Source organism: Aeromonas sp. ASNIH4, from assembly GCF_002934425.1.
Taxonomy (GTDB): Bacteria; Pseudomonadota; Gammaproteobacteria; order Enterobacterales; family Aeromonadaceae; genus Aeromonas; species Aeromonas hydrophila.
The window spans coordinates 771,862-999,149 of the sequence record NZ_CP026217.1; the positions used below are offsets into that span (position 1 = coordinate 771,862).

Genomic DNA, 227,288 nt, shown 5'->3' on the forward strand with positions numbered 1-227,288 from the left:
CCCTTTCTACCTCATCTATCCGAGCCGGGAGCACCTGGCCCCCGCCCTGCGCAGCCTGATGGACTTTGTCGCCAAGCGGTTGCCGTTTGCCTGAGGCTACCAGCCGCTCTGACCGGCGGACTCCTGATTGGGTTTGAGGCCGAGCGGCACCGACTGGCGCTCCGCCAGCATGCGGATCTGCCCCTCGATCAGGCTGGCGTTGGGGCCCAGCACCAGCACCAGCTGATGGTCGTTGAGCTGGATCCAGGAGAGGCAGCCCAGCCCCAGCAGGCGGGATTGATCCACCAGCGAGATATCGCGCACCCGCAGGCTGAGGCGAGTCAGACAGACGCTCATGGCCTGCAGGTTGTCCATGCCACCCAGCACCTTGAGGTACTGGATCGCCAGCATCTGGGGATCGGAGGGGGCGACGCTGGCCAGGCGCGGGTGCTCCGGCGCGATGGGCTTGCTCGGCAAGCTGAGGGGCGTGCGCTCCAGCAGCTGATAGAACAGCAATGTGTAGGCGACGAAGAACAGGATGCCGACCGGAATGAGCCAGAAGCTGTGCTCGCCGGCGTGGTAGCTCAGCACCAGATCCAGCAGACCGGCGGAGAAGTAGCTGCCGACCTTGATGCCGAGCGCGCTGCAGGTGGCGAGCGACAGGCCGGTCAGCAGGGCGTGGGCCAGAAACAGCCAGGGGGCGGTGAAGGCGAACAGGAACTCGATGGGTTCGGTGATGCCCACCAGCGCCGAGGTGAGCGCCAGGGTGAGCAGCAATCCCCCCTGCGGCAGTCGCTGCATGCGCTGGCGGTGCAGCCAGATGGCGAAGCAGGCGCCTGGCAGGCCGAACATGATGATGGGGTAGAGCCCGGCCACATAGCCTTCGTGCAGCGGCTGGGCGCTGGCCAGCGCCTGCAGGTTGCTCTCCCCCAGCCCGATGAGGCTGCCCAGCACCTGATGCAGGCCGAGCGGGATCAGCAGCCGGTTCAGCACGCCGTAGCAGAAGGCGCCGAACGGGGTGGTGAGCAGCTCGGAAGCGAGCAGGGTGATGCCCTGTTCCAGCAGCGGCCAGAGCAGCGCAAGGGGGAAGGCCAGCAACAGACAGGTGAGCGCCGAGGCGAGCAGGCTGGTGAAGTCGCCGTTGACCAGCCGCAGCCAGTGGGGCATGGGGTGGCGCTTGAGCCAGGGGTAGACGATGGCGGTGGTCAATCCCGCCAGCAGGCCGCAGATCATGTCGCTGTGCAGGCCGGGGGCCAGGGTGCCGAGTGCCGAGCTCAGCAGCAGAAAGTTGACCGCGCCGGCCAGCGCCTGGGTACCTTCACCCTGGCGGCTCAGCCCGAAAGCGATGGCCACCGCATAAATGAGCGGCATCTGGCTGAACAGGGCGCGGCCGGTGAGGGAGAGCACCGCCAGATCCAGCACGTCCGGCTGGCCGAGCCGATAGAGCAGCGCGGCCAGCGGCAGGATGGAGACCGGCAGCAACAGGGCGTAGCCGAGTCGCTGCAGGGCTTGAGTCAGGATCTGTCTGGCGTTCTGTACGGGCATAAGGGCACGGCATTTTGTGACATGGCGCACAGTTTACCCGTAAAACACCCATTTTGGGATAGTTTCGGAACCCTTTATTAATCCATCGATGATTGCGGCTCAAACAAGCGCCGCACATGCTGGCTCGGGGCCGGGGTCAGCAGGCTGACCAGCACGAAGGCAATCAGCCCCAGCCCCAGGCTCGGCACGATGGCGTGCAGGCCGGCCGGCTTGATCTCCCACTGGCTCAGGATGGCGTAGCAGAGGATGCCACACACCATGCTTGCCAGGGCCCCCGGGCCGTTGGCCCGCGACCAGTAGAGGCCGAGCACCAGCGGCCACAGGAACACTGCCTGCAGGCCGCCGAAGGCGAGCAGATTGAGCCAGATGATCATCTCGGGTGGTTGCAAGGCTGCAAGCAGCACCAGCGTGCCCAGGATCAGGGTGCAGAGCAGGGAGAGGCGCGGCACCCGCACCTCCAGCTTCTCCTGGCCGGCCTTCTCCGGACTCAAGTAGTTGAGGTAGAGATCCTTCACCAGGGTGGCGGAGGCCTGGATCAGCTGGGAGTCGATGGTGGACATGATGGCCGCCATGGGCGCCGCCAGGAAGACCCCGGCCAGCCAGGGGGGCAGTACCTCCATCATCAGGGAGGGCATGATCTTGTCCGGGCTGTCCATGCCGGGCAGGATGGCGCGGCCCAGAGCGCCGGCCAGGTGCATGCCGAACATCAGCAAGGCGCTGACGATGGTGCCGATGAGGATGCCGCGATGGAGCGCCTTGCTGTCGCGATAGCCGAAACAGCGCAGCGCCGAGTGGGGCAGCCCCACCACCCCGATGCAGACCAGCACCCAGAAGCTCAGCATGAAGGGCTGGGTCAGCAGGTCGCCGGCCCCCTGCGGGCTCACCAGCTTGGGATCGATCACCTTGAGCTGGTGGATGAGGTTGGGCAGGCCGTCACCGGCCACCAGAGTGCCCGCCAGCAGGGCACCGGTGCCGATCAGCATGATGATCCCCTGCAGCGCATCGGTCATTACCACGGCGCGAAAGCCGCCGATCACCGTGTAGAGCAGCACGCAGCTCGCAAACAGCAGGAGCCCCTGCTGATAGCTGAGGCCGGTGGCGGTCTCCAGCAGACGGGCGCCACCGATGAACTGCACCACCATGGTGGCGATGAAGGCGAGGATGATGGTGACCGAGCCTAGCACCACCACCGCCTTGCTCTGGTAGCGGGCCCACAGCATGTCATTGATGGTCACCGCATTGACCCGGCGGGCGATGATGGCGAACTTCTTGCCAAGCACCCCCAGGGTGAGCCAGACGGTGGGCAGCTGGATCATTGCCAGCAGCACCCAGCCCAGCCCGATCTTGTAGGCCGCTCCCGGCCCGCCGATGAAGGAGGAGGCAGAGGTGTAGGTGGCTACCAGGGTCATGGCCAGCACCAGCCCGCCCATGCTGCGGTTGCCGATGAAGTACTCCTGCACAAAGTCACCGCCCACTCGGTGGCGGCTAGCCCAGAAGCCGACTCCCAGCACCAGCACCAGATAGATGCACAGCGGCAGCATCAGCTCAAGATTCATGGGAAGGCTCCTTGGCATCGAGGGGAGGGGAGTCGAGGGGGATGTCCACGAACAGGCGATCCACCATCAGGCCGCATAGCACGATGAACAGCAGCGGCATCAGGATGCAGCTGAGCAGGAACCAGAGCGGCATGTCCCAGCATTCGATCTCTGCGGGGATGAAATAGGCCGTGCCATACCAGGCAAGGAAGTAGAGCAGGGTCAGCAGCAGGCAGAGGGCTGCTTCCCGGCGAGCGAGCGCGAAACGATTCACCTTGGCCTCCGACAATTTTGAGGGGCGCAAGGATAACAAAAAAGGGCCATGTCGCCATGGCCCTTTTTCAACAGAGGCTCCTTGCGGAGCCGACGTCCACCGACATTGCGGTCTTCGTCAAGGATCCTTACAGACCCAGCTTCTTGTGCAGGTAGTGGATGTTGGTCCCACCGTGCTGGAAGTTTTCGTCCTTCATGATCTCTTTTTGCAGGGAGACGTTGGTCTTGATCCCTTCCACCACCAGCTCGTCCAGCGCCTGACGCATGCGGGCGATGGCGACGTCGCGGTTTTCACCGTAACAGATGAGCTTGCCGATCATGGAGTCGTAGTAGGGCGGCACCTTGTAGCCGGCGTAGATGTGGGAATCCCAGCGTACGCCCAGACCACCCGGCGCGTGGAAGCGCTGGATCAGGCCCGGAGACGGCATGAAGGTGGCCGGGTCTTCGGCGTTGATCCGGCATTCGATGGCATGGCCACGGATGCGGATGTCCTGCTGGGTGATGGACAGGGGCTGACCGGCGGCAATGCGCAGCTGCTCCTTGATCAGATCCACGCTGGTGACCAGCTCGGTGACCGGGTGCTCAACCTGGATACGGGTGTTCATCTCGATGAAATAGAACTCGCCGTTCTCGTACAGGAACTCGAAGGTGCCCGCACCGCGGTAGCCGATCTCGATACAGGCGCGCACGCAGCGCTCACCGATGAACTTGCGCATCTCTTCGGTGATGCCGGGTGCCGGCGCCTCTTCGACCACCTTCTGGTGACGACGCTGCATGGAGCAGTCGCGCTCGCCCAGATAGAGGGCGTTGCCCTGGCCGTCTGCCAACACCTGAATCTCGATGTGGCGCGGGTTCTCCAGGTACTTCTCCATGTAGACCATGTCGTTCTTGAAGAACTGGCCTGCCTCGGATTTGGTCAGCGCGATGGCGGCAGACAGCTCGGCTTCACTGCGCACCACGCGCATGCCGCGACCACCACCGCCGCCGGCGGCCTTGATGATCACCGGGTAGCCAATGCGTTTGGCGATGGCGGCGTTGTGCTTGGCATCGCTGTCGACCGGACCGTCGGAGCCCGGTACGCAGGGCACGCCCGCTTTCTTCATCGCCTCGATGGCGGAGACCTTGTCGCCCATCAGGCGAATGGTCTCGGCGCGCGGGCCGATGAAGATGAAGCCGGATTTCTCGACCACTTCGGCGAAGTCGGCGTTCTCGGAGAGGAAACCGTAACCCGGGTGGATGGCGACGGCACCGGTCACCTCGGCAGCGGCGATGATGGCCGGCACATTGAGGTAGGAGTCGGTACTGGCCGGCTTGCCGATACAGATGGTTTCGTCGGCCAGCAGCACATGCTTGAGCTCCCGGTCGGCGGTGGAGTGAACGGCCACTGTCTTGATCCCGAGCTCTTTACAGGCGCGCAGGATCCGCAGGGCAATTTCACCGCGGTTGGCGATGACTACTTTGTCCAACATGGGTGGCGACTTCCCTTATTCGATGATGAACAGCGGCTCGTCGAATTCGACGGCCTGACCATTTTCAACCAGGATCGCTTTGATCACACCGGCCTTGTCAGACTCGATTTGGTTCATCATTTTCATGGCTTCGACGATGCACAGGGTATCGCCGACATTGACGTGCTGACCGACTTCCACGAACGGTTTGGCTTCCGGGCTGGAGGAGCGGTAGAAGGAGCCAACCATCGGGGAGCGCATCAGGTGACCGCTCGGGATGGCGTCGGCAGCCGGGGCAGCAGCAGCCGGTGCGGCGGCAGGAGCGGCAACCGGGGCGGCAGCTTGTTGCATGATCATCTGCGGAGCAGCGGTCACCTGACCGGAGAAGTTGCGGCTGATGCGAACGGACTCTTCACCTTCGGAGATCTCCAGTTCGGCGATGCCGGACTCTTCAACCAGTTCAATCAGCTTCTTGATTTTGCGGATATCCATTAGCATTCTCTTTCTTCTTTATCTGATCAGTGATTATCAAGCCGCGCGCAACTGGTGCACGGCCGCGGTTAAAGCGAATTGGTAGCCATCGGCCCCCAGCCCACAAATGACCCCCTTGGCGACATCAGACAGATAGGAGTGATGACGGAAGGGTTCCCTGGCATGGACGTTGGACAGGTGAACCTCAATAAAGGGGATGGCCACACCCAGCAGCGCATCGCGGATGGCGACGCTGGTGTGAGTGAAGGCGGCCGGGTTGATGATGATGAAATCCACCTGACCCATGGCCTGGTGGATGCGGCCGACCAACTCATGTTCGGCATTGGATTGCAGGTGTTCCAGTGTGACCCCGAGTTCGCCGGCGTTGTGCGTCAGATCGGCGACGATCTCATCGAGCGTCTTGCTGCCGTAGATGCCCGGTTCCCGTTTGCCCAGCAGGTTCAGGTTCGGCCCGTTGAGCAGGAGAATTCGGTGTTTTTGCGACATATTGAGTACATCCTCGATGATAATGCTGCTATCTGTCAGCCATCTTGTGGACTATCAGAAATCTAGTCATTTTCTGCGCAAATCGGTGTGCACTGGCACACAGATTTCGCAATTATATTGATTTCGTGAAAATTAGCAGCATTTTACTGGTCTAATCTCTACATCTGTCTATTTTTTGCGCTAATTGGTGCGTTGTTGAAACGCTCAGTAGCAAAGACGACAAAGCCGGCTTGAGGCCGGCTTTGGAGGCAGGAACGCAGTCAGGATCAGGCTGCTTCCGACTTCTCGCGGATCAGCTTGTCCACCACGCCCGGATCCGCCAGGGTGGAGATATCCCCCAGGCTGTCGGTCTCGCCGGTGGCGATCTTGCGCAGAATTCGCCGCATGATCTTGCCGGAGCGGGTCTTGGGCAGCCCCTCGGCCCAGTGGATCACGTCCGGGGTGGCGATGGCGCCGATCTCCTTGCGAACCCACTCCTTCACCTCTTTATGCAGCTCCCGGCTCGGCTCCTCGCCGGCGATCAGGGTGACATAGGCGTAGATGCCTTGACCCTTGATCTCGTGCGGCACACCCACCACCGCCGCTTCGGCGATCTTGGGATGGGAAACCAGCGCGGATTCAATTTCGGCGGTGCCCATGCGGTGACCGGAGACGTTCAGTACATCATCCACCCGTCCGGTGATCCAGTAGTAACCATCCTCGTCGCGACGGGCACCGTCGCCGGTGAAGTAGCGGCCGGGGAAGGTAGAGAAGTAGGTCTGCTCGAACCGTTCGTGATCGCCGAACACGGTGCGCATCTGGCCCGGCCAGGAGTCGGTTATCACCAGGTTGCCCTCGGTGGCCCCCTCCAGCGGCTCGCCCATGTTGTCCACCAGCGCCGGCTGCACGCCGAAGAAGGGACGGGTAGCCGAGCCTGGCTTGAGATCGGTGACGCCGGGCAGCGGGCTGATGAGGATGCCGCCGGTCTCGGTCTGCCACCAGGTATCGACGATGGGACAGCGCTCCTCGCCGATGGTGCGGTAGTACCACTCCCAGGCTTCCGGGTTGATGGGCTCGCCCACCGAGCCCATGATGCGCAGGCTCGAACGGGAGGTGTCGGCTACCGCCTCGTTGCCCTTGGCCATCAGCGCGCGGATGGCGGTGGGGGCGGTATACAGAATGCTGACCTGGTGCTTGTCCACCACCTGGCTCATGCGGTTGGTGGCCGGGTAGTTGGGCACCCCTTCGAACATGATGGTAGTGGCGCCGTTGGCAAGCGGCCCGTAGACCAGATAGGAGTGGCCGGTGACCCAACCCACGTCGGCGGTACACCAGTAGATGTCCTCTTCGTGGTAGTCGAAGATGTACTTGAAGGTGAGGGTGGCGTAGACCAGATAGCCGCCGGTGGTGTGCAGCACCCCCTTGGGTTTGCCGGTGGAGCCGGAGGTGTAGAGGATGAAGAGCGGATCTTCGGCCCCCATCGCCTCGGGCGGGCAGTCGGCGCTGACGGTGGCGACGGCGTCGTGCCACCAGATGTCCCTGTGGTTGTGCCAGGCGATGTTGCCGCCGGTGCGTTTGAGCACGATCACCTTGTTGACCTTGGTCTCCGGGTTGGTGAGCGCTTCATCCACATTCTTCTTGAGCGGCACCGGACGGCCGCCGCGCAGCCCTTCATCGGCGGTGATGACGATGGAGGAGCCGGAGTCGATGATGCGACCGGCCAGGGCTTCCGGCGAGAAACCGCCGAACACGATGCTATGCACCGCACCGATGCGGGTACAGGCCAGCATGGCGATGGCGGCTTCCGGCACCATGGGCATGTAGAGGCAGACCACGTCGCCGCGATGCACTCCCTGCGCCTTCAAGACGTTGGCAAACTTGCACACCTCGGTGTGCAGCTCGCGGTAGGTGAGCTTGCGATCTTCGGCCGGGTTGTCCCCTTCCCAGATGATGGCGACCTTGTCGCCGCGCTGGGCCAGATGGCGGTCCAGACAGTTGGCAGAGACGTTGAGCAGGCCGTCTTCATACCATTTGATGGAGACGTGGCCCGGATCATAGGAGGTGTTCTTGACCCTGGTGTAGGGCTTCATCCAGTCGAGGATCTTGCCCTGCTCGCCCCAGAAGGCATCCGGATCCTGCACCGAGGCCCGGTACATGGCTTCATAGCCTGCCTTGTCCAGCAGGGCGCCGTTGCTGATGTGGGCTTTGACCGGGTAGACCTTGCTCTCGCTCATGTGTCACTCCTTTGAATACATTCTTGTAATGATTAGGTAACAACTTATACCTTTGGCGGGGGAGGGCAATTAGACTTTTGGATAGATGGCAACATCCGCTTACAGTCGAGCCGATGACAATTCATCGCTGATTGGGTAAAACGTCGTTTTAGCGACGGAGATAGTCCCATGTTGACCCTGCTATTGTGCTCCTCCCTCTGGCAGTTCGAGGCCCCGCAGGCCACCGATGAGGCCGCATTGGCCGCCCCCCATGCCAACGGCCTTGCGTTGACACCGGCACAGCCCGCTTCGCCATCCCTGCGGGACCACATCAGCGGCCAGTTGAGCGAGGCCTGGCTGGCGCGCAAGCCGTCGGTGTCCGTCACCCTCGAAGAGAAAAAATCCTCCTATCCGCAGGACGCGTTGCTGGAAGAGTCACGCCGGCAGCAGGACGAAGGGTGGGATGCCAGGCTGACCTTCAACTGATGAGCGTCACCTGCGCCGCTGGCGCGGCGCGGATCCAGGCACACCGCTAGCACCAGGCGCCCTTGCGCGAGCCCAGCTGCTCGGCCAGATGGGGCTCGGCCAGCGGGTGGCTGAACAGATAGCCCTGCCCCTCCTGGCAGTGCAGTGATTGCAGAAACTGGCGTTGGGCCTGGGTCTCAATCCCTTCGGCAGTGACCACCATGCCCAGGCTGTCGGCCAGGTTGATGATGGTGCGGCACAGCTCCCGGCTGTGCTTGTCGTCGGGCAGTGCCTGCACGAAGGTGCGGTCAATCTTGATGCGATCGATGGGCAGGCTCTTGAGCAGGCTCAGGGAGGAGAAGCCGGTGCCGAAGTCGTCGATGGCGATCTGTACCCCCAGTGCCTTCAGGCGTCTGAACAGCTGCAGGCTCTGATCGACCCGCTGGATGATGCTCTCGGTGACCTCTATCTCCAGCTTCTCTGGCGGAAAGCCGGTTTCGGCCAGGATGGCGGCGACCCGCTCCACGTAACCTGCCGAGCGCATCTCCCGCACCGACACATTGATCGACAGCCTGGGTACCGCCAGTCCGGCGGCCAGCCACGCCTGTCCCTGCCGGCAGGCGGTGCGCATCACCCACTCACCGATCTGCTCGATGAGCCCGCACTCCTCGGCCACCGGGATGAAACGGGTGGGTCCTATCATCCCCTCGCTGGGGTGCTGCCAGCGCAGCAGGGCCTCCAGCCCGCTCATGCGGTTGCTGGCGAGCTCCGTCATGGGCTGATAGAGGACGCAGAGCTGATGCTGCTCGATGGCCTTGAACAGTCCCTGCTCCATGCTCATTCGCTCCCGGGTCTGCTCGGTCATGTCCGGGGTATAGAACAGATAGCCGTTGCGGCCCCGGTTCTTGGCCTCGTACATGGCGCTGTCGGCGGCGCTGACCAGGGTATCCGGGCTGGTGGCGTGTTCCGGATAGAGGGCGATGCCGATGCTGGCGGAGACGGCCACCCGCTCGTGGTCGAGTTCGACCGGCTCGCGCAGGCTGGTCAGCAGTTGCTCGGCGAGCCGCTCCAGCTCCTGTGGCCGTTCAAAGAAGGGGATCAGCACCAGGAATTCATCGCCACCGAGTCGGGCGGCCACGTCGTTGTGGCGCAGGACGCGGCGGATCCGCTCGGCCAGCAGCTTGAGCAGCTCATCACCGGCGCGATGGCCCAGGGTGTCGTTGATCAGCTTGAAGCCGTCCAGATCGATGAACAGCAGGGCCAGTTGCTGGTGGTTGAGCTGGGCAGTCTTGAGTTCCAGCTCCAGCCGCTCCTGCAGCAGGTTGCGGTTGCCGAGCTCGGTCAGCGGATCGTGATAGGCGAGGTGATTGAGCTGTGCTTCGGCCTTGCGAATGGCACTGATGTCGGAGAAGGCGATGACGTAGTTGGTGGTGTTGTGGCGACTGTCGTGCACGGCGCTGACATGCTGCCAGGAGGTGAAGTAGCCGCCATCCTTGCGCAGACACATCATCTCGCCATGCCAGGCGTGACTGCCGGGCAGCAGGGTATGCCAGGGATAATCGATGTCGGTGTGGCGGCGCGGATGCATGATGGCCTCCGGCGACTTGCCCACGATCTCCGCCTCGTCATATTGGGTCATGCTGGAAAAGGCCGGGTTGACCGAGATGATCTGGCGCTGGCCATCCATGATGATGATGCCTTCGGCGGCGGTCTCGAACACCACGTTGGCCTGGCGCAGCTTGTCCTCCTGGTTGCAGCGACTGGTGGCATCGTGGATCACCCCGGTGATGCGCCGCCCCTGATGGTCGGTGGCCGCCACGTGATCGGCGTGAATGTCGACCCAGCCCCGCAACTGATCCGGCCCGAGATAGCCGAGGGTGAGGTGAATGGGGGCCATGCCGTTGACCGCCGCCCTGAACTGCTCGCCAGAGAGCGGATCGAAGCGCTTGATGAACTGCTCCATCCCCCCCTGAAACTGGCTGGCCGTGGTGCCGAGCAGGCGCTCGACCTGGCCGTCAAACTGCAGCCTGTCCTCCGTCACATGCCACTCCCACACCCCGATCTGGCCGGCACTCATGGCCAGTTGCAGCCGCTGCTGTGCTTCGACCTGCTCGGTGACGTCCCGCACTATGGTGAGGATGCGGTCGGGCACCCCCTGTTCGTCCAGCATGGGGCTGTAAATCGCCTGCCAGTGGCGCTGCCGGCCCTGGTGGGCCGCGGTATGGCCGCTCAGGTTCAGCTCGACCCGGGGGACGCCGCTGCTGATGATCTGCTGGAACAGGGGTTCCAGCACCGGAGCCAGCGTGGGGACGATTTCGCGCAGGTATCTGCCGTAGTGCTCTTCTCGGGAGAGACCGTTGAGATCGGCCAGGGTCTGGTTGACGCTGCGGCAGCGGAAGTGGCGGTCAAACACACCTATGCCAAACGGGGCCAGTTCGAACAGCTGTTGCAGCTCGTTCATGTTCAATTGCCCCGCCAGCGGTGGATCCGGCATGGCATTGAAAGTCTCTTCGCCCATTGCGCGCTCCTGAATTGACTTCTTTGTCATTTAAGCTGCTGTCAGTATGGCATGAAGCATTCTGGAGGGAAGAGAGGGGGCGTCATTCGCCCCCTTTTTGCGGTGTTACCAGCTGAAGTGATAACTCAGGGTCAGGTTGATCATCGGTTGCCAGTCGTGCTCCTTGATGAGCCACTGCTTGGCGCCGAACTCGGTGCCAAGGCGCCACTGCTGCCAGCGCCAGCTGCGTTCCAGCGTGACTCCCCAGTCCCGCAGGCCCTCGTCTGCCCCATAGGCGGCCATGTGGGCCTGACTGCCCCGGGTCAGCCAGAGGTTGAGGGAGATCTCGGCCGGCAGCGGCAGGCTGTGCTCCATGTACCAGAGCTGGCCATAACGGCCGCTGACGTCATAGAGCTGGCCCAGGGTGAGCTGGTGATCGTCGTCTAGTTGCCAGCCGAGACGCCAGAAGGCGCTGAAGCGGTTGCGATCGACCACCTGCATGGGCGCGACGCCGACCGCGAAGAAGCTCTTTTTATAGAGCGGCAAGGCCAGCCCGGCGCTCTGGCCATCGGCGAAGAGCAGGCCGACCTGGGTTTCCCGTTCATAGGCAAGCCAGAACTGCATGCTGGCATCGGCGCTGACCCCCGCCTGATTGCTGCCGAGCTGCCACTGACCGCCCAGCTGCCACTGGTTGTCCGGCTCTTTGGCCGACAGGGGCAGGGTCAGGAACAGCAGCGGCAGCCAGCACTTATTTGCCATAGAGCCGTGCCCAGTCCCGGTCCTGATGCATGCCCATCAGGTGGCAGATGATGCCGGAGCGCTGGAAGGCATAGATGAGCAGCACGCTGGTGGCGCTGAGCGCCATGATGAGGCCGAAGTTGTTGGGCAAGATGGTACCCTGACGGGCGGTCCACCACAGCAAGAGCGGGCCCCACAGGTGCACGAAGATGCTCTTGTGGAAGATGAAGACGGTCAGCGAGTACATGCCGATCCAGTTGAGCGGGCGCCAGCACAGCCGGATGTTGCGCTGATGCAGCCAGAGCACGGCCCCGATCACCAGAAACTCCATGCCCCAGATGCCGGCGCGGCCGACCATGTCCATCGCCAGTTCGTGCTCGTTGGCGTAGATGTCGCTGAGCTCGACCGTGCTGGTCTCGCCGAACATGAGATAGACGGCCAGCGCCAGCAGCGAGAGCGTCAGCACCAGGGCGTTGAGGCGGTCCCGCCATTGGGGCCGCTGATGCCAGCACCAGCCGTAGAGGAAGCCGAAGCAGCCGCTGGCCATGAAGAGGTCGAGGCGGGCATCCAGCTCGTAGTCGGGGTGCACGTGCAGTTTCATCCAGCCGTCGATGTGACCGAGCAGATCCTGCACGCCGAGCTGATCCAGCAGCAGGCTGAGCAGAGTCAGCAGCAGCATGCCGCGAATGCCGAACCAGGCGTAGACCAGCGAGAAGAGCGCCAGCAGGCACATCCACAGCATCACCGGGTAGAACGAGATCGCCTCGCCGAAGTTAGGGGCGATCACCAGCCCTTCCACATAGAGCACCAGAATGATGCTGGCGAACAGCACCAGCTTGCCGCCCAGTTGCGGTCTGAAGCTGGCCTGATCGCGGCGGCTGAGGTTGAAGGCGGCCAGCGCCAGGTAGATCTGGCTGACCCAGGGAATGAGCCAGGCCGAGACCTGGGCCGTGGTGTGATCCATGGGCAGCAGCTGGCCGGCCATCGCCTTGTGCGACAGATAGAAGCTGTCCCACAGGGCGTGTTCCCGGTTGAAGAAGTCGATGTACCAGTAGTTGAGGTAGCCGGTGTAGTGCTCGAAGACGGCCATGAAGATGACGAGCCCTCGCAACAGGTCGAGACCCGTGATGCGTGCATCCTGTGGAGGCATGCTGATGCTCCTGCATTGGTTGGAAAAGGAGCGGCACTATAACGGTTGCGGCGAAACTGAACGGGAGCTGAATGTAAGCGAATGTTACCAGCAATTGAGGGCCTGCCCTTGTGACAAGGGCGGATGGGCGGATCGGGCTGTCATGATTTGTAATAGTTTTGGCGGTTTATCAGCCTTTCTGGCGGCCGAAGGCCTGGATGCCGCGCACCAGCACCAGCAGGCCGAGCCCGTGAAACGGCAGCGCCAGGGCGAGCAGCAGCAGCCAGTGGGCCTCGCTGCCGCTGCTGTTGATGAAGTCGACCCAGGCGGCCAGCAGGGCCAGCATGCCCGCTATCTGGAAGCGACGGCGCAGCACCACCTCCACCCCGAGATTGGCGAGATAGAGGGTCAGCAGGATGCCGGCGAAACCGGTGAGCTGGGCGGTGCCGTAGAGGACGCGGTCCGGGTTGAACAGCAGGGTCACGAGGGGGGTAAGGCCCTGATCCAGCGGGATCAGGGCCAGCAGCCAGCAGGCGATCAGCAGCAGGGCCGTCTTCATGTCGAACTCAGTCGGCGGCTGGCGCCGGTTTGACCAGGCTGAGGTAGTTGGCATCCATGGTGAGGAAAACCCCCAGCAGGCGGGCGCTGGCGCCGTAGAAGCCAAACGGATCGGCGGCGCGGCAGGCACGCTCGAAATGCGGGAACCAGGCCAGCAGATGGCCGTGCAGCAAGGCCTCCTGCTCGCCTAGCCACTGTTCGCGCAGGTCGGCGCTGGCGGCTTCGGCGGCGCGGATGATGAGATTGCCCATCAGATCCAGTTCGACCCCCAGATGATCGACCGGTTGTTGGTATTTGGCGCTGACATCGATATTGAGCCGGCTCAGTCGCGCCTGCATGCGCTCGAGCGCAGCGGCGTCCTGGTGGGCGGATTCATGGGGAGAGACGGCGTCGTTGGCCAGGAACAGCTCATGGAAGTCGCTGGCCAGCGCGTTGGCACGCTCGGGGCGCACCAGCAGGCGGGCGATGGCGTCATTGAGCTCGGCCACGGCCGGGCGCATGGGATCGAGCGTGGAGAGGCTCTTCAGGAAGCTTCGCACATCATAGCTGTCGTATTCGGCGATCTGTTCGTCGCTGAGCTGGGCGGTAAACAGGGTGGCAAACCACCAGTAAAGTTCGGCCCGACGTTCGCTAGTGGCCAGAAATTCCTGCATTTTTCCTCCGTGGATGGCAAGCGGGAAGCAGACTGAGCCCGATTCTAACGGCTTTGGCAGAAAAGTTAACCCATAGGTGACAATCCGCCGAACAAGTCGGGAAAAACGCCGCCAGAGGCGGCCTTTTCAGGGCATGTCGGCGACGGTGTCAGGCGGTGGGGCGAGTCTCGAACTGCGGCAGCTCATCGGTGATCTCGTGCCAGGGGGCCTTGGAGCCGACGAAAATGTGAAAGCCGGGTCGCTGGCTCGGCGCCGTGTCGAGAATGCCGAGGCGCAGGTTCAGCTTGCCGCTGCTGCGCTTCTCGCTGAACAGGCTGGAGCCGCAGTGGCGGCAGAAGGCGAGGGTGGTCTCGGGGGATTTCTGGAAGCGGCTGATGGCCTCCTCTCCTCGAGAGATGGTGACGAGCGCGCCATCCAGGCCGCCCACCGGAGCGTAATCGGCGCCGGAAAATTTGCGGCACTCGGAACAGTGGCAGTTGCCCAGATAGTCGAAGCGGTCGGGCAGGCTCAGGGCGACGGCGCCGCACAGGCAGCTGGCGGTCAATGATGTCATCTTGCGGATCCTTGGCTGATGGGTCAGAGCTCCTCGCGATAGAGCGTCTTCTTGCAGCGGGTGCAGATATGCTGGCGCCGGAAATCGGTCTGGTGCACCAGGCCCACATCCAGTTGCTGATGGTGGCCGCAATGAATGCAGAAGATGATGTCGCCATCGATGGCTTCCGGGTGCGCTGCCAGATACTGCTCGCGGGTGGGCAGTTGATCCCACTGCGTGACAAAGGGACTCTTGCGAGTGTCGGTATAGTAGATCCAATAGAACAGCGCGAATACCGAAATAATCAGAAACAGCATCAGGTTATCCAGCATGGCTTACTCCCGTGAGGTCTGCGGTGCAAAGAGGCAAGGGGGTGACGTGAGCAGCAGTTGACCGGATGCGATGAGAGGGCCCTTCCGTTGCCGGTCGCGTCGTTGCTGCGCATGCCGGGCAACCGCTGTGCCAGCTAAAGATGTTATCTGTTAGTAAATGCTATATCCATGATCTGGCTCTGGTTTTGGCAGTTAGGCCAGTCCGGGCCCGGTCATGTTGCTCGAGTGGTGACAGGGGATCGCACGGCTGGCGTGGGTGTCGGGTGATGACGGTCCAGCCGATTGGGGAGCATGGTCATTGTGAATTTCGCGACACATTTTACATTTTTTAAACAAATTTTTGGGTGGTTGGACTGTCTCTTTGATCCAGCTCACGTTACAATGCGCCTGCCCACTTCACCTATCGCGCAAACGATTTTCAGGAGATAAACGGATGTTGAAACGTGACATGACCATTGCCGGCTATGATCCAGAGCTGTGGCAGGCCATCACAGACGAGACCCGTCGTCAGGAAGAGCATATCGAGCTGATTGCGTCCGAGAACTACACCAGCCCCCGTGTCATGGAAGCCCAGGGCTCCCAGCTGACCAACAAGTACGCCGAAGGTTACCCCTCCAAGCGTTACTACGGTGGTTGCGAGTATGTGGATGTGGTTGAAACCCTGGCTATCGAGCGCGCCAAAGAGCTGTTCGGTGCCACCTACGCCAACGTGCAGCCGCACTCCGGCTCCCAGGCCAACAGCGCCGTCTACATGGCCCTGCTGCAGCCGGGCGACACCGTGCTTGGCATGAACCTGGCCCACGGCGGTCACCTGACCCACGGCTCCCCGGTCAACTTCTCCGGCAAGCTGTACAACATCATCCCCTACGGCATCGACGAGTCCGGCAAGATCGACTACGACGACATGGAACGTCAGGCGGTCGAGCACAAGCCGAAGATGATGATCGGTGGCTTCTCCGCCTACTCCGGTATCGTCGACTGGGCCCGCATGCGCGAAATCGCCGACAAGGTCGGTGCTTGGCTGTTTGTCGACATGGCCCACGTGGCCGGCCTCATCGCCGCTGGTGTCTACCCGAACCCGGTGCCCCACGCTCACGTGGTCACCTCCACCACCCACAAGACCCTGGCTGGTCCGCGCGGTGGTCTGATCCTCTCCGCCGCCGACGACGAGGAGCTCTACAAGAAGCTCAACTCTGCCGTCTTCCCGGGTGGTCAGGGTGGCCCGCTGATGCACGTCATCGCCGGTAAAGCGGTGGCCTTCAAAGAGGCACTGGAGCCGGAGTTCAAGACCTATCAGGCTCAGGTCGTGAAAAACGCCAAGGCGATGGCTGCGACCTTCATCGAGCGCGGCTACAAGATCGTCTCCGGCGGTACCGACAACCACCTGATGCTGGTTGACCTGATCGGCCGTGAGCTGACCGGCAAAGAGGCCGATGCGGCCCTTGGCAAAGCCAACATCACCGTCAACAAGAACTCCGTGCCCAACGACCCGCGCTCCCCGTTCGTCACCTCCGGCGTGCGGATCGGTACCCCGGCCATTACCCGCCGTGGTTTCAAGGAAGCCGAGTCCATCCAGCTGACCAACTGGATCTGTGACGTGCTGGACAACCACGACAACGATGCCGTGCTGGCCACCGTACGTGAACAGGTGCTGGACATCTGCCGTCGTTTCCCGGTGTATGCCTGATAACGGCCCTCACCCGGTTTGAGACCAATGCCACCCACGGGTGGCATTGTTTTTTGTAGCGTTTGACAACACAGGAGGGCCTGATGACGCTGAACGGTGAAGAGCATAGCGGGCAAGGCAATCTGACCATGGCCAGCGAACAGCAAGAGCTGGCACTGGAGGCTGCGCTCAGGCAGGCGATCCGCGCCCAGTACCACTTTCGCGCCAGCGAACAGGGGCTGCTGGCCTGGGATGTGCGCCGGCTGGTGCGACTGAGCCGCGATCTGCCGGTGCAGGCGGTGGCGCTCGGCGAGATTGCCGAGCTCGATCAGGTGCACTGGTACGGCCATGACGCCGCCCGCCCCACGGTGCGCAGCGTGGTGGAGCACTGCCAGTTGATGATGGCGGCCGATCTCGCCTATCCCATCCTGCTGGACAGCGCCGGCCGGGTCATGGATGGCATGCACCGGGTAGGCAAGGCGTTGCTGCTGGGCCACAGCAATATCGAGGCCCGCCGCTTTGCCGTGGATCCCGAACCCGATTATCAGGGCTGCGACCCCGATGCCCTGCCTTATGACGACTGAGCTCGGTTGACTGGATAGTCAGGGTGAACATCGGAAACACTATTTTCAAGAGATGGATTGCAGGAGATAGTTCAGTGAAGAGAGTGCTAGAGATTCGGAACTATCGGCTCAAAGCCGGGAGTGGAGCGATTTTTCATAAGTTGGTGGCAGAGCAGAGTTTGCCTCTACATCGTGAGTGGGGGATGGATGTGGTGAACCACGGACCCTCCCTACATGATCCGGACGTTTATTTTTTGATGCGGGCTTACGATGACCTTGAGGAATTGAACCGTTCACAGGCGGCATTCTATGCCACTGAAGCATGGCGGACAGGTCCGAGAGAAGCCATTGTCGAGTTGATCGAGAGCGACGCCAATACTGTGCTCTGGTTGTCTGATGTTGCCATTGATGCACTCCGTGGTTGCTGATGGCATCTGTCACATCCCTTGTTTCCACGGGCTTTTACCGGTTCCGGATGGCCGTGCTACACTGGCCGGCCTAGAGCCTGCCCCCGGGGCCGGCGCCCTTTTCCGTCAACGCCGGAGGTCCGATGCATTGCCCTTTCTGTAGTGCGGTAGATACCAAGGTGATCGATTCCCGTCTGGTGGCCGAAGGCCATCAGGTGCGCCGCCGTCGCGAATGTCTGCTCTGCCACGAGCGCTTCACTACCTTCGAGATGGCCGAGCTGGTGATGCCCCGCGTCATCAAATCCAATGGCTCGCGCGAGCCGTTCAACGAAGACAAGCTGCGCGCCGGCATCTTGCGGGCGCTGGAGAAGCGGCCGGTGAGCATGGAGGCCATCGAAAAGGCGGTCAACCACATCAAGTCCCGCCTGCGCGCCACCGGCGAGCGCGAAGTCGCCTCCCAGCTGGTGGGCAATCTGGTGATGGACGAGCTCAAGAGCCTGGACAAGGTGGCCTATATCCGCTTTGCCTCCGTCTATCGCAGCTTTGAAGACATTCGTGAGTTCGGCGAAGAGATCGCCAAGCTGGAGAAGTAAGTCTTTCTTCCAAACCAGGTTGCCGCGTTCGATTACGCTGCGCTAATCGAACCTACGATATTGCGTAAGCCTGGATGTGCTGTCAGAGGAGCCCAGATGTTTAGTCAAGATGATTACCAATGGATGAGCCGGGCCCTCGAACTGGCCCGCCGCGGCCGTTACACCACGGCCCCCAACCCTTGCGTCGGCGCCGTGCTGGTGAAGGCCGGCGTGGTGGTAGGAGAGGGCTGGCACCAGCGGGCCGGCGAGCCCCATGCCGAGGTGTACGCCCTGCATGCCGCCGGTGACAACGCCCGTGGCGCCACCGCCTACGTGACCCTGGAGCCCTGCTCCCATCACGGGCGCACCCCGCCCTGCGCCGAGGCGCTGATCAAAGCCGGGGTGACCCGTGTGGTCGCCGCCATGGTGGATCCTAACCCTCAGGTGGGTGGACGCGGCCTGCGCATGCTCTCCGAGGCTGGCATCAAGACCGATTTCGGCCTGCTGGCAAGCGAAGCCGAGGCGCTCAACCCGGGCTTTTTCAAGCGGATGCGGACCGCGTTTCCACAGGTAACGGTCAAGCTCGGCGCCAGCCTGGATGGTCGTACCGCCATGGCGAGCGGCGAGAGCCAGTGGATCACCTCCCCGGAGGCGCGTCGCGACGTGCAGCGACTGCGGGCCCGCCACGATGCGGTGCTCTCCAGCGCCGAGACGGTGCTGGCGGATAACGCCTCCCTCACCGTGCGCTGGGACGAGCTGCCTGCCTCGGTCAAGGCCGTCTATCCCAAAGAGACCCTGCGCCAGCCGCTGCGGGTCATCGTCGATTCGCAAAACCGGCTCACCCCTGATCTGCCGCTGTTCCAGAGCGAGGGCCCGGTACTGCTGGCTCGCCACAAGGCATCCGGTGAGTGGCCCGCCTGGGTGCAGCAGCTGGAAGTACCGCTGCTGGATGGCAAGTTGGATCTGGTCAGCCTGTTCATGCTGCTGGCCAAGCAGAACGTCAACTCTGTGCTGGTGGAGGCGGGACCGCGGCTGTGCGGCGCCCTGCTGGACAAGGGGCTGGTGGACGAGCTGGTACTCTATCAAGCGCCCAAACTGATGGGGGATGAGGGGCGCGGCCTGTTCCACCTGCCGGGGCTGACCCGGCTGTTCCAGGCGCCCAAGCTCAACATCAAGGATGTGCGCATGGTGGGGCCGGATATCCGCATTACCGCCAAACTGGCCTGATTTATCAATGTTAAAGGGGGCGGTACCGCCCCCGTCATCAGCAAGGTGATCTGCATGTTTACCGGAATTATCGAAGCGGTGGGAACCCTGGCCGAGCTGCGCCGCCAGGGTGAGGACATGGCCCTCACCGTGCACGCACCGACCCTGGACTTCAGCGACGTCAAGCTGGGCGACTCCATCGCCACCAACGGCGTCTGCCTCACCGTGATCGCGCTCAGCGACAAGAGTTATACCGCCGACGTGTCGCTGGAAACCCTCTCCCGCACCGGTTTCGCCAGCGCCAGGGTGGGGGATCGGGTCAACCTCGAGAAGGCATTGATGCCCACCTCTCGCCTTGGCGGCCACCTGGTGTCCGGCCATGTGGACGGCATCGGCGAGGTGAAGAGCAAGTCCGCCAGCGGCCGCGCCATCGAGTACTGGATCAAGGCGCCGGGCGAGCTCTCCCGCTACATCGCCGAGAAGGGCTCGATCGCGGTGGACGGCATCAGCCTCACCGTCAATGCCGTGCAGGGGGATCTGTTCCGGCTGACCATAGTGCCCCACACCGCCCAGGAGACCACCATCGCCCAGTGGAAACCTGGCTACAGGGTCAATCTCGAGGTGGATCAGATTGCCCGCTATCTGGAACGGCTGATGACGGGCAAGCGCGAGGAGAGCAGCGCCTCCACCTTGACCCTGGAAAAGCTGGCCCAGTCCGGCTTCCTGTGATGGACCCTCGGCGGGAAAAACGCTTTTCTGTGATCCCGCGCCGATTGAAATGGGGCCTCCTGTGCCCCATCTAGAGCACAATAGGCAGTATCAAGCCGAGCCGACTGGCTCAATCCCCGCAGCATGTTGATGGAGTAGCCCATGGCGCTAAGCACGACCCAGGAAATCATTGCCGATATCAAGGCTGGCAAGATGGTGATCCTGATGGATGACGAAGACAGGGAGAACGAAGGGGACCTCATCATGGCCGCCTCCTGTGTCCGCCCGGAAGATATCAACTTCATGGCCCGCTACGGCCGGGGGCTCATCTGTCTGACCCTGACCCGGGATCGCTGCAAGCAGCTGGCGCTGCCGCTGATGGTCGATCGCAACAATGCCCAGTTCTCCACCGCCTTCACCGTGACCATCGAAGCGGCCGAAGGGGTAACCACCGGCATCTCCGCCGCCGACCGCGCCGTCACCGTGCAGGCGGCTGTCGCACCGAACGCCAAGGCGGCTGATCTGGTGCAGCCCGGCCACATCTTCCCGCTGATGGCGCAGGATGGTGGCGTGCTGACCCGCGCCGGCCACACCGAGGCCGGTTGCGATCTGGCCCGGCTGGCGGGTTACGAGCCGGCTTCCGTCATCGTCGAGATCCTCAACGAAGACGGCACCATGGCGCGCCGCCCTGATCTGGAGCTGTTCGCCGAGCAGCACGGCATCAAGCTCGGCACCATCGCCGACCTCATCGAATACCGCAACCAGCACGAGACCACGGTAGAGAAGGTGGCCGAGTGCAAGCTGCCCACCGAGTTTGGCGAGTTCGACCTCATCACCTTCCGCGATACCATCGACAACCAGGTTCACTTCGCCCTGAAAAAGGGTGAGGTTAAGGCCGAGCAGCCGACCCTGGTGCGGGTCCATCTGCACGACGTGCTGAGCGATCTGCTGTTGACCGATCGCCACAGCGCCCGCAGCTGGCCGCTGCCCAAATCCATGGCCCGCATCGCCGATGAAGGCGGGGTGCTGGTGATCCTGGGAGCGGAAGCTCACGGCGCCGAGCTGCTGGCCCGGGTCAAGGGGTTCGAGGCGGCGGACAAGGGGCTGGCACCGGAAGGGGCCAAGTGGCAGGGCACCTCGCGCCGGGTCGGCGTCGGTTCCCAGATCCTCAAGGCGCTGGGCGTCGGCAAGATGCGCCTGTTGAGCTCACCGAAGAAGTATCATGCCCTCGGCGGTTTCGGCCTGGAAGTGGTGGAGTACGTCGGCGAATAAGTCTGATGTGATGAAATGAATATGAAGTAAGGGATGACATCGGTCATCCCTTGTTGTTTTGCCTCAGCGGCGCCGGCGCAACCAGGCCAGCGGCAGCAGCAACAGGGCTGCGAATCCGGTGGCGCCACCACCGCCACTGCTTGAAGTGGTCGTCGTGGTGGTATCCGGAGTCTTGGTGGGCTCGCTGGTGAGACTGATCAGGGCCCCTTCAAGACGCTGGCTCGCCCCCTGTTCATTGGTGGCGGTGAGTTCAACGCCCTGCACGCGAAGGGTACCGACAGTATTGTTGCCATCGGCGCGAAGCCGCAGGGTGCAGGTTTGACCCGCTTCCAGACGGGCGGCGCAGCCGTTGCTCATGGCGGGGGCGTCGCTGTAGATGCCGCTCAGGGTGACCGCCTGGTTGCTGCGGTTGGCCAGCAGGTAGTCGGCCCAGCCACTGGTGCCTGAAGGCAGGATCAGGCCGCGGACCGTGGTCAGGGTGACGCCTTGCTGCTGCTCGGCGATCCAGTCACTGAAGGCGGGGGCGTAGACATAGCCACCGGCGCTGCCGGTGGCGCAGGGGAAGGCCCCGTAGCTGGTCACGCCGACCAGTTGTCCACCATAAGTGAGCGGACCACCGCTGTCGCCTTTGCAGGTGTCCTGACCGGCCAGCTTGCCGGCGAAGATATGGGTCGTGGTCGGGTCACCGTACCAGAAGTCCCGGTCTCCCCGATAGGCGAGATCCACCGCCAGCAGCTGCGGGCTGGCTTTGGTCGCGCTGGGGTCGATGCCACCGTACCCCAGGGCATGCAGCATGGTCGTGTTCTGCTGCCAGGTATCCTTGATGACGGGGTCGGCGATGGCGATCGGTGCCTGGGTAACGGGCGTGGCAAGGTGCAGCAGGGCCACGTCCGAGGCGTTCGGGGTGTCGCGATAACCCAGATTGGTCAGCAGGTTGACGTAATACTCCGGGTGCATCAGCACCTGGTCGACCTTGCTGCGAAGGTGAGGGCGGCTGAGATCACTCACCCCGATGGCCACTTCCATGGGGCCGGACTGGGCCTCTGCGACGCAGTGCGCAGCGGTGAGTACCCACTGCTTGTCGATGAGGGTGCCGCCGCAGAAATTGCTCCAATTGCCGTTGACGACTTCGCCGACGGCCACCATCCAGCTGGGGGCTGTCACGGCGCTGCCGCCGATGATGCGCGGGCTGCCAGCATCGGCTTGAGCAGCCAGCGGCAGCAGGCAGGCGAGTGCGACGCCGCTGCGTTTGAAATCCAACATACTGAACTCCTTGGTGTTATTATTTTAACCCGTAGTAGGGTGACGTATTATTATCAGGTCGGATCAGTTAAGCAAAAAGTCAATTGCACTCTCGTTGCCAGAAGTGTGATGCATGTTTTTGTCCGATTCCCCTTTGTGCTAGAATGTGCGCACTTTTGACTCCGGCCCCTTTTGATTGCACAGAGACAGGATTTCCCATGAAGGTTATCGAAGGAAATATCGCCGCTCCTGAGGCGCGCGTTGCTATTGTCGTTGCCCGTTTCAACAGCTTCATCAACGAAAGCCTGGTGGACGGTGCGGTAGACGTACTGAAGCGTCAAGGTCAAGTCCAGGACAGCAACCTGACCCTGGTGCGAGTGCCGGGCGCAGTCGAAATCCCCCTGGCCATCAAGAAGCTGGCCAAGAGTGGTCAATATGACGCCATCGTGGCGCTGGGCACCGTCATCCGTGGCGGCACCTATCACTTCGATCTGGTGGCAAACGAGAACAGCAAGGGCATGGCCCAGGTAATGATGGAATATGAAATTCCGGTTGCCTTCGGCGTACTGACCACTGAAAACATTGAACAAGCCATCGAGCGTGCCGGTACCAAGGCGGGTAACAAGGGTGCAGAGGCAGCATTGAGCGCGCTCGAAATGATCAACGTCCTGAAACAGCTGGACGTGTAACGAGGAGAAATGCATTGAAACCGTCCGAGCGCCGCAAGGCCCGCCATTGTGCCACCCAGGCCATCTACCAGTGGCAGATGACCAAGGCCAACGTGGGCGACATCGAAGAGCAGTTCAAGATCGATCAGGACACCAAGGGTGTGGACCTGAACTACTTCCGCGATCTGCTGTTCGGAGTAGCCCTCCACTGCAACGAGCTGGATAAGGTCTTCGCACCTTTCCTCTCCCGTCCGCTGGAAGAAGTGGACATGGTGGACAAGGCGATCCTGCGTCTGGCGACCTATGAGCTGACCCGTCGTGATGATGTGCCGCCGCGCGTGGCCATCAACGAAGCGATCGAGCTGGCCAAATCCTTTGCTGCCGATGACAGCCACAAGTTTGTCAACGGTGTACTGGACAAGGTGATCAAGTCGCTGAACAAGCGTTGATCCTGCTGTCCGTCAACAGCATCTAAGAGAGGAGCCAGCTTATTGCTGGCTTTTTACTGTATGGGTGAATTCGAGCTGATTGATAAGTACTTCAAGGTCCCCCACGCCCGCAAGGACGTGGTGATGGGCCCTGGAGATGATTGTGCCCTGCTGACCCTGCCCCCCGACACCCAGCTGGCGGTGAGCACGGATACCCTGGTGAGCGGCGTCCACTTCTTTCCCGACATGGATCCGGTGGATCTCGGCTACAAGGCGCTGGCGGTCAATCTCTCCGATCTGGCTGCCATGGGCGCCGAGCCGCGCTGGGTCTCGCTGGCGCTGACCCTGCCCACCATCAACGAGGCCTGGGTGGCCGGCTTTGCGGAAGGGTTCCTGGAGCTTGCCGAATACTACAACGTGGCGCTGGTGGGCGGCGACATGACCCGCGGCCCGCTCTCCATCACGGTGTCGGTGAAGGGGTCGGTACCGGCTGGCCGTGCCCTGCTGCGCAGCGGTGCCAAGGCCGGGGACGGAGTCTATGTGACCGGCACCCTGGGCGATGCCGCCCTGGCGCTCTCCCATCTGCTGGCCAAGCGAACCCTCAACGAGAACCAGCTGGCGGCCGTGCTGCCGCGCCTCGACCATCCCCATCCCCGCATTCTGGCCGGACAGGCCCTGCGCGGGCTGGCGGGCAGCGCGCTGGATCTCTCCGATGGGTTGGCCTCGGATCTCGGCCATATCCTCAAGGCCTCCGGTGTGCGAGCCCAGATCGATCTCGATCTGCTGCCGCTCTCGCCGGTGCTGCAGGATGCGGTGAGCGAACAGGATGCCTGGCAGCTGGCACTGGCCGGTGGCGATGACTACGAGCTCTGCTTCACCGTGCCGGAGGAGCATCGCGGTGCGCTGGACACGGCGCTGGCCAACTGCGGCGTCAAGTTTACCCGCATCGGCCGCATCGTTGCCGGCGAGCCGGGGATCGACTATCTGCGGGGCGAACAAACGGTGGCGCTGGAACTGAAAGGGTGGGACCACTTCGCATGAGCCTGTTCACGATAAAGCCCGAGCTGAGGCGGCTGAACCTGAAGCATCCGCTGCACTTTCTGGCGGTGGGCTTTGGCTCCGGCCTCTCGCCCAAGGCGCCGGGTACCATGGGGACGCTCGCCGCCATCCCCCTTTACCTGCTGGTGAGCGGTCTGTCTACGCCCTGGTTCATCGGGCTGCTGGTGCTGGGCTTCGTGGCGGGTATTCGCATCTGCCAGAGCGCCACCGATGCCATCGGCATGCCGGATCACGGTGCCATTGTCTGGGACGAGGTGATCGGTTTTGGGGTCACCATGATAGCGGCCCCGGCCGGCTGGGAGTGGGTGCTGGCCGGCTTCGTGCTGTTCCGGTTGTTCGACATCCTCAAGCCCTGGCCCATCTCCTGGTTTGACCGCCGCATTCATGGCGGCCTCGGCATCATGCTGGACGATCTCATCGCCGGCCTGTTCGCCCTGTTTTGTATGCAATTACTGGCATACTGGCTGGGTTGAGGGTGACAGCAAGGGGGAGCGCCATGCTGGCATCCCCCTATATATCTCTGTTTAGTTTTCATTCATCGGCATATGCTGCCGTTAAAAAATCATTTCACATAAATATTCACTACTCATTCGAAGCTTAAGACTATTGTGTCAATAGTGAATATTCCCGCCTGTTACGCCATTGTTGAAAGTAAAAGAACTATCTAGGCATTTTGTCGGTCATATATTCTGCATATGTGATGGAAGTCATGATTTATGACTAATGAATTGACTGCTAACTGAGCAAAGTATTGCGAAATTGTATAACCCGATCATTTACACTCGCCGCCAAACCGTCTAAGTTACTCGCGGGTTATTCCAAAAAAATGCAAAAAACCCGCCCGGATCGCTGGTTTCGTTGTCTCATGGATTGAGCGTTTTGCAGTCATATCAAGCACTCAAGATCACCCCAAGGCACGACCGGCATCTGCGGCCGATTTACGGACGAATTATTTGGGACGGATGTCCCCCGCAGAGGTAAACATGTCCTTGCTCGAAGTGAAAAACTTGCGGATCGAGTACCCCTCCCGCTACGGGGTGCTGGCCGCAGTGAAGGATCTCTCTTTTTCCGTGGAAAAGGGGGAGATAGTCGGTGTGGTAGGCGAATCCGGTGCCGGCAAGTCCACCATAGGCAACGCCGTCATCGATCTGCTGAGCCCCCCTGGCCGTATCGCCCGTGGCGACATCTATCTCAATGGCGAACTCATATCCGGCAAGAGCCAGAACGAGATGCGGGCCATTCGAGGGTCGCGCATCGGCTTCATCTTCCAGGACCCCATGACCTCCCTCAACCCGCTGTTCACCGTCGAACGGCAGTTGGTTGAAACCATTCTGGCCAATACCAACCTCACCCGTGAGGCGGCGTTTGCCAAGGCGCTTTCCCTGATGGCGGCGGTGGGGATCCCGCAGCCTGAGCTGCGCATCAAGCAGTATCCCCATCAGTTCTCCGGCGGCATGCGCCAGCGGGTGGTGATTGCCATCGCCCTCTCCGGCGACCCCGAGCTCATCATTGCCGACGAGCCGACCACGGCGTTGGACGTCTCCATTCAGGATCAGATCCTCCAGCTCATCCGCAACCTTTGCAAAGAGCGGCAGGTGGGCTGCATGCTGGTGACTCACGACATGGGCGTGGTGTCCAACGTCACCGACAAGGTGGCAGTCATGTATCGCGGCGATCTGGTGGAGTTCGGTACCACCGAACAGGTGCTGGGCCGCCCCAACCACCCCTATACCCGCAGCCTCATCTCGGCGGTGCCCCGCTCGGATGTGAAGCTGGTGCGCTTCCCGCTGGTCTCCTATATCGAGGACGCCGGTGCGGCGGACACCAGCATCGATCTCAAGACCCACTGGCTTGGCCAGAGTCAGGACGAGCGCGCCTATGAAGGGGCGCTGCTGCGGGTGGAGAACGTGGATCTGAAGTTCGTCACCAAGGATTCCCTGTTCCCGAGTCGCCGCCAGTATGTGCGGGCCTGCAACAACATCAGCTTCGAGATCTTCGAGGGTGAAACCTTCGGTCTGGTGGGGGAGTCTGGCTCCGGCAAGTCGACCATCGCCCGCGCCATCACCGGCCTCTATCCGCCCGATACCGGCAAGATCTTCTTCGAGGGAATCGATCTGACCGCGCTCAAGGGCGAGCATGAACGTCGCCCGCTGCGTCGCCAGATGCAGATGGTGTTCCAGAACCCTTACTCCTCGATGAACCCGCGTATGAAGGTGCGCGACATCATCGCAGAGCCGATCCGCTTTCATAAGCTGGCCGGCAGCGAGAGCCAGATCGAGGGGATTGTCGGTGATCTGCTGGATCACGTCGGCCTCGGCCGTGGTGCCGGGGTCAAGTATCCCCACGAATTCTCCGGCGGCCAGCGTCAGCGCATTTCCATTGCCCGTGCCCTGGCGACCCGGCCACGCTTCCTCATCTGCGACGAGCCCACCTCGGCGCTGGATGTCTCGGTGCAGGCCCAGATCCTCAACCTGCTCAAGGATCTGCAGCAGGAGCTTGGCCTCACCATGCTGTTCATCAGTCACGATCTGCCGGTCATCCGCCAGATGTGCGATCGCATCGGGGTGATGCAGCACGGCCATCTGGTAGAAGTGGCGGAGACCGAGAAACTGTTTACCAATGCCGAGCATGAGTACAGCCGCAAGCTGATCTCCCTCATGCCGGAGTTCAAGGGAATGTCCCGCGAGGGGCTGGAAATCGCAAGCTAGGAAAGGGGCGGCCCGCCGCTCTGCTTGTCAAAAAAAGTGTCAATAAAAAGCCAAAAGCATGGAGAAAGACATGAAGAAAGGATTATCCAAGATTGCCCTGGCGCTGTTTGCCGCCGGTTTCGCTTTTAACGTTTCCGCCGTCGACATCAAGGTCGCCGTCGCCTCCGACGCCACCTCGCTGGACCCGCAGGAGCAGCTCTCCGGTCAGACCCTGGAGATGTCCCACCTGGTGTTCGATCCGCTGATGCGTTACACCCAGGATCTGAAATTCGAGCCGCGTCTGGCCGAGAAGTATGAGCGCATCGACGACAAGACAGTGCGCTTCTTCCTGCGCAAGGGCGTCAAGTTCCACTCCGGCAACGACTTCACCGCCGATGACGTGGTGTGGACCGTCAACCGTCTGAAGTCCTCCGTCGACTTCAAGGCGATCTTCGACCCCATCGCCGAAGTGAAGAAGGTCGATGAGTACACCGTCGATCTCGTCACCGCCAAGCCGTTCCCGCTGGTGCTGCAGACCGTCACCTATATCTTCCCGATGGACTCCAAGTTCTATACCGGCAAGACTGAGGCGGGCAAAGACAAGGCCGAGATCGTCAAGAACGGCGACTCCTACGCCTCCACCCATGTCTCCGGTACCGGCCCGTTCAGCGTCAAGTTCCGCGAGCAGGGCGTGAAGCTGGAGTACACCCGCAACGCCAACTACTGGGACAAGGCCTCCAAGGGCAACGTCGACAACCTGACTGTGGTGCCCATCAAGGAAGACGCCACCCGCGTGGCGGCCCTGCTGGGTGGCGACGTGGACGTGATCTACCCGGTTGCGCCGAACGATCTGGAGCGCGTGAAGAACGGCAAGGACACCCAGCTGGTGACCTTGTCCGGTACCCGCGCCATCATCATCGAGCTGAACCAGAACACCAACCCGGCGCTGAAAGACAAGCGCGTGCGTCAGGCGATCAACTACGCCATCAACCAGGTGGGTATCGTCGAGAAGATCAACAAAGGCTTTGGCACCCCCGCCGGCCAGCTGAGCCCGAAAGGCTATGCCGGTCACAACGAGGCGCTCAAGCCCCAGTATGATCTGGCCAAGGCCAAGCAGCTGATGAAGGAAGCCGGCTATGAGCAGGGCTTCAAGATGAGCTTCATCTCCCCGGCTGCCCGTTACGTCAACGACGTCAAGATTGCCCAGGCCGTCTCCGCCATGCTGGCCAAGATCAACATCAAGGTGGATCTGAAGACCATGCCGGTGGCCCAGTACTGGCCTGAGTTTGACAAGTGCGCCGCGGACATGCAGCTGATCGGCTGGCACTCCGACACCGAAGACAGTGCAAACTTCTTCGAGTTCCTGACCTTCACCAAGGATGCCAAGACCGGCATGGGTCAGTACAACTGTGCCGGTTATGCCAACGCCGAGGCTGACAAGCTGGTCGAGCAGGCCAACGCCGAGACCGATCCGGCCAAGCGTGCCGAGATGCTGAAGAAGGTCGAAGCCATGCTGATCGACGATGCTGCCTATGTGCCGCTGCACTGGGAAGATCTGGCCTACGGCGCCAAGAAGAACGCCGACATCAAGCCGGTGGTCAACGTGATGAACTTCCCTTACTTCGGCGACCTGGTGGTCGGCAAGTAAGCGAAGGTTGCAAGGAAGGACGGGGCGGGGTGGTCAGCCGACCACCCCGCCTGCTAACAGAAGCCTGTGCCATGACACAGGCCACGTAGAAGGACAAGCATGTTTACATTCCTGCTGAAACGGTTCTATCAGGCCGTGATAGTGATGTTCGTCATCAGCCTGGTCGCCTTCTCCATCCAGGACAACCTGGGGGATCCGTTGCGCGAGCTGGTGGGACAATCCGTCTCCGAAGCCCAGCGCCACGAATTGCGCGAGAAGATGGGCCTCAACGATCCTTTCCTCGTCAAATACAGCCGCTTCTTGAAGAACGCGGTACACGGGGATCTGGGTACTTCCTACTTCTTCAAGCGACCAGCCCTCGAGGTTATCCTCGACAAGCTGGTGGCTACTCTTGAGCTGGTGTTTGGCGCTGCGCTGATCATCGTGGTGGTCTCCATTCCGCTTGGGGTCTACTCGGCGATCCGCCCGCACAGCATACCGACCAAGATCATCATGGCGGGGAGCAGCATCGGCATCTCGATCCCGGTGTTCCTGACCGCCATCATGCTGATGTACCTCTTCTCCATCCAGCTGGGCTGGCTGCCGGCCTATGGCCGCGGCGAGACCTACAACCTGCTGGGCTGGGAGTCGGGCTTCTTCACCTGGGACGGCATCAAGCATTTGATCCTGCCCTGCGTGGCGCTCTCCTCCATCATGCTGCCGCTGTTCATCCGGCTGGTGCGCTCCGAGATGCTGGAGCAGCTCTCCTCCGAGTACGTCAAGTTCGCCCGTGCCAAGGGGCTGGACAACAACAAGGTCTACTATCAACACGCCCTCAAGAACACCATGCTGCCGGTCATTACCGTCGGTGGTGTGCAGATCGGTACCATGGTGGCCTACACCATCCTGACCGAGAGCGTGTTCCAGTGGCCGGGGACCGGCTTCCTGTTCCTCGAGGCGATCCACCGGGTCGATACGCCCCTCATCACCGCCTACGTCATCTTCGTCGGGCTCATTTTCGTGGTGACCAACACCCTGGTCGACCTGCTCTACGGGTTGATCAACCCGACCGTCAACCTGACCGCCAAGGGGTAACAGATGACTAATGCTGTAACTGCAAGCCCAAGCCGTTGGGCACGTTTTAAAAATTCCGACATCGTCTACTACTTCCTGCGGGACAAGGTAGCCATGTTCAGCTTTGCGGTGTTCGTGGTGTTCGTACTGGCGGCGCTGCTGGCACCCTGGCTGGCCCCGTACAACGTCTATGACCAGACCAGCTTCGATCTGATGGATGCCGAATTGCCGCCCTCCTGGCTGGAAGGGGGCGAAGAGCGCTTCTGGCTCGGTACCGACAACCAGGGTCGCGACATCTGGAGCACCATCCTCTATGGCGCACGCATCTCGCTGACCATAGGTCTGTTCGCGGTGGCGCTGCAGCTGGTGCTCGGCATCGTCATCGGCCTCATCGCCGGTTACTTCGGTGGCCGCATCGACAGCCTGCTGATGCGCTTTGCCGACGTGCAGCTGTCGTTCTCCACCATGATGGTGGCGATCATCATCTCCGCCATCTTCCAGGCGACGTTTGGTTCCGAGTTCTACTCGAAGTTCGCCATCCTGATGCTGGTGGTGATCATCGGTATTGCGGAGTGGCCGCAGTACGCCCGAACCGTGCGTGCCTCGGTACTGGCGGAGAAGAAGAAGGAGTATGTGGAAGCGGCCAAGGTGATGGGCTTTCGCGCCCCGCGCATCATGTTCCGCCACATTCTGCCCAACTGCCTGTCGCCGATCCTGGTCATCTCCACTGTGCAGGTGGCCAACGCCATCATGAGCGAGGCGGCGCTCTCCTTCCTCGGTCTGGGGATGCCGGTGGATCAGCCGTCGCTGGGCTCGCTCATCAGCGTGGGCTTCAACTACATCTTCTCCGGTTCCTGGTGGATCACCGCCTTCCCGGGCATCTGCCTGGTGGTGCTGGTGCTGGTCATCAACCTGTTGGGTGACTGGCTGCGGGATGTATTCAATCCCAAGCTCTACAAGGGCTGATGGTCACAGGTAAACAAGCGAGACAGACAAACAAAAAGGGCGCCATAACGGCGCCCTTTTGCTGTGTGCTGAGGGGGTCAAGCCTGCAGCCACTGCTCGATGCTGCGCTGGATGCCGGCGCCATCGAGCCCCAGCAGAGCGTAGATCTCCTCCTGGGTACCCTGTTCGACGAAGCGATCCGGCAGGCCGAGATTGAGCACCGGCTTGCACTGTTTGCTGCGCATCAGCAGCTCGTTCACCGCAGAGCCCGCGCCGCCCATGATGGCGTTGTCCTCGAGGGTGACGAACTGATCGTGGTTCGCGGCCAGGGAGAGCACCAGCGCCTCGTCCATCGGCTTGACGAAGCGCATGTCCACCAGGGTGGCATCGAGCGCCTCGGCTGCTGCTTTGGCCTGTTGCAGCAGGGTGCCAAACGCCAGGATGGCGGTGCCTTTGCCCTGACGCACAATGCGGCCCTGGCCGAGCGCCAGCGCCTGCATCTCGCTCTCGACCTGGATGCCGGTGCCGCTGCCGCGGGGGTAGCGTACCGCTGCCGGCCCGTTGCACTGGTAGCCGGTGTAGAGCATCTGGCGGCATTCGTTTTCGTCGGACGGGGTCATGATCACCATGTTGGGCACGGTGCGCAGGAAGCTGATGTCGAACGCCCCCTGATGGGTGGGGCCGTCGGCCCCCACCAGACCGGCCCGATCGATGGCGAACAGCACCGGCAGCTGTTGCAGCGCCACATCGTGGATCAGCTGGTCGTAGGCACGCTGCAGGAAGCTCGAGTAGATGGCGACCACCGGCTTCTGGTCGGCGATGGCGAGACCGGCGGCGAAGGTGACTGCGTGCTGCTCGGCGATGGCCACGTCGAAGTAGCGATCCGGATACTGCTGGCTGAACTTCACCAGGCCGGAGCCTTCGCGCATGGCCGGGGTGATGCCGACCAGCCGCTCATCCTTGGCCGCCATGTCGCACAGCCACTGGCCGAAGATGGCGGAGAAGCTCGGCTTGCCGCCGCTCGCCTTGGGCAGGGTGCACTCGTCCGGATTGAACTTGGGCACGCCGTGATAACCGATGGGGTCCTTCTCGGCGGGCTCGTAGCCCTTGCCCTTCTTGGTCTTGACGTGCAGCAGCTGCGGCCCCTTGAGGTTGCGCATGTTGCGCAGGGTCTCGACCAGGGCGTTGATGTCGTGGCCGTCGATGGGGCCTATGTAGTTGAAGCCGAACTCCTCGAACAGGGTGCCTGGCACCACCATTCCCTTGAGGTGTTCCTCGGCCCGCTTGGCCAGCTCCTTGACCGGCGGCAGGCCGGCCAGCACCTTCTTGCCACCCTCGCGGATGGTGGTGTAGAGCTTGCCAGACATGATGCGGGCCAGGTGGTTGTTCAGTGCCCCGACATTTTCGGAGATGGACATCTCGTTGTCGTTGAGCACCACCAGCATGTCCTTGTGGACATCGCCGGCGTGATTGAGTGCCTCGAACGCCATGCCGGCGGTGATGGCTCCGTCGCCGATCACCGCTACCACCTTGCGGCCAAGCCCTTCGCTTTCGGCTGCAACTGCCATGCCGAGCGCCGCCCCGATGGAGGTGCTGGAGTGGCCGACCGAGAGCACGTCATATTCGCTCTCGCCACGCCAGGGGAAGGGGTGCAGACCGTCTTTCTGGCGGATGCTCTGCATCCGATCGCGGCGACCGGTGAGGATCTTGTGGGGATAAGCCTGGTGGCCCACGTCCCACACCAGCCGATCGAACGGGGTGTTGTAGACGTAGTGCAGCGCCACCGTCAGTTCGACGGTGCCGAGCCCGGAGGCAAGATGGCCACTGGAGCGACTCACCGAACGCAACAGATATTCACGCAGTTCGTTGCACAGCACGGGCAGCCGCTCGAAGGGCAGGGATCGCAACTCGACCGGCGTATCCGCGAGGGCCAGGTTGGGGAAATTGCTTATATCAACGCTCATATTGTTACTGTTATCCAGCGTTTAGTGGGTTCGCTCGATGATGTAATCGGCAAACGCTTCCAGAATGTCGGTATTGTAGGGCAAAGATTGCAAGGCTGTTAAGGCTTTACCATGCAGTTCGCGAGCCAGCTCACGGGCATTGTCGAGCCCCAGCAGCGCCGGATAGGTACTCTTTTCCAGCGCCAGATCGGAACCTTGCCGCTTGCCGAGGGTGGCGGTATCGCCCGTGATGTCGAGGATGTCATCCTGCACCTGGAAGGCGAGACCGATGGCGGCGGCATAGGTTTGCAGCGCGCTCAGGGTGGTTTCATCCACGTCCGCCTTGCACAGGGCGCCAAGCGCCACGGCGCACTCGATGAGAGCCCCGGTCTTGTGGCGGTGTACCTGTTCCAGCTCGGCGAGGGAAATCTGGCGCCCTTCCGCCAGCAGATCCAGCGCCTGACCGCCGCACATGCCGAGATAACCCGAGGCGCGGGCCAGTCGGCTCAGCATCCGTACCCTGTTGGCCAGCAGCGAATCCGGCATCGGGTGATCGGCCAGAATGGTGAAGGCCAGGGTCTGCAGGGCGTCGCCGGCCAGAATGGCGGTGCCTTCATCGAATGCCTTGTGCACTGTCGGCTGACCGCGACGCAGATCGTCGTTGTCCATGGCGGGCAGGTCGTCGTGCAGCAGGGAGTAGGCGTGGATGCACTCCACCGCGGCGGCCGGGCCGTCCAGCAGTTCGTTCTTTACGCCCAGCATCTCGCCGACGGCGTAGACCAGGAAGGGGCGCACCCGCTTGCCTCCCAGCAACAGGCCGTAACGCATGGCATCGCGCAGGCGGGGGGCCATGGCAGGCAAGGATTCAAGTTGTGCAGACAGACAGTCGTCAATACGTTGCCGGTGCAGGCGGGAAAAATCGTCCAGCGTCACTCACTCCTCTCCTTGCTCTGGCTGGAAGGGGACGGCTTGCTCGCTGCCGTCGGCCTGAGTCAGCAGGATCTGGATCTTTTGCTCGGCCTGCTCCAGCTTCTGCTGACCGGCCCGCACCAGATGAATGCCCTGCTCAAACTGCTTGAGGGCCTCTTCCAGCGGCAGGGAGCCCTGTTCCAGTTGATGAACTATGGTTTCCAGCTCTTCCAGAGTGGCATCAAAACTCAGGCGGTCGATTTTTTTACTGGCCATGTCCATCCTCGGGGATTGAAAAAAACGGCTTATCTTAACATCGACGACGGGCAGGGGGGAGGCAGAAAAATGCCGTCGGCTTAAACTCTCGGAAAAGTGGCCGATAATAAGCCATCTTCCGAACGGGGAAAATTGTGGCAACCCTTGCCGCTGATGAGCCAATAGCAGAAAATTCAACAAACTGCAGATACAACAAATTTCAGCTGACAGGAGTAGGGATGTGGATTTAGGCAGTCTGATAGGCATAGTGCTGGGGTTCGGGGTGGTGGTGTACGGCATGCTGCTGGGTGGCCCCATGAGCATGTATGTGGATATGCCCTCGGTCTATATCACCATTTTGGGTTCTCTGTTCATCTGTATGATGAAGTTCAACCTCGGCCAGTTTTTGATGGCGTTCAAGGTGGCTGGCAAGGCATTCATGTACAAGGGGGACAAGCTCGATGACCTGATTGCCAAGGCGGTGGAGCTGGCGGACGCGGCCCGCAAGGGGGGCTTCCTGGCCCTGGAGGCGGCGGAGATCCCCAATACCTTCATGAAGAAGGGCATCGACATGCTGGTGGACGGCCATGACGCCGACGTGGTGCGGGCCGTGATGGAGAAGGATATCGAGTTGACCTCGGAGCGCCACGTCATCGCCGTCAAGGTGTTCCGCTCCCTGGGGGATCTCGGCCCTGCCATGGGGATGATAGGTACCCTGGTGGGGTTGGTGGCCATGTTGGCCAACATGAGCGATCCCAAGTCCATCGGCCCGGCCATGGCGGTGGCCCTGCTCACCACCCTGTACGGGGCGATCGAGGCCAACATGATCGCCATCCCCATCGCCGACAAGCTGGAGCTGCGCAGCGGTGAGGAGCAGCTGAGCCGTACCCTGATCCTCGACGCCATCATGGGGATCCAGGATGGCCAGAACCCGCGGGTGATCCAGGCCATGCTGCAGAACTACCTGAACCAGTCCAAACGCAACAACGGGACCGAATAGGAGCGCGCATGGCAAAGTGCAAATGCCCACCTCCCGGTCTGCCCGGCTATATGGGAACCTTCGCCGACCTGATGTCGCTGCTGATGTGCTTCTTCGTGCTGCTGCTCTCGTTTGCCGAGATGGACGTGCAGAAGTTCAAACAGATTGCCGGCTCCATGGAGAAGGCGTTCGGGGTGCAGAATATTCTCGAGGTGAAGGACATCCCCAAGGGAACCTCCGTCATCGCCCAGGAGTTCAGGCCGGGTCGCCCCGAGCCGACCCCCATCGATACCATCATGCAGCAGACCATGGACATGACCCAGACCGAGCTGGATTTTCAGCCCGGTGATGCCGATCAGGCCGGCGGTCATGACAAGAGCGAAGAGAAGCTGGTGGGGGGCGACACCCAGCAGGAGGCGCAGAAACAACAGCAGCAGGAGCAGTCCAACGCGCTGGCCAAGGCGCTGGCGGATCAGATGAAGGCGCAGATCCAGGATGGCGCCATCGAAGTGGAGGCGCTGGGCCAGCAGATCATCATCCGGATCCGGGAAAAAGCGGCCTTCCCGGCGGGATCCGCCTTCCTGCAGCCCCAGTTCTGGCCGGTGGTGCGCAAGGTGGCAGCCCTGCTCGAGGATGTGCCCGGCGAGATCACCATTTCGGGCCACACTGATGATGCCGCCACCGAGGATGAGCTGTTCCAGTCCAATTGGGAGCTCTCCTCCCAACGGGCGGTGGCGGTAGCCCACCAGATGATCAAGGTGCCGGGCTTTGATGGCGGCCGACTGGTGGTACAGGGCATGGCCGATTCCCAGCCGCTGGTGCCCAATACCAGCCCGGAAAACCGGCGCATGAACCGGCGGGTGGAGATCTCCATCATGCAGGGCAAACCGACGGTGTCAGCCCCGATAAGCGCGCAGGAGCAGAAATAGTTTCGGCAAATTCTGATGAGAAAGCGCGATCCCGCTCGCAGGGACTGACATGGATTTTGTGCCGGCTTCATATTAAGATGCCTCATCCGAACCGACAGCTGCGGCTCTCTCTGATAGCCGCAGCTTCTCTTTTCAAGCAACCCAGGTTTCGACTATGAATCATACTCCGATGACTGTTCGCGGCGCTGAAAAGCTGCGTGAAGAGCTCGAATATCTCAAGACCGAGCTGCGTCCGCAGATTATCGAAGCGATTGCAGATGCCCGTGAACATGGTGATCTGAAAGAAAACGCCGAATACCATGCTGCCCGCGAGCAGCAAGGCTTCTGTGAAGGCCGTATCCAGGAAATCGAGAGCAAGCTCTCCAACGCCCAGGTGATCGACATCACCAAGATGACCAACAATGGTCGCGTCATCTTCGGGGCAACCGTGACTCTGCTCAAGAGCGAGACGGAAGAAGAGGTGGTCTACCGTATCGTGGGCGACGACGAGGCTGACATCAAACAGAACATGATCTCCGTGAATTCCCCCATCGCCCGTGCCCTGATCGGCAAGGAAGTGGACGATGTGGCCATCGTCAAGACGCCGGCAGGCGATGTGGAGTACGAGATCCTGGAAGTTGCCTACCTCTGAGGTAGGTGGATGCCAGAGAACAGGGGAGCCCCGGCTCCCCTGTTTGTATTTAGCGGGGCTGGTAAGCCTGGGTAAAGGCGTCCTGGTGACGCTGGAACATCCAGTTGCGCAGCAGTTCAAGGTCCGCTTTGGCCATCTGGAAATGCAGTGCCCAGCCCTGGATGCCGTTGCGACGATGAATGTGCCTGACCAGCTCTGCGCTGAGCGGCAGGGGGGCGAGATCCTCAATGAGCAGGCTGCCCGTCAAGGTTGTGCCGACGGCCAGTCCGGGCGGCAGGCCCTCGACGACCAGACCATCGAGCGACAGGCTGTGCACCAGATATTCGTGCTCACCCATCCTGAAGCTGGCCTGCTCGTCCAGCCGCCAGGTGCGTGGATGGGGATAACCCAGCTCCTTGATGACGGGGGCGGCGATGCGTGGCTCGACAAAGCCATCATCCCCTTGAGTGAAGCGCAGCGGAAAACGGAGCTGATGCCCGGCAAAACGGGCTTCCAGCACCAGCGGGTCGGCGCGTTGCAGCAGGCCTAGCAGGGGAGTGGCGAGATAACCGCTCAGGGATTGACCGGCGGCCGTCTCCTGATCGCTTCCCAAGTCCCGTAGCATGGCCAGTTCATCTTCGGTGAGAATCTGATGGTGATCCATAGCGGGTATCCACGAGTATTCATCGCAGGTTAAGGGCCTGGCGACTACTTTGGCAAGCGACTTGGGAAGAGGGGAAATGAAGGAAAGAGCGATGCTCTTTCCTGTTACTTGCGGGGCAGTTGGATTTTCGGCTCGTTGGCCTGACGATAGATGGTCAGCACGTGGCCGATGCTCTGTACTTTCACCGCGCCGGTTTCACGGACGATGGCATCCATAACCAGCTGTTTCATCTCACGATCTTCAGACGCAACCTTAACCTTGATCAGCTCGTGGTGGTTGAGCGCCAGATCGATCTCGGCCAGCACACCTTCAGTCAGACCGTGTTGTCCCAGCAGGACGACCGGCTTCAGACTATGGGCAAGGCCCTTGAGGTACTGTTTCTGTTTATTGTTGAGAATCATGGCAATTTCTTCATAAGTCAGGGTTGAAAGGGGCGTATTCTACCCCCACTTAGCCCTTAATACTAATAACCCTTGTGGTTTTTTAAAGTCGACGATCATGACCCAGAAAAAACATTCCCCCAGTTCAACCCGCTGGTTAAAAGAGCATTTTGACGATCAATACGTCAAAAAAGCCCAGAAGTTGGGACTGAGATCCCGTGCCGTGTTCAAGATCGACGAGATCCAGGGCAAGGACAAACTGCTCAAGCCGGGCATGACGGTGGTGGATCTGGGGGCGGCCCCCGGTGGCTGGTCCCAGTTTGCCATCGACCAGGTTGGTGACAAGGGCCGGGTGATCGCCTGCGATATTCTGCCGATGGATTCCATCGCCGGTGTCGATTTCCTTCAGGGCGACTTTCGGGAGGAAACTGTGCTGGGCGCTCTGCTTGAACGGGTAGGTCCGGACAAGGTTGACGTCGTCATGTCCGACATGGCGCCCAACATGAGCGGTACCCAGCAGGTGGATCAGGCCCGTTCCATGTATCTGGTCGAACTGGCGCTGGACATGTGCAATCAGGTCCTGCGGGCCAACGGCAGCTTCGTGGTCAAGGTGTTCCAGGGGGAGGGGTTTGATATCTATCTCAATGAAATCCGTAAACTTTTCACTGCCGTCAAGATTCGTAAACCAGACTCGTCTCGTGCCCGTTCACGAGAAGTCTACATTGTGGCTACCGGTTTTAAACTGTAGTACCCTAACCTTCATCGTTAACTGTCAGTCTGCGAGGTTACTGATTTGAGTGACATGGCGAAAAACCTAATCCTGTGGCTGGTCATCGCCGTCGTGTTGATGTCGGTGTTCAATAGCTTCAGCCCCAGCGATACCACCAGTCGCCAGCTGGACTATTCCAGCTTCGTTAAAGAAGTGACCCAAGAGCAGATCCGTGAAGTGCGGATGGATGGCAAGGTCATTAATGGCGTCAAGCGCACCGGTGAACGCTTCACCACCATCATCCCGGCGCCGGATCCCCAGCTGCTCAACGACATGCTCAATCACAATGTCAAAGTGATGGGCGAGAAGCCGGAAGAGCCGTCTCTGCTGACGTCCATCTTCATCTCCTGGTTCCCGATGCTGCTGTTGATCGGTGTCTGGGTCTTCTTCATGCGTCAAATGCAGGGCGGTGGTGGCAAGGGTGCCATGTCGTTCGGCAAGAGCAAGGCTCGCCTGATGAGTGAAGATCAGATCAAGACCACCTTTGCCGACGTGGCTGGCTGTGACGAGGCCAAGGAAGAGGTGAAGGAGCTGGTCGATTATCTGCGCGATCCGAGCAAGTTCCAGAAACTGGGTGGCAAGATCCCGACCGGCGTGCTGCTTGTTGGTCCTCCCGGTACCGGTAAGACCCTGCTGGCCAAGGCCATTGCGGGCGAGGCCAAGGTGCCGTTCTTTACCATTTCGGGTTCAGATTTCGTCGAGATGTTCGTGGGTGTCGGTGCCTCCCGGGTGCGTGACATGTTCGAGCAGGCCAAGAAGTCTTCTCCCTGCATCATCTTCATCGATGAGATCGACGCGGTCGGCCGCCAGCGTGGCGCCGGTCTGGGCGGTGGTCATGACGAGCGTGAGCAGACCCTGAACCAGATGCTGGTCGAAATGGATGGTTTTGAAGGCAATGAAGGCATCATCGTCATCGCCGCCACCAACCGTCCTGACGTACTGGACCCCGCCTTGCTGCGTCCGGGGCGTTTCGACCGCCAGGTCGTGGTCGGTCTGCCGGATGTGCGTGGTCGCGAACAGATCCTGAAAGTGCATATGCGCAAGGTGCCGTTGGCGGATGACGTCAATCCGGCGCTGATTGCTCGCGGTACGCCCGGTTTCTCCGGTGCTGACCTGGCCAACCTGGTCAACGAAGCCGCCCTGTTCTCGGCCCGCGAGAGCCGTCGAGTGGTCTCCATGGCCGAGTTTGAAAAGGCCAAAGACAAGATCATGATGGGTGCGGAACGTCGCTCCATGGTGATGAAAGAGTCCGAGAAGGAGATGACGGCCTATCACGAAGCCGGTCACGCCATCATTGGTCGTCTGGTGCCGGATCATGACCCCGTCTACAAGGTCTCCATCATTCCGCGCGGTCGTGCGCTGGGTGTGACCATGTACCTGCCGGAGCAGGATCGCTGGAGCCACTCCAAGCAGCATCTGGAGTCCATGATCTCCAGCCTGTACGGCGGTCGTCTGGCGGAAGAGCTGATCTACGGTGCCGAGAAGGTATCGACCGGTGCGTCCAACGACATCGAGCGCGCCACCGACATCGCCCGCAAGATGGTGACCCAGTGGGGCATGTCCGAGCGTCTCGGTCCCATGCTCTACGCGGAAGAGGATGGCGAGGTGTTCCTCGGTCGCAGCATGGCCAAGGCCAAGCACATGTCCGATGATACCGCGCGCGTCATCGATGCCGAGGTCAAGCAGGTCATCGATCGCAACTACGCCCGCTCCAAGCAGATCCTGCTGGACAACATGGACGTGCTGCACAGCATGAAAGATGCGCTGATGAAGTACGAGACCATCGATGCCAAGCAGATCGATGATCTGATGGCTCGCCGCGAGGTGCGTGCACCCAGCAACTGGCATGATGAGCACGGTGATACCCCGCAAGGCGGTGCCACGGTTGCAGCAGAGGCCAAGCCGGCGGTAGCCGAGACCGAGCAGGTGGCTGATGTCAATATCGACAAGGCCAACGATCTGCCGGCCAAATAAATCGTGATGATACAAACCCCGGGCTGGCCCCGGGGTTTTTCTTTATATCAACGGAAGTAACGATGCAGCTAACCAGCAAGGGGCTCAGCCTCTCCCTCGAACGTCCCCACGTGATGGGGATCCTCAATGTGACACCGGACTCCTTCTCCGACGGCGGTCATTTCAATCAGCTGGAGCGGGCGATGACCCATGCGCGCCAGATGGTGGCGGAGGGGGCGACCCTGATCGACATCGGTGGCGAGTCGACCCGTCCCGGTGCTCCCGATGTGAGCGAGCAGGAGGAGCTGGACAGAGTCATTCCCGTGGTGGAGCGCATGGTCGCCGAGCTGGAGGTGATGATCTCCCTGGATACCTCCAAGGCGGCGGTGATGCGGGAAGGCTGCGCGGCGGGTGCCCATCTTATCAACGACGTACGAGCCCTGCTCGAGCCGGGGGCCCTGGCTGCGGCCGCCGTTGCCAACGTTCCGGTGTGCCTGATGCACATGCAGGGGCAGCCCAGAACCATGCAGGCAGAGCCGCATTATGACGATCTGCTGGGGGAGGTGAGGGCTTTCTTCGACGAGCGGATCGCCGCCTGCCTGGCAGCGGGAATAGAGAGGGAGCAGTTGTTGCTGGACCCCGGTTACGGTTTCGGCAAGACGCTTGCGCACAACTATCAGCTGCTTGCCAAACAGGAGAAGTTGCTCGATTACCAGCTTCCGCTCTTGGTCGGTATGTCGCGAAAGTCTATGATAGGCAACCTGCTTGGCTGCCCGGTTGATGAACGGCTGGCCGGCAGTCTGGCCTGTGCGCTCATCGGGATGCAGCGCGGTGCCCGGATCATTCGGGTGCACGATGTGCGAGCGACCATGGATGCCTTGCGTACCGGCTGGATGGTCATGACGGGACAAGATTTCATATCCAAATAAAAAACGAGAACAGACAATGGCAAGAAAGTATTTTGGCACCGACGGTGTACGCGGCAAGGTGGGTGAATACCCGATCACCCCGGATTTCGTGATGAAACTGGGCTGGGCTGCGGGCAAGGTGCTCTCCAAGAAGGGCACTCGCAAGGTGCTGATCGGCAAGGATACCCGCATCTCCGGCTACATGCTGGAGTCCGCACTGGAGGCGGGCCTGTCCGCCGCAGGTCTCAAGGCCATTCTGATGGGCCCCATGCCCACCCCGGCCGTCGCCTACCTGACCCGCACCTTCCGGGCCGAAGCCGGCATCGTCATCAGCGCTTCCCACAACCCCTATTACGACAACGGCATCAAGTTCTTCTCCGCCGACGGTACCAAGCTGCCTGACGAAGTCGAGATGGCCATCGAAGCCGAGCTGGACCACGAGCTCAAGTGCGTGGAGTCCGCCGAGCTTGGCAAGGCCCTGCGCATCGATGATGCCGCCGGTCGTTACATCGAATTCTGCAAGAGCACTTTCCCCTCCAATCTGAGCCTGGAAGGGCTGAAGATGGTGGTTGACTGTGGTCATGGTGCGACCTACCACATTGCGCCTTCCGTGTTCCGCGAGCTGGGGGCTGAAGTGATCGCCATCGGCTGCAGCCCGGATGGTCTCAACATCAACGACGGTGTCGGTTCGACCGCCCCCGAAGCCCTGGCGGCCAAGGTGCTGGAGTGCAAGGCAGATCTGGGGGTGGCCTTCGATGGTGATGGCGACCGTCTGGTGATGGTGGACAACACCGGCTATATCATCGACGGCGATGAAATCCTCTACATCATCGCCCGCGATGCACTGCGCAACGGTCGCCTCAAGGGCGGTGTGGTGGGCACCCTGATGGCCAACATGGGTCTGGAACTGGCGCTGCAGACTCTCGGCATCCCGTTCGCCCGTGCCAAGGTGGGCGACCGCTACGTGCTGGAGATGATGAACGAGAAGGGCTGGCGCATCGGCGGCGAGAATTCCGGTCACATCATCTGCCTGGATCAGACCACTACCGGGGATGGCATCGTCGCCGCCCTGCAGGTACTGACTGCCATCTGCACTGCCGAGATGCCGCTGGCCAAGCTGCGCTCCGGCATGAACAAGTTCCCGCAGGTGCTGGTCAATGTGCGCTTTGCCGAAGGCAAGGACCCGCTGGCGGCCGACGCCGTGCAGCAGGAAGTGGCCAAGGTGGAACAGGAGCTGGCTGGTCGTGGCCGTGTGCTGCTGCGCAAATCAGGCACCGAACCCCTGATCCGCGTGATGGTGGAAGGGGAACATGAACAGCAGGTGCGTGATATGGCCCAACGCATCGCACAACAGGTCGAATCGGCGTTTTAATGAACAAAAAGGGCGGCTTTTAAGCCGCCCTGGTTGTATCTTGTTCAAACGATTCGAAAATTTGAAAATAGCGCTTGTCAGCTGACAATCCTCTGGATATTATCAGCCCCGCTTTCGCAAGGGAGTTGCCGATGGGACATCGCAAGCCGTTTGTAGCAGCCAACTGGAAGTTACACGGTAGTAGGTCGCAGTTAGAGCAGTTTACCGGTCAATGTCTGAAGGACGTTGATGAACGAGTAGACGTGGTCTTGTGTCCATCCCATGTGCATCTCGACTTTACGGTCGCACTGCTCGGTGAGCAGCGGGCAATGAAGTTGGGGGCTCAGAACGTGAGCCAGCACAGACAGGGCGCTTACACGGGGGAAATCTCGTGTCAGATGCTGGTCGAGGCAGGGTGTCGATACGTACTGGTAGGGCACTCCGAGCGCAGGCGTCTCTTTGGTGAGACCAGTTTTATCGTAGCAGAGAAGTTTGCGGCAGCCAGAGCAGCAGGTCTGATTCCCATACTCTGTTTGGGTGAATCAGGGGCAGCGAGGCAGGCGAGAAGAACCTTCGAGGTGATCGCCGAAGAGCTGGACATCGTCATAGAGAAAAATGGCGCGATGGCTTTCGATAATGCTATCATCGCCTACGAGCCGATTTGGGCTGTAGGTACAGGTAAATGCGCCACACCCGAGCAGGCACAAGAGGTTCATTCCTTTATACGTGGTCGCTTGGCGGAGGATACTCCGGTCATAGGTGAGAAAGTCAGAATCATCTATGGTGGGAGCGTGACGCCGGCCAATGCGAGAGAGTTGTTTGCCCAGCCCGACGTTGACGGCGGCCTGATTGGTGGAGCAAGTCTCGATGACCAGACGTTTTTAGGAATTGTTGAAGCGGCAAAGGGTGCAAGTTAAATGTACGAGATTCTTTTGGTCGTTTATCTGCTGGTTTCACTGGCTCTGATTGGTCTGGTGATGATTCAGCAAGGTAAAGGGGCTGACATGGGCGCCTCCTTCGGCGCAGGGGCATCGAATACCGTATTCGGCTCCGGTGGTTCAGGCAGCTTCCTGACCCGCACAACAGCGATTTTGGCTACTCTGTTCTTCTTGATTAGCTTGGTGCTCGGCTCTATGTCCAGCAACAAGGTCAAACAGGGTAGTGAATGGGAAAATCTGCAACAAACCCAACAGGTTGAGCAGAGCAAAGCGCCAGTCAAGAAAGACACTGACGTTCCCGAGTAAGAGTTTTGCCGTGGTGGTGGAATTGGTAGACACGCTATCTTGAGGGGGTAGTGCTCTAGGGTGTGCGGGTTCGAGTCCCGCCCACGGCACCAATTAAGCAGTGAGCCTGGGTAACCGGGTGTATTATAGCCAGTCAGTCTTGTGTGACGAGGGTGAAGTGGCTATAATCTCGCACGATTTCGGACGCGGGGTGGAGCAGCATGGTAGCTCGTCGGGCTCATAACCCGAAGGTCGTCGGTTCAAATCCGGCCCCCGCAACCAAATTTCACGCATTTCCTACGCTCAGGAAGGCGGTCGCTGCGAGGCGACAATCAGGGTAAAGCGCCAAGCCCCGATTTGACATCGGGGCTTTTTGTTATGTGCAATTTACTCTGAACCAATTTCTATCTGGGCTTTATGCCCTTTTTTTGTTTTTTCGGAGGGTGACTTTGGCTACGTTGGAACAACGTTTGACCGATCTGCTCGAGGCTCCTGTCGTTGCCTTGGGCTTTGAACTGTGGGGTATTGAGTTTATCCGTGCGGGTAAACACTCCACCTTGCGCGTCTATATCGACGGCGAGCATGGCGTGAGCGTCGAGAACTGTGCTGAGGTCAGCCATCAGGTTGGCGCCATCATGGATGTCGAAGATCCCATCACCGAGGAGTATTACCTCGAGGTGTCTTCCCCGGGTCTGGATCGTCCCCTGTTCAAGGTTGCCCAGTTCGAAAAATACGTTGGCCAAGAGGCGGCGGTAACGCTTCGGATGGCAACAAACAACCGCCGCAAGTTCAAAGGCGTAATCAAAGCCGTGCAGGGCGACATGATCACCCTGACGGTAGATGGTAAGGACGAAGTGTTGGCTTTCACCAATATCCAAAAAGCGAACATAGTGCCGAACTTTGGTTAACGAGGCTATCGGATATGAATAAAGAGATTTTGCTGGTCGTTGACGCAGTTTCCAACGAGAAGGCGGTACCCCGCGAGAAGATTTTCCAGGCTCTGGAAACCGCGTTGGCGACAGCGACCAAGAAAAAATACGAAGGCGAGATTGAAGTTCGGGTCGAGATCGATCGCAAGACCGGTGACTACGACACTTATCGCCGCTGGGTCGTCATTGCAGATCAAGCTGCGATGGAAAACCCCTACGCCGAGATTACCCTGGAAGCTGCCCAGATCGAGCAGCCAGAAATCCAGATTGGTGAATACGTTGAAGATCAGATCGACTCTGTCACCTTCGACCGCATCACCACTCAGACTGCCAAGCAGGTCATCGTGCAGAAAGTGCGCGAAGCCGAGCGTTCCCAGGTCGTTGACCAGTTCAAGGACAAGGAAGGCACCATCATCAGCGGCGTGGTCAAGAAGAGCAACCGCGACAACGTGATCCTGGATCTGGGCAGCAACGCCGAAGCCGTGATCTTCCGCGACGACATGCTGCCGCGCGAGACCTTCCGCCCGGGCGACCGCATCCGTGGTCTGCTCTACGCCGTGCGTCCGGAAGCCCGTGGTTCCCAGCTGTTCGTCAGCCGTTCCAGCCCGGACTTCCTGAAAGAGCTGTTCCGCATCGAAGTACCGGAAATCGGTGAAGAGATGATCGAAATCATGGGCGCAGCCCGTGACCCGGGTTCCCGCGCCAAGATCGCGGTGAAGACCAACGATCGTCGTATCGACCCGATCGGTGCCTGTATCGGCATGCGTGGTGCCCGTGTTCAGGCGGTCTCCGCCGAGCTGAGCGGCGAGCGCGCCGACATCGTGCTGTACGATGACAACCCGGCCCAGTACGTGATCAATGCCATGGCGCCTGCCGATGTGGCCTCCATCATCGTTGATGAAGACAACCACACCATGGACATCGCCGTGGAAGCCGCCAACCTGGCCCAGGCCATCGGTCGCAACGGTCAGAACGTGCGTCTGGCTTCCCAGCTGACCGGTTGGGAGCTGAACGTGATGACCGTCGAGGACATGCGTGCCAAGCACCAGGCCGAGAACGACCGCATTCTGACGCTGTTCACCAGCACTCTGGACATCGATGACGATTTCGCCAGCCTGTTGATGGAAGAGGGTTTCTCCACTCTGGAAGAGATCGCCTTCGTGCCGGTCAACGAGCTGCTGGCCATCGATGGCCTGGACGAAGACATGGTGGAAGAGCTGCGCAAACGCGCCAAGGATGCTCTGACCACCAAGGCTTTGGCCAAAGAAGAATCCTTTGAAGGTGTAGAACCTTCCGAAGAACTGCTCAATCTGAACGGCCTTGGCCGTGAAATGGCGTACGCACTGGCCGCTCGCGGCATCGGTACCCTGGAAGATTTGGCAGAGCAAGGCATCGATGACCTTGCTGATATTGAAGGGCTGACGGCAGAGAAAGCCGGTGAGCTGATTATGGCTGCTCGTAATATCTGTTGGTTCGGAGAAGAGCAGTCTGAGTAAGATCAAACGGAGGAAAATGAATGGCAGAAGTATCAGTCAAACAACTTGCCACTGACATCGACACACCGGTTGATCGTCTTCTCCAGCAGTTTGTCGATGCCGGTATCAGCAAGAGCAAGGCCGACGACATGGTCAGCGAGTCTGAGAAACAGACACTGCTGGCCCATCTGAAGAAACAGCATGGAGGTGACGAGGTCGCCGCACCTGCCCGCATGACCTTGCAGCGCAAGACCAAGAGCACCATCAGTGTTCAGGGGACTGGCGGCAAGAACAAGGAAGTGCAGGTAGAAGTGCGCAAGTCTCGCACCTATGTAAGACGTTCGGCGCTGGAAGATGAACAGCGCCAGGCGGAAGCCGAGGAAACAGCGCGTTTGGAAGCAGAAGAAAAAGCTCGTCGCGAGGCCGAAGAGAAGGCCCGTCTCGACGCTGAAGAGAAGGCTCGCCGTGAGGCTGAGCAGGCTCGTCGTGAAGCTGAGGAAAAGGCGCGGATCGAGGCACAACAAAAGGCTCGACAGGCTCAACAGCCCGCCAAAGCAGCCGGTAGCACAGCTCAGCAAGAGGCAGAAAAGATGGCCAAGCGCGAAGCAGAAGAACTGAAGCGCCAACAAGAACAAGCAGCCTTGACCAAGGCTGAGGAACTCGCCGCGAAGAAAGCCGAAGAGGCTCGTGTCATGGCGGAACAGAACGCAGCCCGCTGGGCTGAAGAAGAAGCCGCTCGCGCCAAAGAGAGCAGCGATTACCATCTGACCACCAACAAGCACGCTCAGGCGGCTGAAGATGAGTTGGATCGTAAGGAAGAGACCAGCCGCCGCACTGCCGCTGCTGCCAAGGGCCCGAAAAAGGCCGGTCGTCGTGAAGACGATCGCGATGCACGCAACCCGCGTGCTCGCAAGGGCAAGCGTGGCAAGGTTGCCACTCCGAACGCCATGAAGCATGGCTTCAACAAGCCGGCTGCCGCGGTGAACCGCGACGTGGTGATCGGCGAGACCATCACTGTGGCCGACCTGGCCAACAAGATGGCCGTCAAGGGCGTTGAAGTCATCAAGGTGATGATGAAGATGGGTGCCATGGCCACCATCAACCAGGTGATCGACCAGGAGACCGCTCAGCTGGTCGCCGAGGAGATGGGTCACAAGGTGGTGCTGCGCCGCGAGAACGAGCTGGAAGAGGCGGTACTGTCCGATCGTGACGAGACCTCCGAAGCCAAGCCGCGCGCGCCGGTCGTGACCATCATGGGTCACGTTGACCACGGCAAGACCTCGCTGCTGGACTACATCCGTAAAGCCAAGGTTGCCGCGGGCGAAGCCGGTGGTATTACCCAGCATATCGGTGCTTACCACGTCGAAACCGACAGTGGCATGATCACCTTCCTGGATACCCCGGGTCACGCGGCGTTTACCTCCATGCGTGCTCGTGGTGCCAAGGCGACCGATATCGTGGTGCTGGTCGTTGCTGCCGATGATGGCGTGATGCCGCAAACCATCGAAGCCATCCAGCACGCTAAGGCCGCTGAAGTGCCCTTGGTGGTGGCGGTCAACAAGATCGACAAGCCGGAAGCAGATCCGGATCGCGTCAAGACCGAGCTGGCCCGTTACAACGTCATGTCCGAAGACTGGGGTGGCGATTGCCAGTTCGTCCATGTCTCCGCCAAATCCGGCCAGGGCATCGATGACCTGCTGGAAGCCATCCTGATCCAGTCCGAAGTGCTGGAGCTGAAAGCGGTGGTTGACGGCATGGCCAACGGCGTCGTGATCGAGTCCTTCCTGGACAAGGGTCGTGGTCCGGTTGCTACCGTGCTGGTACAAGAAGGTACCCTGCGTCAGGGCGACATCGTGCTGTGCGGCCTGGAATATGGTCGTGTCCGTGCCATGCGTGACGAGCTGGGTCGCGAGATCAAGGAAGCGGGTCCGTCCCTGCCGGTGGAAATCCTCGGCCTGTCCGGCGTTCCCTCTGCCGGTGACGAAGCCACCGTCGTGCGTGACGAGAAGAAAGCCCGTGAAGTGGCGCTCTATCGTCAAGGCAAGTTCCGCGAAGTCAAGCTGGCCCGCCAGCAGAAGGCCAAGCTGGAAAATATGTTCGCCAACATGACCGAGGGCGAAGTGTCCGAAGTGAACGTGGTGATCAAGGCCGACGTACAGGGTTCCGTGGAAGCGATTTGCGATGCCCTGGTCAAGCTCTCCACCGACGAAGTGAAGGTGAAGATCGTGGGTTCCGGCGTGGGTGGTATCACCGAGACCGACGCTACCCTGGCTGCCGCGTCCAGCGCCATCCTGGTGGGCTTCAACGTCCGTGCCGATGCCTCTGCACGCAAGGTCATCGAGGCCGAGAGCCTGGATCTGCGTTACTACTCCGTCATCTATGACCTGATCGACGAAGTGAAGCAGGCCATGAGCGGCATGCTGGCCCCCGAGTACCGTCAGGAAATCATCGGTCTGGCCGAAGTGCGCAGCGTGTTCAAGTCACCGAAGTTTGGTGCCGTGGCCGGCTGTATGGTCACCGAGGGTGTGGTCAAGCGTTCCAACCGCATTCGCGTTCTGCGCGACAACGTGGTTATCTATGAAGGCGAGCTGGAATCCCTGCGTCGCTTCAAGGATGATGTCAACGAAGTCAAGAACGGCTACGAGTGTGGTATCGCGGTCAAGAACTACAACGACGTACGCGAAGGCGACCAGATCGAAGTTTACGAGACCGTTGAAATTCAACGGACTCTGTAAAGCTGGAGTCAGATTAAATAGGGGGCCGCGGCCCCCTTTTATCGCAGGATAGAATATGGCCAGAGAATTTAGCCGGACCCGTCGGGTCGGACAGCAGATCCAGCGTGAAATCGCGCTCATTCTGCAGCGCGAGGTCAAGGATCCGCGCATCGGCATGGTGACCGTTTCCGATGTGGAAGTGTCCCGTGACCTCAATTACGCCAAGGTGTATGTCACCTTCTTGCAGCTGGAAAATGATGCCGAGCGCATCAAGGAAGGGCTCAAGGCGCTGACGGAAGCCGCTGGCTACATCCGCAGCCTGCTGGGCAGCGCCATGCGTCTGCGCGTGGTGCCCGAGCTGCGTTTCTTCTACGACCAGACCCTGGTCGAGGGGATGCGTCTCTCCAACCTGGTGACCAACACCATCCGTGAAGACAAGCGTCGCATGGCCGAATCCGGTCGTGAAGAAGACGATGCCGCGCCGGATGAAACTACTGAGGATAACGCCTGAGATGTCTCGTAGACGTCGTTTCAAGGGCCGTGACGTACACGGTATCCTGCTGCTGGACAAGCCGACCGGGCTGACCTCCAACGATGTGTTGCAGAAGGTCAAGCGGATCTACAACGCCGCCAAGGCCGGCCACACCGGCGCCCTGGACCCGCTGGCAACCGGCATGCTGCCGATCTGCCTCGGCGAAGCCACCAAGTTCTCCCAGTATCTGCTGGAAGCGGACAAGCGCTACGAGGTGACCGCCAAGCTGGGCGAGCGCACCAATACCAGCGACTCCGATGGCGAGGTGGTCTCCACCCGGCCGGTGAACGTGGCCGTGGGTACCCTGATCGAGTCGCTGGACCAGTTCCGCGGCCCCATCATGCAGGTGCCGTCCATGTACTCCGCCCTCAAGCACAACGGTCGCCCGCTCTACGAGTACGCCCGTGAAGGTATCGAGATCGAGCGGGAAGCCCGCCCCATCACGGTGTTCGAGCTCAAGCTCATCAGCTTTGAAGGGGACGAGGTCAAGCTGGAGGTGCACTGCAGCAAGGGCACCTACATCCGCTCCCTGGTGGACGATCTGGGGGAGGTGCTGGGCTGCGGCGCGCACGTCATCCAGTTGCGCCGTACCCAGGTGGCCAGCTATCCCTATGAGCGGATGCTGACCCTGGAACAGCTCGAGTGCATCTTCGAGCAGGCCAAGGCCGAAAGCATTCCGCCGCGCGAACAGCTGGATCCGCTGCTGCTGCCGATGGACACCGCCGTGGCAAGCCTGCCCGAGGTGAACATGCTGGCCGCCGTGGCCGCCTATGTGAACCAGGGCCAGGCCGTGCAGGTCGCCGGAGCGCCGCAGAGCGGTCAGGTGCGCATGACGGTCGGTCCGGAGCGCGAGTTCATCGGCGTGGGCGAGATCGACGACGAGGGGCGCGTGGCGCCCAAGCGTCTGGTGCGTTATCACGACGAACACGACGAGGAGTGATCCTCAGGCGGTATCGACGCGTGTTGGCCGTTGTGGCTCTTTCCCGTTGCGAAAAGTGATGGGGACGATTATGATACCGCCCTCATTTCACGGCTGAATTAGAGATTGGCTGTGAACCTTTAAACACTCTACTGGAGTAATACCATGTCTCTAAATGCTGAGATCAAAGCTCAAATCGTTGCTGACAACGCTCGTTGCGCCAACGACACTGGCTCCCCCGAAGTGCAAGTTGCCCTGCTGACTGCCCAGATCAACCATCTGCAAGGTCACTTCAAGGAGCACTCCAAGGACCACCACGGTCGTCGCGGTCTGCTGCGCATGGTTTCCCAGCGTCGTAAGCTGCTGGACTACCTGAAGCGTAAAGACGTTCAGCGTTACGCTGCTCTGATCGCCAAGCTGGGTCTGCGTCGTTAATCGACCATCAGATTTCGCGAAAAAGGGGAACCTCCGGGTTCCCCTTTTTTATTGCGCGTCAGGCTGTTGCCGCCCTCACAGAATTTGTGTCGCTGCTTACCTTTTGCATCGAATCAAGTATACTTGCACGCGAATTTAAAGCGCCAAATTGTAAAAAGGAAATTCACGTGAATCCTATTGTAAAGTCATTCCAGTACGGTCAACACACCGTCACTCTGGAAACCGGAGTGATGGCCCGTCAAGCCACTGCGGCCGTCATGGTCAGCATGGACGATACCTGCGTATTTGTGACCGTAGTTGGCAAGAAAGAGGCCGATCACGGCCGTGATTTCTTCCCGCTGACCGTCAACTACCAGGAGCGTACCTATGCTGCTGGTCGTATCCCGGGTGGTTTCTTCCGTCGTGAAGGCCGTCCGAGCGAAGGCGAGACCCTGATCTCCCGTCTGATCGACCGTCCTATTCGTCCGCTGTTCCCGGAAGGCTTCCTCAATGAGGTTCAGGTGGTTGCCACCGTCATGTCCGTGAACCCGGCCGTTTCTCCCGACATCGTTGCCATGATCGGTGCCTCCGCGGCGCTGGCCATCTCCGGTATCCCGTTCGGTGGCCCGATCGGTGCAGCCCGTGTGGGTTACATGAACGGTCAGTACGTGTTGAACCCGACCACTACCGAACTGCCGCAGAGCGATCTGGACCTGGTAGTTGCCGGTACCGCCAACGCCGTGCTGATGGTTGAATCCGAAGCGGCCATCCTCTCCGAAGAGGTGATGCTGGGTGCCGTGGTGTTCGGTCACGAGCAGATGCAGGCCGTTATCAACGCCATCAACGAATTCGCTGCCGACGTCGGCACCAAGCCGTGGAACTGGACTGCTCCTGCCGTCAACGAAGCGCTGAAAGCCAAGGTTGCCGAGCTGGCGACAGCCGAGCTGGGTGAAGCCTACCGCATCACCGAGAAGGCCGTACGTTACGAAACCATCGGTGCCATCAAGGCTCGCGTGGTTGAGCAGGTGATCGCTTCCGGCGTGGAAGAAGATGCCAAGAAGATCGGCGAAGAGTTCCACAGCCTGGAAAGCCGCATCGTCCGTGGTCGTGTCGTCCGTGGCGAGCCGCGCATCGATGGTCGCGATCCGGAGATGATCCGCGCCCTGTCCGTCGCCACCGGCGTACTGCCGCGTGCCCACGGCTCTGCCCTGTTCACCCGTGGTGAGACTCAGGCCATGGTCGTTGCCACCCTGGGCACCGAGCGTGACGCCCAGAACATCGACGAGCTGACCGGCAACCGCGCCGACCGCTTCATGCTGCACTACAACTTCCCGCCATACTGCGTCGGTGAAACCGGCATGATGGGTAGCCCGAAACGTCGTGAAATCGGTCACGGTCGTCTGGCCAAGCGCGGCGTTGCTGCCGTGATGCCGAGCGCCGACGAGTTCCCGTACGTGGTACGCGTGGTATCTGAAATCACCGAATCCAACGGCTCCTCCTCCATGGCCTCCGTCTGTGGTTCCTCCCTGGCGCTGATGGACGCCGGTGTGCCGATCAAGGCCTCCGTTGCCGGTATCGCCATGGGTCTGGTGAAGGAAGAAGAAGGTTTCGTCGTGCTGTCCGACATCCTGGGTGACGAAGATCACCTGGGCGACATGGACTTCAAGGTTGCCGGTACCACCGAAGGTGTGACCGCACTGCAGATGGACATCAAGATCGAAGGCATCACCAAAGAGATCATGGAGATTGCCCTGAAGCAAGCTCGTGGTGCTCGCCTGCACATCCTGAAAGTGATGGACGAAGCCATCCAGGCACCGCGTGCCCAGATCTCCGATTTCGCCCCGCGTATCCACACCATCAAGATCAATCCTGAGAAGATCAAGGACGTGATCGGCAAGGGTGGTTCCGTGATCCGTGCGCTGACCGAAGAGACCGGCACCAACATCGAGCTGGATGATGACGGTACTGTACGTATCTCCGCCGTGGCCAACGAAGCTGCCATGGAAGCGATCCGTCGTATCGAGGCCATCACCGCCGAGATCGAAGTGAACCGCATCTACGAAGGCAAGGTTGTGCGTCTGGCTGACTTCGGTGCCTTCGTCAACATCCTGCCGGGCAAAGATGGTCTGGTGCACATCTCCCAGATCACCGACGCGCGCGTGCAAAACGTGGCTGACCACCTGACCATCGGTGACGTGGTGAAGGTGAAGGTACTGGAAGTGGACCGTCAGGGCCGCGTGCGTCTCTCCATCAAGGAAGCGAACGCCCCGACCGAAGCCGCCGCTGAGCCGGCTGTTGCTGCCGTCGAAGAGCCGGCCGCCGAATAAGCCGCCGAGCCGTGAAAAAGCCGACCTCAGGGTCTAATGCCGATCAGTTAAGGATCCATTGACCGATCCTCAGGCTGTGTAAGAATCCGAAACTCCTTGTTGGGTTTCGGATTTTTTTATGCGTATCGACCAAGCTCTCGACTTCATTCACGCCTGTCCTCCCGGAAAGTTTGAGTCCCTGTCTGACCTGCTGTCACCTGAACTGGTGCAGGCTTGCTTGGCCGAGACGGGCTCCGTCTCCTTGCGCCGACGGCGCATGCCCATGGAGCGGGTGCTATGGGCCATTATCGGGATGTCCTTGTTTCGTCATGTCCCTATGGCCCAGCTGGCCAACCAGCTCGATATCCTGTTACCCGGCGACCGGCCGTTTGTCGTCCCCAGCGCCTTCATCCAGGCGCGCCAAAAACTGGCTGACCAAGCCGTTCGACAGGTGTTCCAGCAGACCGCCACACTCTGGCATCAGCAGTGTCAGCACCCCACCTGGGCCGGCTTGCAGCTGCTGGCCGTGGACGGGGTGGTCTGGCGCACGCCCGATACTCCGGACAATGCCGGCGCCTTTGCCAAGTCGAAAACCGTCCAGGGGGAGACGCAATATCCCCAGGTCCGCATGTTGTGTCAGATGGAGCTGACCAGTCATCTGCTGACCCAGACAGTGATGGACTCCTGTGCGGTAAACGAGATGGTGTTGGCAGAGCAACTGATTGAAAAAACACCCGATAATAGCCTGACCCTGTTCGATAAGGGCTTCTACTCACTGGGGTTACTCCATGCCTGGCAACGCCAGGGCGTAGCGCGTCACTGGCTTATTCCGCTGAAAAAGGGGGCTCAATACGAGGTCATCCGCAAGCTGGGGCGGCAGGATGTGCTGGTACGCCTCAGAGCCAGTCCGCAGGCCAAGAAGAAGTGGAGCGAGTTGCCGGAGCAGTTCGAAGCCCGGCTGCTGACCCGGACGGTAAACGGCAAGGAGCGGCAGGTGCTGACCTCGCTCACCGACCCGCTGCGCTTCCCGGCCAGCGAGTTGATGGAGCTATACCAGAATCGCTGGGAAATCGAGCTGGGCTATCGGGAGATGAAACATAGCCTGCAACAGCACCGGCTGACGCTGCGCAGCAAGAAACCCGATGGAGTAAGGCAGGAGCTATGGGGCTTGGTATTGGCCTATAACCTACTGAGATATCAGATGGTTAGGATGGCGGCGAGCTTAAAGGGCTATACGGCCAGCCAGTTGAGCTTTCACATGGCATCGGTGTATCTGCTGCATGAACTCAGTTGCCTGCCGTTTGTGTCACCGGGCATGGTTCCAGGGCGTGTCGCTGAGTTGGACAAACAGGCAGAGCAGTTCAAGTTACCCGCCCGCCGAGAACGAAGTTACCCAAGGTGCATCAAAGCCAAACCACAGAAGTATGCGACGAGAAAACCTAGTAAAAACAATGCCAGTCAGGCTTAACTGACTGGCATTAGACCTCAGGGTCGGCTTTTTTTATATTTGCGGCTTGATGTTGTCTCTTTTGAGACCTCTTGTTATAACGAAAGGCTTCCCGCGCGACGGGTAACAAGGAGCAGTGTGATGTCGTGGGCCCTCCTCAGGCAGTTTCCTCCCCTGGTCTGGACCGTGATCCTGGGCACCTTCATGGTGCGCACCAGCTATTACATGGTTTGGCCGTTTCTCTCCATCTTGCTCTATCGGGAGTATGGCCTCTCGGCGACCGCCATCGGCGCCATGCTGGGGGCGACTGCGGCCATCTCCACCCTGGTCAGCTTCTATGGCGGCTGGCTGTCCGACAAGCTGGGGCGGCGCAACATCCTGCTGGCCGGCTGCCTGGTGGCGCTGCTCTGCTACGGCCTGCTCGGCTTCTCCCATTCGGTGCTGTGGCTCGGACTCGGGGTACTCGGCAGCGGCCTCTCCTCCGGGCTCATCGATGCGCCCGGCAAGGCGCTGATGGCTGACAGCCTGGCCTCGGCCAAGGCCCGCGAGCTGGCGCTGCACCTGCGTTACTTCCTGCTCAACCTGGGGGCGGCTCTCGGTCCCCTGCTGGGGGTGACCCTCGGCATCAGTGCCCAGCAGCAGACCTTCCTGCTGCTCAGTGGCAGCTACCTGCTGCTGGGGGCTGCCTTCCTCTGGGGATTTGCGCAAAGCAGGGTAGTGGCGACCCACGGCAGCGAGTTGGGCTTGCGTGCGGCCATCAAGGTGCTGTGGCTGGACCGGGGCTTCTTGCTGCTGGTACTGGCTAACCTGCTGATGAACCTGGTCTATTCCCAGTTCCACTCACCGCTGGTGCAGTATCTGACTAGGGCCGGGACGCCAGAGGTAGCGAGCCTCATCGCCCTTCTGGTGGCCACCAACGCCCTGACCGTGGTCTTGCTGCAATTCCCGCTGCTACATCTGCTCGCCCGCTGGCCCGGCAAGGTGCGCCTGCAGGTCGGCATCACCCTGTTTCTGGGGGCTCAGGTGCTGTTTGCGCTGGGGGATCCGCAGCAGTGGTCGCACTGGGTTGGGGCGGTACTGATGCTGAGCGTGGGGGAGACCATACTGTTTCCGCTGCTCAACGTGCTGATCGATCAGATGTCGCCCCCGCACCTGAAGGGGAGCTACTTCGGTGCCGGTGCGCTGGCCGGGCTGGGTGGCGCCATCGGCGCTCTACTGGGGGGCTGGATCCTTGCCGTGTGGGGCGGTCAGGCGCTCTATGTGCTGATGGCGGTGCTCTGCCTGTTTACCTTCCTGCTCTATGAGTGGGGCGCCCGCATTGCGCGCCCGGAACGGATTCGGGTCAGGCAGGATTGAACCTCAGTGGGTACTGTTCTGGTTGACCTGCTTCATGGCCTTCTTGGCGGCATACATGCGCTCGTCGGCCAGCCGGATCAGGCTGCTGCCCTCGTCGAACTGGACCGGCCCGGTCTGTACCAGACCGATGCTGAGGGTGACATCACTGATCTGCTCGGCCAGCGCGTTGGTCAGCCGCTGCAGGTAGACGTCTCTGGCCTGCTCCTCGTTGCAGTTGGGCAGGATCAGGCAGAACTCGTCCCCGCCGTAACGGAAACAGCAATCCTCCGCTCGTGAGACCTTGCGAATGCAGTCGCCGACGATGCGCAGGATCTCGTCCCCGCGCTGATGGCCCTGGCTGTCGTTGATCTGCTTGAAGTCGTCTATGTCGAGATAGGCGATGACCACCGGCTCTGAGCGGCGCTGGCAGGTACGCAGGGTGCGGGTCAGGTTCTCCTGCAGGTGGCGCACGCTGAGCAGGCCGGTGAGGGCATCGGTCCGGCTCATCTCCTCCAGCTGCTGGGTGCGCTCGCGCACCTTCTCCTCCAGCGACTTGGCGTAGATCTCCGATTTCTCTTTGGAGGACTCGATCTCCGACACCAGGCTGCGAATATAGGTCTCGAACACCAGGGTGATGTCGAACAGGAACAGCTTGTCGAGGGCGGTCAGCATAGTGATGCGGTCCGGCTCATGGTCTATCTGGGTGAAGATATCCTCGATGAGCAGCCCCTTGAGGGTGTTGATGGCGGCCAGATAGAGCTTGGGTTCCACCCCGATCCGCTTGTGCACCAGCCCGATCCGCAGCCGGTTGTTGACGTATTCCAGGTCGTACAGGCCGCTGAACAGGTCGAGAATGTAGCGACGCTGGGCGGCCCGCAGCCGGGTGAGGGTGTCGGCGTCACCGATCAGCAGGGCAATTTCGGTGATCCCGGTCTGCAGGGTGTAAAACTTGTCGACCAGGGCGTCGATGTGGGGCTCGATTTTGGGACGGTAGCTGGCGAGCAGGGCGAAATCCCGTTCATCCAGCAGCAACAGCTCCTTGCGATGAGCGATTTCGAACTCGGTGATCCGCATTTGTTCCAGCAGAGTCTGTTCGGTTGGATTCATGGCAGTTCCCTGAACGAAAATGAAAGCGCGCACGTTGTTATCTAACTGACAGTGTAGACATTAACAGCTGTGAACAGGTTTTCAAATGGCGCAGGATTGTTGCAGATCAATGCCTGCGCCCGGTTCTCGCACTGCTAGAAGGTCAACACCTTGTCGGCCGCCAGTGTCCACTGGGCCAGCAGCGGCAGGGTGCCGACCTCGATCCCCTCGATGAGCGGCAGCGCCGTGATGCCACGGGCATCGGTACAGGTCTTGCAAAGGCGGATGCTGATCCCCTGAGCCAGCAGGATCTCCAGCATCTGGCGCAGGTTGTAGCCCTCGGCCGGGGCCTGGCCCGCCAGTGCGGCGCTGACCGCATCTGACATCAAAAACAGTTTCAGGTTGGCACCGCCCTGCTCGCGCAGGGCGATGGCCAGGCGCAGGGCATTGAACAGGGATTCGCTGCCATAGGGGGCGCCGTTGGCGATGATGACAATCTCTTGATTCATAACAGACTCCTTCATGAAAGTAGCCATTGTAGGCCCATCGGCACCCGGTTGGCGTGATGTCGCACAAACTCTGTCGTAGCGGTTTGCCCGCGCCTTGACCCGGCCGGCCGAGTACGGTCTGATAGGCGGCCATCAAACATGACAGGGGAACGAGGTCGTTATGTGGAAGGTTATCGGAATGAGCATGCTGCTGTTGGCCGGCCAGGCCTATGGCAGTGAGGCCGTTGGCTGCAAGGCGCGCCAGCAGGCCGTCAAGGAGCAGCTGGTGTTTGCCAAGGCGCACGACAATGCGGATCAGGTCGCCGGGCTGGAGCGGGCCCTGCGCAATATCGAGACTCACTGCACCGACGCCGGCCTGTTCAAGGAGCAGCAGCAGCGGGTGGCCGAACTCAAGGAGCAGGTCAACGAACGGTTGGTCGAGCTGCAGAACGCCAGGGTGACGGGCAAGCCCGACAAGATAGCCAAGAAGCAGGCCAAGCTGGAAGAGGCCCAGACCAAGCTGCTGGCCGCCCAGCGCGAGCTGGATGCCCTGAGCAAGCTGATCAAACCCTGACTCATTGATGAAAAAAGAAGCCGGCGCAGTCCGGCTTCTTTTTTATCTCGTGTTTCCCGCCGGGCTGGCTCAGCCGCCACGCCGACCCACCATGTCGGCCGGCACCACCCAGGCATCGAACTGTTGCGCCGTCAGGTGGCCGGAGGCGATGGCCGCCTCCCGCAGGCTGAGCCCCTCATGGTGGGCCCGCTTGGCGATCTCTGCTGCCTTGTCATAGCCGATATGGGGGTTGAGCGCCGTCACCAGCATCAGGGAGCGGGCCAGCAGCTCGTCGATGCGGGGCTGGTTCGGGGTGATGCCGACGGCGCAGTGGTCGTGGAAGCTCTGCATGCCGTCCGCCAGCAGCCGCACGCTCTGCAAAAAGTTGTGGGCGATCATCGGCCTGAACACGTTGAGCTCGAAGTTGCCGCTGGCACCGCCGATGTTGATGGCGACGTCGTTGCCCATCACCTGGGCGCACAGCATGGTGAGCGCCTCGCACTGGGTCGGGTTGACCTTGCCGGGCATGATGGAGGAGCCTGGCTCGTTTTCCGGGATGAGCAACTCTCCCAGCCCGCTGCGGGGGCCGCTCGCCAGCCAGCGCACGTCATTGGCGATCTTCATGAGGGCGGCGGCCAGCGTCTTGAGGGCGCCGTGGCCATGGACCAGGGCATCGCTCGCCGCCAGCGCCTCGAACTTGTTGGGGGCGCTTACCAGCGGCAGGCCGGTCTGCTCGGCCAGGGTGGCGGCCACCGCGTCGGCGAAGCCGGGCGGGGTGTTGAGGCCGGTGCCGACGGCAGTGCCGCCGAGGGCCAGCTCGTACAGATGGGGCAGGGCGGCCCGGATATGGCGCTCCCCCTGCTGGAGCTGGGCGACCCAGCCGGAGAACTCCTGCCCCAGGGTGAGCGGGGTGGCATCCTGCAGATGGGTGCGGCCTATCTTGACGATGTCGTCGAAGGCTGCCGCCTTGCCGGCCAGGGTGGTGCTCAGGGTCGTCAGGGCGGGCAGCAGGTGCCCGGTGATGGCCGTGACGGCTGCCAGATTCATGGCGCTCGGGAAGACGTCATTGCTCGACTGGCTCTTGTTCACCTCGTCGTTGGGGTGCACCAGCCGCCCCTCGCCGCGCAGGCCGCCAAGCAGCTCGCTGGCCCGGTTGGCCAGCACCTCGTTGAGGTTCATGTTGGTCTGGGTGCCGGAGCCGGTCTGCCACACTCTGAGCGGGAACTCCTCATCATGCTGGCCGCACAGGATCTCGTCGGCGGCGCTCATGATGGCCTGCGCCGTACGGGCCGGCAGCAGTCCGTTGGCGTGGTTGACTCGGGCACAGGCCGACTTGATGCGGGCCAGGGCGTGGATCAGCGCCATCGGCTGGTGTTCGCCGGAGATGTCGAAGTGTTGCAGGGAGCGCTGGGTCTGGGCTCCCCACAGCCGATCGGCCGGCACGGCGATCGCGCCGAAGCTGTCGTGTTCAGTCCTGCTCTTCATCTCATCCTCCCTTCATTGCGAAAAAAGGGGCGACATCCTGCGCCCCTGTGGGTTTTCAACCGGTCAGCACCATTCAGCCGCGCGGGCGAAACTGCGTCAGCTCGGCCAGCGGTGCGGCCGTGCTGAACTCCTGAGTGGTCTCGGCGTGCTTGAAGATCTTGAAGCCTTCGCCGCGGGCGCTCCAGTATTCGATGTGCTCGCCACTTATCTGGAGCAGGCTTGCCTCGCGCAGAGCCACCACGTGTTCGCTCGGGTTGATGGCGCAGAACTCGGCCAGGCGCTCGTCGCGGGTCTCCCCCATGTGGCCGCTGATGCTGGCATCCAGATAGTGCGGGTTGATCTGCAGCGGGAACAGCCCCAGCGCAGGCAGCACGGCGGCGCTGCAGACCGGCATGTCGTTGGTGGTGCGGATGCTGGGGGTCGCCACGTTGCAACCAGCGCTCCAGCCCACATAGGGCACGCCCCGCTCGCGCACTGCGCGCTGGATGGGCACCACCAGGCCGTTTTCGTGCAGCAGCTGGTTGAGGCGCCAGGTGTTGCCGCCGCTGATGAAGATGGCGCCGGCATGGTTGATCGCGTCTACCGGGTCATCGAACTGATGGATGCTGATGGCCTCCACCCCCAGGCTCTCGCTGAGCTCCAGGGCGCGGGCATCCCAGTCGCTGCGGATCACCGCGTAGGGAATGAGCAGGATGTGCTTGACCTGTTTGCGGGCGAGCAGGGTCTGCACCCGATCCCGGGCCCAGCCGAGCAGGCCCGGACATTCGGTGGCTTTGCCGTTGCTGAGAAGAAGCAGTTCCATGAAGCGTGTCCTCGATAAGTGAAAGCGCGAAGAGGTCACCGGCCCCAGGCCGGGTGACGGAAGCCCCCATTCTAGCCCGATCGCTGCTCGGGTTCTGTGATCGATGGCGCCATGTATCCTGATGAGGCCGTTTTTTGACCGCAGATGCAACAAACCCCGGCATGCCGGGGTTTGTTGTTGCAGCGGATGGGTCAGCTGGCGCTGGCCGGGGCAATCCGGAACTCGGGTTGCTGGCGCAGTTTCCACAGCTCAATCCACTTGCGGATGGCCGACACCAGGATGACGGCGCCGAGCCCCAGCATCAGCAGCGAGATGCCGCCGTTGAGCAGGTTGTAGCCCTTGGATTCCGGGTTGAAGTAGACGTGGCTCACCATCCAGTAACCGGCGTAGTTGACGGTGACGAACAGGTAGGCCAGCGGGATCAGGCAGGTCAGCATGTAGCGGCGCTTGCTGGCCAGTCGCAATATGATGGTGGCACCTATGATGAGGCCTACCGAGGCCATCAGCTGGTTCGAGACCCCGAACAGCGCCCATACAGAGCCGATATCGCCGGACATCAGCAGATAACCCCACATCACGCAGGCGAGCACGCTGGCCCCGATGGCGCCGGGCATCCAGTCGATGCGCTTGAGGGGCGGGTAGAATTCGCCGAAGAAGTCCTGGATCAGGTAGCGGGAGACCCGGGTACCGGAGTCGACGGCAGTCAGGATGAACACAGCTTCGAACATCACCACGAACTGGAAGAAGTAGGAGGCGAGATTGCTGAACCAGGGCACCTTGGTGAAGATGTAGGACATGCCCACCGCCAGGGTGACGGCGCCACCGGTGCGGCCGTTCAGATCCATGCCGATCTCCTGGGAGAGGAAGGGCAGATCCACCACCTGCATCCCCAGCTTGGCGAAGGCTTCCGGGGTGGCGTTGATGGCGAAGTAGTCGGCCGGGTGCAGGGCAGTGGCGGCGATCAGCGCCATCACGCCCACTACGCACTCGGCCAGCATGGCACCGAAGGCGACCGGCAGTATATCGCTCCACTTGTCTACCAGTTTCGGGGTGGTGCCTGAGCCGATGAAGGCGTGGAAGCCGGAGATGGCGCCACAGGCGATGGTGATGGAGATGAAGGGCCAGACCGGGCCGCCCAGTACAGGGCCGCCGCCGTGGACGAACTGGGTCATGGCGGGGAACTGGATCTCCGGGTTGATGCAGATGACGCCGATGACCAAAGCGCCGAACACACCGATTTTCATGAAGCTGGAGATGTAGCCGCGCGGGGTGAGCAACAGCCAGACCGGCAGTGCGGTGGCGAAGAAGGCGTAGACCGGCAGCGCCAGGCTGATGGTCTCGGCGCGCAGGGTCAGCCAGGCACCGAAGGCGCTCTCTTGCACGTAGGGGCCGAAGAAGACGCAGGCCAGCACGGCGATGAAGCCCACCCAGGAGGCGGCTTGCAGGTTGCCGGTCAGCTTGTGCCAGATCCCCACCACCATGGAGATGGGGATGGTCATGAACACCGCGAACACGCCCCAGGCGTTACGCTCCAGCGCGTGTACCACCACCATGGAGAGACCCGCCATTGTGATGGTGATGATGAACAGCATCGCCAGACCCGTGCACCAGCCGGCGATGGGGCCGAGCTCGGCCTTGGCCACCTCGGAGAGGGACTTGCCCTGATGTTTCATGGAGGCGAACAGCACCACGGTGTCGTGCACCGCACCGCCGATGACGCAGCCGATCAGCAGCCAGAGAAAGCTCGGCAGGTAGCCGTACTGGGCCGCCAGGACCGGGCCCACCAGCGGACCGGCGGCGGCGATGGCGGCGAAGTGCTGGCCGAAGTTGACCCACTTGTTGGTCGGCACATAGTTTTTGCCATCCTCCAGCTGGTGGGAGGGGGTGACCAGCTTGTCGTCGGCCATCAGCACCTTGCGCACAAAGAACACGCCGTAGAGGCGATAGGCGATGGCGAGGATGCAGAGGGCCGCAATGACGAAGGTGATTGCGTGTTGCATGACGGAGTTTCCTTTTCCTGCGGCCAATCTGGCCGGGCTCAGGCTGCACTCTACTGATGCGGCAGGGAAAGGGGAGCGCAGAAAAGGTCAGTGGCAGAGGGTAGCTCGCGAGCGGCAGAAAAGCGGCCCCGAGCGGTTTGAGGGATGAGCCGGCGGGCGCGGGAAGCGGGTGAGTGGTTACGGGCTGGGGAGCGGGGTGAGTGGCCCGCTCCCTCAGGGGATCTCCAGCAGCTCCTTGAGGGGCTTGAGGTAGCGGCGACTCACCGGCACCCTGTGACCGCCCTGGGTCACCACCTCCGCCAAGCCACCGTCGAGCAGCAGGATCTCGCGGATCTGGCCGGGATTGAGCAGGTACTGGCGGTGACAGCGCACGAAGCCTGTCTTCTCCTCCAGGGTGCGCAGGGTCAGCTCTGTGGTGCCCTGCTGCTGGGCGCTCACCACCTTGTTGCCGGCCAAGTCGCTGTGGACGAACTCCACCTCGCCAAGGGGCAGCAGCAGGATGCGGTTGTGGCCGCTGCAGGGAATGCTGCGCAGGGGCTGGGCGATGCGAGTCGGATCCGGCAGCGGTTGGCCCGCCAGCTCACCTTTTGGCGAGAGCAGCCGCTGGATGCGCTCCAGCGCCCGGTTCATCCGTTCGCTGGTGACCGGCTTGAGCAGGTAGTCGAGGGCGTTCTCCTCAAACGCGCGCAGGGCAAACTCGTCGTAGGCGGTGATGAAGACGATGTGAGGGCGCAAGTCCGGATCCAGCATGCTCACCAGTTCCAGCCCGCTGATGCGCGGCATCTGGATGTCGAGAAACAGCAGGTCGGGCTTGAGGCGATGGATGGCGGGCAGCGACTCCATGGCGTGGGCACACTCCCCCAGCAGGCGGATGTTGCCCGCCTGCTCCAGCAGCAGGCGCAGCTCCTCGCGGGCGAGGGGTTCATCGTCGACGATCAGAGCGGTCAGCATGGGCTCTCCTGCAGGGGAAGGGTGATCCTCACCCGGGTGGATTGATGGGGCTCGCAGTGAATGGTGACCCCGTACTCGGCGCCGTAACGGGCCTTGATGCGCCGGTCCACTATGTTCATGCCAAGGCCGCTCTCCTCCCGTTTGGCCTGATAGAGGCCGGCGTTGTCACAGACCTCCAGCACCAGCTGCTCGTCCTCCTGTCGCGCTGTCAGGGTCAGTCGGCCGGGCTCGAACATCTGGGAGATGCCGTGCTTGATGGCGTTCTCGACGATGGGCTGCAGGGAGAAGGTGGGCAGCCGGTACTCCAGCAGCGGCTCGGGAATCTGGATCTGCACGCTCAGGTGTTCGGCGAAGCGGGCCTGCTCGATGTGCAGATAGGCGTTCACGTGCTCCAGCTCGTCGGCCAGGGTCACCTCGTCCCCTTGCCGCTTGAGGTTCTTGCGAAAGAAGGTGGAGAGGTGGTGCACCAGGGTGCGGGCATCCTCGGGGTCGCGCCGGATCACCGCCGCCAGGGTGTTGAGGGCATTGAACAGGAAGTGCGGGTTGATCTGCGCCTGCAACAGCTTGATCTCCGACTGGGCTAGCAGCCGCTTCTGCTCGTTGTACTTGCTGGCCAGGATCTGGCCGGAGAGCAGCCGGGCAATCCCTTCCCCCAGGGTGCGGTTGATGGAGGAGAAGAACTTGCGCTTGGGCTCGTAGAGCTTGATGGTGCCCACCACCGAGCCCTCTTCCCCCCGCAGCGGAATGACCAGCGAGGAGCCGAGCCGGCACTGGGGATGCAGGTTGCAGCTGTAGGGGATGAGGTTGCCGTCGGCATAGACCACCTCGTTGTGCTGGATCGCCTTGAAGGTGTGGGCCGAGTTGATGGTGGTGCCCGGCAGGTGGTGATCCTCGCCGATGCCGATGAAGGCGAGCAGCTTCTCCCGATCGGTGATGGCCACGGCGCCCACTCCGGTCTCCTCGTAGAGGATGCGCACCATCTGCTGGCAGGCTTCCTGGGTGAAGCCCTTGTCCAGCACCCGCATCGCCCGCTCGGCGATCTTGAGGGCGCGGGCGGAGAAGGCGACCGAATACTTCTCCAGCATGGCGCGGTGATCGAGGATCATCCGCATGAACATGGCGGCCCCCAGCGTATTGGCCACCAGCATGGGGGCGATGATGTTCTCGATGAGGTGGACGGCGTCATCATACGGGCGGGCCACCAGCAAGATGATCCCCATCTGCATCAGCTCGGCGATGAGGGCCACAGATCCCACCACCCAGGGGCTGAACAGCAGGTCGAGCCGGTGGCGGGCGACGAAGTGGCGGTGCACCAGGCCGCCGAGCAGCCCCTCGGCGATGGTGGAGAAGGTGCAGGCGAGCGCGGTGAAGCCCCCCAGCGAATAGCGATGGATGCCGCCGGTCAGCCCCACCAGCAGCCCCACCACAGGGCCGCCGACGATGCCCCCCAGCACGGCGCCGATGGCGCGGGTGTTGGCGATGGAGTCCTCGACTCTGAGGCCAAAGTAGGTGCCCATCACGCAGAAGCCGGAGAAGATGAGGTAGCAGAGGATCTTGTGGGGCCAGCTCAGGGTCACCTGAGTCAGCGGCATGAACAGCGGCGTCTTGGAGAGCAGCCAGGCGATCACCAGATAGACGCAGAGCTGCTGGAAGAGAGATATCACGAGCGCGAATTGTTCGAAAGCCACGGCACACTATCTCGAAAGGGGATGCTCATCCAATGGACGCGGAGTATTAGCAAACCCCGATTTGCGCTGCAAGCCGCGGGCGCCGGAATAGCGCGCCTGCGCACAGATTTGCCGGCACCCTGAGCCAAAGGCATCCCCTGTACAGGCAGATGGGAATGGGCATAGGCCCGGCAAGTGGGTCACTCTCCTTGGCCTGGATCAGGGGCCTGGATTAGTGGCCCGGCTCAGGGGGCTGAATGGACGTTTGCATAGAGCAGCATCAGCTCGGCCAGAGAATCGACCTCGAGGCGTTTCATCAGGCTGGCGCGGCACACCTCGACGGTGCGCACCGAGATGCAGAGATCCTGCGCTATCTGCTGATTCTTGTGGCCCCGGGCGATGAGTTGCAGCAGCTGGTGCTCGCGCGGGGTGAGCCGCTGATAGGCGGCCAGCTGGGCGAAACGGGTGGCCGCGCTCAGGGTCGCCTGCTCGGCCCGTGCGATGGCGGCGAGCAGGGGGGCCAGCTGCACCGGCTTTTGCAAGAAATCCACCGCCCCCTGCTTGAGGGACTCCACCGCCAGCGGCACCTCGCCGTGGCCGGTGAGAAACAGGATGGCGATGGGGCTCTGGGCCGCCTTCAGCCGCTGTTGCACCTCGGGGCCCGACAGCCCCGGCATGCGGCAGTCGAGGATGAGGCTGGCGGGCTGGTGCAGGTCGACCTCGGCCAGAAAGCGCTCGCCATCGGCAAAGCTGAACAGCGGCCGCTCGTCGCAGCTCTCCAGCATGAAGCGCAGGGAGTCGAGCACGGCCTCGTCGTCGTCGACCAGATAGAGCGGGGGGCGGGCAGGGGGCGGCATCTCAGTTCCTCGGCATGTCGGTGGATGAAGGGAGGGTTTCGGGTGGCGGCACGGGCACAATGACCCGGGCCAGGCAGCCGTGGGGGCTCAGGTTCTCCAGGCTGAACTGGCCGCGATGGCTCTCGACCACCTCCCGGCAGATGGCCAGCCCCAGCCCCATGCCATCGGGCTTGTCGCTGTAAAACGCCTGCTGCAGTTCGGTGGCGGGGACCCTCAGGCCGGCGCCGTTGTCGCGGATCTCCAGCCGCAGGCTCTGCGCCTCGAAGGCGATCAGCAGCTCGACCCGGGCAGGCTCCTGTGCCGCTGCTGGCGTAGGAAGGCGCGCCCTCTGCGCCGCACTCTCGGCGCCATTCTTGATGAGGTTGACCAGCAGCTGCTCCATCCCGGTGCCGTCCAGAGGCAGCCGGCGCGGCTGACCCCGCCAGTGCAGGGTGAAGGCGACGTCGAGCGGCGCCAGCATCTGCTCCAGCAGGGGGCGCAACTCCGCCACCAGGGTGGGCAGGTCGCAAGGCGCGAAGCGGGGAGGGCGCTTTTGCAGCCTGGCCCTGAGCCGGTTGACGGTCTGGGTGATGCGCTGGACCTGCAGCCCTATCTGTTCCAGGGCCTGACGCAGGGAGGCCTGGGCGGCAGCCTGGGCCGGATCCTGTGCCAATCTATCCAGTCGCAACAAGGCCCCCTGGCTGTAGTTGGCGATGGCGCTGAGGGGCTGATTGATCTCGTGGGCCACGTTGGCGCCCAGCTCGCCCAGTTCGGCGAGCCGTCTGGCCTGTGCCAGCTGGCGTTCCTTCTGCTCGAGCTGGTGGCGGGCTTTGAGCAGCCGGCGCTGGCTGCGGTTGAACAGGTATTGCAGCAGCAGGTGGTGGCCCCCCAGCAGCAGTACCAGCGCCAGGGCGCCCCAGCCCCACTGTTGATGCTGGCGCAGCCAGTGCCAGGCCGCTTGCCACCAGGGGCCCTGCAGCGGGTGGCGATCCAGCGCCTTGAGCAGGCGGTCGATGGCGAGCTCGCTGGTGGGCACGGTCCAGCCTGCCGAATCGGCGGCGATGGCCGCCTTGCTATCAGCGGGCAGATCGAACAGCGCACGGGTCACCGCCAGCGCCAGCGCGGGGGAGGCCCGCTCTGTCTTGGCGAAGGACCAGTTGGGGTAGAGCCGGGTCGAGCTCTGGCAACCAAAGCCGGCCGGCGCCTGATCGTCCAGCACCCGAAACGCCCCCCTGGTGACCTTGCCCTCCCGCTCCATGCGCTCCAGCTGGCACACCGGCACGATGGCGGCGGCCACCTCCCCTGCCGCCAGCCGCTCGATGAGCCGGTCCAGCGGAAAGCCGGTGAACTGCACGGTAGAGAAGAAGTGCTCCAGCCTGACCCCCTGTTCGTCCGCCTCGAAGCGATAGGCGAGGTAGCCGCCGAAGGCGTTCTCCGAAACGGCGGCGACCGCTTGCCCCTCGAGGTCACGCCAGTGTCGGTAGGGGGCCTGGGCGGGCACCACCAGCGCCGCACCGATGGCGAGGTTGTCTCCCCCGGCCGGGCTCTTGAGGGTGGCGAGCCAAGCCAGCGCATACTGGCGTGCCAGACTCACCGACTGGCCCGGGTTGGTGATGACGAAATCGAGGTGCTCGCGGGCGACGGCCTCGGCCAGTTCATCAAGCCCCAGCGGATGCAGCACGAAGCGATGGCCGGGCACGCGCTGTGCCAGCCAGTGCAGCAGCGGTTGCCACTGGGCTCTGGCCAGAGCGGGGCCGCGGGTGGCCAGCACGCCGATGCGTATCGGTTCGGGCAAGGTCTGCACCAGCTCGGCCTGGGATGGGGAGGATTCCTGTCGGGCCGGCGCTGGCGAAGAGGGGGTCGGGGTGGCCTGCACCCGCAGCGGCAGGGCTGACAGGGCGAGCCAGAGCAGCAGGCTGAGCAGGGGCAAGGGGACTGGGGCGTGCAGGGGGCTCTCCTCTCGGTGCAAAGGGGGCAGTCTATCACCGGGACGTGCGCTTGCACGCGAACGGGGTCGGGAGGAGCGGCAAACGCCGCCCCGGTCACAGTTCAGCAGGGCTGGGACATTTTTTATTGCGCTGGATCAACCCGGCTCCCGGTATGTGGAAAACCACAATAGAGGCGACTTCCTGCGTTGAGGACAATCGGCCCAACCCCTTTCAAGCCAGCTCAGCAGAAGGAAAGACGCCATGGAGCCCAGCAAGCGCCGATTGTTATCCGGGATCGCCGCCCTCACCGCAGGGGCGGCCCTGATCCCCGTCACCCAGGTTCAGGCGCAGTCCGTTCCCGCTCCCCGCAACGGGCGGACGGCCATCAGCCGGGGGGACGGGCGCAAGCGTTACGGCATGCTGATCGACCTGCGCCGCTGCGTCGGCTGCCAGGCCTGCACAGTCGCCTGCACCATCGAAAATCAGCCCCCTCTCGGCCAGTTTCGCACCACGGTGAGTCAGTACGAGGTGAGCGACGTGGCCGCCCTCGCGGCTCCCGCCTCTCTCTTGATGTTGCCTAGGCTGTGCAACCACTGCGCCGAGCCCGCCTGCCTCGATGTCTGCCCCACCGGCGCCACTTTCCAGCGCGATGACGGCATCGTCGTGGTCAACAACGACTGGTGCGTCGGCTGCGGTTACTGCGTGCAGGCCTGCCCCTACGATGCCCGCTTCATCAACCACGAGACCAACACCGCCGACAAGTGCACCTTCTGCGCCCATCGGCTGGAGGCGGGGCTCTTGCCCGCCTGTGTGGAGAGCTGTGTCGGCGAGGCGCGCATCATAGGCGATTTGAACGATCCCAAGAGCCGGATCAGCCGCTTGCTGCGCGAACACGAGCCGGCGCTCAAGGTGCTCAAGCCCGAGGCCAATACCCAGCCGCGGGTCTTTTATCTCGGCATGGACGAGGCCTTCGTCAGCAAGGTCGACGGCAACCCGGCCCTGCGCACCCTGCTCACCGACGATGGCAAGGAGATAGCCCATGGTCATTAACGAACTGCTGGCCCCGGCTCAGCCCATCACCTGGCTGCCCTGGGCGGTGCAATATTTCTTTCTCATCGGCCTCGCCTACGGGGCCCTCTGGCTCGGCGCGTCTGAGCTGTGGCGCAAGGCGCCGGACCCGCGGCTGCAGACCCTGGCGGCGGTGCTGATGGTGGCGGCCGGCCTGGTGGCCCCCATCGCCCTGACCGCGGATCTGCACCAGCCGGCCCGGGCCTGGCACTTCTACGCCCAGACGCGCGTTGGCTCCGTCATGTGGTATGGCGCCTATCTGCTGCCGCTGTTCAGCCTGCTCTCCATGCTGCTCGGCTGGCTGCTGCTAAGACCAGCCCTGGCCCGGCGCGGCGCAGAAGGGGACAAGATAGCCCGCCTTGCCCGGCTGCTCTGTCTGGGAAGCTGGTCGGGGCACGTCTGGCTGCGGCCCCTCTCCCTGCTGGCGGCCCTGAGCGGGCTCAGCATCGCCCTCTACACCGGGCTCGAGACCATGGCGGTGGCGGCGCGCCCGCTCTGGCATACCCCCTGGTTGCCCTGGTTGCTGACCCTGAGCGCCGTGCTGGGGGCCCAGAGTGCCCTGCTGCTGCTCAACCGCTTGCTGGCGGGCTGGCGTGCCCAGACCGAGTCGACCCTGCTGCGCCAGAGCGGCTGGACCTTGAGCCTGCTGGCGCTCTCCCTGCTGGGCTGGGCCCTGTTTGGCGGCGCCTCGGCGGCAGAGGCCGCAGCCCTCTATCGGCTCGACCCGAGCTGGCGGCTGGCGGCCCACTGGCTGTTGCTGACCCTGGGGCTGGCCAGCCTGCTGATGCTGCTGCGGTCCAGGGTCTCTGCCCGCCTGTCACTCTGGGGGTTGGCGCTGCTGGGGCTGCACCTGGTGTGGGGCCTACGCTGGCTGCTGCTGATCCAGGGGCAGCTCGCGCCCAAGTACGGGGCCGGCGTCTATCTCTATGAAATTGCCTGGGGCCCGGCCGGTGTGCTCGGCATTCTCGGCACCTTCGGTCTGCTGCTGGCCCTGCTGGTGGCCCTCTCGGAGCTGGTGCGCCCCTCTGTTTCCCCCGCCATCAAGGCACCCACTCCTTTTGCACGCGAGGCACTCTGATGGATCACAGCAAACGCAAGTTTCTCAAGGGCGCCGCCATCGCCGGTGGCACCGGGCTGTTCGTCGCCGGTTACAGCGACACCCTCAAGCAGGTGGCGACTGGCCTCGCCACCGGCAGCTCGGGCCAGCCGACCCGGGATCCCATCCATGGCAACTCGCTGGCCGTGGAGTACCGGGTTGACGAGCGGGGGGCGTTGCACCCCAACCCGGCCCAGCGGGTTGCCAACACCATGTGCCTCGGCTGCTGGACCCTGTGCGGAGTGCGGGCCCGCATCGACAACGAACGCGACCAGATAGTGCGGATCCTGGGCAATCCCTATCATCCCCTCTCCGCCCGCCATCACATCGACTTCAAGACCCCGGTCAAGCAGGCGCTGCTCGCTACCAGCGGCTACCAGGAAGGGGGGCTGGACGGACGCTCCACCGCCTGCGCGCGGGGCAACGCCATGCTGGAGCAACTCGACAGCCCGCAGCGAGTCACCCGTTGTCTCAAGCGGGTGGGGCCCCGTGGCAGCGGCCGCTGGCAGAGCATCCCCTTCGAGCAGCTGGTGGCCGAGGTGGTGGAGGGGGGCGATCTGTTTGGCGAGGGCCAGGTTGAGGGGCTGCGGGCCATTCGCAACCTCGCCGAGCCGCTCGATCCGGCCAACCCGGAGTACGGCCCCAGGGCCAACCAGCTGCTGGTGAGCAACGCCTCGGACGAGGGGCGGGATCACTTCATCAAGCGTTTCACCTTCAGCAGCTTCGGCACCCGCAACTTCGCCAACCACGGCGCATACTGCGGCCTGTCGTTCCGGGTCGGGGCCGGCGCCCTGCTGGACGATCTGGAGAAGAACGCCCACCTCAAGCCGGACTGGGACGAGAGCGACTTCCTGCTGTTCATGGGCACCTCGCCCCAGCAATCGGGCAATCCCTTCAAGCGCCAGTCCCGTCAGCTGGCGGCAAACCGGGCGCGACCGGGCAAGCCGTTCTCCTACGTGGTGGTGGCCCCCAGCTTGCCCAACACGGTGAACATGCCCTCCGCCCCAGCTAACCGCTGGCTGCCCATCCGCCCTGCCACCGACTCGGCGCTGGCCATGGCCATGCTGCGCTGGATCATCGATAACCAACGTTACGCCGAGCCTTTCCTGACGGCACCCAATGCCGCTGCCGCCGAGCGAGCCGGCTATCGCGGTTTTTGCAACGCCAGCCACCTGGTGCTCTGCGACGAGTCCCACCCGCGCTTCGGTCAGATGCTGCGGGCCAGCGATCTTGGCTTGCCCTTTGAGGGTGAAGCCTATGGGGAGGGGGACGCCATGCTGGTAGAGGAGGCGAGCAGCGGCGAACCGAGACCCGCCGGCCAGTGTGAGCGGGCCAACCTCTGGGTGGCTCGTCCCATTCAGGGCCCCAAGGGGGAGCTGATGGTGAAGAGCAGCTTCCAGCTGCTGGCCGAATCGTGCCGGGAGCACTCCCTCGCGCAATACAGCGCCGAGTGCGCCGTGCCGGTGGCGGACATCGAGGCGCTGGCGCGGGAATTCACCAGCCACGGCACCCGGGCTGCGGTGGTCTCCCACGGCGGCACCATGAGCGCCAATGGCTTCTACTCGGCCTGGGCCATCATGATGCTCAACGTCATGGTAGGGAACTTGAACGCAAGGGGTGGCGCCGTGGCGAGCGGTGGCAAGTTCGACCCCTTCGGGGCGGGGCCGCGCTACGATCTGGCGAGCTTCCCCGGCATGGTCAAGCCCGCCGGCGTCTTCCTGTCGCGCTCCAAGTTCCCCTACGAGAAAACTTCCGAATATAGGCGCAAGCGCGAGGCGGGGCTGAACCCCTATCCGGCCCAGGAGCCCTGGTTCCCCATCTCGGGGCCCCTGCTCGGCGAGCACCTGACCGCGGCGGTGAACGGCTATCCCTACCGGCTCAAGGCCTGGATCAACCACATGGGCAACCCCCTCTACGGTCAGGCGGGGCTCGCCAAGGCCATAGGGGAGCAACTGAAAGACCCCAAGGTGCTGCCGCTCTTTATCAGCATCGACAGCTTCATCAACGAGTCGTCGGCGCTGTCGGACTACCTAGTGCCGGATACCCTCACATACGAGTCCTGGGGTTGGGCCACCGCCTGGCACGGGGTGATGACCAAGGTCTCCACCGGCCGCTGGCCCATCGTGGAGCCAAGAGTCGCCAAGACCGCCGAGGGAGATCCGGTCTGCATGGAGTCCTTTTTTATCGCGGTGGCCAAACGGCTGGGGCTGCCGGGCTTTGGCGAGGGGGCGCTCAAAGGGGCAGACGGCAAGTTGCATGCTTTGCATAAGGCGGCGGACTTCTCCCTCTACGGGGCGGCCAACGTCGCCTATCTCGGCGAGCCGGTGCCTCCTATCGGGCTTGAGGATCTCGCCTGGTCCGGGGTGGAACGGATCCTGCCGGTGCTGAATGCCACCCTGAGTGCGGAGGAGGCGGGCCGCGCCGCCTATCTCTTCGCCCGCGGCGGGCGCTTCGAGCCGGCGGCCAAGGGGCGCGATGACGCGGGTCAACCGAGCAAGCGCTGGACCAAGCCGCTGATGGTGTGGAACCCCGAGGTGGGCAGCCGCCGCCACAGCCAGAGCGGCCAGTTCCTGAGTGGTACCCCGCGCTTCTTCCGCCCCCAGCTGGCGGACGGCACGCCGCTCAATGAGGCGTTCAAGCCGGCCCAGTGGCCGCTGCTGCTCACCAGCTACAAGTCCCACACTATGAGCTCCATGAGCATCGGCTCGGATCGCCTGCGCCAGGTGAACCCCAGCAACCGGGTGCGGCTCAATGCGCAGACGGCGGCGCAGCTGGGGATCGAGAGCGGGGACAGAGTGCGGGTCAGCACCCCGGATGGCAGCGTGATCGGGGTGGCCGAGTGCGTGGCCGGGGTACAGGCCGATGCCATCGCCATCGAACACGGCTTCGGCCACAAGGAGCTGGGGGCGCGGGAGCACTGGATAGACGGCCAGAAAGTGGTTGCCAATCCGCTGCGCGGGGTCGGGGTCAACCTCAACGATCTGGCGGTGCTGGATCCCAGCCGCCATGGCCGCTACCCCCTGGTGGACTGGGCCATCGGCTCGTCGGCCCGTCAGGGGCTGCCGGCCCGGGTGGAGAAGCTGGTATGACGACCAATGAAAACGGGGCCTGCGGGCCCCGTTGCTTGTCTGCTCTGTGTCACTGTCACAGTTTGAAGTCGACCCACACCAGGCGGTGATCCGAGCTGACACCCTTGGCGATGCCCAGCTTGGCGTCATACACCAGGTGGTAGCCAGGCTCGAAGCTGGCCGGCCAGAACACGCCGGAGGCGACCGCGTTCAGGTTGGCGGAGGGCAGCACGTGGTCGAGCTGCAGGCCGCTGCTGCTGGTGATGCGCTCCGGGGTGGGGCGGTTGTTGTTGCGCTTGCACTGATCCGGCTGGCTGGCGAGGCACTCGGGGCCGCCCTGGCTGACCGGGATCAGGGCGCCGTTGGTGACGGCCTGATTGACCAGCGCATGGTTGTGCAGATCCTGAATGGCGGTGAGATCCCCATCGCCAATCTGGGGATCGGCGTTGAGATCGCCAGCGATGACGAACTTGGCACCCGCGGGCAGGCCACCGGCCTTGCCGGCGTCATCCACCATGTAGCTGGCGGTCTCCACATAGTCCTGCCAGAAGGCGACTTCGGCCCGGTTGTGCTTGACGTTGTGGCGCGCCGCGTTGCCGAAGATGGGGGGAGTCGGGTGGGAGATGAGGAAGTGGATCACCTCCTCCTTGTTGCCGCGCTTGATGCGCACCGGCACGTCGGCGTGGTTCTTGGACGAGAGCGGGAAGGCTTGCCAGGCTGCGTCGTCATACCAGGCATCGCCGCACTGGCGGCCGGCCGGGATCGGCGCCTTGGCATTGTTGCAGTCGTCGATGACGGGGTTCACTTCGCCCGGCATGTCCTTCCACTTGAATTTCTGGAAGGTACGGATCTGCTTGGTATCGATGGGGTACTGGGACATCACGGCGAAGGCGTACTGGCCGTGGTAGTTGCCAAAGCCCCAGGCGTCGTCCGGCCCGTTGTTGACCTTGCCGTCCAGGTTGAGGTCATGGCCGCTCATCAGACCGGTGTTGGTGGCGAAGTTCTGCAGCACCGGGTAGCTGATGGCCTTCACCTCGTCGTGCTGGGCGTGGGCCAGGTAGTTGTCGTTGAAGGCTTTGAGGTCCGTGGTGTCGCTGCCCTTGCCGTCATTGTCGAATTCGTTGAGCAGGAACACATCCGGCCGGGTGCGCTGGATGATTTCGGCGATGTTGCGGATCTGCTGCACGTCGAGGGCCTTGGTCTTCTCGGCGCCGCTCAAGGTGCCGTCGGCGAGGCGCGCCAGCAGGGCATCCTGCTCGGTGCGACTGAGGGCCAGTTCACCGGCGAGCATGCCGGCGGCGGTGCGATCGAAGGAGAGGTTGAAGGTAGCGAAGCGAACCATGGGGGTCGGGGTCTCGGAGTCATTTTGGCTGTTACAGCCTGCCATCAATCCGAGGGAAATGGCAGCGGCCAGTAGGGATTTGCTGATATTTTTCATTGTAATATTCCGTAGCATCAATAAGTTATACCTTGCTCATGGGGAGCGAAGGCGTGCCCATTATAGGGATCCCGGCCGACAGCCGGGCTCTGAATGGGCCAAAGTGTGAGACCATTCACAGAGCAAAACGGGGAGGCGAGATGAGTCGGCGACAGACGGCCCTGGTGGTCGAGGGGGGCGCCATGCGCGGCATTTTCGCCGCCGGGGTGCTGGATGCGTTTCTGGCCAAGGGCCGCATGGCGTTTGATCACTGCATCGGCGTATCGGCCGGGGCGGTCAATCTGGCGGCCTTTCTGGCCGGTCAGCAGGGGCGCAACCACAACGTCATCACCGATTACTCCTGCCGTCCCGAGTTCATCAACCTGGCCAAGTTCTTGCGCGGCGGCCACTGGCTCGATCTCGACTGGCTGTGGACGATCACCATCCGCGAGTGCCGGCTCGATCTGGCGCGCTTTGCCGCCAACCCGGTGCCGCTGACCGTGGTGACCACCCGGGTAGCGGACGGCCAGGCCGCCTACCTCAAGGCCAACGCCGCCGAGCTGGAGCAGCAGATTAAGGCCTCCTGCTCGGTGCCGCTGGTCTACCGGGACTTCGTGCGCATCGACGGGGAGGCCATGACGGATGGCGGGGTGGCCGACTCCATTCCGGTGCGCCACGCCTACGAGCAGGGGGCGCGCGACATCACAGTGGTGCTCTCCCGCCCGCTGGGTTATCGCAAGCGGGCGCCGCGCCTGCCCGCCCTGCATCGCTACCTGCTGCGCGAGACGCCGGCCCTGGCTCGCGCCAGCCTGTCGCGTCATCAAAGCTACAACGATGCCATCGACTTCATCCGCCAGCCGCCGGCCGATTGCCGCATCCGGGTCATAGTGCCGCCGGCGGGTTTTCGGGTCGGCCGCATGACCACCGACCGGGGGCGGCTGGAGCAGGGTTACCAGATGGGCTGGCAGGCGGCCCTCGACTATCTAGGGAGCGCTTAGGCGCTCTTTGCACACCATTGCGGCCCCGGTCGGGGCTGCCACCATGAAAGCGCATGGCGATGGCGCAGCAAATCTGCGACGCGTCATTTCGCCCGCTCATTCCCCCTCTTGCGCGGCGGCGGCTGCACTCTGTTCGTTTGCTTAATATGTAGCTGGATAATTGTTTGCGATATTTACAGCGAAATGGTCAGGATTGCCGCCATGAAAAAATATCACTATTAAGTTGTGCTAAATAATCCACGAGTCAAATTGTGACTGAATAATAAAGTGGTTGGGGAACTTTTCTGATTGGTGATATTTGATACGCATCAATTTAAATAAAATCTGTTTTTATTCATATATATAATTCAACTTAACTTATGCGAAATGGATTATTCGCTGCGGGTTGAATCTGTTTACATCAATGGCGAATTGATAGCCTGACTTCATCTCGGCTACTGTCCCCTCTCGATTCGTTTGGGTAGCAAACGGATACAAAAATAATAACGACAGAGACTGGACGCATTGATAAAGAGTCATCTTTATTGATTTTAATCCTGCCAAAGGAGCCGGAATAATGAGTGGTTTATCTTCCCGTCATATTGCCCAAAATATATTTGCCGAGCTGTTGCCTTATCGCCGCCGCTTCCCCGATCCCATTCTGGATCGGCTGCAGGAGGAAGCCGAGGTGGCCGCCATCCAGATCCCCCGTCTGCAGGCCTTCATCGAGCGGGGCGAGACCATCACCTGCGTGCTGCCCGCCTTTCCCACCAAGTCGCCCAATCCGAACAAGGTGCTGGGCACCCTGCCGGACATGGCGGAGCGGCTCTCCCTCAGTTTTCTCAATCACCTCTGCCAGCGCATCCAGCTGCACTACGCGCCCGGCATGCGGATCCTCATCTGCTCGGATGGCCACGTGTTCGGTGATCTCATCCGGGTGGCGGACCCGGCCATCGACGCCTATCAGGCCCACATCGAGCAGCTGATCCTGGAGCTGGGGGCGACTCACCTCGGGGTCTTCCACTTAGGGATGGTGGCGGGCATGGCCGAGTTTTGCGCCAGCCGCGACTTCGATACCCTGCGCGAACAGCTGGTGGAGCGCTATGCCGAGCCGCTGGCACAGATCACGGAAGAGGTGAGAAGCACCGAGGAGGGCATTCGCCTCTATCGCGCCATGACCCGCTTCCTCTATGAAGACAGCCAGCTGCCGGACACCCCGCTCTCCAACACGGCGCTGCAGCGGGATGCCAAGGCGCGCACCCATGCGGTGATCCAGCGCAGCCGCGCCTGGGGCAACCTGCTGGCAGAGCGCTTCCCCGAGGCGATCCGTCTCTCCATCCACCCCCAGGCGAGCCACAGCCTGAAGATGGGCATCCACATGCTGCCGACCCGGGATGACTGGCTCACCCCCTGGCACGGGGTGGCGGCCAACCTGGATGGCCAGTTCGTGCTGATGAAGCGGCGCGACGTGCTGGCGATGGAGCATGAGCTGGTCCACATCCACGGCCGTCCGAGCCACTACCTGATCAACGGCAAGCAGGCCGCCGCCTGAGGAGTTTCCCATGACTGCATCCATCGTTACCCTCGGCGGCGAGCGCTGCCGCATCCTGCCACAGGCCCCGTTCGGCCTGCTGATTGAACCGGCCCGCAACGCCCAGCCGGTACAGAGCCTGGCTATCGAGGAGTTGCGCGAGCTGGCCCGCCGCCACGGCGTGCTGATCCTGCGCGGATTCGAGTCCGGCTTCACCGATCCCGAGCGGCTGACCCGCTACGGCGAGGGGTGGGGCGAGATCATGATGTGGCCGTTCGGCGCCGTGCTGGACGTGAAGGAGCACGAGAACGCCACCGATCACATCTTCGACTCCAGCTATGTGCCGCTGCACTGGGACGGCATGTACAAGCCGACCCTGCCCGAGTTCCAGCTGTTTCACTGCGTGCACGCCCCGGCGGCGGACGAAGGGGGGCGCACCACCTTCATCAATACCCGTCAGCTGCTCACCGAACTCGACGGCGAGCGACTGGCCCGCTGGGAGCGGGTGCACATCACCTATCGCATCAAGCAGGTGGTGCACTACGGCGGCCAGGTGCGCTCGCCGCTGCTGGTGCCTCATCCGGTGAGCGGCGAGACGGTGCTGCGCTACAACGAGCCGCCGCGCGAGGGGGTACGTTTTCTCAACCAGCATGCCCTCGAGATTGAGGGGGTGGCACCCGGCGAACAGGCCGCCTTCCTGCAGGATCTGCACCAGCGGCTCTACGACCCGCGCTACTTCTATGCCCACCAGTGGCAAGGGGGGGATGTGGTGATTGCCGACAACCTCGGTCTGCTGCACGGCCGCGAGGGGTTCACCGCCCGCTCGGCGCGCCATATCCAGCGAGTCCACATCCAGGCCAGCCCGGTCTGTCTCAACCCGGCGCTGGCGCCGCAAGGGGCGGCGTGATGGCGACCATTTTGCTGGCGGCCACCGCCACCCCGGGCCACGTCAATCCCATGCTGGCGGCGGCCCGTCTGCTGGTGGCGCAGGGGCATAGGGTGCTGATGCTGTGCGGCGCCCTGTTCGAGCAGCGCATCCGCGCAACTGGCGCCGAATTCGTGCCCTTCGCCCCCGAGCTGGACTTTGACTACCGGGCGCTGGAGCGGCATTTTCCCGAGCGGGCCAGCCTGAGCGGCGCCGCCCAGATGGCGCTGGCACTCAAACGCTTCTTCGCCGCCCCCATGGCGCAACACGACAGCCATCTGCGGGCACTGATCGCGGCAGAGGGGGTGGATCTGCTGCTGGTGGAGAACGGCTTCTACGGCGTACTGCCGCTGTTGCAGCAGGGGGAGGGGCGGCGCCTTCCCATCCTGATGATGGGGGTGAACCCGGTCTCCTTCTCGAGTCCGGATGCCATCTTCTACGGCCCGCGCATTCCTCCCGAGCTGCGCCGCTCCCTTGGTGAGCTGCCCTGGCTCGATGAGCCGACCCGGCAACTGCAAAGGGAGGTTCAGCAGAGCTTCGATGCCGCGCTGGCCGAGGCGGGGGCGCCGCCGCTGACGGCTCCCTTCACCGACGTGATGGTGACGGCCCCCGATGCCTTTTTGCAGCTCTCCTGCGCCGGCTTTGAATACGAGCGGCCGGAGCTGGAGGGGCTGATCCGCTATGTCGGCCCGCTGCTGCCACCCCGGATTGAGCTGACGCCGCCGCCCTGGTGGGAGCGGCTCGATGAGCGGCCGCTGGTCATCGTCAGCCAGGGCACCCTGGCCAACGTGGATCTGGGGCAGTTGCTGCTGCCGGCCATGCAGGGGCTGGCCGGCGACGAGCTGCAACTGCTGCTGACCACCGGCGGGCGGGATCCGGCGCTGCTCGGCGCCGCCGTCCCGGCCAATGCCATCGTCACCGAACACGTTCCATTCGAGCTGGCGCTGCCCCGCGCCGCCGTGCTGGTGACCAACGGCGGTTATGGCTCGGTGCAGGCCGCGCTGGCCCACGGGGTGCCGCTGGTGGTGGCGGGCACCGGGGAGGACAAGGCTGAGGTGGCCACCCGGGTGGCGTGGAGCGGCGCCGGCATCAATCTGCACAGCAACGAGCCGACGGCGGACGCGGTGGCAGCGGTGGTGCGCAAGCTGGTGCACGAGCCGCGCTATCGGGCCAGGGCCCGGCTGCTGGCCGACGAGATGGCTGCGCTCGATGCCCGCGCCGCCATCGCCGGGGCGGTGAAGGAGCTGCTCGGCGGGCAAGGGTGATCCCGTGATGAAACAGGGGGGCTCGATGGCCTCCCTGTTGTTCAGCTTGCGCTCAGTTTGTGGCTGCTAGGGTGGCCAGGGTGACAAGAGGCGGCGTCAGCGGCGCCGGATGCGCTTTTTCATGCAAAAAGAGCGATCCCGACGTTGAATTTTTGGCCGACTCAGGAAAGAATGCGCGCTCGGTAATCGACCTCGGACGCAAGGTGACTCGTCACGGGCCAGACCGAGGATGAAATGGCCGTCGGCCAACTTGGTACAGGAAACCACACAGGAATTTTATGAATCCCCTTCGCACTGCCGCTTCGGCTCTTTTATGTACTCTGGCGCTGGTCAGCCAGCAGGCCGCCGCCGTTGAATACCAGCTGCCTGCAGCCAACAGCCGTCTGATCGGTGAGAACCAGGAGTACGTGGTACCCGCGGACAACCGTCCGCTGGAGCAGATCGCCTCCGACTTCCAGTTGGGTCTGACCAACATCATGGAAGCCAACCCGGGTGTCGACCCCTACCTGCCCAAGGCGGGCAGCAAACTGGTCATCCCCCATCAGCTGATCCTGCCGAACGCTCCCCGCGAAGGGATCGTCATCAACGTTGCTGAGATGCGTCTCTACTACTACCCGAAAGGCAAGAACGTGGTGCAGGTGCTGCCCATCGGCATCGGCCAGCTGGGGGTCAACACCCCGGAGAACTGGATCACCAAGGTGGAGCGCAAGCGCGCCAACCCGACCTGGACCCCGACCGAGAACATCCGTCGCCGCTACGCCGCCCAGGGCAAGACCCTGCCGGCAGTCTGGCCGGCCGGTCCGGACAACCCCATGGGCCTGCACGCGCTCTACATCGGCAACCTGTACGCCATTCACGGCACCAACGCCACCTTCGGCATCGGTCTGCGGGTGAGCAGTGGTTGCGTGCGTCTGCGCGCCGACGACATCAAGTACCTGTTCGACAACGTGCCGGTCGGCACTCGCGTCCAGTTCGTCAACCAGCCGGTCAAGACCACGGTCGAGCCGGATGGCGGTCGCTACATGGAAGTGCACGAGCCGCTGTCACGCAACGAGGAGGAGTTCAACTCCACCGCCTCCGTGCCGCTGCCCATGACCCAGGCCACCACCCGCTTCATCGCCCACATGGACAGCGACTCCAATATGGTCAAGCAGGTGCTGGAACAGCGTACCGGCATGCCGACCCGTCTCAACCCGCAGGTCTGATGACCGGGGAGACAGGCTAATGCACAACGGCGACCATGAGGTCGCCGTTGTTGTTTCTGGCACAGCCACCGGTCATCAGCTGGCGGGAGGCGCATAGAGAGCCAGCCAGTTGCCCTCGGTGTCTTCTATGATGACCCGGGAGCCATGGCCGCTGCCGATGCTGTGCAGGGGCTCGAGCACCCGTCCGCCGATCTTGGGCACCAGCTGTTCAGCCTCCTGCAGGCGCTCGCCAAGGGCGAGGTAGATGAGGGGGCCCGTGTGCCCCGGCTGGTGGTACTTGTCCATGGGGCCGAGACAGGCCGCCGCGTTGTTGCCATCGTGGCGCAGCATGGCGAAGCGGATCTCCTCCTGTATCGGCGTGACCGGCACGTCGAGCAGGGCCGAGTAGAAGGCCATGGCGCGATCCAGATCCCGTGTCGGAATGTCGGCCCAGACCAGGGTATTGTCCATCTTGGTGATCTCCAGCATGTTCCGGCCGATGCGACCGGCGGCGCTGTTCCTTGCTGACGGCCTCTCGCGGCAGCTCGCAGGCAGCTTCCTAGAGGTTAGGAGCAGCCCATGAGGGGCGCCAGAGCTAAAAAAGCGGCGCCTGATGGCGCCGCTTTCGGGTGGGGAACTGGAGGTTTTTTCCCTCGATATACAGTTACTTGCCTGCAATGCTCAGCCCGCCGAAGCGGACGAATGGAGGAGCATGATGTTCCTGGTCATCCATCGGCGGCTACTTGCCTGCAATGCTCAGCCCGCCGAAGCGGACGGATGGAGGAGCATGATGCTCCTGGTCATCCATCGGTGGCTACTTGCCGGCGATGCTCAGCCCGCCGAAACGAATAAGAGGCGCATAGAAGCTCTTGCCGTCGTCGTGATGCAACACGTTGGCGACCGCTTCCAGCTCACCCAGCAGGCGATAGAAGTTGCCGGCCACCGTGATGCCACGCACCGGCGCCACCCGCACGCCGTCCCGGCACAGGAAGCCGGAGGCGCCGAACGAGAAGTCGCCGCTCACCGCATCGGCGCCGGAGTGCAGGCCGTCCAGCTTGACCAGCTCCAGGTACTCGCCACCTTGCGCCTCGGTCTCGCTGTGGGGGCCGAGCCCGAACACCAGGTGGCGCGGGCTGACATCCAGCGCACTGCGGGCGCTGCGCGCCGCCGAGCCGTTGCTGGCCAGGCCGAAGTGGTGGGCGGTGGCGCTGTTGTGCAGCAGGGTTTTGAGCTCCCCTTCGCCGATCAGCAGCAGATCCCGGGTGGGGGCACCCTCGCCATCGAAGGCCTTGATGTGCATGCCGCCCGGCATATAGGTCCGGCTCTCCAGGGTGAGCCAGCGGGAGGCCACCGACTGGCCCAGCTTGTCGCGCCAGGGGTTGATCCCCTGCTGGGCCCACTTGCCTGACAGCGCGGCCTGGAAGCAGCCGAACAGGCTGGCCAGGGCATTGGTGTCGAAGATGGCGCTGTAGTGGCCGCTCGGCACCGCTTCTCCCGCCAGCAGGCCGTCGGCCACGGCGTGGATCTGGCGGATGAGGGTCTGGCTGTCCAGTGCATCGAAGCGGCGCTCATATTGCCCCTGGGAGAACATGGACTGGCGGCCGTCGCGCTCGATAAGGGCGGAGCTGTAGCAGCCGACGCTGAACGCCTGATGCTGGCAGAGGCTGCCCTGGCTGTTGGCGAGCCACAGCCGGCCCTCTCCCTCGAAGAAGCTGTTGTAGGGGGCGCCGGTCACGTCCGGCAGCGCCAGCATGTCCGACTCGAGGCGCAGGGCCAGGGCAATCTTCTCCTCCACGGGGGTGGTGTCGGACTGATTGATCTCGGCGCAGTCGGTGGTGAGCCGGCTCTGCTGCACGGCGATGGTCTGATCCGGGTCCACCTTGGCGAAGCGGCTGGCATCCAGCGCATCCTGCAGCATGGCGGCCAGCGCCGACTGGTCGAGGGACTCCGAATAGGCGATGCCGACCCGGCCCTCTTTTATCAGCCGAATGCCGATCTGCTGGCTGCTGGTGACCTTGTATTCGCTGAGCTCGCCCTTGTCGGCCTTGAGGGAGAAGGCCTTGTCCTGGTTGGCGATGATGTCCGCCTCGGCACCGAGATCGGCGACCTGGTCCAGCAGGCGGGCAAGCAGTTGGTTCATGTCGAGTTGGCTCATCAGGCGTTCCCCCCCACCAGGATATTGTCGACCTTGAGTGGCGGCTGGCCGACCGAGGCGGGAATGGAGCCGGAGACCGAGCCGCACATGCCGGCGGAGAGGGCCAGATCGCGCCCCACCATGGAGATCTCCTTGAGCACTTGCGGGCCGGTGCCGATCAGGGTGGCCGACTTGAGTGGCCGGGTGATCTTGCCTCCCTCGATGAGGTAGGCCTCCTGCACGTTGAAGTTGAACTCGCCGGTGCCGGGCTGCACCGAGCCGCCCCCCATCCGCTTGGCATAGATGCCGTGCTCCACGGTCGCCAGCATCTCGTCCAGGCTGTGATGGCCCGGCTCTATGTAGGTGTTGCGCATGCGCGAGGCCGGCGCGAACTTGTAGGATTCGCGGCGCCCGGAACCGGTACGGGCGTAGCCGGTGCGCAGCGCCCCCATCCGGTCCACCAGGAAGCCGGTGAGCACGCCATCCTTGATGAGCTGGGTGTGCTGGGTCGCCATCCCCTCGTCATCGACGTTGATGGAGCCCCAGGCGTTGCCCTGCAGCCCCTCGTCCACCGCGCTGACCGCCGGATTGGCGATGAGCTGGCCCATCTTGTCGTGGAACACCGAGGCCTTCTTGGCCACCGAGGTGGTCTCCAGCAGGTGGCCGCATGCCTCGTGGAAGATGACGCCGCCAAAGCCGCTCTCCATGATGACCGGCAGCTTGCCGCTCGGGCAGGGGGCGGCGCCCAGTTTCACCAGCGCCTGGCGGGTGGCGGTGAGGGCCAGCTCGCGGGGATCCACGCCGGCGGCGTGTTCCCAGCCCATCATGGCGCCGGGGGCTTCGTAACCCACGCTCTGTTCGCTGCCAAGGGCGGCGATGGTCTGGGCCATGATGCGGTTGTAGTGGCGGCGATCGCTCACCTGCACCCCTTCGCTGTTGAAGATCTCCACCTCCTGCTCCCAGCCCAGCACGTTGCCGGCAAACTGGCTCACCTTGGTGCTCTCGGCGCGGGCCGCGGCATCCATGGCGTGCAGGTAGGCGATCTTCTGTTCCAGCAGCTTGTCGGCTGAGAGCGGCAAGGCCACCGGGTTGCGATCGCTCAGGCGACTGAAGTCGAAGGCGGTGGCAGTCACCACGGGGTCACGCCGATCCTTGGCCGCCAGCAGGCTGACGATGCGCAAGAGCTCAGCGCGGCTGGCCAGGTTGGTGTAGCCGTAGAGCACCTTGTGGCCGTAGCACAGGCGCACGCCGATGCCGAAATCGAGGCCACCGCTGATGTTTTCTATCTGGCTGGAGAGCAGGCTGAGCTGGCTGCGGCGCTTGCGCTCCACAAACAGCTCGGCGAAGTCGGCACCCAGCGCCAGCGCGTGATCGAGCACGTCGCGAGCGATGGCAGGGGCCAACAGGGAGAATGGGGTCATAGAATTTCCTTATTCTGGTCTGTCCGTTTGCTTCCGATACCCGGCTGTGATTGTTATGGGGTACCGTTTCCATTGTTGCAGACCAGCACAAAAAAGTCGCTATAGCGTCATGCGATGATACCGATTGAGAAAATCGGAGCGATTTATGCGCCCGGCAGCCCGAAACCCGGCCGCCGGTAGTCAGTGAAGCGTCGCAGCTGAGGTTTGTTCAAGGGACCTTTCACCAGGCCTTCTTCGTCATGCCGTGTGGGGAGAGGGCGATGGCCGGGGGCCATCGCCAGTTGTATCAGGCAACCCTGTGTGGCTGCTGGCTCACAGCAGCTCGTGGGTCTCGCTCAGGATCTGGTCGACCCACTGCTCGATGCGGGATTCGGTCTGGTCGTACTGGTTGGCGTCGTCGAGCGCCAGCCCGACGAAGTGACGGCCATCGTCGATCAGTGCCTTGGAGGCATCGAACTCGTACCCCTCGTTGGGCCAGTAGCCCACCAGCTTGACGCCCTTGGGGACCAGCTGATCGTGCAGCAGGCCGAGGGCATCCTGATACCATTCGCCGTAACCCAGCTGATCGCCCATGCCGAACAGGGCGATGATGCGGCCTTCCAGCTCGACATCCTGAATGTCTTCCCAGCGGGATTCCCAGTCTTCCTGCAGCTCGCCGAAGTCCCAGGTGGAGATGCCCAGGATCAGGATGTCGTACTCCTGCATGAGGGTGAGGGGCACATCCTTGATGTTGTGGAGATCAACCAGCTCGGGGCCAATGAGGGCGCGGATCTTCTCGGCGGCCATCTCGGTGTAGCAGGTGGTAGAGCCGTAAAACAAACCTATCTTCATCGCTCTTCTCTTGATCGCAGTCGGCAATGGGAGCGGGCAACCGCAGGGTGGCGCCCGGGGGAGGGCGTCAGTCTAGCAGATTGCCCGGCGCGCTTCACCGCCTGGCGGGCGATGGACAACGGCAACTTGCGGCCGCGGTGGGTCGGCACGTTACAATGGGCCATGTTTCCCCTGAGCGCGGCGCACCATGAGCAAGTCTGAATCCCATCCCCTGATCGAGCCGTTTCTGGACGCCCTCTGGCTGGAGCGGGGTCTCTCCGACAACACGGTCAGCTCCTATCGCACCGATCTGGAAAAATTTGCCCTCTGGCTCGATGAGCAGGGCGGCTCCCTGCTGCTGGCGGGGCTGGACGACATCCAGCACTATCTCGCCTGGCGGGTTGACCAGCAGTTTGCGGCCAGCAGCACGGCCCGCTTCCTGTCGGCCCTGCGCCGTTTCTATCAGTACCTCAACCGGGAGAAGCTGCGCAGCGACGACCCCACCGTGCTGCTGGAGGGGCCCAAGCTGCCCAAAAAGTTGCCATCGGATCTCAGCGAAGCCGAGGTGGAGGCGCTGCTGCAAGCGCCGCTGGTGGACGAGCCGCTGGAGCTGCGGGACAAGGCGATGCTCGAGCTGCTCTACGCCACCGGGCTGCGGGTCTCCGAGCTGGTGGGGCTGACCGCTGAGCATGTCAGCCTGCGCCAGGGGCTGGTGCGGGTGGTCGGCAAGGGCAACAAGGAGCGGCTGGTGCCCATGGGGGAGGAGGCGGTGTACTGGCTGGAGCGCTACTACCGGGAGGCGCGCACCCTGTTGCTCGGCGGCACCAGCTCGGACGTGGTGTTCCCCTCCAAGCAGGCGCGCATGATGACCCGTCAGACCTTCTGGCACCGGATCAAGCTCTATGCCCAGCGCGCCGGCATCCAGGGCGAGCTCTCCCCCCACACCCTGCGCCACGCCTTCGCCACCCATCTGCTCAACCACGGCGCCGATCTGCGGGTAGTGCAGATGCTGCTGGGCCATGCGGATCTCTCCACCACCCAGATCTACACCCACGTGGCCAACGAGCGGCTCAAGGCGCTGCACGGCCAGCACCATCCGCGCGCCTGACCGGCAACAAAAAACCGCCAGAAGGCGGTTTTTTTCAAATACACGACAGGAGCTGGCGCTTATTTTCCCTGCTGGGATTTGAGCAGATCGCGGATCTCGGTCAGCAGCTCCTGATCCTTGGTCGGGCCGGCCGGAGCCGCTTCCTCTTCCTGCTTGCGCTTGAGGGTGTTGATGGCCTTCAGCCCCATGAAGATGGCGAAAGAGATGATCAGGAAGTCGATGATGGTCTGGATGAACTTGCCGTAGGCGATGACCACGGCCGGGGTGCTTCCCTCGGCGGCCTTCAGGGTCACGGCGAGGTCGCTGAAGTCCACGCCCCCCAGGATCAGGCCGATGGGCGGCATGATCACGTCTCCAACGAAGGAGGAGACTATCTTGCCGAAGGCGGCACCAATGATGATACCGACCGCCATGTCGATCACGTTGCCTCTGGACGCAAAGGCCTTGAACTCTTGAATCAGACTCATTTTCCCCTCCAAAAATGGGCAAGGTACGGCCAGTGCCGCACCGGTATTTGAATAATAAAGCTTCAGGAAAACAGAGGATGACCGTCGTGTTTCCTGTCGTCCCGGTTAGCTTGCTGGGCCTTTGCCCGATTGGCAACCTGTCAGATCGGGATTTTTTGCGGCCCCGGTTATTAATCAATCGATAATTAAGCGGTTGAGGAGAGAATATTCACTGAGTTACCTTGTGAGTCCATTCGTTCATGCCAAGTGAGTAAAAGAGTGAAGTATTTACTGCTGGGAATGATGCTGCTGGGCTCTTTTGCCGCCAGCGCGGGGATGGATCCCGAACTGTTGAAGCAGACCATAGAGCAACGGCTCGGGGTACAGGTCTATCTGGTGGACGAGACCCCCATGCCCGGTCTCTACATGCTGGGCACCGCCCAGGGGCTGCTCTATACCGATGCCAGGGGCGACTATGTGCTGCAGGGCACCATGCTGGATCTGGCCCACGACATGAAAAACCTCACCATGCTGGGGCTGCGTCAGCAGCGGCAACTGGCTCTGGCCCAGATCGGTGAGCGGCGGGTACAGCTGCGGGCCGAGCAGGAGCGCCATCGCGTCACCCTGTTCACCGATCTCGCCTGCAGCAGCTGTCGTACCACCCTGGCAGAGCTGCCTGTCCTGCAGGCGAGGGGGGTCAGCGTACAGCTGCTGCCGGTGCTCGGCACTTTTGCCGATCTGGCCGAGGCGCAGGCGCGCTGGTGCGATCCCCGGCAGTTCGGTGCACTGGATCTCAGTGATCGTTTGCCTGAGACCGGCTGTAATGAGATCCTTGCCCATCATATCGGCCTGAGCCAGTGGCTCGGGATCAAGGCGCTGCCGAGCTGGGTCCTGCCAAATGGCGACCTGGTACGCGGTTATCAGAGCCCTGAACAACTGCTCAAGATACTGGATCACATCAATGCCCCTGCTAATCCGTCGTCGTCCGCGAGTTGATGATTCCCATCTGCCCGCCACCCTGCACCCGCTGCTTCGTCAAATCTTCGCCAGCCGCGGGGTCGAAGATCCCGCTCTGCTGGAGCGCAGCGCCAGCCAGCTGCTGCCGCCCCAGCGCCTGTTCGGCATGGCGCAGGCGGTGCCGCTGCTGGCCGAGGCGCTGACGGCGCAAAAACGCATTCTCATCGTCGGTGACTTTGACTGCGACGGCGCCACCAGCTCGGCGCTGTGCGTGCTGGCCCTGCGCGCCATGGGTGGTCGTCACATCGATTTTCTGGTGCCCAACCGCTTCGAGTTCGGTTATGGCCTCACCCCCGAGATCGTCGAGCTGGCGGTGGCCCGCGGCGCCGAGTTCCTGATCACGGTGGACAACGGCATCTCCAGCATCGCCGGGGTGGCGGCGGCCAAGGCGGCCGGCATGCAGGTACTGGTTACCGATCACCATTTGCCAGGCCAGGAGCTGCCTGACGCCGACGCGATAGTGAACCCCAACCAGCATGGCTGCGACTTCCCCTCCAAGTCGCTGGCCGGGGTCGGGGTCGCCTTCTATCTGATGGCGGCCCTCAACACCCAGCTGCGCCAGAGCGGCTGGTATGAGCGCCAGGGGCTGCGCGCCCCCAACGTGGCGGATTACCTCGATCTGGTGGCGCTCGGCACGGTCGCCGACGTGGTGGCGCTGGATGGCAACAACCGCATCCTGGTTCATCAGGGCTTGCAGCGGATCCGGGCCGGCCGTTGTCGCCCCGGTATCCAGGCGCTGGTGGATGTGTCGGGCCGCGACGGTCGTCGCCTGTGCGCCGCCGATCTCGGCTTTGCGCTGGGGCCGCGCCTCAACGCGGTGGGCCGGCTCGACGACATGTCGCTCGGGGTCGCCTGCCTGCTGAGCGAAGACATCAACCTGGCGCGCCAGCTCGCCTCCGAAATGGACAGCCTCAACCAGGAGCGCAAGGAGATCGAGCAGGGGATGCAGCAGGAGGCGCTCGCCACCCTGGAGCAGATCCGTTTTCGTGACGGCGAGGTGCCGTCCGGCATAGTGCTGCACCGGGACGAGTGGCATCAGGGGGTGGTGGGGCTGGTGGCCTCCAAGGTGAAGGAGAAGTACTACCGCCCGGTCATCGCGTTTGCCGAGAGCAGCGAGACCGAGCTCAAGGGCTCCGGGCGCTCCATCCCGGGGGTGCACCTGCGCGATGCGCTGGAACTGCTCGATACCCGCCACCCCGGCCTGATGGGCAAGTTTGGCGGTCACGCCATGGCGGCCGGGTTGACCCTGCCCAAGGCCAATATCGAGGCCTTCGGCCGGGCCTTCGAGGCGGTCATCGGCGAGCTGGTGACGCCTGAGCTGTTGACCGGGGTGCTGCTCACCGATGGCGAGCTGCTGCCCGATGAACTGAGTCTGGAGCTGGCGGAGCTTATTCGCGCCTCAGGCCCCTGGGGTCAGGCCTTCCCCGAGCCGCTGTTTGACGGCGAATTCGTGCTGGTGCAGCAGCGGCTGGTGGGGGAGAAGCACCTCAAGATGATGCTGACCACGGATTCCGGCCACGCGGTGGATGCCATCGCCTTTGGCGTCGACTTGCAGCGCTGGCCCGATGCCTCGGTGAAGCGGGTGCGGCTGGTCTATCGGCTTGACGTCAACGAGTGGCGCGGCAACCGCAGCGTGCAGCTGCTGGTGGAGCATCTGGAGGCCGCCGGCCTCTGATCCCGCGAGTCTCTCTTGCTGCCGATGACGGCCACCTCAGGGTGGCCGTTTTTTTATGGTGTAAACCCGGATTTTGCCGTTGACCCGTCTATTGCTTCACAGTTTAAGCTTCCCTTCATCGGGTCACAGAGCCCTCAGCGAGTGGTTGTCATGAAAATATCCGAACTGGCCCGGCGCTGCGGCCTGGCCCGCTCCACCCTGCTCTATTACGAAAAGCTGGGGGTGATTGCGGGCACGAGGGCCGCCAACGGCTATCGCCACTACGACGATGAGGATCTGCAGCGGCTGCGGATGGTACAGGCCCTGCAGGCCGGCGGCCTCAGCCTCAAGCAGTGCCTCGCCTGTCTGGCGGGCGAGCTGGAGCAGGCGACACTGGTAGCCCGGGTCAGGGAGCTGGATGAGGAGCTGGCGCAGATGCAGCGCGCCAGGGATCTGCTGGCGGATCTCGCCGGTTTGCGTGCGCACTCCGGCGACGAGTTCAAGGCCTGGCAGCGGCAACTGCAGCATCAAGCCCCGCAGGCCTATTTTGCCTGGGTGATGAAGCAGGGGTTCAGTGAAAAAGAGCGTTACCACCTGCAGTGGCTCAGCAAAGACATGAACGAACACGAGCGCTACATCCGGGATTTCAAGCTGCTGCTGGACGGCATGAGTTATTGGGGGCCGGGGGATAGCCTCTTCACCCAGCAGCAGTTTGCCGCGCTGCCCAGCCAGCCTCGCCGGATCTTCGACATGGGCTGCGGGCGCGGCGCCGCCACCCTGGCGCTGGCACAGGTGACGGACGCCACCATAGTGGCCATCGATCTGGACGAGGAGGCGCTGGCCGCCGTGGCCCGCAGCGCCAGTGCGGCGGGTCTGGGTCAGGTCACCACCCTGTGCGCCAATATGGCGGACTTGCCCATGGAACTTGCCCCCGTCGATCTCATCTGGGCCGAGGGGAGCGCCTACACCATAGGGGTGGCCAACGCCTTGCAAGCATGGCGGCCGTACCTTGCCGGCCCTGCTGCCTGCCTGGTGCTGAGCGACCTGGTGTGGCTGACGGACACGCCGCCAGAGGAGGCGCTGGCGTTCTGGCAGCGGGATTATCCCGCCATGCAGACGCTGGCGGGCCTGCTGAAGACGGTGCAAGAGGCGGGTTATCGCTGTCTGTCGCACACCCAGTTGCCGCAAAGGGCCTGGCACAACTATCTGGATCCCATCGAGCGCAATCTGGCACGCCACAGTGCCGCGCTGGGGGATAGCCCCGCCTGGCAGGATCTGAGCCGGGAAGTGGCCATCCACCGTCAATACCTGGGCAGCTACGGCTATGTGATCTGCTGCCTGCAGGCAGCCTGATCAGGTTATCCATTGCAAGAGAACAAACGGAGAATCCCTATGAACATCATCATTAGGCCCGAAACGGGCGCCGATCACGACGCCATTGAGGCGCTGACCATGGCCGCATTCCTCAATGCGCCCCATACCGATCACAACGAACAGCGGATCGTGCGGGCCTTGCGCCAGGCCGGGGCGCTCAGCCTGTCGCTGGTGGCGGAGCTGGAGGGGCGGGTGGTCGGCCACCTCTGCTTCTCACCGGTGACCATCAGTGATGGCAGCCCGCACTGGTATGGTCTTGGCCCTATTTCGGTCTCTCCTGCCCTGCACGGCAAGGGGCTGGGGTCACGGCTGATGGAGGCGGGTCTGGCCGAGCTCAAGGGGATGGGGGCGGCCGGCTGCGTGGTGCTGGGGGATCCCGGTTTCTACGGCCGTTTCGGCTTCGTGTCCGAGCCGGGATTGACGCTGCCCGGCGTGCCGGCGGAGTACTTCATGGCCCGCTCGTTCGGCGCCGCCATGCCCCGTGGCGAAGTGTGCTACCACCCAGCCTTTGTGCTGGCGTGAGGGGCACCGTGAGGGCAAAGAGGGTGCTCCTTGCGCTCATTGTGGTTTTTAATTGCCAGCTTTATTGATAACGAGGGTTTTTAGTATCGATTCGTGAGTGTTTGCAGGGTTTCAAATTCAATAAAAAGATGAATTGTGATATATTCGGCCTCGCTGAATCCTCTTTTAAAGAAGGGACTTCCCGCTTGTCACCCGCTGGCCGACGCTCGACCTGGCCGATGGCCCTCGCCATCGCCTGCCTTCTGTGGCTTGCCGCCTTCGCTGCGGCAGAGGTCGGTGCAGCCGTACGTCAGGCTGCGGTCGGCCAGGGCGCCTCGATGCAGTTGCATGAGCCGGCCGATCCCGGGCTGGTCAACAGCGTCAGCCTGCCGCCGGGCGGCCAGTGGCGGCTCAGCTTCGAGCAGGGGCGACGGCTGGAAGGGGCTGCTCAAGCCGAGCTCTATCAGGTGCTGCTGGCCTGGTTCCAGCACGATATCCTTGGCCTGCTCTGCGGCCTGCTGTTCTTCCTGCCCCTCATCTACCTCAGACAACTGAGCGACTACTTCGGTTATCTGCACCGGTGGCAGTTGAGCTGCCATCACCTGCAATTTCGTTTCTGCCACAGCGACTCGTATCCGGCTGCTTGCTGAGCGCCCGTCCGCCCAAGGCTTTTTCCCTCGCTGATTGATGTCAGCCGCGAAGGCATGCCCGTGCGGTCCGGTGCCCTCCTTGCACCGTCTTCCTGCCTGCCCGCCGGCGGGCGCGAAGGCGGCTCCCGCCCCGTACACGTTGTGAGCCGACCCGATGGATTATTATGTAAACCTGTTTATTCACTCGATTTTTGTCGAAAACCTGGCGCTGGCCTTCTTCCTTGGCATGTGCACCTTCCTAGCTGTTTCCAAGAACATCAACACCGCCTTTGGCCTTGGCATGACGGTGCTGGTGGTCATGGTGATCGCCATTCCCCTCAACAACCTGATCTACCGCCATATCCTGCGTCCCGAGAGTACCTTCCTCGGCGAGTTTGATCTGAGCTTTCTCGATTTCATCGTCTATATCGGGGTGCTGGCGGCGCTGGTGCAGGTGATGGAGATGGTGCTGGACAAACATTTCCCGGCGCTCTATCACGCGCTCGGCATCTATCTGCCGCTGCTGACGGTGCATTGCGCCATCTTCGGCGGGGTGATGTTCATGGCCCAGCGGGATTACGACTTCATCGAATCCGTGGTGTACGGGGCGGGCTCAGGGCTGGGCTGGCTGCTGGCCATCGTCGCCATCGCCGGTCTGCGCCAGAAGATGAAGTATTCGGATGTGCCAGAGGGGCTGCGCGGCATCGGCATCACCTTCATCGTGGCCGGGCTGATGTCGCTGGGCTTCATGTCTTTTTCCGGCATCTCGCTCTAGCCGGCTGAGTGCTGCAACGGCCACGCAAGTGGCCGTTTTGCCATCTATTGGTCCTCGATCATCCCCAGCAGGCGGTCGTGTACCAGCGGCAGCTCCAGAAAACCGTCCCGGTCGAGGAAGTGACCGCCATGCTCCAGGCTGTAGAGCGGCGCGGCCAGCTGTTCGCTCAGGTGCTGGCAGTAGCGATAGGGCACGATGGCATCGTCGCGGGAGGCGACCACGACCCGTCGGGGCGCCAGCGCCATGATGTGGGCCGGCTCGTAACCCTGGGTCATGAAGGGATCCAGCTCAGGCAGGGTGTGCAGCGGCTGATCGAAGCCGGACACCAGCAGGATCCCGCCCACCCGGCGGGAGGCAGGCAGGCGGCTCAGCTGGCGCAAGATGGTGATGCAGCCGAGGCTGTGGCCCAGCAGAAAGGTCCGCTCATCGTGATCGCGCACCAGGCTGTCCATGGCGGCGTCCCAGGCGGCGGGTTGCGGATGGTGGGGATCAGGCATGGCCAGCACCTCGACCCGGATGTCGCGGGCTTCGAGCTGCGTCTTGAGCCAGGGGAACCAGTGGGAGTGGGGGGAGGCGGTATAGCCGTGCACGATGAAGACGCGGGTGTGTGACATAAGCAGGATCCTGAAACGGGGCGACAGGGAACAAACAGGGCGTGCGCAGCGACGCAGGCCGGAGCGGCCTCATCATATCAGCGCCAGCCGGGGGGTGGCACGCCCCTGTCCGGGTAGTACAAGGGCGGGACAAGGCGTTCAACCCAGTCGTTTGGCCATGTTATAGCCGGTGATGGCGAAGCCCGCCTCCTGGTAAAGCGCCAGGGCACGCGGGTTGTCGTGGGCGACCCGCAGGGTGATCTGGCGGATGCCGCTGCGTTTGAGCTCGGCTTCCAGCAGTGTCATAGCGGCCTTGCCGATCCCCCGGCTACGGTAGGCCGGTGCGACATAGAAGTCATAGATAAAGGTGGCGGAGCCGTCGCTGTCGATGGCGTGCCAGAGATAACCCAGTGGCTCCTCCTCGGCGGGGGCAACTGCTCCCTCTGCGGGCAGGATGCAGAGCAGGCGGTGGCCGGCGCTGGCCACCTCTTGCGGCAGATAGCGCTGCAGGGAAGCCTCGGCCTTGTGGCGGGCGGTGGCGAGATCGTGGCCCTGGTTGCTGGCGAGATCCTGCGCGTACTCCTCGATGAAGCAGGCGCAATAGGCGGGGTAGTGCTGCTCGCTCATGGGCAGCAAGCGGATAAGCGGTGTCGGCATCCTGCAGATCACTCAAGGGGAGAAGGGAGGCTCACGTTAACCCGGCGGCGAAGTGAGTGCAAACGGCGCTGGCCGTGGTCGGCAGCTGGAACGGCGTCCGCCTGCGGCCGGCCCATAAAAAAGAGCGCCCAGGGGCGCTCTTTTTTGACCAGGGGGAGCGAGGTTATTTCACCTCTTCGCCCTTGGCTTGCAGGTCCGCATGGTAGGAGGAGCGGACGAAGGGACCGCAGGCGGCGTGGGAGAAGCCCAGCCCCATGGCCACGTCTTTAAGCTCGTCGAACTCTGCGGGCGGCACGTAGCGCTTCACCGGCAGGTGGTGGCGGCTCGGCTGCAGATACTGGCCCAGGGTCAGCATGTTGACGCCGTGTTCGCGCAAGTCCTTGAGTACCTGCACGATCTCTTCGTTGGTTTCGCCCAGACCCATCATGACGCCGGACTTGGTCGGCACATGGGGGTGCATCTCTTTGATGCGGCGCAGCAGCTCCAGCGACCACTTGTAGTCGGCACCCGGACGGGCAACCCGGTACATGCGCGGGGCGGTTTCCAGGTTGTGGTTGAACACGTCCGGCGGGGTCTCGCGGAACACTTCCAGTGCCTGCTCCATCCGGCCGCGGAAGTCCGGGGTCAGGATCTCGATGCGGGTCTGCGGGCTGTGCTCGCGGATCTGCTTGATGCAGTCGGCGAAGTGCTGGGCACCGCCGTCACGCAGATCGTCGCGGTCCACCGAGGTGATCACCACGTATTTCAGCCCCATCTCCTTGATGGTCAGTGCCAGCTTCTTCGGCTCGTCCGGATCGAGCGCCAGCGGGCGGCCATGGGCCACGTCGCAGAAGGGGCAGCGACGGGTGCAGATGGCGCCCATGATCATGAAGGTGGCGGTGCCGTGGTTGAAGCACTCCGCCAGGTTGGGGCAGGAGGCCTCCTCACACACTGAGTGCAGCTTGTTCTTGCGCAGGGTGCTCTTGATGTGTTCGATCTTCTGGCTCGACGGCGGCAGCTTGATCCGCATCCAGTCCGGCTTGCGCAGCACTTCCTCGTTGGGATCCGGCATGAATTTCACCGGGATCAGGGCCATCTTGTCGCCATCGCGCAGCTTGACGCCCGGCTCCATACGAACGGGTTTGCTCATGATTCACTCTCGGTGTTTGTTATTGTCTGGTTGATAGCCACCAGGGTCATCTCGGTGCCCTCATGGCCAGGCAGCATGGACTTGCTCATGCCGCCTCTTCGGTATTCGTGATCGTCTCATAGCCGATCAGGCTGGCCAGTTCGGCCACCAGCATCGCTTGCGCCTCGGCCACGCTCTGCGGGCCGCCCAGGGCGCTGGTCTGGGTCATGGCCATGCCCGCATAGCCGCACGGATTGATGCGCAGGAAGGGGGTCATGTCCATGTTGACGTTGAGGGCTAGGCCGTGGAACGAGCAACCCTTGCGGATGCGCAGGCCGAGCGAGGCCAGTTTGGCTTCTGTCTGCAGCGAGGCGCCGAGCTGGTTCTTCACGTAGACGCCGGGGGCATCGGGTTTGGCATAAGCCTCAATCCCGCTCTTGGCCAGGGTGTTGATGATGGCGGCCTCAAGACAGGTCACCAGCTCGCGCACCGTCAGCTTGCTGCGGCGCACATCCACCAGCACGTAGAGCACCAGCTGGCCGGGGCCGTGATAGGTCACCTGGCCACCGCGATCGCTCTGCACCACCGGGATATCGCCGGGGGCGAGCAGGTGTTCGGCCTTGCCGGCCTGACCCTGGGTGTAGACGGGGTCGTGCTCCACCACCCAGAACTCGTCCGGGGTGTCGGGGGTACGGCTGTCGGTGAAGGCCTTCATGGCATCCCATACCGGCTGGTAGGGACGGCGGCCCAGCTGTCTGACCAGCAGCCGGGGGGCTGACGATGGTGATTCGGCGGGGGTTTGGAGTGACATCTTTCCTCACTGACAGGCGCTGGGGTCGGCCAGCGCGGCCACGACAGCCGGCTGGCAAATAATCAGTCGCCCCGGTGGCGGGGCGAGAGAGGCGACTTACAGGACGTAGCGAACCAGCTCTATGTTACCGAGTGCGGTATACATGGCTTCGATATGTTCCTTGCTCTGGGCGGTCACAGTGACCCGGACCGAGTGGTAGTTGCCCTTGGAGCTGGGCTGCACGGTCGGGCTGTAGGTACCGGGGGCGTGCTGCTGCAGCACTTCCACCACCATGTCCGGCAGCGCCGGGTCGGCAACGCCGAGCACCTTGAACGGGAACTTGCAGGGGAACTCCAGCAGTTCATCAAACTTGGTATTCATTTACTCACCTTTTGGTGTCGTCACGGGACGACTTCATCGCTTGTGGCTAGTGGCCGATGGCCCATCAGGGCCGCCATCTACCCGTCTGTGGCGGGCACTGCTCAAGTGTATATGGGCATTGCCCAGGCCGGGATCAAGGTCCGGTCTGGCAGACGAGGCATGGAGGTGCTGCTTTTTACCACAAATCGTCAGTCGGCGGAACCTGCAGATTGCAGGGTTATTGACTGGCCCGACCGCAAAAGACAGCAGCGGCGCCTGTTGGCGCCGCTGTTTGGTCAGGTTTGTGCGCAGGTTACTTGAACCAGCTGGAGACCAGCATCACCAGGTAATCCCACAGACGGCTCATCAGGCCACCTTCCTGTACCTCTTCCAGGGCGACCAGCGGAACCTGCTTGATCTCCTTGTCGCCTTGCTTGAGGAACACGGTACCGACCCGTTGGCCCTTGGCCAGCGGTGCCTTCAGCTCGCTCTCGAGCTGGAAGTCGGCCTTGAGGTTGTTGCCCTGGCCACGGGTGACCAGCACGGAGACGTCCTTGTCGACGCCCAGTTTCACTTCAGACTTGTCGCCCATCCAGATCTTCTGGGTCACCAGCTCGGTGCCGGCCTTGTACGGGGTCAGGCTCTGGAAGAAACGGAAACCGTAGGTGAGCAGTTTCTTGCTCTCGGCGGCGCGGGAGGCTTCGCTGCTGGCGCCCAGCACCACGGCGATCAGGCGCATGCCTTCATTGTTGGTGGCGGAGGAGACCAGGTTGTAGCCGACCTGGCTGACGTGGCCGGTCTTGATGCCGTCAACTTGCAGGGATTGATCCCACAGCAGACGGTTGCGGTTGTGCTGGGTGATGCCGTTGAACACGAAGGACTTCTGGGCGTAGATCTTGTACTCGTCCGGCAGGTCGCGGATCAGGGCCTGGCCCAGGCGCGCCATGTCGTGGGCGGTACTGTAGTGACCTTCCGCATCCAGTCCGTGCGGGTTCATGAAGTGGCTGTCGTTCATGCCGAGCTTGGCGGCCCAGCTGTTCATCAGGCTGGCGAAGGAGTCGGTGCTGCCGGCCAGGAATTCGGCCATGGCGACGCAGGCGTCGTTGCCGGACTGGATGATGATGCCCTTGTTGAGATCATCGACCGAGACCTGCTTACCCACCTCGATGAACATCTTGGAGGAGTCGGAGTAGTTCTTGGACCAGGCGTTCTGGCTGATGGTCACCATGTCGGTGCGCTTGATGTTCCCCTTCAGCAGCTCCTGGCCGATGATGTAGGAGGTCATCATCTTGGTCAGACTGGCGGGCGGCAGACGCTCTTCGGCGTTCTGCTCGGCCAGCACCTGACCCGAGTAGTAGTCGATCAGAATATGGGCCTTGGCGGAGATCTCCGGCGCGGCGGGAACGACCACGGGGTTGGCGTTCGGGGTCGGTACAGGCGTGTTGGCCTGAGCGGTGGCGCTTATCAGGGAGGCCAGAATAACTGAACGGGCAAATTTGGACATCTTGAAATTCCTGGAGCCTGGTTGGGGTAACCCAAGTTAAAAATGCGGGCTTCACTATACCAGAAGCGACCGTCGGTCAAAGCCCGACGTGCCATCTGGCCTGGTTTTTTATCCATCCGTTGCCGCCATCACGCCGGGAAACGACGTGATGGCGGGCGGTTGGCGGTGGTTCATGCTGGCTGAGCCACTCCCTATCAGGGGACGATGAAGGCTTGCTCCAGCCCCCCCTGACGGATCTGTTCGAGCAGGGCGGTCTGCTGAGCGGCGGGGACCGGCCCCAGCAGGACCCGGAAGATGGCGCCGTGGGCCGCCACCTGATAGGGCACCCCATGGCGCTGGGTCATCACCTTGCCCATCGCCTCGGCCCGTGCCTGCGAGCCGCTGGCCAGCACCTGGATCATCTTGCCCTCGCCGTTGCTGGCGGGCGTGGCCGCCTTGGCCACTGCCGGTTTGGCGGGTTTGGCGACCGGAGCCTTGACGGGGGCCGGTGTGGCCATGGCCAGTTCGGTGGGCTGACCGACGAAGCCGTCCTGAGCGGCGGGGGCCGCGGCCGCCGGCGTGGTCGGCGTCATCTCGATGGGCTTCATGGGGGCCATGATCACCATCTGGTCCGGGGTGTCGTTGATGAGCTCGACCCGCACCCGTGCCTCGCCCCCTTCCACCATCTCCAGCTGCTTGGCCGCCGCATGGGAGAGATCGATCAGTCGGTCGCTGCCGAAGGGGCCGCGATCGTTGACGCGCACTATGGTCTCCAGCCCGTTGTCCAGGTTGGTGACCCGCACATAGCTTGGCAGCGGCAGGTTGCGGTGGGCGGCGCTGAACAGCTTGCTGTCCTGCACGTCGCCATTGGCGGTCTTCTGGCCGTCCAGATCCTGCGCCAGCCAGCTGGCGGTCCCCTCTTCGCTGTAGTGCTTGATGTCGCGCCACACCTCGTTCTTCTGCTTGCCTATCCAGTAATCCCGGTTGCCGCTGGCGCTCAGGGGCTCGGGGCGCGGGATGGCGCCGGTAGCCTGCGGGATCTCGATGACCTGGGGTTTTTCCGGCTGGATCGGTTCGGGAGGCGGGGGAAGCTGTTCCGGCTGGCTGCTACAGGCGGCCAGCAACAAGGTCAGGCTGAGCGGGAGAAGTTTGTGGCTGTAATGCATACGCGTCCTGGATTGCTTGACTGAGTTGATGCACCGCCATCGCATAGAGCGGGCTGCGGTTATAGCGGGTGATCACATAAAAATTGTGGCGCGCGACCCAGTATTCCGGTCCATCGGCCTGTTCCAATGCCAGCAGTTTCACCGGCGTGTCGGGTGCCAGCGGGGTGGCGAGTTCAATGCCTGCGGTGGCCAGCTCGGCCCAGGTCTGGGTCAGCTCGGGGGCGGGCCCCAGCAGGGTACCCACTGGCGCCAGCCCGATCAAGGCGGGTTCGACCGGCGACTCCCCCCAGCGCCACTGGTGCTCGGCAAAATAGTGGGCAACGCTGCCGATGGCATCCACCGGGTTGGCGAACAGATCGCGCTTGCCGTCGCCGTCGAAGTCGACCGCGTAGTGGCGATAGCTGGAGGGCATGAACTGACCCATGCCCATGGCGCCGGCATAGGAACCCTTCAGGCGGGTGAGTGGCCACTTCTCTTCCCGGGCAAGCAGCACCAGCTGGGCAAACTCCTTGGCGAAGAAATCTGCCCGTTCGGGGTAGTGGAAGCCCAGGGTATAGAGGCTGTCGAGCACCGGATGGCGGCCCATCTGGCGGCCGTAGAAGGTCTCGATGCCGATGATGGCGACGATGAGCGACGCTGGCACCTGGTAGGTCTGTTCGGCCCGTGCCAGGGTGGCGGCGTGGCGTTGCCAGAAGTCGACGCCATCCCGGATCCGCTCCGGGGTGATGAACAGCGGCCGGTAGCGGTGCCAGGGTTTGGCCTCCCAGGGGCGGCTGATGGTGTCGAGCACCTCCTGGCGCAAGCGGGCCTGGGCCGCAGCGGCCTGCAGCTCGGCCAGCGGCACCTGTTGCTGCTCGGCGAGCCGGGCGAGCCCCGGGGGCTCGACGGCCGCCGTTGCGGTGAGGGCAACGAGAGAGAGCAGCAAACCGGCCAGTCGCATCAGGCGAGCAGCCTTCTGTGGGTCTGGATGGACATCAGGATGCCGAAACCGGCCATCAGGGTCACCATGGAGGTGCCGCCATAGCTCACCAGCGGCAGGGGGACCCCCACCACGGGTAGTATGCCGCTCACCATACCCATGTTGACGAACACGTAGACGAAGAAGGTGAGGGTCAGGGCACCGCCCAGCAGGCGCTCGAAGCTGTTCTGGGCCTGCATGGAGATGAACAGGCAGCGGCTGATGATGTAGAGGTAGATCACCAGCAGGAGGGCTACGCCCACCAGGCCGAACTCTTCGCTGAACACCGCGAAGATGAAGTCGGTGTGGCGCTCTGGTAGGAACTCCAGCTGGGACTGGGTGCCCTGCAGCCAGCCCTTGCCGAACACGCCGCCGGAGCCGATGGCTATCTTGGACTGGATGATGTGATAGCCGCGACCGAGCGGGTCCTTCTCTGGGTCCAGCAGCATCAGTACCCGCTGGCGCTGGTAGTCGTGCATCAGGAAGAACCAGAGTACCGGCATGAAGGCGCAGATGAGCAGCACCGCGAGGCCGATCAGCCACCAGCTGATCCCCGCCAGGAAGATCACGAAGAAGCCGGAGGCGGCCACCAGGATGGAGGTGCCGAGATCGGGCTGGGCCGCGATCAGCAGGGTGGGCAGCAGCACCATGATGAGACTCAGCACCAGGTGGCTGAACTTGGGCGGCAGCGAGTGGCGGCTGAGCCAGGCGGCCACCATGATGGGCATGGAGAGCTTCATCACCTCGGAGGGCTGAAACTTCATGAAGCCGAGGTCCAGCCAGCGCTGGGCCCCCTTACCGATATGGCCGAACACGTCCACCGCGACCAGCAGCAGCACCACCACCACGAACAGCGGCACCGACCAGCGGGCATAGAGGGAGGGGGGCAGCTGGGCCATGCCGATCATCAGGGCGAACGCCAGCCCGCCGCGCACCAGCTGGCGCACGATGGAGTCGACGTCCTGGCCGGAGGCGGAGTAGAGCACCACCATGGAGAGGGACATCAGGGTCAGCAGGCCGAGCAGCAGCGGCAAGTCGATGTGCAGCTTGTACCAGATGCTCTGCTGGCGAGCGGAATTACTCATGAGGAGCGACCTCTTCAGATTGGGGCTTCTTGGCCGGCGCCGGCGGCAGTTGCGGCTCCGGTGGCAGCAGGTAGGCGTCCAGCATCTGGCGGGCCACCGGAGCGGCCATGCTGCTGCCGCCACCGGCGTTTTCCAGTACCAGAGCGATGACCGCCTTGGGTGCTTCGAACGGGGCGAACGAGACGAACAGGGCGTTGTCGCGGTGCTCCACCTTGGTGGTGGCCGCGTTGTAGACCTGGTTCTCTTTCAGCCCCACCACCTGGGCGGTACCGGACTTGCCTGCCGCCTTGTAGGGGGTATTGGCAAAGGCGCGTCGACCGGTTCCCTCGTGACCGTTGATGACCCGCCACATGCCGTCCTTGGCCACCTGCCAGTAGCTGTCGCTCTTGGTCTGGATGGCCATGTTCGGGTTGATGGGGGCATTGACCACGCCATCGATGGAGGCGGTGCTCTTGAGCAGGTGCGGCGTCACGTCGTGGCCGTTCTGGGTCAGAATGCTGATCGCCTTGGCCAGCTGGATCGGGGTGGCGCTCCAGTAGCCCTGGCCGATGCCGATGGAGATGGTGTCACCCTGATACCAGGGCTGGCGCCAGCGAGCCATTTTCCAGTCGCGTGACGGCATCACCCCCTTGGTCTCCTCATACAGATCGACGCCGCTGTACTGACCGAAGCCGAACTTGGTCATGTAGCTGTTGATCTTGTCGATGCCGACCCGGTAGGCGAGATCGTAGAAGTAGGTATCCGCCGACACTTCGATGGCGCGGTAGACGTCGAGCCAGCCGTGACCCCAGCGGCGCCAGTCGCGGAACTTCTTGGTGGTGCCGGGGATGGAGAAGCTGGGGCCGCCGAAGTAGCGGTAGTTGGGGGTGATGGCCCCCTCGTTGAGCCCCATCACCGCCATCATGGGCTTGACGGTGGAGGCGGGGGCATAGATGCCCTGGGTGGTGCGGTTCACCAGCGGCCTTGCCGGATCGTTGAGCAGCGCCGAGTAGTTGGCGCTGGAGATGCCGGTCACGAACAAGTTGGGGTCGTAGCTCGGGCTCGACTCCATGGCCAGAATGGCGCCGGTATTGGGATCCATCATCACGATGGCGCCACGGCGACCGGCCAGCAACTCCTGCGCCTTGAGCTGCAGGCGGATGTCGATGTTGAGGTAGATGTCCTTGCCGGGCTCGGGCGGCTGGAACTTGAGGGTACGCACCACCCGGCCGCGGTTGTTGACCTCGACCTCCTGGTAGCCGGCCACGCCGTGCAGCTGATCCTCGTAGTATTTCTCCACCCCCTGCTTGCCGATGTCCTTGGTGGCGGCATAGTTGGCGAGCTTGTCCTCCTTGTCGAGGCGCTCCACGTCGCGGGTGTTGATCTTGGCCACATAGCCCAGCGCATGGGTGAGGGTGTCACCGAACGGATAGTAGCGCTTGAGGTAGGCCTCGATGCTGACCCCGGGGTAGTTGTGCTGGTTGACCGAGAAGAGGGCGACCTGATACTCGGTCAGCTTCTCGAACAGGGCCACCGGCTTGAAGCGGCGCTGACGCTTGACCTCGGCCAGGAACTTCTCCTTGGTGCCCTCCGGCAGCTTCAGCAGGGTGATCAGCTCGTCGGCGGTCCTCTCCAGATCCTTGGTCTCTTCCGGCACTATCTCCAGACTGTAGACCGGGCGGTTCTCCGCCAGCAGCACGCCGTTGGCGTCATAGATGAGGCCGCGGGGCGGCGCCACCGGCACCACCCGGATGCGGTTGTCGTTGGAGCGGGTCTGGTAGGTGTCGTAAGACTCGACCTGCAGATAATAGAGGTTGCCCAGCAGCACCAGCATCAGCACTATCATGCCAACGTAGGCGACCAGGGTACGTCGGAAGAAGAGGCGACCCTCGGCGCTGTGGTCGCGCATCTCGATGCGATTCTTCAGCATGCCGCTACCTTATGACTGTCGAGCAGGTGAGAAACGGGGTGCAGATGTGCATGCTCACGCTCTGTGATTCGGGTTTGAGAGGGGAATGCTGATGCTGGAATAGCTCATGGCTCACTCTCTGTGATACGGATGATTGGTGGTAATGCTCCAGGCGCGATAGAGGCTCTCGGCCACCAGCACCCGCACCAGCGGGTGGGGCAGGGTCAGCGGCGACAGCGACCAGCTCTGTTCGGCCGCAGCCTTACACTCGGGCGACAGCCCTTCAGGGCCGCCTACCAGCAGGGCCACGTCCCGGCCATCCAGCTTCCAGGCTTCAAGTTGCACGGCGAGCTGCTCGGTGGTCCAGGGTTTGCCGGGAATATCCAGGGTCACGATACGCGAACGACCGGCCGCCGCCAGCATGGCTTCCCCCTCTTTTTGCAGAATGCGGGGGATGTCGGCATTTTTGCCACGTTTGCCGGCGCCGATCTCGACCAGCTCGAACGGCATGTCTTTGGGGAAACGACGACGATACTCTTCGAAGCCATGCTCTACCCAGGCGGGCATCTTGGTGCCCACCGCAATCAACTGGATCTTCATCGTTTATTACACTTGTACTCGGTTATTGCGCGTTCACTTGAGCGGTGCCGCTCCAGAGTTTTTCCAGCTGGTAGAAGTCGCGATGCTCATCCTGCATCACGTGCACGATCACCGACCCCAGATCCACCAGTACCCACTCGCCGGTGAGCTGGCCTTCCACGCTGAGCAGATCGAGCCCGGCATGGCGGGCTTCGCTGGCCAGATGGTGGGCGATGGCGCTGACGTGACGGCTGGAGTTGCCGGAACAGACGATCATGGTGTCGGTGATGCTGGATTTGCCGCGTACATCGAGGGTGATGATGTCGCGGCCTTTCATGTCATCGATCTTGTCGACGATAAAGGCATGCAATTCTTGACCTTGCAATGAGTCTCTCCTGTATTCCGGCGCGCTTTCACGGCGTGAGGGCGGCGGATTATATCATGGTCACTCCCGTTTCCCAGTGCGGCGAAGGGGAGTGGAACAGGGGCCGTGCCCGCTTGGCAAACTCGCCCCCTGTTGATCACTATAGTGCGCGATCCGTGCCGGACAACCACCGGCAGCGATCGGGTTCATGCCGGCCGGTACAGCCCCTGCTGGCGAATATATTGTGCCACCGACGGCGGCAGCAGATAGCGGGGATCCGCGCCCGTCGCCAGCAGCGCCCGCAGGCGGGTGGCCGACAGCTCGACCGGCAGATTGTCCGCCAGCCAGATGCGGCCGTGGCGCAGCCGGTGCAGATCTGCCACCTGCCGGCTCTGGTGGCGGGCCAGCAGCTCGGCCACCTCGGCCGGGTAGTCCGGTTGCCAGCCGGGGCGGGTACTCACCACCAGGTGGGCGTAATCGAGCAGCTCCTGCCAGCGGTGCCAGCTCGGCAGGCCGAGCAGGGAGTCCATCCCCATCAAAAAGCAGAGCGGGGTGTTCGGCAGTTCATGACGCAGCTCGATGAGGGTGTCGATGGTCCAGGAGGGGGTGTCCCGCTTGAGCTCCCGCTCATCCACCACGAAGCCCGGGTTTTCCGCCGCTGCCAGGGCGACCATGGCCAGACGCTGCTCGCTCGAGCAGAAGGGGCTGGCCCGGTGGGGCGGAATATGGTTCGGCAGCAGGCGCACTTCGGCCAGGCCCAGGGCGTCGCGGGCCTCGATGGCCGGGCGCAGGTGACCGATGTGGATGGGATCGAACGTCCCCCCCAGAATGCCGATGGGTGGTTTCAACATGGGCTCCCTCCGGTGACGGCCGGGATGTCGACGGGCTGGCTCATGCGTCAGATCCCGCCAGCGGCAAGGGGGTGCCATCGCGAAAACCGAGGGCGAGGGTCTGCAGCATCAGCCAGGCCTGTTCGGTATCGAAGCGACGCTGGGCGTCGTCGAGCCGGGCCATCAGCTGCCACAACTGCTGCAGCTTGGCAAAGGGCAGCCGGGTCAGCGCCTGTTGAATGAGTTGCTGGCGGCTCTGCCAGATGCGCAGGCGGGAGAAGTGCTCCACCAGCGGCTGACCGGCCCTGGCCGCCAGCGCCAGCTCGGTGAGCTGCTCCAGCTCGCGGCACAGGGCCCAGGCCAGCATGCCGGGTTCGGTACCCTCGGCGCGCAGGGCCAGCAGGATGCGCTGTGCCCGGTTCACCTTTCCTTCCAGCAGGGTGTCGATGAGCTGGAACGGGGTGAAGTGGGCGTGGCGGATGATGGTCTCCTGCAGATAGGCGACGCTGATGGGCTGGGGTGGCGAGAGCAGGGTCAGCTTCTCTATCTCCTGGCTGGCGGCCAGCAGATTGCCCTCGTAGGAGTGGCACATGAAGTTGACCGCATCCGGCAGCGCCTTCAGCCCGAAGCGCTGGAAGCGGGCGCTCATCCAGCGCGGAAAGAAGCGGGGCTCGGGGTGGTTGACCGGCACATAGGTGCCGCTCTGGCTCAGCTTGTCGAACCAGGCTGCCTTCATCTGGGTCTGGTTGAGGCGATTACCGCTCAGGACCAGCAGCAGGTCTGGGTGCAGCTGCTTGCCGATCTCGCTGATGCGGGCGGCCAACTCCTTGTCGACCTTGGCCGGCAGCTCCAGCTCGATGATCTGGCGGGCCGAGAACAGGCTCATGGCCTGGCAGGCATCGTAGACCTGATTCCAGTCCAGTCCCTGTTCCACCACGAAGCTGTGGCGCTCATCGAAGCCCTGTTTGCGCGCCACCTGGCGCACGGCATCGATGGCTTCCAGCTTGAGCAGGGGCTCGTCCCCAAAAATGAGATAGCAGGGCTTGAGCCCTGCCTTGAGATGGTCCGCGAGTTGTTCAGGGTAAATCCGCATCAGAACCTGGCCTGGTTGAGGGGGAAGGATGCACGGTCGATGGCTTGCTCATTCTTGAACAGGGGAGCGTCCCCAAAAATGAGATAGCAGGGCTTGAGCCCTGCTTTGAGGTGATCCGCAAACTGCTCGGGATAGACTCTCATCAACGAACTCTCATCAAGATACTTGCATCAGAACTTGACCTGGCTGAGCTGGCGGATCACCAGGTTGGCGGCCTGCTCCTGCATCTCCTTGCCAAGCTGTTCCTGTTCGCGGGAGGAGGCGAGTGCCGCGTCCGGCTTGTTCAGGAAACTGCGGTTGAAGGCGATGGGGAAGACCTGGGTCGGTTTGCCCGGCATGGAGACGGTGAACTGGGTGTTGTAGCCCAGCACGTATTCACGGGCCTGGCCGATGGAGTCAACGGAGGCGACCTGGCTGGTGCTGCCGACGCCGGACAGGGTCAGCACCGGGATGCCCTCCTTGTCGGCGAGCTGCACGCCGGCCGCCTTGAGGCGGGTGGTGACCAGCCGATAAAAATCGCTCTTGTTGTCACCGACCACCTTCATGGTCATCAACTCGGGCGGGATGGCGGTGCCGCGCATCTGAAAACCGCAGGCCTGCAGCAGCAGACCGGTCAGCAGTATGGTCAGCCAGCGAGTGAGGGTGGTGCCCATAGAAAATCCTCTTTGCATGAAGTGAAGAGCGGCGGGCGCAGGGCCCGCCGTTATCATCCGTTTGCTGTTACCGCCTGGCAACCAGACGGTCAGTCTGCATGGCCAGGCGGTATGGCATCAGTTGGCCACGATGTTGAGCAGTTTGCCCGGCACGTAGATCACCTTGCGCACGGTCAGGCCGTCGGTGAACTTCTGCACCGAGGCATCGGCCATGGCCAGCTTCTCGACGTCGGCCTGGCTGATCTCGGCCGGCACGGTCAGCTTGCCGCGCATCTTGCCGTTGATCTGCACCACCACCAGCTTCTCGGTCTCGACCATGGCCGCTTCGTCGGCCACCGGCCAGACGGCGTGATCCACGTCGTCGCCCTTGCCCAGCATCTTCCACAGCTCGAAGCCGATGTGCGGGGTGATGGGGTAGAGCATGACCACGACCGCTTCCAGCGCTTCCTGCATCAGGGCGCGATCCTGCTCGTCGCTGCCCAGCTTGGCCAGGTTGTTCATCAGCTCCATGATGGCGGCGATGGCGGTGTTGAAGGTCTGACGGCGACCCACGTCGTCGCTCACCTTGGCGATGGTCTTGTGCAGCTCGCGGCGCACGGCCTTCTGGTCGGCGCTGAGTGCCGCCACATTCAGTGCGGGAGCTACGCCAGCACTGACGTGCTCGAAGGTGATGCGCCACAGGCGACGCAGGAAGCGCTGGGCACCCTCGACGCCGGAGTCGGACCACTCCAGGGTCATCTCGGCCGGCGAGGCGAACATCATGAACAGACGCACGGTATCGGCGCCGTAACGCTCCACCATCAGTTGCGGGTCGATGCCGTTGTTCTTGGACTTGGACATCTTGGTCATGCCGGAGTGAATCACTTCACGGCCTTCATTGTCGACGGCCTTGGTGATGCGGCCTTTCTCGTCACGCTCCACCTTGACGTCGGTCGGGCTGACCCAGACGTTGCCGCCCTTCTCGTCTTTGTAGTAGAAGGCGTCGGCCAGTACCATGCCCTGGCAGAGCAGGCGCTTGAACGGCTCGTCGCTGTTCACCAGGCCTGCGTCACGCAGCAGCTTGTGGAAGAAGCGGGCGTAGAGCAGGTGCATACAGGCGTGCTCGATACCGCCGATGTACTGATCCACCGGCAGCCAGTGGTTGGCCGCCGCCGGATCCAGCATGCCCTTGTCGTAGTCCGGGGAGCAGTAGCGGGCGTAGTACCAGGAGGACTCCATGAAGGTGTCGAAGGTATCGGTCTCGCGGAACGCTTCCTGACCGTTGTAGGTGGTCTTGGCCCACTCGGCGTCGGCCTTGATCGGGCTCTGGATACCGTCCATCACCACGTCTTCCGGCAGCAGTACCGGCAGTTGATCTTCAGGGGTCGGCACGACGGTGCCGTCGGCCAGGGTCAGCATCGGGATGGGGGCACCCCAGTAGCGCTGACGGGAGACACCCCAGTCGCGCAGACGGAAGTTGACGGTGCGCTTGCCGCAGCCAAGGCTCTCCAGCTTGCTGGCGATGGCATCGAATGCCGGCTGGAACTCGAGTCCGTCGAACTCGCCGGAGTTGAACAGCACGCCCTTGTCGGTGTAGGCGGCGTCGATCACGTTCGGCAGCTCGCCATCGACCGGCTTGATGACCGGCTTGATCTCGAGACCGTACTTGGTGGCGAACTCATGGTCGCGCAGGTCGTGGCCCGGTACCGCCATCACGGCGCCGGTGCCGTAGTTCATCAGCACGAAGTTGGCGACCCAGACCGGCACCTTGCGGCCATCCAGCGGGTGAATGGCGTAGAGGCCGGTGGCCATGCCCTTCTTCTCCATGGTGGCGAGCTCGGCTTCGGCCACCTTGGTGTTCTTGCACTCTTCGATAAAGGCGGCCAGTTCCGGATTGGTCTGGGCTGCCTGCAGCGCCAGCGGGTGGCCGGCGGCGATACCGACATAGGTCACGCCCATGAAGGTGTCCGGACGGGTGGTGTAGACCTCCAGATGCTCAGCCTGACCCTCGATGGCGAAGCTGATGTTGACCCCTTCGGAGCGGCCAATCCAGTTGCGCTGCATGGTCTTGACCATCTCAGGCCAGCCTTCGAGGTTGTCGATGTCGTTCAGCAGCTCTTCGGCGTAATCGGTGATCTTGATGAACCACTGGGGGATCTCTTTCTGCTCCACCGGGGTGTCACAGCGCCAGCAGCAGTTGTCCACCACCTGCTCGTTGGCCAGTACAGTCATGTCGTTCGGGCACCAGTTGACGGAGGAGGTCTTCTTGTAGACCAGGCCCTTCTCGTAGAGCTTGGTGAAGAACCACTGCTCCCAGCGGTAGTAGTCTGGCTTGCAGGTGGCCAGCTCGCGATCCCAGTCATAACCCAGACCCAGCATCTTCAGCTGGTTCTTCATGTATTCGATGTTTTCGTAGGTCCAGGGCGCCGGTGCCGTGTTGTTCTTGATGGCGGCGTTTTCCGCCGGCAGGCCGAATGCGTCCCAACCGATGGGTTGCAGCACGTTCTTGCCATTGAGGCGTTGATAACGGGAGATCACATCACCTATGGTGTAGTTGCGAACGTGCCCCATGTGTAGACGACCAGACGGATAGGGGAACATGGAGAGGCAGTAGAACTTTTCCTTGTCTACTTTCTCCACCGCCTTGAAGGTTTTCTTGGCATCCCAGTGCTTTTGCACTGCTGGTTCTATGGATTGGGGAACGTATTGCTCTTGCATTGGTGACATCCGGATCTGTGAAATGGATAGATAAATCAGCTGGGAAATCGCAATAGAATACCCATATCCTGCGGCGGCAACAACCGCCAGCGTCCCTCGGGCCTTAAGCCGGGCCTGATCAGGGTTCAGTAGAGGAGTAACGGCCATGGACAAACGTCAAAAAGGGTACGAAGCCTTCATTGCCGAGCTGCAAAAGCAGTGGCAAGAGACAGAACAGTTCCAGGGGGAGCGCCTCAATCGGATGATCGCCAAGGTGCAGGCCTATCTGGAGGCGGCCGGGGATCTGACCCAGGACGAGCTGGCGCTGATCGCCGAGTATGTGAAGCGGGATCTGGGCAACTATGACGAGGGGCGCAAGGATGAGCAGGTGGAGGAGTCCGCCTTCATGCTGGCGCTCAAAGACACCGCCTGGTCCTGGCTGGCGGACGTGACCGACCGCACCCAGGTGGAGTGGCAGGAGCTGGCGGACGAGCTGGAGCACAAGGGGGTCTACCGGGCTGGCGACTGGGTGGGGCTCGGGGTCTTGGTGTGCGATCACTGCGAGTGGCGCCATACCGTGCTACATCCTGAGCAGCTCGGCACCTGTCCCGAATGCGGGGCCGATGAGTATCACCGTGAGCCGCTCTCTCCCTAAGCCGCCAGACGGTGCCAAGCCATAAGCCAAACCAAAAAAAGAGGCGCCCAAGGGCGCCTCTCCTCATTTATCGGGTTGTACGACCGGGTCAGCCCTTGCGCGCCCAGGGGTGGGCGCGGGGGCGCAGCCCCAGTCCCAGCGCCAGCAGCAGGGCGGCGATGCCATACATGGGCCAGCTGCCAAAGCGCAGGTAGGGGGTCTCGCCGTGGGCGGGACGCACCTCGGTGCGCAGCACGCCGGCCTCGAACTGCGGGATCTGGGCGATGATGCTGCCGTCAGTCTCGGTGACGATGGTGATGCCGGTGTTGGTGTCGCGCAGCAGCGGGCGAGCCAGCTCGAGGGCACGCATGCGGGCGATCTCCATGTGCTGCCAGGGACCGATGCTGGTGCCGAACCAGGCGTCGTTGGAGACGGTCAGCAGGAAGTCGGTATCCGGCTGCACGTTGCGGCGCACCTCGTCCGGGAAGATGATTTCGTAGCAGATGGCGGCGGCAAACTTGAGCCCCTTGGCGATCAGATTCGGCTGCACCTCGTCACCGCGGCTGAAGGAGGACATGGGCAGATTGAAGAAGGGCGCGATGGGGCGCAGCAGATCTTCAAGGGGCACGAACTCGCCGATGGGCAGCAGGTGGTATTTGTAGTAACGGTTCTTGTGCTGGTAGTAGTAGGACTCCTTGCCTTCCGCATCCTGCACCCCCATGCCGAGCACGGTATTGAAGAAGCGCTGCTGCTCGAGATCGTAGTGGATGATCCCCGCCAGTAGGCCGGTATCGTTCACCTTCATCGCCTTGTCCAGGCTCTCCAGGTAGTTGCCCATCTCCTTCTCGATGGCCGGAATGGCCGATTCCGGCCAGACGATGATGTCGGCATCCTGGTTCTCGCGGCTGAGATCCTGATACTTGCGCACCGTCGGCACCAGCGCCTCCGGATCCCACTTGAGGGACTGTTCGATGTTGCCCTGCACCAACGCCACCTTGACCGGTTCACCACGGGTTACCCAGCTCAGCTGCATCAGCCCCTGGGCGGCCCCCACCAGGGCCACCGGCACCAGCAGCCAGGCCGGCTTGCGGCTCTGCCAGAGCAGCCAGAGGGCGGAGGCGGTCAACAGCAGCGCCAGGGTGATGCCCTGCACGCCGAGAATGGGGGCAAAGCCCTTGAGCGGCCCGTCAATCTGGCTGTAGCCGAACCAGAGCCAGGGGAAGCCGGTCATCACCCAGCCGCGCAGCCAGTCGGCCATCAGCCAGAGTGCCGGGAAGGCGAGCAGCCAGCGGCTCCAGTGACGACCGCTGAAGAAGCGGGCGAAGGCCCAGCAGGCCAGGGTCGGATAGAGCGCCAGATAGGCTGACAGCCCGGCCAGCAGCACGAAGGCCACCGGCAGCGGAATGCCGCCGAACATGGTCATGCTGACGTGGATCCACCACAGCCCCGGCAAAAACAGCCCCATGGCGTAGCCAAAGCCACGCCATGCCGCCTGCTTGGGGTTGGCCTTGTCCAGCAGGGCGTAGAGGCCGAGCAGGGAGGGGATCACCAGCGGCCAGTAGTTGAAGGGCGAGAAGGCGAGCACGGCGATGGCGCCAGAGGCCATGGCAAACAGGCTGGTCAGGAGTTTTGATTTCACGGGCTGTAATTTCACGGGCGATAAGGCTCGGATTGAACTGCAATGGGTTGAGTGGCCGGTATCTTAACCCGTAAAGGCGGTCAACGGCGAGCCTCCCGGCCTACGGTCCGAAGCGAGGGGATAAAAGGGCGATGACGGGCCCTTTGAACGGTGGAAAGCAGGGGCGTGCGGCCAAACGAACAGCGCCCCGACGGGCGGGGCGCTGTTGGCAAGGGTCAAGGCTTATTGGGCCTCGGACTGGGCCGCGACATGGTTGTCGGGGATCTTCACCTGCAGCTGCTGCAGGCGGCGCTTGTCGGCGTGCATCACCTTGAACAGGTAGCCTTCCAGCTCGATCTCCTCGCCCTTCTTGGGCAGGTGGCTGAAGGCGTGCATCACCAGACCGCCCACCGTATCCACCTCCTCATCGCTGAACTGGGTGCCGAAGAAGTCGTTGAAATCTTCGATCTCGGTGAGGGCGCTGACGGCGAACACCCGCTTGCTGATGCGGCGGATCTCGTCCGGCTCATCCTCGATGTCGTCGAATTCGTCGTCGATCTCGCCGACGATGAGCTCGAGGATGTCCTCGATGGTCACCAGACCTGAGACGCCGCCGAACTCGTCCACCACGATGGCCATGTGGTAGCGCTCTTCACGAAACTCTTTGAGCAGACGGTCAACCCGCTTGCTCTCGGGGACGATCACCGTGGGACGCAGGATCTTCTCCAGCTGCAGCGGTTCGCTGGCGTGGTGGCCGCCAAACCCGAACGGCAGCAGATCCTTGGCGAGCAAGATGCCCTCCACGTGATCCTTGTCTTCGTTGATCACCGGAAAGCGGGAGTGACCCGACTCGATGATCACCGGCAGGATCTCGTCCACTGGCTGGGATTTCTCGATGGTCACCATCTGGGAGCGGGGGATCATGATGTCGCGCACGCGCAGCTCGGCAATTTCGAGCACGCCCTCGATCATGTCCTTGGTGTCCTGATCGATGAGATCGCGCTCTTCGGCGTCGGCTATCACTTCCACCAAATCGTTGCGGTCTTTTGGCTCGCCCTGGAAGAGTTGGCTGAGTTTGTCGAGCCAGGTTTTCTTCGGCGAGCCGGTACTAGGGTGATCGTCGGTCATTTTCTCTCTTGGTTACTCGTATGAACACACTTGAAATCGTTGTGGCTATATGAGGATGGGCGTCGGCTGTTTCAAGACGATGACCATCCGGTTCTTTACTCTTCGTCGTTCAGATAAGGATCGGCGAAACCGAGCTCCTGCATGATGTCGCGCTCGAGCGCTTCCATCTCTTCGGCCTCGTCATCCTCGATATGGTCATAACCTAGCAGATGAAGACTGCCGTGCACAACCATGTGGGCCCAGTGGGCCATCAGCGGCTTGCCCTGTTCGGCGGCTTCGCGCTCCACCACCTGGCGGCAGATCACCAGATCGCCGAGCAGCGGCAGCTCCAGGCCGGGTGGGGCCTCGAACGGGAAGGAGAGCACGTTGGTGGGCTTGTCCTTGCCGCGATAGGTGAGGTTGAGCTCGTTGCTCTCCGCCTCGTCGACGATGCGCACCGTCACTTCGGCCTCCTGCTGGAAGCCAAGAATGGTGCCGTCGAGCCAGCCCTGCAGCTGGGCCTCGTTCGGCAGGCCGTCGGTGCTGGCGCTGGCCAGTTGCAGATCCAGGGTCACGCTCATTGGGCACTCTCTTTGCTGGTGTGGGGGGCGACTTTGTCGGCCGCCTGTTTGGCATCGAACGCCTCGTAGGCCTGCACGATGCGGGCCACCACCGGGTGGCGCACCACGTCCTTGGATTCGAAGAAGTTGAACGACAGGCCGTCGACATCCTGCAGCACTTCCAGCGCGTGGCGCAGGCCCGACTTCTGGTTGCGGGGCAGGTCTATCTGGGTGATGTCGCCGGTGACCACTGCCTTGGAGTTGAAGCCAATGCGGGTCAGGAACATCTTCATCTGCTCGGTGGTGGTGTTCTGGGCCTCGTCCAGGATGATGAAGGCATCGTTGAGGGTACGACCGCGCATATAGGCGAGCGGCGCCACCTCGATGATGTTGCGCTCCATCAGCTTCTCCACCCGCTCAAAGCCCAGCATCTCGAACAGGGCGTCGTAGAGCGGGCGCAGGTAGGGATCCACCTTCTGGGAGAGATCGCCGGGCAGGAAGCCGAGCTTCTCGCCCGCTTCCACCGCCGGACGGGTCAGCAGAATGCGGCGAATTTCCTGACGCTCCAGCGCGTCCACCGCCGCCGCCACCGCCAGATAGGTCTTGCCGGTCCCGGCAGGGCCGATGCCGAAGCAGATGTCGTGGCGCACGATATTGGCGATGTACTGGGCCTGGTTGGGGCTGCGCGGCTTGATGAGGCCACGCTTGGTCTTGACCGTCACCTCCTTGCCGTAAGGGATGCTCGGCGCCGGCTCGTCATCTTGCTCCAGCACGCGCGACTCCTGAATGGCCAGATGGACCATGTCGGGGGTGATGTCGGTTACCTTGCCACCCTTGAGCGGCTGGGTTTCCACATAGAGGTGCTTGATGATGACGGCGGCGGCCTCCACCTGGGCCTGCTTGCCCAGCAGCTGGAAGTGGTTGTCGCGGTAGCTGATCTCGACGCCGAGGCGGCGTTCCAGCTGTTTGACGTTGTCATCGAACGGACCGCACAGACTGGCGAGACGCTGGTTGTCGGCGGGTTCCAGATGCAGATTCAGGGTCGAGATGTGTCGGCTCAAAGTGTCCTCGTCTTGACGCGATCCCATCCGGCCGGGGCCGGATGGGGTGAACAGATTAGTGGGGAGTGAAGGCGGCCACGCCCAGCGGGTCCGGTACGTTGTCCGGGCGACGGGCGAGGATCTCGCTCGGGGCGGTGGCGATGCGCAGGTTCATCTCGTTCTCGCCGCGCAGGAATCTGCCGCGCAGGGAGTTGGGACGCACCTCGGTGATCTCCACGTCGGCAAAGCCGCCGATCAGGGTATGCGGGCCTTCGAAGTTGACCACCCGGTTGTTCTCGGTGCGACCGCACAGCTGCATGGGGTCGAGCTTAGAGGGCCCTTCCACCAGGATGCGCTGGGTGGAGCCCAGCATGGCGCGGCCAATCTGCATCGACTGGTTGTTGATGACGTGCTGCAGGCGGGTCAGGCGGGCTTTCTTCACCTCCATGTCGACGTCATCGGGCAGGTCGGCGGCCGGGGTACCGGGGCGCGGGCTGTAGATGAAGCTGAAGCTCATGTCGAAGTTGATCTCTTCGATGAGTTTCATGGTGGCCTCGAAATCCTCGTCCGTCTCGTTCGGGAAGCCGACGATGAAGTCGGAACTGATGGTGATGTCGGGACGGGCGGCGCGCAGGCGACGGATCTTGGACTTGTACTCCAGCACGGTGTGCGGGCGTTTCATCATGGTCAGGATGCGGTCGGAGCCGCTCTGCACCGGCAGGTGCAGGAAGCTGACCACTTCCGGGGTGTCCTTGTAGACCTCGATGATGTCGTCGGTGAACTCGATGGGGTGGCTGGTGGTGTAGCGAATGCGATCGATGCCGTCGATGGCGGCCACCAGCCGCAGCAGCTCGGCGAAGGTGCAGATGCCGCCGTCGAAGGTCGGGCCCCGATAGGCGTTGACGTTCTGGCCGAGCAGGTTCACTTCGCGCACGCCCTGCTGGGCGAGCTGGGCGATTTCATAGAGCACGTCGTCGAGCGGACGGCTCACCTCCTCGCCGCGGGTGTAGGGCACCACGCAGAAGGAGCAGTATTTGGAACAGCCTTCCATGATGGACACGAAGGCGGTCGCCCCTTCGGCGCGCGGCTCGGGCAGGCTGTCGAACTTCTCGATTTCCGGGAAGGCGACGTCCACCTGGGCACCGCGCCCTTCCTGCACCTGCTTGATCATGGTGGGCAGGCGATGCAGGGTCTGCGGGCCGAAGACGATGTCCACATAGGGGGCGCGAGTGCGGATGTTGTCCCCCTCCTGGGAGGCGACGCAGCCGCCCACGCCGATCACCAGACCGGGTTTGTTTGCCTTGAGCTTCTTCCAGCGTCCCAGCTGGTGAAACACCTTCTCCTGCGCTTTTTCGCGGATGGAGCAGGTGTTGAGCAGCAAAACGTCTGCCTCTTCGGGCTCTTCGGTAAGCGTGTAGCCATTGCTGGCATCCAACAGGTCGGCCATCTTGGACGAGTCGTACTCGTTCATCTGGCAACCCCAGGTTTTGATGTGAAGTTTTTTGCTCATTGCTTCTCTTGACTTGTTTTGAATGCGGCATGGTCAAAGGACCGGGCATTTTACTCCGCAATCCGGAGACTGCCTAGCGAATATCCAGCCGGCCACGGCCGGAGCGCCGCCGACGGGCTTCCTGTCGGCATCGGCTTTCTCCTTGATTTGGCGCACTAATTCTCCACACCCTTCACTGTTTCCCGGCGCCCCTTGCGGTATCATGTGGTCATTCGGTCCGGCTGTGTTTTCCCCTTGCCCGGGCTCACCCCTTGCAGGAATCAAGTTATGGAACAGTGTGATATCGCCATCGTCGGAGCCGGCATGGTCGGCGCCGCCACCGCCTGTCTGCTGGCGGCCCAGGGCCTCTCGGTGCGGGTCATCGAGACCCGGCTGCCGGAGCAATACGCCCCCGAGCAGCCGCTGGATCTGCGGGTCTCCGCCATCAGCCAGGCCTCGGTGGCGCTGCTGGAGCAGGCCGGTGCCTGGCAGCACCTGCAGCAGATGCGGCTGTGCCCCTATCGCCGGCTGGAGACCTGGGAGCTGGATGGCTTCGCCACCCGCTTCAATGCCGCCGACCTCGGCCTGCCGCAGCTTGGCTACATCATCGAGAACCGGCTGGTGCAGCTGGCGTTGCTCAGACGCATGGAAGATTTTCCCAACATCCAGACCCACACCCCGGCGGCGGTGACGAGCCTGCGCCAGAGCGCGGACGAGGCGGTGCTGACCCTGGATGATGGCAGCGAGCTGGCCGCCCGCTGGGTGCTGGCGTGCGACGGCGCCGAATCCCACACCCGCAAGCTGGCCGGTATCGGGGTGTCGCGCTTTGAGTACCGCCAGCACTGCATGCTGATCAACATCGACACCGACTTCGAGCAGGAAGACATCACCTGGCAGCAGTTTACCCCGAGCGGCCCGCGCGCTTTTCTGCCGCTGCCGGGCCGACACGGCTCCCTGGTCTGGTATGACAGTCCGGCCCGCATCCGGGCGCTGGCTGCCATGAGCAACGAGGGGTTGGCCGCCGAGGTGCGCCGCCACTTCCCGAGCCGGCTCGGCGGGTTTGCCGTGACGGCCAAGGGGAGTTTCCCGCTGGTGCGCCGCCACGCCAACGACTACCACGCCGGCCGGGTGGTGCTGCTGGGCGATGCCGCCCACACCATCAACCCGCTGGCGGGGCAGGGGGTCAACCTCGGCTTCAAGGACGTGGCCTGCTGGAGCGATCTGCTGCAGGGGGCTGGCGCCGACTGGCATCAGCTGGCGCTGGCCGGGCGCTATGAGTGGCGGCGCCGCCCCGACAACCTGTTGATGCAGTCGGGGATGGATCTCTTCTACGGGGTGTTCAGCAACGAGATAGGCCCGCTCAAGCTGGCTCGCAACCTGGCCCTCAATCTGGCGGACAAGGCGGGCCCGCTCAAGGAGATGGCGCTACGCTATGCGCTGGGGCTGGTTTAAGGCGCGCGGCGCCATCATGAGGGAGCAGACAGCATGAACAAGGCATTGCTGGTGATCGATTTCATCAACGACATCGCCCACCCGGACGGGCGCATCGCCGCCTCGGCGGCCCATGTGCTGGAACAGGACGCCATCGTGCACGCCAATCAGGCGCTGGCCCATGCCCGCGCCCACTGTTGGTTGGTGGTGCTGATCAAGGTGGGTTTTGACCCGCACTATCTGCTGCAACCCAAGGGATCGCCCATGTTTGGCCGGGCTCACCAGTTCGGGGCGCTGTCGCTTGGCGACAGCGGCACCGACTTTCACGCCGACCTCGACGTGCAGCCCGGCGATCTGGTGCTGACCAAGCCCAGGGTCAGCCCCTTCTACGGCACCGCGTTGGAGCCGGCGCTGCGGGCCAATCGCATCGACCACCTCTATCTGTGCGGGGTGAGTACCAGCTGGGCCATTCAGGCGGCGGCGCGGGAGGGGCATGATCGCGACTACGCCATCACCATCCTGGAGGATGCCTGCGCGGCGGCGGATGCCACTGAGCACCATGCCTCGCTGCGAATGCTCGGCCGCATCGCCGAGATCTGCAAGGTGGCCCAGCTGGCCTGATCCCGGCGGCAAGCGGAGCTTGCTCACTGTTTTGACATTTTGTCTGCGGCCCCCTGTCAGGCCGCAGCCATTTTGGGCAACATGAAGCGAGCATCGATGGCCACAAGGATGAGGGCATGCGTTATCAGGGACGGATCGTGCGCTGGAACGAGGCGCGCGGCTTTGGTTTTATCGCCCCCGAGCAGGGGGATGGCGAGCCAAAAGGAGCCGAGCTGTTCGTGCACATCTCGGCGCTGCAGTCAGATGGCTCGCTGCCCAAAGCCGGCGAGCGGGTCTCCTATCAGCTTGGCAGCGGCCAGGACGGCAAACCCAGGGCCGAGCAGGTGTTCTTTCCGGATAGGCCGCTGTCGCTGGCAGGCGCCCAACCAGCGCCCTCTGCGGGCAGGCAGGCTGTGACCGGGGAGCGGCCGACGCCAGCCAGGGCACGCCCGCGCCCCGTCTATCGGCGCCGCAGCAATTGGCGCGGCAAGCTGATCCCGCTGCTGGTGCTGGCCGGGATCTTCTCCATTTACTCCCGCTTCTCGGCCGAGTCGGTCTCGCCTTCGCCAAGCTCTTCTTTCAGTCAGCAGGCGGCGGACAGCACAGACAGCCCGCAGGCGGCACCCACCTTCGTCCGTCAGTGCGACGGTCGGCAGTATTGCTCCCAGATGACCTCCTGCGAGGAGGCGACCTGGTTTTTGCAAAACTGCCCCAATACCAAGATGGACGGCAGAGGAAGAGGGAACGGCATTCCATGTGAAAGCCAGTGGTGCGGCCACTAACGAGGGATGGGGCGGATGCAAGTGATTGATCATCTATCTTTATCTTGCAGGCCGGGGGCGGGCCATGGCCGTCGATGCCCCTTCGTCATGGACGGAACGCCGGCATTACTGTTGTGGTTGCGGCAGGTGCGGTGCGTCGTTGTCGGGTGAGGAGCAGGGTCATGGCGGACTATTTTCAGGGATCACTGTTTCACTTCTCCGATCGGGCGCAATACCTGTCTGCATTGCTCAATTCGCTGGAGGAGCAGATCTCGGTGATCGATCGGGATGGCGTCATCCACTACACCAATCTCGCCTGGAATCGCTTCGCCGAACAGAACGGCATGCCGGAGGGGTACGACTGGCTGGGCGTCAACTATCTGAGGGTGTGCGACAACTCGGTGGAGCCGCTGGCCCAGATGGCGGCGGAGGGGATCCGGCGGGTATTGCGCCACGAGCAGCAGCACTTTCATCTGGAGTACCCCTGTCACAGCCCGGATACCCAGCGCTGGTTCATGATGCGGGTCTCCGCCATCCCCGGCATCGAGGTGGAGTTCTACACCATCAGCCACATCAACATCACCGAACGCAAGCTGCAGGAGCTGGACATGGCCTACCTCTCCCTGCACGACCCGCTGACCGGGCTGGCAAACCGGCGGCTGTTCAACAGCTTTCTGCACAACGAATGGCGGCGCAGCATGCGCGAACAGACCCCCATCTCCTTCATCATGCTGGATCTGGACAACTTCAAGCTGTGCAACGACCACTTCGGCCATCAGGTCGGGGACGGTTTCTTGCAGCAGGTGGGCCAGCTGCTGAGCACCTTCTGCCAGCGGGCCACCGATCTGCCGTGCCGCTTCGGCGGCGACGAATTTGCCCTGATCCTCGGCAATACCGGGGACGAGGCCGCCTCCCGCATGGGGGAGGCCATTCGCGTCGGCATCGGCGAGCTGCTGATCCCGGGGGCGGATGGACTTAGACTCAGCGCCAGTGTCGGCATCGCCACCCTGTTGCCGCAGCAGGCCCGCGTCTCGGAAGAGGAGCTGCTGACCGCCGCCGACATGGCGCTCTATCTGGCCAAGCTGGGGGGCAAGAATCGCTGCCACAGCGTCAGCTGCAGCGCGCTGCCGGCCGCCTGATACTCGATTGCCTCACCCTCCGTGGCGATACCTCGCCAGCCCCCTGATATCGACTCCCTGAACCTATCGCATCAGCGACCCGGCAGGGCTGGCTGCGGCGCCGGGTGGGCATCGATGACCAGCTGCACGAAGCGATCGCGGATGGGATCGGCAAATTCCGGGTTCCACACCAGGCTTATCTCCCACTCGGAGCAGGGGCCGGACAAGGGATAGAGGGTGACGTCCGGGCCGGCGATGAAGCTGACGCTGCGCGGCAGGATGGCATTGCCGATGCCGGCGGCCACCAGTGCCACCAGGGTCTGGATATCCTCCGCCTCCTGGATCATACCGGTCAGCCGGTTGGCGCCGAGGAAGCCGGCGATCTGCTGGCTGAGGCCGGGGCAGCGGTGGCCGACCATCTGCAGCAAGGGCTGGCTGGCCAGCGCCAGCTCCACATCGAAGGCGGCCGGATCCGGCCGGGTCATCATGGTCGGCACCGCCAGCACCAGCCGATCGGTCAGCAGTCTGTGCTCCTGCAACTGCGGCGCCTGGGGCCGGCGCATGAAGCCAAGCTGCAGCTGGCCCGACAGCAGCCGCTCCTGCTGGATGGCGGAGGTCATGTCCTGCAGATGCACCATCACCTCGGGCACCTGCTGCTTGAAGCTGGCCACCAGTGCCGGTGCCAGCGCGAAGCTCGACAGGCCGAAACCAATCTTGAGGCGCCCGGCGATGCCGCTGGCCAACGCCATGGCGTGGCGCTCAAAGCCCTTGCCGTGTTCGACCAGGGCGCTCGCCTGGGTGAGCAGCTGGGCGCCGATGGCGGTCAGTTCGGCGCCGTGGCGACCCCGGTTGAACAGGGTACTGCCGAGGGTCTGCTCCAGCCCCTGGATCTGCTTGGTGAGGGCTGGCTGGGTGATGAACAGCCGGTTGGCGGCCTCCCGGTAGTTGGCGGTGTCGGCCAGGGTGACGAATGCCTGCAGTTGCTTCAGATCGAATTTCATTCCATATGGTTATCTAAAGTGGCCATTTTGTGATTATAAATTATCTAATCGCCTTGTTCTAATGGTCTGGTAGCGGGCCCCATTGGCCCCATCCGATCAGTCACAAGGAGTCATCTCATGCCTGCCGAACGCTATCTGTTTTTGATCAAGGGAACCCTGGTGCTGGCCCAGCCGCTGGCTGCGCCGGAGACGGGAGAGCTGCTTACCAGCCTGTTGCAGCAGGGCTTTGCGGTCGGCCCCTTGCAAGTCTGGGCGAGCAATGCCGAACAGGCGCTGGCCTGCTATGAGCAGGCAGCTCAGCGGCGGGCCTTCGGCGACATTCTGGCGGGGAGCGAACCCGGCCTGGCAGGGATCGGTGCATGAGCCGGCTTGTGCTGCAGGCCAGCGCCCTGCTGCTGGACATGGATGGCACCCTGGTGCACTCCACCGGCGAAGTGGAGACGGTATGGCGGCTCTGGTGCCGCCGTCATCGGCTGGCGCCCGAGCCGGTACTGGCCATGTGCCACGGGGTGCGCTCGCGGGAGGTGCTCCGTGCCCTGGCCCCGCAACTGGACATGGCACAGGAGGTGGCCCTGCTCGACGAGCTGGAGATCAACCACACCGGCCAGGCGGAGGCCATCACCGGGGCCCGGACTCTGCTGGCAGGTTTGCCGAGCGAGCGCTGGGCGCTGGTGACCTCCGCCAGCCAGCGGGTGGCCCGTCATCGATTGCGCAGTGCCGCTCTGCCGTTGCCCGCCCTGCTGGTGGGGGCCGAGGATGTGGTGCATGGCAAGCCGGATCCCGAGCCCTACCTGCTGGCGGCCGAGCGTCTGGGGCTGGCGGCGGCCGATTGCCTGGTGTTCGAGGATGCGCCGGCCGGCATCACCAGTGCGCTGCAGGCGGGTTGCCGCGTGGTGCAGGTGGGAGGCCGGCAGCGGCTGGATCCGAACATCAGCGCTCTGATCCAGGACTGGCGCCAGGTGAGCGTGGCGGAGGAGGCGGCGGGTCTGCAGCTGACGCTGCTGGCCTGACAACAAAAAGCCCCCGTCGAGCGGGGGCTTGGATGGTGGGCGACGCGCTTATTTGAACACGCGAAAACGCGCAGCGTCGTCCATGAAGGTCTTGTCACCGGCCGGTTGCTTGATGCTGCCAAAGGGCATCTGGGCGCGCAGCAGCCAGCTGGCAGGCAGGTTCCACTCCTTGTGTACCGCCTGGTCGATGAGCGGGTTGTAGTGCTGCAGGGATGCGCCGATCTTCTCCTGGGCCAGGGTGGTCCAGACCGCAAACTGGGCGATGCCGGTGGCATGTTCCGACCAGATGGGGAAGTTGTCGGCATAGAGGGCGAACTTTTGCTGCAGATCCTTGATGACGTCGGTGTCCTCAAAGAAGAGTACGGTGCCGAAACCTGCGCGGAAGCTGCCGTCCACCTTGGCTTCGCTCTGGGGATAGGCTTCCGGCGGCACTATCTTCTTCAGCTCCGCCTTGACGATGTCCCACAGCTTGTGGTGCTGGGCGCCAAACAGGATGACGGCGCGAGAGCTCTGGGAGTTGAACGAGGAGGGGCTGTGCTTGATGGCATCCTGGATGAGAGTGGTCAGCTGCTCCGGCGTACGGGAAACCTGGTCACCCAGGGCATAGATGGTACGACGTACTTTGATCTGTTCGATAAACGGACTGCTCATAACATCTCCTTTGTTTGACAGGGAATCGTCTTCGGTGGTCCTTGGCAAGGCCATCCGGCTCCGATTGTTCAAGCTATAGACTATAACACCCCCTTCCTGGTTAGCCGTCAACGCACAGTGGTCACTGTTTTTACTTTTTGTTGATATACATATCCACGGCATGGATGAGCAGTATCACGTTTATATGTTTTTTATCAGTTAGCCGGAGGGCGGCTGATTTTAATCAATGAATGATTCTGTCCGACCGCCATAGAATCCTCGCATTACAGAATTTTTTGCGGGGTGTTGATGATCCAATGGTTGATTAGTCGGCGTTACTACCTGTTGACCTCGTTGACCCTGCTGCTGGGCACCCTGGTGCTGGTGGTGACCCTGGCCCTGGCGACGGCCAGCTATCTGCGCAGCATCGACAAGACGGTGGCCGGCTACGGCCACATGCTCTCCTCCCTCGATGCGGCCCTGATCCACGAGCTGGTGCTGGCCAACCAGCGTCAGCTGGCGGTGCTGGAAGCGTCGCTGGACAAGGCCGCCATCGCCCGCGGCGAGCCAGCCGACAACCCGCTCTGGGCCATTGCCCACCAGATCAAGCGCGACAGCCACTACATCTACTTCTACCACCCGCAGACGGACCGCATCAGCAGTTACCCGGCCTGGCAGCAGCCTGCCGAGTATCGCGCCGCCAGCCGGCCCTGGTATCGGGCGCTGTCGATGCCGGGGGATGAGCTCATCTGGTTGGGCCCCTATCAGGAGTACGGCTCGGACAAGCAGATCCTGACCCTGATCAAGCGGGTAACGGGGCTGGATGGTCAGCTGCTTGGCCTGCTGATGGTCGACATGTCGTTCAACGCCATCCAGCAGGCACTGCAGCGGGCCATGGGGCGCAATCAGGCGGCCATCTACATCAGCTCGCGGGGGGGAGATGAACTGGTGGTGGGCTGCAACATGGCGCTCTATCAGCCGCCGGTGACCATGGCGGGCGTGGTGGGCAGCGGACTGGAGGTGATCTGGCATGGCCGCCATCTGCGCCGGGAGCTGGAGGGGATCGACTGGGATCTCAACATCTATCTGCCGCCCGAACTGTTTCACGACGGCCTCGAGGAGGCCCTGCTGATGGTGGTGCTGCCGCTGCTCTCGCTGTTTGCCATCTGGTTTTGCAGCATCAACTTTCTGGTGCGGGTGTTCAATCAGGAGCAGGCGCTGGTGGCCGGCTCGCTGACCGGCATAGTGCGGGATCCGACCCAGACTCCCTGCCAGTTGAAGACCTGGTTCGTGCACAGCAGCCTGAGCGAGATAGATCAGGTGCGGGCCAGCTTTCTGCAGGGGCAGGATGCCCTGCTGCACGACCCCCTCACCGGCATCATGAATCGGCGGGCCTTCACCCAGCGCCGCAGCGAACTGGAGGAGAGCGCCACACCCCACTGGCTGCTGCTGTTCGACGTCGACAACTTCAAGCGCATCAATGACAACTGGGGGCACACGGTGGGGGACGGCGTGCTCTGCCGGGTGGCCGAGCTGCTGGTGGCGGAGCTGGGCAGTGGCTGCGTCTACCGGATCGGGGGAGACGAGTTCGCCGCCCTGCTGCCCTGGCCGCGCAGCGAGCTGGAGTCCGGGCTGAGCCGGCTGCTGGCGCGGGTGCGCAATCAGCAGTGGCGCGAGTTTCGCGAGGCGGTGACCCTGAGCGTGGGCGGAGCCCACAGCCCGGATGACGGTGTGCTGCTGTTCGAGCGGGCCGACGAGTGTCTCTATCGGAGCAAGCGGCTGGGGCGCGATGGCTGGTCTTTGACGGAGCGGACCCGGCAGGAGCAGGGTGCTGACAGATCCTGTCATATGGATAACGGCTAAGCGAGCGCTGCCGCTCGGTGGGCCCCGGCACCGTTCGCTGCCCAATTTCCATCTGATGTCATTTACGTATTTAGATTCAATATCTTATGAGCTAATTGACCGACATCGAAGGCGGCGCAGGAGGCGGTGTCGCTCTCCTGCGACAGTGGCGCCCTTTGGCGGGAATCGTATAGTTCGGGGAAATTAATCAGGTTTGACAGGAGTACCCCATGGAGATGAACAAGCGTGGCATGAGCGCCCTGGCCCTGCTGGGCTCACTGCTGCTGGTCAGCAGCGCAGCGCAGGCCTCGGAGACACTCAATACCATCCTCGGTGGCGGTGCGGGTGGCGTGGCCGGCACCATGATCGGCAAGGAGCTGGGCGGTGATACCGGAGCCCTGGTGGGAGCGGCGCTGGGCGGTGCGGCCGGTGGCGCCGCCACGGCCAACAAGGGCAACAAGAATGAAGCGGCCCTTGGTGGCGCGGTCGGGGCGCTCGGTGGCGCGGCCATCGGCAAGAGCGTGGGTGGCAGCACGGGTCAGCTGATCGGGGCTGGCGTAGGCGGGGCCAGCGGCTCCGCCATCGGTGCCAAGACTGGCGATGGCCACAAGAGCAACAACGATCGTTACTACGATGATGAGCACCGGCACCACAAGAAACACAAGAAGCACAAGAAACACAGATGGCACGACGATGATTGATCGCAGCCAGCAATGAGAGAGGGGCCGACAGGCCCCTCTCTTGTTTGGGTCGGCATGCCGCTCACACCAGCCGGTGTTGGCGGCGCCCCTCGGCGAAGGCGTTGATGTTGTCGATCAGCTGATCGGCGAGGCGCTGCATCGACTCCTCGCTGGCCCAGGCCACGTGGGGGGTGAGGATGAAGTGGGGGTACTGCAGTGCCTGCATCAGCGGGTGGTCGGGAGGCGGCGGCTCGACGCTCGCCACGTCGAAACCGGCGCCGCCGAGGCGGCCGTTGGCCAGTGCCCGCAGCAGGGCTTCCTCGTCCACCAGACCGCCGCGGCCGACGTTGATCAGCAGGGCGCCCGGCTTCATCAGCTCGAGCTCCCGCTCGCCAATCAGGTTGCGGGTATAGGGGGTGAGCGGGCAGTGCAGGCTGATGACGTCGGCGCTTTGCAGCAGCTCGTCCAGCGGGAGCCGATCCTCGTCGTGGCTGGCGCCGACCTGGCTCTGGGCGTAGCGCACCTCCATGCCGATCCCCCTGGCCCGCTCGCCGAGGGCCTGACCGAGCGTCCCCTTGCCGATGATGCCGAGCCGCTTGCCGTGCAGATCCGTGATGTGGTGATCGAAGAAGCAGAACTGGCCGCTCTGCTGCCAGCGCCCCTCCAGCAGCGACTGGCGCCAGCAGAAGAGGTTGCGCGCCAGGGCAAGCATCAGCGCCATGGCGTGTTCCGGTACCGAGGGGCCCGAGTAGTTGCGGATGTTGCAGACACCGACGTTGGCGGCGCGGCACGCCTCCAGATCCACGTTGTCGCTGCCGGTGGCGGCCAGCGCGATGAGTTTCAGGTCCGGCAGCCGGGCCAGCTCGGCGGCGCCGATGCGTACCTTGTTGATGATGGCGATGCTGGCGTCTTTGAGTCGTTCCACCACCTGCTCGGGGGCCGTGCTCGGGTAGCTCTGCCAGTGATGGGGAAAGTCGGGGTGGCGCAGGGTGATGCCGGTATCCAGGGTATCGCTGTCGAGAAACACAATTTGCTGCATGGAGCCTCCTGCCGTTGAGGCGTTCATGATGCCAAACATCGGCGACCGAGGGCCAGTTTGCTGCGCATCAATGGCTTGGCAATCGCGCCGGATGTGAGGCAGGCGGCATTTTTCGGGTCAGAGCCAGCCAAGGTGGGTGAGCCAGCCCTGGATCCGGGTCGGCGTTTCATCCAGCTCCAGCAGGGCGTAGGGGCGGTAGTTGAGCTTGTGGCTGCGGCGGCTCTCGCTTCTGCGCGCCTCGGCGGCCAGCAGCGGCCAGCGTCCGCCATCCTCCTGATAGAGGTCGAGGGTCGGCATGGTGGCCTGGGCGATCTCCTTGGCGAAGATCTGGTTGCTCTGCTGGTCGGGGAAGAAACCGTCGAGCAGCACCAGCGCATCGGGGGCGGGCAACTGTTCGCTGGCGATGAGGTTGGTGGCCCAGGCGGCGCCGGTGCCTTGCGCCAGTATCAGCTTGAAGCCCCCCTCCTGCAGCTTGGCATCCCCCAGCTTGCTGATGCGGGTGGCGAACTGCTTGCGAAAGTCGTCGATGGCCTGCTGCTTTTTCTCGGCGGCGGGGTCCAGTTCGGTCTGCTGGGGCGAGGGGAGCAGCAGCAGAGTATCGAAGCCGAGCCGGCCGAGGGCCCGGGTCAGCTGCCACAGCTGGCCGCTGCGCTGCCAGTCGGGCAAGAGGATGGCCAGCCCCACATAGCTGTCGCTGTCGTGCTTGGCGAACAACACTGTCTGCTTGTCGATCTGGGTGCTGTTGGGCAGCCCCTGCCAGTCGTTGTTCTGCCAGTAATCGAGCGGCGTCAGCGGTGTGCCCTCGCTGGCCTGCAAGGGGTTGCTTGCCAGCAGGGTCAGTAACAGCAGTGATAAGAACAATCTGGCCATAGTGCGCTCCCCCGGTTATTCGGGTTAGCGGCACCAGGCCGGTTTTCTGAAGGGGGAAGTGCAGTGCTAGCGTGACGGCCGCTCGGTGCTGGCCAGCCCGGCCAGCTGGCGGTCGTGCAGGGGCGAGAGCAGCAGCAGGGCAGTGACGGCGCCAATCAGGGCGAAGAACATGTCGGACTGGGTATCCCAGGGGTCGCCCTGGGTGCCGAGAAACTCATCCGCCCCCTGACCGAGCGCGAGGGCGGCCCCCCACTCGATGAACTCGTAAGTGGCGCTGATGGCGAGCACCACGCAGACCACCAGAAACGCCAGCATGCGCCGGCTCTGCACATAACCTCCGCGCAGCAGGATCTCCCGGCACACCAGGGCGGGCACGAAGCCTTGGAAGAAGTGGCCAATCTTGTCATAGGGGTTGCGGCTTAGCTCTAGCCACTGCTGCAGCTCGAATCCCAGCGGGACGCGGGCATAGGTATAGGCGCCGCCCAGCATCAGCACCATGGCATGCAGGGCGATGCACAGATAGAGCAGGCTGGTGAGCGGAAAACGGCGGTGCGTCAGGGCAAGCAGTGGCATGGCGATGAGTACGGGGGCGACCTCCATCAGCCAGGTCGCCCGGTCATAGGGTTGCCAGCCGGAGAGGATCAGCAGTACCAGGGTCAACAGCAGCAACAGACCTTTATGCAGAGATGTCATGGGGCGCTCCGGAGGATGGCACAAACCAGCTTACCCATTTAGCCATGTTTGCGCTTCGAATACAGCCTGGGCTCATCGTGCACCCATAAAAAAAGCGAGCCAAAGGCTCGCTTTTTCACCATGGATTCAAGGGGTCAACTTAGTTGACGCGACGCTTGAACTCACCGGTGCGGGTATCGATTTCGATCTTGTCGCCGATCTCTACGAAGGCGGCAACGGCCAGCTCGTAGGTAGTGCCTTTCAGGCGGGCCGGTTTGGTCACTTTACCGGAGGTGTCGCCACGGGCGGCCGGCTCGGTGTACTCGACTTCGCGAACGATGGTGGTCGGCAGTTCTACGGAGATGGCTTTCTCGTTGTAGAAAGTCACTTCGCAGATGTCTTCCATGCCGTCAACCATGTAGTTCAGGGCATCACCCAGGTTGTCTTTCTCGACGTCGTACTGGTTGTACTCGGTGTCCATGAAGACATACAGGGGGTCGGAGAAGTAGGAGTAGGTGCACTCTTTACGTTCCAGCTGAACAACTTCCAGCTTGTCGTCGGCCTTGAATACGGTCTCGGTGGCGCTGCCGTTCAGCAGGCCTTTCAGCTTCATCTTGACCACGGCGGAGTTACGGCCGGATTTGTTGAATTCGGCTTTCTGGACCACCATCGGCTCGGTACCGATCATGACGACGTTACCAGCGCGGATTTCCTGTGCGGTTTTCATGTAAAAATTCCTGTTCGTATACGGGCAGATAAAAACTGCCAGATTATATACGGCTTTCTAAAAATTTCACCAGCCGAGTGACGAGATCCCCATCCCTGAGCTGCTTCTGTGACCAAGGTCGCCCATGTTGCAGCCATATCGCGGCGTGTTCCGGCCATTGCGCCCACCAATCGCGACAGTTTTCCCCCTGATTGAGGGCGTGGCTGAAACCGCGCAGCCACTGGCCGGTGGCGGTGGGCAGCTCTGCCAGATAGTGGTCGAGAAAGCCGTCCAGCTTGACCATGTGGGCCTGCTCTTCCTGCGGATAGATGTGCCACAGGAAAGGGCGAGCGGCCCACTGGGCCCGCACGAAGGAGTCCTCCCCGCGCACCAGATTGAGATCGCAGCTCCACAGCAGCCGATCGTAACCGGCCTGATCGGTCATCGGCAGCAGCTTGATGGTGAGGTTGCCCGCCTGCAGCAGTGCCCCTGCCTTGGCCGTCGGAATGGCCGCTGCCAGCCCGGCGCCGGTGAGCACGTCGTTGAGGGAGCGCCCGAGCGGCAGCAGCAGGGTGACGGGCGTGGCGCTCTGGCACCAGCTCTCGACCAGGCTGGTCAGGGCGGGGCTCTCGTAGGTAAAGAGGCTGACCCGTAGCTCGTGCTCTTGCTTGGGCGGCAGGCCGAGGCTGGCCCAGTAGGCGGCAAGCCCGGCTTCATCCTGTTGCCAGCGCTCACGCTCGGCGATGAGGCCGCGCTCGCACAAGAGGCCGCCGGTTCTGGCCGTGAAGCCCGGGAAGAAGAAGTATTTGTTGAGGCTCTGGTTGCCGACCCGCTGGGGCGAGGCGAGGGCGTGGCAATCCTCGACCCAGGATTCGGCCGAGAGGTATTCGAGGTTGATCCAGCAAGGGGGCCTGGGCTGGCTCGCCATCTGCTCGGCCATTCGTTCAATGAAGGGGGCGGGCAGCGGGCAGGCAAAGGCCTCGATCACCACCCTGGCCGGGGTGGTGTCGGCCGGCAGAGTGTCGTGCCAGTGCTGGATATGAATCCCCTCAACCCACTGGCTATCCAGCTCGGGGTCGAGCCCCGGACAGATGCGGGCGAAGCTGGCCAGATCGTCCACCCAGAGCCGCACCTGCGCCTCATTGCCGTGGGTCGGGAGCGCGCCTTCCTGTTTCAGCTGGCGGGCCAGTCGCCAGGTGACGCCGATGTCGCCGAAGTTGTCCACTACGCAGCAGAAGATATCCCAGTCAAATTGGGGGAGGGGGCTGGTCATGTCAGGGCATCCAGATACAAAAAAACCGGTGCGCAGGGTAGCACACCGGTTGGCTGGCTTCTAACCGTCAACGCGTGACGGCGGCTGCGGCAGGTTACTCCTTGCCGTAGACATTGTTCTCTTGCTCACGTACCCGGATAAAGGTGGTGTGTGCTTTGTGCAGTTCTTTAAGCAGGCGGTAAAAGCAGATGGACCGGGTTTACTCCTTGCCGTAGACGTTGTTCTCTTGCTCGCGTACCCGGATAAAGGTGGTGCGCTTGGTGAGTTCTTTCAGCTGGCTGGCACCCACATAAGTGCAGGTGGAGCGCACCCCGCCCAGGATGTCACGCACCGTGTTTTCGACCGGGCCGCGATAGGGCAGCAGCACGGTTTTACCCTCGGAGGCGCGGTACTCGGCGACGCCGCCAGCGTGCTTGTCCATGGCGCTTGAGGAGCTCATGCCGTAGAACTTCATGAAGGGTTCGCCATCCACGTCGACGATTTCGCCGCCGCACTCCTCGTGGGCCGCCAGCATGCCACCCAGCATCACGAAGTCGGCGCCGCCGCCAAACGCCTTGGCCACATCCCCCGGGCAGGTGCAGCCGCCGTCACCGACGATCTGACCGCCCAGACCATGGGCCGCATCGGCACACTCGATGATGGCGGAGAGCTGCGGGTAGCCGACGCCGGTCTTGACCCGGGTGGTGCAGACCGAGCCCGGGCCTATGCCCACCTTGACGATGTCGGCGCCGGAGAGGATCAGTTCTTCGACCATCTCGCCGGTGACCACGTTGCCCGCCAGGATGACGTGGTTCGGGCAGGCCTCGCGGATCTTGCGCAGAAACTCGACGAAGTGCTGGGAGTAGCCGTTGGCCACGTCGACGCAGATGAAGCGCAGGGCGCTGGACATGGCCAGGATCTGGCGGGTCTTGGTGAAGTCATCCTCGGAGGTGCCGGTAGAGACCATCACATGGCCCAGCAGCGCCGGGTCGGTCTCATTGACGAAGGTTTGCCACTGCGCAAGGCTGTAGTGCTTGTGTACTGCGGTCATCATCTCGAAGCTGGCCAGAGTACGTGCCATGGCGAAGCTGCCGACGGTATCCATGTTGGCGGCGATGACGGGCACCCCTTGCCATTGGGTCTGGGTGTGCTTGAAGGTGAACTGACGGGTCAGGCTGACTTGGGAACGGCTCTTGAGAGTAGAGCGCTTGGGGCGGAACAGGACATCCTTGAAACCGAGCTTCAAGTCTTCTTCGATACGCATTACGAATTCCTTATTGAGCCTTGTTTGATAGGTCACTTTGCAGTGGCAACTTTTCGGCAGGCGCAAAAAAACCGGTGGTTTTCAGGCCCTCCGGTTTACAACAGTGTAGGCAAAAATCCCGTCGGAACAAGACTGATAATTCACTCAGCGTTGTGGTAGCCTTTGGCGTCACAACCTGAGCGCAGCCTTGGGTTTCATCCAGCCCCGTTTATCTCGTCTCGTCCGTCTACTTGAAATATCCTGATTGAATCCTGTTTGGCAGGCTGCTGCGTGATCCTGACGTTACGCACCATGGCCGCGCTGGCGGCGGTGAGGCGGCCACGTTCACCAGTTGACAGCTGCCTTTTCCATCCCCACTCTGGGCTGCTCGGGCCAGCGTCGGCCCTGCCCTGACAAGGAGTGAAGATGTTCGGATTGCGAATGATGCCGCTGCTGTTGCTGGTCGGTCTCGCCCTGCCGGGAGCGGCGCAGGCTGCCTCCGATCCCGCCGTCTATGGCTGGATTGAGAAGGGACTCATCATGCCGAGCGGGGTGGCGGTGAAGATGAAGCTCGATACCGGGGCGCTCACCTCCTCGCTCGATGCGCGGGATCTGCGCCATTTCAAGCGTGACGGCAAGTCCTGGGTGCGCTTTACCCTGCAGGTGACCGATGCCAACACCGACCGGCAGGTGAGCCAGACCCTGGAACGGCCGGTGGAGCACATGGTGACGGTGCGTGGCGCCGGCGGCATGGAGCAGCGCCCCACGGTCACCATGTCCATCTGCCTGGGCGATAAGGTGTACGAGGAGTGGTTCACCCTGCGCGATCGCAGCAAGATGATCTATCCGGTGTTGCTGGGGCGCCGCTTGCTGGCAGATCTCGGCGCGGTGGATTCGAGCCGCACCTTCACGGTGCAGCCGAGCTGTCGTTAGTGTAATTTCGGCGCGGATCTAAAAAACGGCGTTTCACAGCTAAATCACACTGTCTCTGCCAGAGGTAGCATTTGCACCATACCCTCGATGCGGGCGAGCCCATTCGCCCGCAAGGGATGGAGCATGGAGTGGAGCATAGTGAAAGCCTACCAACAAACTGTATCTGAATGGCTATCGCTCGCAGGTGAGCGGCAAGGTGTTGCCTTGAGCCTGGGAAGTGATGGTCACTGCCGTGTGCCGTTCGGCCAGGATGGCGAGTGTCTGGTCGAAGTGCCAGACAACGACGAACTGCAGGTATGTTACCTCTATATCCCGTTACTGCGTCTACCTGATGATACTGCCAGCCAGTTACAGCTGACCCGCTCCGCCCTCGAACTGAACATGTTCGGTCTGGCCACCGGGGGCAGCCAGATCAGTCTAGACAGTCGCAGCAACCACCTGGTGCTGACCTTTTCTTCTCTCATCGAGATGCTCGACAGCACTCTCTTTATGCAGACCCTGGGCGAGTTTCTCGATCTCGGCGTTACGTTGCAGGCGCAGTTGCAAAACGTGCTCGCGCAGCAGAAGAGCCCTTCACAACCATCCCCGTTGTCCGGCGTCATCATTCCATGTTGACGGGTGTCCATCTGTCTTAATCAGGAACAGAATATGTCTATCCAAAGCATTGGCCAGCCTATGCATGCTACTGCGGTTACTTCTCATGCTCATGGCGAGGTACAGAGCTCGTCTGGTCAAAACAAGGTTCATCACAATCTGGCATCCCATTACACCAGCCTCGGATTGGGTTCCCGCATACAGCCTGGCAAGGTATTGAATACCTCGCTCAAATGGCTGACCCTCAGTGCCCCGGCTCGCAAGATTGGCATCGCCATTCAGGGCGGCCATGACTCCCATGCCCAGAGTGTCAAAGGCAAGGCGCGTTACTGGACCGGCGCCCTCATCAAGGGCCTGGCCAATATCACGGGGGGCGTCAGCAGTGTCGCCAGCGGCGCGGTGGCCGCTGGCGCTGCCGGGGTGAAAAACCTGGGTGAGTCGGCCGCTCGTCTGGTTGCCTCCTCTTCATTGGGATTGGCCGGTGCCGTGATGAAAGGAGCCTCCCATCTGCCCCTGGGAATGTCGGAGCGACTGCAGCAAGGGTCACTGCAGGCGTTGAGTGCAGCCAAAGAGGTGCTCAAGCCTGCCTTCGTGGCCAAGGCGGAACAGGAACCGCTCACTGCCGAAGGGGCTCGTGCCGTCATGGATGCCGCCCAGCTGGCAAGAGTCAGTTGTTCCAGCAGTTATCGTGAGATGCCGGCTGGCTACCATCACGCTACGCTGGCGGACATTCCACCCTCTATTCTGGCACGGCGTGAAGATGGAACCGGTGGTAGCGGGAGTGCGCTGGCCCTGCATGTCGTTGCGAAAAAGGGTGAGAACGATCCCTTCATCTTGGCTGGGGATGCCTGGTCTGCGCTCAAGGTCGCTGTCTACAAGCGTGACGACACTCTAGTGCTCTCGTTTGTTGGTACCCAGCCAACCAAGCGGCCGGGGACGCTAAAGAGCGATGCCGGTGCAGCACTCGGGATCAAGGACAGTGCGTTTCAGGATGCAGACCGTCTGGTCAAGGCGTTTGCCGAGCAGCATGGGGGCAAGGTCGAGGTGCTGGGCCACTCTCTGGGAGGCGGCCTGGCGCAATATGCCGGTATCAAACACGGGTTGAAGGTCACCGCCTTTAACAGCATGGGACTGCATGTCGGGTTGCGGGATCGGCTCGCCCACAAGCTTGATCAAGCCAACGTTACCCATATCAACACCAGTGGCGATCCGCTGAGTCAGAAGGTTGAGCACGGGATTTTCGGGCTGGATGCCTCTGCTCAGGTGGGCAAGCGGTATGTCATAGAACATTCCGGTGGTCACCGAATGGAGGCCGTGACGGCCGGTTTGGACGAGCTGCTTGCTTGATCTGCCGACCGCAGCCTGGCTGCTTCTGTGTCATCAACCAATGTGAACAACGCCTCCGATGGGAGGCGTTTTCGTTTCTGTGTCATGGCTGGGATGGGTTGCGAGAGGGCAGCAGCACGCTCACCTCCAGCCCCCCTTCCGGCCGGTTGTGGATATCGAGATCGGCGCCATGCAGCTGGGCGATGCGCGAGACGATGGCCATGCCGAGGCCGACCCCGTCCCCCTGCTGGGGATTGACCCGAAAGAAGCGCTCGCACAGGCGCGACAGGGCGGCGGTGGGGATGCCGGGGCCGTTGTCGCGGATGTCGACCCTTACCCTGTGCCCCTCCTGGCGCGCCTCGACCGCGATCTCGCCCTGCGCCTGGGTGTAGCGCAGGGCGTTGTCGATGAGGTTGCTGAACATCAGCTCCAGCAGGGTGGCCTGTCCCATCACCGTCAGCTGTTCGGTGCCTTCCAGCGACAGCTGCTGATCTTTTTTCAGGGCGATGGGGGCCAGGGTGGCCAGGGTGCCCTGCAGCAGCTGGTTCAGGTTGAGCTCGGTCAGCTCCAGCCCCTGCTGGTTGTCGATGCGGGCCTGGGTCAGCAGCTGGCGCAGCAGCCGATCGCTGCGATCGAGCGCCAGCAGCATCTTCTGCAGGGAGTGCTGACGGCTCTCGGCATCCTCGGCAGCCAGCGCGTTCTCGCTGTGGATGCGCAGCACCGCCAGGGGGGTGCGCAGCTCGTGGGCCGCCTCGTTGGTGAACTGCTTCTCCCGCTCTATGGTGTCGGCCAGCGCGTGCATCAACCGGTTGATCTCGTTGGTGAGCGGGGTCAGCTCCTGGGCCCGGATCTTCAGGGTGAGCGGGCTCAGGTTGGCCGGGTGGCGCTCACCGATGGCCTGGGCCAGCTGTCGCAGCGGCGCCAGCCCGCGGGAGATGAGCCACCACAGCAGGCCGAGCAGGAAGGGCAGGGTGATGAGCAGCGGCAGCATGGCCAGGGTGGCCATCTTGCTGGCCAGCTCGCTGCGCTCGTCATCCCGCTCCGCCACGATGAGCCAGGTGTGCTCGTCCTGGTTGTAGAGGGTGAAGGTGCGCCACTCGTGGTTGTCCTTGGTGACGTTGTTGAAGCCGGGGGCCAGGGCGCCTAGGGGCTGGCTGGGGGCGCTGGGGGAGCGCAGCAGTATGTGGCCCTGCTCGCTCAGCAGCTGGAAGTAGAGGTTGCGCTCGAATTCGTGGCCGAAGGGGGTGAGCTCCCTGTCCTCTCCCCGCAGGTTGAAGCTGGTGTCCTTCTGCCACTGATCCGGGTTGTGCTGCTCCCAGTCCTGATAGACGGTGCCGTTGGCGGGCAGTTCGCCATTTTGTTCCAGATAGCGGCTGAGCAGCTGGTTGGTGATGCGGGAGGACTGGGCGAGACGGGCATCGAACAGCTCCTCCATCTCGTGGTTGGCCTCCAGATAACCGATGAGGGCGCTGATGGCCAGGCTGGCGCTGACCAACGCCAGGATGCCGGAGAGCAGGAAGCGGCGGATGGAGCGGGGACGCGTCATGCCCGGTGATCCCGGCGCTGGGCCTGTTCAAGCTGGGGGACTATGTAGCCGACCCCGCGGATATTGCGGATGAGGTCGCTGTAGAACTTCTTGCGCAGGTGGTGAATGTGCACCTCCACCGCGTTGCTCTCGGCCCCCTCGTCCCAGCCGTAGAGGCTCTGCTGCAGCTGATCCTTGCTCAGCACCCGGCCGCTCTGGGTGATGAGCTCCTGCAGCAGCTTGTATTCGTGGGGGGTGAGCTTGACCGGCTCGCTCCGATAGGTGACCTGCTGGGACTCGGGATAGAGCTGCAGCTCGCCGTATTCGAGCACCGCCTGGGCCTGCCCCTTGCTGCGCCGCACCAGGGCGCGCAGGCGGGCATTGAGCTCCTGCAGGGCGAACGGCTTGACCATGTAGTCGTCGGAGCCGGCATCCAGCCCCAGCACCCGGTCATCCAGGGCGTCGCGGGCGGTGAGGATCAGCACCGGCAGCGTCTGGCCTTCCCGACGCAGCTTGCGCAGCAGGCTGATGCCGTCGATGTCCGGCAGGTTGAGATCCAGAATGAGCGCGGCAAACTCCTCGCTCTTGAGCACTGACAGGGCGGGCAGCCCCTGCTGCAGCCAGTCCACCGTGTAGCCGCTGCTGCGCAGGGCATCCACCATGCCGTCGCCCAGCATCACATCATCTTCCACCAACAGGATCCGCATTGTTATTCCCCTCAAAAGACGCTGCCCACCAGTATGCAAGCTGGTGGGCAGAGTTTAAATAGCGCTCTGATCCGACTTGGGTTTACAGCTTGTCGAGGCGATCGCGGATCTCGATGCGTCGACCCTGATCCGCCAGCTCGCGACCCGGCCGGGGCGGGGCACTCAGCGCCTTCTCCAGATAGCCCTTGGCCTCAGCCTTGCGGCCCTGATCCAGCAGGAAGTCGCCGTAGAAGAAGTTGGGGTCGATGCCGGTCGGGTTGATGGCCAGCGCCTGCTTGAGCAGCTGCTCGGCCTTCTCGTCATCGCCAAAGCCCACCGGCCAGCCCGGCACCTGATAGTAGAGCGAGCCCAGGCTGGTGTAGGCGGAGCCGTCCAGTGCCTTGGGGTCCTGCTTGAGGGCGATCTCCAGCTTGGCCTTGGCCTCCTTGACCAGACCGAGCGCCCCCAGCCCACCCTTGGCGCCGGCCCAGGTGCTCTTGACGATGGCCGACCAGATCAGCAGGTCGGTGCGAAAGGCCTCCTTGGCACTGGCCTGATCGGCCTGGCTGCTCAGCTGTTCGAGGCAGCTCTCCTTGGCCTTGCCGGTCTGCTGATACTGACAGACGGCCCACTGCTGCTGGATGACGGGCAGGGCGTCGGCGGCCTGGGCCATCCCCGAGCCCAGCATGAGCAGCAGGAGGGCGCCGTGGGTGAAACGGGGGCGGAAAGTGGCGTGCTTCATCTTAACGTTCCTTCTCTGTCATGACGGAAGTGGCGTGCCCCGAATTGCCGGCAGCGGGCGCCGCGTGGCGGGCATAGCGCTCTATGATGGGTTTTTGCTTGGCCAGCGCCCGGTCGACCAGGCCGGGCAGCAGGCCGTTGAGCCGCACGAACAGTTTCTCCGGCCAGCCGAGCCAGCTGCGGCGGGTTTCGTTGCACAGGGCGATGACGGCCTCCTCGGCCACGTCCTGCGGGCTGTCGGTGTGGGTGCCGAGCTCGGCATTCATCTCGTAGGCCGCCTCCGAGTTGAGGCGGGTACGGGTAGCGCGGGGAGCAAAGTGCAGCACCTGGATGCCGGTTCCCTCCAGCTCGCGGCCGAGCGCCTCGCTGAAGCCGCGCAGGGCGAACTTGCTGGCGCAATAGACGCTGTAGCCGGCGTAGCCGATGGCGCCGAAGCTGGAGCCGACGTTCATGATCACCGCCGGTTTGCGCAGGCGGGGCAGCAGCATGCGGGTGAGCTGGATCGGCGCCTCGACGTTGAGCAGCAGCTGGCGCTCCACCTGCTCGCTGCTCTGATCCTCCAGCCAGGCAAACTGGTTGCAGCCGGCGTTGTTGATCAGCACGTCCAGCCCCTCGTCCAGCGCCGGGTGCTGCAACAGTTTGGCCCGCTCCTGGGGCGAGCCCAGATCGGCGATCACCGTCTGGTGGCGCTCCGGGTGCGGCAGCTCCTTGCGAAGCCGCTCCAGCGCACTGGCCCTGCGTCCGTGCAGCAACAGGCGCGCCCCCTGGGCCGCCAGCTCCTGGGCCAGCGCTTCGCCGATCCCGCCGCTGGCGCCCGTGAGCAGCACGAGTTTTCCTTCAAGCTTCATGATGTCTGGTTTTCCGTCAGTTGATAGAGCATGTCGGCGTAGAGGCGGTAGACCACCTTGGCCGAGTGAATGATGGCCGCCTGATCGGCCGGGGCTTCTACCCGGTTCATCAGGGATTCGAAGAACTTGAGGTGCTCCTGATCCAGCGCGCCGTGGGAGCTCAGGTAGCTCATGGCCTGGGGGGGCAGGCCGAGACCCGCCTTGAGCTGATCGGCCACGGTCAGGGCGATGGCGACGCTGGTGCCTTCCAGCACCTGGACCATGCCGAAGAACCCCATGGGGTTGCCGCGCTGTACCTGGTCATAGAGAAAGGCCACCATCAGCTCAATGGGCAGCTCGGGCTGGCCGTGGCGTACCGCCTCGGCATCGCCGCCGCAGGCGCGGATGTCGCTCAGGATCCACTCCTGATGGCCGTACTCCTCGTCGATGTACTCGGCGATGGCGCCGCGCACCCACTCATACTCCTGGCCCAGCTTGCCGCCGGTGGCCATCAAGAGCGGCACCGTGTGGCGCACGTGATAGAAGGCCTGGGAGAGGAAGCGCAGGTAGATGTCGCGGGAGATCTCCCCCTTGCGGCACGCCTCTATGATGGGGGCGTTGAACAGATGCTCCCGGGCCGGGGCGGTGGCTTGTTGCAGCACTTGATAGAAGCTCATGAGGTCTCTCCTGTAAGGCATTGGCTGATCTGCCGGGAAAAGTGGTGATAAATCCGTTCGCGACGGGGGCGACCGTTGGCGGTCAGCAGCTCCGGATGCTGATCCAGCGCCACCGGCAGCCAGTGATGGATGCGGGCATAGTCGGGCAGGCGGTGATTGAGCTGCTCGATCTGCTGGGCCAGCTGGGCGTCGGCGCCGGGCAGTGGCTGGATCAGGGCGACGTTGGCCGGCTGGCCGTCGCCGAAGATCACGATGCGGGCGATGGCCGGACAGAGCTGGGCTTCCGCCTCAACCCACTCGGGGGAGAAGTTGCGGCCAAAGGCGGTGATCTGGACGTTTTTCTTGCGCCCGGTGATGTGCAGATAGCCCTCATCATCCAGGTGGCCCAGATCGCCGGTAGCGACCCGTGCTGGCGTCGGCTCGTCGCTGCCCAGATAGCCGAGCATGGTGGCTCCCTCCACCAGGATCTCGCCGTCGGCGGCGATCGATACCCGGCAGTGGGGCAGTGGCTGGCCGACGCTGCCCAGGCTGTGGCCGTCGGGGCCGTTGAGCGCCACGACGGAGCCGCACTCCGACAGGCCGTACCCCTCGTAGACCGGCAGCCCCAGTTTGCGGGCCCGGCTGATGAGCTCGGGCGAGACTTTGCCGCCGCCCACCGCGACGAAGCGCAGGCCGGCCAGCTGCTCGGCCAGCGCCGGGTTGGCGCTGCACAGGGCCAGCAGCAGGCGCAGCAGCTCGGGCACCAGCACCAGACTGTGGGTGGGCCAGCGCAGCAGGGCCTGGGCCAGGGTGGCCGGGTCCAGCTTGCTGGAGCCGGCAAAGCCGAGCTCCGCCAGTGAAGGGATGCGGCTGCAGGCGCCGGTGAGCAGCGGCACGTAGAGGCCGGTCAGGTTTTCCAGCAGGGTGGTGAGCGGCAGCAGGGTCAGGTGCTTCTCAACGTTGGCCGGGGCGACCCGCTCGGCCAGCGAGGCGCAGACCGCCATCATCTGGGCCAGCGACAGGCAGACGCCTTTGGGCTGCCCTGTGGTGCCGGAGGTATAGGTGATCTTGGCGGTGCCGGCCGGCAGCGGCGGCAGCCGGGCAGGAGTGCGACGCCACAGCGGCAGCTCGCCGACCGCCAGTTGCAGTGGATCGCTGGCCTGCCAGCCGGGGTGGTGGGGGCCGATCAGGGCGTCGGCGCCGCTGCTCTCCAGCAGCCACTCCTGCTGCTCCAGGCTGAAGAAGTGAGGGATCGGGATCACCACAATGCCGGCCATGGTGCAGGCGAGATCGATGAGCGCCCAGGGCAGGCCGTTGTCCAGCTGCAGCGCCAGCCGGCTGATCCCGGCCATCTGCAGACGGTCGGCCAGCGGCGGCAACTGCTGCCACAGCGCCTCGTAACTGAGGCTGTGCTGGCTGCTGGCGAGGGCCGGGCTGTGGGGCGTCTGGCGGGCGAAGTAGGCGATTTGGTCAAACAGCATCATAAGGCGCTCCGGTGCGGGCAGTTGAACAGGGACGGCATGGGCGCCAGCAGGGAGAGCAGCAGGCTGCCCTGGGCCAGCGCCTGCCGTCCGAGGCCGAGATCGCCGACCATCACCTTGGGCTGGCAGTGGTAATAGGCGCCCCAGGCGCTGGCGTCGTCCCCCACCTTGTCGGCCTGGGCGGGGGCCAGCTCGACCGGGGTGAGGTGGAGGCGGTGAAAGCTGTTGCGAAGCTTGGCGGTGCCGGTGAACACCACGTAGTCGAGGTCGTTGTCGCACAGCAGGCGGCAGAGCGCCGCAAACATCAGGCGGGCGTTGCCGGGCTCGCTGCAGGCAAGGTTGCCTACCTCGACGATGCGGTCACGCCGGGCGGGGGCGCCGAGCCGGGTTTCGATGGCGGCCTCGATGGGCTGCTCCAGGTACTGTTCCAGATAGAGGCGCTCGCTGCCGGCCAGCTTGAGACCGCAGGCGCCGACCAGCAGGCCGTCGGCCCGGTAGAGGCCGAGCAGGCAGGGCAGAAAATGGGGAATGCGGGCGTTGAACTCCTGGCTGTAGGCGGCCTGGATGTAGCTTTGCAGTGCCATGACCTGTTGCGGGGTATCGGCCAGCGTCAGCCGATAGGGGGCTTGAATGTCGGTGGTCATGGATGGCTCCTTCTTGTCGATTGTCATCAGACTAAAGGGGCAAACTTAAGAAACCCTTAAGAGGTAAAAAATCTGTTTCACGCAGAGGCAACTGGTTGAAAAGAGAGGTAAAGCTGCGATCCGAACACGGGGCTGCCGGACAAAAACCTTGTCAGCCGCCAGACGGGCAGGCAAGCTGCGGCCACTTTTGACCGCCCCGCTTTCGAGAGGAGATGCCATGCCCCCCTTATCCTGCCCGCTCTGCTGCGCCGCCGATGCCTATGAGCTGCCGGTGGCCGGCAAGCTGTACCATCGCTGCCGGGCCTGCGAGCTGGTCTGGCTGGATGCGGCCGAGCACCTGGATCCCGCGCGTGAGAAGGCGGTCTATGACGGCCACGACAACCAGGTGGATGATCCCCGCTATCGCCAGTTTCTGCAGCGGGCCTTCGGCGAGGTGCTGAGCCGCCTGCCTCCGCCAGCCAGCGGCCTCGATTTTGGCTGCGGCCCGGGCCCGGCGCTGATCGCCATGGGGCGCGAGGCGGGCTACCAGATGGCGGGCTACGACAAGTTCTATGCCGATGAGCCCGAGCTGCTGGCGCAGCAGTATGACTTCATCACCAGCACCGAGGTGATCGAGCACATTGCCACCCCGCGCGCCGTGCTGGAGAGGCTGTGGGGTTGTCTCAAGCCCGGCGGCCTGCTGGTGCTGCAGACCCAGCGAGTGCTGGGGGATGAGCGCTTTCGGCAGTGGCGCTATCGCCACGATCCGACCCACATCGTCTTCTTCGCCGAGGCCTCCTTTCGGGCCCTGGCAGCCCGCTGGCAGGCGCAGGTCGAGTTTCCCCACGCGGATGTGGCGGTCATCACCAAACCCAGAACGGGGCATTTTCATTTGGCGGCGGCTTGGGCATGCTGATGGCCTGATTGGCGGGGCCCGCTTGCCTGTTTCCCTGCATTGAGTCCCAGGCGCCGCAAGCCGCCCGTTCCCCGATACCAAGGAGTGGTTCGTCATGTCGATTCCCCATCTTTCACTGCAGGATGCCCGCCATCTGCAACTGGCGGCCCAGGGCCTGCTGACGCCGCGCCGTGGCAAGGCGCGAGCGGCCGACCTGCTGGCCACCATCCGTCGCATGGCGCTGCTGCAGATAGACACCATCTCGGTGGTGGCCCGCAGCCCCTATCTGGTGTTGTTCAGCCGGCTGGGGCAGTACGATCCGCGCTGGCTGGAGCAGTTGCTGGCCGATGGCGAGATCTTCGAATACTGGGCTCACGAGGCCTGCTTCGTGCCACGCGAGGATTACCGCCTGCTGCGCCATCGCATGCTGGATCCCGCCGCCATGGGCTGGAAATTTTCGGCCAACTGGCTTGCCACCCATCAGCAGGAGATTGGCGAGATCATCGAGCGCATTCGCCAGCACGGCCCGGTGCGGGCGGCGGATTTTGAACGCAAGGGGGGGAAGGGCAACGGCTGGTGGGACTGGAAACCGGAGAAGCGCCATCTGGAGGTGCTGTTTACCGCAGGCCAGCTGATGGTGCGCGAGCGGCGCAACTTCCAGCGGGTTTACGATCTGGCCGAGCGGGTGATGCCCGAGTGGCGTGATGAGCGGGATCTGCCTAGCCCGGAACAGGCACAAAGGGACATGGTGCGGGCCAGTTGCCGGGCGCTGGGGCTGGTCAAGACCGGCTGGGTGGCCGACTACTATCGGCTGCGGCGCGGCAAATACGACGCCCTGCTCCACCAGCTGGCGGACGAGGGAGAGTTGCTGCCGGTGCGGGTGGAGGGGTGGCAGCACGGCGCCTTCGTGCACGCCTCGCTGGCAGACGAGCTGGCCCAGGCCCAGTCCGGCACTCTCAAGGCCAGCCACACTACGGCGCTGTCGCCGTTTGATCCGCTGGTCTGGGATCGCAAACGGGCCAGCGAGCTGTTCCAGTTCGACTATCGCATCGAGTGCTACACCCCGGCGCCCAAGCGCCAGTACGGCTACTTCGTGCTGCCGCTGCTGCATCGCGGCAAGCTGGTGGGCAGGATGGACGCCAAGGCCCATCGCCAGCAGGGGATCTTCGAGATAAAGAGCCTCTATCTGGAGGCGGGGGTCAGGGTGACCCGGACCCTGGCGCAGGATCTGGCCAAAGCGCTGCAGCGGCTGGCTGACTGGCATCAGACCCCGATCTTGCGCTACGGCGCCATCCCTACGCCCCTGCTGGCTCTGTGGCAGGAGGGGGCACCCTGACGGGGAGCGTCACGCCCACCTGAACTAAGCTGCAAGGGAAGCGAAGGAGGGAGACGATGACACGATCCATGTTGTTGCTGCTGGGATGGGGCTTGGCCGGGCTGGTGGAGGCGGCCCAGCCCGAGGTGCAGATCTGTCTGGGGGAGGGCAACGAGTGGGCCCCCTTCACCTACTGGGAGCGCAAGGATGGCGTGCCCGACACCCGCCGTCTTACCGGCTCCGCCACGACCCAGGTGCTCGAGGCCCTGAAAAAGCTCGGGTTGCCCTACAAGATCCGTTATCTGCCCTGGGCGCGGGTGCAGCAGGAGCTGGCCGATTATCGCCAGAACCGCTTGTGTGAGCTGACCTGGGATGCCAGCTACAAGCCGGAGCGGGCGGAATATGCCTTCTACAGCGTGCCGCTCTACTACACCCACCTCGGATTTTTCTACCTCAAGCGGCGCTTCCCCGAGGCGCCCGATCTGCAGACGGTCAATCGCTCCCGTGTGTGCGGGGTGATCGGCTACAACTATGCCCCTTACGGACTGGCGCTGGAGCCGCGCCGGGTCAAGCAGTTGCAGCAGGCGCTCGACATGCTGGGGCGCGATCGCTGCGACTTCCTGCCCAGCGAGATTGAGCCGCTGATGAGCGGCATCGGCCTTGGCATCTACCAGAGCGAGAGCGGCCTGCTCAACCTCGCTCTGCCCAGCCGCAAGGGCTTCTATCTGCTGGTGAGCAAGGGATCGCCACGGGCCTATGAGCTGGTGACCCGCCTCAACCAGGTGTTCATCGAGTTTCAGGACGGCGGTTACAGCGACGAGGTGATGCGCCGCTTTTTGCCACCGACAGAGTGACCACCATCAACAACCGGGCCTGGCGTCCGGTTTTTTTATGGCGGTGATGGGGCTGGCTGGCGGTGGCTCTTTGGCGGGTTCCGCGCTCGGATGTCATCTCGCCCGTTGCCCTGGTGCAGCCTCCTTGTCGAGGGTGCTTTACCCCCGCACCAGACCGGGCAGCACCAGGGCAACGGCGGCGGCGATGCGCGCGCGGATGTCGCTGCCCGGTGCCAGCAAGCCGAGCGCCATCTGGCGCAGCGGCTCCGCCATGGTCATCGCCAGCAGCAGGTCGCTGGTCTGGGCGGTGTCCAGCTCGCGCAGCCAGCCCAGTTGCTGCTGGCGCTGCAGCCACGCCGCCAGCGTCGCCCTGCCGCGCGCAATGCCGTTCTCCTGATAGGCCGCCAGCAGGGCATCGCGCCCCGCGAACTCATGCTGCAGCAGCCGGAACATGCCCACCGCCGGTGCACTCAACACCTGGCTGGCAATGGCTTGCAAGCCCTGCTCCAGCATCTCCCCCAGTGCCTCGGGGTTGGTTGCATCCTGCTCGAAGGCCGGTTGAAAGGCATCGGTCCAGCTGCGCACCGCCTGCGCTACCAGCTCGTCGCGGTTGGCGGCAAAGCGGTAGAGGGTCTTCTTGGCGACTCCCGCCTGTTTGGCCACCGCATCCACGGTCGCGGCGCCGTAGCCCCCCTTGAGCAACAAGGTCAGCGTCGCCTCGGCCAGGGCGGCGCGCAGGTCAGCTTCCGGGGTGAGCGGGCGGCCCCGTGAGCGTGTTTCTTCATCGGTTTGTTGTGACATGATGGGCTCCTGGAAAGCATTGACAGACCCAGCATACAGGCATAGCTTAAATTAGGAAACGAAATTAGTTTCCTAATTTATCGGAGTCTCATCATGGATACTTCCCCGTTGTTTGCCCCCTGGGGCGTCAATGACATCAATGAGTTGCTCAGGCCTCAGCCGCTGCGCCTGGAAATGGGCCTGACCCGCAGCACCGACGGCCTGCTGACGGTCGCCATCCGCACCGATCTGCACGGCTGCAAGGGGCGCATGCTGGATTGGTGGTTCACCTTCTTCGAAACGACCCAGCACATCAGGTGGTGGCACCCGCACGACCACGTCGAGCACCGGGGCTGGGATCATCACTGGAAAAAGGGGGAGCGCTTCGTGGGGGCCAGCATAGCGGCGGTTGAGTGGCTTGCCGAGCTGCCACCGGTGGCGGCCCGCCTCAAGTTCCATGGCGCCGAAGAGGTGTTCGCTCCGCAGCTGCTGCAGGAGGCGCGGGAGACGCAGGCACTCTCTGCCGCCATCTGCGCCCGCATCGGCTTTGGCGACGAGGTAGCCCTGGATGAACAGGGGGCGCCGCTGGATGGCGAGATGCTGCACCTGGCGCGCGATACTTCCTATGGCTGTGTGCTGCGCAGCCGCTTCCTGCTGGGCAAGGCCTGTACCAATCCGTTTGACGAGGTACCGGACGAGGTAGGCTTCAACCTGATGCGCCACTGCTACAGTGAGTTCAGCTATCTGGCGCAGTTTTTGCCGTCGCTCTACTACGCGGAAAACGGCCGTGAACCGGCGCCGACGCTCTGGTGACGGGGCTGATAGTTGGCATTGAACGTTGCTGAGTGCCTTGGCACAGCCAGGGAGCATGCCCGCTATCGGGCTGCGGTCTGAGTCGCCGAGGGGCCATAAAAAAACCGGGCACTTGGCCCGGTTTGTCATTGCGTCAGGATGCGCTTACTGGAATACCAGTACCATCAGCAGACCCAGAGTGATGGCGGACACCAGGAAGGCGAAGCCATAGAACACATAGTGGTGCAGCTTGGTGGTGTGGATCCCCAGATCATGCAGGCCGTGGTAGATACGGTGCATGCCGTGCCAGATGGGCAGGGCGATGATCACCAGCAGGATGCAGGCACCCCACCAGGAGCTGGCGAACTCGAGTGCGCGTTCGTAGCTCATGGTCTCCACGTCCATGATGCCCATGGGCACCAGCAGACCGGTGATGAGGACAATGACCGGCAGCAGCATGGCAACCACCATGCCACCGGCACCAAACAGTCCCCAGTAAATGGGTTCGTCAGAACGTCTCATGGTTTTCTCCTCAGGCCACGATGATCAGGACAAGCAGGGATACCACCGCCAGCGCCACATACTGGGCGATGACGATCGGCTTCTCCGGCACCAGGTCTTCGCCACGGAAGATGCGCATGGCTTTCGGGGCCAGTGCGAACCAGGTCTTGGCGTGGAACAGGCAGGCTGCCAGGGCGATGACATGGAACAGGATGGCGATCGGGCTTTGCAGGGATTCCAGCCAGCCGTTGAACGCCTCCTGACCCTGTACCAGCCGCAACAGACCCCACATCAGCACGACGGCGTAGATGGAGACGAAGATGCTGGTGCCTTCGCGGATCATGTAACCGGTGTAGAAGGCATTCTTCAGCCACCAGTCTTTCTTCATTTCGCGGACGTAAGGCTTACGTTTGCTATTGGTGTTGTTCATGGTCTCATTCCTGATCTCAATCTGGCTTGAACATGGCGATCATGTAGTCCTTGGCGCTCTCGACCTTGCCAAGCTGGATGGCCGCCGCCGGATCCACGCCTTTCGGGCACACTTCGGAGCAGTAGCCCACGAAGGTACAACCCCAGACGCCCTCGTCCTGGCTGATGATCTTCATCCGCTCTCTGGACGCGCTGTCACGGTTGTCGGCGTTGTAGCGATAGGCCAGCGCCAGTGCTGCCGGACCGGTGAACTTCTTGTTGATGCCATATTGCGGACAGGCCGCGTAGCACAGACCGCAGTTGATGCACATGGAGAACTGGTGATACTTCGCCATGTCAGCCGGCGTCTGGGTGTACTCGCCGTCGCACAGGCTGCGCGGCTCGGCCGGGATGATGTACGGCTTGATGCTCTCCAGCTTCTCGATGAAGTCTGACATGTCGACCACCAGATCGCGCTCGATCGGGAAGTTGTTGAGCGGCTCTATGGTCATTTTGCCCGGCAGGTAGTCGCGCAGGAAGGTCTTGCAACCCAGCTTGGGAATGCCGTTGACCATCATGCCGCAGGAGCCGCAGATCGCCATCCGGCAGGACCAGCGGAAGCTCAGGGTAGAGTCCAGATGATCCTTGATGTATTGCAGCGCATCCAGCAGGGACATCTCTTTGAGGTAGGGCACCTGGAAGGTCTGCATCCAGGGCTCGTTATCCTGCTCGGGACGGTAGCGCAGGATTTCAATTTCGATCATCTCAGCCATTCTTCTTAGCCTCGTCTTGTTTCTCACCCTCGGAACCGTATACGCGTTTCGCCGGTTGGGATTTAGTGATCTTCACATCGGAGTAATCGATGGTCGGGGCCCCTTCACCGTTGTAGAAGGAGAGAGTGTGCTTGAGGAAGTTCACGTCATCACGCTCTTCGTAACCGTCCAGACGCTGGTGGGAACCACGGGACTCTTTCCGGTTGAGGGCGGAGTGCGCCATGGCTTCGGCCACGTCCAGCATGTATCCCAGTTCGATGGCGTACAGCAGGTCGGTGTTGAAGACCGAGGACTTGTCGTTGATCTTGATCTTCTTGTAACGGGCTTTCAGCTCGTTGATCTTGTCGATGGTGCCCTGCATCAGCTCTTCGGTACGGTAGATACCGACCCCGGCTTCCATGGACATGCCCAACTCGTTGCGGATATCGGCCGGGTTTTCGGTGCCGTCGATATCGAGCAGGGAGAGGTGCTGCTTGATCAGCGCCTCGGCCTTGGCGGCCAGCGCCTGGGTGTTGCCGTGTTGCTGGGTCTTGGCAAACTCACCGGCGTGCTCACCGGCTACCTTGCCGAATACCACGATCTCGGACAGGGAGTTGGAACCCAGACGGTTGGCACCGTGCAGACCGACGGAGGCACACTCGCCCAGGGCGTACAGACCCGGCATGCGGGTGGCGCACTGACCGTTGGTCTCGATGCCGCCCATGGTGTAGTGGGCAGTCGGACGTACCGGGATCGGCTCCTTCACCGGATCCACACCCACGTAGGCCTTGGCCAGTTCGCAGATGAAGGGCAGACGCTCTTTGAGGTACTTCTCGCCGAGGTGGCGCAGGTCGAGGTGAACCACATCGCCCATCGGGCCCTGGATCACGCGGCCTTTTTGCTGCTCCTGCCAGAAGGCCTGGGAGAGACGGTCGCGCGGGCCCAGTTCCATGTGCTTGTTCTTCGGCTGGCCGACCGGGGTTTCCGGGCCCAGACCGTAGTCTTGCAGGTAGCGGTAGCCATCCTTGTTGAGCAGGATGCCGCCTTCACCACGACAACCTTCGGTCATCAGGATGCCGGTGCCTGGCAGGCCGGTCGGGTGGTACTGCACGAACTCCATGTCGCGCAGGGGCACGCCGTGGCGGTAGGCCAGCGCCATGCCGTCACCGGTGACGATGCCGCCGTTGGTGTTGTAGCGATAGACACGGCCGGCGCCACCGGTGGCCAGAATGACGGATTTGGCCTGGATGAAGCGGGTGATGCCGTTCTGGATGTCGAAGGTCAACACGCCCTGGACGCGACCATCTTCCACGATGAGATCCATGCAGAAGTGCTCGTCAAAGCGCTTGATGGTCGGGTACTTGATGGAGGTCTGGAACAGGGTGTGCAGAATGTGGAAACCGGATTTGTCTGCCGCGAACCAGGTGCGGGGGATCTTCATCCCGCCGAAACGACGCACGTTGGCCTTGCCGTCCGGCTTGCGGCTCCAGGGGCAACCCCAGTGCTCCAGCTGGATCATCTCGTTGGTGGCATTGTTGACGAAGTAGTCGACCACGTCCTGCTCACACAACCAGTCGCCACCGGATACGGTGTCGTTGAAGTGGTTTTCGAGGGAGTCATCATCACGGACGACACCGGCGGCACCGCCCTCTGCGGCCACGGTGTGGCTGCGCATCGGGTAGACCTTGGAGATCAGGGCGATCTCCAGCTCCGGGTGGGCTTCTGCTATGGCGATTGCGGCACGCAGGCCACCGCCACCAGCACCGATGATGGCGACATCGGTCTTGATAATATCCACATCTGCCTCCTTAGGGATAGATTTGCTGGGCACGATTTTGCTCTATGAAAAAAATTCAGGCTTGATGCAAGTCAAACTGGTTTGTTTTAGTGCTTGGCAATGGTGACTTTTATCAAAATCACCCCATTCCTTGGATGAAAACGCCGTAATTATCGCCATCCTTCAGTTATCGGTATCAGCCGCTGTCATTGCTATGGTTATTTTAAGCTCAGGATTATACGTAGTTTTCTTTCAAAAAAATGAGAAACACCTCTCTTTTTAGGTATTACCCATAAAGTTTTTAAGTTTTTTATCAAAAATATTTAATAAGAATTATTCACGGATAGAACAATACTGTGCTTGAGTTCAAAAAACTAATCCGAATGTCGGCCTTGATGTGTTGCTTTATGACGAGATAGCGCTTCGTATGGGGATTCCCATCCCCATTGTCCAGATGGTTGATGTGGTAATAACTATTGAAACAAAAGCATTTTTTCATAAAAAAAGGGGCCTGTGTGGCCCCTTTGATTTCGGTTGATCAGATCCGGAACATGCCGACCTGATTGCTCAGTTCACCTGAAATATTTTTAAGTTGTTCAGACAGATGGCGCGAACTGTCGGCATCGACCGCCAGCTCGTCCGAGACATCCTTGACCGCCTGGATGTTGCGGCTGACCTCGTCGGTTACCGCCCGCTGCTCTTCGGCTGCGCTGGAGATCTGGGTGGCCATGTCGGAAATCTGGTTGATGGAGGCGGTGATCTGCTCCAGTGCCTGGGTGGCATCGTTGGCATCTTCCACGCTGTTCTGGGCCAGCAACTGACCCTCGTGCATGGTGCTGACGGCTCCCTGGGTGTTGCGCTGCAGGGTTTCGATCATGCTGCGGATCTCGACGGTGGAGCTGTGGGGTACGCTGGGACAGCACCCGCACCTCGTCGGCCACCACCGCAAAGCCGCGACCCTGTTCACCGGCCCGGGCCGCTTCGATGGCGGCGTTCAGCGCCAGCAGGTTGGTCTGCTCGGCGATGCCCTGAATGGTGGAGAGGATGGTGTTGATCTCCTGGGCGTTCTTTTCCAGTTCCTGAATGATGCCGGAGGCCTGCTTGACCTGGGTGGCCAGATCCGTGATGGAGCGCTGGTTGCGGGCGATCACCTGCTTGCCGTGCTCGCAGCTGCTGGAAGAGCTGCGGGCCGCATCGGCGGTCTGCTCGGCGTTGCTGGCCACCTCCACCGCGGTGGCAGACATCTCGTGCACCGCAGTGGCGATCTGGGAGATCTCGTTTTGCTGGCGAGCCAGACCCTGGCTCGATTTTTCCGCCATGTTGTGGGACGACTTGGCTTGCTGGTTCAGCTGTCCGGAGGAGTTGGAGATGTCCTGCACCATCACGTGGATCCGGTCGATGAAGGTGTTGACGTGCTTGGCGACGATACCCACTTCGTCTTCACGCTCAATCTTGACGCGGCGGGTCAGATCGCCGTTGCCGCGGGAGAGATCGGCAATCGCTTCGCCCAGGGTTTTCAGCGGGGCCAGTGAACCGTTGATGGCGACATAGGAGAAGCCGGCGACGATGAGGATGGTGAGCAGGCCTTGCAGCAGGGCGGAGGTCACCATGCGGGAGACGGACTGATAGGCGACCGCTTCATCCACCACTATGCCGAAATACCAGTTGGTGTTGGGGATCTCGGTCAGGTCGAACACGCTGGGTTTGCCGCTGATCTCCATCTCGGAGATGGTGTTGTCATGGGCCAGCTCGTTGACCTTGGCGGCGGTCAGCTCGGGGGAGATGGCGGTCGCCTGTTTGAGGGCCAGCTCCTTGTCCGGGTGGGCAATGATGGTGCCGTTGCTGTCCACCAGGATGGCGTAGGTCCCTTCCGAGTTGATGGCCAGCACATCGCGTACCAGGGCGTCGATGGAGACGTCACCGGCGATGACCCCCTGGGTATTGCCCCGGGTGAAGGGCTCGGCGATGGTGATGATCAGCTGGCCGGTGGTGATGTCGGCATAGGGGGCCGTGATGGCCAGCTTGCCAGCAGCCATGGCGTCCTTGTACCAGGGGCGCTGACGAGGGTCATAGCCGGCCGGCAGATTGGTCGGCTTGCTCTGGATCATCTTGCCATCCTTGGTGCCGACGTAGACCAGGTCAAAGTTGCCGGCATTCATGGATTGGGCCAGATGGCTGATAGGTTCGTCTTCCTTGGCGAAGGCCTCCTTGGTGGAGGTGACCATGCTGATGCGGGCGTCCAGCCAGCGGGAGATGCCTTTCACATTGGCAGCCGAGCTGTCGTCGATGAAACTCCAGATCAGGCGCTGGGTTTCGCTTCTCAGCTGGGTGGTGTTGTACCAGACCTGCAGGCCGGTGATGACCAGGATAATGACCCCGATGGCGAGGACAAGCTTGTTCTTGATGGATAAGTTCATGTTTACATCCTTGTGAGCGTCAGTCTGCGATGTGTGGTTTTATTGTTATGGGCCAACACTGTATCGGCCAAAGTAGGACTTTTTGTACCCCGGTGCGCCTTTAAATTTATAGCTTAAATCAGCGGTTATCGATCTTCCCCTGGCACAATGAGTCCGTTTTTGGCCGGCGGCAGGAAGCGGTCCGGCCGGTTGGTAAAGATGCCATCGACGCCGATGGCGGCCAGCATCGCCTGATCGGCGGGTTCATCGACCGTATAGACCAGCACCTTGAGTCCACGGTCGTGGGCATCCTGCACCAGAGCCTGATCGACAAAATCCACGTCGCAGTTGAGCGACCAGGCCCCCAGCTCGGCTGCAAACTTGGCGAGGGTGAGGGGAATGGTGGAAGTCAGTGCCCCCAGCCGGATGTCGGGGCGCAGGGCGGCAAAGCGGGCGAGCTCCGGGTGGTGGAAGGAGGAGACGACCCACTGCGCAGGCGCGAAGCCAAGCTCGGCCTCGGCACGTCGGGTCAGTCGGGCCACCTCGTCGGCTGTTTGCGCTCCTTTCAGCTCGATGTGCAGCTCGGCCTGGCCGGCAATCGCCTCCATCACCTGCCACAGGGTCGGGATCCCTTCTCCCTCACCGGCATTCAGGCTCGCCAGATAGGCGCGCGACTGGGCCGTCAGCACGCCGTCGCCGTCGGTGCAGCGCTCCAGCCGCCGGTCGTGGAACACCCACAGCTCGCCGTCGGCCAGCTGCACGTCGATCTCGATGGTCCCGGCGCCCAGCGCCAGTGCCAGCCGGATGGCCTTGAGGGTATTTTCCGGCGCCAGTCCGCTGGCGCCGCGATGGGCAATGATCTGCATGATGTACTCCTGTGGTGCCTGCTCAGGCCCGGCTCAGACGAATGTCGATCTGCTGGTGCGGCAGCCCCAGCCCCTGTTGCTGCAATTTCTCCAGCACCAGCGAGTGAACCTCGTGGGTGATGGGCATGCGGTGATCCATGCTGTTCACATAGAGCCGGATCTCGTAGATCAGCGCCGAGTCGGTGAATTCGATCAGGAACACCTCGGGGGAGGGGGTCTCCAGCACCAGGGTCGAGGCCCGAATCGACTCTTCCAGAATGGTCTGTATCTTTCTGGGCTCCTGGGTCAGGCCGATGCGGATGCGCAGCCGCACCCGGGTGATGGCGTCTGACAGTGACCAGTTGATGAACTGTTCGGTGATAAAGGCCTTGTTGGGGACGATGATCTCCTTCCTGTCCCAGTCCACTATGGTGGTGGCGCGGGTCTTGATCTTGGTGACGGTGCCGGTCAGCTCGCGAATGGTGACGGTGTCGCCGAGCCGGATCGGTTTCTCGAACAGAATGATGAGGCCCGACACGAAGTTGGCGAAGATCTCCTGCAGCCCGAAACCCAGGCCCAGGGAGAGGGCCGCCACCATCCACTGCGCCTTGGACCAGTCGATGCCGAGGATGGAGAAGCCGGTCAGCGCCCCCACCACCAGCACTATGTACTTGGTCACCGTGGTGATGGCAAAGCCGGTGCCGGGGGAGAGGCTCAGGTGCTGGAGCAGGGTCAGCTCCATCAGGCCCGGCAGGTTGCGGGCGGTGACCACGGTCAGGATGAAGGTAAACACCGTCAGCATCAGATCCTGCAAGGTGATGGCGGAGAGCTGTTCGATGCCGCCAATCTTGCTGCTCACCTGCCACACCTCGATGCTGCGCAGGAAGCTGAACGCCGAGTTGAGTTCAGACCACTGTACCACCACCAGCATGGTGAAACCCAGCATCAGCAGGGTGCGCACCAGCCCGAGCGACTGGGCGCTGATGGTATCCAGATCCAGCTCGGTGTCTTCCACCACATCCGGGATCTCGGAGCTGAGCTCGTCATGCCCCTCTTCCCGGCCTCGCTGGGCCAGGATCTCGGCCCGCTTGCTCTTGGCCCGCTCGAAGGCGAGACGGCGACGCTGGATCAGCATCCAGCGGTGCGCCAGATAGTAGACGAGCAGGCAGCCCAGCCCCATCAGCAGGCTCAGCTCCAGCTGGCGCAACAGGATGCGGGAGGTATAGAAGTAGCCGAGCAATGAGCCGATCACCGCCAGCAGCGGGGCCAGCATCAGGCTGTTCCAGATGAAGTGGTGCAGCAGGTGCGGCTTGGTCATGTCGGCCTGGCCCCAGGTGAGCGGCAGCCGCTCCCGGTTGAGGCGGGCGAAGAACAGCAGCAGCCAGAGGGCGCCGACGATGAAGGCCAGCCGGCCGAGGGAGTCGTAGAAGGCGTGCTCCTGATAGCTGTTGGCCATGCCCTGCACGAAGAAGCTCGGAATGATCACCAGCAAGAGGGTGCGAAACTGGCTCCACACCTTCTGCACCCGCTCCTTCTGCCAGCGGAAATGGAGGATCAGGATCCCCTTCTCCAGCGTCAGGTGACGGGCCATCAAGAGTGCCAGCAGCAGGAACCAGATCTCGCCGAGGCCGCGGGCCACCGCCACCGCGAACGGATATTGCCAGGCACCGTCGAGCAGGCCACGCACCATCAACACCATGGCGGGCAGCGGCAGGGAGGCGAGCAGGGAGCGCATCAACAGCCGGCTGGTGAGGCTGAACTTGTCCTGGGTCACCTTGCCGATGCGGGGCGCTATGTGCTGGCTGTAGTGGGTCAGGTGGCGTGCCAGTTTGAACCAGCACCAGGCCAGCACCAGGATGCCGATACCGGCGAAGGTGAGGGTGATGGGGTTGTTCTCGGCGATGGCCTGGGGCAGTTGCAGCCAGTTGACCGGGTTGAGGGCGAGGCCGAGGGCCGCCGGCACCCCGAGCAGCACGGCCGGGGTGAGCGGGCGCACGTCCGGCATCCAGAACAGGTGGCTGGCGCTGAGCTCGCGGATCTCGTCGATCTTGCTGTTCTGGCGGCTGTAGAGCAACTTGAGCCGGGTCTGCTCCTGAATGAGGCTGTCGGAGGCGTCGTTGAGCCGGGTCAGCAGCTGGCGACGGGCCTTGAGCAGGTTGTCGAGCACCGCCTGCTGGGCGCGATCGAGGGCCACTTCGTCGGCGGCCAGCAGCTGATCGCGCATCTGGCGCGGGTCCTTGAGCGCGTCCTGTTCGGTCTCGTACTGGTACTTGGCCATGCGGGCGTTGACGATGGCGGATTCCAGCTTGTCGAGGGGGAAGTAGGCGGGCAGATCCGAGAGTTTGCTGCGCAGGTTCTCGCCGTAGGCGTTGCTGATCTGCAGCCACTCCAGTTGCTCGCGCACCGAGTTGACCAGATCGTTCAGGCTCGACAGGTTCTTGTCGATCACCCGTTGCTCATCCTGCACCCGCTCTATCTGATCCTCCAGCGCGCCGAGCTGGATGGAGAGCGCCTGGTTCTGCTGTTGCTGCTCCAGCAGCAGCGGCATGTCGGAGGTGAGCTGCTTGCGCAGCCGCTCGCTCTCCGCCAGCGCCTGTTCGGTCTTGTCGCGGCGCAGCTGGTTCTGCTGGTTGAGCAGGCTGGTCTGCCATTCATCCTCGTCGGTGATGGCGAGGTTGAGCTCCTGCAGCCTGAGCTTGCCGAGATCGTTGCGCTGCTGGGCGGAGAGCTGCTCCAGCTCCAGCATCTGGATCCGGTCGGAGAGGCTCTGCTCCTTGAGGCGGGTGACCAGCTGCTGGGCATCCTGCAGGCGATCCGATTCGCTGCTGAAGCTGAGCCGGTCGAGCAGGGCGCGGGTCTGCTGCAACTGCTTGCGCAGCTCGTCGACCCGCAGGTGATACTCCTGGCCGGTGCTCTCCAGCTGGTTGAGGCTGTCCATCACCCCCTGGCGCTCCTTGCGCAGGTTGAGCTGGCGGTTGCTGCTCAGGCCGATGGCCTGGCGCAGCGCCTCCTCCTTCAGGGAGGAGAGGGCCGGGCGAGGCTGGGGCTGGTAGTTGTGCAGGCTCTCCTTGAGACGGGCCGACTCCTTGGGATAGTCGATGAGGATCTGCTGATAGGCCTTGCCCTGCTCGCGATAACGCTGGGCCTCCCGGGCAAACTGCAGCGCCTGCTGGTAACTTTCCCGCAACTTCTGGTTTTCCGGGGTGTCGGTCTTGGGCACGCTCTGCAGCAGCTCTTCCACCTGGGTGATGGCGTCATCGGCCTGGGCAAGGGGAGTGAGGAGAGTGAGAGAGAGCAGCAGGCAGAGCAGGCGTTGCAACATGGCGCACGTTTCCGTTCAGGTGAGGTCGCCCTAGCCTAAAGCAGGGGCCGGGGCGGGTAAAGTTTTCCATATTAATGATTTGTAACATAAATAACGGGCGTTCCCGGCCCGCTTTGGCTATTATTCTGGCCGTTTTTCCCTCCGTTGAGCGTTTTATGTCCGCAGTCGATCTGGGCACGGCCCCTCTTTCCCGCCTGTTCTGGCGCTACGTCACCCCGACCGTGGCCGCCATGCTGGTCACCGGCATCTATGTCACCATAGACGGCATCTTCGTCGGCCATATTCTGGGTCAGGACGGGCTGGCCGGCATGATGCTGGCGTACCCCATCTGCGCCGTGCTCTATGCGGTGGGGGCTTTGATCGGCATGGGGTCCTCGGCGCTCGCCTCGTTTTATCTGGGCAAGGGGGAGCAGGCGAGGGCCCGCCACATCGTCGGCAATGCGCTGGTGATGGTGCTCATCGCCTCTGGGCTGCTCGCCTTCATCGGCATCCGTTACGGCGAGGCCATGCTGATCTGGATGGGGGCGGAGGGGGTCATCTTTGACGCCGGCTTCGCCTATCTGCAGTGGTATGCCTGGCTCGGAGTGTTTGCGGTGCTCTCCATGGCGTTTACCGCCCTGCTGCGCAACGATGGGCGACCCGGCCTCACCACCTGGATCCTGGTGGGGGGCGGCGTGCTCAACGTGCTGCTCGATTACCTGCTGATGGCGGTGATCCCCTGGGGGCTGGCGGGGGCCGCCATTGCGACCATGCTCTCCCAGGCGGTGACCGGCGGCCTCTGTCTGTGGCACTTCTTCACCCCGCGCAGCCAGCTGCGCATTGGCTGGGACACCCTGCGACCCGACTGGCGGTTGATGGGGGAGACGCTGCGACTCGGGGTGTCGAGCTTTCTGATGTACCTCTACCTGTCGGTGGTGCTGGCGCTGCACAACAAGGCGCTGCTGGCGGTGGGCACCTCGCTGCACGTGGCGGCCTACGGCGTCATCAGTTACAGCGAGGCCTTCTTCTATCTCATCTTCGAGGGGATCGCCATGGGCATCCAGCCCATCGCCAGCTTCAACGCCGGGGCGGGCAACTGGGCGCGGGTGCTGCGGGTGCGCAACCTGGCGCTGGGGGTGACCCTGCTGGTGGCCCTGTGCGGCATGCTGCCGCTCTATCTGTGGCCGGAGGGGGTGGTCTACCTGTTTGCCGGTGACAACGCGGCCCTCTTGCCAGTGGCCAGCCTCGGCATCTGGCTCTACTTCTGGGGCTTGCCGATGGAAGGCCTGCTGCTGGTGGGGGCCACCTACTTCCAGGCCATCAACCGGGCCCGCATCGCCTCCTTGCTCACTGGCGGCAAGCTGGTGCTGATCGGTGGCTTCCTGTGGGGCTTCTCCTCCCTGTGGGGGGTATCCGGCGTCTGGCTGGCATTGCCCACCTGCAGCACCCTGCTGGTCCTGGTGATGTGGCGAGCCATGGGCAAGGAGGCGCGTCAGCACGCCGCCTGATATGTCGTCAGTCGGCCATCAAAAAGGCAGCCTAGGCTGCCTTTTTCGTTTTGAGCGCCCCTGACAGGTCACCGACCTCAGGGCTTGAAGGCGCCGATGAAGATGGCGGGGTCGACCCGGGCGTCGTTGAGGCTGACATTCCAGTGCATGTGGGGACCGGTGGCGCGGCCGGTAGCGCCGACACGGCCGACGATGCCGCCGCGGGGCAGGCTCTGGCCCAGCTTCACGTCGACCTTCGACATGTGGCAGAACATGCTGATGAGGCCCTGACCGTGATCGACGAACACCGTATTGCCGTTGAAGAAGTAGTTGCCGATCAGGATCACCCTGCCCGCCGCCGGCGACTTGATGGGGGTGCCGGCACCGACCGCGAAGTCGAGACCGGAGTGGGGGTTGCGCTCCTCGCCGTTGAAGAAGCGGCGCAGCCCGAAGGGGCTGGAGAGCGGCCCGTCCACCGGTTTGTCGAACAGCAGGTTGCTCGGCTGGGTCGGGCTGAAGGTCTGGTAGGCGCGGGTCTGCTCCGCCAGTTCGCGATTGATGCGGGTCATGTCTTCGGCCAGCGGGTTGACCTGACGGCTGTTCTTGAGCTTGATGTGCTGCTCCCTGTAGTGCTTGGTGCCGACCGTGAAGCCGAGGGTACGGCCATCGCTCACCTGCAGCTGGTGGGCGCCAGTCTGGCTCTTGAGGGGGATGCCGACGATGGCAATCCAGCGTTTGCCCTCCTCACGCACCACCAGCACCGGCTTGCCCTGATAGCGGGCGGTCGGGGCCTGCGCCTCGCTGCCGAGCGCCACCACGGCGACGCCCCCCGGCACCGGGTGGTTGAGCAGACGACTGATGAAGCCCTCGGCGAGGGCGGACTGGCTGGCCAGCAGCAACAATAGACAACAAACGACTCTCATGATGATTCCAGGCTGGGTTGACTAAAACGAAACGGTAACGAAATCAGGACGCTGGCTGGAAGCGCTGGTAGATGGCCTCCATCTGGACCGACACCTCCTGGCGCACCAGGTCCAGCTCCAGCATGTCTTGTACCACCTTGAGCTGATCCGGATTGAGGAAGCTGCGGCTGCTCTCCAGCACCCGCTGGGTATAGGCGCGCTGGTTCTCCAGATAGGTGCCGGCATCGCCGCTCTCCTGCTGGGCCAGCTGCTGGTTCGCCTCGCTCAGCAGACGCGTCAGGGATTGGCGCTGGGCCGGTGCCAGCAGCTCGCCGTGCTCCGCCAGGCGACCCTGGATCTCCAGCAGGCGGTTGGTATCGCCCGAGTAGATCTCCTGTTCGAGCCGGGTGCGGGTATCCTCCCCCAGCAGGTTGCTGAGGTTGCCCCAGATGCGCTGGCTCTCCTGCTCGTAGGCATCGGGATGGTCGAAGCCGAGGCGATAGAGCTCGCGCAGTTGCTCCTGGACCTGGCCGCGCACGTCTTCCACTATGTCGAGCCGGTCGAAGACGGTGGTGAGCTGGCTGCCCTGTTCGGCGTCATAGAGCCGCTCGATCAGCACGGATCCTTCGCTCGACTGGCTCCACTGGCTGATGGCGGCCTCCAGCTCGGGATTGGGAGGCAGCACCTCCTGGGCGGGGGCGGGCTCGCTCTGGCTGCCCTTGCCGGGCAGCTTGGCCAGCAGGCTCTGCCCGGTGCTCTGGCCGCTGTTCTGGCTGGTGGCCGAATCGCATTGCGACGGGCTGTTGGCGGGGCTGGCGGTGTCGGATCCCGGCTGAGGTTTGACAGGGTCGGCCTGCCACTGCCAGAGGTTGAGCAACAGGGAGGCCAGCAGAATTGGCGCCAGGTGAGATGTACGCATCTTGGATTCTCTTGAATAAGTGAATGCCCCTTGCAAAGGGGTCTCTTATGATAACCGTAACGTCTGATACAAGCAGCCATGACGTGCAAAACCGGCCTCGGCGGTGACCCGCCATTGAGTCGGTCGGCCCATGGCTCTAGAATCGGCAACCAGCCGTTTTGAACCGAGGAAATGTTATGAATGGATTGTCCCCCCTGCGCGCAGAACCTGCTCGTCACCCCATCGGGCGTGGCTGGGTCTGGGTGCGATCCGGTTTCGATGTCTTCAACAAGGGGATGGGGGTCAGTGTTGCCATGGTCCTCATCTGGTTTGCGGTCGGTCTGCTGCTGGAGCGTCTGCCGGCGGGCAGCCTCATCTCCCAGCTGCTTTACATGGTCTGGGGGGCCGGCTGGGTGGCGGTGGCCCGTCACGGTTATGAAGGCAATCCGCTGCGCTTTGCCGATTTCTTCTCCGGTTTTCGCCACAAGCTGACCCCGCTGATGCTGGGGGGGTTGCTGGTGTTGGCCTTGTTCAGCCTGATCGGCCTCATCTGCCTGGGGCTGCTCTCCATGTGGGGGCTCACCTCCCTGCTGACCCAGGATCCGGAATCTCTGGTCGTGACGGCGGCCCAGGCCCAGGGCCTGCTGCTCTGTCTGCTGCTGGGGCTGGCACTGCTGATCCCGGTGCTGATGGCCATCACCTTCGCTCCTGCCCTCATCTTTTTCCACGATGTGGGGATCCTGCAGGCCGCCAAACTGAGTTTCAAAGGCTGCCTGACCAACATGTGGCCCTTCCTCTGGTGGGGGTTGATCGCCGCCATCCTGATGCTGTTCGGTGCGGCGCTGATGCTGGTGGGTCTGCTGGTGGTGATCCCGGCGCTCAACTACTCCATCTATGTGGCCTACCGGGATATCTATCTGGACGTGACGCAGGAGACGCCTGCCGAAGCCCCGTTGACCGGCTTCGAAGCCTGACGCCAACGGACTGCTGTGACATATGTGCGAAAGGGGCCTGCTGGCCCCTTTTGCATGTTTGCGTTGTCTCTTGTTCCCGCCACTACTCTCGCCACATGGGGTCGACGGCCATGCGTTCGACCAGAAAGTCGAGGAAGCTGCGCAACAGCGGTGACATCTGCTTGCGGGTGCCGTAGACGGCGTAGACGCCAAGTCGCTTGGGCTGCCACTGCTCCAGCAGCGGCACCAGGGTGCCGGTATCGAGGTGAGGCTGGACCGAGTAGCGGGGCTGCAGGCTGATGCCGGCACCCTCCAGCGTCGCCTCCAGCAGCAGGTTGGAGATGTTGGCGCTGAGGTTGCCGCTCACCGGCACTGATTCGGGTCCGTCCGGTCCCTGGAACTCCCACAGGCTCTTGCCGAAATAGGTGTAGGTGAGGCAATTGTGTAGGGCGAGATCTTGCACCTTGTGCGGGGTCGGGTGTCTGGCCAGATAGGCCGGGCTGGCGCAGACCACGGAGTGACAGGTACCGAGCCGGCGGGCCACCAGGTTGGGGTCGAGGTCATTGGTGATGCGCACGGCGAGATCGATCCGCTCCTCCACCAGATTGACGGTGCGGTCCAGCAGCAGAATGTCGATGGCGGTGCCCGCATAGCGCGCCAGGTAGTCGTTGGCGGCGCCCACCAGCAGGGCTTCCGAGAGTGAGTAGCTGCTGGTGATGCGCAGTTGCCCCTTGGGGGCCTCGTCGCCGCGCACGGCGATCTGCTCCATCTCTTCCCCCAGTGCCAGCATGGCCCGGGCCCGGTTCAGCGCCTCTTCCCCGGGGCCGGTCAGACTGAGCCGGCGAGTGGTGCGGTGCAGCAGCCGTGCCCCCATCCACTGTTCCAGCTCCGCCAGGTAGCGCGTCACCATGGCGCGCGACATCTCCAGTTTCTCCCCGGCGCCGCTCAGGCTGCCCTGTTCGACTACGCTGACAAAGACCCGCAATGCGGTCAGTCGATCCATTTCAGGCTCTCTATATGCTCGATTAATGCAACAGTGATGCGCTTATTATGCTGTATTTGTACCGTAATTGATCCAATAAACTGTGTCCATCTGATGAACCCCTGATGACTTGATGAGGAATACCCGATGAACAACACCCTGATCCGCAACCTGACCCTGGCCACCACCCTGCTGAGTGGTGCCGCCATGGCCGCCCCGCTCACCGTGACCGTCTACAACCCGGGCGAGAAGGCTATCTTCCCGGTCTCCTCCTCCCTGGTGACCGGCGACAAAGAAGCGATCCTGATCGATGCCCAGTTCGACGTGCAAAACGGCCAGGCGCTGGTGGACATGATCAAGAAGAGCGGCAAGAAGCTGACCACCGTCTATATCAGTGCCGGTGACCCCGACTTCTACTTCGGTCTGGAGCCCATCAAGGCAGCCTTCCCGGACGTCAAGGTACTGGCAGACCAGCATGTGGTCGATCATATCAACCAGACCAAGGACGCCAAGCTGAGCTATTGGAGCCCCATCCTCGGCAAGGGTGCACCGAAGAGTCTGACCGTGCCGCAAGTGATGACGGCCAGCCATCTGACACTGGATGGCGAGAAGATCGAGATCAAAGAGATGAATACCCCGAATGCCTACCTGTGGGCACCGTCCATCAAGACGGCGTTTGGTGGCGTACCGGTCTACAGCGGCGTGCACGTGTGGATGGCTGACAGCCAGACCAAGGCTGCTCGCAGCAACTGGGTCAAGGCGCTGAACAATCTGCTGGCACTGAAGCCCGAGCGCGTGGTGCCGGGTCACTTCCTGGGGACTGCTCCCAAGGGCAGCGCCGCCGTGACCTTTACCCGTGACTACGTAGAGCGCTTTGAGCAGGAGCTGGCCAAAGCCAAGAATTCCGGCCAGCTGATTGAAGCTCTGAAGAAGGCTTACCCGTCCCTGCCGGTCGACGACGGTCTGGCCATCGGTGCCAAGGTCAACACCGGCGAGATGAAGTGGTAACCCCCTGACGCCTACTTCCCTGTGTTTTTTACCGGGCCCGAGGGCCCGGTTTTTTTAGCCGAATGAACGAGTGAATGATATGAACGAAACGACTCTGCATTATGTATATGACCCCCTCTGTGGCTGGTGCTACGGCGCCGCCCCGCTGTTGAAGGCTGCGGCTGCCATCCCGGAACTGCGCATCGAGCTGCACGCCGGTGGTCTCTGGCTTGGCGGGCGCAGGCAGGCGATGGGCCAGGCCCTGCGTGATTACGTCCGTCCCCATGACGAGCGGATCCAGGCGCTGACCGGCCAGCCTTTCGGCGAGCGCTATTTCAACGAGCTGCTGCTGCGCGATGGTCTGCTGCTCGATTCGGAGCAGCCCATCCGCGCCATCCTGGCGGTGACGGCCCTGGGTGGCAACGGTCTGAGCCTGCTACACCGCATCCAGCAATCCCACTATCGCGATGGCATCTGGATCGGTTCGCTCGAGCATCTGACCAGCCTGGCGGCGGAGCAGAACATTGGCGCGGATGATTTTGTGAAGGCCTATCAGCAGGCCGACCTGGCGAGCCATCTGGCCGACAGTCAGCGCTGGATGCGCCGTCTCGGCGGACAGGGCTACCCGACCCTGGGATTGGTGCAAGGCGACAAAGTCACCCCCTTGTCCGCCTCCTCCTTCCTGGGTGAACCAGAGGCGTTTGCTCGCCAGCTCCAGCTCATGATGAGTCGTTGAGCGAACAGCAGGTCGTATCCGGTGGCGGATGTGCAGCGCCCGAGGTGCTCGTTGCAGATTTTTCCTACCTGTCCGGCGCTCATGCTATCCCCAGGCGAGACGATATATTCAGTAGCGGACAGTTTGAAAATCATCCGCTTGCGATCATCGCGCTATGCTCTATGGGGATAGCCTGGGAGCTCGGCTCCGTGGGCTTGCGTCTAGCCGCCAAGGATACCAATCATGTTCAAAAATATGTCTATAGGTCAGAAGTTGAGCGCCGGTTTTGCCGTATTGGCCCTGCTAGTGGTGGGGCTGGCGTGGTTCTCCATCACTCAGCTGTCCCGTCTTTATGCCGATACCGCCACCATTTCGGGCAACCTGTTGCCGTCGACCCGCTATGCCAGCCAGATGCACGTGGCCATTCTCGATGCCCGTCGTTCCGAACTGGCGCAGGTGATAGGTGGCCTCAACAAGGATGCCCAGGAGGTGAGCGAACGTACCGTCACCTTCAACAAGGCCAAGCAGGAGTTTGACGCAGCGGCGCAGAAGTATGGCTCCTTGCCCTTCAGCACCGATGAGGAGAAGCAGACTTACGAACAGCTGGTGGCAGCTGGCGCCAAGTACTTCTCGGTGCACGAGGAGCTGGTGGCTGCGTTTTCCAACGGGGATCTGGAGAAGGTCAAGAGCCTGCGCAAGAACGAGACACGGGTTGCCCTGGAAGAAGTTGGCACCAAATCCTACCGTCTGCGCGAGATCAACAACGAGATTGCCGACGGCATGGTGAAGTCGGTGGCCGACCTTTACAGCAGCTCGCGCACCATGAGTATCGTGGTGAGCCTCATCACCGTCTTGTTCGTGGTGGTGGTGGCCTGGCTGCTGACCGGCCAGATCCGCAATCCGGTGATGGCGCTACTGGAGCAGACCCGCAAGGTTTCTGCTGGCGATCTGGCGGCCCATCTTGATGCCAGCCAGTTCAACAACGACGAACTGGGGCAACTGGCCAAGGGCTTTGGCGAGATGCAAAAGAACCTGCGTACCCTGGTCAGCGAAGTCTCCGGCTCCGTGGTGCAACTGAGCTCGGCAGCTGAAGAGATCAGCGCGGTGGCGCGCCAGTCCGCCAACAACATGAACAGCCAGCAGCACGAGCTGAACCAGCTGGCCACCGCCATGAACGAGATGCAGGCGACGGTGCAGGAGGTGTCCCGCAACACCAGCGACGCCGCCAGCGCCGCTAGTGCCGCCAGCAGCACCGCCGAACTGGGGGCTCGTACCGTCAACGACTCCATCAAGCGTATTGAGCAGGTGGCCGGTGCCATCGAGAGCACCGCCGTGGTGATCCGTCAGCTTGGCGACGACAGCCGCAACATCGGCATGGTGCTGGAGGTGATCCGCGGGATCGCCGAGCAGACCAACCTGCTGGCCCTCAATGCCGCCATCGAGGCGGCCCGGGCTGGCGAGCAGGGGCGCGGCTTTGCGGTGGTGGCCGACGAGGTGCGTACCCTGGCGAAACGGACCCAGGATTCCACCTCCCAGATCAACACCATCATCGCCGAACTGCAGCAGCGGGCCGAGCAGGCCGGCACCACCATGCAGCAGAGCCAGGACATGATGAATTCCACCGTGAGCACGGCGCGGGAGGCGGGGGCATCCATCTCCGAGATCAGCGGCTCGGTGGAGAGCATCTCCCACATGAATATCCAGATTGCGACCGCCACCGAAGAGCAGGGGGCGGTGAGTGAAGAGCTCAACCGCAACGTGGTCAATATCAGCCATGCCTCCGAGGAAGTGGCTGCCGGTGCAACCCAGATGGCACAGGCCTGTAACGACCTCAATCACCTAGCGACCCAGTTGCAGGAGATGGTACGCCGCTTCCGGGTGTAAGGCGGATTGGATGCTCGCTGCTGCGGGCCCGGATCCTGGATCCGGGCCCGCCTTGTTTTATCGGCCTGTCGACTTTCCCTCTTGCACCATCCCTTGTTCGTTCCGCCGTTCTTGGGCATGCTAATGGCCCCATTGGTTGGCAGGATTCTGGATGTATGAACCTTCGCGATCTCGAGTATTTGGTGGCGCTGGAAGAGGAGAAGCACTTTCGCAAGGCGGCGGAGCGCTGCTTCGTCAGTCAGCCGACCCTGAGCGGCCAGCTGCGCAAGCTGGAGGATGAACTCGGGGTGATCCTGATCGAGCGTACTTCGCGCAAGGTGCTGTTTACCCCGGCTGGCGATGCCATGGCCCAGCAGGCCCGCAAGGTGCTCAAAGAGGTGCGTGAGCTCAAGAGCATAGGCCAGCATTTTGCCGAGCCCATGTCCGGTGAAATCCACATCGGCTTCATTCCTACCGTCGGCCCCTATTTGCTGCCTCACATCATTCAGGATCTGCGCGAGCACTTTCCCAAGCTGGAATTCTACCTCTATGAAGAGCAGACCCAGGTGTTGCTCAAGCGGCTGGAAGAGGGGGAGCTGGATTGCCTGATCCTGGCCGAGCTGGATGGCATGGACGGGTTTGGTTCGATCCCGCTCTATCAGGAACCCATGTGGCTGGCGGTGCCCCAGCAGCATCCGGAGGCCAAGGCCAAGGCGGTGCCGCTCAGCAATCTCAAGGGCAAGAAGTTGCTGATGCTGGCCGATGGCCACTGTCTGCGGGATCAGGCGATGGGATTCTGCTTCGCCGCCGGTATCGGCGAGGATCAGCGCTTCAAGGGCACCAGTTTGGAGACGCTGCGCAACATGGTGGCCGCCGGCAGCGGCATGACGCTGGTGCCCAGGCTCGCCGTGCCCGCCAATGCCGAAGAGGGCGGCGTCAGCTATCGACCTGTGATAGACCCCGTACCTGGGCGTACCATAGCGCTGCTCTATCGCCACTACTCGGTGCGCCGCCCCTGTTTCAACGAGCTGGCCGCCCGTATCTCGCGCTTGATGCAGAGCCTGCTTGGCTAACTGCGCATCACTATTACAGGGTCACAAAAAGAAAACCGGCGCATTGCGCCGGTTTTTTTATCTTCTGCTGTGGTTTAGAAGATATCGTCGGTGGAGACGGGACCATCGGTGGGTGAACCCTCACCGCCGTACACCTGATTGCCATCCGAGCTCTGTGTCGCGTAGCGGGTCGGCTCGGTGCCTTCCTTGAAGAACTCTTCCGTGCTGCTGCCGTCGGTCCGGTTGGTCAACAGGCCGGTCTCACGATCGATCCGCACCGTGATGATCCCTTCCGGTACCGGCATCTTGCGCTCAGGAACTTGCTTGAGCGCCGTCTTCATGAAGTCGATCCAGATGGGCTGTGCGGCACCACCGCCAAATTCGGCACGGCCCAGACCACGCTGGTGGTTGTCAAAACCGATCCAGGAGGTGGCGACCAGATTCGGGGTATAGCCGGAGAACCAGGCATCACGGGATTCGTTGGTGGTCCCGGTCTTGCCGGAGATATCGTGGCGCTTGAGGTCGCGCGCCGCCCGCCAGCCGGTACCGCGCCAACCGTTGCCACCCCAGATGGCGGTGGTCAGGGTGTCGGTCACCAGGAAGGTGCTCTGAGCACTGATGGTCTGCGGTGCCATGTTGCCGGGAACGACCGGATCGATGGGGCACTGGGCTTTCCAGTCCGGCGCCGTATTGGCATAGGCATCCGCACTGTCGAGACCGGCGGCGGCCAGCACGCCACAGTCACGGCAGGCGGCTGCCGGGTTGGCCTGATAGAGAGGCGCGCCGAAGCTGTCGGTGACTTCGGTGATGAAGTAGGGGGTGACCTGGAAGCCGCCGTTGGCCATGACCGAGTAGCCGCGCACCACTTCCAGCGGAGTGAACTCGGCAGCCCCCAGGGCCAGCGATTCGTTGGGCGAGATGGTATCGCGAGCAAAGCCGAAGCGGGTTAGGCCGTCGATGTAGGTATCCAGCCCGATGGCGCGCATCAGGCGCACCGACATCACGTTCTTCGACTTGGCGAGGCCGAGGCGCAGGGAAGTGGGACCTTCATAGATGGCCGGGGAGTTTTTGGGCTGCCACATGGGGCCCTTGGAGGGGTCCCACTGGTTGATCGGCGCATCGTTGATGAGGGAGGCCAGGGTGTAGCCCTGTTCCAGCGCGGTGGCATAGAGGAAGGGCTTGATGTTGGAGCCTATCTGGCGGCGTGCCTGATCGACCCGGTTGAACTTGGAGAGCTCGAAGCTGAAGCCGCCGACCAGCGCCTCGATGGCTCCATCCTGCGGGTTCATGGCCACCAGAGCGGCGTTGACCTCGGGGATCTGGGAGAGCAGCAACTCTTCACCCTTTTCCCGTACCCAGATCTGGGCGCCCACTTTCAGCATGTCGCGGGCCGAGCGGGGCGCAAAGCCCTGACGATCATCGGTGATGAAGGCGCGTGCCCACTTGATGCCGTTCCAGCCGAGCTCAGCCTGTTTGCCATTCTTCAGCACTATGGTCGCACTCTTGTCAGCCAGCTTGGTGACGACGGCGGCCATCAGCGGCTCATAGGTGGGCTGCTTGGCCAGATGGGCCATGATCTTGTCATAATCCCAGTCGGCTTCGCCCGCTTTCCACAGCTGGGCGGTCACGCCCTTGTAGCCATGGCGGGTGTCATAGTCGAACACGCCGTCGAGCAAGGCCAGACGGGCGGCGCGCTGGCGCTTGGCGGTGACTGTGGTGTAGACGTGCAGACCCATGGTGTAGGCATCTTCACCGAACTGCTCCACCATCTTCTGGCGCACCATCTCCCCCAGATAAGGGGCATTCAAGGTGATTTCAGCCCCGTGATAGCGGGCCTTGACCGGCATCTTGGACGCTTCGTCGAACTGGGCCTGGGTGATTTTGCCGGTTTCCAGCATGCGACCAAGTACCACGTTGCGGCGGGCAAAGGCACGTTCCGGCGAGCGGATCGGGTTCAGCATGGACGGCGCCTTGGGCAGACCGGCGATGATGGCGATCTCGTCCAGCGTCAGGTCCTTGACCTCCTTGCCAAAGTAAACCTGGGCGGCGGCACCGACCCCGAATGCCCGATAGCCGAGCGGGATCTTGTTGAGATAGAGCTGCAGGATCTCGTCCTTGGAGAGATTCTGCTCGATGCGCCAGGCCAGGAAGACCTCTTTTATCTTGCGCACCAGCGTCTTTTCATTGCTCAGGAAGAAGTTGCGGGCGACCTGCTGGGTAATGGTACTGGCGCCCTGGCGGGCCTGACCGGAGACGGCCCAGACGGTGGCTGCACGAATGATGCCGATGGGGTCGATCCCCGGGTGCTCATAGAAACGGGCATCTTCGGTCGCCAGTACCGCATCGATCATGGACTGGGGGATTTCATCCAGATGCAGCGGGATGCGACGAATTTCGCCAAATTGGGAGATCAATTCCCCATCCCGGCTGTACACCTTCATCGGGGTGGCCAGCTTGACGTCGCGCAGCGCGGTCACATCCGGCAACTGGGGCTTGATGTAGAAGTAGATACCGATGAGGCTGGCAACACCCAGCACAGCACCCAGCATCATGACAATAAACAGGCGTACGAGCCATTTCAGCATGGAAGAACTACCAATCGTCTTAAAATTAGCCAACGGGCGCAGAGTATAGCCCTTTTGCCTCCGGAAATTCGAGGTTTTCCTGACGGCAGCCCGGCTCCTCGAGAAGAGGCGGGAGGTTAGCATTCTGTGGCTCAATAACCAAGGGGAGGCGAGGGGCAGCCGGAAAGCGAGTTGTATCACTTTTCGGCATAAACTTTATGACATTGATAGATAGAGCATTTAGGATGAGTTAAGTCATCATCTTCTGATTAGCTGTCCTACAATCAATCCTAAAACCCAATAACGCATGGATGTGTATATGTTTGGGCTATTCAACAAAGGTTCTCTGCTTCCTCTGGCGGGTATTGATTTTGGCAGCCAGACCATCAAGGCCGTGACCATTACCGGTCGTCCCGGCAAGCTCCATCTCGAATCGGTGGCCGAAGTCGCCACTCCCAAAGGCACTCTGGTCGATTATCAGCTGCAGGATATCGAACGGGTCAGCCAGTCTCTGAAGGCCCTCAAGCGCCTCATCTCGGGCAGCAGCCAGTATGTTGCGACTGCCGTCACCGGTTCCAACGTGATCACGAAAGTCATTCAAGTGGATGCCGCTTTGGGTGAGAACGAGCTGGAGAATCAGGCTCAGCTCGAGGCTGAGCAACTCATTCCCTTTCCCCTAGATGAAGTGAGCCTGGATTTTGAAATTCTGGGCAAGGTTAACGATCAGGAACGCCGCGAAGTGTTGCTGAGTGCTGCCCGCACCGAGAGCGTGAGCGGGCGGGTGACCGCGCTGGCGGAAGCCGACATGACCACCAAGGTGGTGGATGTGGGCGCCCACGCACTGGGCCGTGCCGTGCTTGCCTGCCTGCCGGAGTTGCAGGAGTGGGAGAAACCGGTCGGCGTTATTGATATCGGAGCGAGCGCCATGACCTTTGCCGCACTGGTAAAGGGAGAAGTTATCTACTCACGCCTGCAAAACTTCGGTGGCGATCAATATAGTCAGGCGCTGGCCTCTTTCTACAACCTGTCGCTGGATGACGCCGAGCAGGCCAAGTTGCAGGGCAAGCTGCCAGTTGATCACGAACTGGATGTGTTGCTGCCCCATATGAATGCTCTGTTGCAGCAAGTCAGGCGGAACGTGCAACTGTTTTGCAGCTCTTCCGGGCACAGGGAGCTTTCCAGACTGGTGCTCACCGGCGGTGGCAGCCTGCTGCCCGGGCTGGCGGCCCAGGTCGGCAGCGAGTTGAACTGTGAGGTATTGCATCCTGATCCCTTTGCCCTGTTCGGCAAGCCGAAAGGGGAGGGCGCGGTCCACGGTGCCAAGTTTATGACGGCGCTGGGTCTGGCATTGAGGAGCTTCACGCCATGTCAAATATAAACCTCCTGCCCTGGCGTGAGGCCAGGGCCCAGCGACAGAAGAAGCAATTCGGGGTCATGTTGGGCATCTTCATGGCCATTACGGCTTCCCTTGGTTTTGCCGCCGACTGGCTGGTGGAGCAGCAGATAGGCCATCAGCAGCAACGCAACCAGCGTTTGCTGCAGGAGATGACCATCCTCGATGCCCAGCTTGGCGAGATCCGCCTGCTCAAGGAGCGACGCAAGGAGTTGATCGATCGCATGCAATTGATCGAACACCTGCAGATGCGCCGCAATCTGCCGGTTCGCCTGTTCAACCAGTTGCCTTCGCTGGTTCCCAACGGGGTTTACCTCAATACGCTTGCCTTGCAGAACAACCAAATAGATGTGAATGGCAAGACCGAGGCCTATGGCAGGGTAGCCAGCATGATGCGTCGTATCGATGGCTCCGGCTGGCTGGGGCAGTCGCAGATCAGCACGATTTTTGCGGCCGATGTGGCGCCCGTTTCGCTCAGCCAGTTCTCCATGATGTTCCAGGTCGCGGGTGCGGCAGGCGCCACGGTCGATGTGGCTAAGGGGCAGCAATGAATCTACAACAGCTCAACGAACTGGATCTCAACAACATTGCCAGCTGGCCCAAGCTGGCCAAAGGGATTTTCATCCTGTTCTTCTGTGCCTTGCTGGGGGGGGCCATCTATTACTACGTGATTGCCAACTCACTGACCCTGTTGACCCAGGAGACCAACAAGGAGGCCGAACTCAAGGCGCAGTTCGAGAGCAAGGCGATGCTGGCTGCCAACCTCGGTGCCTACAAGACGCAGATGGTGCAGCTCGAACAGCTGGTGGATACCCAACTCAAGCAGTTGCCCAATACTCACGAAGTGGCCGGATTGCTGGATGACATCAGTTTCATTGCTACCGACAATGGACTCAAATTGAATCGCATCAATTGGGAGCCCGAGATCAAGCACGAGTTCTCCACCGAGCTGCCCATGCGAATCGAAGTGGTGGGCACGTATCATGAGATAGGCAAGTTCACGGCCGACATGGCGGCCTTGCCGCGTATCGTCATCCTGGAATCGTTCACGCTGGGACAGGGCAAGGAGCAAGGCGACATGATCGCCATGTCGATGCTGGCCAAAACCTACAAATACAATGGCAAAACCGTGGGGCAGACCAAATGAAGCTACTCTGCGTGCTGTTGCCTGCTCTGTTGTTGACCGCCTGCGGTGGGCAGGATGACATGGACAACTATGTGGCTGAAACCAAGGCCAGAAAACCAGTACCCATCGAGCCTCTTCCCGAAATCAAACCCTTTTCCCCGATGGCTTATCACCTCAGCGATCAGCGCAGCCCCTTCATCGCCCCCCAGCCTGAAACCAGCAGTGCCAAGGTGGATGCCAAGGTGAAGCCGGATTGCGCCCAGATCGTGGCCAACAGGGAGAAAGAAGTACTGGAGCGCTATTCACTGGCCAGCCTGAGCATGCAGGGCTCACTTGGCAAGCAGGGACAGCTGTGGGCCTTGATCAGGACTCCTGATGGTCAATCCATCCGGGTGGGTCTCAATCAACACATGGGACTGGATCAGGGACGGGTGATCAGGATCACTGACACCTACTTGGATTTGATTGAGACTATACCGGATGGCAAAGGATGCTGGGTGACTCGAGAAACTCAGCTGGGCATGGCCAATCTTGAAGCAAAACGATAATCAGGGATGATGCGATGAAAACAACAATAGGTATGGTAGCCCGAGTTACCCTGCTGTTTTGCGCCGGAGCATGGAGCCAGGCCTGGGCCGTGGCAACCCTGCAGGAGGTCAAGGTCAATCCGCTGATGGCCGATCAGCTGTTGCTGGAGTTGAGTTTCAGTGAACCGGTCAGCGGATTTACCGATCGTCTCTCCTATGAACCCAATCAGCTGCTGCTGCATGTGCCTGGGGCGGTGGGAGCGCTCAACGTGAACCCGTTGCCCATCAAGCAGCAGGGGGTAGACAACCTCAAGGTCGAGGGCAAGGGGGCAGGTCTCGATATCAAGATCTCCCTCGATCAACTGACCCCCTATCAGGTGCATCAGCAGGGCAACAAGTTGTTGGTGGCACTGGGAGAAAAAGCAGCCATGCCGCTGCCGGCCACCACAGCATCCTCCGGGCTGGTGGTCCCCCAGCCGACCTCGTCTGCACTTATCAATACCCAGCCGGCAGCCTCGTCCGCCCTGATCAACAGTCAGCAGCTTGCTCGCCAGAGCGCTCCAGTGGCTGCGCCCGTGGCCAGCAAGCCGGTTTTGCCATCACCACAGACGGCGGCCAGTGGTGCCTACTTCAATTCCGTGAAAGGGGTAGATTTCAGGCGTGGCAAGGACGGGCAGGGGGAATTTCTGGTGACGCTGGACAACAGCTCCGCCGCCGTTGACGTCAGCAGCCGTGGCCAGACGGTACTTGCCAAGTTTCACGGCACCCGGGTACCGGACGATTTGCTTAATCTGATCAACGTGCAGGATTTTGCGACCCCTGTCTCTCAGGTTGAGGTGTTCCGCCAGGGTAACGACACCCTGTTTGAACTCTCGGTCAACGGCCAGTTTGACTACCGTTACGATCAGGCGGACAAGATGTTCATCGTCGAGGTGAAAAAGCGCTCCGCGGCGACTGCCGGCAAGCAGTATCAGGGCAAACCCATCTCTCTCAATTTCCAGGATATCCCGGTGAGAACCGTGCTGCAGCTCATCGCGGATTTCAACAACCTCAATCTGGTGACCACGGATTCGGTGTCGGGCAACATCACCCTGCGGCTGGACGGGGTGCCCTGGGAGCAGGCACTCGACATCATCTTGAAGGTGCGGGGACTCGACAAGCGGTTGGACAACAACATCCTGCTGGTCGCACCGGCCGAAGAGATTGCCGCTCGCGAGAAACAGCAGCTGGAGAGCCGCAACCAGGTCGCCGATCTGGCACCGCTTTATACCGAGTATCTGCAGATCAACTATGCCAAGGCATCCGAAGTGGCGGCGCTGCTCTCGTCCGAGAGCACCAAGCTGCTCTCTTCCAAGGGGGCGGTGAGCGTCGATGAGCGGACCAACGTGCTGGTGGTCAAGGACACTGCCGACGTCATCAGCAACATAAAGCGGATGCTGGATATCCTGGATATTCCGGTCAAGCAGGTGGTGATCGAGGCGCGCATGGTGACCATTGATGACGGCTTTGACGAGGCGCTTGGGGTGCGTTGGGGGGTAACCAAAAACGACGGTCACGGCAACAGTACCTCGGGCACCATCGAGGGCAATGACGGTTCCGGCAACAACAATGGCGGCTCGACCATCACCCGACCAGGGGTGGACGATCGGCTTAACGTCAATCTGCCGGTGACCAATGCGGCCGGTACCCTGGCCTTCCAGGTGGCGCGGCTGGCGGATGGTACCTTGCTGGATCTCGAGCTGTCGGCACTGGAGAAAGAGAGCAAGGCCGAGATCATCGCCAGTCCCCGGGTCACCACGGCCAACCAGAAACCGGCGCTGATCGAGCAGGGTACCGAGATCCCCTATGTGGAGTCCTCTTCCAGCGGGGCAACCTCGGTCACCTTCAAGAAGGCGGTGCTGAGCCTCAAGGTGACGCCGCAGATCACCCCCGACAACAGGGTGATCCTGGACTTGACCGTGACCCAAGATACCAAGGGTGAAACCGTACCGACCGGTACCGGTGATGCTGTCTCCATCAACGCCCAGTCCATCACCACCCAAGTGCTGGTCAACAATGGCGAGACCCTGGTACTTGGTGGCATTTATCAACAGACCATCAAGAGCGATGTCAGCAAGGTGCCCCTGCTGGGTGATATCCCGGGTCTGGGCGTGTTGTTTCGCAAGACAACCAGTGAGAACAAAAAGCGCGAGCTGCTGATTTTCGTGACGCCGAAGATAGTCACCGACGCCTTCTGAAGACTTTACATGTGAAGGTAAAACACATATAACCTTACGCCCCAATGAGGCTGGGGCGTAAGGGCTGCGGTTGCCAGTCCTGATTTCTATTGAGATAATCCCCCTCCTGATCCATCGCAAGATAAGGTTCATAGGTACCCCGATCGAGAGTTTGTCGGGGTCGTACAGTTTGTAATTACTAACGAAAAGACATGGCTGAGAAACGCAATATTTTCCTGATAGGTCCCATGGGTGCGGGCAAGAGCACCATAGGTAGACATCTGGCAGAACAACTGCATATGGAGTTTTTCGACTCAGATCATGAGATTGAGCGCCGCAGTGGTGCCGATATCGGCTGGGTGTTCGATGTTGAAGGCGAAGAGGGTTTCCGGATCCGCGAAGAGAAGGTCATCGGTGACCTTTCCGAACAGCAGGGTATCGTGCTGGCGACGGGTGGCGGTGCCATCAAGAGCCGTGAAACACGCAACAAGCTCTCTGCTCGCGGCATCGTGGTGTACCTCGAAACCACCATTGAGAAGCAACTGGCACGTACGCAAAGAGACAAGCGTCGCCCCTTGCTGCAAACCGAAGAGCCGCCGCGCGAAGTACTCGAGCGTCTGGCACAAGAACGCAACGCCCTGTATGAAGAAGTGGCTGACTTTGTCATCCAGACTGATGACCAGAGCGCTAAAGTTGTTGCCAATCAAATCGTTAAGTTGATCGGCATGTAATATAGAGGACGTCCATGGAAAGGTTGAAGGTCGAACTGGGTGAACGCAGCTATCCCATCGAGATAGCCGCAGGTCTGTTGCAGCATGCAGAGGTGCTGACGCAAACCATCAAGGGCAAGCGGGTCATGATTGTGACCAACACAGTGGTTGCGCCCTTGTATCTTGAGCGAATTGTCCAGTTGCTGTCGGGCTATCAGGTTGAACACCTGATCCTGCCGGATGGCGAGGCCTACAAGACCCTGGCTACCTTTGAGCGGATCATGTCCGCTCTGCTGGAAACCAACCATGGTCGTGATACCACTCTGATTGCCCTGGGTGGCGGTGTGATAGGGGACGTTGTCGGCTTCGCTGCTGCAAGCTATCAACGTGGCATTCCGTTCATTCAAGTGCCTACCACACTGCTCTCCCAGGTTGATTCCTCCGTTGGTGGCAAGACCGCCGTCAACCACCCCCTCGGCAAGAACATGATCGGGGCCTTCTATCAGCCCAGACACGTCGTGATCGATACCGAGTGCCTCCAGACCCTGCCTGCCCGCGAATTTGCCGCCGGCATGGCCGAGGTGATCAAATACGGCATCATCTGGGATGTCGAATTCTTCTGCTGGCTCGAAGCCAACATGTCCCGTCTGCAGGCGCAGGAGCCGGCCGCGCTGGCCTATGCCATCCGCCGCTGCTGCGAGATCAAGGCCGATGTGGTTGGCCAGGACGAGACCGAGCATGGTGTGCGTGCCCTGCTTAACCTGGGCCACACCTTTGGCCATGCCATTGAAGCCGAGAAGGGCTATGGCAACTGGCTGCACGGCGAAGCCGTGGCGGCAGGCACCATGCTGGCCGCCAATACCGCCCTGGCCCGTGGGGACGTGACCGAGCAACAGGTAGACCGTATCCGTGCCTTGCTGCTGGCGGCCAATCTGCCGGTGCAGGCGCCGTCAGAGATGGATTTTGCGGCCTTCATTCGTCACATGCGCCGCGACAAGAAGGTGCTGGAAGGCAAACTGCGTCTGGTGCTGCCGGTCGGCATAGGTCATGCCCAGGTGGTGGCCGATGTCTCCGATGCTGAACTGCTGGCGGTGATCGAGTCTGGTCGTGACGAATAAACTGCTGAAATTTCCCTCCCAGCGGCAGCTGGTTGACCGGCTGCTGCATCTGATTGAATTCAATCATCCTTTTATCTTTCTCTCCGGCAAACCCGGCAGTGGTCGTGGCACGTTGTGCGAATCCCTGCTGGGAGCATTGCCGGAAAAAGTGCGGGTCGTCAGCCTGATCGGCAGCCCCGCCATGAAGATGGTGGACGTGCGCCAGCTGTTGCTGCCCCAGGTGGTGGCCCGGCCGTTGTTCAATCCGCAGGATGCGCTGGCAGACAGCTTTTTCCGCATGCTGGAAGGCAAACCGGCCACCCTGCTGCTGCTGATCGAGCGGGCCGATGAGCTGCCTGCCGAGCTGGTCGGCGAGCTGTGGAGCCTGTGTCGTCACAACGATACCCTGAAGATCCCCCATCAGTTGGCCATCGTGCTCTCCGGCAGTGACGTCTGGTGTCGCAATCAGAAGGCGCAGCTGAAAGGGCGGGCCATGCCCGCGCTGGAGCTGGAAGTCGCGCCGCTTGGCGCGCCCGAACAACGCATCTTCTTGTATGAGAAGGCCAAAGAGCTCAAGATCCCGACAGCCCTCTTGCCCAAGCCGAAAGTGGAAGAGATCCTGAAAGTGGCAAATGGACATCCGTCCACCATCATGCAGTTACTGGAGGATATCATGACCGACAGAAGGCCCAAGAAACGTCAGGCTGAGTTGCCCGTCAAGAAGATTGCGACCCTGCTGGCCCTGTTGGCCGGCGGTCTGCTGGCGCTGAGTTATCTGCTGCCGGCCCTGTTTGGCGGCGACAGCAAGAGCACTGCCCCCGAGCCCACCCAAACCACGGCGTTGCCCATCCCCGTCTCGGGGGGCGATCCGCTGACCATCGGCGGCAGCAACACCAGCCAGAATGGCAGCCAGAGTGTGACCAGTGATGGCGCCGCCAGCAATCCCGGCGGCGTGGTCCGCGACTGGCAGCCGGATGCCAAGGTATTGCCCAAGGCGGTGGAGAGCGACACCGTGACCACCGAATCGACCAACTACGAAGGGCGCCGGGTGGTGATCTCCGACGAGGTGGTCGAGAAGCTGATGAAGCAGCCCAACGTCAGCGGCGCCCTGCCCACTGCGGTGGTGGATGAGCTGACCGGCGCCGATTCGCAAGCAGCGGCTACTCAGGGGACCTCTGCCGAGCAGACTGTTACACCCAATGCCACTGCTCAGACTGCCCAGCCGGCAAACACCGCCAAAGCCCAACCCACGCCAGCGGCCAGCAAGCCGGTGGCCAAGCCAGTTGCGGTTGAACCGGTGGCAGCACCTGCTCCCAAGGTGGCGCTGACCCCCGCCGCCACTCTGAACAAGAAGCCCAGAAACCACTACAGCATCCAGCTGATGGGCGCGAGCAACACCAAGGCGGTCGACAAGTTCGTGGCCGAAAATGGTCTGGCCGGCAAGATCTGGGTCTATCAAACCAAGTTCCGCGGCAGCCCCTGGTACGTGGTGCTGCAGGGGGACTACGCCAGCAGCAACCAGGCCAAGGCCGCCATTCGCAAGCTGTCGCCCGCCTTGCTGAAGGGTCAACCCTGGCCCAAGTCGTTTGCGCAGGTACAAAAAGAGTTGAAGCAATAGCCATTTTGGCCGGGAAGGGGGTAGAATCGTCCCCCTTTTTTGGTCGATGCCTTCTTAACACCGGATTTCCATGAAAAAAACACGCGCTTTTTTAAAATGGGCCGGGGGAAAATACTCCCTGGTTGAAGAGATTGCCGAGCGTTTGCCGGCCGGGCGTGTGTTGCTGGAGCCCTTCGTCGGGGCCGGGTCCGTGTTTCTCAACACCGACTACGACGCCTATGTGCTCAACGACATCAATCCGGATCTGATCGGTCTTTACAATCATCTCAAGTTGACGCCGGATCGGTTCATCGCTGAGTCGCGCAAGCTGTTCGTGACCGAGCACAACCACAAGGCGGCCTACTACCGGCTGCGCACCCAGTTCAACCAGACCGACACCAGCTTCGAGCGCGCCCTGCTGTTCCTGTTTCTGAATCGACACGGTTTCAACGGCCTGTGCCGGTACAACAAGAAGGGGGGCTTCAACGTCCCGTTCGGTTCCTACAAGAAGCCCTATTTCCCGGAAAAAGAGCTGTGGGCCTTCGCCGAGAAGGCGCAGAAGGCGACCTTCATCTGTGAAAGCTATGCCGATGCCATCCAGCGCGCCGAAGAGGATTGGGTGATCTATTGCGATCCCCCCTATGCTCCGCTCTCCACTACCGCTAGCTTCACCACCTATTCGGCCGGTGGCTTCACCCTGGACGATCAGGCCGTGCTGGCCAGGCTGGCCCGCCACACCGCGGCGCGCAAAGGGGTGCCCGTGCTCATCAGCAACCACGACATCGAGCTGACCCGCGAGCTCTATCGCGGCGCCCGCCTCGACGAGATCCTGGTCAAGCGCACCATCAGCCGCAACGGCGGCACCCGCAACAAGGTGGCCGAGTTGTTGGCGCTCTATCCGCCCGGCATCGAACCGGAGCAGGGCTACTACCCGAGCGACGCCGAACTGGCGCCACTCGGCTGACACAGACGGCACCTCGGGTGCCGTTTTTTATGTCTGCCGTGGCCGATGATGGTGGTGTTCGCCTTTTCCGTACCGTGTGCAGGTTGTTTTCAGCGCCCGTTTGCGGTGACGATGGCGTTCGCTTTTTCCGTACCGTGTGCGGGTCGTTTTCAGCGTCCGTTTGCGGTGATGATGGCGTTCGCTTTTTCCGTACCGTGTGCGGGTCGTTTTCAGCGCCTGTTTGCGGTGATGATGGCGTTCGCTTTTTCCGTACCGTGTGCGGGTCGTTTTCAGCGCCCGTTTGCGGTGATGATGGTGTTCGCTTTTTCCGTACCGTGTGCGGGTCGTTTTCAGCTTCCGTTTGTGGTGATGATGGCGTTCGCTTTTTCCGTGCCGTGTGCGGGTCGTTTTCAGCGTCCGTTTGCGGTAAAATTGCGCCGCTTTTTCTGCCACGCTGCCAATGGATGACGCTGATGAAAGACTTTCTGATTGCCCCCTCGATCCTCTCCGCCGACTTTGCCCGTCTGGGGGACGATGTCGCCAAGGTGCTGGCCGCCGGTGCCGACGTGGTCCATTTCGACGTGATGGACAACCATTATGTGCCCAACCTGACCATAGGCCCCATGGTCTGCCAGGCCCTGCGTGACTACGGTATCGAAGCCCCCATCGACGTGCACCTGATGGTCAAGCCGGTGGATCGCATCATTCCCGACTTTGCCAAGGCGGGTGCTTCCCTCATCACCTTCCATCCGGAAGCGTCCGACCACGTCGACCGCTCCCTGGGCCTCATCAAGGAGCAGGGCTGCCAGGCCGGTCTGGTACTGAACCCGGCCACGCCGCTCACCTGCCTGGAGTACGTGATGGACAAGCTGGACGTGATCCTGCTGATGTCGGTCAACCCGGGCTTTGGTGGCCAGAGCTTCATCCCCGGCACCCTCGACAAGCTGCGCCAGGTGCGTCGCCTCATCGACGAGAGCGGCCGCGACATTCGCCTCGAGATCGACGGCGGGGTCAAGGTCGACAACATTCGTGAGATTGCCCAGGCTGGTGCCGACATGTTCGTGGCCGGCTCGGCCATCTTCAGTCGTCCGGACTACAAGGCGGTGATCGACGAGATGCGGGCGGAGCTCTCTCATGTCAAACGCTGAACGTGATTTTGACCTGGTGCTGTTCGATCTGGACGGTACCTTGATCGACAGCGCCCCGCAACTGGCGCTGGCGGTCAACCGTACGCTGACCGAACTCGGGCTGGCCGAGGCCGACGAAGCCGTGGTGCGGACCTGGGTTGGCAACGGTGCCGACAAGCTGATCCAGCGCGCGCTGGACTATCGCGCAGCGCCCGAGCTGTTTGCCAGCGCCCGTCCGCTGTTTGACCGTCACTATCAGGCCTGCCTGCTGGAAGGGCTGGCCATGTATGACGGGGTCGAACAGAGCCTGCGCCGCCTGCAGGCGCTGGGTTACCAGCAGGCGATCGTGACCAACAAGCCGAGTCACTTCGTGCAGCCGATCCTCGATGCCCTCGGCATCGGCGACTGTTTCGCACTCTGGCTGGGGGGCAACTGCGTGCCCGTCAAGAAACCAAGCCCGGAGCCGCTGCTGCTGGCCTGCCACGAGCTGGGTGTCAGCCCGTCGCGCACCCTGATGGTGGGCGACTCCGAAAATGACGTGCTGGCCGCCCAGGCTGCCGGCATGAAGGTGGTGGGACTGACCTATGGCTACAACTACGGCCGTCCCATCGCAGATTCCCGCCCGGACTGGGTATGCGAACAGTTTGCCCAGCTCGACGCGCTGCTGGCCGAATAAGCTGGCCAGGCAGGCCGAATAACAAGGATCAACACTCTGATGACTAAACCTATCGTATTGAGCGGGGCCCAACCGTCGGGCCAGCTGACCATCGGCAACTACATGGGGGCCCTGCGTCAGTGGGTCAACATGCAGGATGACTTCGACTGCCTCTACTGCATCGTCGATCTGCACGCCATCACCACCCGCCAGGATCCGGCCGCCCTGCGCAAGGCCTGCCTGGATGCCGCCGCCCTCTATCTGGCGGTCGGCATCGATCCGGCCAAGAGCACCGTGTTCATCCAGTCCCACGTGCCACAGCACGCCGAGCTTGGCTGGATCCTGAACTGCTACACCCAGATGGGCGAGCTGTCGCGCATGACCCAGTTCAAGGACAAGTCCGCCCGTTTCGAGAACAACGTCAACGTCGGCCTGTTCGGTTATCCGGTGCTGATGGCGGCCGACATCCTGCTCTATCAGGCCAATCAGGTGCCGGTGGGCAACGATCAGAAGCAGCATCTGGAGCTGACCCGCGACATCTGCACCCGCTTCAACAACCTCTACGGCGAGGTGTTCACCCTGCCGGAGCCCTTCATTCCGACCGAAGGCGCCCGGGTGATGAGCCTGCAGGATCCGACCAAGAAGATGTCCAAGTCGGACGACAACGAGGCCAACTTCATCGGCTTGCTGGAAGATCCCAAGCAGATCGTCAAGAAGATCAAGCGCGCGGTGACTGACTCCGACGAGCCGGCGGTGGTGCGTTTCGATCCGGAAAACAAGCCGGGGGTCTCCAATCTGCTGACCCTGATGTCCGGGGTGACCGGCCGTTCCATCCCCGAGCTGGAGCAGCATTTCGAAGGCAAGATGTACGGTCACCTCAAGACCGAAACCGCCGAGGCAGTGGTTGCCCTGCTGGAGCCGATTCAGGCCCGCTTCCACGAGCTGCGTCAGGATGAGGCTCATCTGCAGGCCATTTTGGCGGCCGGTGCACAAAAGGCGCGGGAAAGGGCTGAAAAAACCCTGGCCAGCGTATATGATGTAGTCGGCTTCGTTCCTCGAGCCTGACATACTGGGAAGGTGTAGTAGAAGAGAGCTGGGTATTTGCCTGGCTTTCTTTGTTTTACCCGACCTGCTATTCGTTATTTCATCTTCCAATTTCAAACGCGGGCGTCTGCCCCAAGAGTTAGCATGTCTGTCGAATCAAATACCACGATTGAAGAGTTGGGTGACAAGGGTCACTGGCTGCGCAAGTTTCGCAAGGCCAAAAACCTCAATACCCTGCAACTGATGGTCTCCAATGCCATCGACAAGCACCACAAAACCCCTGCCATCGCCGCCGCCATCTACCTGGCCGAGTGCCAGCGCGAGCGTGAAATGGAACAGGGGCGCTATCTGGATCGTTAATTCTCTGCTCTGGTTGACCCATGCTGTTGTTGATCGATAACTACGACTCCTTTACCTGGAATCTGGTGCAATATTTTGGCGCCTTGGGACAGGAGGTAGTGGTGAAGCGCAATGACGAGCTGACGCTGGACGCCATTGCCCGGCTCTCTCCCCGTTATCTGGTGATCTCTCCCGGTCCCTGCACCCCCAATGAGGCGGGTATTTCGCTGGCGGCCATCTCCCGTTTTGCCGGCCAGCTCCCCATTCTCGGCGTCTGTCTCGGCCACCAGTCGCTGGCGCAGGCCTTCGGTGCCAGGGTGGTGCGTGCCCGTCAGGTGATGCACGGCAAGACCTCGCTCATTCGCCATCGCGGCGAGGGGGTATTCAAGGGGCTCAACGACCCGCTGCGGGTCACTCGTTACCATTCGCTCATCGTGGAGCGCGACACCTTGCCCGATTGCCTCGAGATCACCGCCTGGAGCGAACATGCCGATGGCAGCCCGGACGAGATCATGGGGCTGCGCCATAAGCAGTTGAATATAGAGGGTGTTCAGTTCCATCCGGAGAGCATTCTGAGCGAGCAGGGTCATCAGTTGCTGGCCAATTTTTTGGCTAATCACTGAATAGTTGTGATCGGCCTCCCAGAATTGAAAGGAGGCCAAAAATATTTTCCCTGACACTTTATTCACCTCCCTCCCTGTCCAAATTATCTCTTGCCAACACCCCCTGAGCCGTTATGCAATGCGGTTGCCTAAAATCTCACGGGCAGTCGAACATTGTTCCCTGTAACGCGCTTTGTTGCAGACTTTTAGCTTTTTTTTGTGACAATGCCGATGTGTTTACATGGATTTAACTTTTGGGCGGTGGATTATTCTGTCGCCAGATCGAAGGAGAGCAATATGTCAGAGTTGTTGGCAGTGACACGTGAAGTGTTTGATGAAGTGATGGTTCCCAACTATGCGCCCGCCAAGATCATCCCGGTGCGTGGTGAAGGGTCACGTGTCTGGGATCAGGAAGGCCGTGAGTATGTGGATTTCGCCGGCGGGATCGCCGTCAATGGCCTGGGCCATTGCCATCCCAAGCTGGTCGGGGCCCTGAAAACCCAGGGCGAGAAGCTGTGGCACCTCTCCAACGTGATGACCAACGAGCCGGCCCTGCGCCTGGCCAAGAAGCTGGTCGCCGCGACCTTCGCCGACAAGGTCTATTTCTGCAACTCCGGTGCCGAAGCCAACGAAGCCGCCCTCAAGCTGGCCCGTCGCTACGCCATCGAGAAGTTCGGTGCCCACAAGACCCAGATCATCGCCTTCCACCAGGGCTTCCACGGTCGTACCTTCTTTACCGTCAGCGTCGGCGGCCAGGCTGCCTACTCCGATGGTTTCGGTCCCAAGCCCGCGGACATCACCCACGTGGCCTACAACGATCTGGCGGAGCTGGCTGCCGTCATCTCCGACAATACCTGCGCCGTGGTGATGGAGCCGCTGCAGGGCGAGGGCGGCATCATTCGTCCCACCGACGAGTTTGCCAAAGGGGTGCGCGAGCTGTGCGACCAGCACAACGCCCTGCTGATCTATGACGAAGTGCAATCCGGCGTCGGTCGTACCGGCGATCTGTTTGCCTACATGGGTCTGGGCGTCACGCCGGACATCCTCACCAGCGCCAAGGCACTGGGCGGCGGTTTCCCCATCGGCGCCATGCTTACCACCACCGAAATCGCCTCCCACCTGAAAGTGGGCACTCACGGTTCCACCTACGGCGGCAACCCGCTGGCCTGCGCGGTGGCCGAGGCGGTGATCGACGTGGTCAACACCCCGGAAGTGCTCAATGGCATCAAGCAGCGCGAACAGCTGTTCCGCGAAGGGATCGAGGCCATCAATGCCAAGTACCACTGCTTCAGCGAAGTGCGCGGCAAGGGTCTGCTGCTGGGCGCCGTGCTCAACGACGACTACAAGGGCCGCTCGCGCGACTTCCTGCTGGCCTCCATCGATCAGGGCCTGATGGCGCTGGTAGCCGGCACCAACGTGGTGCGTTTCGCGCCGTCCCTGGTTATTCCGGAAGCGGACATCAAGGAAGGGCTGGTACGGTTCGAGAAAGCGGTTGCCCAGGTGGTTAACGCCTGATCCAAATTGAGGTGGGGAGCTCTCCCGGCAGGAGCCGGGACCCCACCTGTCGTCAATGAAAGGGAGTTGTCATTTATGTTGGTTATCCGTCCCATCGAGCAAAAAGATTTTGCCGGTCTCAAGACCTGTGCCATCGAATCCGGCACCGGCATGACCTCGTTGCCCGTCAACGATGAACTGCTGCAGCGCAAGATAGACGCTTCCACCCAGACCTTTTCGGACAAGCCTGCGGGCAAGGGTGACTGCCTCTATTTCTTCGTCGCCGAGGATCTGGAGACCGGCGAAATGGTCGGTACCTGCGCCATCGATGCGGCCGTGGGCCTGTCCCAGCCGTTCTACAACTATCACATCGGCAAGGTGGTGCACTCTTCCCCCAAGCTCGGCATCTACAACGTCGTGGAAACCCTTACCCTCTCCAACGACTACACCGGCAATTCCGAGCTCTGCACCCTGTTTCTGCGCGAATGCGCCCGCGAGGGGCTCAACGGCCGTCTGCTCTCCAAGCACCGCTTTCTGTTCATGGCCGAACACCCCGAGCTGTTTGACGAGACCGTCTTCGCCGAGATGCGTGGCGTCTCCGATGCCGATGGTCACAGCCCCTTCTACGAGTGGCTGCAAAAGCATTTCTTCTCGATGGATTTTCCCACCGTCGACTATCTCACCGGCATCGGCAAGAAGCGCTTCATCGCCGAGCTGATGCCCAAGTACCCCATCTACGTCAATCTGCTGAGCAACGAAGCGCGCGCCGTCATCGGTCAGACCCACGAGAAGACCCGTCCGGCCATCAAGATGCTGCAGGACGAAGGATTCGTGAATCGCGGCTATGTCGACATCTTCGATGCCGGCCCCACCGTCGAGTGCGACGTGAAGAACATTCGCAGCGTGCGCCGCAGCCAGAAGCTGCGGGTGCTGGTGGGTGAGCCCATCGGCGGCAAGACCCATCTGGTCTGCAATACCCGCTACGAGCACTACCGCGCCTGCTACGGCAACATCCGGGTCGATCTGGACAAGCACGAAGCCATCATCCCGCCCAAGATGGCGGCCGCACTCAAGGTGCAGGATGGCGACATGGTGCGCGCCGTCGATCTCGATTGAGCCATATCAGCAGTAAAACCGCATATGAAACAGGCAGCCAAGGCTGCCTGCGAACCACAGGGAGTGAAGGATGAGCCAGTTAGTGCAATTTATCGACGGTCAGTGGCTGGCCGGTGCAGGCAAGCCGTTCGAGTCAAAGGACCCGGCCAAGAATCAGGTGATCTGGCAAGGGGAGGCCGCCAGCGCCGCCCAGGTGGAGGCCGCCGTCAAGGCCGCCCGCCATGCCTTCTATCATTGGTCCGATCTGGCCCTCGACGATCGTCTGGCCATCGTGCGCCGCTATGCCGACCTGCTCGGCGAGCACAAGGAGGCGCTGGCGCTGACCATCGCCCGCGAAACCGGCAAGCCGCTGTGGGAGACCCGCACCGAAGTGGCCGCCATGCAGGGCAAGATCGCCATCTCCATCCGCGCCCATGACGAGCGTACCGGCACGGTGGAGAACCCCATGCCCGGCGCCAAGGCGTTCGTGCGCCACAAGCCCCACGGCGTCGTGGCCGTGTTCGGCCCCTACAACTTCCCGGGCCACCTGCCCAACGGCCATATCGTGCCGGCGCTGATCGCCGGCAATACCGTGGTGTTCAAGCCTTCCGAGCTGACCCCCATGGTGGCCGAGGTCATGCTGAAGATCTGGCAGGAGGCGGGGCTGCCCAAGGGCGTGCTCAACCTGGTGCAGGGCGAGGTCGACACCGGCAAGGCGCTGGCCGGCAATCCGGACATCGACGGCCTTTTCTTCACCGGTTCGTCCCGTACCGGCCACTTCCTGCATCAGCAGTTTGCCGGCCAGCCGGGCAAGATCCTGGCCCTCGAGATGGGCGGCAACAACCCGCTGATCGTGAAAGACGTGAGCGACATCGACGGCGCCGTCCATGCCATCGTGCAGTCCGCCTTCATCACCTCCGGCCAGCGCTGCACCTGCTCGCGCCGCCTGTTTGTCGAGCGCGGCGCGCGGGGCGATGCCCTGGTCAAGCGCCTGGTGGAGGTGGTCGGCCAGATCAAGGTCGGCCTCTATGACGCCGCCGAGCAGCCGTTCATGGGGGCCATGATCAGCGAGAAGGCAGCGCTTGGCATGGTCGAGGCGCAAGCCAACCTGCAGCGCCTCGGTGGCGAGAGTCTGCTCACCCTCAAGCACCTGGAAGCGGGCACCGGTTTCGTCTCCCCGGGCATCATTGACGTGACCGCAGTCAGCGCGCTGCCGGACGAAGAGTACTTCGGCCCGCTGCTGCAGCTCATTCGCTACGACGACTTCGATGCCGCCATCGACCTGGGCAACGCCACCAGCTTCGGCCTCTCGGCCGGCCTGCTCGGCGACAGCGAGGCGGACTGGCAGCACTTCTTCAAGCGCATTCGCGCCGGCATCGTCAACTGGAACAAGCCCATCACCGGCGCCTCCAGTGCCGCGCCGTTCGGTGGCATCGGCGCCTCCGGCAACCACAGGGCGAGCGCCTACTACGCCGCTGACTACTGTGCGTATCCGGTGGCTTCCGTCGAAGACAGCAAGGCCGCCATGCCGGATCAGCTGTCCCCCGGCCTGACGTTCTAAGCAAGACAAAGGCGGGCGCTCTCTGTGTTGGAGCCAGCGCCTGACCACGACAATAAAAGGGGCACTGAACTGGTGCCCTTGTCTGTACCCGCAATCAAAGGAAAGAGAGATGCAAAAGGATATCGACACCCTGTTCGGTCATTTGTGGGATAACTACATTCAAGTCACCCCGAGTGCCCACAAGGTTCATCAGCTGCTGGGGGGCGGCGAGCCCATCGTCAACGACCACGTGGCGTTTCGCACCTACAACCTGCCCAAGCTGGGGCTGGAGCAGCTGGCCGCCCACTTCCTGGCGCTCGGCTACGAGCAGAAGGGCGAGTACGTGTTCAAGGCCAAGAAGCTCTACGCCAAGCACTTCGAGCATAAAGACCCGGACGCGCCCAAGGTGTTCATCAGCGAGCTGAAGGTGGAAGAGCTCTCCGATGCGGCCCAGGCCATCATCCACAAGCTGGCGGCTCAGGTGCCCGATCACCTGACCGACACCCAGGCCTTCCTCTATGCCGGCGCCCCCTGGCAGGTCTCCTGGGTCGATTACCAGACCCTGCTGGCGGAGAGCGAGTATGCGGCCTGGATGGCGGCCTGGGGCTATCGCGCCAACCACTTCACCGTCAACATCAACCGCCTGAAGGACTTCGACACCATCCAGCAGGTCAACGCCGCCCTCAAGGCCGCAGGCTTCGTGCTCAATGGCGTGGGTGGCGAGGTGAAAGGGGATCCGCAGGTGATGCTGGAGCAATCGTCCACCATGGCCGACAAGGCTGACGTGGCCTTCACCGACGGCGTGCGTACCATCCCGAGTTGTTTCTATGAATTCGCCCTGCGCTACCCGCAGGCCGACGGTGTGCTCTACCCGGGCTTCGTCGAGGCCTCGGCCGACAAGATCTTCGAATCCACCAACGCCATGTAAGCCGGGGCCGGGTCATTCCGGCACTGCTGCATGCAAAACGCCTCCCTTGCGGAGGCGTTTTCATTGGTGGCAGGAGAGGGGGAGTGGCCTAGCGCTGGTAGAGCTCCCCCTCCAGCGCCAGCACCGTCTCCATCCCGGCGGCACGGCCCGCCTGCAGGCCGATCTGGGTATCTTCGAACACCAGGCAGTTGGCGGGGTTGGCGCCAAGCAGCTCGGCCACTTTCAGGAAGGTGTCGGGATGGGGCTTGTGGTTGTCGATGTCATCGGCACTGACCAGCACGGGAATATAGGCATCCAGACCGGTGTTTTTCAGGATGTGCAGGGCATGCTCGCGCGATGAACCCGTGCCTATGCCCATCGGGACCTTGCCGTGGCAGTGCTTGACCAGCTCCCACATGGCGGGAAACACGCTGACCTTGTCGATATGCTCCAGATAGAGCGCCACCTTGCGCCGGGTGAAAGCGTCCACATCGATATCCAGCCCATGCTGCTCGGCCAGGATGGCGACTATCTTGCGGGTGGGAATGCCGCCGAATTCATTGAGCTGGGCGCGATCGAAGGGCAGGCCGAACTCGGCGCTGGTCTCCTCCCAGGCATCCAGATGCAGGGGCATGGAGTCGACCAGGGTGCCATCCATATCGAAAATCAGGGCATCATATTGCTCAAACCGGAACTGCTCGGACATGGGGCTGCTTCCTCTTGGGGGGTGAACAGCCAGCCTACCAGAATGCAGGAGGCAATGCCGCGACCGGGGTCATGCTTGCCGCTCAGGGGCGGTTTTGGCCATCGGCTGATGATTTATGAGACAATAATAAGTTCTGCGTTGCAGATCCCGGCATTTTCAAATGAGCGAGCCCGTCATATGTCCCCAAAAACCATCTTCTCGAGCGTGGCCCTGGTGATCGCCCTGGGTTCACTGGAAAAGAGCATAGTCACCACCCCCTTGCCCATCATCGGGGCCGAGCTGAACGCCGGCGCCGCCCTTACCTGGGTGGTCACCGCCTACCTGCTGGCGGCCACCGCCGCCCTGCCCATCTACGGCAAGCTGAGCGACATGTTCGGCCGGGTGCGCATGCTCAACATCGGCATCGGCCTGTTTCTGGCCGGATCCGTGGCCTGCGGTCTGGCCCAGGATCTGCCGACCCTGCTGGCGGCCCGCGTGCTGCAAGGCTTGGGGGGCGGCGGCCTGATCGCGCTCGCCTTCACCGTCATCGCCGACAGCATACCGCCGCGGGAGGTGGGCAAGTATCAGGGCTACATCTCGGCGGTCTATGCGGTCTCCAGCATCGCCGGCCCCCTGCTCGGTGGTTACTTCACCGAACAGCTCAGCTGGCGCTGGATCTTCTGGATCAACCTGCCGCTCGGGGCGCTCGCGCTCTGGCTGGTGAACCGCAATCTGGGCCACCTCAATGTGCGCCGTCACAGTCGCTTCGACTGGAAGGGGGCGGCGCTGCTGATCACCGTCACCACCCTGAGCCTGTTGCTGCTCTCGCCGGAGACGGCCCTGCCCGCCATCTGGCTGGCGGCGGGACTGGCGCTGGCCCTGCTGCTGCTCATTCTGGTGGAGCGGCGCGCCCATGATCCTATTCTGCCGGCCCATCTGGCCCGGCTGCCCGGTTATCTGGTGAGCGTGCTGCTGGCGCTGGCCTCGCAGTTGCTGATGTTCGCCGTGCTGGTCTATCTGCCGCTGCAGATGCAGTGGCAGAAGGGGATGGGGGCCAGCGAGAGCGGGCTCTACATGGTGATCTTCATGGTCTGCATCACGGCGGGGGCCTTCGTCGGCGGCAAGCTGATCGGCCGCACCGGCTACTACCGGCGCTTCGTGGTGGTGGGCTTCGCCCTGTCGGCGCTGGCGCTGTGGCAAATCCACTTCGACCTCTGGGCCAGACTGGGACTGGGGTTTGCCGGATTGGGGCTGGGTCTGGTGCTGCCGGCGCTGTCGGTGGTGGTGCAAAACGCCCTGCCACGGGAAGATCGCGGCATCGGCATGTCGCTGTTCAACTTCGGCCGGGAGCTGGGGGGCGCAGTGGGGGTGGCCATCTGCTCCGTGCTGTTCCACTCCGCCCTGCCGGCGGGCAGCAGCCACAACCTGGCCAGCCTGAGTCCGGCCGAGCTGGCGCCCGGTTTCAGCGCCACCTATATCGGCATGGCGCTGATCGCCACCGCCGCGCTGCTCATCACCCTGCTGGCGTTGAAACGCCACGAGCTGGCCAGCATCCACGCCTGATGGCGTCACCGCGACATAGCAACAGGGCTCCCCATGGGGAGCCCTGTTTGTTGGTGGGTCTGCGTTGCTACTCCTGGGCTGGCGCCTCCTTGCCGGCCAGCTGGCTCAGCCAGGCGAAGCGGCGGTTGGCGTCCAGCTCCGCCTCCCGATAGAGCTGGCTGGCGATTTCCGGCAACTGGCGTTCCAGCCGCTTGAAGCGGGGCTCCTGCTGCAGGGTCTCGGCCAGCGATGCGCTGGGGGCCCGGGAGTCCAGTGCCAGCGGCGCCTTGCCCTCCTCGCTGCGGCGCGGGTCGTAGCGGTAGAGCGGCCAGAAGCCGGTGGCGGTCAGCTGCTTCATCTGCTCATGGCTCTGGGCCAGATCGTAGCCGTGCTCCTCGCAGGGGCTGTAGGCGATGATGAGCGACGGGCCCGGATAGGCTTCGGCCTCCTGAATCGCCTTCACCGTCTGGTTCATCTGGGCGCCGAGGGAGATCTGCGCCACGTAGACATGACCGTACATCATCACGTTGGCGCCAAGATCCTTGCGCCCCTTGCGCTTGCCCTGTTCGCCAAATTTGGTGATGGCGCCGAGCGGGGTGGCTTTGGACTGCTGGCCGCCGGTGTTGGAGTAGCACTGGGTGTCGAGCACCAGCACATTGATGTTCTCCCCCAGGCTCAGCACGTGATCGAGCCCGCCGTAGCCGATGTCGTAGGCCCAGCCGTCGCCGCCGATGAGCCAGACCGATTTCTCCACCAGGTAGTCCGCATCACGGGCCAGCTCCTGGGCTGCGGCGTCGGTGCGCCCCTGCAGCAGTGCGCGCAGCTGCTCGATATGGGCGCGCTGCTCGGAGACCGGCAGGCTGGTGTCTTGCAGCTCCTGTTGCAGCCCGGCCGGGACGGTGTCCCCCAGGCTCGCCAGCAGGCGGCGTACCCGCTCGCGATGCTGATCCACGGTGAGCCGGAAGCCCAAGCCAAATTCGGCGTTGTCCTCGAACAAGGAGTTGGCCCAGGCCGGCCCGCGCCCGTCGGCGTTGGTGGTGTAGGGGGTGCTGGGCAGGTTGCCGCCATAGATGGAGGAGCAGCCGGTGGCGTTGGCGATGAGCAGTCTATCCCCGTAGAGCTGGGTCAGCAGCTTGATGTAGGGGGTCTCGCCGCAGCCGGAGCAGGCACCCGAGTATTCAAACAGCGGCGAGATGAGCTGGGAGGTGCGGATGTCGATGCGCTCCAGCTGCTCGGCGGTGCGCTCGGGCAAGTCCAGGAAGAAGTCGTAGTTGGCCTTCTGGGCCTCGAGGTGATCCAGCCTGGATTCCATGTTGATCGCCTTGCGGCTCGGCTCGGTGCGATCCTTGGCCGGGCACACCTCGACGCAGAGGTTGCAGCCGGTGCAATCCTCCGGCGCCACCTGCAGCACGTATTGCTGACCGCGCATGTCGCGGGCCTTCACATCGAGGGCGTCCAGGGTGGTGGGGGCACCCTCCAGCGACGCTTTGTCCACTACCTTGGCGCGGATGGCGGAGTGGGGGCAGGCCGCCACGCAGTAGTTGCACTGGGTGCAGAGGTCTGCCTGCCAGATGGGCACCTCCTTGGCGATGTTACGCTTCTCCCAGCGGGTGGTGCCCACCGGCCAGGTGCCGTCCGGCGGGAAGGCGGAGACCGGCAGGCTGTCACCCAGCCCCGCCAGCATGGCGGCGGTGACGGTCTGCACGAAGTCGGGGGCCTTGGTCGATACCACGGGCGGGCGCTGGTGGCTGGCGGGATCAAGTGCCTGCAGCGGCACCTGAGTCAACGCCTCACAGGTGGCGGCCAGGGCCTGCCAGTTGCGCTCGACCAGCTCGGCACTCTTGTTGCCATAGCTCTTGGCGATGGCCTGCTTGAGCAACTCGGTGGCCTCTGCCGGCGGTATGATGGCGGTCAGCTGGAAGAAGGCCATCTGCATCACGGTATTGATGCGGCTGCCGAGCTGGCACTCGCGGGCAATCTTGGCGGCATTGATGGTGTAGAGGCGCGCACGCTTCTGGAGCAGGGCCTGTTGCACCTCCTGGGGCAGTCGCTGCCAGATCTGCTCGGCGTCGTAAGGACTGTTGAGCAGGAAGATGCCATCTGGCCTCAGCCGCTCCGCCATCTGGTACATGTCGATGAACTGCCACTGGTGGCAGCCGATGAAGTCCGCCTCGTCCACCAGGTAGGCCGATTGCAGCGGCCGCTCGCCGACCCGCAGGTGGGAGACGGTGAGCCCACCCGCCTTCTTGGAGTCGTAGACGAAGTAGCCCTGGGGGTAGAGGTCGGTGTGGTTGCCGAGGATCTTGATGCTGTTCTTGGCCGCCGACACGGTGCCGTCGCTGCCAAGGCCGTAGAACAGTGCCTCCAGCTTGTGCTGGTTGCCAAGGCCTGGGCTCGAATAATCGAGGGCCGGCAGCGGCAGGGAGAGGCCGGTGACGTCGTCGAAGATGCCGACGGTGAAGCGCGGCCGTGGGTTATCCAGCGCCAGCTCATCGAAGATGGCCTGCACGCAGGCCGGGTTGAACTCCTTGGAGGAGAGGCCGTAGCGCCCGCCGATGACCCGCGGCAGGCTGGTGCGATCCCCACGGCTGACCGCCTCGGCCAGCGCACTCATCACGTCCAGATAGAGCGGCTCGGCCAGGGCGCCCGGTTCCTTGGTGCGATCCAGCACCGCTATCTTGCGGGCGCTCTGCGGAATGACTGCCAGCAGGTGTGCGGCTGAGAAGGGGCGGTAGAGCCGTACCTTCACCAGCCCCACCTTCTTGCCCTGCTCAATCAGCCGCGTCATCACCTCCTCGCAGGTGCCGATGGCGGACCCCATCAGCACCAGCACCCGCTCGGCCTCTGGGTGACCCACGTATTCGAACGGCCGGTAGTGGCGGCCGGTGCGTTCACCGAAGGCGTCCATCGCTTCGCTCACATGGCGATACCCATCGTCATACCAGGGGTTGGTGGCCTCCCGGCACTGGAAATAGGTGTCCGGGTTGGCGGCGGTGCCGCGAATGACCGGTTTGTCGGGGGTCAGCGCCCGCTCCCGATGGGCACGGATAGCCTCGGCCGGCAGCAGGGCGCGCAGGGTGTCGTCATCGAGCGGCACTATCTTGGTGATTTCGTGGGAGGTGCGAAAGCCGTCGAAGAAGTGGATGAAGGGCAGCCGGCTGTTGAGGCTGGCCACCTGAGCGATCAGGGCAAAATCCTGGGCTTCTTGCACATTGCTGGCGCAGAGCAGGGCGCAACCGGTCTGGCGCACCGCCATCACGTCCGAGTGATCGCCGAAAATCGACAGGGCATGGGTCGCCACGGTGCGCGCCGCCACGTGCAGCACGAAGGGAATGAGCTGACCCGCCAACTTGTAGAGGTTGGGGATCATCAGCAGCAGGCCCTGGGACGAGGTAAACGAGGTCGCCAGCGCCCCGGTCTGCAGCGCGCCGTGGACGGCGGCGATGGCGCCCCCTTCCGACTGCATCTCGACCACGCGTGGCACGTCGCCCCACAGGTTCAGGCCCCGCTCGCTCGACCAGGCCGACGCCTGTTCCGCCATGCTGGAGCTGGGGGTGATGGGATAGATGGCGATGACTTCGCTGGTGCGGTAGGCCACCGAGGCGACCGCGTTGTTTCCGTCTGTGGTGATCATGAATTGCCCACTTGCTATGCCAGTTTGAATGACGGCTGCGATCAGCCGGCCATGGATAGGTCGTCGCCATAGTAAGAGTGGAAATTAACGCGGAACAAACGGGATAAATAATCAGGCCGAAGGCAGCGGCGGCGCGGGATGGCGGCCTACCACCGGTGATGGGGGCAAGTCGGCAGAGGGGCGGGCGGGATGGTTGTTGAGGGTAATTCGATTAACTGGATCGGCCGCAAAATGGGTCGATCCGGCCCCGTCAATAAATAATCAAGCAGCAAATAAATTTGCGCCGTCGGGCGATGCGAGAGTGTTTCATGGCCGGGATGACAGGGTCATGGTGCGGGAGGGTAACGCTTACCGGCATCAAAAAAGGGCTCCTAAAGGAGCCCTTTTGAATCGCCTTGGCGGCTCTCTGCCACCACTATTTCCCTTGGATCTGGCGTTGGGGAATGGACCGGCCTGATGCGATGCCGGCCCGTGTGAGGGGTTTGCCCTACTCGTGGTGTTGGGTGATGCAATCCAGCCCGCCGCTGCCGCGCAGCAGGGCTTCCGCCTGGTTGAATTCCTCCCGTTTGTTGCTGGCAGCCTGACCCACGAAATAGGGGGTGAGCCCGGCCACCTCGCGTTGCAGCCAGGCGGCGAATGCCTGATTGAGGGGGGCGATGCTGGCGGCATTGGTGATGTAGAAGGGCTGCTGGCGGGTGCCCATGATGCCGTTCATCCAGTTCACCGGCCGCTTGCCCACGCTGAACACGCCCGGGGTGGCGATGGGGGTCAGGCCGGCATCGCTCAACTGCTGGCGGATGAGGGCGTGGATCTTGTGCCAGCGTGCGCTCTGCTGGCGCAGGTCGGTCACGCTCTGGCGAAGTTCCTGCCGCTCGCTGTCGCTCAGGGTGGCATCGCTAGCCAGCACCTGCTCGATCAGCGCTGCGCTGGCTGCATGATCGTTGAGCAAGATGCGACCGTCGGCCAGCGGACGCATGGCCATGTCGAGGTGGAAACCGGGCTGGGCCAGGATCACCAGATCCCGCTCGGCCACCTTGAGCTCCTGCGCCATCAGGCGCTGGCTGATGGCCATCATGGCGAGGAAGCGGCGGGTCTGGTGATCTTGCTCGGCGCCAGCCAGCCCTGTTCGCTGGTAGCCACCGGCCTGCAACATGCGGCCCAGCCGGGCCAGGGTGGCGGCATCTGCCGCCAGCGTCGGCAGCGCCTTGGCTATCTGCTCATCATTGAACTCGGAGTGAAGGTCGGCGGTCACCACCAGGCTGGTGTACTCCTGCTTGAGGCGGGTCAGCAGATCGAAGGAGGCCGGCAGCGGTTGGCCATGGATGGCGCGATAGCGCTCGGCAATCCGCTCCCCTTGCTGCGGGCTCAGAAACATCCGCTGCTCCGCCGCCTCCCGGGTTGGCCCATCCACTTCGTACTTGGCGAGCTCGGCCTTGGCACGCGCGGTTCTGGCAAAGGCGTGGCGCTGCGGCTCACCCAGCCCTTGCGGCAGCAGGTTGGCGGCTTCCAGCAGAATGAGGTCCACCTCGGTGTCATGACCCTTCTGGAAGGTATAGGGGCTGCCCAGCCACTCCTCTTCGCTGAGTTGCAGCCGAAACTCGCCGTCGCGCTCCATCTTCTCCTGCAAGGCGGCGATGCGCTCACTGTCCAGCCGGCTGTGGTGCAGGGTGGTCTGCAGCAGGGCGTCGCGGCCGATCAGGGCATAGGGCGTACCGTCGGCCCGCTGGCCGGTCAGCATGTTGCCGCCATCGATGATGGAGAAGGTGGGGATGAGCTCGCGCCCCTGCGCCTCGGCGAAGGTGTTGGCCTGGGAGAGCATGTAATCATCCAGCCCCTGGGAATCCTGGCTGCCGAGGCTGTGGTGCCCCTCCTGCTCGGCCTCCGGGCTCTGCTCGGTCAGGGCGGTGACGAAGGTGTGGTAGCGCCCCTTGTTGGCCAGCGGCGCCCGGGGACGGAAGATGAGGGCGCCATCGCGCGACAGCCACATGTTGTCCTCGGTCCAGGTGTACATGTCAGCGTGGGTGCTGACCGAAAAGCCCTGCTCTCTGCCGATCTGCTCCAGCTCCGCCACCAGTTCCGGTTCGGTCTGGAGGGGCAGGTGGAGCTGGTGGATCCGGTTGCCCAGATCGTCCTGGGCCAGCTGGAAGCTGCGATCGAGGGCGGGGGAGTGCTGGCCGTCGGTGAGGGTCGGATCGTCCGGGAAGATCAGAGGGGCCGCCATGGCCGAGTGGAACCAGAAGAGGGTGGAGAGGGCGAGTGCCACGCCGGTTTTGCGCATGATGATTTCCTGTTGTTATGGCGGGAGAGTGCCCGCGAGCCTGAACCTCGGCGTGCAGCGTTGTGCCGCACGCTTCGGATGGAAACCATAAGGAGCCGGCGAAGAACCACAAGGGCGCAAATCTGAATTGACTTTTAACCCTGACTAAACAGCGTTTAATATCGCCGCTTGATGATAAAAACGTCGTTTTTGATGGCGATTATTTCCAATAAAAACAAGGTGTTGAACTATTTCAATTGTCGATAGCAAGCCGTGACTGGATTTTGCCTGGCAAGGCGGTGCGGGCCTGAAAATGCGAAGTTTTTAAGTGAGTAAATCGCGGGGGCGTATCGACCGCCGAGGGGAGGTAAATCATCGGGGGGCAAGGGCCACCCCCCGTGGCGGAGGATAGCGCTGCCCGTTACTCCCTTGCTGGCAGCAGCCAGGCGGCCGCCTGATAGGGGGCAAAGGTGGCGGTGGGCAGCCCCGGGTAGTTGCTCATCAGCAGGGTGGCACCTGCCTCCACCTGGTCAAGGTGTGGCATGACTAGGGGGTGCTCGGTGAGGTTGGCGAGCAGCAGCAGGGTGTGCCGCTCTGCGCTTGCCGGATCCTGCCAGCGGCGGCGATAGCCGATGCGATCGGGGTCGTCCCCACCATCCAGCAGCTCGAAGTCGCCGTGGCGAATGACGGGATGGGCCTTGCGCAGGGCGATGAGTTGGCGATAGCAGTGGAACGGCGAGTCGGGGCGGGCCAGCTGCTCGGTGGCATTTATCTCGAGGTGATTGGCGTTGAGGGCAATCCAGGGCGTGGCCGTGCTGAATCCGGCGTAGGGGCCGGCGTCCCACTGCATCGGGGTGCGGGCGTTGTCGCGGCCGATGGCATCGAGCCGCCGACTCAGCTCGGCAGGATCCAGCTCCGCCTGGCTGGCGCGGTAGTTGATCGCCTCCACGTCGCGCAGCTCGTCCGGCTGCCAGTGGCGGTTGGTCATGGCGAGCTCCTCCCCCTGATAGATGAAGGGAGTGCCCTGCATCAGCTGCAGCACCATGGCCCACAGCTTGGCGCTGGTTTCCCGCCACTTGGGGCTGTCATCGCCAAAGCGGGAGACGGCGCGGGGCAGGTCGTGGTTGCCGAGAAACAGGCTGTTCCAGCCTCGCCCGTGCAGCCCCTGCTGGTGGCGGGCCATGGCACGTTTGAAGGTGAGGGGGTCGAAGCGGGATGACCACTTGTCACTGCCGAGCCCCAGATGTTCGAAGTTGAACACCATGCTGAACTCGCTGCCATCGGGGTTTGAATAATTCTGCATATGGGCGAGATCGGCCCCCCAGGTTTCCCCCACGGTGATGATCCCCTGGCCGCCGAAGCTCTCGGCATTGAGCTCGCGGATATAATCGTGCAGGCGTGGGCCGTTGCTCATGGTGAGGGGCGACCAGGTCTTGCTGACCATGTCGATCACATCGAAGCGAAATCCCTTGATCCCCTTGCCCAGCCAGAAGTTGATCACCTCTGCCATTTCGGCGCGCACCGCCGGGTTGTCCCAGTCCAGATCGGCCTGACTCGCATCGAAGTTGTGCAGGTAGTAGCGATCAAGCGCCGGCACGTACTGCCAGCCGCTGCCACCGAAGATGGAGGTGACCGGATGGGCGTCGACGAAGGCTTGATCGCGGAATACGTAGTAGCCCTGATAACGGGGGTCGCCGGCCAGTGCCTGCACAAACCACTCATGCTCGGTGGAGGTGTGGTTGGCGACGATATCCATCATGATGCCGATGCCGTGAGCGGCCGCCTCGGCTACCAGCTGCTCCATCTCGGCCAGGGTGCCGAAGGCGGGGTCGATGGCGCGGTAGTCCGCCACGTCGTAACCGTTGTCCCGCTTGGGGGAGCGATAGAGGGGGGTGAGCCACAGCATATCGACCCCCAGGGTGGCCAGATAACCGAGGCGCTGACGAATGCCGTTGATGTCTCCCATACCGTCGCCATCGCTGTCCTGAAAGCTCATGGGGTAGATCTGGTAGATGACGCACTGGTCGAGGTGGAGCGGGTCTCTGTTCATCAGCTGGGCCGGTTGGGGGAAGCGATGGTTTATCTTACGCAGATGCGCGGGCCCTCGACAGGGCGGGGAAAGGCTTGAAAAGGGTTCCATAGTTGACTGATTGCCAAAAGTGAGGGGAGGGTCACAACTGGGCCATCCCGAGCCATGGTGGTGGTCGGGATGGCACGACACTCAGCGATGACGCAGTGCAAGGAAGCGGGCTACTGGGCCGCCTTGGCCTGTTCGCTGCGCTGCTCCTGCTGGCGCTCTGCCTTGTCTTGCTGGCGTTCCGCTTGGGCTTCCAGCTCCTTGCCGAGGAAGTAGTTCAGGAAGGTGCGGATCACCGCGATGATGGCGAGGCGGATCAGCTCCTCCTTGCTCGGCGCCACCGTGGTGGCCAGGATGTCGGCGGCGAGCTGGAACTCCAGCGCCAGAATGAGCCAGCTGCCGAAACAGAGCCGGATATGGGGAAAGCCGGGCTCGTGATCCCGTACCCGCGCCGCCAGCCAGAGGGTCTTGCCCAGCCCTATCACCACGCAGGCGATGGAGATGATCTCCAGCAGCAGCTGGAACAGCTCGACCCCGTGCATCATGCCCTCTCGCAGGCTCGCTATCTCAAACACTCGGGTCACCTCCCTGATTCAAAAGAGGACACTATTAACACATCGCTCGGCAAAGACCAAATCCGGCTCAATCAAGCAGTTTGAATTCAATGATATAGAGCGGTGGCAGGGCGGGGTAGATGTCGCGGATCACCTGTTTGAGCTCGGGGAGGGTCATGTTCTCCTGGCGGGCGTGCTCGTCATTGAGCTCATCGAAGGCGACCGCCTTGACCGAGAGTACCTCTATGGTGCCAAAGGGCTGGTGCTCCGGGTTGGTAAACAGCGCCAGACGCTGGCCGGGCTGCCAGTTGGCCTCGCTCTCGTCGCGGATGGTGATGGTCTTGCGGCCGGCCTGGATGTCGGCGACGAAGCGGCTGAAGAAGGTGAACTCGGGATAGGTAGACATGGCACTCTCCTGACAGGGTGAATCGAAATGGGGTGAATGGAAATCAAAGGTCGAGAAAGGCGCGCAGCCTGGCCAGATCGGCGATGACCGGGCCGTCGCTGCCGTCGGCGACTATGCCCTGTTCGATCAGCTCCTTGAGGGCGCGGCGGTAAACCCGCTCGGTAGTGCCAAAGCGCGCCGCCTCGTGGGCCCGCTTGCGCGAGCCGAGCATGGGGGTGCGCTGGCGCTCGCGCCACAGCTCGAAGGCGATGTTGTAGGCGATGGGGTGCAGCAACCGGCTGGTGATGATGTCCAGGGTATCGAGATAGTCGCTGGCGAGCGCCGCGGCGAAGAAGAGGGTCAGCTCGGGCTCGGCCAGCAGCCGTTTGGCCAGCTTGTCGGCGCAGATGACGGCGGCGTCCAGCTCGGTCTCGGCCACCACGCTCCACTGCACCGGGGTGGCGCTGAAGAACTCCATCTCGCCGAAGATCTGGCTATGGCACTCAATCTCGCCGAGCTGAAACAACCGCCCTGAGTGGACCGCGCTGTTGAGGGAAATCCGGCCCTGGGCCACCAGATAGAGCTGCTCGCACTGCTCCCCTTGGCGCATGATGGGTTCACCGGGCAGATAGCGGCGCGAAAACAGGGTGCAGTCTGCCAGCACCGCGGCAAAGCGCGGTTCGAGTGCGGCAAGCTCGGCGTGAAAGCGACCGAGCGGATAGGGTTGTTGCTGCATGGTGAAGGCCCGGCTTGACGAGGGCCATGAGGCTAGCAAGAGCGCAGGCGGGATGCCAGCTTTGGCGCCCCTGAATGTGCCGGGCTTAACGTTTTGCCGGGGCCGTTGCGGCCCCGGCAGACCCGGTCTATTGCGTCAGGGCGTGGAGGGCGGCGGCGATGGCCAGCTGCTCGCCGGTCATCATGGCGGCTTCGCTGGCCGCGTAGTCGCTCACCCCCGCTTGCACGTCCTGCTCGAAGGCCACCACGTTGCAGAGCACGGCGGCTACCCGCACCTTGCGAAGACGCCCCACGGCGAGCAGGGAGGCGGTCTCCATGTCCGCCCCGAGCACGCCACGGGCGTGCCAGTAGCGACAGACGTCCTGCTCGTCATCCCGGTAGAAGCTGTCGTGGGAGCGCACCAGCCCGTGCCAGTGAGGCTGGCCGCTGGCGCCGAGATGAGCGAGCAGGGCGGCCTGCAGGCGGATGTCGGCGCAGGCGGGGTACTCGGGGGGCAGGTAGGCCTGCGAGGCGCCTTCGCTGCGCACCGCTCCCTCCACCACGATGAGATCCCCCAGCGCTATCTCATGCTGCAGGGCTCCGGCGGAGCCGACCCGGATGAGCGAGCTGGCACCCGCCTGCACCAGCTCTTCCAGCGCGATGACGGCGGAGGCGCCGCCGATGCCGGTGCTGCACACAGTGACGGGCAGTCCCTGGTAGCGGCCGTTGATCAGGCGAAACTCCCGGTGCTGGCCCAGCATGTCACACTCATCGAGCTGGCCGGCGATGCGGTCGACCCGGGCCGGGTCGCCGCACAGCACCACCCGTTCGGCTATCTGGTCCGGGCGGCATTGCAGATGGGGCAGCAGGCTCATGCGATCGCTTCCTGTTGCGGACGTTTGGCGCTGACCATCCACAGGCGCGTGCCGTTGGCGGCGATGAACAGCAGGATCAGGTACTCAAGGGACATGGCATAGACCCCCTGGGCGGCATAGACGCCGATGCTGATGATGTTGATGACTACCCAGAGGATCCAGTTTTCCACGTACTTGCGGGTCATCAGAATCTGGGCCACCACGGAGAGCACCGTCATGCTGGCATCCCAGAAGGGGAAGGCATCGGGGGAGGGCTCAGGGGTGGCGAGATTGGCGCCAAACAGGTTGAGCAGGGCGACCGAGGTGCGGGCCAGGGTGGCGAACACCGGGTCGATGTAGAGGGTCAGCAGGGCGATGGCCAGCACGCTCACTGCGGCGGTGGCGATGAGCTTGGACTTGCTGAGCCAGCGGATCTGCAGGGTATCCCCCTGGGCGTTGGCCGGCCGGGTCCAGGCGTACCAGCCATAGAGGTTGGCGCAGAAGAAGAACAGCTGCAGCAGCAACAAGCCGTAGAGCTGGATCTGGAAGAAGATGATGGCGAACAGGCTGACGTTGATGAGCCCGAACAGGTAGTTGATGGTCTTCTCCTGACTGGCGCACCAGATGCAGGCCAGCCCGAACAGGGTGCCGACGGCTTCAATCCACGACATGGCGTAACCACCGCCCAGCGGTATGGTCACCAGGGTGTGATTGATGCTGAACCACTCGAATATGCTCATTTTCGTTTCCTTTGAAAATTGGGGGCGTTAACCGGGCCTATTCTAGGGGCGATGGGGGGAGGCTGGCAGGACTTTTGTCCGACCCGGGCCGAGCCACCTCAAAGAATGGACAAACAGCAGGGGCAACTTTAGGCCCCCGATGGCGCCCTGATATGCGATGATGCCCTGCCCCTTTATTGATATGTAACAAATCGGGGAGAAATGAGCTGTGGTCTGATGGAATCCGCTCCGGCCGGGGTGGAGCTGAACAAAAGGAGCAAGTGTGAATTCCGAGTTGGTCTGGGTCCTCTGCATGCTGGTGGGCGCCATTTATCTGTTTGTGAGCAACAAGGTCCGCATGGACGTGGTTGCCTTGCTGATCATCATCTTGTTCGTGCTGAGCGGCACCCTGACCCTGCCGGAGGCGCTGGCGGGGTTCAGCGATCCCAACGTCATCCTGATTGCCGCCCTGTTCGTGGTGGGGGAGGGGCTGGTGCGCACCGGCATCGCCTATCAGGTGGGGGATGCGCTGGTGAAGGTGGCCGGCAGCAGCGAGACTCGCCTGCTGGTGCTGCTGATGGTGGCGGTCGCCCTGCTCGGGGCCGTGATGAGCAGTACCGGGGTGGTGGCCATCTTCATCCCGGTGGTGCTGAGCGTGGCGAACCGGATGGGGATCCCGGCCGGCCGGCTGATGATGCCGCTCGGCTTTGCCGGCCTCATCAGCGGCATGATGACGCTGGTGGCGACGCCGCCCAACATGGTGGTCAACAGCGAGCTGATGCGCCACAACATCCACGGCTTTGGCTTCTTTGGCTTCACCCCCATGGGGGTCATTATTCTGGGGATGGGGATCCTCTACATGCTGCTGATGCGTACCTCCCTGGTGCGTGACGGGGAGGAGGGCAAGAGCAAGCAGATCGGGCGCAGCACCATGCGCGATCTCATTCGCGACTACCGGCTGGCCGGCCGGGCGCGCCGGCTGGCGATCCGGCCCGATTCACCGCTGATCGGCCAGACCCTGGACGAGCTGCAACTGCGGGCCCGCTACGGGGCCAACGTCATCGGGGTGGAGCGCTGGCGCAAGTTCCGGCGGGTGATGGTCACCGTCTCCGGGGTGACCGAGTTCCAGGCCAAGGATGTGCTGCTCATCGACATGTCCGACCCCGAGGTGGACGTGCGCGAGTTCTGCAGCGAGGCGCGACTCGAACCCATGATCCTGCGCGGCGAATACTTCTCCGACCAGGCGCGGGAGGTGGGCATGGCTGAGGTGTCGCTCATCCCGGAATCCCGCCTGCTCGGCAAGAGCATCCGTGAGGTGGCGTTTCGCTCCCACTACGGCCTCAACGTGGTGGGCATTCGCCGCGCCGGTGAGGCGCTTGGTGGCAAGCTGGTGGACGAGGCGCTGCAACTGGGGGATACCCTGCTGGTGGTGGGCAACTGGAGCCTGATCCGCCTGCTGCAGACCCACAGCCGCGACTTCCTGCTGCTGGGGCTGCCGGCCGAGGTGGACGAGATGGCGCCAGCCCGCAGCCAGGCCATTCACGCACTAATTTGCCTCGGGGTGATGATCGCCCTGATGGTGACCGATCCGGTGCCCAACGTGATCGCGGCATTGATTGCTTGCCTGCTGATGGGCAAATTCCGCTGCATCGACATGGAGAGCGCCTACAAGTCCATCCACTGGCCGACCCTGATCCTCATCGTCGGCATGCTGCCCTTCGCGCTGGCGCTGCAAAAGACCGGCGGGGTGGATCTCATCGTCGGCGCGCTGATCTCGGCGGTAGGGGAGATGGGGCCGCGGGTGATGCTGGCCAGCCTGTTCGCCCTGTGCGCCATCATTGGGCTGTTCATCTCCAACACTGCGACGGCGGTGCTGATGGCGCCGATTGCGCTGGGTACGGCACAGCAGATGGGGATCTCCCCCTATCCGTTCGCCATGACCATCGCCATCGCCGCCTCGGCGGCCTTCATGACGCCCGTCTCCTCGCCGGTCAACACCCTGGTGCTGGGCCCCGGCAACTACCGGTTCGTGGACTTCGTGCGCATCGGCGTGCCATTCACCCTGCTGGTGATGGTGGTGAGCGTCATCACCATTCCCTGGTTCTTCCCGTTCTGACGACAGCAAACGACATAGCGGCCTGTGGGCCGCCTTTTTATTGCCCGCTGTGCTCTGTGACATGCAAAGGGTGGTGTGAAGCGAAAGTCGGGCATCAGCGCCGTCGTAGAGGAGAGCACAAGGCGCAGCCGTTGATACATGGCAGGGGTGCAGGTGAGCGATGAGATGGAGAGGGGGAGGAAAACGGTAAACGCCGAATACAAAAAAACCAGCCTGAGCTGGTCTGTTTGGTACTGCTTTTGATGGTGCGGAAGGAGAGACTCGAACTCTCACGCCTAGGGCGCCAGAACCTAAATCTGGTGCGTCTACCAATTTCGCCACTTCCGCAGGAGTAATGGTGGCTATGACGGGATTCGAACCTGTGACCCCCGCATTATGAGTGCGATGCTCTAACCAACTGAGCTACATAGCCTTCTTGTGCACGACTCGCGTCGAATACAAGCAAAAATGGCTGGGGCACTAGGATTCGAACCTAGGTATGGCGAGATCAAAACCCGCTGCCTTACCGCTTGGCGATGCCCCAACAGTGTTCTCTGCAATCAGATGATTGAAGGAACGTTTTCAAAAATGGTGGCTATGACGGGATTCGAACCTGTGACCCCCGCATTATGAGTGCGATGCTCTAACCAACTGAGCTACATAGCCGTTTGTTGTCAACCACGGTGTGGAAGAGAACAGAATAATGGCTGGGGTACTAGGATTCGAACCTAGGGATGGCGAGATCAAAACCCGCTGCCTTACCGCTTGGCGATACCCCAACAGCAATGCCTGACAGAGACTATCAAACATCTTTTAAAGATGGCTGGGGCACTAGGATTCGAACCTAGGTATGGCGAGATCAAAACCCGCTGCCTTACCGCTTGGCGATGCCCCAACAGCGATGCCTGACAGAGTCTATCAAACATCTTTTAACCGTGGCCGGGATACCAGGATTTGAACCTGGGCACATTGATGAGTGCAACACCCATCACTGCTTCCCTTGACCTGTCACCGACATCTGAATGCCGACAACTGAAATAATGGCTGGGGTACTAGGATTCGAACCTAGGGATGGCGAGATCAAAACCCGCTGCCTTACCGCTTGGCGATACCCCAACTAGAGATGGTGGCTATGACGGGATTCGAACCTGTGACCCCCGCATTATGAGTGCGATGCTCTAACCAACTGAGCTACATAGCCAACCTTGCTTCCAGTGCCTCGTTGCCTCGTCACTGTGCGGGCCGAATTATGCGTATCTGGCTCTGGGGCGTCAACCCTTTTTTTGTTTGAAAAACCGAATTTGGGTGCGTTTGGCGAGTTATTGGTCGCTGTCGTGCAAAAGCCCAACAATCTGGTTTTTTTTACGACATTTGCCAGCAGATACGAGCCTTGGCCAGTTAAAAAAGAGGCCAGCAAATGCTGGCCTCTCATGGGATTAGACGTTAAACCAGAAATCTGGCCGGAAAGCTCGTGTAGGAGCGGAATTGCCTCTGCTATCACTCATCTTGTAGTCACTTCCATATACACTTTAGCCGCTGCTACCCGGAGCGAGGTCCGCGCATCGCTTGCCTGTCCCGCATCGCTGCCGTCGGATTTTTTGCTGCAAAAATTCCCTTCTGGGAATCCGTGACCGCTGCCGGGTCGTCGCCTGAAACTTCCTGCATCGACTTTCAATGTGCAGGAGGTGGGGACGATGAAAATTCTACGCCGCAAGGCCGTCTGCGAAAAGCTTGGCGGCATCAATGACGTAACGCTCTGGCGGATCACACGCGATGATCCGACATTCCCAGTATGCATCCAGATCAACAAGCGGGTTGTCGGATGGCTGGAACACGAAATTGATACCTGGCTCGGACAGAAGGCCGCAGCCGCCCGTACCGCCAGCAACAACGCTGTCCATCCCTGATCGCCGCGATCTCGCAGGTCAAAGGTCAGGATTCGACGATGCGCAGCATGGGCAGTTTGCTGGACACTGGCTTGGCAGAAGCCACGCCCAAGCGCGATCCGCTGCCGTGGATCAAGCAGAAAGCTGCCGAAGTGACGAAACAGGCGGAGCAGCACGACGCCGCCCATGCATTGACTCCACGGGTACGCCACTTGATCGACGAAGCTGTGGAGCTGGAGATCGAGCAGGCCCGCAACGCAGGCGCTACAGGCTACATCGCACACTTTCTGGCGCAGGCCACACTTCCTCATACAGACCCCAAGACCAACCATTTCAAACGCGGCACGGGCAAGCTGAGCCTTTCCATCGTAGCCAACCCCGACTATGGCGTACCGTATGGCGGGCTGCCGCGCCTGCTGCTGGCGTGGATGTGTACTGAAGCCGTTCGCACCGGTAGTCCCGATCTATCGCTTGGGCGTTCCCAGGCGGCATTCTTGCAAAGTCTTGATCTGCACAATGATGGCCGGTACATCGCGCGAGTGCGTGACCAGAGCTTGCGGCTGGTGCATTCGATGATTACCGTCGGTGGTGCAGATGGCGATGCGCTGCACGTCAGAAACATCCTCATCGCGGAGGAGGCGTTCGTCTTCTGGAGCTCTCGCGATACGGTGCGACGAGGGGCATGGGAAAGCTCGATCACCTTGAGCACAGACTTTTTTAAACGTCTGATCAGCGCCCCCGTGCCACTCAAGATGGAGGCACTACGTGCGCTCATAAAGTCGCCTCTGGCGATGGACATCTACACATGGCTGGTCTACCGCATGTTCACTTTGAACGTTGGGGCAAGCAAAGGAGGCAAACGGCTTGTTCACGTGCCATGGACTGGCCTGATGATGCAGTTCGGCTCTGGCTATGCGAATACTCCCAAGGGGCTGGCCAACTTCAAGACCAATTTCCGCCTCCGGCTAAACGAAGCGCTGCTGTTCTATCCCGAGGCTCGGAACCACATCGAGGAAACGAAAGATTGCCTGATCCTCACCCCTGCACGCCTGCATATCGCAGCGACCAAGAGGAGGGGATAAGCCTGTGGGCTTTTCGGGCTGTCCACGTGACATCACTAGCAAGACGGAAACCCTTGCCAGAGCTGGCTTTGGTGCCACTTCTGTAAATTGTCCACGTGACATCGCTAGTCATCGGTACGTGACATCACTAGCCGTTTTACGTGACATCGCTAGTCAAGATCAACGTGTGAGGTCGCCTGTAAGCCCCGCTGGGATGGCGATTCAGCCAGGAGGAGAGGTCGCCTCTAGTAGTTCTGCTTTTAGGTTTTTCCTAGTATTTATAAATACCTAGTAGCTACCGCCCTGCGGCTGTGGAAAATCCTTCGCTCCCTCCGGTCGCTGCGCGGCTACTCGTTACTCAAAAAACAGGACTACTTGGCGTCGGTTTTCTCAACATGCTATCGACAGGCCTGCCGGGGCAACTCGCCCCCTGTCAGATGACATCGTAACGTTACGATAACGTAGCGCTACGATGTTACGGTGCTGCCTCCTGTCCAGCTGTAGGCGCCTCCAGCAGTACCGAAGGCTCCACTTCCAGCGCTTCGGCCAGCTTGAAGATGTTGAGCAGCGCGATGTTGCGCTGGCCGCGCTCAACCCCACCCAAATAGCTACGGGCCAAGCCGCTCTCCAACGCCAGGCGCTCTTGTGACCACCCTTTGGTCTTCCGTATTTCAATCAGCTTCAGGCCAAAGCGCACTCGCGGATCAAGGGCCATATCTCTCTCTTTTCAAAAAGAAAGAATCTATGAGTGCCCGCCATATAAGGCCACGCTCTATATGAGCACGCTCTATAAGTGACAACTAGGCCCTTAATCACTAAAATGACCTCTATGAGTAACAATGGGGAGGCGGTGACGTATGGCAAGCGTCTGGAAGACTGCAGGGATGGGGGCGGCTGCGGGGCTTGCTGTTCCGGTGGCTGGGCTTTCAGGACTGGCTGCCGCTGGTTTTGCGCTGATTCTTGTACTGGCGATGTTCGGCATAGGGCCTGCGCGCCTGTCACAGACGTCGCTGTGGGGGCTGCTGACCAGTGAGCTGATGCTCTATCTGCTGATTTCGCTGGCGATCTTCACGCTGTCCTTCCGCTTTCTGGCACGTTTGCAGGCTCGCTGTCAGGCCCTTGTCGCCAAAATCAACGCCCAGCAGGGCCTGTCATTCGATGCTGGACAACTCTTGGGCTACCCCGCGCCGGCCTTTCTGGTGTTTGACCGGCAGCATCGCAAACTGGCTGTCTGTTCAATCGTGGATGAAACCTGGCGAATCCACGACTTCTCCTGGCTGCTTGGTTGGCGGATGACCTGGCGCGAGGTCGAGAGCATGGAGATGAACGGCGGCAGCCGTCAGGTCAACGCCAGCGGCATGAGCGTGCCGACCTTCGAGCGCACGGTACGCGCCAAAAACTTCGCCATCGAGCTGCAAACCGCCGATCCGCAACGACCAGTGCTCAGTTTTCCCATGAGCCGTCGGGCGGCGGAAACCTGGTGCGCCCGGCTCAATACCCTCTTCAACGGATAACCTCGCGAGGAACTGCGATGAAACACTACCGGAGCTTGCTGCTTCTGCCTTTTGTATTGACGGGCTGCGCCACAACCGACATGCAGGGGGCGTTGGATTCCCTGAACGGACTAGGACACTCCATTGGAACCAGTCTGTCGCAAGCGGCTACGCCCGCAAGCGCGGCAAGTCGCAACAGCTTGCTGGGCACTCCACTGCATAACGCCTTGCGCCACAATCTGTCTACCGACGGTCGCGCCCCGGAGTGGCCCAAGGTGGTGATCAGCAATCTGCAAATTCCGGCTGATCAGATGACGCTGACCCGCAGCCTCACGCTCAAAGCCAGCGATTGCATTCACTTTGACGCAGTGCTCTGGCACGACGCCAAGCGCTCCGAGCGCTTCAGCAATCTGTCGCTTTGCGCACCGGAGTTGCCGAAACAGTCGAACAATTTCGTGCTGACCTGGAAGAGCTTTTCCATCTCCGGAAAAACCAGTGGTCAGGTTCGCAGCGACGGCCCAATCCCACCGTACAGTAAGTTGCCCGGCGACCCAGCGATGGAACGCTGGCTGATGAATCAGTTCGGCCTTTACTATGTCGGTTCACTGTTGACGCTGGTCGGCTATGACCCCAACTTCACGGTCGATGACCGCCGCTTCTGGATCAGGAACATCAAGGGATGAAAGCGTTGCTGCTGGCGGCCATGCCAGTGATGCTGATGGATGGCACTGCCCCAGACCTCAACCACTGGTTGCGGATCGAGCCAGCCATCGTCGCCGCCGTGGAATGCCGTCAAGCCTTGCCGTTGCACGTACTGGACGGCATTGCGCCCAATGCTCCCGGCAGTTGGTCGCTGACACCGGCACGCAGCTTCACAGTGTTCGGGTTGCCGGTGACGCGTATCGAGCTGTTCATCGACCCGGATGGTGAATTGGGTGCGAGCTATACCGCAGTGATCGAAAAGCGCAGCCTGGAACAGGTGCGCAAGCAACTGAAGCTTGCCAGCCAGCGCGGGCGCATCGGCCAGCTCTCGGCAGATCAGCCCAGCGCAGAGGTTCAAGTGACTTGCACGGTCGCCGCAACGGGGCAAGGGTGAGCATTCAGCGCATCCTCTCCGGCGGCCAGACCGGCGTAGACCGGGCGGCGCTGGATTTCGCCATTGCCCGGCAGATTCCGCACGGCGGCTGGTGCCCGGCAGGCCGACGGGCCGCTGATGGCGTACTGGATGCTCGCTACCAGTTGATGGAGACCGAATCCAGCGGTTATCGCCAGCGCACCAAACGCAATGTGCTGGACGCTGATGCCACACTGATCATTTACCGGGACAGGATCGAAGGTGGCAGCCTGCTCACTCGCGATCTGGCGACGGGACACGGCAAGCCGCTACTGCTGTGCGATTTGCATGACCCTGCAGAAGAGCTGTTGGCGGCATGGCAAGACTGGTTGCTTAGCCATCCCGTCGCTATTCTCAACATTGCTGGCCCGAGTGAAGCACGCAACCCCGGTATCTACCTGCAGGCGAGCGCACTACTGGAGCTTTTTTGGAGCAAGGAACATGAGCCGATCTGATGCCCGCTGCGCGACACCCTATATCTACTCGGGTGAGTTGCAGATCCGTCCCGAAGTGGATGCCGCGCTGGCTGCGCTGAAAGACAAACCCTACACCGCCATCCCTAGCTGGAAAAATGACGGAACCTGGGAGCTGTGGACGGTGGAAGGCGACGGCGAAACCAAGCCCTGCATCATCAGCGGCCCATCGACCACTTACCCCAGCGAGGCCGATGCACTGGCCGCCGGTGCGGCCTGGCTATCCGGACAACGCTGAGCAACCTCAATTCCATCCCTCGCTGACAAAGCCAACGCCACGGCGGCTGATCTCCACCAGCGGCCTGATGTCTTGCACCTGGACGACTCCTCGGTCATCACGAGCTGCCGAGCCCAAGGCCCGCTGCAGAACCAGACGCACACTGCGCGGCGGCAAGGCTTGCAGACGGGACAGGACATCATCACCCAGTCGATCGGCAAAAGCTGTGCCCCAGCTGGACTCGTCGCGGAGCCGGTTGTAGATCGACTGCGCAATGCTTCTGACCTGCTCCGGCTTGGGCGGTTGAATGTGCAGCACTGTCAGCCGTGAGCGCAGCGGCCCTGGAATCGCTTCCAGCTCATTCGCGGTCGCCATCCAATTGACATGACTGGCGTCGATGGAGAAATCACGGATCGACAGGTCGATGAAATTCCGCGCACTGCGCGGTTCCAGCAAGGTATAGAGCGCCGCCAGCGGATCGTATTGCGGTCGCCCGTTGCTGGCCTTATCCAGCTCATCGAGCACCACCACCGGGTTAGCCAGCGGCTGGTAGGCCAGCAGCTCGAAAAGCTGGCCTGGCTCGGAATTGCTCCAGAACGATTCGGAACCTGCGAGCGGCGAACTCGATTGCGTGCTCGCCATATCGAAGACCCGAAACGGCAGCACGAGCTGATCGGCCAGCCAGCGTGCCGCCTCGGTTTTACCAATGCCCGCCGGGCCGACCAGCAACACGGCAGGCCAGGACACCCGGCCATCGCCGAGACTGGACAAGGCGAAGTGATCACGCATCAGCTCGGCCAGTTCATGGAAGTTTGGAAAAGCCAGCGCGAACTCATCCAGAAGGGTTTTCCAGTCCGAGGGCAGCAGGCCCAGCTGGCGGCTACCATGTCCCGCTCGCTTTATCCGCTCCGCCATCGCCTGCGCGCGCTTGAACTTGTCGTCGCCTTTCGGTCGGTGGCGATCCACGAACGCCTCCAGCCCAGCTTCATCGAGAAAGACGATGCTCGGCAAGGGCATTGATTTAGCGGTTTCTGTCGGCTGCTCCTGAACCTGCTCCGGTTTGGCCTCACTTGGGACGGGCTCATCTTCAACCGCTATGGCGGCGCGTACATCTTCGGTCGTCACCTTGCCCAGATCGTGCACCACCTGCTGTACCCCCTGTTCGACGATGAGCTGGCGGCTGCGGCGCACTTCTTCGGCAAACAACCCTTGGATGCCGTCATGTTGCGGGCAGCGCTGGGGACGGATGCCGTCCCCGATAACCTGTGCGCCGCAGACGGGGCATTGTTGCAGCGAAAGGTGCTTGGTCTGGGCAATCAGATCGAACACTGCCGCTGCACGTTCGCTGTGGCGTCGCGGCGGCTGGTAATGAATGACCAGGCGATCCCGGTTGCAACTCACCGACAGTGAGCCCTTGAGTGCGAGCACTGTGGGCGGCAGCAGGCATTCCACCTGGGCAAACAGATGTGCTACCAAAGCCAGATGCCCCGGCGCGGGTTCGACGATCTGCCGGGCAAGCCAGGGATGCTGCTCCTTGAGCGCAGTAATGGCAGCTTCGTATTCCCGCAGGCGCAACGGACGGATTTGCTTCGGCTTGCGCATGATGGCCTCTCAAAACATCTAACTATAATTTACTATAACGCCAATTTACACGAATCGCCAAACTCCGCGCGCTCGTCTTGTCGGCCAATAAGTCTTATAGTGATTTACAGTGAATTCACAGGGCCCGACATGCCAACCCTTGCCAACGAACAATTGCCAGCCTTTGCTGCCGCCTTGATACGACTGCGCGGGGAAACGCTGGGGCGGATCGCTGAAGCCACCGGTATCCGCACTGCCAACCTCTCGGTCTGGCTACGTGGCAAGGAGCAGGTGATCTCCGCCAAACGACTCGTCGGCCTGTTGCACCACCTCGGTGTGGAAGGCGGGCGCCTGCGTACCGACGTGTTGCACCAGTGGCAGGATCGTGGGGCACTGGATGACAGCAAGCTCGTGCTAGGCAAGCTGCTGGCCGACAAGCAGTCGGTGTGGTTGTTTCAGGATGAGCAGCCGGGGCTTATCAAGACCCGCTTTCTGTTGGCTGGCGATGCGCTGATCCGCATGGAGATCGAGCCGGGCGTCGATCAAGCCCTTGATTTGGCGACAGTCGTCAGGGTGGATCGTGTCATCACCACCCCTGCAGCATTGGCCGGGGTGCCAATCGACTCGTTGGCATCAGCACACAACGTCCTCTTGGCGCTGGCGGAGCAGGCCGCAGCGGACGTGGGTGACGAAGAACTGCTGGAAGGGCTGATGTTCCGTCTAACCGAAACATTAGGCAGTAATGTCTCTTCAGCGCAGGGCTGGCAACAACTGGAACAGGCGCTGCGTTTTGCATTCAACGCAGGAGCCCAGCCTGCTGACATCGCCCGCGTGGTTGACGCCCATTTCCGCAGCGGCGGCAATGCGGACATGCCGCCAATTGGGTAAGCAAAAAATGTGCTGTTTCCAGTCGCCGGGTTTCCAGATCCTGCGGCGCTGATCGCATGACTTTTGGCATGGTCACATGCCCCGTTACTCCCTATTTCGGCTTGCGTACATACTGATTGTGCGTTGCGTTCTTTCCAACGCTCTGCTGTTCGGGCACATGGTCAGGCACCGAAACCTCATTTTCGATTACGTACATTCCAACATCCGCGAACGTACATTCCAAATCCCGCGACTGTTATTGCTTATCTTGTGCCCAGACGAGGGAGTAACGGGGCATGGCGCTTTGTGACCAGCAAAAAATATCTGTGCGATCAGATCGGGCTGCCGGCCGACTGTGTAAACAGTGTGGCGGCATGTTGGCAACAACGTGGCAACCTTGTGCGAACAATGTGTTGAAAGAGTGGCAAGGATGGTGGCGACAATGTGGTCACCTTGTGGTGGCAGCGTGTCACCATGGTGGTGACAGTGCGGCACTGCGCCCCTTGTTACCACATTCAACTCACAAGGGCAGTAGCCAAGAACAATCTTGCTGCTTCCGCAGCATTCAAATGATAGACTCCAAACGACTTAAGACGACTTTCAACTGCAACCTTCGAGCGCCATCGACATGAGCACAGAACCGTGGGTTACCGCCGAGCACGTCTCCCAGCACTTGGGCGTGGCCAAGGACACCGTGTACCGCTGGCGCGAGCGCAAGGGTCTGCCCGCGCACCGCGTAGGGCGGCTGTGGAAGTTCCAGCTCTCGGAAGTGGATGAGTGGGTACGAGCTGGAGGTGCCGATGAAGAATCGGGCGATGGGAGCGAACAAAAATGAATCCAGCAGGGGAAGGTGACGCGTGAGCTTGGAAGGGCAACTCCTTGACCAAAAGTCCTTGCGGGCCGTGACTGGCAAGACGGCGGACTGGAACGAAATTGCTAAGGATTGCATTGCCTTTGCCAATGCAACGGGTGGCAGCCTGCTGCTTGGAATTGAGGATGGGCAGAGCGAACCCCCAGCCGACCAGCGCGTCCCTCCAGACTTGCCTGACACATTGCGCCGCAAGTTGGCAGAGCGCACGGTCAACGTGACGGTGCTGCCGGATGTCACCATCGCCCCGAATGGCGGCCAATACATCGAATTGCGAATTCCGCGCGCCATGGCCGTTGCGTCCACCACGGACGGCCGCTACTTCCTGCGCGTGGCCGATCAAAGCAAGCCCGTGACGGGTGATGACGTTATGCGCCTCGCCAGCGAGCGTTCCGCATTGCCATGGGAAACGCAAACCACCTTGCATGTTCCACGTACCGAAATTGATCCTGTCAAACGCGACAAGCTGCTCGAAGCCTTGCGCGCATCGGATCGCGTCAAGCCGTCCGTGAAAGAGAAGTCTGACGATGAGTTGCTCGATCACTATCAGCTCGCACAAGGGCCGAACCTCACCAATCTGGGCGTGCTCAGTCTCGGTCGCCAGCATCATCGCGCTCAACTGACCACCGCTCCGGTCATCCAGTTCATCAAGTACGACGAGCACGGACAGAAGGTCAACAAGCTGGTCTGGGACGACCACACGCAAAGCCCGATGGAATTGATCGAAGCGGTCTGGCAGGAGGTGCCTGACTTTCGCGAGCGCTACGAACTACCCGATGGCCTGTACCGCCAGAACGTGCCCGCCTTCGATGAAATCGTGGTGCGCGAATTGTTGGTCAACGCGTTGGTACACCGTCCTTACACCCAGCGCGGTGACATCTTCTTGAACCTGCATCCAGACCGGCTGGAAGTGGTCAACCCTGGACCGCTACCGCTGGGCGTCTCGCCGCAGAACGTGCTCCACACTACGGTACGCCGCAACGAACACCTGGCACGCCTGTTCCATGACTTGAAGCTGATGGAGCGGGAAGGCAGCGGCTTCGACAAGATCTTCGAAGTGCTGCTCTCGCAAGGCCGCCCGGCTCCCGAGTTGATCGAGACCCACGACCGCGTGCAGGTTACAGTGCGCCGCCGCATTCTCAAGCCCGAGATCATCGACTTCATTGCGAAAGCGGACCAGACCTATCAGCTCACGCAGCGCGAGCGGATCGCATTGGGCCTGTTGGCGCAACACGATGCCCTGACGGCACGCGAGCTGGCAACGTCGCTTGAGCTGCCATCGGTTGAAGCATTGCAGCCCTGGCTTAAGCGTCTGCTGGATTGGCAGTTGGTGCAAAGCGCCGGGCGTACCCAGGCAACACGCTATTTTGTTGACCCCAGCTTGCTGCGCAGCCTCCAGTTCACCGGCGAGACCACACTCAAGCGCATTGAGCCGCACCGCTTGGCCGCGCTGGTACTGGAAGACCTGCAGCGCTACCCCAGGTCGGCCATCAGCGACATCCATCAGCGCGTCGGCGGCGAAATCCATCCCAAGCAAGTCAAGCGCGCGCTGGAAGAGCTGATCGAGCGCGGGGAAGTCCGCTTTGAGGGTAACAAGCGCTGGCGGCGCTACTGGGCGCTGGCATGAGCAGCCTATCGGACAACCTGCGCACTATCGTCGATAGGTGGGCGATAGAAGCCGGGCGATATGTTGGTGACCGCCTGAAGAATCGAGGATTTCTATCGACCCAAGGCGAAGAAGGCCGGGAGATAGAACGCGGCCCTATTGCCGTAACAACCCATTTACTCCTGCTCAAGCATTGCGCCTGAGCAGGGCTCAACGAATCGAAACAGGACTTTAAAATGACAAGCAATGAACAACGCGCAGCCCTACAGCGCAAGATCTGGGATATTGCCAATGACGTCCGCGGTGCCGTCGATGGTTGGGACTTCAAGCAATACGTGCTGGGAACCCTGTTCTATCGCTTCATCAGCGAGAACTTCGTCGACTACATCACCGGCGGTGACCCTGCTGTCAATTACGCCGCCATGGCAGACAGTGATCCGAACATCGCGGCTGCCAAAGATGACGCCATCAAGACCAAGGGCTACTTCATCTACCCCAGCCAGCTGTTCGTTAACGTCGCGGCCAACGCCAACACCAACGAGAGCCTGAATACCGATCTGGCCAACATCTTTGCCGCCATCGAAGCCTCCGCCAACGGCTACCCCTCCGAGCGCGACATTAAAGGCCTGTTTGCTGATTTCGATACCACCAGCAACCGCCTTGGCAACACCGTCAAAGACAAGAACGATCGTCTTTCCAAAGTGCTCAAACGCGTGGCTGAGCTGGACTTTGGCGGCTTCGATGCCAGCCACATCGATCTGTTCGGCGATGCCTACGAGTTCCTGATCTCCAACTACGCAGCCAACGCAGGCAAGTCGGGCGGCGAGTTTTTCACGCCGCAGCATGTGTCCAAGCTGATCGCACAGCTGGCCATGCACAAGCAAACCAGCGTCAACAAGATTTACGACCCGGCCTGCGGCTCGGGCTCGCTGTTGCTGCAGGCCAAAAAGCACTTTGACGCGCACATCATCGAAGACGGCTTCTTCGGGCAAGAAATCAACCACACCACGTACAACCTGGCGCGGATGAACATGTTCTTGCACAACGTGAACTACGACAAGTTCAACATCCAGTTGGGCAACACGTTGGAGGAGCCGCATTTCGCTGACGACCGGCCATTTGATGCCATCGTCTCCAATCCGCCGTATTCGGTGAAATGGATCGGCAGCGATGACCCTACGCTGATCAACGACGAACGATTTGCCCCGGCCGGTGTTCTCGCGCCCAAGTCCAAGGCCGACTTTGCCTTTGTATTGCACGCGCTCAACTACCTCTCCAGCAAAGGCCGCGCTGCGATTGTCTGCTTTCCCGGCATCTTCTACCGGGGCGGGGCTGAGCAGAAAATCCGCCAGTATCTGGTGGATAACAACTACGTCGAAACCGTGATCTCGCTCGCGCCCAACCTGTTTTACGGCACCACCATCGCGGTGAACATTCTGGTGCTGGCGAAAAACAAGAAAGACACGACGACTCAGTTCATCGATGCCAGCGGGCTATTCAAAAAAGAAACCAATAACAACGTCCTGCTGGAGTCGCATATCGAGCAAATCATGGCCGTGTTCGACAGCAAGGAAAACGTCGATCACTTCGCCAAGTCCGTGCCCTTGGAGCAAGTGGCGGCCAATGACTACAACCTGTCGGTCAGCAGCTATATCGAAGCGCGCGATACCCGCGAAGTGGTGGATATTGCTCAGCTCAACGCCGAACTGAAAACCACTGTGGCCAGGATCGACCAGCTTCGCAGGGGTATTGATGCCATCGTCGCTGAAATTGAAGGCGAGGAGCTGGAGGCATGAGCGACGTGGATTTCTTGGAAATGCTGCTGGGTGGCGTTGAGGTTAAGTGGGTCGAGGTGGGTCAGTTGATTTCACCTCAGCGAGGAAGAAGACTTGTCAAAAGCCAATTGGAAGAAGCCGGCAGTTATGCGGTTTATCAAAACAGCATGAAGCCGCTTGGCTACTACCATGAAAGTAATACGCAAGCAGGGGCATGCTTTGTAGTTGTCGCAGGAGCTGCGGGTGAAATTGGTTTTAGCGATGCTGCATTCTGGGCAGCAGATGATGTCTATTTCTTCCCGGAATCAAAAGCTGTTAACAGCAAATATCTGTATCACTTTCTTTTGACTAAGCGGCATGAGATTTCATCTCAGGTTCGCAGGGCAAGCATTCCGCGCTTATCAATAGCCGTAGTTGAAAAGCTCGAAATCCCCATTCCGTGCCCCGACAACCCCAAAAAATCGCTTGAAATCCAGGCCGAAATCGCCCGCATTCTGGATGCCTTCACCGAGCTTACCGCCGAGCTTACCGCCGAGCTTACCGCCGAGCTTACCGCCCGCAAAAAACAATACAACTACTATCGCGGCCGGTTGTTGAGTTTTGAAGAGGGGGATGTGGAGTGGGAGGTGCTTGGGACTCTTGCAGAAAATCTCGATTCAATGCGAAAGCCAATCACGAGCGGACTAAGAGAGCCAGGTGATATTCCATATTACGGAGCGTCAGGAATTGTTGACTATGTTAAAGACTACATCTTTGATTGCGACCTTTTGCTGATTTCCGAAGATGGTGCAAATTTGTTGGCAAGAAACACGCCAATCGCTTTTAGCATCAGCGGGAAGAGCTGGGTTAACAATCACGCCCACGTACTGAAATTCAAAACGTATGCTGAGCGCAAATACGTTGAGTACTACTTGAATAGTATCGACTTGACGCCCTATATCTCGGGGGCAGCTCAGCCAAAGCTTAATAAGAAGAGTCTTGAAAGCATTCGCATCCCGAATCCATCTCCAGAAGACAAAAAGCGAATCGTAGAAATTTTAGATAAATTCGACGCCTTGACTGGCTCTATCAGCGATGGTTTGCCGCGAGAAATTGAATTGCGCCAAAAGCAATATGAACATTACCGCAACCTACTGTTGAGCTTTCCAAAATCAGAGAGGGTGGAGGTATAAGGTGAGCAGCAAACTAGAAGACATCGCCAAGCAACTAAACGACGCTAACAAAAAGGTGCAACTGATCTATGCCTTCAATGGATCAGGAAAAACACGACTCTCCCGTGCGTTCAAGGAACGTATTGCCCCTAAAAATAATGAGGGGGATAACGTCGGCGAAGCAGAGCCTCCGCGCAATAAGATACTTTACTACAGCGCCTTTACTGAAGATTTGTTCTATTGGGACAACGATTTGGAGGCCGATTCTGAGCCAAAGTTGAAAATTCAACCGAACACCTTCACAGACTGGCTCATTGCTTTACTCAAAGAGTTGGGCGAGGATGCAAATATTGCTGCAAATTTTCAAAGATATACCGCCAGCAATGCAAGCCCCGTCTTTAACGCAGAATACAAGAAGAAAGCCAAGGACTTCAATGGCAAGGAGGTGGAAATCACCCTTCCAGCCTTTTCAGAAATTGTTTTTCAGGTGGCTGCCAGCGCTCCCAACGGCGTCAACTACGGTGCCGATTCCGCAAATGGCGAGCCACTTGTAGTCCAGGGGCAATACAAAGCCATAAAGATATCAAAGGGTGAAGAGAGCAATTTTATCTGGAGCATCTTCTTTACTCTTCTCCAGCAAGTGGTTGCCACACTGGATGAGTCCAAAGAGGAGGATAGGGTCACCAATGAATTCAACAACCTTGAATATGTCTTCATTGACGACCCAGTTAGCTCCCTGGACGATAGTCATCTTATCGCGCTCGCAGTTGATCTGGCTGGCCTGATTAAAAGTAGTCGTTATGTAGACGGCAAAGGGCTGAGATTCGTCATTACAACGCACAGCCCTCTTTTCTACAACGTATTATTCAATGAGTTGAGTAATGATTTAAAGAGGACCAATCCGGACGGAACCTCGAAAAAGCTCTACAAGCGCGATCAGTCCGAAAAATATCGGCTTCAGAAGAAGTCAGATGGTGGCTTTGAATTGCTTGCCTCTAATGACCACCCATTTTCTTATCACTTATTTTTGTTGTCGGAGTTGAGGGCGGCGATAAGTGCTAATCAGATTAGAAAATTTCACTTCAATTTCTTGAGAAATATTCTCGAAAAGACCGCCACTTTCCTTGGATATTCGCGGTGGGAAGATCTACTTGAAAAGACAGCAGGCGGTCTCCCGGATCCATTTGCAAACAGAATCTTGAACTTGTCTAGTCATTCTGCGCATGCGGGTGAAGAAGTTACTGAGATCGAGGACTCTGATAAGGAAAGGCTTGCTCAACTGGTATTGTTTTTGAGCGAAACCTACCGCTTCAAAAAGCAAGAGGCTGAGAATGTTTGAGTACAAGGCCATCGCCGAGTCCAAGAACTTCATCGTCCTCGACCAGTACAGCCGCGAGTGGAAGGTCGCCGAGAGCTACCAAAGCGAAAGCGATCTGGAGCGTGAGCTGATCCAGGATCTGGTCAACCAGGGCTATGAGTTCGCCTCATCGATCAAGACTCCCGCCGAGCTGCTGGCCAACGTGCGTGTGCAGCTGCAGGCGCTCAACGCCGTTCAGTTTACCGAGGCCGAATGGCTGCGATTCGTCGAGTCGTGGCTGGACAAGCCCAGCGATGGCATCGTCGAGAAGACCCGCAAGATTCACGACGACTACATCCACGATTTTGTCTTTGACGACGGGCGCATCCAGAACATCTACCTGCTGGACAAGAAAACCATCACCCGCAACAAGGTGCAGGTGATCAAGCAGTTTGAGCAGACGGGCAGCCACGCCAATCGTTATGACGTGACGATCCTGGTCAATGGTCTGCCGCTGGTACAGGTGGAACTGAAGAAGCGCGGTGTGGCCATCCGCGAGGCCTTCAACCAAGTGCACCGTTACAGCAAGGAGAGCTTCAACAGCGATCAATCCTTGTTCAAGTATTTGCAGCTGTTTGTGATCTCGAACGGCACCGACAGCCGCTACTTCGCCAACACCACGCAGCGCAACAAGAACAGCTTCGACTTCACCATGAACTGGGCGAAGGCGGACAACACGCTGATCAAGGACCTGAAGGACTTCACGGCCACCTTCTTCCAGAAACACACGTTGCTCAACGTGCTGCTGCATTACTCAGTGTTTGACGTCAGCAACACGCTGCTGGTGATGCGGCCCTACCAGATCGCGGCCACGGAACGCATTCTGTGGAAGATCAAGAGCAGCCATCAGGCCAAAAACTGGAGCAAGACGGAAAGCGGCGGCTTCATCTGGCACACCACCGGTAGCGGTAAGACGCTGACCAGCTTCAAGGCGGCGCGCCTAGCCACGGAGCTGGACTTCATCGACAAGGTGTTCTTCGTGGTGGACCGCAAGGATCTGGACTACCAGACCATGAAGGAGTACCAGCGCTTTTCTCCGGACAGCGTGAATGGCTCGGACAGCACGGCAGGCCTGAAGCGCAATCTGGACAAGGACAACAACAAGATCGTCGTCACCACCATCCAGAAGCTCAACAACCTGATGAAGAGCGAGGCCGACTTGCCCATCTACGGCAAGCAGGTGGTCTTCATCTTCGATGAGTGCCACCGCAGTCAGTTTGGCGAAGCCCAGAAGAACCTGAAGAAGAAGTTCAAGAAGTTCTGCCAGTTCGGCTTCACCGGCACGCCTATCTTCCCTGAGAACGCATTGGGCGCTGAGACCACGGCCAGCGTGTTCGGCCGTGAGCTGCACTCGTATGTGATCACGGATGCCATCCGCGACGAGAAGGTGTTGAAGTTCAAGGTGGACTACAACGACGTTCGCCCGCAGTTCAAGGCCATCGAGACTGAGCAGGACGAGAAGAAGCTGAGTGCGGCAGAGAACAAGCAGGCCCTGCTGCACCCGGATCGCATCCGCGAGATCACCCAGTACATCCTGAACAACTTCCGGCAAAAGACCCACCGCCTGCACGCGGGCAACAAGGGCTTTAACGCTATGTTTGCGGTCAGCAGTGTGGATGCCGCCAAACTGTACTACGAGTGCTTCCGCGAGTTGCAGAAGAGCAGCGACAAGCCGCTGAAAGTGGCGACCATCTTCTCGTTTGCCGCCAACGAAGAGCAGGACGCGATTGGCGACATCCAGGACGAGAGCTTTGATGTCTCGGCCATGAACAGCAGCGCCAAGGAGTTCCTGAGCGCGGCCATCGCCGACTACAACGCGCTGTTCAAGACCAACTTCAGCGTGGATAGCAATGGCTTCCAGAACTACTACCGAGACCTGGCTAAACAGGTGAAGGCCAAGGAAATCGACCTGCTCATCGTGGTGGGTATGTTCCTGACCGGCTTTGATGCCCCCACGCTCAACACGCTGTTTGTCGACAAGAACCTGCGTTATCACGGGCTGATGCAGGCCTACTCACGTACCAATCGCATCTTCGACGCCACCAAGACCTTCGGCAACATCGTCACCTTCCGCGACCTGGAGCAGGCAACCATCGACGCCATCACTCTGTTCGGTGACAAGAACACCAAGAACGTGGTGCTGGAGAAGAGCTACAAGGAGTACATGGAAGGCTTCACCGATGCGGCCACCGGTGAGGCGCGGCGGGGCTTCATGGATGTGGTGCAGGAACTGGAAGCCCGCTTCCCTGACCCGGCCGCCATTGAGAAGGAGTCGGACAAGAAGGCCTTCGCCAAGCTGTTCGGCGAATACCTACGCGTCGAGAACGTGCTGCAGAACTATGACGAATTTGCCAGCTTGAAGGAGTTGCAAAGCGTCGATCTGGCCGACCCTGCCGCAGTTGAGACATTCAAGGCCAAGCACTACCTGAGTGACGAAGACCTGACCGCGCTGCAAGCCATCACGCTCCCGCCCGAGCGGAAGGTTCAGGACTATCGCTCGACCTACAACGACGTGCGCGACTGGCTACGCCGGGAGAAGGCGGGGGCCGAGAAAGAGAAGTCCACCATCGACTGGGATGACGTGGTCTTTGAGGTGGACCTGCTGAAGTCGCAAGAGATCAACCTGGACTACATCCTGGAACTGATTTTCGAGCACAACAAGAAGACCAAGAGCAAGTCTGAGCTGGTGGATGAAGTGCGGCGTGTGATTCGCGCCAGCCTGGGCAACCGCGCGAAAGAAAGTCTGGTGGTGGACTTCATCAACCAGACCGATTTGGACCAGATCGGCGACAAGGCCAGCGTAATTGAGGCCTTCTTCACTTTCGCTCAAGCGGAACAGCAGCGAGAGGCTGCAGAGCTGATTAGCGACGAGGGCCTGAACGCAGAAGCCGCCAAGCGCTATATCACCAACTCACTGAAGCGCGAGTTCGCCACCGAGAATGGCACGGAGCTCAATGCGGTTCTGCCTAAGATGAGCCCATTGAACCCGCAATTCCTGACCAAGAAGCAGACTGTCTTCCAGAAGATCGCTGCCTTTGTTGAGAAGTTCAAGGGTGTAGGCGGGCAACTATAAGCACTCGATTATCAGGGAGGAGAACATGTGGCATGACAACGAAACAACCACGGACTACTTGAATTTCGGCGTCGTTGCGGATGCCTGCGCAAAGCTTCTGCAGCAGGCCAACGGCCAGCCCATTTCTATTGGCGTATCCGGCGGCTGGGGCGTTGGGAAATCCTCATTGGTACGCATGGTCGCGTCACGGCTGAACGTCGACGCAGATCCCGACAAGAATACGTACGTGGTGGTCACCTTCAATCCTTGGCTGTATCAGGACTTCGAGGGCGCACGTAGTGCTCTTCTTCAAATGGTCGGTGATGAAGTGTTGCGCCGAGCTGCCGCTGACGAGGGACTGGTGAAGAAAGCCAAAAGGCTTCTTCAGCGCATCAATCTGTTGCGAGTTGTTCAACTCGGGGGCGAAGCGGCGGCAACGATCGCCACAGGCATTCCGATTGGCTTGATTGGACGTGCGCTCGCAAAGTTTGGCTTGAGCGACGAACAGGGAGAGGCTGGCGACGACCGGGCCGAGAAGGATGAGGATTGGGGGGTACTGAAGCCTGCCGAGCCGGTCTCTCTACCAGGCGAAATTCAGGCATTTCGAGACGCACTTGAGGAGCTTCTGGAGGAGCTGAAGATTACCCTTGTCGTGTTCGTGGACGACCTTGATCGTTGTCTCCCGCAGACGGCCATTTCGACACTTGAGTCCATTCGCCTGCTGCTGTTCCTGAAACGCAGCGCGTTTGTTGTCGCTGCCGACAACGAGTTCATCCGAGGTGCTGTGCGAGTGCACTTTGCGGGGACGGGCATCAGCGATGAGGTTGCGACGAACTACTTCGACAAGCTTATCCAGGTCCCGCTGCATGTGCCAAGGCTAGGTGTGAATGAAGCAAAGGCCTACCTGGCACTGTTGCTGCTGGAGCGGGCAGTGGCCGAAGGGCAGTTTGTCGACGATCAGTTGTCACGAGCCATTCAGGCCGTCTCTGAACGCCTCAAGACCAGTTGGCGCGGTGATGCGGTGACGCTGGAATTTTTGAAGGGCCTCATCAACCCTCAGAACGCTCACTTGGTCGAGCTGATGGAATTGGCTGAGGGGTTGGCACCGCTGCTCACGAGTTCGAGCAAGGTAAACGCCAATCCGCGCCTGATGAAGCGGTTCCTCAACACTGTCTTTCTGCGGTCAGCCTTGGCCAAGCCTCAGGGGATTGAATTGGACCTCAAGGCTTTGGCCAAATGGCACCTGTTGGAGCGCTGCGACGAAGCCTTGGCAAACGCACTTGCAGGCCGGGTCACTTCCGCGACGGAAGGACGTGTTGATGCCATTCGACTGGCTGAACAGGCCGCCCGAGAAGGTGGAGCCTTGCCTGAGCCCTTCAAGGATGAGTTCTTCCATAGGGAGTGGCTTGGGCTTGCGCCTGCGCTCGGCGAAATGGACCTGCGCCCATTGCTCCACCTGAGCAGGGACTCCGCGATGCGGGACTTCGGTGACGACAGCTTGACGACCGAAGGCCGTGCTTTGCGGGATGCGCTGATGGTTGCGACCAGCGCAAATGAGCCGCTGACACAGGCAATTCGAGCAGCTGGAATGAGTCAGGCTGACGCGGTAATGGCCAAGGTGTGGCAGCTGAAGTCACCAAAGCGAAACTGGCGACAAACCGAAGATGTTGTGCCATTGCTGGAAATCTCCAAGATCTTTCCTGACCTTGGTGCAAAGGCCGCCGCCTTGCTGGCCCAGGCGCCCATCAAGGAGGTCGGTCCAGGGCTCGTCCCTCTCCTTTATGAGCAGACGTGGGCTCGCCCTATGCTCGATCAGTGGCATGCCTCCGGTGATGCTTCCAGACCGGTCAAGCAAGCCATTGAACAAGCCAGGAAAGGTGCGCGCTGATGGGAACGTCAACATCAAGCAAAGGTGGTGGCTCCCGCTCCCCATTTGATCCTGAGTGGCTGTCGCCGCCCGAAGGCGGCAATGGCGGAGACAGTCCTGCGCCTGGTGATGGCGAAGGCCCTCCTACAGCTGATGCCAACGACGCCAACGCTGACGGGCAGGGCGACGCGGCTGGCGGTGAAGACGGTGATGTGACCGGGCCTGCGCTAGCGCCTGACCGCCGCTTTGCTCCAGCCCGTTCTGGCATGTCGGCATTCCTTGGTGGCGGGGGGCGCGAAGCTTTGCGCAGTGCGACCAAGAGCATGGTCAGCAAGGGAATGGGCGGCCCGCGACGAGCAGCGGCCACCATGAGAGCGACGGCTCAGGGGGCCGGCCAACTGGGGCAATTTCTTGCGTCCGCACGGGATGCCACGGACCCACGAGTTGTCGACTGGGTCCATCGGGTTCGCGCCCAGAACCTTTCAGCAAACGACCTCGTCCTGGAGGTGGTCAAAGAAGTTCTTCCGAACACAGGAAGTGTCGACGAAGAATCCATTCGGAACGCTGCGGCAGAAGCGCTTGGTCAGCTGTATGAGGTAGCCCCTGAAGTCGACATCTTCAATCTGACAGATGCACAAATCGGCGACCTCATCGGCTACATCGTCGCCAACGACCTATGTAATCGCGTTGACCTGCAACTGGGTCAAACATACGAGAAGCTTAAGTTCGACGCGCGGCAAATCCAGCTGTATCGGAACGACATCAAGGAATATGTCAACGCGCAAGTCAAGGTGGTTCTTGACCGACAAGGACCACGCGGGATTGACCATCAACGACTTGCCAGTGAAGTCTTGGCCTCAACCCTTGAGGTATTTGTCGAATGAAAGTTCTATGTACAACACCTGACTTCTTGCCTGCGCGCCTCGATGCTGGAGAACTCGCATTTACCTACTTCAAGAGCGCCCGACGCCCTGGGGTTGGCACCATCGCGAAAGGATGGCGAGGTTCGTTGAAGCGGCGCGGGTTCGCACCGAGCGCTCAGGTCTGGGACTTCGTTCAGTTCTGCCTAGCAGTTTGCGCCGCCGACTTGGCCTGTCTTCGAAGCACGAGTGCGGATGGCTGGACGCGCGTGATTGAGCTCACTGTCGGCCTGCATGAGCCACTGCGCTGGCTGCCTTTCCAAGAACAACTTGAAGCACTTCTCAAGGTTCTCACTGGCGACTACTGGAAGCTCCATTTCGTAGCTGGCGGAGCAGCGCCACCGGATGGCAGGCCCGTCGCGATTGCGCACGACTGCGTGTCCCTGCTATCAGGCGGCCTCGATAGCCTCATCGGGGGGATAAACCTCGTTGCACAAGGTCGCCGCCCGATGTTTGTGTCGCAGCTGGCCCATGAGGATTCTCAGCGTCAGAGGAATTACGCAGCGCAGCTTGGCGGGGTGGGGTCTCACTGGCAATGGAGCCATGGCATCAGCTTTAGCGGCCAACGTGAGACTTCAACGCGCGCTCGGTCTCTGGCCTTTTACGCGTTCGCGGTGCTGGCTGCCTCGCGGGTTGCCGCCGATCCTGTCCAGGTGTTTGTTCCAGAAAATGGATTCATTTGCATCAATCCGCCTTCCTGATTAGAAACCTGCCTCAGCGAGGCTCACCCCATGAGCTTGTGACTCACTAATCTGTGGTCTTCTTACAGTGGGGTGAGCACCATGGCCTTCAACCAGATTCAGTTCCAGCACGGCATGTCGATTCCGGAATTCCTTCGTAGCTTTGGCACCGAGGCACAGTGCGCCGAAGCGATCAAGGCCGCGCGCTGGCCTGAGGGATTTCGCTGTCCGCGCTGCTCCAGCAGTGATCACTATGTGGTCGGCCACGGTGTCCGTAAGCTCTTCCAGTGCAATGGCTGTCGGCATCAGACCTCCCTGACCGCAGGCAGTCTCATGGCACACACCAAACTGCCCCTGACGACCTGGTTCTTGGCCATCTACCTCATCAGTCAGGCCAAAACCGGCCTGTCTGCCCTGGCGCTCAAGCGTCAGCTTGGCGTGAGCTATCCCACTGCCTGGCTGTTGCATCAGAAGATCAACCGGGCCATGGCCTCGCAAGACGCCACCCACCAACTCAGCGGCACGGTGCAACTCGATGACGCTTACCTCGGAGGCGAGCGCACAGGCGGCAAAGTCGGTCGGGGCTCCGAGAACAAGGTCCCCTTTGTCGCGGCTGTCTCGGTCAATGATCACGGGCATCCGATGTTCATCAAGCTCAATGTGGTCAGAGGGTTCACCTCTGAAGCGATCAGCAAGTGGGCCAAGTCCAATCTGGCACCGGGCACCAGCGTGCACAGCGATGGTTTGGCCTGCTTCAGTGCGGTGGCCGATGCCGGTTGCCTTCACCTCCCGATGGTGGTCGGCTCCCTCAAGCCGCGCGACCTGCCCAGCTTCAAGTGGGTCAACACCGTGCTGGGCAATCTCAAGACCACGTTGGCCGGAGCCTTCCATGCCCTGAACTACCGCAAGTACGCCGAGCACTACCTTGCTGGCTTCGCCTACAGGTTCAACCGCCGCTTCGATCTGCGTGGTCTGGTCGCAAGTCTCATCGTCGACGTCGTGAGAGCAAAGCCCATCAAGGAAAAGACGGTCAGGTCGCATGCTGAGGCACGTTTCTAATCAGGTCCGCCTTTGGTGCCAGGACGCGTCTCTAGTTTGAGCACCCGGACCACGCACCCGCAGTTCATCGCAATGTTGCAGAGCGTGTTGGACGGATTGGATGTGCCTGTTCGGCTTGAACTTCCCTATCAGTTCAAAACCAAAGGCCAGATGCTCAACGAGTGTCTCAACCAGCCTCTGCTTCAGCAGTTGGCGGCGGACTCCACGAGTTGCGGCCGTTTTCGCACCTACAACCGAAAGCACTGCGGCCGGTGTGTTCCTTGCATGATTCGCAAAGCCGCTTTTATCGCCTGGGACCCTGCTCGCGATACAACTGAGTACGTACACCCCTCATTGGCAAATGCAGGCAAGGCTAGCGGGCCTGATGATGCGATGGCCGCAGCCCTTGCCGTACTCACGGCCCGGCAAAAGGGCTTGGACCGATTCTTGGGAGCCTCTCTGGCATTTGCCGAGCCAGCTGCCAGGCTGGCATACAGGAACGTACTTGCTAATGGCCTGAATGAGCTTGAAACCTTGCTACAGAGAGATGGTCTACTGTGATGGATTTCCACTGCCACCTTGACCTCTATCCGAACGCTGGCGAGGTATTCAAGGAAGCTGCGCAAAAGAATGAATTCACATGGCTGGTGACTACCAGCCCCAAGGCCTTTGTTGCGACTGCGCGAGTGCTCACCGGCGCAGCGAATGTACTTATCACCCCTGGACTTCATCCAGAGATTGCGCACGAGCGTGCTGGCGAGCTCGATCTTCTGTTGACGCAAATGGGCGATGTCGCAGCCGTTGGCGAAGTGGGCCTTGATGGCTCGTTTCGCTACCGCAAGAGCTACGATATTCAGCGCGGCCTATTTGAGGCCATCATTGAACGTAGCTCGGCACTGGGCGGTCGTGTGCTCAGCATTCATTCACGCCAAGCTGTAAATGACGTATTGGCTGTTTTGGATCGACATGCCGGATTTGGGACCGCAGTAATGCACTGGTTCACAGGGACGGTGAAGGAGCTGCGAGCTGCGGAAGAGCGAGGCTGTTGGTTCAGCATCGGGCCAGCCGCATTTGCATCGAGTAGTGGCCGGGCTTTGGCGGCGAAGCTACCGCGGCACTTTGTTGTTCCCGAAAGTGACGGCCCGTTTGCACAGGTCGATGACAAGCCAGTTCCACCCTGGAGCGCAGACCTCACAGCTAGGCACCTAGGACAAGCATGGGGCATTTCCACCCAGGAAGCAGCAATTTTGCTGAGCGAAAACTCTCATCGTCTTTTGAGACTAATACGGCAATACTAATTTCCAGCTTTTAGCATCATTGGCCATGTTGGAGAATTTGGTTTTTTAACACTAATAACTCGTCTGATCTTGGTAGTGATTCAGCGAGTCGACGTTCAAAAGCAAGCGCTTTTTTGCCTTCCTTTAGTAGCCTTCGGCAATGGCTCCATTCAACGACCTGGCCATTGTTGAGGATAGTCAGCATGGTACAGAGCATGGCAAGAGTCATACTTTGCGAAAGATCCGGCAGAAAGTGTTGCACGCCCTCGCTTTCCTCGCGGTGCGACACATCATCTTGGTCGATTTTCTGAAAATCATTGTTGATCTTGCAGGCGACTCCCAGCTTTTCCAATTTCTTCAGAAAGATCGCGCCCTGCAGTCGTAGCAAAAACCGCTCAGATGTGCCAGCGGGCGTCTGACGCATAGCGCCTATCAGGCCATTAATATCAGCAGCCAGCTGTCGCATCAGTTTCTTTTGCTGTTGCAAAGGCATGCTGTGTTGAAAGGCATCATCGAGCAGCAGCTCATCTATTTCCGAAAGCAGCGCAATGCTATTGGCAACCCGGCGATAACTGTCGGCCAGTTTTTCGAGCTTGCGTATCCTAGGGCTATGTGTCTCCACCGAACAGTTGTTGGTGCCGAAGAGGGTGAGTTCAGCTAATTCCTCAAAGAAGCTCGACTGAGTTTCTTGTGGCAGCGCCTTGAAATCGCGATGTTGCTGAATTTTTGCAATCAGGCGCTCCCTGAATAGTGAGCGCCCTGCCTCAGTGTCGGGCAGGTACTCACTGTGTTTTACTGACTTCACCTGTGCTCTCCCGCTTCCAGAGTTCAAGCTTGTCCGCCCATGCCTGCATCATGTCCCGCCGCTCTTCGAGGTAGGTGGCATGGTTATAGGTGCGGCGTACCGAGTTTGGTTCTGAATGGGCAAGCTGCGCTTCAATGGCATCCGGGCGATAGCCCATTTCGTTCAGCCGGGTGCTGCCCGTGGTTCTTGTGCCATGCGGGCTGTAGGTGCCGCTCCAGCCCAGCACCTTGAGCGCCTGCCGGATCGAATGCACCGACATCGGCCTGTTGCGGTCATCCCTGCCGGGAAATAGGTGCGTCCGCTCGCCGCTGATGGCGTGCAGGCGGCGCAGCATATCCACGGCTTGCGTCGGCAGCGGCACCAAATGCTCGCGGCGGGCTTTCATGCGCCGGGCTGGGATCGTCCAAAGCGCGGCATCGAGATCGAATTCAGCCCATTCCGCTTCTGCCGCTTCGCTGGGACGCGCCAGTGTCCACCACATCAACTGTATGCAGAAATTGACCTGATAGCCGCAGCGGTGGTTGTCGAAGTCGTTGAGCAGCTTGCCGATCTGCGCAGTGGTCAGCGCCGTCTTGTGTTGCGTCTTGTTGGCGGGCAACGCCTTGCGGACGGGCCAGACGGGATCGTTGTCTGCCCGCAAGGTGGCGACCGCCAGTTCGAAGATGCCGGACATGGTGCGTTTCGCTTCGGCGGCGACGGTCGGCGCACCGCGCTTCACGGTCTTGGTAAGGATGTCGAGAACGTGCGCCGGGGTGATGTCGCGCACCGGGAGCTTGCCGATGCTGGGGAAGACCACCCGCTCCAGCATGTCCAGGCGGCGTTTCTTGGTGATGTCCTCCCAGTCCCGCAGAGCCAGCCACTCTTTGGCGACGGTCTCGAAGGTATTGGCGGAATCCTGTTCGCGCTTGAGGCGCTCAAGCTGCCGATGCTGGACGGGGTTGATGCCTTGCTTGACCAGCTTCCGCGCTTCCTCGCACTTGTCCCGCGCTTCGGCAAGGCTGACGGTGGGGTAGTCGCCCAGCGCAAACCACGACCCCTTACCGCCCAGCTTGAAGCGGTAGCGCCAAGCCTTGACCCCATTGGGCTTCACTTCGAGGTAAAGGCCGCGAAGGTCATTCAGGCGGTAGAGCTGCTCCTTCGGTTTGGCAGCACGGCAGTGGGCATCTGTAAGCATGGTGTCACGGGGTCGGCAAGAAGGGGTGATGGATGGATCATATACACCTTATTTTGCTGGGTCTAATTTTCGTATACACCTACGTAGTCACTTTCCGCGGGCAAGGCCGGGCGATCTCATGCAACCCATGGAAACGAAGAACCCCGGATTTTCCGGGGTTCTGTCGCTGCTTCAGGGCTTCAAAGTAATCTTGTGAAATCCTGAGAAATGGCTTGTTTGGGTCAGACGTTGAACAGGAAGTTCATGATATCGCCATCTTTGACGATGTACTCTTTCCCTTCGGCGCGCATCTTGCCCGCTTCCTTGGCACCTTGCTCACCCTTGTAGGTGATAAAGTCTTCAAAGGCGATGGTTTGGGCACGAATAAAGCCTTTTTCGAAGTCGGTGTGGATCTTGCCGGCCGCCTGCGGAGCGGTGGCGCCGACCGGGATGGTCCAGGCACGCACCTCTTTCACGCCGGCGGTGAAGTAGGTCTGCAGCTTGAGCAGCTCGTAACCGGAGCGGATCACCCGGTTCAGGCCCGGCTCTTCGATGCCAAGGTCAGCCATGAACTCGGCGCGGTCGGCATCGTCCAGCTCGGCGATGTCAGCCTCGATGGCGCAGCAGACGACCACCACAACCGCGTTCTCGGCGGCGGCGATTTCGCGCACCTTGTCGAGGTAGGGGTTGTTCTCGAAGCCATCTTCCGCCACGTTGGCGATGTACATGGTGGGTTTGAGGGTCAGGAAGTTGAGGTGGCTGACGGCGGCCAGCTCATCCTTGTCCAGCTTCATGCCGCGGATCATCTGGCCGTTTTCCAGTGCCACCTTGATCTTCTCCAGCACTTCCACTTCCAGCTTGGCATCCTTGTCGCCGCCCTTGGCGCGCTTGGACTGGCGGTTGATGGCGCGCTCGCAGGCATCCAGGTCGGAGAGGGCCAGCTCGGTGTTGATCACCTCGATGTCGTCGGCCGGGGAGACCTTGCCGGCGACGTGGACGATGTTCTCGTCGTCAAAGCAGCGTAC

211 protein-coding genes, 10 tRNA genes and 1 pseudogene (2 of these 222 only partly in view) are annotated in these 227,288 nt (G+C 61.9%); 116 read left to right on the forward strand and 106 right to left on the reverse strand.

From position 1 onward, the window contains the following. On the forward strand, window positions 1-94 hold the final stretch of the coding sequence (locus C2U40_RS03640; protein WP_181014880.1) for a LysR family transcriptional regulator. It extends 779 nt beyond the left edge of the window; the window shows 94 of its 873 coding nt (coding positions 780-873); its start codon lies off the left edge, out of view; its stop codon occupies window positions 92-94. A gap of 2 nt (window positions 95-96) precedes the next feature. Here the strand turns inward: C2U40_RS03640 and C2U40_RS03645 are convergent, their stop codons facing one another. The 7 genes from C2U40_RS03645 to acs all read right to left on the reverse strand — a co-directional run bounded on the left by C2U40_RS03645 (window position 97) and on the right by acs (window position 7,971). Further along, window positions 97-1,524, reverse strand: coding sequence for a PTS transporter subunit EIIC (locus C2U40_RS03645; RefSeq protein WP_024944285.1), 1,428 nt, complete (start codon window positions 1,522-1,524; stop codon window positions 97-99). Between the two features lie 77 nt (window positions 1,525-1,601). Beyond that, on the reverse strand, window positions 1,602-3,080 hold the full coding sequence (gene panF / locus C2U40_RS03650) for a sodium/pantothenate symporter (RefSeq protein WP_103828427.1): 1,479 nt from the start codon (window positions 3,078-3,080) through the stop codon (window positions 1,602-1,604). Beyond that, window positions 3,070-3,348: a YhdT family protein gene (locus C2U40_RS03655; protein ID WP_016351749.1), complete on the reverse strand. Its 279-nt coding sequence runs from the start codon at window positions 3,346-3,348 to the stop codon at window positions 3,070-3,072. Before C2U40_RS03655 ends, panF begins: the two co-directional genes overlap by 11 nt. A gap of 112 nt (window positions 3,349-3,460) precedes the next feature. Further along, window positions 3,461-4,801 carry an acetyl-CoA carboxylase biotin carboxylase subunit gene (gene accC / locus C2U40_RS03660; protein WP_011707113.1) on the reverse strand — a complete coding sequence of 447 codons (1,341 nt, stop codon included), beginning with the start codon at window positions 4,799-4,801 and terminating at the stop codon, window positions 3,461-3,463. 15 nt (window positions 4,802-4,816) lie between these two features. Next, window positions 4,817-5,272 (reverse strand): acetyl-CoA carboxylase biotin carboxyl carrier protein, encoded by a 456-nt coding sequence (gene accB, locus C2U40_RS03665; protein WP_011707112.1) that lies wholly within the window; start codon window positions 5,270-5,272, stop codon window positions 4,817-4,819. Window positions 5,273-5,308: 36 nt separating this feature from the next. Beyond that, window positions 5,309-5,758 carry a type II 3-dehydroquinate dehydratase gene (gene aroQ / locus C2U40_RS03670; RefSeq protein WP_016351748.1) on the reverse strand — a complete coding sequence of 150 codons (450 nt, stop codon included), beginning with the start codon at window positions 5,756-5,758 and terminating at the stop codon, window positions 5,309-5,311. Window positions 5,759-6,024: 266 nt separating this feature from the next. Then, window positions 6,025-7,971: an acetate--CoA ligase gene (gene acs / locus C2U40_RS03675; RefSeq protein ID WP_060389906.1), complete on the reverse strand. Its 1,947-nt coding sequence runs from the start codon at window positions 7,969-7,971 to the stop codon at window positions 6,025-6,027. 168 nt (window positions 7,972-8,139) lie between these two features. Between acs and C2U40_RS03680 the strand changes: the two genes are divergently transcribed. Then, on the forward strand, window positions 8,140-8,436 hold the full coding sequence (locus tag C2U40_RS03680) for a hypothetical protein (protein WP_103828428.1): 297 nt from the start codon (window positions 8,140-8,142) through the stop codon (window positions 8,434-8,436). A gap of 46 nt (window positions 8,437-8,482) precedes the next feature. On the opposite strand, the gene C2U40_RS03685 is transcribed toward C2U40_RS03680, so the two are convergent. The 7 genes from C2U40_RS03685 to C2U40_RS26445 all read right to left on the reverse strand — a co-directional run bounded on the left by C2U40_RS03685 (window position 8,483) and on the right by C2U40_RS26445 (window position 14,854). Then, window positions 8,483-10,933: a sensor domain-containing protein gene (locus C2U40_RS03685; protein WP_103828429.1), complete on the reverse strand. Its 2,451-nt coding sequence runs from the start codon at window positions 10,931-10,933 to the stop codon at window positions 8,483-8,485. 105 nt (window positions 10,934-11,038) lie between these two features. Next, window positions 11,039-11,671 (reverse strand): hypothetical protein, encoded by a 633-nt coding sequence (locus C2U40_RS03690; protein WP_029299278.1) that lies wholly within the window; start codon window positions 11,669-11,671, stop codon window positions 11,039-11,041. Then, window positions 11,661-12,800, reverse strand: a complete 1,140-nt coding sequence (locus C2U40_RS03695; RefSeq protein WP_043167187.1) for a hypothetical protein — start codon at window positions 12,798-12,800, stop codon at window positions 11,661-11,663. The genes C2U40_RS03690 and C2U40_RS03695 overlap by 11 nt, the downstream gene beginning before the upstream one ends. A gap of 169 nt (window positions 12,801-12,969) precedes the next feature. Beyond that, a complete protein-coding gene (locus C2U40_RS03700; protein ID WP_016351742.1) occupies window positions 12,970-13,338 on the reverse strand; it encodes a hypothetical protein in 369 nt (122 codons plus the stop codon). Between the two features lie 7 nt (window positions 13,339-13,345). Then, on the reverse strand, window positions 13,346-13,990 hold the full coding sequence (torD, locus tag C2U40_RS03705) for a molecular chaperone TorD (protein WP_016351741.1): 645 nt from the start codon (window positions 13,988-13,990) through the stop codon (window positions 13,346-13,348). 148 nt (window positions 13,991-14,138) lie between these two features. Then, a complete protein-coding gene (locus C2U40_RS26440) occupies window positions 14,139-14,543 on the reverse strand; it encodes a GFA family protein (RefSeq protein WP_181014881.1) in 405 nt (134 codons plus the stop codon). A 23-nt stretch (window positions 14,544-14,566) separates the two neighbouring features. Next, complete coding sequence (locus C2U40_RS26445; protein ID WP_181014882.1) at window positions 14,567-14,854, reverse strand: hypothetical protein; 288 nt, start codon at window positions 14,852-14,854, stop codon at window positions 14,567-14,569. Window positions 14,855-15,287: 433 nt separating this feature from the next. On the opposite strand from C2U40_RS26445, the gene glyA reads away from it, so the two are divergent. The 7 genes from glyA (at window position 15,288) to ribBA (ending at window position 21,248) form a co-directional block, all read left to right on the forward strand. Further along, window positions 15,288-16,541: a serine hydroxymethyltransferase gene (glyA, locus tag C2U40_RS03715; RefSeq protein WP_011707102.1), complete on the forward strand. Its 1,254-nt coding sequence runs from the start codon at window positions 15,288-15,290 to the stop codon at window positions 16,539-16,541. A gap of 128 nt (window positions 16,542-16,669) precedes the next feature. Beyond that, window positions 16,670-17,104 (forward strand): hypothetical protein, encoded by a 435-nt coding sequence (locus C2U40_RS03720; protein WP_233768838.1) that lies wholly within the window; start codon window positions 16,670-16,672, stop codon window positions 17,102-17,104. 74 nt (window positions 17,105-17,178) lie between these two features. Continuing rightward, window positions 17,179-17,511, forward strand: a complete 333-nt coding sequence (locus C2U40_RS03725; RefSeq protein ID WP_103828432.1) for an NIPSNAP family protein — start codon at window positions 17,179-17,181, stop codon at window positions 17,509-17,511. Between the two features lie 122 nt (window positions 17,512-17,633). Then, window positions 17,634-18,083: a transcriptional regulator NrdR gene (nrdR, locus tag C2U40_RS03730; protein WP_010675395.1), complete on the forward strand. Its 450-nt coding sequence runs from the start codon at window positions 17,634-17,636 to the stop codon at window positions 18,081-18,083. A gap of 96 nt (window positions 18,084-18,179) precedes the next feature. After that, window positions 18,180-19,289 carry a bifunctional diaminohydroxyphosphoribosylaminopyrimidine deaminase/5-amino-6-(5-phosphoribosylamino)uracil reductase RibD gene (gene ribD, locus C2U40_RS03735; RefSeq protein WP_016351736.1) on the forward strand — a complete coding sequence of 370 codons (1,110 nt, stop codon included), beginning with the start codon at window positions 18,180-18,182 and terminating at the stop codon, window positions 19,287-19,289. Window positions 19,290-19,343: 54 nt separating this feature from the next. Then, window positions 19,344-19,997: a riboflavin synthase gene (locus C2U40_RS03740; RefSeq protein WP_103828433.1), complete on the forward strand. Its 654-nt coding sequence runs from the start codon at window positions 19,344-19,346 to the stop codon at window positions 19,995-19,997. A 141-nt stretch (window positions 19,998-20,138) separates the two neighbouring features. Beyond that, window positions 20,139-21,248, forward strand: coding sequence for a bifunctional 3,4-dihydroxy-2-butanone-4-phosphate synthase/GTP cyclohydrolase II (gene ribBA / locus C2U40_RS03745; RefSeq protein WP_017409298.1), 1,110 nt, complete (start codon window positions 20,139-20,141; stop codon window positions 21,246-21,248). A 63-nt stretch (window positions 21,249-21,311) separates the two neighbouring features. Here ribBA and C2U40_RS03750 read toward each other — a convergent pair whose 3' ends face one another. Then, window positions 21,312-22,511 (reverse strand): S1 family peptidase, encoded by a 1,200-nt coding sequence (locus C2U40_RS03750; RefSeq protein ID WP_103828434.1) that lies wholly within the window; start codon window positions 22,509-22,511, stop codon window positions 21,312-21,314. 197 nt (window positions 22,512-22,708) lie between these two features. Between C2U40_RS03750 and ribH the strand changes: the two genes are divergently transcribed. The 8 genes from ribH (at window position 22,709) to C2U40_RS03790 (ending at window position 30,999) form a co-directional block, all read left to right on the forward strand. Beyond that, on the forward strand, window positions 22,709-23,179 hold the full coding sequence (gene ribH / locus C2U40_RS03755; RefSeq protein WP_016351731.1) for a 6,7-dimethyl-8-ribityllumazine synthase: 471 nt from the start codon (window positions 22,709-22,711) through the stop codon (window positions 23,177-23,179). Between the two features lie 14 nt (window positions 23,180-23,193). Continuing rightward, window positions 23,194-23,607 (forward strand): transcription antitermination factor NusB, encoded by a 414-nt coding sequence (nusB, locus tag C2U40_RS03760; protein ID WP_011707095.1) that lies wholly within the window; start codon window positions 23,194-23,196, stop codon window positions 23,605-23,607. A gap of 60 nt (window positions 23,608-23,667) precedes the next feature. Further along, window positions 23,668-24,627, forward strand: coding sequence for a thiamine-phosphate kinase (gene thiL / locus C2U40_RS03765; RefSeq protein ID WP_029299287.1), 960 nt, complete (start codon window positions 23,668-23,670; stop codon window positions 24,625-24,627). After that, complete coding sequence (locus C2U40_RS03770; RefSeq protein ID WP_103828436.1) at window positions 24,624-25,118, forward strand: phosphatidylglycerophosphatase A family protein; 495 nt, start codon at window positions 24,624-24,626, stop codon at window positions 25,116-25,118. Before thiL ends, C2U40_RS03770 begins: the two co-directional genes overlap by 4 nt. Window positions 25,119-25,628: 510 nt before the next feature. Beyond that, window positions 25,629-27,353: a dipeptide ABC transporter ATP-binding protein gene (locus C2U40_RS03775; protein ID WP_103828437.1), complete on the forward strand. Its 1,725-nt coding sequence runs from the start codon at window positions 25,629-25,631 to the stop codon at window positions 27,351-27,353. 70 nt (window positions 27,354-27,423) lie between these two features. Continuing rightward, window positions 27,424-28,980 carry an ABC transporter substrate-binding protein gene (locus C2U40_RS03780; protein WP_011707091.1) on the forward strand — a complete coding sequence of 519 codons (1,557 nt, stop codon included), beginning with the start codon at window positions 27,424-27,426 and terminating at the stop codon, window positions 28,978-28,980. Between the two features lie 99 nt (window positions 28,981-29,079). Next, complete coding sequence (locus C2U40_RS03785; RefSeq protein WP_010633104.1) at window positions 29,080-30,054, forward strand: ABC transporter permease; 975 nt, start codon at window positions 29,080-29,082, stop codon at window positions 30,052-30,054. A gap of 3 nt (window positions 30,055-30,057) precedes the next feature. Then, the gene (locus C2U40_RS03790; RefSeq protein ID WP_016351728.1) at window positions 30,058-30,999 is read left to right on the forward strand and encodes an ABC transporter permease; all 942 of its coding nucleotides are present in this window, start codon (window positions 30,058-30,060) and stop codon (window positions 30,997-30,999) included. Window positions 31,000-31,076: 77 nt separating this feature from the next. Here the strand turns inward: C2U40_RS03790 and dxs are convergent, their stop codons facing one another. Genes dxs through xseB form a run of 3 tightly spaced genes read right to left on the reverse strand, consistent with a single transcriptional unit; the run spans window position 31,077 to window position 34,106 of the window. Further along, window positions 31,077-32,942, reverse strand: a complete 1,866-nt coding sequence (dxs, locus tag C2U40_RS03795) for a 1-deoxy-D-xylulose-5-phosphate synthase (RefSeq protein WP_103828438.1) — start codon at window positions 32,940-32,942, stop codon at window positions 31,077-31,079. A gap of 21 nt (window positions 32,943-32,963) precedes the next feature. Further along, on the reverse strand, window positions 32,964-33,854 hold the full coding sequence (gene ispA / locus C2U40_RS03800; protein ID WP_103828439.1) for a (2E,6E)-farnesyl diphosphate synthase: 891 nt from the start codon (window positions 33,852-33,854) through the stop codon (window positions 32,964-32,966). Further along, window positions 33,855-34,106, reverse strand: coding sequence for an exodeoxyribonuclease VII small subunit (gene xseB, locus C2U40_RS26450; protein ID WP_016351725.1), 252 nt, complete (start codon window positions 34,104-34,106; stop codon window positions 33,855-33,857). Between the two features lie 220 nt (window positions 34,107-34,326). Between xseB and pomA the strand changes: the two genes are divergently transcribed. The 3 genes from pomA (at window position 34,327) to greA (ending at window position 36,624) form a co-directional block, all read left to right on the forward strand. Further along, entirely contained in the window at window positions 34,327-35,085 is a 759-nt protein-coding gene (gene pomA, locus C2U40_RS03810; RefSeq protein WP_011707085.1) for a flagellar motor protein PomA, read from the forward strand. Between the two features lie 8 nt (window positions 35,086-35,093). Beyond that, window positions 35,094-35,993: a flagellar motor protein MotB gene (locus C2U40_RS03815; RefSeq protein ID WP_103828440.1), complete on the forward strand. Its 900-nt coding sequence runs from the start codon at window positions 35,094-35,096 to the stop codon at window positions 35,991-35,993. Window positions 35,994-36,147: 154 nt separating this feature from the next. After that, entirely contained in the window at window positions 36,148-36,624 is a 477-nt protein-coding gene (gene greA / locus C2U40_RS03820) for a transcription elongation factor GreA (protein WP_011707083.1), read from the forward strand. A 49-nt stretch (window positions 36,625-36,673) separates the two neighbouring features. On the opposite strand, the gene C2U40_RS03825 is transcribed toward greA, so the two are convergent. Together C2U40_RS03825 and yhbY are read right to left on the reverse strand one after the other, a co-directional pair. Next, window positions 36,674-37,267, reverse strand: a complete 594-nt coding sequence (locus C2U40_RS03825) for a PilZ domain-containing protein (protein ID WP_103828441.1) — start codon at window positions 37,265-37,267, stop codon at window positions 36,674-36,676. A gap of 104 nt (window positions 37,268-37,371) precedes the next feature. Next, window positions 37,372-37,668: a ribosome assembly RNA-binding protein YhbY gene (gene yhbY / locus C2U40_RS03830; protein ID WP_005298134.1), complete on the reverse strand. Its 297-nt coding sequence runs from the start codon at window positions 37,666-37,668 to the stop codon at window positions 37,372-37,374. Window positions 37,669-37,765: 97 nt separating this feature from the next. On the opposite strand from yhbY, the gene rlmE reads away from it, so the two are divergent. The 17 genes from rlmE (at window position 37,766) to C2U40_RS03915 (ending at window position 55,943) form a co-directional block, all read left to right on the forward strand. Next, entirely contained in the window at window positions 37,766-38,395 is a 630-nt protein-coding gene (gene rlmE, locus C2U40_RS03835) for a 23S rRNA (uridine(2552)-2'-O)-methyltransferase RlmE (protein WP_011707081.1), read from the forward strand. Between the two features lie 45 nt (window positions 38,396-38,440). Further along, window positions 38,441-40,390 carry an ATP-dependent zinc metalloprotease FtsH gene (gene ftsH, locus C2U40_RS03840; protein ID WP_103828442.1) on the forward strand — a complete coding sequence of 650 codons (1,950 nt, stop codon included), beginning with the start codon at window positions 38,441-38,443 and terminating at the stop codon, window positions 40,388-40,390. 62 nt (window positions 40,391-40,452) lie between these two features. Further along, window positions 40,453-41,298, forward strand: coding sequence for a dihydropteroate synthase (folP, locus tag C2U40_RS03845; RefSeq protein WP_103828443.1), 846 nt, complete (start codon window positions 40,453-40,455; stop codon window positions 41,296-41,298). A 16-nt stretch (window positions 41,299-41,314) separates the two neighbouring features. After that, window positions 41,315-42,649 (forward strand): phosphoglucosamine mutase, encoded by a 1,335-nt coding sequence (gene glmM / locus C2U40_RS03850; RefSeq protein ID WP_016351721.1) that lies wholly within the window; start codon window positions 41,315-41,317, stop codon window positions 42,647-42,649. A 131-nt stretch (window positions 42,650-42,780) separates the two neighbouring features. Beyond that, on the forward strand, window positions 42,781-43,545 hold the full coding sequence (gene tpiA, locus C2U40_RS03855; RefSeq protein ID WP_103828444.1) for a triose-phosphate isomerase: 765 nt from the start codon (window positions 42,781-42,783) through the stop codon (window positions 43,543-43,545). Beyond that, window positions 43,546-43,872: a preprotein translocase subunit SecG gene (gene secG, locus C2U40_RS03860; protein WP_010633113.1), complete on the forward strand. Its 327-nt coding sequence runs from the start codon at window positions 43,546-43,548 to the stop codon at window positions 43,870-43,872. It abuts the gene before it with no gap. 7 nt (window positions 43,873-43,879) lie between these two features. Beyond that, a tRNA-Leu gene (locus tag C2U40_RS03865) sits at window positions 43,880-43,964 on the forward strand. Window positions 43,965-44,056: 92 nt separating this feature from the next. After that, window positions 44,057-44,133: transfer RNA gene (locus C2U40_RS03870), tRNA-Met, on the forward strand. A 167-nt stretch (window positions 44,134-44,300) separates the two neighbouring features. Then, window positions 44,301-44,759: a ribosome maturation factor RimP gene (gene rimP, locus C2U40_RS03875; protein WP_016351719.1), complete on the forward strand. Its 459-nt coding sequence runs from the start codon at window positions 44,301-44,303 to the stop codon at window positions 44,757-44,759. Window positions 44,760-44,773: 14 nt separating this feature from the next. Then, entirely contained in the window at window positions 44,774-46,276 is a 1,503-nt protein-coding gene (gene nusA / locus C2U40_RS03880; protein WP_011707075.1) for a transcription termination factor NusA, read from the forward strand. A gap of 20 nt (window positions 46,277-46,296) precedes the next feature. After that, window positions 46,297-48,990, forward strand: coding sequence for a translation initiation factor IF-2 (infB, locus tag C2U40_RS03885; RefSeq protein ID WP_016351718.1), 2,694 nt, complete (start codon window positions 46,297-46,299; stop codon window positions 48,988-48,990). Between the two features lie 55 nt (window positions 48,991-49,045). Further along, window positions 49,046-49,480: a 30S ribosome-binding factor RbfA gene (gene rbfA / locus C2U40_RS03890; protein WP_011707073.1), complete on the forward strand. Its 435-nt coding sequence runs from the start codon at window positions 49,046-49,048 to the stop codon at window positions 49,478-49,480. A 1-nt stretch (window position 49,481) separates the two neighbouring features. After that, window positions 49,482-50,441, forward strand: coding sequence for a tRNA pseudouridine(55) synthase TruB (truB, locus tag C2U40_RS03895; protein WP_181014883.1), 960 nt, complete (start codon window positions 49,482-49,484; stop codon window positions 50,439-50,441). Between the two features lie 144 nt (window positions 50,442-50,585). After that, a complete protein-coding gene (gene rpsO, locus C2U40_RS03900; protein ID WP_005298162.1) occupies window positions 50,586-50,855 on the forward strand; it encodes a 30S ribosomal protein S15 in 270 nt (89 codons plus the stop codon). A gap of 167 nt (window positions 50,856-51,022) precedes the next feature. Beyond that, the gene (gene pnp / locus C2U40_RS03905) at window positions 51,023-53,161 is read left to right on the forward strand and encodes a polyribonucleotide nucleotidyltransferase (RefSeq protein WP_016351716.1); all 2,139 of its coding nucleotides are present in this window, start codon (window positions 51,023-51,025) and stop codon (window positions 53,159-53,161) included. A 118-nt stretch (window positions 53,162-53,279) separates the two neighbouring features. After that, entirely contained in the window at window positions 53,280-54,608 is a 1,329-nt protein-coding gene (locus tag C2U40_RS03910) for an IS4 family transposase (RefSeq protein WP_052816382.1), read from the forward strand. Window positions 54,609-54,728: 120 nt separating this feature from the next. Then, window positions 54,729-55,943, forward strand: coding sequence for an MFS transporter (locus tag C2U40_RS03915; protein ID WP_103826902.1), 1,215 nt, complete (start codon window positions 54,729-54,731; stop codon window positions 55,941-55,943). A gap of 3 nt (window positions 55,944-55,946) precedes the next feature. On the opposite strand, the gene C2U40_RS03920 is transcribed toward C2U40_RS03915, so the two are convergent. Together C2U40_RS03920 and C2U40_RS03925 are read right to left on the reverse strand one after the other, a co-directional pair. Then, entirely contained in the window at window positions 55,947-57,029 is a 1,083-nt protein-coding gene (locus C2U40_RS03920) for a protoglobin domain-containing protein (RefSeq protein WP_103826903.1), read from the reverse strand. A 134-nt stretch (window positions 57,030-57,163) separates the two neighbouring features. Next, a complete protein-coding gene (locus tag C2U40_RS03925; protein WP_049048204.1) occupies window positions 57,164-57,517 on the reverse strand; it encodes a DsrE/DsrF/TusD sulfur relay family protein in 354 nt (117 codons plus the stop codon). A gap of 178 nt (window positions 57,518-57,695) precedes the next feature. Between C2U40_RS03925 and C2U40_RS03930 the strand changes: the two genes are divergently transcribed. Then, window positions 57,696-58,070 (forward strand): DUF1090 domain-containing protein, encoded by a 375-nt coding sequence (locus C2U40_RS03930; RefSeq protein WP_011707067.1) that lies wholly within the window; start codon window positions 57,696-57,698, stop codon window positions 58,068-58,070. 69 nt (window positions 58,071-58,139) lie between these two features. Here C2U40_RS03930 and fumC read toward each other — a convergent pair whose 3' ends face one another. The 7 genes from fumC to C2U40_RS03965 all read right to left on the reverse strand — a co-directional run bounded on the left by fumC (window position 58,140) and on the right by C2U40_RS03965 (window position 67,720). Then, window positions 58,140-59,534 (reverse strand): class II fumarate hydratase, encoded by a 1,395-nt coding sequence (gene fumC / locus C2U40_RS03935; RefSeq protein WP_103826904.1) that lies wholly within the window; start codon window positions 59,532-59,534, stop codon window positions 58,140-58,142. Window positions 59,535-59,607: 73 nt separating this feature from the next. Then, on the reverse strand, window positions 59,608-60,336 hold the full coding sequence (gene pepE / locus C2U40_RS03940; RefSeq protein ID WP_103826905.1) for a dipeptidase PepE: 729 nt from the start codon (window positions 60,334-60,336) through the stop codon (window positions 59,608-59,610). Window positions 60,337-60,527: 191 nt separating this feature from the next. Beyond that, window positions 60,528-62,336 carry a carbon starvation CstA family protein gene (locus tag C2U40_RS03945; protein ID WP_103826906.1) on the reverse strand — a complete coding sequence of 603 codons (1,809 nt, stop codon included), beginning with the start codon at window positions 62,334-62,336 and terminating at the stop codon, window positions 60,528-60,530. Between the two features lie 213 nt (window positions 62,337-62,549). Beyond that, window positions 62,550-63,287 (reverse strand): two-component system response regulator BtsR, encoded by a 738-nt coding sequence (btsR, locus tag C2U40_RS03950; protein WP_103826907.1) that lies wholly within the window; start codon window positions 63,285-63,287, stop codon window positions 62,550-62,552. After that, window positions 63,281-64,975 (reverse strand): sensor histidine kinase, encoded by a 1,695-nt coding sequence (locus tag C2U40_RS03955; protein ID WP_103826908.1) that lies wholly within the window; start codon window positions 64,973-64,975, stop codon window positions 63,281-63,283. The genes btsR and C2U40_RS03955 overlap by 7 nt, the downstream gene beginning before the upstream one ends. Window positions 64,976-65,199: 224 nt before the next feature. Next, complete coding sequence (locus C2U40_RS03960; RefSeq protein WP_103826909.1) at window positions 65,200-65,811, reverse strand: response regulator transcription factor; 612 nt, start codon at window positions 65,809-65,811, stop codon at window positions 65,200-65,202. A gap of 1 nt (window position 65,812) precedes the next feature. Continuing rightward, a complete protein-coding gene (locus C2U40_RS03965; RefSeq protein WP_103851000.1) occupies window positions 65,813-67,720 on the reverse strand; it encodes a sensor histidine kinase in 1,908 nt (635 codons plus the stop codon). A 259-nt stretch (window positions 67,721-67,979) separates the two neighbouring features. On the opposite strand from C2U40_RS03965, the gene dsrO reads away from it, so the two are divergent. From dsrO to C2U40_RS03980, 3 genes are read left to right on the forward strand one after another with little or no spacing between them, the layout of a single operon-like run. Further along, window positions 67,980-68,768, forward strand: a complete 789-nt coding sequence (gene dsrO, locus C2U40_RS03970; protein WP_103826911.1) for a sulfate reduction electron transfer complex DsrMKJOP subunit DsrO — start codon at window positions 67,980-67,982, stop codon at window positions 68,766-68,768. Beyond that, entirely contained in the window at window positions 68,758-69,864 is a 1,107-nt protein-coding gene (gene nrfD / locus C2U40_RS03975; RefSeq protein WP_103826912.1) for an NrfD/PsrC family molybdoenzyme membrane anchor subunit, read from the forward strand. The genes dsrO and nrfD overlap by 11 nt, the downstream gene beginning before the upstream one ends. Beyond that, complete coding sequence (locus tag C2U40_RS03980) at window positions 69,864-72,971, forward strand: tetrathionate reductase subunit A (protein WP_103826913.1); 3,108 nt, start codon at window positions 69,864-69,866, stop codon at window positions 72,969-72,971. The genes nrfD and C2U40_RS03980 overlap by 1 nt, the downstream gene beginning before the upstream one ends. Window positions 72,972-73,026: 55 nt before the next feature. Here the strand turns inward: C2U40_RS03980 and C2U40_RS03985 are convergent, their stop codons facing one another. Further along, window positions 73,027-74,388, reverse strand: a complete 1,362-nt coding sequence (locus C2U40_RS03985) for an endonuclease/exonuclease/phosphatase family protein (protein WP_016351703.1) — start codon at window positions 74,386-74,388, stop codon at window positions 73,027-73,029. Between the two features lie 140 nt (window positions 74,389-74,528). On the opposite strand from C2U40_RS03985, the gene C2U40_RS03990 reads away from it, so the two are divergent. The 5 genes from C2U40_RS03990 to C2U40_RS04010 all read left to right on the forward strand — a co-directional run bounded on the left by C2U40_RS03990 (window position 74,529) and on the right by C2U40_RS04010 (window position 80,270). Next, window positions 74,529-75,365 (forward strand): patatin-like phospholipase family protein, encoded by an 837-nt coding sequence (locus C2U40_RS03990; RefSeq protein WP_103826914.1) that lies wholly within the window; start codon window positions 74,529-74,531, stop codon window positions 75,363-75,365. Between the two features lie 556 nt (window positions 75,366-75,921). Continuing rightward, a complete protein-coding gene (locus C2U40_RS03995) occupies window positions 75,922-76,896 on the forward strand; it encodes an L-tyrosine/L-tryptophan isonitrile synthase family protein (RefSeq protein WP_103826915.1) in 975 nt (324 codons plus the stop codon). Between the two features lie 10 nt (window positions 76,897-76,906). Beyond that, window positions 76,907-77,782, forward strand: a complete 876-nt coding sequence (locus tag C2U40_RS04000) for a TauD/TfdA dioxygenase family protein (protein ID WP_103826916.1) — start codon at window positions 76,907-76,909, stop codon at window positions 77,780-77,782. Beyond that, window positions 77,782-79,065: a glycosyltransferase gene (locus C2U40_RS04005; RefSeq protein ID WP_103826917.1), complete on the forward strand. Its 1,284-nt coding sequence runs from the start codon at window positions 77,782-77,784 to the stop codon at window positions 79,063-79,065. Before C2U40_RS04000 ends, C2U40_RS04005 begins: the two co-directional genes overlap by 1 nt. Window positions 79,066-79,343: 278 nt before the next feature. Beyond that, window positions 79,344-80,270, forward strand: a complete 927-nt coding sequence (locus tag C2U40_RS04010; protein WP_103826918.1) for a L,D-transpeptidase family protein — start codon at window positions 79,344-79,346, stop codon at window positions 80,268-80,270. Window positions 80,271-80,345: 75 nt separating this feature from the next. Here C2U40_RS04010 and C2U40_RS04015 read toward each other — a convergent pair whose 3' ends face one another. The 4 genes from C2U40_RS04015 to fldB form a co-directional block, all read right to left on the reverse strand. Beyond that, a complete protein-coding gene (locus C2U40_RS04015) occupies window positions 80,346-80,738 on the reverse strand; it encodes a VOC family protein (protein ID WP_171281107.1) in 393 nt (130 codons plus the stop codon). 325 nt (window positions 80,739-81,063) lie between these two features. Next, window positions 81,064-82,404, reverse strand: coding sequence for a TldD/PmbA family protein (locus C2U40_RS04020; protein WP_103826919.1), 1,341 nt, complete (start codon window positions 82,402-82,404; stop codon window positions 81,064-81,066). Further along, complete coding sequence (locus C2U40_RS04025) at window positions 82,404-83,804, reverse strand: TldD/PmbA family protein (RefSeq protein ID WP_017409267.1); 1,401 nt, start codon at window positions 83,802-83,804, stop codon at window positions 82,404-82,406. The genes C2U40_RS04020 and C2U40_RS04025 overlap by 1 nt, the downstream gene beginning before the upstream one ends. A gap of 312 nt (window positions 83,805-84,116) precedes the next feature. Further along, window positions 84,117-84,635, reverse strand: coding sequence for a flavodoxin FldB (gene fldB, locus C2U40_RS04030; protein ID WP_103826920.1), 519 nt, complete (start codon window positions 84,633-84,635; stop codon window positions 84,117-84,119). 187 nt (window positions 84,636-84,822) lie between these two features. On the opposite strand from fldB, the gene xerD reads away from it, so the two are divergent. After that, on the forward strand, window positions 84,823-85,722 hold the full coding sequence (gene xerD / locus C2U40_RS04035) for a site-specific tyrosine recombinase XerD (protein WP_077096523.1): 900 nt from the start codon (window positions 84,823-84,825) through the stop codon (window positions 85,720-85,722). Between the two features lie 59 nt (window positions 85,723-85,781). Here xerD and mscL read toward each other — a convergent pair whose 3' ends face one another. Further along, window positions 85,782-86,189: a large-conductance mechanosensitive channel protein MscL gene (gene mscL, locus C2U40_RS04040; RefSeq protein WP_017409264.1), complete on the reverse strand. Its 408-nt coding sequence runs from the start codon at window positions 86,187-86,189 to the stop codon at window positions 85,782-85,784. 258 nt (window positions 86,190-86,447) lie between these two features. Between mscL and C2U40_RS04045 the strand changes: the two genes are divergently transcribed. From C2U40_RS04045 to nqrE, 6 genes are all read left to right on the forward strand, one after another. Further along, window positions 86,448-87,164, forward strand: coding sequence for a disulfide isomerase DsbC N-terminal domain-containing protein (locus C2U40_RS04045; protein WP_103826921.1), 717 nt, complete (start codon window positions 86,448-86,450; stop codon window positions 87,162-87,164). Further along, window positions 87,130-88,860, forward strand: a complete 1,731-nt coding sequence (recJ, locus tag C2U40_RS04050) for a single-stranded-DNA-specific exonuclease RecJ (protein ID WP_043159833.1) — start codon at window positions 87,130-87,132, stop codon at window positions 88,858-88,860. The genes C2U40_RS04045 and recJ overlap by 35 nt, the downstream gene beginning before the upstream one ends. Before the next feature lie 150 nt (window positions 88,861-89,010). Beyond that, window positions 89,011-90,192, forward strand: coding sequence for a MerR family transcriptional regulator (locus tag C2U40_RS04055; protein WP_103826922.1), 1,182 nt, complete (start codon window positions 89,011-89,013; stop codon window positions 90,190-90,192). Window positions 90,193-90,231: 39 nt separating this feature from the next. Further along, complete coding sequence (locus tag C2U40_RS04060; RefSeq protein ID WP_103826923.1) at window positions 90,232-90,735, forward strand: GNAT family N-acetyltransferase; 504 nt, start codon at window positions 90,232-90,234, stop codon at window positions 90,733-90,735. Window positions 90,736-90,953: 218 nt separating this feature from the next. Then, window positions 90,954-91,364 (forward strand): hypothetical protein, encoded by a 411-nt coding sequence (locus C2U40_RS26455; RefSeq protein WP_043159837.1) that lies wholly within the window; start codon window positions 90,954-90,956, stop codon window positions 91,362-91,364. Between the two features lie 154 nt (window positions 91,365-91,518). Then, the gene (nqrE, locus tag C2U40_RS04070) at window positions 91,519-92,118 is read left to right on the forward strand and encodes an NADH:ubiquinone reductase (Na(+)-transporting) subunit E (protein ID WP_011707038.1); all 600 of its coding nucleotides are present in this window, start codon (window positions 91,519-91,521) and stop codon (window positions 92,116-92,118) included. Window positions 92,119-92,162: 44 nt separating this feature from the next. Here nqrE and C2U40_RS04075 read toward each other — a convergent pair whose 3' ends face one another. From C2U40_RS04075 to leuS, 17 genes are all read right to left on the reverse strand, one after another. Further along, a complete protein-coding gene (locus tag C2U40_RS04075; RefSeq protein ID WP_103826925.1) occupies window positions 92,163-92,732 on the reverse strand; it encodes an RBBP9/YdeN family alpha/beta hydrolase in 570 nt (189 codons plus the stop codon). A 138-nt stretch (window positions 92,733-92,870) separates the two neighbouring features. Beyond that, window positions 92,871-93,368 (reverse strand): GNAT family N-acetyltransferase, encoded by a 498-nt coding sequence (locus tag C2U40_RS04080; RefSeq protein ID WP_181014701.1) that lies wholly within the window; start codon window positions 93,366-93,368, stop codon window positions 92,871-92,873. Window positions 93,369-93,531: 163 nt separating this feature from the next. Next, complete coding sequence (lipA, locus tag C2U40_RS04085; RefSeq protein ID WP_011707035.1) at window positions 93,532-94,497, reverse strand: lipoyl synthase; 966 nt, start codon at window positions 94,495-94,497, stop codon at window positions 93,532-93,534. 85 nt (window positions 94,498-94,582) lie between these two features. Beyond that, window positions 94,583-95,287 carry a lipoyl(octanoyl) transferase LipB gene (gene lipB / locus C2U40_RS04095; protein WP_103826927.1) on the reverse strand — a complete coding sequence of 235 codons (705 nt, stop codon included), beginning with the start codon at window positions 95,285-95,287 and terminating at the stop codon, window positions 94,583-94,585. A 96-nt stretch (window positions 95,288-95,383) separates the two neighbouring features. After that, the gene (gene ybeD, locus C2U40_RS04100) at window positions 95,384-95,647 is read right to left on the reverse strand and encodes a DUF493 family protein YbeD (protein WP_005298227.1); all 264 of its coding nucleotides are present in this window, start codon (window positions 95,645-95,647) and stop codon (window positions 95,384-95,386) included. Window positions 95,648-95,939: 292 nt separating this feature from the next. Continuing rightward, entirely contained in the window at window positions 95,940-97,130 is a 1,191-nt protein-coding gene (locus C2U40_RS04105; RefSeq protein ID WP_011707032.1) for a D-alanyl-D-alanine carboxypeptidase family protein, read from the reverse strand. Between the two features lie 194 nt (window positions 97,131-97,324). Further along, window positions 97,325-98,275 (reverse strand): septal ring lytic transglycosylase RlpA family protein, encoded by a 951-nt coding sequence (locus tag C2U40_RS04110; RefSeq protein WP_103826928.1) that lies wholly within the window; start codon window positions 98,273-98,275, stop codon window positions 97,325-97,327. Next, window positions 98,217-99,215: a lytic murein transglycosylase B gene (gene mltB / locus C2U40_RS04115; protein ID WP_103826929.1), complete on the reverse strand. Its 999-nt coding sequence runs from the start codon at window positions 99,213-99,215 to the stop codon at window positions 98,217-98,219. The genes C2U40_RS04110 and mltB overlap by 59 nt, the downstream gene beginning before the upstream one ends. Next, window positions 99,215-100,318 (reverse strand): rod shape-determining protein RodA, encoded by a 1,104-nt coding sequence (gene rodA / locus C2U40_RS04120; protein ID WP_016351680.1) that lies wholly within the window; start codon window positions 100,316-100,318, stop codon window positions 99,215-99,217. The genes mltB and rodA overlap by 1 nt, the downstream gene beginning before the upstream one ends. Continuing rightward, window positions 100,311-102,227 (reverse strand): penicillin-binding protein 2, encoded by a 1,917-nt coding sequence (gene mrdA / locus C2U40_RS04125; protein WP_103826930.1) that lies wholly within the window; start codon window positions 102,225-102,227, stop codon window positions 100,311-100,313. Before mrdA ends, rodA begins: the two co-directional genes overlap by 8 nt. A 111-nt stretch (window positions 102,228-102,338) precedes the next feature. Further along, window positions 102,339-102,806 carry a 23S rRNA (pseudouridine(1915)-N(3))-methyltransferase RlmH gene (rlmH, locus tag C2U40_RS04130; protein WP_005298242.1) on the reverse strand — a complete coding sequence of 156 codons (468 nt, stop codon included), beginning with the start codon at window positions 102,804-102,806 and terminating at the stop codon, window positions 102,339-102,341. 22 nt (window positions 102,807-102,828) lie between these two features. After that, window positions 102,829-103,170, reverse strand: a complete 342-nt coding sequence (rsfS, locus tag C2U40_RS04135) for a ribosome silencing factor (RefSeq protein WP_011707026.1) — start codon at window positions 103,168-103,170, stop codon at window positions 102,829-102,831. Window positions 103,171-103,355: 185 nt separating this feature from the next. Beyond that, window positions 103,356-104,000 (reverse strand): nicotinate-nucleotide adenylyltransferase, encoded by a 645-nt coding sequence (nadD, locus tag C2U40_RS04140; protein ID WP_103826931.1) that lies wholly within the window; start codon window positions 103,998-104,000, stop codon window positions 103,356-103,358. Window positions 104,001-104,040: 40 nt separating this feature from the next. Then, entirely contained in the window at window positions 104,041-105,072 is a 1,032-nt protein-coding gene (gene holA / locus C2U40_RS04145) for a DNA polymerase III subunit delta (RefSeq protein WP_011707024.1), read from the reverse strand. Next, window positions 105,072-105,215 carry a hypothetical protein gene (locus C2U40_RS04150; protein ID WP_041216680.1) on the reverse strand — a complete coding sequence of 48 codons (144 nt, stop codon included), beginning with the start codon at window positions 105,213-105,215 and terminating at the stop codon, window positions 105,072-105,074. The genes holA and C2U40_RS04150 overlap by 1 nt, the downstream gene beginning before the upstream one ends. Before the next feature lie 27 nt (window positions 105,216-105,242). Further along, window positions 105,243-105,725, reverse strand: coding sequence for an LPS-assembly lipoprotein LptE (locus C2U40_RS04155; protein ID WP_016351676.1), 483 nt, complete (start codon window positions 105,723-105,725; stop codon window positions 105,243-105,245). Window positions 105,726-105,842: 117 nt separating this feature from the next. Further along, complete coding sequence (gene leuS, locus C2U40_RS04160) at window positions 105,843-108,422, reverse strand: leucine--tRNA ligase (protein ID WP_103826932.1); 2,580 nt, start codon at window positions 108,420-108,422, stop codon at window positions 105,843-105,845. A 145-nt stretch (window positions 108,423-108,567) separates the two neighbouring features. Between leuS and C2U40_RS04165 the strand changes: the two genes are divergently transcribed. Further along, window positions 108,568-109,056 carry a zinc ribbon-containing protein gene (locus C2U40_RS04165; RefSeq protein ID WP_005298255.1) on the forward strand — a complete coding sequence of 163 codons (489 nt, stop codon included), beginning with the start codon at window positions 108,568-108,570 and terminating at the stop codon, window positions 109,054-109,056. A gap of 88 nt (window positions 109,057-109,144) precedes the next feature. Here the strand turns inward: C2U40_RS04165 and lnt are convergent, their stop codons facing one another. From lnt to miaB, 5 genes are all read right to left on the reverse strand, one after another. Next, window positions 109,145-110,689 carry an apolipoprotein N-acyltransferase gene (gene lnt, locus C2U40_RS04170; RefSeq protein ID WP_103826933.1) on the reverse strand — a complete coding sequence of 515 codons (1,545 nt, stop codon included), beginning with the start codon at window positions 110,687-110,689 and terminating at the stop codon, window positions 109,145-109,147. Between the two features lie 207 nt (window positions 110,690-110,896). Next, a complete protein-coding gene (corC, locus tag C2U40_RS04175) occupies window positions 110,897-111,781 on the reverse strand; it encodes a CNNM family magnesium/cobalt transport protein CorC (protein WP_011707019.1) in 885 nt (294 codons plus the stop codon). Between the two features lie 95 nt (window positions 111,782-111,876). Beyond that, complete coding sequence (ybeY, locus tag C2U40_RS04180; protein WP_103826934.1) at window positions 111,877-112,341, reverse strand: rRNA maturation RNase YbeY; 465 nt, start codon at window positions 112,339-112,341, stop codon at window positions 111,877-111,879. After that, window positions 112,338-113,381 (reverse strand): PhoH family protein, encoded by a 1,044-nt coding sequence (locus C2U40_RS04185; protein ID WP_103826935.1) that lies wholly within the window; start codon window positions 113,379-113,381, stop codon window positions 112,338-112,340. Before C2U40_RS04185 ends, ybeY begins: the two co-directional genes overlap by 4 nt. A 55-nt stretch (window positions 113,382-113,436) precedes the next feature. Continuing rightward, the gene (gene miaB / locus C2U40_RS04190; protein ID WP_041217524.1) at window positions 113,437-114,870 is read right to left on the reverse strand and encodes a tRNA (N6-isopentenyl adenosine(37)-C2)-methylthiotransferase MiaB; all 1,434 of its coding nucleotides are present in this window, start codon (window positions 114,868-114,870) and stop codon (window positions 113,437-113,439) included. A 267-nt stretch (window positions 114,871-115,137) separates the two neighbouring features. On the opposite strand from miaB, the gene C2U40_RS04195 reads away from it, so the two are divergent. The 4 genes from C2U40_RS04195 (at window position 115,138) to C2U40_RS04210 (ending at window position 118,780) form a co-directional block, all read left to right on the forward strand. Next, complete coding sequence (locus tag C2U40_RS04195) at window positions 115,138-116,301, forward strand: FAD-dependent oxidoreductase (RefSeq protein WP_103826936.1); 1,164 nt, start codon at window positions 115,138-115,140, stop codon at window positions 116,299-116,301. A 33-nt stretch (window positions 116,302-116,334) separates the two neighbouring features. Next, window positions 116,335-116,901 (forward strand): isochorismatase family cysteine hydrolase, encoded by a 567-nt coding sequence (locus C2U40_RS04200; RefSeq protein WP_103826937.1) that lies wholly within the window; start codon window positions 116,335-116,337, stop codon window positions 116,899-116,901. Window positions 116,902-117,017: 116 nt separating this feature from the next. Continuing rightward, window positions 117,018-117,662: a cold-shock protein gene (locus tag C2U40_RS04205; protein ID WP_103826938.1), complete on the forward strand. Its 645-nt coding sequence runs from the start codon at window positions 117,018-117,020 to the stop codon at window positions 117,660-117,662. A 161-nt stretch (window positions 117,663-117,823) separates the two neighbouring features. Continuing rightward, a complete protein-coding gene (locus tag C2U40_RS04210; RefSeq protein WP_103826939.1) occupies window positions 117,824-118,780 on the forward strand; it encodes a diguanylate cyclase domain-containing protein in 957 nt (318 codons plus the stop codon). 71 nt (window positions 118,781-118,851) lie between these two features. On the opposite strand, the gene C2U40_RS04215 is transcribed toward C2U40_RS04210, so the two are convergent. Next, complete coding sequence (locus C2U40_RS04215) at window positions 118,852-119,760, reverse strand: LysR family transcriptional regulator (protein ID WP_103826940.1); 909 nt, start codon at window positions 119,758-119,760, stop codon at window positions 118,852-118,854. A 117-nt stretch (window positions 119,761-119,877) separates the two neighbouring features. Between C2U40_RS04215 and C2U40_RS04220 the strand changes: the two genes are divergently transcribed. Together C2U40_RS04220 and C2U40_RS04225 are read left to right on the forward strand one after the other, a co-directional pair. Next, window positions 119,878-120,123, forward strand: a complete 246-nt coding sequence (locus C2U40_RS04220) for a hypothetical protein (protein WP_103826941.1) — start codon at window positions 119,878-119,880, stop codon at window positions 120,121-120,123. Next, window positions 120,120-120,770 carry an HAD-IA family hydrolase gene (locus C2U40_RS04225; protein WP_103826942.1) on the forward strand — a complete coding sequence of 217 codons (651 nt, stop codon included), beginning with the start codon at window positions 120,120-120,122 and terminating at the stop codon, window positions 120,768-120,770. Before C2U40_RS04220 ends, C2U40_RS04225 begins: the two co-directional genes overlap by 4 nt. 48 nt (window positions 120,771-120,818) lie before the next feature. On the opposite strand, the gene C2U40_RS04230 is transcribed toward C2U40_RS04225, so the two are convergent. Continuing rightward, window positions 120,819-121,421 (reverse strand): nitroreductase family protein, encoded by a 603-nt coding sequence (locus C2U40_RS04230; protein ID WP_103826943.1) that lies wholly within the window; start codon window positions 121,419-121,421, stop codon window positions 120,819-120,821. A gap of 288 nt (window positions 121,422-121,709) precedes the next feature. Between C2U40_RS04230 and C2U40_RS04235 the strand changes: the two genes are divergently transcribed. Beyond that, the gene (locus C2U40_RS04235) at window positions 121,710-123,263 is read left to right on the forward strand and encodes a GGDEF domain-containing protein (RefSeq protein ID WP_103826944.1); all 1,554 of its coding nucleotides are present in this window, start codon (window positions 121,710-121,712) and stop codon (window positions 123,261-123,263) included. 209 nt (window positions 123,264-123,472) lie between these two features. Next, window positions 123,473-123,943: a YMGG-like glycine zipper-containing protein gene (locus C2U40_RS04240; RefSeq protein ID WP_077096544.1), complete on the forward strand. Its 471-nt coding sequence runs from the start codon at window positions 123,473-123,475 to the stop codon at window positions 123,941-123,943. A gap of 61 nt (window positions 123,944-124,004) precedes the next feature. Here the strand turns inward: C2U40_RS04240 and C2U40_RS04245 are convergent, their stop codons facing one another. The 6 genes from C2U40_RS04245 to C2U40_RS04275 form a co-directional block, all read right to left on the reverse strand. Continuing rightward, window positions 124,005-124,961, reverse strand: a complete 957-nt coding sequence (locus C2U40_RS04245; protein WP_011707005.1) for a D-2-hydroxyacid dehydrogenase — start codon at window positions 124,959-124,961, stop codon at window positions 124,005-124,007. Between the two features lie 117 nt (window positions 124,962-125,078). Continuing rightward, a complete protein-coding gene (locus C2U40_RS04250; RefSeq protein WP_011707004.1) occupies window positions 125,079-125,831 on the reverse strand; it encodes a DUF3530 family protein in 753 nt (250 codons plus the stop codon). A gap of 66 nt (window positions 125,832-125,897) precedes the next feature. Further along, on the reverse strand, window positions 125,898-126,524 hold the full coding sequence (locus C2U40_RS04255) for a DUF2238 domain-containing protein (protein WP_103826945.1): 627 nt from the start codon (window positions 126,522-126,524) through the stop codon (window positions 125,898-125,900). 139 nt (window positions 126,525-126,663) lie between these two features. Then, on the reverse strand, window positions 126,664-127,230 hold the full coding sequence (gene efp, locus C2U40_RS04260; RefSeq protein ID WP_011707002.1) for an elongation factor P: 567 nt from the start codon (window positions 127,228-127,230) through the stop codon (window positions 126,664-126,666). Between the two features lie 43 nt (window positions 127,231-127,273). Further along, entirely contained in the window at window positions 127,274-128,482 is a 1,209-nt protein-coding gene (gene earP / locus C2U40_RS04265; protein WP_103826946.1) for an elongation factor P maturation arginine rhamnosyltransferase EarP, read from the reverse strand. Between the two features lie 199 nt (window positions 128,483-128,681). Next, a complete protein-coding gene (locus tag C2U40_RS04275; protein WP_017409231.1) occupies window positions 128,682-129,725 on the reverse strand; it encodes a GMP reductase in 1,044 nt (347 codons plus the stop codon). Window positions 129,726-130,130: 405 nt separating this feature from the next. Here C2U40_RS04275 and rloA3 point away from each other — a divergent pair, with 405 nt between their 5' ends. The 3 genes from rloA3 (at window position 130,131) to C2U40_RS04290 (ending at window position 132,578) form a co-directional block, all read left to right on the forward strand. Then, a complete protein-coding gene (gene rloA3, locus C2U40_RS04280) occupies window positions 130,131-130,637 on the forward strand; it encodes a retropepsin-like aspartic peptidase RloA3 (RefSeq protein WP_029299338.1) in 507 nt (168 codons plus the stop codon). Window positions 130,638-130,775: 138 nt separating this feature from the next. Further along, entirely contained in the window at window positions 130,776-131,252 is a 477-nt protein-coding gene (locus tag C2U40_RS04285) for a CesT family type III secretion system chaperone (protein ID WP_233768820.1), read from the forward strand. Between the two features lie 165 nt (window positions 131,253-131,417). Beyond that, entirely contained in the window at window positions 131,418-132,578 is a 1,161-nt protein-coding gene (locus tag C2U40_RS04290; RefSeq protein ID WP_233768821.1) for a phospholipase, read from the forward strand. 82 nt (window positions 132,579-132,660) lie between these two features. Here the strand turns inward: C2U40_RS04290 and C2U40_RS04295 are convergent, their stop codons facing one another. The 7 genes from C2U40_RS04295 to C2U40_RS04325 form a co-directional block, all read right to left on the reverse strand. After that, entirely contained in the window at window positions 132,661-134,103 is a 1,443-nt protein-coding gene (locus tag C2U40_RS04295) for an ATP-binding protein (RefSeq protein WP_043121128.1), read from the reverse strand. Further along, a complete protein-coding gene (locus C2U40_RS04300; RefSeq protein ID WP_103826949.1) occupies window positions 134,100-134,789 on the reverse strand; it encodes a response regulator in 690 nt (229 codons plus the stop codon). Before C2U40_RS04300 ends, C2U40_RS04295 begins: the two co-directional genes overlap by 4 nt. An 82-nt stretch (window positions 134,790-134,871) precedes the next feature. Next, window positions 134,872-135,510, reverse strand: a complete 639-nt coding sequence (locus C2U40_RS04305) for a tetratricopeptide repeat protein (RefSeq protein ID WP_103826950.1) — start codon at window positions 135,508-135,510, stop codon at window positions 134,872-134,874. A 1-nt stretch (window position 135,511) separates the two neighbouring features. Next, a complete protein-coding gene (locus tag C2U40_RS04310) occupies window positions 135,512-136,357 on the reverse strand; it encodes an SDR family oxidoreductase (protein ID WP_103826951.1) in 846 nt (281 codons plus the stop codon). After that, window positions 136,354-137,013 (reverse strand): TenA family transcriptional regulator, encoded by a 660-nt coding sequence (locus tag C2U40_RS04315; protein WP_017409224.1) that lies wholly within the window; start codon window positions 137,011-137,013, stop codon window positions 136,354-136,356. The genes C2U40_RS04310 and C2U40_RS04315 overlap by 4 nt, the downstream gene beginning before the upstream one ends. Beyond that, window positions 137,010-138,476, reverse strand: a complete 1,467-nt coding sequence (locus C2U40_RS04320) for an AMP-dependent synthetase/ligase (RefSeq protein WP_103826952.1) — start codon at window positions 138,474-138,476, stop codon at window positions 137,010-137,012. Before C2U40_RS04320 ends, C2U40_RS04315 begins: the two co-directional genes overlap by 4 nt. Further along, the gene (locus tag C2U40_RS04325; protein WP_103826953.1) at window positions 138,473-139,117 is read right to left on the reverse strand and encodes a thermostable hemolysin; all 645 of its coding nucleotides are present in this window, start codon (window positions 139,115-139,117) and stop codon (window positions 138,473-138,475) included. Before C2U40_RS04325 ends, C2U40_RS04320 begins: the two co-directional genes overlap by 4 nt. A gap of 217 nt (window positions 139,118-139,334) precedes the next feature. On the opposite strand from C2U40_RS04325, the gene C2U40_RS04330 reads away from it, so the two are divergent. The 3 genes from C2U40_RS04330 (at window position 139,335) to C2U40_RS04340 (ending at window position 142,160) form a co-directional block, all read left to right on the forward strand. After that, window positions 139,335-140,012 carry a class I SAM-dependent methyltransferase gene (locus C2U40_RS04330; RefSeq protein WP_103826954.1) on the forward strand — a complete coding sequence of 226 codons (678 nt, stop codon included), beginning with the start codon at window positions 139,335-139,337 and terminating at the stop codon, window positions 140,010-140,012. A gap of 94 nt (window positions 140,013-140,106) precedes the next feature. After that, window positions 140,107-141,327 (forward strand): winged helix-turn-helix domain-containing protein, encoded by a 1,221-nt coding sequence (locus tag C2U40_RS04335; RefSeq protein ID WP_103826955.1) that lies wholly within the window; start codon window positions 140,107-140,109, stop codon window positions 141,325-141,327. A 56-nt stretch (window positions 141,328-141,383) separates the two neighbouring features. Then, on the forward strand, window positions 141,384-142,160 hold the full coding sequence (locus C2U40_RS04340; protein ID WP_103826956.1) for a substrate-binding periplasmic protein: 777 nt from the start codon (window positions 141,384-141,386) through the stop codon (window positions 142,158-142,160). Window positions 142,161-142,298: 138 nt separating this feature from the next. Here the strand turns inward: C2U40_RS04340 and C2U40_RS04345 are convergent, their stop codons facing one another. Next, window positions 142,299-142,940 (reverse strand): TetR/AcrR family transcriptional regulator, encoded by a 642-nt coding sequence (locus C2U40_RS04345; RefSeq protein ID WP_103826957.1) that lies wholly within the window; start codon window positions 142,938-142,940, stop codon window positions 142,299-142,301. Between the two features lie 93 nt (window positions 142,941-143,033). On the opposite strand from C2U40_RS04345, the gene C2U40_RS04350 reads away from it, so the two are divergent. After that, window positions 143,034-143,732: a DAPG hydrolase family protein gene (locus C2U40_RS04350; protein WP_103826958.1), complete on the forward strand. Its 699-nt coding sequence runs from the start codon at window positions 143,034-143,036 to the stop codon at window positions 143,730-143,732. A 144-nt stretch (window positions 143,733-143,876) separates the two neighbouring features. Here the strand turns inward: C2U40_RS04350 and frdD are convergent, their stop codons facing one another. The 7 genes and pseudogenes from frdD to mscM form a co-directional block, all read right to left on the reverse strand. Further along, complete coding sequence (gene frdD / locus C2U40_RS04355; protein WP_011706986.1) at window positions 143,877-144,233, reverse strand: fumarate reductase subunit FrdD; 357 nt, start codon at window positions 144,231-144,233, stop codon at window positions 143,877-143,879. Between the two features lie 10 nt (window positions 144,234-144,243). Continuing rightward, a complete protein-coding gene (locus tag C2U40_RS04360; protein WP_005298336.1) occupies window positions 144,244-144,642 on the reverse strand; it encodes a fumarate reductase subunit C in 399 nt (132 codons plus the stop codon). A gap of 16 nt (window positions 144,643-144,658) precedes the next feature. After that, window positions 144,659-145,393, reverse strand: a complete 735-nt coding sequence (locus C2U40_RS04365) for a succinate dehydrogenase/fumarate reductase iron-sulfur subunit (protein ID WP_011706985.1) — start codon at window positions 145,391-145,393, stop codon at window positions 144,659-144,661. Next, a complete protein-coding gene (frdA, locus tag C2U40_RS04370) occupies window positions 145,386-147,170 on the reverse strand; it encodes a fumarate reductase (quinol) flavoprotein subunit (protein WP_011706984.1) in 1,785 nt (594 codons plus the stop codon). The genes C2U40_RS04365 and frdA overlap by 8 nt, the downstream gene beginning before the upstream one ends. A 517-nt stretch (window positions 147,171-147,687) precedes the next feature. Continuing rightward, a pseudogene (locus tag C2U40_RS04375) lies at window positions 147,688-149,566 on the reverse strand (methyl-accepting chemotaxis protein). Window positions 149,567-149,691: 125 nt separating this feature from the next. After that, complete coding sequence (locus tag C2U40_RS04380; protein WP_103826959.1) at window positions 149,692-150,411, reverse strand: glycerophosphodiester phosphodiesterase; 720 nt, start codon at window positions 150,409-150,411, stop codon at window positions 149,692-149,694. A 22-nt stretch (window positions 150,412-150,433) separates the two neighbouring features. Continuing rightward, window positions 150,434-153,712, reverse strand: coding sequence for a miniconductance mechanosensitive channel MscM (gene mscM / locus C2U40_RS04385; protein ID WP_103826960.1), 3,279 nt, complete (start codon window positions 153,710-153,712; stop codon window positions 150,434-150,436). A gap of 155 nt (window positions 153,713-153,867) precedes the next feature. On the opposite strand from mscM, the gene C2U40_RS04390 reads away from it, so the two are divergent. Then, on the forward strand, window positions 153,868-155,199 hold the full coding sequence (locus C2U40_RS04390) for an MATE family efflux transporter (RefSeq protein ID WP_041213679.1): 1,332 nt from the start codon (window positions 153,868-153,870) through the stop codon (window positions 155,197-155,199). 77 nt (window positions 155,200-155,276) lie between these two features. On the opposite strand, the gene C2U40_RS04395 is transcribed toward C2U40_RS04390, so the two are convergent. Continuing rightward, window positions 155,277-156,101 carry a M23 family metallopeptidase gene (locus C2U40_RS04395; RefSeq protein ID WP_103826961.1) on the reverse strand — a complete coding sequence of 275 codons (825 nt, stop codon included), beginning with the start codon at window positions 156,099-156,101 and terminating at the stop codon, window positions 155,277-155,279. A 43-nt stretch (window positions 156,102-156,144) separates the two neighbouring features. After that, entirely contained in the window at window positions 156,145-156,999 is an 855-nt protein-coding gene (locus C2U40_RS04400; RefSeq protein WP_017409212.1) for a hypothetical protein, read from the reverse strand. 176 nt (window positions 157,000-157,175) lie between these two features. Here C2U40_RS04400 and C2U40_RS04405 point away from each other — a divergent pair, with 176 nt between their 5' ends. Beyond that, complete coding sequence (locus C2U40_RS04405; protein WP_016351640.1) at window positions 157,176-157,952, forward strand: BPSS1780 family membrane protein; 777 nt, start codon at window positions 157,176-157,178, stop codon at window positions 157,950-157,952. An 82-nt stretch (window positions 157,953-158,034) separates the two neighbouring features. Here C2U40_RS04405 and C2U40_RS04410 read toward each other — a convergent pair whose 3' ends face one another. After that, a complete protein-coding gene (locus C2U40_RS04410; RefSeq protein WP_102988179.1) occupies window positions 158,035-158,934 on the reverse strand; it encodes a LysR family transcriptional regulator in 900 nt (299 codons plus the stop codon). 126 nt (window positions 158,935-159,060) lie between these two features. Here C2U40_RS04410 and C2U40_RS04415 point away from each other — a divergent pair, with 126 nt between their 5' ends. The 4 genes from C2U40_RS04415 (at window position 159,061) to oxyR (ending at window position 163,551) form a co-directional block, all read left to right on the forward strand. Then, window positions 159,061-159,921, forward strand: coding sequence for a Vmh family MBL fold metallo-hydrolase (locus tag C2U40_RS04415; RefSeq protein WP_016351638.1), 861 nt, complete (start codon window positions 159,061-159,063; stop codon window positions 159,919-159,921). Between the two features lie 79 nt (window positions 159,922-160,000). After that, window positions 160,001-160,636 carry a DsbA family protein gene (locus C2U40_RS04420; protein WP_042065027.1) on the forward strand — a complete coding sequence of 212 codons (636 nt, stop codon included), beginning with the start codon at window positions 160,001-160,003 and terminating at the stop codon, window positions 160,634-160,636. 222 nt (window positions 160,637-160,858) lie between these two features. Then, the gene (locus tag C2U40_RS04425) at window positions 160,859-162,499 is read left to right on the forward strand and encodes a methyl-accepting chemotaxis protein (RefSeq protein ID WP_045527843.1); all 1,641 of its coding nucleotides are present in this window, start codon (window positions 160,859-160,861) and stop codon (window positions 162,497-162,499) included. A gap of 155 nt (window positions 162,500-162,654) precedes the next feature. Continuing rightward, window positions 162,655-163,551: a DNA-binding transcriptional regulator OxyR gene (gene oxyR, locus C2U40_RS04430; protein ID WP_181014702.1), complete on the forward strand. Its 897-nt coding sequence runs from the start codon at window positions 162,655-162,657 to the stop codon at window positions 163,549-163,551. A 74-nt stretch (window positions 163,552-163,625) separates the two neighbouring features. On the opposite strand, the gene C2U40_RS04435 is transcribed toward oxyR, so the two are convergent. Next, window positions 163,626-166,115, reverse strand: a complete 2,490-nt coding sequence (locus C2U40_RS04435) for a penicillin-binding protein 1A (RefSeq protein WP_011706971.1) — start codon at window positions 166,113-166,115, stop codon at window positions 163,626-163,628. Between the two features lie 286 nt (window positions 166,116-166,401). Between C2U40_RS04435 and tapM the strand changes: the two genes are divergently transcribed. From tapM to C2U40_RS04535, 19 genes are all read left to right on the forward strand, one after another. Next, the gene (gene tapM / locus C2U40_RS04440; RefSeq protein WP_103826963.1) at window positions 166,402-167,472 is read left to right on the forward strand and encodes a PilM family type IVa pilus assembly protein TapM; all 1,071 of its coding nucleotides are present in this window, start codon (window positions 166,402-166,404) and stop codon (window positions 167,470-167,472) included. Beyond that, window positions 167,460-168,038: a PilN family type IV pilus biogenesis protein TapN gene (gene tapN / locus C2U40_RS04445; protein WP_041218444.1), complete on the forward strand. Its 579-nt coding sequence runs from the start codon at window positions 167,460-167,462 to the stop codon at window positions 168,036-168,038. The genes tapM and tapN overlap by 13 nt, the downstream gene beginning before the upstream one ends. After that, complete coding sequence (tapO, locus tag C2U40_RS04450; protein WP_011706968.1) at window positions 168,035-168,634, forward strand: PilO family type IV pilus biogenesis protein TapO; 600 nt, start codon at window positions 168,035-168,037, stop codon at window positions 168,632-168,634. The genes tapN and tapO overlap by 4 nt, the downstream gene beginning before the upstream one ends. Next, window positions 168,631-169,161 (forward strand): pilus assembly protein PilP, encoded by a 531-nt coding sequence (locus tag C2U40_RS04455; RefSeq protein ID WP_103826964.1) that lies wholly within the window; start codon window positions 168,631-168,633, stop codon window positions 169,159-169,161. The genes tapO and C2U40_RS04455 overlap by 4 nt, the downstream gene beginning before the upstream one ends. 14 nt (window positions 169,162-169,175) lie before the next feature. Continuing rightward, a complete protein-coding gene (locus tag C2U40_RS04460) occupies window positions 169,176-171,377 on the forward strand; it encodes a type IV pilus secretin PilQ (RefSeq protein WP_103826965.1) in 2,202 nt (733 codons plus the stop codon). Between the two features lie 191 nt (window positions 171,378-171,568). Beyond that, the gene (gene aroK / locus C2U40_RS04465) at window positions 171,569-172,087 is read left to right on the forward strand and encodes a shikimate kinase AroK (RefSeq protein WP_005298388.1); all 519 of its coding nucleotides are present in this window, start codon (window positions 171,569-171,571) and stop codon (window positions 172,085-172,087) included. A 14-nt stretch (window positions 172,088-172,101) separates the two neighbouring features. Then, on the forward strand, window positions 172,102-173,184 hold the full coding sequence (aroB, locus tag C2U40_RS04470; RefSeq protein ID WP_085735549.1) for a 3-dehydroquinate synthase: 1,083 nt from the start codon (window positions 172,102-172,104) through the stop codon (window positions 173,182-173,184). Continuing rightward, complete coding sequence (locus C2U40_RS04475; RefSeq protein ID WP_103826966.1) at window positions 173,174-174,781, forward strand: SPOR domain-containing protein; 1,608 nt, start codon at window positions 173,174-173,176, stop codon at window positions 174,779-174,781. The genes aroB and C2U40_RS04475 overlap by 11 nt, the downstream gene beginning before the upstream one ends. A 70-nt stretch (window positions 174,782-174,851) precedes the next feature. Beyond that, a complete protein-coding gene (locus C2U40_RS04480) occupies window positions 174,852-175,724 on the forward strand; it encodes a Dam family site-specific DNA-(adenine-N6)-methyltransferase (RefSeq protein WP_011706963.1) in 873 nt (290 codons plus the stop codon). A 45-nt stretch (window positions 175,725-175,769) separates the two neighbouring features. After that, on the forward strand, window positions 175,770-176,171 hold the full coding sequence (locus C2U40_RS26460; RefSeq protein WP_181014703.1) for a hypothetical protein: 402 nt from the start codon (window positions 175,770-175,772) through the stop codon (window positions 176,169-176,171). Between the two features lie 5 nt (window positions 176,172-176,176). Next, window positions 176,177-176,851 carry a ribulose-phosphate 3-epimerase gene (rpe, locus tag C2U40_RS04495; RefSeq protein ID WP_016351625.1) on the forward strand — a complete coding sequence of 225 codons (675 nt, stop codon included), beginning with the start codon at window positions 176,177-176,179 and terminating at the stop codon, window positions 176,849-176,851. Continuing rightward, complete coding sequence (locus C2U40_RS04500) at window positions 176,838-177,506, forward strand: phosphoglycolate phosphatase (RefSeq protein ID WP_011706961.1); 669 nt, start codon at window positions 176,838-176,840, stop codon at window positions 177,504-177,506. Before rpe ends, C2U40_RS04500 begins: the two co-directional genes overlap by 14 nt. Window positions 177,507-177,545: 39 nt before the next feature. Further along, on the forward strand, window positions 177,546-178,550 hold the full coding sequence (gene trpS, locus C2U40_RS04505; RefSeq protein WP_005298400.1) for a tryptophan--tRNA ligase: 1,005 nt from the start codon (window positions 177,546-177,548) through the stop codon (window positions 178,548-178,550). A gap of 123 nt (window positions 178,551-178,673) precedes the next feature. Then, window positions 178,674-178,889 carry a hypothetical protein gene (locus C2U40_RS04510; RefSeq protein ID WP_011706959.1) on the forward strand — a complete coding sequence of 72 codons (216 nt, stop codon included), beginning with the start codon at window positions 178,674-178,676 and terminating at the stop codon, window positions 178,887-178,889. A 20-nt stretch (window positions 178,890-178,909) separates the two neighbouring features. Next, a complete protein-coding gene (locus C2U40_RS04515; RefSeq protein ID WP_103826967.1) occupies window positions 178,910-179,491 on the forward strand; it encodes an aminodeoxychorismate synthase component II in 582 nt (193 codons plus the stop codon). 276 nt (window positions 179,492-179,767) lie between these two features. Beyond that, window positions 179,768-180,985, forward strand: coding sequence for an aspartate aminotransferase family protein (locus C2U40_RS04520; RefSeq protein ID WP_103826968.1), 1,218 nt, complete (start codon window positions 179,768-179,770; stop codon window positions 180,983-180,985). A 75-nt stretch (window positions 180,986-181,060) separates the two neighbouring features. Continuing rightward, window positions 181,061-182,080 (forward strand): arginine N-succinyltransferase, encoded by a 1,020-nt coding sequence (gene astA / locus C2U40_RS04525; protein WP_011706956.1) that lies wholly within the window; start codon window positions 181,061-181,063, stop codon window positions 182,078-182,080. A 70-nt stretch (window positions 182,081-182,150) separates the two neighbouring features. Beyond that, on the forward strand, window positions 182,151-183,620 hold the full coding sequence (gene astD / locus C2U40_RS04530; protein ID WP_103826969.1) for a succinylglutamate-semialdehyde dehydrogenase: 1,470 nt from the start codon (window positions 182,151-182,153) through the stop codon (window positions 183,618-183,620). Between the two features lie 109 nt (window positions 183,621-183,729). After that, window positions 183,730-184,527 carry a DUF1338 domain-containing protein gene (locus C2U40_RS04535; protein ID WP_103826970.1) on the forward strand — a complete coding sequence of 266 codons (798 nt, stop codon included), beginning with the start codon at window positions 183,730-183,732 and terminating at the stop codon, window positions 184,525-184,527. Window positions 184,528-184,615: 88 nt separating this feature from the next. On the opposite strand, the gene C2U40_RS04540 is transcribed toward C2U40_RS04535, so the two are convergent. Then, window positions 184,616-185,212, reverse strand: coding sequence for an HAD family hydrolase (locus tag C2U40_RS04540; protein WP_103826971.1), 597 nt, complete (start codon window positions 185,210-185,212; stop codon window positions 184,616-184,618). A gap of 177 nt (window positions 185,213-185,389) precedes the next feature. Here C2U40_RS04540 and C2U40_RS04545 point away from each other — a divergent pair, with 177 nt between their 5' ends. Continuing rightward, window positions 185,390-186,754, forward strand: a complete 1,365-nt coding sequence (locus C2U40_RS04545; RefSeq protein WP_176228424.1) for an MDR family MFS transporter — start codon at window positions 185,390-185,392, stop codon at window positions 186,752-186,754. Between the two features lie 67 nt (window positions 186,755-186,821). On the opposite strand, the gene nifJ is transcribed toward C2U40_RS04545, so the two are convergent. From nifJ to pnuC, 8 genes are all read right to left on the reverse strand, one after another. Then, window positions 186,822-190,367, reverse strand: coding sequence for a pyruvate:ferredoxin (flavodoxin) oxidoreductase (gene nifJ / locus C2U40_RS04550; RefSeq protein WP_103826972.1), 3,546 nt, complete (start codon window positions 190,365-190,367; stop codon window positions 186,822-186,824). Between the two features lie 487 nt (window positions 190,368-190,854). After that, window positions 190,855-192,645, reverse strand: a complete 1,791-nt coding sequence (locus tag C2U40_RS04555) for a hypothetical protein (protein ID WP_103826973.1) — start codon at window positions 192,643-192,645, stop codon at window positions 190,855-190,857. Between the two features lie 400 nt (window positions 192,646-193,045). Beyond that, window positions 193,046-194,674, reverse strand: a complete 1,629-nt coding sequence (locus C2U40_RS04560; RefSeq protein ID WP_181014704.1) for an alpha-glucosidase — start codon at window positions 194,672-194,674, stop codon at window positions 193,046-193,048. 200 nt (window positions 194,675-194,874) lie between these two features. Continuing rightward, entirely contained in the window at window positions 194,875-195,276 is a 402-nt protein-coding gene (locus C2U40_RS04565; RefSeq protein ID WP_016351614.1) for a DUF1622 domain-containing protein, read from the reverse strand. Window positions 195,277-195,343: 67 nt separating this feature from the next. Next, window positions 195,344-195,661 (reverse strand): N(4)-acetylcytidine aminohydrolase, encoded by a 318-nt coding sequence (gene yqfB, locus C2U40_RS04570; protein WP_103826975.1) that lies wholly within the window; start codon window positions 195,659-195,661, stop codon window positions 195,344-195,346. Between the two features lie 43 nt (window positions 195,662-195,704). Further along, a complete protein-coding gene (locus C2U40_RS04575) occupies window positions 195,705-196,376 on the reverse strand; it encodes a Crp/Fnr family transcriptional regulator (protein ID WP_181014705.1) in 672 nt (223 codons plus the stop codon). Window positions 196,377-196,503: 127 nt separating this feature from the next. Next, window positions 196,504-197,229: a nucleoside phosphorylase gene (locus C2U40_RS04580; RefSeq protein ID WP_103826977.1), complete on the reverse strand. Its 726-nt coding sequence runs from the start codon at window positions 197,227-197,229 to the stop codon at window positions 196,504-196,506. Next, a complete protein-coding gene (pnuC, locus tag C2U40_RS04585) occupies window positions 197,226-197,948 on the reverse strand; it encodes a nicotinamide riboside transporter PnuC (protein ID WP_024945930.1) in 723 nt (240 codons plus the stop codon). The genes C2U40_RS04580 and pnuC overlap by 4 nt, the downstream gene beginning before the upstream one ends. A 262-nt stretch (window positions 197,949-198,210) precedes the next feature. Between pnuC and C2U40_RS04590 the strand changes: the two genes are divergently transcribed. Further along, a complete protein-coding gene (locus C2U40_RS04590) occupies window positions 198,211-200,043 on the forward strand; it encodes an SLC13 family permease (RefSeq protein WP_103826978.1) in 1,833 nt (610 codons plus the stop codon). A 243-nt stretch (window positions 200,044-200,286) separates the two neighbouring features. Here the strand turns inward: C2U40_RS04590 and C2U40_RS04595 are convergent. The 8 genes from C2U40_RS04595 to C2U40_RS04630 form a co-directional block, all read right to left on the reverse strand. Further along, window positions 200,287-200,370, reverse strand: a tRNA-Leu gene (locus C2U40_RS04595). 8 nt (window positions 200,371-200,378) lie between these two features. Beyond that, window positions 200,379-200,455 (reverse strand) — tRNA-Met (locus tag C2U40_RS04600). Window positions 200,456-200,491: 36 nt separating this feature from the next. Then, window positions 200,492-200,566: transfer RNA gene (locus C2U40_RS04605), tRNA-Gln, on the reverse strand. Between the two features lie 45 nt (window positions 200,567-200,611). Then, window positions 200,612-200,688: transfer RNA gene (locus C2U40_RS04610), tRNA-Met, on the reverse strand. A gap of 38 nt (window positions 200,689-200,726) precedes the next feature. Continuing rightward, window positions 200,727-200,801 (reverse strand) — tRNA-Gln (locus tag C2U40_RS04615). A 41-nt stretch (window positions 200,802-200,842) separates the two neighbouring features. Continuing rightward, window positions 200,843-200,917: transfer RNA gene (locus C2U40_RS04620), tRNA-Gln, on the reverse strand. A gap of 146 nt (window positions 200,918-201,063) precedes the next feature. Then, window positions 201,064-201,138: transfer RNA gene (locus tag C2U40_RS04625), tRNA-Gln, on the reverse strand. Between the two features lie 8 nt (window positions 201,139-201,146). After that, a tRNA-Met gene (locus C2U40_RS04630) sits at window positions 201,147-201,223 on the reverse strand. Between the two features lie 493 nt (window positions 201,224-201,716). On the opposite strand from C2U40_RS04630, the gene C2U40_RS04635 reads away from it, so the two are divergent. Both C2U40_RS04635 and C2U40_RS04640 read left to right on the forward strand, forming a co-directional pair. Continuing rightward, window positions 201,717-201,929, forward strand: a complete 213-nt coding sequence (locus C2U40_RS04635) for a helix-turn-helix transcriptional regulator (protein ID WP_017245590.1) — start codon at window positions 201,717-201,719, stop codon at window positions 201,927-201,929. A gap of 38 nt (window positions 201,930-201,967) precedes the next feature. Beyond that, the gene (locus C2U40_RS04640; RefSeq protein WP_054286749.1) at window positions 201,968-202,990 is read left to right on the forward strand and encodes a replication protein RepA; all 1,023 of its coding nucleotides are present in this window, start codon (window positions 201,968-201,970) and stop codon (window positions 202,988-202,990) included. A gap of 454 nt (window positions 202,991-203,444) precedes the next feature. On the opposite strand, the gene C2U40_RS04645 is transcribed toward C2U40_RS04640, so the two are convergent. Next, window positions 203,445-203,684, reverse strand: a complete 240-nt coding sequence (locus C2U40_RS04645) for a helix-turn-helix domain-containing protein (RefSeq protein WP_103826979.1) — start codon at window positions 203,682-203,684, stop codon at window positions 203,445-203,447. Between the two features lie 142 nt (window positions 203,685-203,826). Here C2U40_RS04645 and C2U40_RS04650 point away from each other — a divergent pair, with 142 nt between their 5' ends. The 5 genes from C2U40_RS04650 to C2U40_RS04670 are packed head-to-tail and all read left to right on the forward strand — an operon-like array spanning window position 203,827 to window position 206,287. Next, window positions 203,827-204,483, forward strand: a complete 657-nt coding sequence (locus C2U40_RS04650; protein WP_054286751.1) for a hypothetical protein — start codon at window positions 203,827-203,829, stop codon at window positions 204,481-204,483. 17 nt (window positions 204,484-204,500) lie between these two features. Next, window positions 204,501-205,145, forward strand: a complete 645-nt coding sequence (locus C2U40_RS04655; protein ID WP_046720606.1) for a hypothetical protein — start codon at window positions 204,501-204,503, stop codon at window positions 205,143-205,145. After that, window positions 205,142-205,558: a hypothetical protein gene (locus C2U40_RS04660; protein WP_043218884.1), complete on the forward strand. Its 417-nt coding sequence runs from the start codon at window positions 205,142-205,144 to the stop codon at window positions 205,556-205,558. The genes C2U40_RS04655 and C2U40_RS04660 overlap by 4 nt, the downstream gene beginning before the upstream one ends. Continuing rightward, window positions 205,555-206,031, forward strand: coding sequence for a putative molybdenum carrier protein (locus C2U40_RS04665; protein ID WP_023446985.1), 477 nt, complete (start codon window positions 205,555-205,557; stop codon window positions 206,029-206,031). The genes C2U40_RS04660 and C2U40_RS04665 overlap by 4 nt, the downstream gene beginning before the upstream one ends. After that, window positions 206,018-206,287, forward strand: coding sequence for a hypothetical protein (locus C2U40_RS04670; protein ID WP_017936950.1), 270 nt, complete (start codon window positions 206,018-206,020; stop codon window positions 206,285-206,287). The genes C2U40_RS04665 and C2U40_RS04670 overlap by 14 nt, the downstream gene beginning before the upstream one ends. A gap of 6 nt (window positions 206,288-206,293) precedes the next feature. Here C2U40_RS04670 and C2U40_RS04675 read toward each other — a convergent pair whose 3' ends face one another. Then, on the reverse strand, window positions 206,294-207,868 hold the full coding sequence (locus C2U40_RS04675; protein ID WP_103826980.1) for an AAA family ATPase: 1,575 nt from the start codon (window positions 207,866-207,868) through the stop codon (window positions 206,294-206,296). Between the two features lie 129 nt (window positions 207,869-207,997). On the opposite strand from C2U40_RS04675, the gene C2U40_RS04680 reads away from it, so the two are divergent. The 13 genes from C2U40_RS04680 to qatD all read left to right on the forward strand — a co-directional run bounded on the left by C2U40_RS04680 (window position 207,998) and on the right by qatD (window position 224,326). Beyond that, a complete protein-coding gene (locus C2U40_RS04680) occupies window positions 207,998-208,735 on the forward strand; it encodes a hypothetical protein (RefSeq protein WP_103826981.1) in 738 nt (245 codons plus the stop codon). Between the two features lie 607 nt (window positions 208,736-209,342). Then, the gene (locus C2U40_RS04685) at window positions 209,343-209,549 is read left to right on the forward strand and encodes a helix-turn-helix domain-containing protein (protein WP_103826982.1); all 207 of its coding nucleotides are present in this window, start codon (window positions 209,343-209,345) and stop codon (window positions 209,547-209,549) included. 28 nt (window positions 209,550-209,577) lie between these two features. After that, complete coding sequence (locus C2U40_RS04690; RefSeq protein ID WP_199773237.1) at window positions 209,578-211,209, forward strand: ATP-binding protein; 1,632 nt, start codon at window positions 209,578-209,580, stop codon at window positions 211,207-211,209. A gap of 215 nt (window positions 211,210-211,424) precedes the next feature. Beyond that, on the forward strand, window positions 211,425-212,984 hold the full coding sequence (locus C2U40_RS04695) for a type I restriction-modification system subunit M (RefSeq protein WP_103826984.1): 1,560 nt from the start codon (window positions 211,425-211,427) through the stop codon (window positions 212,982-212,984). Further along, the gene (locus C2U40_RS04700) at window positions 212,981-214,135 is read left to right on the forward strand and encodes a restriction endonuclease subunit S (protein WP_103826985.1); all 1,155 of its coding nucleotides are present in this window, start codon (window positions 212,981-212,983) and stop codon (window positions 214,133-214,135) included. The genes C2U40_RS04695 and C2U40_RS04700 overlap by 4 nt, the downstream gene beginning before the upstream one ends. A 1-nt stretch (window position 214,136) precedes the next feature. Further along, window positions 214,137-215,453: an AAA family ATPase gene (locus C2U40_RS04705; RefSeq protein WP_103826986.1), complete on the forward strand. Its 1,317-nt coding sequence runs from the start codon at window positions 214,137-214,139 to the stop codon at window positions 215,451-215,453. Further along, window positions 215,446-218,544, forward strand: a complete 3,099-nt coding sequence (locus tag C2U40_RS04710; protein ID WP_103826987.1) for an HsdR family type I site-specific deoxyribonuclease — start codon at window positions 215,446-215,448, stop codon at window positions 218,542-218,544. The genes C2U40_RS04705 and C2U40_RS04710 overlap by 8 nt, the downstream gene beginning before the upstream one ends. A gap of 25 nt (window positions 218,545-218,569) precedes the next feature. Beyond that, a complete protein-coding gene (locus C2U40_RS04715) occupies window positions 218,570-220,411 on the forward strand; it encodes a KAP family P-loop NTPase fold protein (protein WP_103826988.1) in 1,842 nt (613 codons plus the stop codon). Continuing rightward, window positions 220,411-221,274, forward strand: a complete 864-nt coding sequence (locus tag C2U40_RS04720) for a hypothetical protein (protein ID WP_054286761.1) — start codon at window positions 220,411-220,413, stop codon at window positions 221,272-221,274. The genes C2U40_RS04715 and C2U40_RS04720 overlap by 1 nt, the downstream gene beginning before the upstream one ends. Further along, the gene (locus C2U40_RS04725; protein ID WP_233768822.1) at window positions 221,271-222,011 is read left to right on the forward strand and encodes a hypothetical protein; all 741 of its coding nucleotides are present in this window, start codon (window positions 221,271-221,273) and stop codon (window positions 222,009-222,011) included. The genes C2U40_RS04720 and C2U40_RS04725 overlap by 4 nt, the downstream gene beginning before the upstream one ends. Before the next feature lie 81 nt (window positions 222,012-222,092). Then, window positions 222,093-223,049 (forward strand): IS1595 family transposase, encoded by a 957-nt coding sequence (locus C2U40_RS04730; RefSeq protein WP_103826989.1) that lies wholly within the window; start codon window positions 222,093-222,095, stop codon window positions 223,047-223,049. Between the two features lie 72 nt (window positions 223,050-223,121). Then, entirely contained in the window at window positions 223,122-223,589 is a 468-nt protein-coding gene (locus C2U40_RS26970) for a hypothetical protein (protein ID WP_146054347.1), read from the forward strand. Next, window positions 223,589-224,326, forward strand: coding sequence for a Qat anti-phage system TatD family nuclease QatD (qatD, locus tag C2U40_RS04740; protein WP_076342820.1), 738 nt, complete (start codon window positions 223,589-223,591; stop codon window positions 224,324-224,326). The genes C2U40_RS26970 and qatD overlap by 1 nt, the downstream gene beginning before the upstream one ends. A 16-nt stretch (window positions 224,327-224,342) precedes the next feature. Here the strand turns inward: qatD and C2U40_RS04745 are convergent, their stop codons facing one another. The 3 genes from C2U40_RS04745 to ychF form a co-directional block, all read right to left on the reverse strand. Next, entirely contained in the window at window positions 224,343-225,110 is a 768-nt protein-coding gene (locus C2U40_RS04745) for a hypothetical protein (protein WP_181014707.1), read from the reverse strand. After that, a complete protein-coding gene (locus C2U40_RS04750) occupies window positions 225,088-226,284 on the reverse strand; it encodes a tyrosine-type recombinase/integrase (protein ID WP_103826991.1) in 1,197 nt (398 codons plus the stop codon). The genes C2U40_RS04745 and C2U40_RS04750 overlap by 23 nt, the downstream gene beginning before the upstream one ends. 221 nt (window positions 226,285-226,505) lie before the next feature. Continuing rightward, window positions 226,506-227,288: the 3' portion of a redox-regulated ATPase YchF gene (gene ychF / locus C2U40_RS04755; protein WP_016351608.1), read on the reverse strand. Its footprint extends 309 nt past the window's final position; only the last 783 of its 1,092 coding nucleotides appear in the window; its start codon lies beyond the right edge, outside the window; the stop codon is at window positions 226,506-226,508.

Coding starts and splice junctions, on each gene's coding strand:
- truB (WP_181014883.1), top strand. CDS start 49,482: ATGTCTCGTAGACGTCGTTTCAAGGGCCGTGACGTACACGGTATCCTG.
- C2U40_RS04220 (WP_103826941.1), top strand. CDS start 119,878: ATGCCTGCCGAACGCTATCTGTTTTTGATCAAGGGAACCCTGGTGCTG.
- C2U40_RS04400 (WP_017409212.1), bottom strand. CDS start 156,999: ATGCGTACATCTCACCTGGCGCCAATTCTGCTGGCCTCCCTGTTGCTC.
- C2U40_RS04165 (WP_005298255.1), top strand. CDS start 108,568: ATGGACAAACGTCAAAAAGGGTACGAAGCCTTCATTGCCGAGCTGCAA.
- nqrE (WP_011707038.1), top strand. CDS start 91,519: ATGGATTATTATGTAAACCTGTTTATTCACTCGATTTTTGTCGAAAAC.
- C2U40_RS04660 (WP_043218884.1), top strand. CDS start 205,142: ATGAAAGCGTTGCTGCTGGCGGCCATGCCAGTGATGCTGATGGATGGC.
- thiL (WP_029299287.1), top strand. CDS start 23,668: ATGGGTGAATTCGAGCTGATTGATAAGTACTTCAAGGTCCCCCACGCC.
- C2U40_RS04500 (WP_011706961.1), top strand. CDS start 176,838: ATGTCAAACGCTGAACGTGATTTTGACCTGGTGCTGTTCGATCTGGAC.
- C2U40_RS04515 (WP_103826967.1), top strand. CDS start 178,910: ATGCTGTTGTTGATCGATAACTACGACTCCTTTACCTGGAATCTGGTG.
- ribBA (WP_017409298.1), top strand. CDS start 20,139: ATGGCGCTAAGCACGACCCAGGAAATCATTGCCGATATCAAGGCTGGC.
- C2U40_RS04695 (WP_103826984.1), top strand. CDS start 211,425: ATGACAAGCAATGAACAACGCGCAGCCCTACAGCGCAAGATCTGGGAT.
- nrdR (WP_010675395.1), top strand. CDS start 17,634: ATGCATTGCCCTTTCTGTAGTGCGGTAGATACCAAGGTGATCGATTCC.
- nifJ (WP_103826972.1), bottom strand. CDS start 190,367: ATGATCACCACAGACGGAAACAACGCGGTCGCCTCGGTGGCCTACCGC.
- C2U40_RS04295 (WP_043121128.1), bottom strand. CDS start 134,103: ATGACGCGTCCCCGCTCCATCCGCCGCTTCCTGCTCTCCGGCATCCTG.
- ribH (WP_016351731.1), top strand. CDS start 22,709: ATGAAGGTTATCGAAGGAAATATCGCCGCTCCTGAGGCGCGCGTTGCT.
- yqfB (WP_103826975.1), bottom strand. CDS start 195,661: ATGTCTACCTATCCCGAGTTCACCTTCTTCAGCCGCTTCGTCGCCGAC.
- nrfD (WP_103826912.1), top strand. CDS start 68,758: ATGGTCATTAACGAACTGCTGGCCCCGGCTCAGCCCATCACCTGGCTG.
- C2U40_RS04200 (WP_103826937.1), top strand. CDS start 116,335: ATGAACAAGGCATTGCTGGTGATCGATTTCATCAACGACATCGCCCAC.
- C2U40_RS03825 (WP_103828441.1), bottom strand. CDS start 37,267: ATGGATCACCATCAGATTCTCACCGAAGATGAACTGGCCATGCTACGG.
- efp (WP_011707002.1), bottom strand. CDS start 127,230: ATGAAAACCGCACAGGAAATCCGCGCTGGTAACGTCGTCATGATCGGT.
- C2U40_RS04390 (WP_041213679.1), top strand. CDS start 153,868: ATGTCCGCAGTCGATCTGGGCACGGCCCCTCTTTCCCGCCTGTTCTGG.
- C2U40_RS04410 (WP_102988179.1), bottom strand. CDS start 158,934: ATGGATCGACTGACCGCATTGCGGGTCTTTGTCAGCGTAGTCGAACAG.
- rodA (WP_016351680.1), bottom strand. CDS start 100,318: ATGAGTAATTCCGCTCGCCAGCAGAGCATCTGGTACAAGCTGCACATC.
- C2U40_RS04005 (WP_103826917.1), top strand. CDS start 77,782: ATGGCGACCATTTTGCTGGCGGCCACCGCCACCCCGGGCCACGTCAAT.
- accC (WP_011707113.1), bottom strand. CDS start 4,801: ATGTTGGACAAAGTAGTCATCGCCAACCGCGGTGAAATTGCCCTGCGG.
- dsrO (WP_103826911.1), top strand. CDS start 67,980: ATGGAGCCCAGCAAGCGCCGATTGTTATCCGGGATCGCCGCCCTCACC.
- ybeY (WP_103826934.1), bottom strand. CDS start 112,341: ATGAGCGTGACCCTGGATCTGCAACTGGCCAGCGCCAGCACCGACGGC.
- C2U40_RS04455 (WP_103826964.1), top strand. CDS start 168,631: ATGAAGCTACTCTGCGTGCTGTTGCCTGCTCTGTTGTTGACCGCCTGC.
- C2U40_RS04520 (WP_103826968.1), top strand. CDS start 179,768: ATGTCAGAGTTGTTGGCAGTGACACGTGAAGTGTTTGATGAAGTGATG.
- ybeD (WP_005298227.1), bottom strand. CDS start 95,647: ATGAATACCAAGTTTGATGAACTGCTGGAGTTCCCCTGCAAGTTCCCG.
- C2U40_RS04460 (WP_103826965.1), top strand. CDS start 169,176: ATGAAAACAACAATAGGTATGGTAGCCCGAGTTACCCTGCTGTTTTGC.
- C2U40_RS04640 (WP_054286749.1), top strand. CDS start 201,968: ATGCGCAGCATGGGCAGTTTGCTGGACACTGGCTTGGCAGAAGCCACG.
- dxs (WP_103828438.1), bottom strand. CDS start 32,942: ATGAGCGTTGATATAAGCAATTTCCCCAACCTGGCCCTCGCGGATACG.
- C2U40_RS04340 (WP_103826956.1), top strand. CDS start 141,384: ATGACACGATCCATGTTGTTGCTGCTGGGATGGGGCTTGGCCGGGCTG.
- C2U40_RS04575 (WP_181014705.1), bottom strand. CDS start 196,376: ATGCAGCAACAACCCTATCCGCTCGGTCGCTTTCACGCCGAGCTTGCC.
- C2U40_RS04025 (WP_017409267.1), bottom strand. CDS start 83,804: ATGACCCCATTCTCCCTGTTGGCCCCTGCCATCGCTCGCGACGTGCTC.
- C2U40_RS03780 (WP_011707091.1), top strand. CDS start 27,424: ATGAAGAAAGGATTATCCAAGATTGCCCTGGCGCTGTTTGCCGCCGGT.
- btsR (WP_103826907.1), bottom strand. CDS start 63,287: ATGCTGACCGCTCTGATCGTCGACGATGAACCCCTCGCCCGCGAGGAG.
- C2U40_RS04195 (WP_103826936.1), top strand. CDS start 115,138: ATGGAACAGTGTGATATCGCCATCGTCGGAGCCGGCATGGTCGGCGCC.
- C2U40_RS04675 (WP_103826980.1), bottom strand. CDS start 207,868: ATGCGCAAGCCGAAGCAAATCCGTCCGTTGCGCCTGCGGGAATACGAA.
- C2U40_RS03685 (WP_103828429.1), bottom strand. CDS start 10,933: ATGGGCGAAGAGACTTTCAATGCCATGCCGGATCCACCGCTGGCGGGG.
- yhbY (WP_005298134.1), bottom strand. CDS start 37,668: ATGATTCTCAACAATAAACAGAAACAGTACCTCAAGGGCCTTGCCCAT.
- C2U40_RS04540 (WP_103826971.1), bottom strand. CDS start 185,212: ATGTCCGAGCAGTTCCGGTTTGAGCAATATGATGCCCTGATTTTCGAT.
- C2U40_RS04210 (WP_103826939.1), top strand. CDS start 117,824: ATGGCGGACTATTTTCAGGGATCACTGTTTCACTTCTCCGATCGGGCG.
- C2U40_RS04720 (WP_054286761.1), top strand. CDS start 220,411: ATGGGAACGTCAACATCAAGCAAAGGTGGTGGCTCCCGCTCCCCATTT.
- C2U40_RS04235 (WP_103826944.1), top strand. CDS start 121,710: ATGATCCAATGGTTGATTAGTCGGCGTTACTACCTGTTGACCTCGTTG.
- C2U40_RS03695 (WP_043167187.1), bottom strand. CDS start 12,800: ATGCCTCCACAGGATGCACGCATCACGGGTCTCGACCTGTTGCGAGGG.
- tapO (WP_011706968.1), top strand. CDS start 168,035: ATGAATCTACAACAGCTCAACGAACTGGATCTCAACAACATTGCCAGC.
- C2U40_RS04380 (WP_103826959.1), bottom strand. CDS start 150,411: ATGCAGATCATTGCCCATCGCGGCGCCAGCGGACTGGCGCCGGAAAAT.
- miaB (WP_041217524.1), bottom strand. CDS start 114,870: ATGAGCAAAAAACTTCACATCAAAACCTGGGGTTGCCAGATGAACGAG.
- C2U40_RS03915 (WP_103826902.1), top strand. CDS start 54,729: ATGTCGTGGGCCCTCCTCAGGCAGTTTCCTCCCCTGGTCTGGACCGTG.
- C2U40_RS04325 (WP_103826953.1), bottom strand. CDS start 139,117: ATGACCACCGACATTCAAGCCCCCTATCGGCTGACGCTGGCCGATACC.
- glyA (WP_011707102.1), top strand. CDS start 15,288: ATGTTGAAACGTGACATGACCATTGCCGGCTATGATCCAGAGCTGTGG.
- C2U40_RS03980 (WP_103826913.1), top strand. CDS start 69,864: ATGGATCACAGCAAACGCAAGTTTCTCAAGGGCGCCGCCATCGCCGGT.
- C2U40_RS04215 (WP_103826940.1), bottom strand. CDS start 119,760: ATGAAATTCGATCTGAAGCAACTGCAGGCATTCGTCACCCTGGCCGAC.
- C2U40_RS04365 (WP_011706985.1), bottom strand. CDS start 145,393: ATGGCTGAGATGATCGAAATTGAAATCCTGCGCTACCGTCCCGAGCAG.
- secG (WP_010633113.1), top strand. CDS start 43,546: ATGTACGAGATTCTTTTGGTCGTTTATCTGCTGGTTTCACTGGCTCTG.
- C2U40_RS03930 (WP_011707067.1), top strand. CDS start 57,696: ATGAGCATGCTGCTGTTGGCCGGCCAGGCCTATGGCAGTGAGGCCGTT.
- frdD (WP_011706986.1), bottom strand. CDS start 144,233: ATGAGACGTTCTGACGAACCCATTTACTGGGGACTGTTTGGTGCCGGT.
- C2U40_RS04650 (WP_054286751.1), top strand. CDS start 203,827: ATGGCAAGCGTCTGGAAGACTGCAGGGATGGGGGCGGCTGCGGGGCTT.
- greA (WP_011707083.1), top strand. CDS start 36,148: ATGAATCATACTCCGATGACTGTTCGCGGCGCTGAAAAGCTGCGTGAA.
- lipA (WP_011707035.1), bottom strand. CDS start 94,497: ATGAGCAAACCCGTTCGTATGGAGCCGGGCGTCAAGCTGCGCGATGGC.
- C2U40_RS04310 (WP_103826951.1), bottom strand. CDS start 136,357: ATGAAGCTTGAAGGAAAACTCGTGCTGCTCACGGGCGCCAGCGGCGGG.
- torD (WP_016351741.1), bottom strand. CDS start 13,990: ATGCAGGAATTTCTGGCCACTAGCGAACGTCGGGCCGAACTTTACTGG.
- C2U40_RS04000 (WP_103826916.1), top strand. CDS start 76,907: ATGACTGCATCCATCGTTACCCTCGGCGGCGAGCGCTGCCGCATCCTG.
- fumC (WP_103826904.1), bottom strand. CDS start 59,534: ATGAAGAGCAGGACTGAACACGACAGCTTCGGCGCGATCGCCGTGCCG.
- C2U40_RS03990 (WP_103826914.1), top strand. CDS start 74,529: ATGAGTCGGCGACAGACGGCCCTGGTGGTCGAGGGGGGCGCCATGCGC.
- C2U40_RS26970 (WP_146054347.1), top strand. CDS start 223,122: ATGTTGCAGAGCGTGTTGGACGGATTGGATGTGCCTGTTCGGCTTGAA.
- C2U40_RS04245 (WP_011707005.1), bottom strand. CDS start 124,961: ATGCAGCAAATTGTGTTTCTCGACAGCGATACCCTGGATACCGGCATC.
- C2U40_RS04415 (WP_016351638.1), top strand. CDS start 159,061: ATGAACAACACCCTGATCCGCAACCTGACCCTGGCCACCACCCTGCTG.
- C2U40_RS03775 (WP_103828437.1), top strand. CDS start 25,629: ATGTCCTTGCTCGAAGTGAAAAACTTGCGGATCGAGTACCCCTCCCGC.
- C2U40_RS04110 (WP_103826928.1), bottom strand. CDS start 98,275: ATGCATTACAGCCACAAACTTCTCCCGCTCAGCCTGACCTTGTTGCTG.
- nusA (WP_011707075.1), top strand. CDS start 44,774: ATGAATAAAGAGATTTTGCTGGTCGTTGACGCAGTTTCCAACGAGAAG.
- C2U40_RS03750 (WP_103828434.1), bottom strand. CDS start 22,511: ATGTTGGATTTCAAACGCAGCGGCGTCGCACTCGCCTGCCTGCTGCCG.
- accB (WP_011707112.1), bottom strand. CDS start 5,272: ATGGATATCCGCAAAATCAAGAAGCTGATTGAACTGGTTGAAGAGTCC.
- C2U40_RS04105 (WP_011707032.1), bottom strand. CDS start 97,130: ATGTCCAAATTTGCCCGTTCAGTTATTCTGGCCTCCCTGATAAGCGCC.
- C2U40_RS04205 (WP_103826938.1), top strand. CDS start 117,018: ATGCGTTATCAGGGACGGATCGTGCGCTGGAACGAGGCGCGCGGCTTT.
- C2U40_RS26440 (WP_181014881.1), bottom strand. CDS start 14,543: ATGACATCATTGACCGCCAGCTGCCTGTGCGGCGCCGTCGCCCTGAGC.
- mscM (WP_103826960.1), bottom strand. CDS start 153,712: ATGTTGCAACGCCTGCTCTGCCTGCTGCTCTCTCTCACTCTCCTCACT.
- C2U40_RS03645 (WP_024944285.1), bottom strand. CDS start 1,524: ATGCCCGTACAGAACGCCAGACAGATCCTGACTCAAGCCCTGCAGCGA.
- mltB (WP_103826929.1), bottom strand. CDS start 99,215: ATGCGACTGGCCGGTTTGCTGCTCTCTCTCGTTGCCCTCACCGCAACG.
- C2U40_RS04510 (WP_011706959.1), top strand. CDS start 178,674: ATGTCTGTCGAATCAAATACCACGATTGAAGAGTTGGGTGACAAGGGT.
- aroB (WP_085735549.1), top strand. CDS start 172,102: ATGGAAAGGTTGAAGGTCGAACTGGGTGAACGCAGCTATCCCATCGAG.
- C2U40_RS04420 (WP_042065027.1), top strand. CDS start 160,001: ATGAACGAAACGACTCTGCATTATGTATATGACCCCCTCTGTGGCTGG.
- pnuC (WP_024945930.1), bottom strand. CDS start 197,948: ATGAGCATATTCGAGTGGTTCAGCATCAATCACACCCTGGTGACCATA.
- C2U40_RS04010 (WP_103826918.1), top strand. CDS start 79,344: ATGAATCCCCTTCGCACTGCCGCTTCGGCTCTTTTATGTACTCTGGCG.
- C2U40_RS04405 (WP_016351640.1), top strand. CDS start 157,176: ATGAATGGATTGTCCCCCCTGCGCGCAGAACCTGCTCGTCACCCCATC.
- xseB (WP_016351725.1), bottom strand. CDS start 34,106: ATGGCCAGTAAAAAAATCGACCGCCTGAGTTTTGATGCCACTCTGGAA.
- C2U40_RS03945 (WP_103826906.1), bottom strand. CDS start 62,336: ATGCAACACGCAATCACCTTCGTCATTGCGGCCCTCTGCATCCTCGCC.
- lipB (WP_103826927.1), bottom strand. CDS start 95,287: ATGTCACTCCAAACCCCCGCCGAATCACCATCGTCAGCCCCCCGGCTG.
- aroQ (WP_016351748.1), bottom strand. CDS start 5,758: ATGTCGCAAAAACACCGAATTCTCCTGCTCAACGGGCCGAACCTGAAC.
- recJ (WP_043159833.1), top strand. CDS start 87,130: ATGCCCCTGCTAATCCGTCGTCGTCCGCGAGTTGATGATTCCCATCTG.
- trpS (WP_005298400.1), top strand. CDS start 177,546: ATGACTAAACCTATCGTATTGAGCGGGGCCCAACCGTCGGGCCAGCTG.
- C2U40_RS26445 (WP_181014882.1), bottom strand. CDS start 14,854: ATGCTGGATAACCTGATGCTGTTTCTGATTATTTCGGTATTCGCGCTG.
- C2U40_RS04315 (WP_017409224.1), bottom strand. CDS start 137,013: ATGAGCTTCTATCAAGTGCTGCAACAAGCCACCGCCCCGGCCCGGGAG.
- C2U40_RS04320 (WP_103826952.1), bottom strand. CDS start 138,476: ATGATGCTGTTTGACCAAATCGCCTACTTCGCCCGCCAGACGCCCCAC.
- C2U40_RS04305 (WP_103826950.1), bottom strand. CDS start 135,510: ATGAAGCACGCCACTTTCCGCCCCCGTTTCACCCACGGCGCCCTCCTG.
- C2U40_RS04240 (WP_077096544.1), top strand. CDS start 123,473: ATGGAGATGAACAAGCGTGGCATGAGCGCCCTGGCCCTGCTGGGCTCA.
- C2U40_RS04715 (WP_103826988.1), top strand. CDS start 218,570: ATGTGGCATGACAACGAAACAACCACGGACTACTTGAATTTCGGCGTC.
- C2U40_RS04435 (WP_011706971.1), bottom strand. CDS start 166,115: ATGCTGAAATGGCTCGTACGCCTGTTTATTGTCATGATGCTGGGTGCT.
- C2U40_RS04580 (WP_103826977.1), bottom strand. CDS start 197,229: ATGAGCCTGCTGCCCCATCTGCAATGCCGCCCGGACCAGATAGCCGAA.
- astD (WP_103826969.1), top strand. CDS start 182,151: ATGAGCCAGTTAGTGCAATTTATCGACGGTCAGTGGCTGGCCGGTGCA.
- C2U40_RS04015 (WP_171281107.1), bottom strand. CDS start 80,738: ATGCTGGAGATCACCAAGATGGACAATACCCTGGTCTGGGCCGACATT.
- C2U40_RS26455 (WP_043159837.1), top strand. CDS start 90,954: ATGGCCCTCGCCATCGCCTGCCTTCTGTGGCTTGCCGCCTTCGCTGCG.
- C2U40_RS04425 (WP_045527843.1), top strand. CDS start 160,859: ATGTTCAAAAATATGTCTATAGGTCAGAAGTTGAGCGCCGGTTTTGCC.
- earP (WP_103826946.1), bottom strand. CDS start 128,482: ATGACCAGCCCCCTCCCCCAATTTGACTGGGATATCTTCTGCTGCGTA.
- C2U40_RS04330 (WP_103826954.1), top strand. CDS start 139,335: ATGCCCCCCTTATCCTGCCCGCTCTGCTGCGCCGCCGATGCCTATGAG.
- C2U40_RS04700 (WP_103826985.1), top strand. CDS start 212,981: ATGAGCGACGTGGATTTCTTGGAAATGCTGCTGGGTGGCGTTGAGGTT.
- acs (WP_060389906.1), bottom strand. CDS start 7,971: ATGAGCGAGAGCAAGGTCTACCCGGTCAAAGCCCACATCAGCAACGGC.
- C2U40_RS03985 (WP_016351703.1), bottom strand. CDS start 74,388: ATGAAAAATATCAGCAAATCCCTACTGGCCGCTGCCATTTCCCTCGGA.
- C2U40_RS03740 (WP_103828433.1), top strand. CDS start 19,344: ATGTTTACCGGAATTATCGAAGCGGTGGGAACCCTGGCCGAGCTGCGC.
- aroK (WP_005298388.1), top strand. CDS start 171,569: ATGGCTGAGAAACGCAATATTTTCCTGATAGGTCCCATGGGTGCGGGC.
- C2U40_RS04335 (WP_103826955.1), top strand. CDS start 140,107: ATGTCGATTCCCCATCTTTCACTGCAGGATGCCCGCCATCTGCAACTG.
- C2U40_RS03790 (WP_016351728.1), top strand. CDS start 30,058: ATGACTAATGCTGTAACTGCAAGCCCAAGCCGTTGGGCACGTTTTAAA.
- C2U40_RS03960 (WP_103826909.1), bottom strand. CDS start 65,811: ATGCCGCCCCCTGCCCGCCCCCCGCTCTATCTGGTCGACGACGACGAG.
- C2U40_RS03690 (WP_029299278.1), bottom strand. CDS start 11,671: ATGGCAAATAAGTGCTGGCTGCCGCTGCTGTTCCTGACCCTGCCCCTG.
- C2U40_RS04545 (WP_176228424.1), top strand. CDS start 185,390: ATGTCCCCAAAAACCATCTTCTCGAGCGTGGCCCTGGTGATCGCCCTG.
- rpe (WP_016351625.1), top strand. CDS start 176,177: ATGAAAGACTTTCTGATTGCCCCCTCGATCCTCTCCGCCGACTTTGCC.
- C2U40_RS04080 (WP_181014701.1), bottom strand. CDS start 93,368: ATGCCGACACCGCTTATCCGCTTGCTGCCCATGAGCGAGCAGCACTAC.
- C2U40_RS04250 (WP_011707004.1), bottom strand. CDS start 125,831: ATGGCCAGATTGTTCTTATCACTGCTGTTACTGACCCTGCTGGCAAGC.
- C2U40_RS04230 (WP_103826943.1), bottom strand. CDS start 121,421: ATGAGCAGTCCGTTTATCGAACAGATCAAAGTACGTCGTACCATCTAT.
- C2U40_RS03815 (WP_103828440.1), top strand. CDS start 35,094: ATGGCAAAGTGCAAATGCCCACCTCCCGGTCTGCCCGGCTATATGGGA.
- C2U40_RS04060 (WP_103826923.1), top strand. CDS start 90,232: ATGAACATCATCATTAGGCCCGAAACGGGCGCCGATCACGACGCCATT.
- C2U40_RS03920 (WP_103826903.1), bottom strand. CDS start 57,029: ATGAATCCAACCGAACAGACTCTGCTGGAACAAATGCGGATCACCGAG.
- rbfA (WP_011707073.1), top strand. CDS start 49,046: ATGGCCAGAGAATTTAGCCGGACCCGTCGGGTCGGACAGCAGATCCAG.
- C2U40_RS04645 (WP_103826979.1), bottom strand. CDS start 203,684: ATGGCCCTTGATCCGCGAGTGCGCTTTGGCCTGAAGCTGATTGAAATA.
- rpsO (WP_005298162.1), top strand. CDS start 50,586: ATGTCTCTAAATGCTGAGATCAAAGCTCAAATCGTTGCTGACAACGCT.
- folP (WP_103828443.1), top strand. CDS start 40,453: ATGCAGCTAACCAGCAAGGGGCTCAGCCTCTCCCTCGAACGTCCCCAC.
- ribD (WP_016351736.1), top strand. CDS start 18,180: ATGTTTAGTCAAGATGATTACCAATGGATGAGCCGGGCCCTCGAACTG.
- C2U40_RS04360 (WP_005298336.1), bottom strand. CDS start 144,642: ATGAACAACACCAATAGCAAACGTAAGCCTTACGTCCGCGAAATGAAG.
- C2U40_RS04535 (WP_103826970.1), top strand. CDS start 183,730: ATGCAAAAGGATATCGACACCCTGTTCGGTCATTTGTGGGATAACTAC.
- pepE (WP_103826905.1), bottom strand. CDS start 60,336: ATGGAACTGCTTCTTCTCAGCAACGGCAAAGCCACCGAATGTCCGGGC.
- C2U40_RS04155 (WP_016351676.1), bottom strand. CDS start 105,725: ATGGGCACCACCCTCACTCGCTGGCTGACCATACTGCTGACCGGTCTG.
- rlmH (WP_005298242.1), bottom strand. CDS start 102,806: ATGAAGATCCAGTTGATTGCGGTGGGCACCAAGATGCCCGCCTGGGTA.
- panF (WP_103828427.1), bottom strand. CDS start 3,080: ATGAATCTTGAGCTGATGCTGCCGCTGTGCATCTATCTGGTGCTGGTG.
- rloA3 (WP_029299338.1), top strand. CDS start 130,131: ATGTTCGGATTGCGAATGATGCCGCTGCTGTTGCTGGTCGGTCTCGCC.
- C2U40_RS04635 (WP_017245590.1), top strand. CDS start 201,717: ATGAAAATTCTACGCCGCAAGGCCGTCTGCGAAAAGCTTGGCGGCATC.
- C2U40_RS04560 (WP_181014704.1), bottom strand. CDS start 194,674: ATGAACAGAGACCCGCTCCACCTCGACCAGTGCGTCATCTACCAGATC.
- C2U40_RS03770 (WP_103828436.1), top strand. CDS start 24,624: ATGAGCCTGTTCACGATAAAGCCCGAGCTGAGGCGGCTGAACCTGAAG.
- C2U40_RS04480 (WP_011706963.1), top strand. CDS start 174,852: ATGAAAAAAACACGCGCTTTTTTAAAATGGGCCGGGGGAAAATACTCC.
- C2U40_RS04555 (WP_103826973.1), bottom strand. CDS start 192,645: ATGCGCAAAACCGGCGTGGCACTCGCCCTCTCCACCCTCTTCTGGTTC.
- C2U40_RS04275 (WP_017409231.1), bottom strand. CDS start 129,725: ATGCGTATCGAAGAAGACTTGAAGCTCGGTTTCAAGGATGTCCTGTTC.
- C2U40_RS03995 (WP_103826915.1), top strand. CDS start 75,922: ATGAGTGGTTTATCTTCCCGTCATATTGCCCAAAATATATTTGCCGAG.
- C2U40_RS04670 (WP_017936950.1), top strand. CDS start 206,018: ATGAGCCGATCTGATGCCCGCTGCGCGACACCCTATATCTACTCGGGT.
- xerD (WP_077096523.1), top strand. CDS start 84,823: ATGAGCAAGTCTGAATCCCATCCCCTGATCGAGCCGTTTCTGGACGCC.
- qatD (WP_076342820.1), top strand. CDS start 223,589: ATGGATTTCCACTGCCACCTTGACCTCTATCCGAACGCTGGCGAGGTA.
- C2U40_RS04350 (WP_103826958.1), top strand. CDS start 143,034: ATGGATACTTCCCCGTTGTTTGCCCCCTGGGGCGTCAATGACATCAAT.
- C2U40_RS04395 (WP_103826961.1), bottom strand. CDS start 156,101: ATGAGAGTCGTTTGTTGTCTATTGTTGCTGCTGGCCAGCCAGTCCGCC.
- C2U40_RS04685 (WP_103826982.1), top strand. CDS start 209,343: ATGAGCACAGAACCGTGGGTTACCGCCGAGCACGTCTCCCAGCACTTG.
- C2U40_RS04020 (WP_103826919.1), bottom strand. CDS start 82,404: ATGAGCCAACTCGACATGAACCAACTGCTTGCCCGCCTGCTGGACCAG.
- C2U40_RS03720 (WP_233768838.1), top strand. CDS start 16,670: ATGGCCAGCGAACAGCAAGAGCTGGCACTGGAGGCTGCGCTCAGGCAG.
- leuS (WP_103826932.1), bottom strand. CDS start 108,422: ATGCAAGAGCAATACGTTCCCCAATCCATAGAACCAGCAGTGCAAAAG.
- C2U40_RS03910 (WP_052816382.1), top strand. CDS start 53,280: ATGCGTATCGACCAAGCTCTCGACTTCATTCACGCCTGTCCTCCCGGA.
- C2U40_RS04055 (WP_103826922.1), top strand. CDS start 89,011: ATGAAAATATCCGAACTGGCCCGGCGCTGCGGCCTGGCCCGCTCCACC.
- C2U40_RS04655 (WP_046720606.1), top strand. CDS start 204,501: ATGAAACACTACCGGAGCTTGCTGCTTCTGCCTTTTGTATTGACGGGC.
- C2U40_RS04075 (WP_103826925.1), bottom strand. CDS start 92,732: ATGTCACACACCCGCGTCTTCATCGTGCACGGCTATACCGCCTCCCCC.
- fldB (WP_103826920.1), bottom strand. CDS start 84,635: ATGAAGATAGGTTTGTTTTACGGCTCTACCACCTGCTACACCGAGATG.
- C2U40_RS04225 (WP_103826942.1), top strand. CDS start 120,120: ATGAGCCGGCTTGTGCTGCAGGCCAGCGCCCTGCTGCTGGACATGGAT.
- holA (WP_011707024.1), bottom strand. CDS start 105,072: ATGCGGATTTACCCTGAACAACTCGCGGACCATCTCAAGGCAGGGCTC.
- C2U40_RS04255 (WP_103826945.1), bottom strand. CDS start 126,524: ATGACATCTCTGCATAAAGGTCTGTTGCTGCTGTTGACCCTGGTACTG.
- corC (WP_011707019.1), bottom strand. CDS start 111,781: ATGACCGACGATCACCCTAGTACCGGCTCGCCGAAGAAAACCTGGCTC.
- C2U40_RS04750 (WP_103826991.1), bottom strand. CDS start 226,284: ATGCTTACAGATGCCCACTGCCGTGCTGCCAAACCGAAGGAGCAGCTC.
- C2U40_RS04680 (WP_103826981.1), top strand. CDS start 207,998: ATGCCAACCCTTGCCAACGAACAATTGCCAGCCTTTGCTGCCGCCTTG.
- C2U40_RS04710 (WP_103826987.1), top strand. CDS start 215,446: ATGTTTGAGTACAAGGCCATCGCCGAGTCCAAGAACTTCATCGTCCTC.
- C2U40_RS03925 (WP_049048204.1), bottom strand. CDS start 57,517: ATGAATCAAGAGATTGTCATCATCGCCAACGGCGCCCCCTATGGCAGC.
- C2U40_RS26460 (WP_181014703.1), top strand. CDS start 175,770: ATGATGGTGGTGTTCGCCTTTTCCGTACCGTGTGCAGGTTGTTTTCAG.
- rlmE (WP_011707081.1), top strand. CDS start 37,766: ATGACCCAGAAAAAACATTCCCCCAGTTCAACCCGCTGGTTAAAAGAG.
- infB (WP_016351718.1), top strand. CDS start 46,297: ATGGCAGAAGTATCAGTCAAACAACTTGCCACTGACATCGACACACCG.
- astA (WP_011706956.1), top strand. CDS start 181,061: ATGTTGGTTATCCGTCCCATCGAGCAAAAAGATTTTGCCGGTCTCAAG.
- C2U40_RS04725 (WP_233768822.1), top strand. CDS start 221,271: ATGAAAGTTCTATGTACAACACCTGACTTCTTGCCTGCGCGCCTCGAT.
- C2U40_RS03700 (WP_016351742.1), bottom strand. CDS start 13,338: ATGAAGACGGCCCTGCTGCTGATCGCCTGCTGGCTGCTGGCCCTGATC.
- C2U40_RS03785 (WP_010633104.1), top strand. CDS start 29,080: ATGTTTACATTCCTGCTGAAACGGTTCTATCAGGCCGTGATAGTGATG.
- C2U40_RS03680 (WP_103828428.1), top strand. CDS start 8,140: ATGTTGACCCTGCTATTGTGCTCCTCCCTCTGGCAGTTCGAGGCCCCG.
- tpiA (WP_103828444.1), top strand. CDS start 42,781: ATGGGACATCGCAAGCCGTTTGTAGCAGCCAACTGGAAGTTACACGGT.
- mscL (WP_017409264.1), bottom strand. CDS start 86,189: ATGAGTCTGATTCAAGAGTTCAAGGCCTTTGCGTCCAGAGGCAACGTG.
- tapN (WP_041218444.1), top strand. CDS start 167,460: ATGTCAAATATAAACCTCCTGCCCTGGCGTGAGGCCAGGGCCCAGCGA.
- mrdA (WP_103826930.1), bottom strand. CDS start 102,227: ATGCTGAAGAATCGCATCGAGATGCGCGACCACAGCGCCGAGGGTCGC.
- tapM (WP_103826963.1), top strand. CDS start 166,402: ATGGATGTGTATATGTTTGGGCTATTCAACAAAGGTTCTCTGCTTCCT.
- C2U40_RS04345 (WP_103826957.1), bottom strand. CDS start 142,940: ATGTCACAACAAACCGATGAAGAAACACGCTCACGGGGCCGCCCGCTC.
- oxyR (WP_181014702.1), top strand. CDS start 162,655: ATGAACCTTCGCGATCTCGAGTATTTGGTGGCGCTGGAAGAGGAGAAG.
- nadD (WP_103826931.1), bottom strand. CDS start 104,000: ATGTTGAAACCACCCATCGGCATTCTGGGGGGGACGTTCGATCCCATC.
- C2U40_RS04730 (WP_103826989.1), top strand. CDS start 222,093: ATGGCCTTCAACCAGATTCAGTTCCAGCACGGCATGTCGATTCCGGAA.
- glmM (WP_016351721.1), top strand. CDS start 41,315: ATGGCAAGAAAGTATTTTGGCACCGACGGTGTACGCGGCAAGGTGGGT.
- C2U40_RS04150 (WP_041216680.1), bottom strand. CDS start 105,215: ATGAGAGTCTATCCCGAGCAGTTTGCGGATCACCTCAAAGCAGGGCTC.
- C2U40_RS04300 (WP_103826949.1), bottom strand. CDS start 134,789: ATGCGGATCCTGTTGGTGGAAGATGATGTGATGCTGGGCGACGGCATG.